The following is a 230,686-nucleotide window of genomic DNA, read 5'->3' as shown; positions in this document are numbered from 1 at the left end:
ACTAAAACAAAATCAACATGAAAAAGCTAAAAAGAAGCTCACTAAAAACCATTTTGGGAGGAAAAATTGACTGTCGATGTAACATATTTACTTACCCTGATGGCTCCACCAGCGGAACTTGCGCAACGGAACGTTGTTCACAAATCAACATTAATTGCGGACAGCTTGAATGTCGTCCAGGCCTTATTGATTAACCCATAAAATCATCGTATGAAAAAGTTAAAAAGAAATGATTTAAAGAAAATCAGTGGTAGCGGAACGGCGATCATTACAGAATGCGACATTGATATGAACTGCCCAACCGGACTCTGCTGTTCGAACTGGAATATCTGCAGGGATCCCAAAAAATATCCTTGTATCTAATCACACAGGCCGGAGATTTTTTCTCCGGTTTTTTTTTGCTTTTAACATCAATTATTATTTTTCACAAAATTTAAAAGACATAGTCTATCAATTTGATATATTAATAGAATGATTAAAATATTTCAATAAAATAAATAATTTAACGAATAATTTAAACTTCAATAAAATATCATATTATCAACAAATAACGTTAAATCATTAAATAATAATCAATCAATACATATTTTTCATACATTTGTGACACATTCAAACCACAAACCATTTATATTATGAAAAAAGCAGTACTAGGAGTATTGATTACTCTTTTTGTGTCGTGTAACAACGAATCAGAAAATCTCGCTTCCGAAAACAAGACTCCGGATCAGCCTTCCATGGCAGATAAATCAGCAGCCATCTGCGGCTCGGATTTGGTGAGACAAAAATTTCTTTCAGAGAATCCTGAGGCCGCACAGCGTATGCTTCAGATCGAAAACAACACCGCAGATTATATTGAGCAAAAGAAAATGGGCAAAGTGCTTCCGGACGGCAGCGTAGAAATCCCGGTTATCTTCAATGTTCTGTACACCAACTCAACGAATAATGTATCTGACGCGAGAATCAACTCACAGATCGATGTCCTGAACAAGGCTTTCGCTTCCACTCACGCCAATGTTTCCAATATCCCTGCTGCATTCCAGCCTGTGAATGCCGGAGACACGAAGATCAAATTCAGACTGGTTCAGATCAACAGAAAATCTACAACCACCTCCAACTGGGCTCCTAATGATAATATGAAAAAAACTTCAACAGGAGGAATCAACGCTACAGACCCTACCAAATATCTGAATATCTGGGTAGTAAACTATATGCCATACCAAACCGGATATGTACTTGGATATGCGACTTTCCCTGAATCTGCAGGTCTTTGGAATGACGGTGTAGTCATGATGGACGAATATGTAGGTGAAGGCGGACCGGTAGCCACTCACAATAAAGGAAGAGTTACGGTACACGAAGTAGGCCATTACCTGAACCTAAGACACATCTGGGGTGATGCTAATTGCGGAAATGACTTCGTAGATGACACTCCACAACAGATCACCAACCACAGAGGCGTTCCTTCTTATCCTAAAATGGAAACATGCGGCGGTGTATCCCGTTCTACCATGTTCATGAATTATATGGATTATTCTGATGAAACTACCCTGTTCATGTTTACAAAAAAACAAAACGACAGAATGCAGGCTTCCATTTCTGCTAACGGTCCAAGAGCCGGATTGAGATTATTATAGAGACAATCATCATAACAAACATAAGGTCCTCAAATTATTTGGGGACTTTATTGTTTTATAGTCTAATTTGCAATCCGTAAAATCACGGAAAATTAAGGGGAAAAAACACATACTACTTAACATAAAAAATTACGAAATTTGCACTACTAACTAACATTCTTTTATAAAACTAACGTTATGAAAACAAAACCTACTTTAGAGGACGGAACCCTTGAAGCCGTTTCTGGGACAAACACCATTGCCTCGGAGCTTGTTCAGAAGTTGATTTCCAACTACAGAGACAATCAGATGCAGGCTGTAAATAAAGAATTGGGAATTACCGACTCCCACTCCATATGGTTTGACCTTCCTAAATTGAAAAAATTCATTGCGTGCATAGAAAGTGAAGCTGCAAAAGCAAACCCTGAAGTTTCCGAAGCAGATCTGGGCATCAGATTCTATTATGCAGCCTATCCAAAAGCAGAAGACTGGGCCATTATGGAAAGTCATCCGGTAGAAAGGGAGTATGCAGAAAGACACACCTTGGTGATGATTCCCACTTTAAAGAAAGCTGATGAAACAGGTGAAATGCTTAACTATGATTTCTGTCCTTCAGCTGAAGGTTCTACGTTGGCTATGGCCGCAAAAAAAGGTCCGGGAGGATCAGATGGGGATACACTTGCAGAAAATCACGGAACATTATCTCCGCCACACGATACAAAAGTTGAACAGTTTCCTAATTAATAATATATTTTTCATCCGATAAGACACATGACTGATTTTCAGAAGATACTTCAGGAATCCCTAATATGGATAGAAGGACTTGCTGCCCTAATATCCATTATTTACTATAACCGTGGTAATACGGACAGATATTGGAAGTATTTCTCTTTTTATCTTATTCTTATGTTTTTGTGTGAAGTCATAGGAAAATGGGGACATCATCTGATAGAATATGATAAGCCCAAGTTTTTCAATTATTTTGTCATTCCTGTTGAATTCCTTTTCTTTTATTGGCTATATGCCGCAAAATCATTGGAAAGGCCTAAACTCTTCTATACACTATCAGGACTGTATTTATTGTCATTTTTACCCAGTGAAATATTCTTTACCACAAAAAAGATTATTTTCTCTTTCAACTATACATTTGGATGTCTTATACTGATGGTACTTGTGATTATGGAATACTACAGGCAGATTAATTCCACTGAAATTTTAAACTTCAGTAAGAACAAAATGTTTTATATCAATTTAGGGGTAACTCTATTTTATATCGGAACACTGCCTTTCTGGACATTTTTCAGTCTTCTTGCCAAGTATAAAGAACTCTGGGACATGTATTTTAATTATTTTCTGGTATCCGGAATTATAATGTATCTTTTATTCTCAATTTCATTCATATGGGGAAAACGGAGCTCATAATAACCATCATTCTATTCAACATCTTCTTTGTGCTTTTTGTAGCTGCCGTTATGGTATACATCAGAAAGTACAAGCAGAGGAAGAGAGAATATATGAATGAAATTGAGGTGAAAAATGAAATTCACAAACGAGAACTTTTGGCTACTCAGCTGGAAATCCAGCAGGCAACGATGCAGCAAATAGGACGGGAACTCCATGATAATATAGGGCAGAAACTGACACTGGTAAGCCTTTATACCCAGCAGCTCCTTTACGAAAACCGGGTTCCTGAGGTCAGTGAGAGAATCGATCAGGTTTCCCAAATCATCAACCAATCTCTGCAGGATTTGAGAAGCCTTTCAAAAACACTGACAGATGACAACATCAATCAAAAGGAAATTGTAACTTTAATCCAGGAAGAGGTAGACAACACCAATACTTTTAAAAGATGCCATGTTACTTTTGAACATAATTTCAAGCAGCTTGACCTCGGATTTGTTCACAAAAATGTATTGCTTAGAATCACTCAGGAATTTATCCAGAACAGCATCAAGCATGCACAATGCAAAAATATTTTCATCAATCTGAACACTTCTGACGACATTCTCTGGGAGCTCAACCTTAGAGATGACGGTACCGGATTCGACAGCACGAAGATAAAATCCAATGGTATCGGCCTGACCAATATGAAAAACAGAGCAGCCATCATAGGTGCAGATTTCAGCTTTGAAAGCCGGGAAAATGCCGGAACTATCCTCAATATTATCTTAAAAAAACAACCATGAAAAAAACAATAGTAATCGTTGATGATCATATCCTTATTGCCAAAGCATTAGAAGGAATTATTGGAAATTTCAGTGATTTCGAGGTCATCTATGTATGTGAAAACGGTAAAGATCTGATTGAAAAATTTGAAAATAACGGTAAAATTCCGGACATCATCCTGCTGGATATCAGCATGCCGATCATGGATGGTTTTGAAACCGCTGCATGGCTTACGAAGAATCATCCGGACATCAAAGTAATGGCGCTGAGTATGCAGGGCGATGACAACAGTGTGATTAAGATGATCAAAAACGGTGCAAAAGGATACCTGCTGAAAAACACCCATCCCAAAGATCTTGAAACGGCATTGACAAAATTGAATTCAGACGGATTTTTCTATCCTGAATGGGCATCAAAAATCATATTCTCTAATCTGAACAAGGACAAGGAAACAGAAAATGCCATAAAAATATCAGACCGTGAAAGAGAATTCCTGAAATACACCGTAACAGAATTAAGTTACAAGGAAATTGCAGACAGAATGTGCTGCAGCCCGAGAACCGTAGAAAGCTATCGCGACCAGCTTTGCGACAAATTAGATTTGAAAACACGTGTGGGATTAGCGGTATTCGCCATTAAAAATGGTTTTGCAGGTGAATAAAAAGAAATCATGATTAAAAATAGTAGCTCCAAAACTATTGAAGCCACCGGATCCAGTATTATGATAGATTAAACCTGAAAACGCGTCTGGAACCATTTATATCCGACATTAGAAACAATTCTTCCGCTTAATTAAAAGGCAAAAATTACACTTAAAAATATAAATCATTTTGAATATTTTATAGTATTATTTTCAATAAAAATAAATTTAAAGATAAAATAATTAGACACACATTCGTGATATGATTAAAATTCAACTAAATCAACAAAAACATAAATAATATTCAACAACAAGTGGTATTCAATGAAAAATATTTAAATATTTTTCAAATTATCTTGTTTATTAATTTTTTATAATATAAATTTGGAGACCAAACCAATAATAATTTATATATGAAAAAGCTATTATTTGGAGCTCTCATCCTGAGCTTCATGTCAGCCTGTAACAGCGATAATATCTCCAATCAGGAGGAAGCTTCACAGGATGTCTCTACCTCTTCCGGTATGCCTGCATCAAAAAGAGCCTGCCCTTCTGACCTTATCAGAGAAAAAGCCCTTAAAAGCAATCCTGCATTAAGAGCTAAGTTCGAAGCTAACGAATTACAGTCTGAAAACTTTTTAAGAGACCTTTCCATGGGCAAAGTCCTTGCAGATGGTACGGTTGAAATTCCGGTTGTCTTCAATGTAATCTATAATACAGCTGCCCAGAATGTTTCTGATGCAAGAATCGCAGAACAAATCGCAGTACTGAATGCTGATTACGGTGCTACCAATTCTGATATCAATAAAATCCCTGCCGCATTCCAGCCTTCTGCTGCCGGAAACGTAAAAATCAGTTTCAAACTGGTGGCTACCAACCGTAAGCAAAGCACAAAAACAGCGTGGAGATCTGATCTGGAAGAAATGAAAAAAGCAACTACCGGAGGGATCAACGCTACAGACGCAACTAAAAATATGAATATTTGGGTAGTGAATTCTATCCTTGACGAGAACAACCAGCCTGGAACATTAGGATATGCTTACTATCCTGAATCTGCAGGATTATGGTATGACGGTCTTGTAATCGGTTACCAATACATAGGAAAAACAGGTGCTTCTGCTCCATTCAACTTAGGAAGAACCGTTACACACGAAGTGGGTCACTATTTAAACTTACCTCACCTTTGGGGATCATCTGATGCAGGTTGCCAGACAGATTACTCTAACGACACACCAACTTCTCCTGGCCCTAACTATGGAACACCATCATATCCTTTAAACAGAACTTGTGGAGGAGTAAGCCGTTCTCAGATGTTTATGAACTATATGGATTATGTAGATGACAAAGCTATGTTTATGTTCTCTGCCAACCAAAAAACAAGAATGCAGGCTGTAGTGGCTGCAGCTGGCCCAAGAGCTGGATTAAGATAATACACACCAAATTAACTTTTACATAAAAAGAGCCTGAATTTTACATTCAGGCTCTTTGTTTTTATAATGCTCTTGTATTATTATCCGGCGTATAATCCATAAAGATATCTCCGTCTAAAGTCACAGATTTCACTTTCTTTTTAATAGGAACGGTAAGGTCCGTCTGTTTCTGGTTTTTCTCCCAGATTCCCGGTGAGAAGTGAAGTTTTTCCACAGATCCGTCCTCGTAATTAAGCACGGCATCAAAAGGAATGGCGAATCCGCCTACATTATCTACATTTACGGTAAGAAGATCGTTTAGCTGTGAAGCACCGGTTACTTTTAAATCTATATAATTATTGGTATAGAACCAGTTTTGAAAGAACCAGTTCAGATTTTTTCCTGAACCTGTATTCATTGAATTAAAATAATCCCACGGCACAGGATGCTTCCCATTCCAGTTATCCATATAATGAAGAAGCGCTTTCTTGAACAGGTCATCTCCTAAATAATCTTTCAATGCAAGATAAGACAACGATGCTTTTACATAAGAATTGTTTCCATATCCTGCACCACTCACCTGAGTACTCATCGTAATAACCGGCTGATCCTGTTCAGCAGAAGGGTCTTTGATCCACCTTTTAACGCGGAAGTTTTTATAGAATTCTTTTGCAGCAGCTTCCCCGTTTTCATCAATTCCGATCAGGTATTCAAGGGTAGTTGCCCAACCTTCATCCATAAAAGCATAACGGGTTTCATTAATCCCCATATAAAAAGGAAAATACGTGTGTGCAATTTCATGATCAGCGGTAAGTCTTGCATCGCGAAGATCGTCAGGAACGCTTGTATCATTGATCATCATAGGGTATTCCATATCAGCATATCCCTGAATAGCGGTCATCACATTATAAGGATACTCCACGCCCGGCCATTTCTTTGAAAACCAATCCAGATTATAACGCATCCAGTCTACATACTGTTCAAAATCTTTGGCTCCTGTTTTATAGGCTGACTGAACACTTGCTCTTTTCGATTTCAACTGAACACTTGCTCCGTCCCAAACATAATGGTTGCTCAATGCAAAACAGAAATCCGTGATATGATTCGCTTTAAATTTCCAGATATTCCATTTGTTTGGCTTAGTTACTTTTCCGGATCTCATTTCCTGTTCGGAAGCAATTTGAATCACTTTATCGCTTTTAAGAGAAGCTTTGTATCTTTTTAAATATTCAGGCTGCAGTACAGCATCCGGATTCAAAAAATCTCCGGTGGCCCAAACTACAAAATTCTTTGGAGCAGAGATGGTAAAACTATAATCATTAAAGTCGTTATAAAACTCCTGTCTGTCCGAATGCGGAAGCATATCCCAGCCATTGTAATCATCATACACTGAAACCCTCGGGAAAGAATAGGCTACATAAAAAGTTTCAGGGTCTATCTGCCCTTCTCTTCCACTCTGAACAGAAAGCGGATATTCCCATTCTATTTTGATCTCTGTTTTAGATCCGGCTTTAAGGGCTTTATTCAGTTTTACTTTTTCAACCGTTCCCCAATCATCGCTGTTTACAGCATATTTTTCTCCATTTACCATGAAAGATTTGATGTGAAGACCTGAAGACAGGAAATCTTTGGACACCGTCCCTGATCTTGGCGACTGTGGCTTGTGAAGGTTATTTACAAATCTGATGGCCAACTCATGAAGTTCGTCCGGGCTGTTATTCGTATACGTGATGGTTTCTTTTCCTGAAACGGTCTTCGTTCCGGCATCCACTTTTACGTCAACATTATAAATTCCTTTATTCTGCCAATAGTTTTTGCCCGGGGCACCGGAAATATCCCGGGTTCCTTTTTCATAGGCTTTTTTAATATTCCTCGGCATATAAAGCTCCTGCGCACAAACCTGCTGCATCGAAACAGTCACTGCCAGAGCATAAAGAAATCGTTTCATATCTCTAATTTTTAAAAATAAGTATCAAAATTAGCGAAAATGTAACACCGGGCAGTCATTTCTTTTATAATAATGTTTTATAGCTATTAATTTTTTATTTTCTTAAAGACTTCAGATGTGAGACTTCAGATTTCAGACATCGTCATACTCATCACTTGCGTCAACAAAACATTGATTTACAACAACTTGATCTTTATTTAATCTTTCCGGACTGACAGATTTCAAAATTCGAATTTCATAACTCAAAACTCATCATTTATAAATCAAAAAATACTCCCAAACCCTAAAACACTCCGACTCTCCCACCCCGTAACAAGAAAGCCGATCACAATCTATCCTGTTCATCAGTCTTCTTAATCGTTTTAGCATTTTTCACCGCCTGGTTCCCAAAATTGAATTTCAGTGAAAGCGTAAACCCCTGCGTGTCTCCGTAATCCAGAAAGTAATTATCCTGATTGGCATATTTTGTACTGATCTTCTGCCCCATGGTTCTGAAAATATCATTGACGATAAATGAGGCTTCCAGTTTTTTATTAAAGAATTTACGGTTCATCACGAAATAAGCAGACCATGCGCTGGAGATCGTGAAAGTTCCCTGTATTCCAGGTGAGTAGTATTTGTGACCCACCTCCATTTTCCAGTCATTGCTTTTATCCAAAGTAACGGCAGTGGAAACATTCGATACCCAGTTCCATACTTTATTTTTATACAGGAGATCATCCGTTCCTTTGAAATAATTTTCGTTGTGTTCAAGATTTTCAGAAAGGATAAGCGTCCACCAGGGTTTGATCTGGAAACTTTTGTACAGACTTGCTCCAAAAGCCTGTCCTTTTTCAATATTAGTGAAATAGTAAATCAGGCTGTTCGTGCTTGGTTCCTGATACGAAATTTCCATAGACGGATAAATTTCTTTCCGGTAGTACATATCCAGATTCCAGCCTTTCCACGAATACGTAAGATTCAGGTTATGAATGATGGTGGCTTTCAGTTTCGGATCTCCCTGATAATAGGAAAATAAATTATAATATGACTTCGCCGGATTCAGCCATGAATAAGACGGTCTGTTGATTCTTTTTCCATAAGAGAACCCGAACTCATGCTTACTTTCGGTAGTATATTGGGCGTAAAATGTGGGGAAAAGATTCCAGTAATTGTTTTTATTTCGTTCATAAGGTTCGGAAACGACACCTTCCAGATCTGTCATTTCTGCACGGAGCCCTCCTTTAAAATTCCACTTTCCAAGATTATAAGCCAGTGAAGAATAGACGGCGAAATTATGTTCTTTATAATCAAACAGACTGCTTTTCTCCGGGCGCAGTTGCATGATTCCGTTTTCGTTATCTGAAAAATCCAGTCCGCTGGTTGTTTTCACAAAACTATATTTCATTCCGGATTCCACTTCCAACTTTTTATCTTTCCACTGATAATCTGCTTGTGTTGAATACAACTTAACATCAGCTTTATTCCGGGTAAAGAAATTATCATCCCTAGGCGTCTCACCAGCAAAATCAAGATGAGTAAGCACGTTCTGGTATTTATCCACATTGTTTACGGTAAAATAACTGATCCACGAAAGACTGCTTTTTTTGTTCAGTTTACGGTCTATCTGAAAGCTCAGTGAATTATTGATTGTTCTGGACTGATGATCATTAATCGTTGTATAATTAGACTCAGCCATATCCTGATTGTTGTAGATCAGCGTAGGCACTACATAAGTGCCAAAAGATTTCGGGCTGAAGTATCCTGAGTAATTCAGACTCATATTCGTCAGGCTGTCAATTTCATATTCCGCATTGAAGTTGAGGGTATTCTGTGCATTATTTTTATCTTTCCGGTTCATGGTACTCACCCATCTGGTCTGGCTTTCCTGGTAATTGACAAAATCAGTTCCCTCCCGGTAATAGGTTCCAAAACCTCTGTAATAGCTCCCCATTAATGAAAGTTTATCTTTTTTATAATATTGGGAGATTCCTGCCACTCCTTTTGCATATTGGGTCTGAACATATTTTGAGGAAACAATCCCACGGTAGCCTTCAATCTTATTTTTCTTCATGACGATATTCAGCACTGCACTGCCTGAGGCTTCATATTTTGCAGGCGGATTGGTAATCACTTCTACCGATTTGATTTCATCGCCCTGGGTATTTTCAAGAAAATTTTTGAGCTCATCTCCGGTCAGCATAACTTTTTTGTCATTGATGGTCACCAAAATCCCTGTACCTCCTTTGATGGCGATCACATCATTATTGATCGTTACATTGGGTGTTTTCTTTAAGATTTCCCATGCGTTAAGTGAAGAGACATTACTGTTTTCCACATTGAACTCCAAGCGGTCTACTTTTCTGGTGACTACCGGTTTCTGCTTGGTCATTACGACGGCTTCTATTTCCTGGGTTTCTTTGTTAAGGATGATTTTTAAAAATTCATTCTCTTTTTGCAGATCCACTATTTTTTCAAACGGAGCATAATCTGTTTTTTTGACGGCTATTTTTATGGAATCACCCGAGATCCCTCCTACACTGAAATAACCGTTTTGATCAGTTTTCAGTGTTTTGATCAATTCATTTTTTAAATTATAAACGGTGATATCCGCGGAAGATATTTTGCTACTCCCGGTATCCGTCACTGAACCTTTAATAATCTTCGTCTGGGCCGACAGTATTATTGGAAACAGCAGTAAAAGAAAAACTTTATACATAATTGATTCTGAAAAGCATGGATGTGACTCTGCTTTCCGGTTCAAAATTCAGTATTTACATAGAGAATTTCGGTTAATGGAAGGTTAATGATGGGTTAATGCCGGCAAGGGGAAGCCTAAAGTTTTTATCTTTGTTTCAATGATCACCAAAAGCAAAAATCTTATTGCTCTTTTCGCTGCCCTGTTCCTGCTTCTGCTTGGGATACAGGCTTATTTTATGTACAAGACGTATCAGGTAAAGGAACGGGAGATTTACAGAGATGTTCATGCAAGACTTACCAACTATACCGACAGACTGGAAGATCTGGGTGGTATCAAAAACAGAACAGATGATACTATTCAGAAGATCTTAATCCGATATCATGATAAAAAGATCAGTAAAAAAGATTTTCTGGAGTACTTTCAAAAAAACAGAAAGGAAAATGAAAAGCATCTCAGCGACTACGTAGATGCCAGTTTTAAAAAAGAAGGCTATAAAATCGCTACCAAAACAGAATATATTTCCATTATTTATATTCCTGACAGCACGAGCCTGATTGATCAGCCGATTACCCTGTATGAAACCCGAAATAAAGTTTCCAATCCTAAAATTTCCAATACAGGTAAATGGGAAACTACATCAAGATCCACGACTAATGATGACACTCCCGGCAGAAATGACTCTTTTATTCTGAAAAGCAATACCGGTTTCGAGATTTTAAACATCAAAACCATCATATTTAAAGAGCTTGCCCTGCTCACCATATGCTGTGCTGCCATCCTTGCCAGTGTACTCTTACTTTATATTTTCACCGTTAAAAATCTAGCCCGCCAGCAGAAACAGGTAGAAGTTCTCCACACCGTTGTGGATAATATTTCTCATGAATTTAAAACGCCGATCGCTACTTTAAAAATAGCCTCAAAAACTTTAAAAAAAGAATGGAATCCTGAAACACTGCCCCTCATCGACCGGCAGATCAACCGTCTGGAAAATCTGATGATTCAGCTCCACAAAGACGAAACTTCTGAGGAAACCCTTTCCATACAACCGGAAGACTGGAGTTTTTTTGTGCAGGATCTCGCCTTCACTTATCCTGAAATCAATTTTGATTTGTCCAATAAAATAACAGAAGAGCTTCCTTTTGACCAGCATCTTATGGAAACCGTCATCAAAAATCTTTGTGAAAACAGTGTAAAATACGGAGCTTCCGATGTGAAAATCAATATTAATAATTCTCCTCAAACCCTCAAAATAGAGATCAGCGACAATGGCTGCGGCATTGAGAAAAAGGAACTTGCCCACATTTTTGAAAAATTCTACAGAATCCAGGCTAATAATATTCACAACACCAAAGGATTGGGACTGGGGCTTTATTTTGTGAAAAAGATCGTCACGAAATACGGTGGCAGCATAGAAGTTTCCAGCCTTTCTAAAACCGAAACGACCTTTAAAATATCTGTTCCTTATGAAAACTAGGATCCTTTTAGCCGAAGACGACCCGGATTTCGGGATGATCCTGAAACAGTATCTGGAACTGGAGGATTTTGAAGTGACGTGGTTTCAGAATCCGGAAGACGTTGTTAGTCTTTTAAGCACTGATTTCCCTTTTCACATTGGAATTCTGGACATTATGATGCCTTCCATTGATGGTTTTTCTTTAGCTAAAATGATTTTAAAGGAGAAAAATAATTTCCCCCTGCTTTTCCTCACGGCCAAAAATCAGAAAATAGACCGCCTGATGGGCCTGAAGATCGGAGCAGACGATTATATTGCCAAACCCTGCGATCCGGAAGAGCTGGTATTGAGGATTAAAAATATCCTTAAAAGAACCCAGCCAAACACCCCGGCACAGATCAAAATCGGGGATTATTATTTCGACACAGAAAAACTGTTACTTTCCCATCCTGAAGGCAATGTACGCCTTACGATCAGGGAGCGGGAACTTCTTCTATATCTTCTGAAATACAACGGTACCATGATCAAAAGGGATGATATTCTGGATAACCTTTGGGAAACGAACGATTATTTCACAGGAAGAAGCCTTGATGTATTTATCAGCCGTCTGCGAAAATATTTCATGAATGATCCCCAAATAAAAATCCAATCCCTGAGAGGAATTGGATTTGAAGTTGATTTTCCGTTAAATTGATCTGAAATCAAGTCAGGAAGTTTGAAGTTTGAAGCTGGAAGTTATCGAGGTAAGAAGGTAGAATTACGCGCGGCTTTATTTATCTTTATATTTAAAAAATAATATTAACAATATGTCAGTAGAATTAATATCTCAATTTTTAACCAAGTATCATCGAGCTAATTTGGTTTCTTTTAATAATTACATGGAGATGATAAAATCTAAATCACAGTTAACTAAAGAAGAATTGGAAAAACTTATAATTGATTCAAAGTATAGTCTACAAGGTGATTTTAACTCTAATCTTTATAAAATTGCTGAAGAAATAAATTTTGATTTAGATATAGAAATCACGCATCCTTTCATAAAAGATTTGCAAGTTAAGTTAATCGATTTACTAACAATTATGTCTATTCATTCGACAAACAAAGTAATGCTTGAATGGTTTGACAATGAGACAAAGAAATTTATTTATTAGACTTTTCTATTAATTTAGTTAAGGCTTCAATATATTCATTTGATGAAGTATATAAAATTGTAAATATTTGCCTAAACCCTTACATCCTATTACAAGGTTTAACCTTTCAACTATCTTTACGATTCCTTTTAAGAAATCATCTTATTATGAATCTTTAATATTGATAATATATGGGCATTAATAATGCTCCTTAATTAGAGCTTTAATTATTTATTTTTGTTGTTATTTTATTAAGTTATATGATTAATATTTGTATTTTTATCTAAACTAAAATCATAAAACTATGGCAAAGATCAGAGACGCAGGAACAGGTAAGTATGTAACAGAAGAATATGGTAAGAAACATCCTAAAACAACTGTTAAGGAAACTGACAAGTCGGCACCTAAAAAATCTCCACCTAAGACTCCAAAAAAGAAGTAATTTCAATTCTTTTACGTAAACACAACCTATTGGTATTCTATGGAGTCCTAAATATTTACCTGTTGATAAGTTAGTTAAGTTAATTCAATTGGTTTGCTAATACTATAAATGAATCTGTTTCTTTTATAATAAATCCAGCTTGTAAAACTGTAAAACTTTCATCAGCAAATATTCCGTTCATTTCTTCTGTATGCAATTCATCAGGAATAGAATATACATCTTCCCACTCAATGTATGTAGGTGAATATTTTTTTATTATCATAATATAATTTTTAAATATTTTAAAGTATAATTATAAACTCTTTAACTATGGATTTACAAACAATTGCTATGGATTCTTATCAGAGTTCAATGATTATGGCTATTAAGCTAAATGCATTAATAGCCAGTTTGACAGATGAACAAAAAGTTATCTATCAAGATAGCATAAATGAACAAATTGCTGAAATAACAAAAAAATTAGAAAACAAAATGAACACAGAAGAAGTTCTTGAAATATTAAGATCAATGAACAAAATGTGATTTCCCAATTAATGAATTAATAAAAAAGAGAACTCAATCCAAGTTCTCTTTTATTTTTGTTAATTTAGTTTGGTGTATTGTTGGCACACTTGCCATATCTTTTAAGGTAACTGATAAAAATAACTTTCCAATATCAACTTTCCATCCTCCCTCTTCCAAACTTAACCTTATTATCTATTCCTAACGACCTCTGCTAATTAATAGAAAAGCTCTGCCAATACCGGAAAATGATCCGATGGATACAGCAGGTTTTCTCTTCTGTCATTGATATGTCTCTGGGACTTTATTTTAAAACCTTTCACGAAAATATAATCAATTCTGTCTTTTGGAACCTCATTGACATTGAAACCTGTGAACGTTCCTTTGGGTCCGTAAGGTTTAGTCTGTGAATGATAAAAGCTGTCATCCAGATTCTTCGAAAGGATTTTTATAGGCTCGGAATCTTCCGTTAAATTAAAGTCTCCGGTTAAAGTGACCGGAAGATTTTTAGGATTCATCTCTTTAATTTTTTTCAGAATAAGTTCGGAGGATTTCACTCTTGCTACATTTCCGATGTGATCAAAATGAAGATTCATGGCCAGGAATTCTTTTTTTGATCTTTTATCTTTAAAGACGGCATAGGTACAGATTCTGTTAAGCGCAGCATCCCATCCTCTGGAAGGCGTTTCCGGTGTTTCCGAAAGCCAGAATGTTCCGGATTTTAAGACCTGGAGTCTGTTCGTATCATAAAAAATAGCTGAAAATTCTCCTTTTTCTTTTCCGTCATCTCTTCCTACACCTACATATTCGTAATTCTTAAGGCTTGCTTTTATATCTTTCATCTGTTCGGGAAGTGCTTCCTGAACACCGAAATAATCGGGATGATAATAATTTAATAAATCCACAGCATCCTGTTTTCTTTCTGTCCAGGCATTTTCCTTATCTGAAGTCACCTGCAGCCTGATATTGAAACTCATCACTTTAAGATCCTGCGAAAATCCCAATGCAAAAAACAGCAGGGATAAGATTGAAAATCTGAAATTCATAGTCCTATTTTTAAATTACAATAACAAAAATAGAACATCTTTCTGAGAGTTGATGGAGGTTTGTGTTAATTTTTGGGAAGTGATGAATGATGAGTTACAGGTTATAAATGATGAGTTTTGACTTTTGTGATAGAGGACACTGAGTTGGGGAATTTCACATTTCACTTGCGCAGCAAAATTGACCATTCACGTCTATTCCTCTTCATTACTCATAAAAAAACCTGAACTTCAAATGAAGTTCAGGCCTCTCAATAGGAATAAGCTATGTTTTTAGTCTTTCGTAAATTTATATTCTCTTCCGCCCTGCTTAAAGGCAACGTCTTTTTTATCTTTACTGAAAACAAGTGTTATTTCACCTTCTTCAAAAGTAAACTGATTATTTCCTGCATAATCAATTGGAAATTCCTGCTGGTCACCAATTTTAGTATAAATCTGTCCATTTTTATCTGACAAAACCAACTTAACCGATGTTCCTTTCATAGAATAAGTTCCTGTAAAATCTTTTGCATTGATCTTTTCAACAGGTTTTGCCTGTGCTGAAGTCCATACGTTGTTTTTTGCATTCACATCAGGAATCATAGAATCCGGATCCAGCATCACCTCATCAATTTCTTTAGTTGAGTTTACTTTAAGCAACCATTCCGTGTTACGTTTCCAAACCTCAACCGGAATTTTCATGATCTGTTTGGTCCCGTCTTTGAATTTCACCTGAACCGTCGTTGGCATCGGCAGCTGGCCAAGGTTTTCAACAATGATCTGGGCTCCGTTCTTAAAGTCGCCATTCACATATTTCACGTCTTTTACAGACTGATCGATTTTCCATTTATTGATGAACCACCCTCTCCAGAACCAGTTTAGTTCTTCTCCTGAAACATTTTCCATCGTATGGAAGAAATCCCATGGTGTAGGATGTTTGAAAGCCCATCTGTCGATATACGTTTTAAAAGCTTTGTCAAATTTCTCAGGACCTAAAATGGTTTCTCTTAAAATCTGCAGTCCCATTCCCGGCTTGTAGTAAGCCAAAGCTCCAATGCTTCTTTCCTTCATATTATCAGGTCCTACCATGATCGGCTCAAGATTATCTCCCATCATAAAACCTCCGGCTCTCGCAATATTTTTCTTGCTATAGTATTCTCCGTTGTTAAAAGCCTTTGTGGATAACTCGTTGATAAAGGTATTGAAGCCTTCATCCATCCAGGCAAACAGTCTTTCATTCGAACCTACGATCATTGGAAACCAGTTGTGCCCGAACTCATGATCTGTAACTCCCCAAAGATCTTCCCCTGCAGAATCCATATGACAAAATACAATTCCCGGATATTCCATTCCGCCTTCGTTTCCTGCTACATTGGTTGCTGCCGGATAAGTGTATTCGTACCATTTCTGAGAATAATGCTCAATGGCTGCCTTTGTATATTCTGTAGATCTTCCCCACGCTTTTTCGCCTGCACTTTCTGCCGGATAGGCTGATATAGCTACAGATTTTTTACCGCTTGGAAGGTTTATTTTTGCAGCATCCAGAATAAATGCCGGTGATGAAGCCCATGCAAAATCACGGGTCTGATCTATTTTAAATTTCCATGTTTTGGTCCCTGAAGCCTGGTTTTTCCCAATCTCAGATTCCGGCCGGATCATTACTGTTTTATCACTGTTTCTGGCTTGTTCCCAACGGTTATTTTCTTCTTTGCTGTAAACCTCTTTATAGTTTAAAAGCTCGCCGGATGCTACCACATAATGATTGGTAGGCACTGTAATATTCGCAGAAATATGCCCGTATTCCAGATAAAACTCTGATGCTCCAACGTAAGGAAGCGTGTTCCAGCCCATCACATCATCGTATACACACATTCTCGGATACCATTGAGCGATGGTAAATACTTTCCCGTTTTTCGTCTTCTGAACACCCATTCTGTCGGATCCGTATTCAGGAGAAACAAAGGTATACTCGATTTTAATTTTAGCAACACCGCCTTTAGATTTCAGTTCTTTGGGAAGATCAATCTGCATTCTGGTATCCGTAATCGTGTATTTTACGTCTTTCCCATCCAGCTTTACCGATTTAATTTTATAACCGCCTTCCAGTTCTTCGCCGTGAGCTCCGTTTCTGCTTCCTGATGGAGGAACAACTGCATTTCCACGGGAATCTTTTGCAAATAAATTCTGATCAAGCTGCAGCCATAGGAAACCCAGTTGGTCCGGACTGTTGTTGGTATAAGTGATATCAGCCGTTCCGGTGATTTCATTTTTCGCTTCGTTAAGGCTTACATTCAGATCATAATCTGCTGAATTCTGCCAGTACGCATGTCCCGGCTGTCCACTTGCAGAACGGGTTTCTGTACCTGTCTGAGGATAAAAGAAGGGTTTGAATGCCTCTACATAACTGTATTTCGGTGTTTCCTGTGCTAAAGCAGATCCTGAAAAAAGGAATAGGGCCGCTGCTGCCACAAGGCCTGGAAGTTTATAATTCATTGGGTATAATTTATACTGTTCCTATGATAAGTTATAAAAAAACCCGGAATCGTTACAAGTCCGGGCTATTTTTATAAAAATTTTAATGAATTGAAGTTCTAAGTGGGTTTGAGAGTCAGAGTTGTTTGAGTGTTTCGAGAGATGCATATTTGAATCGTGTCTCATGTCTAAAATCTCATATTTACCAAAAAACCATCATTCACTTACGAAGTAAAATTGACGATTAACGTTTCTCTTTAGAGTCTCAATATCTTCCCTCCTCCAGCTTCAGGCTTGCTGCCTTCTTCAACTAAAAATATTTTAATTTGTTTTTTTCGCTTTGATCATTGCTTCCAATGCATCCCACATTTCTTTTGGAATATCTTCAAGCATATTGAATTCTCCAGCTCCCTGAAGCCACTCGCCACCGTCTATAGTTACTACTTCTCCATTCATGTAGGCAGAATAATCTGAAACCAGATAAGCCGCCAGATTCGCAAGCTCCTGATGTTCTCCCACTCTTCTCAAAGGAACTTTTTTTCTCATGTCAAATTTTTCCTGAAGATCTCCCGGAAGCAATCTGTCCCAGGCTCCTTTCGTAGGGAAAGGTCCCGGTGCGATTGCATTGAAACGGATTCCGTATTTGGCCCACTCTACAGCCAAAGATCTGGTCATCGCCAGAACACCAGCTTTAGCACAGGCTGAAGGAACTACATAAGCAGATCCTGTCCACGCATAAGTAGTCACAATATTTAAAACAGTTCCAGGGCTTTTAGAATCGATCCAGTATTTTCCGATGGAAAGAGTACAGTTTTTTGTTCCTTTTAAAACAATATCTAAAATAGAATCAAAAGCCGAATGAGTCAGTCTCTCTGTAGGTGAGATAAAATTTCCGGCTGCATTATTTAACAGAATATCAATTCTTCCGAATTCTTTTAACACAGCTTCCTTCATCGCTTCCACCTCATCCCAGTTTCTCACATCACAGGCAACACACAGAACTTTTCCTCCGGTTTCCTCTTCCAGTTCTTTCGCAGTCCCCTGTAGTTTTTCCAGATTACGGGAAGTGATCACCACTTTGGCTCCCAGTTCCAGAAAATATTTGGTCATTGCTTTTCCCAGGCCGCTTCCGCCTCCTGTTACAATAGCAACTTTATCCTGTAATGCACCTTCGCGCAACATTGGCTGTGTATATAAATTCATATGATCTTATTTTTTCCTAAAAATACTAAATATTGAATTCATGCCCTTTAAAATAATGGGATAAATAATAATGTTATAAATAGTGATTCTCTTTTGCAGAGATAAAAACAATACCAGCGTTATAGAATTTGAGATAAAAAATAATTTCAAGCTGGAAAAAGTGAACAGGTGCAAAGGCTGGAGAAAATAGACTGTCTTTTTTTAAACGCAAAGTTTTACATTAACTACGAATAATATAAGGGTTGCAAAGGTGAATCGATCTCTGATCGATTTGATTAAGCGAATGGTTTATCCGTGTCAAGGTTTAGAACCTTGACACGGATTCCAATGCAATTTCTAAAAATAAAAAACAACCCCGTAACGGATTACAGGGTTGCTGGATTTATTATGACTGTCTGTTATAAAAACTGATTATGCAACTACCACTCCTTTGAATGAAAGAGTTTTAGGTGTTTTGCTTTCGCTTGTAGTCACATTTACTGTTTTCATGAATGAACCAGCCGCTGCTGCGTTGTAGCTAGCTTCTACAAATCCTTTTTTCCCCGGAAGAATAGGCGTTTTAGTGTAGTCTGCAGTTGTACATCCACAAGATGGAGCTACATTTTCAATAACGATTGGTTTTGAAGAGGTATTTGTAAATTCGAATCTGATTGTTTTTGGTTTTCCCTGAGGAATATTTCCTACGTCTATAGATTCTGATTTCCATTTAATGGCATCTGCAACTGTTCTTACGATAGAAACTGTTTCACCAGGAAATACGTTCGCGTAAAACGGAGAGAAAGCAAGTACTGCTAAAAGCGCTGAGATTTGTAATTTTTTCATGAGTATATATTTAATAGTTAATAAAAAATCAAAAGAATCGGTTATTATTTTTTGATATAGCAAATATAGAGCGGATCATTCATACAACTTGTTAATCACTATCAAACATTTGTTAACGAGTTGTTAATGATCAAAGATAAATAGATATTTTTGGATAATATTGCTTCAGGAAATGAAAATCAAAAAACTCAATATTATTATAACGCTGGGATTCATTGCTATTATTGGGATTTTAATAGCACAGCTTCTCTGGACCCGGCAGGCTTATAATCTTGAAGATAAAAAATTCAACCAGAAAGTAAATATTGCCTTAATGGAAGTGGCCGAAAAATTATCCGGTGGAAAAACTTCTTTCACTGAAAATCCGGTACAGATTATTGCCAACGATTATTATGTAGTTAATACAAATAATGAATTTCATCCTGTCGTTCTGGAACACTATCTGAAAACAGAATTCACCCGTTTCCAGGTGAACACAGATTACGTATATGCCTTATATAATTGTCACAGCGATAAAATGGTGTATGGAAAGTATATGTCGAAAAATCAGGAAAGCCCCAGTGATAAGGTGATTAATTTTCCAAAGCATAAAAATCTGATCTATTATTTTTCCATCCGTTTTCCCGATAAAACCACTTATCTTATCAGTTCATTAAGATTTTGGTATGTGCTTACTTTTGCCCTTATTATCATTCTTCTGGTTTATGTCTATTCTATCTACACTATTATTCAGCAAAAAAAATTCTCAGAACTGCAGCGCGACTTCATCAATAATATGACCCACGAGTTTAAAACGCCCCTTTCTTCCATCCTTCTGGCTTCGGAATCGCTCAACAAGCAGAATATTGTACAGGAAAATCCAAAACTACAAACCTACACGTCCATCATTATCAATCAAAGCTACAAGCTTAATAATCATATTGAAAAAATACTGAATATCGCTAAAAACGACACCTCCGGACTGTCATTAAAACCTCAGAAAATCATACTGCTTCCGTTTATTCAGGAAATTGCTGACACCATTCAGCAGAATAATGAAAATATGTCGATCGATATAGACATCGAAAACAGTTTCTCCGTCATGGCAGATGAATTTCACTTTACGAATATCATTTACAACATTTTGGACAATTCCGTAAAGTACTGTGAAAACAATCCTCAGATCGCCATTTCAGCCTATAAAGATCCAAAAGGTTTATATTTAAAGTTTAAAGACAACGGAATGGGAATCCCTGTTAAAAATATTCCTCATATTTTTGACAAATTTTACAGGGTAAATACCAGAAAGAGTGAAGAAGTCAATGGCTTTGGATTGGGATTATTTTATGTAAAAAAAATCGTCCAGCAGCACAACTGGAAAATTTCAGTTGAAAATAATGCTGATAAAGGAATTACCACGACACTCTTTTTCCCGTCTTAAATTTAATCATGGTACGTATGGAGAAATCTAAAATTTTATATGCAGAAGATGACGAAACGATAGCCTTCCTGATTCAGGACAGCCTGGAAAGTTATTATGACATCAACTGTTACCCGGATGGAAAATCTGCACTTGATGCATTCAACAGCCAGAGTTTTGACATCTGTCTGCTGGATATTATGATGCCGGGACTCAACGGATTTGAACTGGCAGAGCACATCCGCAATAAAAATTCAGACATTCCTATTATTTTCATTTCTGCAAAAACTTTAAAAGAAGACAGAATCAAAGGGCTGAAAATCGGGGCCGATGATTATCTGGTAAAACCTTTCAGCATCGAAGAACTGATCCTTAAAATCGAAGTTTTCCTTAAACGCACCAAGAAAACCAATCCATCCCCGGCACAATATAAAGTCGGGAAATATGATTTTGACCCCAAGAATTATACGCTGCGGGATCCTGAAAACAGCATCACGCTTACCCAAAGAGAATCTGAACTGCTTCTATATTTTATCCGCCACAAGAATATTGTTGTCAAAAGACAGGACATTCTGAAAGCGATCTGGGGAGACGATGACTATTTTATGGGACGAAGTCTGGATGTATTTATTTCCCGCCTGCGAAAAGTACTGGCGGATGAGCAGACTATTTTAATTGAAAATCTGCACGGAATAGGCTTTCGTTTTTCTGAAAAAAAATAAATGAGGATTAAAAAGATTGGAAGATGGAAGATGGAGGATGGAAGTTACTATACGGGTAAGTATTTGCCAATTCATTTTAAATCTATTGAAGTAGGTTTAAAAAAATTAATAAAAATACCTTTTATTTCTATCTGTGGACTTCAATAACTTCCCTCTTCGAGCTTCTGGCTTCCTTACCTGATAATAACAACGGGAATATTTTATCCCAAACTCAGGTTAAAACAGATCCTGGAATTTCTAAATTACAACGATAACACATTATTCTTTGATTTTTAATTAATTTTAAACTTTGAAAATGAATCTTTAATGAAAAATCACGGAACTACTGTTTTTCTATTCCTTTTATTTTTTGGGTTGCATCTTAAAGCCCAAAAATTTGAGAGATTAATACAATACGTCAATCCATTAATCGGGACCGAAAAGATGGGGCACACCTATCCCGGAGCCACCGTTCCTTTCGGAGCTGTACAGCTGAGCCCGGAAACGGACACTATTTCTTATGAACTCAATGGCAAATACAACGGCGAGGTTTATAAATACTGCGCAGGTTACCGCTATGAAGACAAGACCATCGTAGGCTTCAGCTCAACACACTTCAGCGGAACAGGACATTCTGACCTTGGAGACTTCCTGATAATGCCAACTGTTGGTAAACTGCAACTTAATCCGGGAACTGCATCAAATCCTGAAAACGGCTACAGAAGCAGATTTTCCCATGAAAATGAAAAAGCAGAAGCCGGATATTATAAAGTTAAGCTTGATGATCACAATATTCTAGCAGAACTGACGGCTTCCACAAGAACCGGAGTTCACCGTTATACCTTTCCAAAGTCTGATCAGTCCCATATTATTTTAGATCTGACGGCAGGAATTTATAATTACGAAGGTAAAAATGTATGGACCTACGTTCGGGTAGAAAACGACGGAACAGTGACCGGTTATCGCCAGACCAATGGCTGGGCTAGAACCAGAACGGTTTATTTCGCGATGAAATTCTCAAAACCTTTTAAATCTTACGGACAGAAAAATTTTGACGGACCTCAGGTATACAGAGGATTCTGGAGAAAATTTGATCAGAATAAAAACTTTCCCGAGATCGCGGGCAAAAACCTGAAAATGTATTTTGATTTTGATACTCAGGAAAATGAAGCGGTTGAAGTAAAGCTAGCCATTTCTCCGGTAAGCAAGACCAATGCACTGGAAAATCTTGAAAAAGAAACAGGAAGTCTATCTTTTGACCAAATCAAAGCAAAAGCCCAGGAAAACTGGAATAAAGAACTGAATAAAATCGTCATCAAAGGTTCTGAGACTGAAAAGACAAATTTCTATACCGCGATGTATCATACGTTCATCAGCCCTACTACGTATATGGATATCAATGGAGAGTATAAAGGTCTGGATCAGAATATCCACAAAGCGGAAGGTTTTACCAATTATACAACGTTCTCCATCTGGGATACGTACCGGGCCCTTCACCCATTCTTTAATATCATCCAGCCAAAACGAAATAATGATATGGTTAAATCGATGATGGCCCATTATGATCAGTTTTCCATGAAAATGCTTCCGATATGGTCGCATTATGCCAACGACAACTGGTGTATGAGCGGTTATCACAGTGTAAGTGTAGCCGCAGATGCTGTGATCAAAGGAAACTACAACGGTGATCCTAAAGAAGTATTGAAAGCGTGTATCGCAACGGCCAACAAAAGAGATTATGAAGGTATTGGATATTATATCGATATGGGCTATATCCCAGCCGAAAAAAACGGAACTTCTGTTTCCAATACGTTGGAATATGCTTATGACGACTGGGCGATTGCTCAGCTGGCCAAACATTTAGGCGAAACAGAAATCTATAATCAGTTTATCAAACGTTCTGAAAACTGGAAAAATAATTTTGATCCAAAAGCCGGATTTATGCGTCCCAGATTAGCAGACGGAAGTTTCAAAAAAGATTTTGATGTTCTAAGCACCCACGGACAGGGTTTCATCGAAGGAAATTCCTGGAACTACAGCTTTTTTGTCCCTCAAAATCCTGATGGTTTAATGCAGATGATGGGCGGAAAGAAAAAATTCGCTTCAAAACTGGACGAACTTTTCACCATGCATCTTCCCGATGAATTCTTCGCCGATACAGAAGATATTACCCGCGAAGGAATTATCGGTGGCTATGTTCACGGAAACGAACCGGCTCACCATGTTGCTTACTTCTACAACTGGGCAGGACAGCCATGGAAAACCCAGACTCAGATCCGCCGTATTTTAGAAATGCAGTATAAAGCAACACCGGATGGCCTTGGAGGAAATGACGATGCTGGACAAATGAGTGCATGGTATATTTTAAGCTCGCTTGGATTTTATCCGGTAGCTCCGGGTTCTGAAGATTACTCCATTGGAAGTCCGGCCGTGGATCATGCGGTTTTGAATCTTGAAAACGGAAAGACTTTTGAAATTGAAGCCATCAATCAAAGTCCGAAGAATGTATATGTGGAAAAGATTCTTCTGAATGGGAAAGAGATTAAGAATTTTATCCTAAAACATTCCGAGATTACAGCGGGTGGAAAACTTACTTTTTATATGAGTGCAAAGGCGAAGAAATAGTTTTTCTAAACACAAATAATCTACACAAATATCCACAATCATCTGTGTGCATCTGAGAAATCTGTGTTCAAAAAAATACAACTCAAAATTTTCTCAGATAAGGATTCTACTTCGAATCCTGAATTAATAGAAAATAAAAGGGCAAATAGTTTTATTTGCCCTTTTTATTATTTTGATTTTTGTCTTAGCACTAATCTCTTAATTCAAAAAGAAGTCTTTCCCCGAACTTTTCTTCTGCGATATTTCCATTATCATAAACCAAATGTCCATTGACAAAAGTCTGGGTTACTTTAGAATGTAAATTCATTCCTTCCAGAGGGCTCCAACCGCATTTGTACAGAAGATTATCTTTAGCTACCGTCCAGTCCGCATTCACATCCACCAAAACAAGATCTGCCTTGTAGCCTTCTCTTACAAAACCTCTTTTCTCAACCCTGAAAAGAATGGCCGGATTGTGACACATCTTTTCAACGATCTTTTCCAAAGAAATTTTTCCTTGATGATAATTTTCCAGCATCACCAGTAGTGAATGCTGTACCAAAGGAGCACCGGAAGGGCATTTTGTATACACATTCTGTTTTTCTTCAGCAGTGTGTGGCGCATGATCTGTTGCTATGACATCAATCCTGTCATCCAGAAGCGCTTCCCAAAGGGCATCTTTGTCTTTCTGAGTTTTTACAGCAGGATTCCATTTGATCAGAGAACCTTTGGTTTCATAGTCGTCATTCGTAAATGTCAGGTGATGAACACATACTTCAGCGGTAATTTTTTTATCTTTTAATGGAATATCATTTCTGAAAAGTTCCATTTCTTTAGCCGTTGAAAGGTGAAAAACGTGAAGTCTCGCTCCTGTTTTCTCTGCCAGTTCAATTGCTTTTGAAGATGATTTATAGCAAGCTTCTTCGCTTCTTATCAGGTGATGAAATTTCACAGGAATATCCTCTCCATATTCGTCAAGGTATTTTTGTGTATTGGCTCTGATCGTAGCTTCATCTTCACAGTGAACGGCAATCAGCATTTTTGTGCTGCTGAAAATATTCTCCAGCGTTTCCGGATTATCAACCAGCATATTTCCGGTAGAAGAGCCTAAAAATAATTTTATTCCCGGAACATTTCTCGGATTGGTCTTTAAAACTTCTTCAAGATTATCATTGGTTCCGCCCATCATAAAACCATAGTTGGCATATGCTTTCTGAGAACCTATCTCGTATTTATCCGCTAATAATTCCTGAGTAACGGCATTAGGAACCGTATTCGGCTGATCGATGAAACTTGTAATTCCACCTGCGACGGCAGCTCTGGATTCTGTTTCAATATCTCCTTTGTGCGTCAGTCCCGGGTCTCTGAAATGCACCTGATCGTCTATGACACCAGGCAGAAGGTATTTTCCGGAACCGTCAATGATCTGATCTGCCTCTTCTGAAATTGAGGAATCTATTCTGGAGATCAGGTCATTTTCTATTAAGACATCGCCTTCGAAGATCTTACCTTCGTTCACGATCTTTACATTTTTGATTAGGGTCTTCATTTTTACTTTAGAAATTAGATGTTTGATATTAGATATTAGAAGTTAGATGTCAGAAAATTTTTAAGCTAAAAATTATAAGTGCTTGAGAAAACTGCAATCACTAATTTCTAACTTCTAATATCTAACATCTATAAAAAGCAAAATTAAGGTTTATGAATGAATTTCGAGTTCGCTCATTAAAATCAGTTTCTAAATATTTACATTTGCATAAAATTTTCGAGTTTGTATAAGAAGTTATTCGGTCAGACCGCCGTATATGGGCTTAGTTCAGTATTAGTCCGTATTTTCCCGTTCATCATTGCACCTATTGTGACAAAGGCTTTCGGGCCCGCGGCTTCATCGCCCTTTGTAGACTGGTACTCCATCGCAGGAGTAATTACGGTTTTCCTTACCCACGGTATGGAAACCTCTTTTTTCAGGTTTGCACAGGAAGAAAGCATTGATAAGAAAACATTGATTTCAACATGTTCGGTAAGTATTATCAGCATTGCCCTGATCTATCTGGGCTTAGGCTATGTCTTCAGAAACGAACTCGCCATAGCTTTTGAAACTCCGGACCAGGTCAACTATCTTGTCATCTTTTTATTCATCCTTTCTCTGGATGCATTTTCTACCATTCCTTCCGCTATATTAAGGCTGCAGGGGAAAGCTTTCAAATATATGTTTTCCAAGGTGGCTGGATCTGTCGTTTACTTTTTGCTGGTTATATTCTTTATCAGATGGCTTCCAAAACATCCGGAAGGAATTTTCGGTTTAAAATATGATCCTCAGTTGGGGGTTGGTTATGTATTTATCGCCAATTTAGTGCAGAGTATCATCACACTTCTTATCGTAGGAAAGGAATTCTTTAGCTTTAGTCTTTCCAAATTTGATTTTAAATTATGGAAAAGAATCATGAATTATTCGTGGCCGGTAATGATTGCAGGACTGGCAGGAATCGTGAACCAAACCTTGGACAGACAGTTTTTGAAATATCTCCTTCCTCCGGATGAAGCACGCCATCAGATCGGAGTATACGGAGCGGTTTATAAAATCGCGACTTTTATCACGGTTTTCCGACAGGCTTATCAGCTGGGTATAGAACCTTATTTCTTTTCAAGTTTTAAAAATAAAGATTCACATAAAACGTACGCTGTACTGATGGATGTATTTGTCATCTGCAGCTGTATTATTTATATGGGACTGATGGTGAATCTTCAGTGGATCTCAGAAAAATACCTGAGTAACCCGCTCTATTATGAAGGGATTGAAATTATCCCGTTTGTAATGCTGGGCGCGCTGTTCCTGGGAATTTATCTCAATCTTTCCATATGGTATAAATTATCTGATCAAACCAGAGTCGGTTTATATATTTCAGTGATAGGTGCATGTATTACCGTTTTCATTAACTTCTTCTTTATCCCGGAATATGGATACTGGGCAAGTGCCATGGCCGCATTGATCACCTTTATGTCTATGATGGTCATATCATACATCTGGGGACAGAAACAGTACCCGATTCATTACAATACCGGAAAAATTGCACTCTATCTGGTCTTTACCATTACGTGTTCTCTGGTATCCTTCTATTTTTTCAGAACCAATTACTTTGTAGGAAATTTATTTTTGCTTCTTTTCATTGGCCTCGTAGCCTATAAAGAGAAGGGTATCGTATCCAAAATACTAAAAAAGTCTTAGGGTATGGCCTCTAATTTGATACTATTGAGTTCTTTAAAAAAAATTAAACAGCAGTTTGCAAAGATGATAAATATTACGATCAGCAATGATTTAAATTATTACCTTTAGCCGTACCAAAATAAAAACTAACAAATAAAAACATTGTCATATAGTCTATGAAAATAATTGTTCCTATGGCTGGACGCGGTTCCAGATTACGTCCACATACTCTGACCGTTCCTAAACCTCTTATTCCTATTGCAGGAAAACCTATCGTACAGAGACTGGTAGAAGATATTGCTAAAGTAGCAGGTGAAAAAATTGAAGAAGTAGCATTTATCATTGGAGATTTCGGACCGGAGATTGAAAAATCTTTACTTCTGATAGCCGAAAAACTGGGAGCAAAAGGCAGTATCTATTACCAGAACGATCCGCTGGGTACCGCACACGCTATCAAATGTGCTGAAGACTCTATGCAGGGAGATGTGGTGATTGCTTTTGCAGATACGCTTTTCCGTGCAGATTTCCAGCTGGATAAAAATTCGGATGGAGTAATCTGGGTGAAAAGTGTGGAAGATCCGTCTGCTTTCGGAGTGGTAAAATTAGACAACTATGGTTTCATTACAGACTTCGTGGAAAAACCGCAGACCTTTGTATCAGACCTTGCCATCATCGGGATTTATTATTTCAACAGTGCTGAAAAACTGATGAATGAAATCAATTATATTATGGACAATAATATAAAAAATGGTGGCGAATATCAGCTGACAACTGCTCTGGAGAATCTTAGAGCAAAAGGAGCAAAATTCACCTTAGGAAAAGTAAACGACTGGATGGACTGCGGAAACAAAAATGCTACCGTAGAAACCAACAGCAAAATCCTTGCGTACGAAATAGAAGAAATGAATAATTATCCTGCATCAGCAGTTATCGAAAATTCATTGATTATCCAGCCGTGTTTTATTGGTGAAAACGTAAAGATCTCCAATTCAAAGGTAGGTCCCGGCGTTTCATTAGGAAACAATACAATCATCGTGAATTCCAATATTGAAAACTCTCTGATTCAGGAGAACACAAGAATTAATCACGGAAACCTTTCCAACTCCATGATTGGAAATTCTGCACAATACTTTGGAGTGGCCAGAGAAATCTCATTAGGCGACTACTCGGTTTTAGATTTTTTATCTAAATAAGATCAGAAATAATTAATATAAAACAAGATACATCCAGACCACACAACATTTTTTGTGTGGTTTGGCGTTAATATTGCAGCGTTTTTTCTTTAATTGAAAGATAAATACATGAAAAACTGGATCCCGATACTTTTACTATTCCTTACCCTTTCATCCTGTAAAACAAGAAATGCGGCCAAAAACAACGGCAAAGCACAGGATAGCACTGTTGTAGTCACAGATGACAACCGTAATCCTAAAGATGCCAATGAGGCGGTAAGAGATAAGTTTTCATTTTATGAGCACGTGGTGGTTCCTCTGAAATTTGATCAGGTTAAGATCAACAGTAAAGTAAATGTGGAAACCGGAAGTTTTATTCCAACCCTTGACGCAGTGATCTATATTGAAAACGATAAAAAAGTATGGATGAACCTTCAGGCACTATTTTTTAATGTAGCCAAAGGGATCGCCACACCGGAAGGGATTAAAGGCCAGGATAAAACCAGCAAAACCTACATCGATTCTGATTTTGATTATCTGAATAAGCTGCTTAATGTCAATTTCATCGATTACAAATCGCTCGAAAAAATACTGATGGGCAGAACCTTTGTCAAGATCAGCGATTCTCAGTTTACCCTGACCCAAAATGCACAGGGCTTTAAAATGGTTTCCAATGCCAACCAGAAAATAACAACGGATGAGAAAACCAGGGAATATAAAATTGTGCTTAACTATGATACGAATTATGATCTGCTAAGCGTGAATTTAAAGGATGTTTTATCTACAGACGAACTGGAAATCTCTTACAGTAACTGGAATGAATACGATGGAATCCGCCTTCCAAAAAATGTTAAAATAATTATAAAAGGCTCAAAATCTAGTCAGATTTTACTGGAAAACACGAAATTTGACTTTTCGAGGATGGAAACACCTTATTCTGTACCATCCAGTTATAAGAAAATTGAGATTAAATGATTAAAAAATTTAGCTTTTTAATAGGTATTCTACTGTTCGGCCTGCATCAGGGACAGCAGAACAAGGAACAGCTTCAGAAACAGAATGCCGATCTTAAAAAACAAATTGTACAGATAAATACAGATCTGGCTAAAACCAGAACCGAATCTAAACTTTCAGTGGCCTATCTTACCAACGTTAATAAAAAACTGACGTTGAGAGAAAAAGTATATACCAACACTCAGAAAGAAAAAAGATTCATTGAAGACGAGATCTATCTGCGTCAGCTGGAGATTAACCGTCAAAACAAAGAACTGGTTGTTCTGAGAAAGAATTATGCTGACGTTTTAGTCAATGCTTACAAAAACAAAGGGGTACAGAACAAAGTAACCTTTATTCTTTCGTCCAAAAATCTGGGTGAAGCAATAAGAAGGGTTCAATACCTGAAACAGTATGCTGACTATCAGGATAAAAAAGCTGCAGAGATCAGTAACGCAGCCGCTCAAATCAAAAAATCAATCGCACAAAAACAGAGTTCCGCAAGGGAAAAAGATAATCTTCTGGTGAACCAGCAGAAAGATCTGGCTACCATCAATGCTGAAAGAGCACAGAAGGAACAATTGTTGTCTGATTTCAAGAAAAATGAAGCCAAACTTACGGTAGAATTGAAGCAGAAGCAGGTTCAGTCTAAAGCTTTGGAAGGACAGATCAGAGCCATCATCGCAGAAGAAATCAGAATAGCAAAAGCTGAAGAAGAAGCCAGAAGAAAAGCCGAAGCAGAGAAAATCCGTATGGCTAAAATAATTGCGGAAAGAGAAAAAGCGAGAATTGAAGCTGAAGCTAAAGCAAGAGCAGAGGCCTTGGAAAGAGAAAGAAAGCTTGCAGAAATTGAAGCTAAAAAAGCCGCCGATCTTGCTGCAAAAAGAGCTGAAGAGGAGAAAAGACGTAATGAGGAGGCTACAAGAGCTGAAGCCAGTGCAAAAGACGAAGCCAGAAGAGTGGCCGCGAAAAAAGCGTCTGAGGAAGCAAATGCCAGAGCAAAGGAGGCCAGTGATAAACTAGTGGCAGCCAGAGCAGCTGAAGCCGCACTGAACAAGAAAAAAGAAGAAGAGAAAAAAGCAGCTGAAACCAAAGCAATGACCAGCTACGGAGTGACAACCTCTACCGGAAGCAGTTTTGCGGACAGCAGAGGGAAATTAGGATATCCTGCGGACAGAGCCGGACAGGTAACCCACCGATTTGGAAGACAACCGCACCCGGTTTTCAAAAATATTGTTGAAGATAATACAGGAATCAAAATAGCAGTCCCTTCCGGAACGCGGGCAAAATCTGTATATCCGGGAACAGTCTCTTCTGTATTGGCAAACAGTGACGGAACTAAAACCGTTATGGTAAAGCACGGAAATTATTTTACGATTTATTCTAACTTAGGAAACGTAAGTGTCTCCAAAGGACAGCAGGTTTCTTCAGGTACTCCGGTAGGTACCGTTGCTCAGGATTTCGACGGTTCTTATACCCTTGATTTCCAGGTATGGAACGGAAATACACCAGTTGACCCATTAGGTTGGATTTCGTATTAAAAAAAGCTTTAACTTTGTAAAAATCTTAAGAGATGAATACACTTACAATATTAGCCTTATCTTGGCAGCACATCCTTATCGTAGCGATACTTTTGGTATTGCTTTTTGGAGGAAAGAAAATTCCGGAATTAATGAGAGGAGTTGGTTCAGGAATCAAAGAATTTAAAGATGCGGTGAAGGAAGAAGACAAACCGGGTTCTGACAAAACCTCTTCTACCAACAACAATAATAACACTCCCAGCAACTAAAATTCCTCAGAATTAATGAATTTTACCGAGACTGCATGGAAAGTCTTCAATCAATCTATTGAAGACTATCACGTGTCCGATGACGTTAACGCTCTAATTAATAACCCGTTCGAAAAAGATAGTTTGGAACGGATTTTGTATGCAAAGAACTGGATTGATACCGTTCAATGGCATTTAGAAGATATTATTAGAGATGAAAATATTGATCCTGCTGAAGCTCTTCAACTGAAGAGAACGATAGATGCATCTAACCAGAAAAGAACAGATCTGGTAGAATTTATCGACAGCTGGTTCCTTACTAAGTTTGAAAATATAACTCCTAGACCTGATGCAAAAATCAATACTGAAACGCCCGCTTGGGCTGTAGACAGACTATCAATTCTTGCATTAAAGGTTTATCATATGTCGTTAGAGGCCAATAGAGAATCCGCTTCTGAAGAGCACCGTGCAAACTGCCAGGCTAAACTGGATGTACTGCTTACTCAGAAAGAAGACCTATCAACCTCTATAGATCAGTTGCTTACTGATATTGAATCCGGTAATATTAAGATGAAGGTATACAAACAAATGAAAATGTATAACGATGACAGTCTTAATCCGATCCTTTATCAAAAGGGGCAACAGAAATGAGAAAACTGATTTTTTTTGGAGTACTACTAATTATAACTTCCTGCGCAACGGAGAAGCTTAACCTTTCCCCGTTGTCAAATAATTTTTACAGCGAAACTAAAGGTTCTGATTCCGACAGAGGGGCAAAGAAAGGTTTTGATATCAATATCAAAGAAAATGTAAATGCTTCTGAAATTTCAAATCTGATTTCTACTTTTCCAAAGTTTAAGAATAACGGTTTAAATGATGAAGTCACAAGCTTGAAATACAGCCTGCAAAATTATTTATATGCCATAGATGCCAACAACTCGAACGGAAAAAACAGAGCCGTTAAAAGCTTCGAAAAATCATACAAGAAAATTCAAAAACTCAGACAGCAGCTTGATAAAGATGATGATGAAGTTCTCAACAGATATCTGGTACGTCTAAAAACCAATATTTCTGTCATAGAAGATTCTTTAAAAGGAAATTAAAAACGAACCACTATTAATGATTAAAATTCAGGCAGAAGCTAATGTTCCTACAGAACACGGCTCTTTCCGAATGATCGCTTTCTCCGAAAACGAAAACGACTGGATGCCACATATGGCCATCGTTGCAGAAAATACAGATTTTTCAAAACCGGTGAACGTACGTTTCCATTCAGAATGCATTACCGGAGAAGTTTTCCATTCAAAAAAATGTGAATGCGGGCAACAACTGGATGCCGCAATGAAATATACCCATGAGCACGGAGGCATTATTGTTTACCTTCGTCAGGAAGGAAGGAATATCGGGATTATCAATAAGCTGAAAGCTTATTCACTCCAGGAAAAAGGCCTTGATACCGTACAGGCGAACCTTCAGCTGGGACTCCCTGCTGATGACAGAAAATTTGGTGTTGCTATCGATATTCTGAACCTGCTGGATGTAAAAGACATTAATCTTTTAACCAATAATCCGGAAAAGGTAAAATATGTAGTAGACAGCAATATTCATCTCAATTCAAGGATCCCTTTACAGATTCCTGCCAATGAGATGAGCAAAGGCTATCTGCAGACAAAAAAAGATTTCTTCGGTCATTTATTAGATGATAATGACAATTAGATAAAACATAAAAGCTCCAGAAGAAATTCTGGAGCTTTTTATTCTGATTATCCACATCCGATTATAAAGGAGTAGGTAAAAATTTCAGAGACCAGTTTCCCCTAAAATGATACTGTTTCCATGTCCCGGATTTGGTTTTTAAACTTCCGGTGAGAACAAAACCTTTTGGAGAAACAGAAGAATTTATAACACCACTTTCATTGGGCTGAAGGCTTGCGGAATACACTTCCTCCACATTATTATTTACAGTTCTTGTTACCTCCATGCTTCCACTTTTTGAAACATTCAGGATCAAAGTTCCATTCAATTCACCTGAATAGGTTCCCACCCATTTTCCCATATAGGGAGAAACATAGTTTTCATCTGCATTATTATCGTCAGTCTCCCTGCATGAAGTCAACATCAATAAAGGAATAATAAGTAAAAATTTAAAATAACAGTTCTTTATCATAGTTTTATGATTCATAGTTTGATGGTAAAATTAATCTTTTTTATTTCTACGTAAAGAAAGTTGTAAAGAATCAAATAAAAAAAGGCTCACGGATTCCTCCGTTAGCCTTTAGTCATATATATTGCTATATAGTTATAACACAACTAATGTAACAACTATTAATAACTTTTTATTATTGATTAGTATTTATTTTACTTCCATGCCACGCCCCATTCTTTTTAACAATACCATACATAATAACCTTGTAATCCTGTGGCTTTTTTAAAGCATTAGGAGATGTGCTTGGACTAACACTTCCATTAGAGTCTATATTAAAACCTATTTGAAAGCCCCAGTCAAAAGTTTTTTCAACATCATCTGTATTATATTGATTTTCATAATATGTTTTTTGTACTAACATCTTATTTAATTGTACTGCATTATAAGAGTATGTTATATTATTATCAGGTTTAGTTTGGCCTAAAGCTTCAGCAAGTTTTTCAACTTTTTTAACAACATTCTCCCAAAATATTTTATTAAGGTAGTTATATGAAAGTTGTTTATTGCCTGCCTGAAGAGCAGCATAAATTCCTTGATCTACTAATGGATTATTTGACATAAAATTAAATCTGACAACATCTTCAATATAATAATTATCCTTGAATATTTTAGGATATCCAGAAATACTAAAGCCTGAAATTGTTGAAAGTCCTGGATTCAGATAATCCTGCGCCCAGAAAGTATTCGCATCAAAGACATAGCGATTATTATTATTGTATATTGTTGTAGTCCTATTATTTGTTGAAACAACAGGGTCAAAGTAGGAAGCATAATCATAATAAAAGGCAGCTCCAATTACACCTAATCTTATTTCATCTGCTTTCTCTTTTCTCCACAACCCTGTCCACCCTTTATATTGGTGCTTAACTTTAACTCCTAAATTATATACTAAATAATAATCATAATTATAAGCCTTCGTTTTAACTCTTCGTCTATCTTCATATCTGTCTACACACATATCTGAATCTCCGAATAAATCCTGAAGCCATGTAGTATAAGTAGAACAATCTTGAAGACCATTGATAAAGCTATTCATTTGAGCTGTAGGATCTACGGCTGGACCAAATCCTCCAGTATACGTATTTCCTCCTCCGTGTACAGGACCACCTATTACTCCTCCCTCATTACTGGTACCTCCGCCACCTCTAAAACCTCCATCACCTTTATTATTATAGTATTCTATAGAAGGATTACCGGGTATCGAAACTCTTTGACCGGATGGCATACTGTCAACATATGTTTCTCTTATAGAGTTCGGAGTTGGATATAAAAGGTTATTAGAAATGTTTTTTGCTGCCAAATATTGTTCTAATGCAGGATAGTTGTCTGCTTTTACAATAAACAAACCAGCATCTGTATATTTGTAAATATCATCTGCAACCTGTATCTCTGCCTCACTATTCAAAAATGCAGCATAGGCATCATCTCCAACAAGTTCTTCAAGGTCATCAATGTCATCTTCGATTGCTGCTGTACTCATTACCCTGTTTGTTGCACCTTTTGAAGCCATAAACCTTTTATTGGTCTTTAACAGTTCGATTCGCTCCGAAATTTTAGAAGCGATCTTTGCCTCATTCTTCTCCGTAACTACAGGTCTTAAGGAAATTATATCTTTACTGTCAATATAATTGGCAATAGCTTCATCATCTGCATTCTTAACTTTATTGTAAGAATAAGTTAATGATTCTTTGTTCGGGAAATACAATCTCCCATTCTTAACTACGCTTTCTGAAATAACGGTATTCTCTCCTCTATTATTTTCCACCAATTCTTCCGTACAGGAAGTTAATAGCGTCAAAAAACTTAGAAATGTAATTTTCAAAATGTTTCTTTTCTTCATTATTATTTTTTTAACGGTGCAAAAATAATAATTTTATTTCTCTAATAAGTGAACTTAAGTAAACATAATAAAAAAGCTTCAGGATTGCTCCCGAAGCTCTTAATAATTATAAAAAACTGAAAAGATATTTCTTAATTAATTTTTAACTTTAATTTTAGATTCATCAATATTGTAATATTTAATTACGCTATTGTAATCTGAATAATCAATTGCGGATGCGGAAGCATTTTTCCCTGTTGTATTTGCCGGTACAATGATTACTCTAAACTTCTTATTTGTATAATAAACTGAATTTGCACCCGTACTAAGGTCTAACGTTGAATTTACATTCAATCTAACATCATATTTACTAAAATCAAATGAGTAATCAACAGCTGTATTATTATTTGTAAAAAAGGTATACGGAAGAAGTCTCCACACCGGAGAACCATCACTGGTACTGTCTACCTGCAAATATACAAGAACTACATCTGACTGTACCAAAGTAGATTTTAACTGTCCAGTAAATTGATAAAGATTATTATTAGTTCTAGTAAAATTAGGAATTACATCGAACCCTTGTGCTACAGTATCATTATCTACTGTCTGAACAGGAGTATCATCATTATTATCACAACTATAAGCAGTAAAGCCTACAGTAGCGAGAAATAAAAATAAAAGAATTTTTTTCATTTTTAGAAAAGTTTAGTTATTATTTATAAAGCGTATTCAAATCATATACCAAAAATTACAAAAACTTTGTTTTCATCATTTTTTTAATTGTATTTTTGTTCTTATTCAAAAGATCATGAAGAAATTACTATATACTTCCCTCTTTATTTTTTCTTTAATAAGCTTTACAGCCAAAGCTCAATACCAGCCCAAAAACATTTCTAAAGAAGACCTCAAAAAGGCCAATCACTGGGTGGATAAAACCTACAGATCGCTTTCACAGGACGAGAAACTGGGTCAGCTGTTTATTGTAGCACTCTATACCAATAAAGGTGAAGACTATATCAACCAGATCAGAAACATCGTGGTTAATGATAAAATCGGAGGACTGATCTTAATGCAGGATGACGCAGCCAGAGAAATTAATCTGGTAAATGAATTCCAACAAAAATCAAAAGTTCCGATGATGATCGGGATGGATGCAGAATGGGGAATTTTTCAGAGAATTGCTACTGCACACAAATTTCCATGGGCCATGACCCTTGGCGCCATACAGGATAAAAGCCTTATTTATCAGATGTCCGCCAAAATAGCGGAAGACTGCCACCGAATGGGGATCAACTGGGATTTCGCACCAGTAGTGGATGTAAATACCAATCCAAACAACCCTATCATCGGGAACAGAAGTTTCGGTTCAGAAGTGAATAATGTGATCAGTTCAGCTTTATCATATTCCAACGGGCTTCAGGATAATACGATCCTTGCTGCGATCAAACATTTTCCGGGACACGGAGATACGAGTACAGACTCTCACCTTGATTTGCCGGTAGTTTCACATAGCTTAGAAAGATTAAACAGCGTAGAACTGGCTCCTTTTAAAGCTTTGATGGATAAAGGAATCGGAGGTGTGATGGTGGCTCACTTATATGTTCCAAGTCTTGAATCCGGAAAAGGAATTCCTGCTTCGGTTTCTAAAAACATCATTACAGGGGTATTAAAAGATCAGTTAGGATATAAAGGTTTAATTATCACCGATGCCCTAAACATGGGCGCTGTAGCCAATAAATATAAGCCGGGCGAACTGGATGCACTTGCGTTTAAAGCAGGAAATGACATTATGCTTTTCTCACAGGGTGTTTCGGAAGGAAAAAAATTAATTCAGAAAGGAATTGAGAAGGGTGAAATTTCTCAGTCAAGAGTTGAAGAAAGTGTAAAAAAGATTTTACTGACAAAATATTTCCTGGGCCTTACGCAATACACCCCGAAAAATCCTGAAAACATCAATAACGATCTGAATAACGACTCTCACAAAATTTTGGTGCAAAATCTTTATGCCAATGCTTTGACTTTGTTAAAAGATGACCAGAAACTTCTTCCGATCACCGGAAAGCAAACTTATTATGTTCCTTTGGAAGAAGCGCCTTATCAGACTTTCGCGAATCAATTAGGATCTAATGTGATCACTAAAAAAGCCAACGAAATCAATACCATCCCTGCAGGTTCTACCGTAATCGTAGGATTTCACAAGGATAATTCGACAGCATATAAACCTTATAAAATTTCAGCGGAATCGAAGAAAGTTCTTGCTGATCTTACCAAAAATCAGAATGTTATTTTAAATGTATTCGGAAGCGCATACGCTTTAAAAGATATTGATATTTCAAAAGTATCTACCGTCCTTGTCTCTTATGAAAACAATGACGACTCTATGACCGCTGCAGCCGCTGCGCTGAACGGAAAAACAAAAATATGGGGCAAACTGCCCGTACTGGTGAATGACCAGCTGAAAGCAGGATTAGGAATCGAAAAGGCTCCTTCTGCTTCGAATGTGAACACCACAGTTTTTACAACATCAAAACAACAATAATCTAATGAAAATAGGCATACTTTGCTATCCGACCTACGGAGGAAGCGGAATCGTAGCAACAGAACTGGGAATGTCTCTTGCCAACAAAGGCTATGAGGTTCACTTTATAAGTTCTGCGCTCCCTGCGAGACTGGACATTACCAACCCGAACATTTTCTTTCACCGAGTGAATGTACAGACGTATCCGCTATTCCAGTATCAGCCATATGATATTGCGTTAAGTTCTATGATTTACCGTGTCGTAAATCTATATAAACTGGATCTCCTGCACGCTCATTATGCCATTCCATACGCATATGCAGCATTTACGGCTAAACAGATGCTGAAGGAAGATAATAATGACGTTCCATTGGTAACAACACTTCACGGAACAGATATTACCTTGGTTGGACAACATCCAAGCTATAAACATGCTGTAGAATTTTCAATCAACCAGTCAGATGCCATCACGTCGGTTTCTGAAAGTCTGAAAAAAGATACCCTTCAGTTTTTCAATATCAAGAAGCAGATACAGGTGATTACCAATTTTATTGATAATTCTGAATTTGATGACTGTACGGAATGCCAGAGAACACAGTTTGCAAACCCGGATGAGAAAATCCTGATCCACGTTTCAAACCTTCGTCCTGTAAAACGTGTAGAAGAAGTATTGCAGATCTTTAAGAGTGTTGAGAAAAAGGTAAAATCGAAACTGATCATCATCGGTGAAGGACCTGACATGGAAAAAGTAAACCAGTTTCTGGAAGAAAACCCTGAGCTTATATCAAAGATCCGTCTGTTAGGAAAAGTAAATGATTTGTATAAAATCTTACAGCTTTCAGATGTATTTTTACTTCCTTCAGAACAGGAAAGTTTCGGTCTGGCAGCACTTGAGGCGATGGCAGCTTACACTCCGGTGATCAGCTCTAATGCGGGAGGAATTCCTGAAGTAAATATCCAGGGAGAAACAGGATTCTTAGCTGAAATTGGAAATGTAGAAGCGATGAGCAACTATACGATCAAGCTTTTAAGCAATGAAGAACTTTTAACCACGATGAAGCAGAATGCAAAAGACCAGGCTATCAAATTTGATCTGAAAAACATTCTTCCTATCTATGAAGAAATGTACAGAACCACTATAGAAAATTTCAAGAAGGAGCTGACAAAAGCTTAATTCTACCAAACAGATAAAATGTAATCCCTATTCCCGCAGGCCAAATATGGAACTGACAGACAATACGAAAGGATTTGAAGATGAGTTTTCTATCATCCGCCTTGACGGGAATATGGATTATAATCACCAACCGCAACGAACTGCCGTTAACCGGATCTACATTTATCAGGATGGTAAAGGATCTGTAACCATCGACAAAACCTCTCTTCATTTGGAAAAATATCAGGTTCTCCTTATCGCTAAGGGACAGATCTTTTTATTCTCCGAAGATTCTTCACTGGCAGGCTATGAAATTACTTTTACGGATGCATTCTGGGAGAAAGCCCCTGAAAGTGCCAGCAATTGTAAATCCGTCCTGTTCAATCTGAATGCAGACAATCAGGGACTGGCAGCGGAAAAGAATGATCTCGAAGAACTTTTCTGTGTAGCAGTGATGGTGAACAAGGAGTTCCAGACTGAAAATTATATCAATAAGACAGATGCTCTGGCGGCCTATCTCAAGATCATCATGATCAAAACCGCCAATATTAATTTTTCCCTACAGGAACGGTACAACAATTCCGACAGAAAAATCTATACTCATTTTCTGGAACTCGTTTCACAAAATTATCAGAAGACCCGCGAAGTTTCAGCCTACGCAGGATTTCTGAATATAACCCATAAGCAACTTTCCGGTATCTGCCATAAACAGGGTGGAAATTCACCTAAAAAATTGATTGCAGGCGTGATCATCAACGAAGCCAAAAGAATGCTGTATTTCTCTTCATCACCTGTCAAAGAGATTGCTTCCCTCCTTAATTTCTCCTCAACGGAACAGTTCAGCCACTTTTTCAAAAAACAAACTTCTTTTTCACCTCAGACTTATCGGAACTTAGGTCAGTTTTGACATGTGAAGGGAAAAAACTGATATTATCCACGCGCTTTGATTGATTTAATTTTGTAAAAAAAGTTATGACAGCAAAGTTAAAATCAGCCGCAGGCATCATAATCCCCGACAGTACTATTGCAGAACAGGCAAGAGAACTTCTTTTGGAGCACGGCAATGAATTTTTATACAATCACTCGATGAGGGTGTTTCTTTTTTCATCTTTAAATGCCAAACGGAAAGAAATTTCCTATGATTTCGAATTGTTATATGTTTCGTCCCTATTCCATGACCTTGGTTTAACCGCACATTACAGCAGCCCTGATCTCAGATTTGAAGTAGACGGAGCGAATGCAGCCAGAGATTTTCTTAAAGGACACGGACTTCCCGAAAAAAGCCTTCAGCTTGTATGGGATACCATTGCCCTGCATACTACGATAGGAATTGCGGAACATAAAGAAGCGGAAGTTGCCCTGATGTATTCCGGTGTAGGATTGGATGTGATGGGTGAAGGATATGAACATCTGTCAGAAGCAAACCGTGAGGAGATCATCGGATTTTTCCCGAGGACAGATTTTAAGAAAAAGATCATACCAGCATTTTTCTCAGGCTTTGAGCATAAAACCGAAACAACATTCGGAAATATTAAAGCTGATGTATGCACTTTTATGATTCCGAACTTTCAAAGAAAAAATTTCTGTGACTGTATTCTCCATTCACCGTGGTCGGAGTAGATTGGGGTTTGGAGAAGTTATGAGTTATAAGTTATGTGATGTGGTTCCCGGAGTTGGAAAATTTTAAAAATTCACCATTCACTTGCAAAGCAAAATTGACCATTCCCATTTCTAATCTCAGCCTTATATCTGCTACCTAAAATAGTACATTAAATTTAGACACGATACCTTCCGTCACTGTATGGGAGGTATTTTATTTTTTTAGTTAAAACAAGAAGAAAATAGAATGAACAAAACATAAATCTTTGTTTCAAAAACTGGATTTCTATAGATAAAAAATTGTGTAGAACAGAACCGGAAAACTTAATCACAGGGTTAATGAAAGTACTGAATTTCTATTATATTTATCATCACGCCTATGACGGAAAAACTGCTTCAATATCTCTGGAACTATAAGGTTTTCAAAAATTATGACTTCAAGGACATTGAAGAAAATCCCATTGAAATCATCCATTTTGGGAGATGGAATACCGATGCAGGACCGGACTTTCTCAATGCAAAAATTAAAACAAAAGGACTCGTCATTGCCGGACATATAGAACTTCACATCCGTACCTCCGACTGGATTTTCCACAACCATTCCCAGGATCCCAATTACCAGAATATCATTCTTCATGTAGTCTATCAAAATGACACAGAAATTGATGACCTCATCCGGAAAAATGTTCCGACGTTGGAGCTTAAAGATCATATCGACTCAAATATGCTGTGGAAATATGAAAAATTGATCAACGGAACCCAATTCATTCCTTGTGAAAATATTTTTGAGCCTAATAAAATCCCCATTCATTTTCACGAAGCTAATGTTCTTAAAAAATTAGATGAAAAGTCTCAGGAGTTGGAGAAAAGTCTGGACCAGTACAAAAATAATTTTGAAGCCGTCCTTTTTCACAGCCTCGCCTACTCTTTCGGATTAAAAGTAAATGCCCATATTTTCAGACAGATCGCAGAATCAATAGATTTCAGTGTTATCAATAAGGTCCGGCAGAATGAATTACAGTTGGAAGCTCTTCTGTTCGGTATTTCGGGGTGGCTGGATCATCCGAAGGACGGACAAATGATGATCTGGAAAAGAGAATTTGAATTCATCCGAAAAAAGTTCAGCATTCCTAATCTGACACTTCATCCCAAGTTTTTGAGATTGCGCCCACCCAACTTTCCTACGATCCGCCTTTCCCAATTGGCAGATCTGTATTACAAGCATCAGAATTTATTTTCAAAAATTATTAAGGCGAATCATACGGATCAGCTATATGAAGTCTTTGAACCGGTAAAAGCTTCGGAATATTGGGATTTCCACTTTAACTTTGGAACTATTTCAAAGTTCCAGCCCAAAACGTTAAGTCAGGATTTCATTGAATTAATTATCCTCAATACGGTACTTCCCCTAAAATATACCTATCATAAATATCATCATGAAGAAAATACAGAGGAAATCCTTGATTTGTACAGAAACAGTAGCTCCGAAAAAAATTCTGTAACCGCCGCATGGAAAAAACTTGGATTGAAGATTAATAATGCTTTGGAAAGCCAGAGCCTGATTTATCATTATAACAATTTATGCACAGAAAAAAAATGCCTGAACTGCAGTATAGGGTTTAATCTGTTGAAACAGTCTTTGGACAGCTGATATTTTTCCAATAGACCTCATTACATTGTAGAGCCTGATTTTATATTTAAATCAATAACAGTACTATCTACATAGGATCAGTCTCCGTTCGTCATCACGTTCTTAAACTCCATGGATTTATTCGAATATTTACAGAAAAATAATAGCGGAAAAGGTTTTACTTCTGATCATAAACCTGATCTGTCTTTCGAATTCATTCTTAAAATAAAATCCTATGAAAAACATAAGCGTATTATTTTGTGTTTTACTTACATTTTTTTGTCGTGCACAAGGCTATACACAACAAAAAAATGAAATCCAAAATCTTGTTGAGGAGGTCAGACAACATATCATTAAAAAAGATACCGCAGCTTTTAAGGCTCTATTTACAAAAGACTCCTTTAACTGGACTGCTGTAATCAGAGATAAGACCCAGCAGAAAAGGCTGAAAAATAAAACGTCAAATCCTTCCAATCTATTCACGAAAAATTTTCAGGATTTTCATCTGTTTCTTATGGATAAAGGCAACCAGGATGAATTGTTTAAAAATGTACATATTGAAAACGATGATGTTATCGGTTCAGTTACCTGTGATTATTCTTTCCTTTTGGATAACAAAGTAACCAATTACGGCAAGGAATTCTGGCAGCTGGCAAAAGTCAATGGACAGTGGAAAATTATCAGTGTGATCTATAGCATAGAGCTTGATTAATCTTTGATAAAAAACAAAGTCGTGATCAAGATCAATTTATTTATCACGAATCGGATAGGTAGAAAAAAATTGCTTAAATTGCGGTATTGGATTTAAACTTTTAAAAGAATCTTCAAATGTTTGATAATATCCGCCACAAAATGGAAAGAGAATGGTTCGGCGTTCTTACGAGAACCGGAGCTAAACTGGGGATCCCTGTATCTAAATTGAGGATCTTTTTTATCTATTCTACTTTTGCCACTGCCGGCTTTTTCTTTCTGATCTATCTGGGACTGGCATTCACGCTTTGGATCAAAGATATTTTTATTACCAGAAGGCCGAGCGTTTTTGATTTATAATTATGGAATTTTTACCGATTACTTCTGCAGAAGACTATAGAGTTCAGGACATCTATACGTCATATTCCAGCACATTCCCCGCAGATGAGCAAAGGGACTGGAACCAATTTACCGCATTATTTTCAAATCCTCATGTGAAGGTAATATCTGTACTTCATGAATCTCAGGCAATAGGTTATCTTATTATCTGGGAACTGAGTTCTTATGTTTTCGTGGAACATTTTGAAGTTTTTGAAGCCTTCAGAAGTCAGAAACTGGGATCACATATTACAGGATACCTGTTTAAAAATTATCCTAGAATTATTCTGGAAATAGAGCCTGATCATTTGGGAGAAGATGCGAAAAGACGCTATTCTTTTTATCAGAAAAACGGATTTACCCTGATCGACGAAATGTATGTACAGCCGAGTTATGGTGAAGGGAAAAAACCGCTGGATCTTTGGCTGCTGGCCAATTATACGCCTGAACATCTGAAAAGTGTTAAAGACGAAATTTATGATGTTGTGTATCATTAAAATATAAAAACCGCCGGAGATGTTCGGCGGTTTGTTTTTTATAGCATCTTGTAAAGTCTTTTTCCTTTTTCTTTAACCACTGATTTCACGGATTTTCACAGATGATTGTGTATATTACTCCGTATAAAATCTTTGATTTTTTTTAAAACTTATGTGAACTTCTTGTGCGCAAAGTATTAAAATTCAGAATAACTTAAGTGTCCAAAAAAAACTTTTGTTCTCTTTTGTGGTTGATATTTTTTCGCAGATGATGATCTTAATTGACCTCGTATTCTAGCTTTATCGTGATATTTGCTTCTTTCTCTTTCGAGGAAGTATTGAATGTTCCGCCGTAGGAATAATCTTCATTAGAATTGGGTTCTGTAATCTGAATCACTCCCATGGTTGCTTTTTTAAGATTTCCCAGACTGCTTCCTGAATTTTCTGCAATTTTCTCTGCTCTTTCTTTAGCATCTTTCGTTGCACTGGCAATCATTTCCTGCTTTACCGTGGCTAATTTGGTGTAAAAATAGGATGGTGAAGATGAAGTGAATTCAATCCCACGGTTGATGATTTCCGTAATATTTCTTGAAAGGTTTTCAATCTTTACCACCTCTTTGCTTTCAATAGAAACTTTTTGAGTAAGGTTGTATCCGGAGAATTCACCCTGTACATAATTTCCATTAGAGTCGTTGTAGCTTCTGAACTGCTTCTGGATATCTACGGAAGAAAATACAATTTCGCCCTGCTTAATTCCTTTTGAAACCAGATAATCATTGATGACCTTTCTGTCTATAGCCAACTCATCATAAGCCGCTTTTAAATCGGAATTATTTTTAGAAAAACTTCCGGACCATGTGATCAGATCGGACGTAAACTGTTTGGTTCCCAATCCGGTTACGGAAATGGTATTTTCAGATTTATTTCTGTTTTTAATAGCATTCCCTAAAAAACCAAGCCCAAGGACAAATCCCAGTGCTCCGACTGCTACCGCAATAATATTTTTATTCATAAAACTTGTGATTTGATTGATTCTGTGTAGCTGTACATCAATTTCTATTCCGCTTTTTAAGAATTCTTTAACATTATTCCTGGTTTTTCCTTTGCTTTAATCTTTCCAGATAAACAGGCATGGTTTCTTCCATTCTCAACAGCGTCCCAGCAAGATTTTTTGCTTTCACATAAGTTCTTACCTGAGGTTTAACCTCAAAGGAATATTGGATAAATTCTGAAATCCGTTCTTCAGGAATTCCTGCCTTGGTAAAATATTCATTATCAACCCGGTTTCTCACCCACATAATATGTTCCTGCAGATCGTCATACCTGTACTGCCGTTTCTGGCGTCTTGCTTTCCCGCTGATCAGATCATAGGTACCCTGCACATCTAAGCTTCCTAAAAGTATCGGAAGAAGAACCTTTTTAACTTCTGCAGGCTTTTCACGCATCTTACCAACAGGTTGTGGCAAACCTACCGCCTGTTGTACAATCTCTCCTTTATCTATTTTTGCGGCCAATCGGGAATCAGTTTCCAGGTCACCGGTTGGTTTTTTGACGATTTTTACTTCTCCGACATCTCTCGGTATCGGAATCATGGTAACCAGCAGTTGAGGATTGTAGCCATTGATAAGAACTCTTGTGGATACTCTGTTGAAATCTGCTTTTACAAATCTAAGCTCGTCATTGGGAGAGGCTTCAATAGAGAACATTCCCATAGCATTGGAAGACGTTTTCTGATCGGTAGACATATTGATCACAATGACTGAGCTTAATTCCGCCCCGTCATCATCTGTGATTCGCCCGCTAACCGTTTGCTGTGCCATGAAACTATTAAACGCGAAAATCAGAAGAAAGAAAGTTATCTTCCATCCGGTAATAGTGGTATTTCTGCATCCAGCATTCATCTTCATGTTTTTAAAACTAAATATTACTCACCTTGCGGGTTTTCCTGTATTCAGCAAATGCTGCTCTTAATTCATATTCCACGACATCTGCTTTAAAGTTTTTTCTGAATTTTTTCGCCATCATTCTTGTATCATTGGCATAAATCAGGAATTCATCGATCTGTTCTTCATCCATTCCATATTTTTTCAGAAACTGTAAATCTATTTCGTTTTTTATTCTTTGGATAAAATCCTGGGTTTCCTTATAATTGGCTTTGGTTATTTTAAGTTCCGTAGCTTTTTTGAACAAACCCACAGCGGCATCCAGAACCCCTAAAATACTTACCTGTCCGGCATTATAATCCGGTTTGAAGGTTTTCGAAATCGCATTATCCGGTACCGCTTCGTTCATCGGACTTTTCATATACTCATCCAATTCTGATCTTAAAGAAACCATTTTTCGTGATTCATTAAGATGCTTGTTATCTCTTTCCAGATTACCGGTAGGTTTATAGACGATCTTCACTTCCGGGATTTCTATTTCTACCCTTTCAAAGCTGATCATTAAAGGAGAACTGAAATCTTCCTTTTTTATTTTTTTATCAATACGGTAATACCCTTCTTTTACAAAACGTACTTCATCATTTTCCGAGGCTTCTACGCTAAATTTCCCAGAAGTATCACTTACAGCACTTTTTTGACTGGTGATATTGATAATTAAAACCGGATTAATATTGGTTTTACTGTTATCTGTTACGACACCGGTCACCTGCTGCTGGGAAAAAAATTCAACAGATACAAAAAGCGGAACTGCGTAAAGACTTTGTTTAATATAAGTTCTCATCTGTGTTTATTTTTGAGTCTGTGGAGCACGGTAGGACGAAATTCTTGTCAGTACAAATCTTTGAAACCTGTACAAATCTGCGTCGCTACAGAACCCATACTTCAGAATACTTTTTCGCTCAAAACCGCCTGCAAGAACGTAACTGATGAAATGTTCAATCTGAGGTTTCTCTATTTTCAGACTGGTAAAATAGTCATCTCCCAGCGCTGAATGCAGGTAGCCCATCAAATCAATATCATCCCATTTGTTCTTTACTTTTCCAATGGAGAAGCCCTGTCCTTTCGGTTGTACAAATTCTCCCGGTCTCGCTGCCAGAATCCTCGGATCCGATTTCTGAGCGATGTATTGATCAATGTCTTTGATGAGTTTTTCTACTTTTTTAGGGCGGTTAAGGTTTTTGGTGTCAATTTTCAGATCGCCTGTGAGTCCCTGCTTAATTTCTACTTCAGGAATTAATATGGTTTCTCTCTTTAAAGTTATATTGATGGGAGCATCTATAATCTCTTTGGAAATTTTTTTGACGATGCGTTCATAACCGGCCTTGATAAACCTGAGTTCATCCCCTGCCCTTCCGGAAACCATGAAATGTCCGTCCCGGTTGGTAACCGTTCTTTCATCCGTTCTGATATTGATGACCGTTACATCCTGAATTTCTGCACTGTCTTCAGAAATCACTTTTCCGAAAATATAATTTTGAGCATTGGTATTAATGAAAAAAAGGGTGGTTAAAAAAAAGAGTAGTTTAAGTTTCACGGACAGTTTTTTATTAAGCAAATCTAAAATTATTTTTAAATTAATTGACAAGTTTAACCACAGTTAACGCGTTTTGGGATTTCTTTTTGATTTTTGTGGTTTAAACTGTTAAATCGAGGATCGGAATTGTTAAAATTTCACTTAAAAATTAGCTAACTTGCAGTCTCAATTCTAAATTCAGCAATGCAAAATTCTTATACAGTGATCAATGCTTCAGCCGGGTCGGGGAAAACATATGCCCTTGTCCAGAGGCTTTTGATGATCTGTCTCCGGTATCCCAATCAACAGCAGTCGATCAGGAATATTCTCGCGCTTACTTTCACCAATAAGGCAGCGAATGAGATGAAGGAGAGAATTCTGTCGTGGCTGGGAAATTTTTCCGCTGACAATTTTGCTGAAAACGAAGATCTGAAAAACATTCAGAAAGCATTTGAAGCTGATGGTTTAAAAATTACCATTGATGAACTTCATAGCCGTTCCAAAAAGCTGCTGGATTACGTTCTTCACAATTATTCAACATTGAATATCGGAACGATTGACCGTTTTAATTCAAGACTGGTAAGAAGTTTCTCCTATGAATTGGGTTTAGCGAAAAATTTTAATCTTGAGATCGATGCAGAACCGTTTCTGATCGAAGCTGTGGATAAAATGCTCGACCAGATTGGTGAGAATGACAATATCTCCAATTCTTTCATGGATTATGTAGATTACAGTCTGGAAAACAATGAAAGGATCAATCTGAATAAGAGCCTTTATGATTCCGCCAAGGAGTTTGTGAAAGATATTCACTATGAACATCTGAAAAGCAACAAAAGCTTTGATGACACGAATTATGAGAATATAAAAAACACACTCAGAAAAGAGATCGTGCAGAATAAGAAGAAGTCTGGAGAGCTTGCCACACAGTCGGTAGAGCTGTTCCGGTCCAGAAATATTGAGATCGAAGATTTCGCTCAGGGCAAAAACGGGATCGGAGGATTTTTTACGAAGGTTCAGGATTTCTATAACCAGAAAAGACCCGGTTTTCCGTTTCCTACCACGCAGGAAGAATCTGTAGTCAACAATTACAGAAAGGGAGCGGCTACGAAATCGAAAAGTAAAGAACCCGAAATACTGGAAATACTTGATCAGCTTCTGGACAACAGGATGCAGCTGATTCTTCTTTATATTGAAACACAAAAGAAAGAAAAGATTTTATCCGCTCTTCTCCCATTGAAAGTGAACAAAGATATTCAGGATGAATTAAAAAAAATTGAGGAAGAGAACGATCTGGTTCTGCTTTCGAAATTTAATATCCTGATCAATGAAAATCTTAAGAACGAGCCATCAGCCTTTATTTATGAAAAGGTAGGTGCGCAGTTTCAGCATTATTTCTTCGATGAATTTCAGGATACTTCGGAATTGCAGTGGCAGAATTTTGTTCCGCTGAGGGACCACAGTGTTTCCTCGGAATACACGTCTTTTACGCTGGTAGGTGATCCCAAACAGAGTATTTACAGATTCCGTGGTGGAGAAAGTAAACTGATGCTGGACATTATCAACAAAAAGGAATTTTCGCCCAAGCAGGCAAGTCTTCTTGTTTTAAAAGATAACTGGCGAAGTGCTAAAAATATTGTACAGTTCAATAATGAGCTGTATAGTTATCATTCGTTAAATCTGGAAGAGGAACACCGTAATATTTTCGGGGAAGATGCTGAGCAGAGTCCAAGATCACAGATTGACGGACGTGTAAAAGTAAGTCTGATTGAAAATCTCACGAATGAGGATTTTTATAATGACACTTCTGAAAAAATGCGGAATGATATTCAGGAAAGTCTGGATAACGGTTTCAAATTTTCAGACATTACGATTTTATGCCGGGGCAATTTTGATATTTTCAGTTATTCTCAGAAACTGGGAAATCTGAAAGTAAAATACCGCGGCGAAGAAACCAATATCAAAACGATTTCGGACAAAGGTCTGACGCTTGAACTTTCCAACACGTTGAAAGCGGTCATTGAATTTCTGCGATGGGAAATCAATCCAAAGAACAAACCCAATCTGATCATGATGATGTATTATCTGAATACATTGGGAAGAATTCATATAGCAGATTTTACGCTGGAAATGAAAGAAGTTCTGGAACTTGAAACGCATGAGGAAATTCTTCAGTTTATCCAGAATACCTATTCATTAAAATTGAAACAGGAAAACTTCCCGAGATTCAACCTGTATAATTTTGTGGAATATTACATCAATGAATTCGCGGTAGAGAATAAGGAGACGGATTTCCTTCTGAATTTTCTGGAAATGCTTTTCAATTTTACACAAAATGCGGGAGCCAGTACGAAAGAATTTCTGAAATATTGGGATGAAGAGGCTTCTGCGTATACGATTCAAGCTTCAGAAAACATTGATGCCGTGCAGATCATGACGATCCACAAATCAAAGGGGCTTGAATTTCCGATTGTATTTATCCCGATGATGAATAAAAACCGGGACAGTGAATTTACCAACTGGTTTGACACCAATAATGATGATGCTCTGAAATCGGTCAACATCAATCAGTTCAATAAAAACCTTGAGGTGTATGATCAGGAAATCGAGGCCTTCAACAAAAAGAATTCCTACAAAAACCTCATCGACAGATTATGTCTTCAGTATGTCGCTACAACACGTCCTGTAGAACAGCTGTTTTTCTATCTTCAGAAAGCGAATAAGACATCCAATAATCTTGAACTGCTGGAATTTTTTAACGGAAAAAATACGGAAGGAGCTGATGAATTTGATCTGTATGAAGTTCGTCCTGAGATGCTGAAAAAGCATTCTAAGGATAAAACATCATTATTTAAAACCAAGGATATTCAAAACCTTAAAAATATTAATGAAAACAGGTCTTCTATAAAAATCGCTACACCATCTAAAAACTATCAGGTACGGAATGAAAAAGTAAGGATCGGGCTTTTCGTGCATGAATTACTGTCTAAAATCAATACAGAGAAAGATACGGCCAAAGTTCTGGAGAGTTATGTACTGGACGGACAGATCACGCGAGAAGAGAAAGATGAAATTCAGGAAACCCTGATTCAGATCATTCAGAAATATGCTGAGTTTTTTGACGAGAAATGGGAAGTGATCAATGAAAAAGATATTATGATTTCGGACAGAGGTCAAAGTCATATTTTCAGACCGGACCGTATTCTAAAAAGCGAGGAAGGCTATATTATTGTCGACTTTAAAACTGGTGAACAGACAGAAAAAAACGAATACCAGATCGAAAGGTATAAAAATATCCTGGAAAGCTTGGGAAGAAAGGTTTTAAAGACCCAGCTTATTTATCTGTAAAATAGGTTTTCCACAAAGTTTTCCACAATCCAGTGTTGATAACTTCAAAATCATCAATCAATACACTGATTAACAAATCAATATATTTACAAAAAAGAAAATAAATTCCTCATAACTGTGGGGAAATCCTGAAAATCATTGTGGATAACTTTGCATTTTATCAACATTGTCAGACTGTACGTAAAACTTGGGGAGCAGCTAATTTTTTTTAATACAAAGAAAATTATAACCTTATTCTATAAAATTAACCACGGATGACACAGATTTTCACAGATGCTTATGTTATCAGAATGCTTGATCAGGATAATATGCGAGAACACACTATTATAAACAGTCTTTTGTGGTTAAAAAACTTTTGAAGATCAAAAAAGGTATGTTTAGATAACGAAACCTTTGATCTACATTATTCTCATCTGATGTTCAGTAAAAACAAAACCGCCCGGCCGTTCTTCGAACGGCCGGGCGGTTTCTATCTTTTCTATTAATTAAGCTGTTGTAGCCGGTACAAAAACTCTTTGAGACAATTCCTGGTCAAAAAGATATAATGCAGATGGATTGTCGCAAACCATCTTGATTTTTGTAACGTACTGTGAAGCACTGGCTTCTTCCTCTACCTGCTCGTTGATGAACCACTGCATGAAAGATGTCGTTGCAAAATCACCTTCGTCATTTGCATTTTTCACGATGTTGAAGATGCTTCTTGTTACTTTTTTCTCGTGCTCCAATGCTTTTTCGAAGATATCCGTTGCATTTTCGAATTCATGAGGAGGTTTTGCAATTTCTCCGATGATGATTTCTCCGCCTACGTCATTTAAAAAGTCAAACATTTTATCTGCGTGCATCAGTTCTTCTTTGCTCTGAACTCTGAAATAATTCGCAATACCATCAAGATCTTTTCCTGAGAACCAGGCAGACATGGAAAGGTAATATTGTGCGGCATATTGTTCGTGAGCTATCTGTTCGTTAATTAACGTTGCAATTTTTTCGCTGATCATAAGTATAAATTTATATTCAAAAATAAGGAATAAAAGCCCGACATCAAAAGTTTTAATGAAATTTAATACAAAAAGGACGGGTATTTCCCCGTCCTTCTCACATTAAAAAATCAAAATTATGAACTCTTATTTAGCTTCCGGAGCTCCAGTGTTCATTGGCTTCTTCATCATTTTTCTATCCTTCATTGCGGTCTTTCTCTGCTCCATTTTAGCTTTTCTGTCAGCCTGCCATTTATCATACTGATCAGGGGTAAGAATCTTCTTCATATCGGCATCCATCTGAGCTCTTTTAGCTTTCATATCTTCCATCTTGGCCTGTCTTACTTCTTTATTCTTGTCAAAGTCGGCTTTCATTTCAGACTTTCTTTTTTCATGAAGGCTTTTTATCTGTGCTACCTGAGAATCGTTCAGATTCAGATCTTTTTTCATCTCATCAAGATGCTTCTGATGCTTCTGCTCCATTTTCTGGTGCATCTCTGCTCTTCTTGCTTCTTTGTCCTGTGGAGTTGTTGTCTGTTGCGCCATGGCAAGACCTCCTATTCCGATAAATGCTATTGCTAAAACTAATTTTTTCATCTTAAAAAATATTTAATTAATTGTTATACATATATTTGATTATTAGTTAAAAGATAAGTTAAACCGAAATATTCATAAAAAATGTTAAATTATAGTATTAAAATAATAAAATTGAAAAATAAAAAAGGACAGATCCTAAAACCTGTCCTTCACACCACTTAAATATAATATATGAAAATTATTTACTGCTTACCAGACTGCCTCTGAAACCACCTCCATTGCTGTTCTGTGATCTTGAAGGCTGACTTTCAGATCTGGAGCTTCCTCCATTTCCTCTGAATCCTCCACTGTTATTTTCTCTTCGCGGAGCACTTTCTCTTTTCACTTCACCGCTCCCTCTGAAGCCTCCATTATTTCCAAATTCTCTTGTTCCGCTATTTTCAGAACTCCCTCTGAAACCACCGTTATTTCTTTCTCTGGTGTTTTCATTACGGAAACCTCCTGAATTTTCAGATCTTCTGTCATTATTTCCAGCCTGATTTCTGAAACCTCCGGTATTACTGCCGTCTCTTACCGGTCCTCTGAATCCGTTATTTGGTCGGTCGCTTGTTCTGATCACATTGAAGGTTGGGTTATCCATTCTTCTGAATCTCGCTCTGTCTACCCTGTATACGTTGATATTTACATTTCTGTATCGTGGCATTACGGAATATCTTGGCGTGTAATACGTTCTTCTGTAATTCTGGAAGTAAACGATCGGGCTTGATCCACGGTAATAATTGTTTTGGAAAACAACAAATACCCTGGGTCCTAAAATTCTTTCCAGTGCGTAGAATCTGTCATAGTACCATCTGTCCGGATTATATCTGTAAAAATTATCCCATGTAGAGAAACTTACATATAAATTATTCAGACTCATGATCTGATCCATCTGCCAGCGGTTCAGCCTGTTTTCTCTAAAAAAGACATTCCAGTTGATATTGGTGATACTGTTTCTGTAATCATTGTAATATCCCTGATAGTAATCGCTTGGGTAATAGTCCTGAGGATAGTTGTAATAATAATCGTCCGGGAAATAATTTCTGTCATCTTCATCGGAATAACCACCGTTCTGGTAATATCCGTCATCTCCCCATCCGTTATTTGGATACTGCTGGGCGGAAGACAAAGCTGCCAGTCCCAAGGCAAATCCCAAAAGTATTTTTTTCATCTCTATAGTCGTTAATTGGTTAGTATATAGCAGAATATCTCTATTCTATCTTTTGGATGTAAATAAAAAAAAGAAGTTAAATCCTAAGATCAAACTTCTTTTAATTTATCATTAACTAATTGATAATCAAATGTTAAATTTATACTCTTCCACTATCTTTTATCCAATAAGCTATTTTTTCATTGAATTCTTTCTTTCCTTTCAGATCCTCAAGGTTCAGATGCATCCTGTATCGCCAGTAATGCGGGAAAACCGCAGGATTATTGATCCTTTCGTTATCCACATTCGGATTGGTAAGTTCCGGATCGGTTGCCAGGAACTCCTGAATCGGGAAAATTGCCAGCATCGCATCATTGTAAAGATGTTGCTTCATTATAATTTCTGCCAGATGAGCATTCATTTCTTCAGGGGCTTTCCCATACTGGATCAGCTGCTGGTTAAAATATTTCTGAGTCAAAGCCGGATCTTCTTTCCACCATTGTCTCAGCGTAGAACTGTCATGGGAAGATGCGGTGACTACATTCATATAATCCGCATTTTTAGGATTGTAGAACGGAATATTATCCGAAGGCATACGCTGAACTTTTAAGGCGATAATCGCCAGCTCGTCCATCGCTATAGGCACGCAGGCCGGAACCATTCCTAAATCTTCACCACAGATTAGCATTTTGGTAGCATTCAGAATCACCGGAAGTTTCTCCATTGCTTTTTCATACCACAAATGATCCTGTCTTCTGAAGAAGTAGTCGTGATACAGATCATAGATTACTCTTTGCTCCCATTCAGGAAGGTATTGATAAGAATCTGTACTGTAAACGTTAAATCTCGGATGATAGACTGTTTCCCCATTCCTCTCTTCAGTCAGGTACAAAACATTGGCACACAGTGAAACCAGTTTTTCTTCAACAGCACCTTTTGGATTCTTTTTGAAAAAATCGGTCAGTTTTCTTTGGGTATCAAATTCTTCTTTAAAAGTATAAGTCCCATCATTATTATTGTTAATAAATTCAAGCGCAGCGTTACTCTCTTCACCGAAATATTTCCACAGAATTTTATCATTGATGAAAGGTTTACAATACCGGTTAAAATCAAACGGAATATGTCTGGCTTTAAATTCATCCACAACAATTGGAACAGCAGGATAAAAATATCCTAAAATCCCCTGTGTGGCAGATATCGGCATTCTCCATATCCTGAAAAACCCTAAAATATGATCGATTCTCATCGCATCGAAATACTGCTCCAATGCTTTGAATCTGTTTTTCCACCATCGGTAGTCGTCTTCCTTCATCGCCTCCCAGTTGTAAGTCGGGAATTCCCAGTTTTGTCCCAGTTCTGTAAACTGATCCGGCGGTGCTCCGGCCTGGAAATCCATTCCGAAAAGTTCAGGCTCTGTCCAGGCTTCCACAGAATGTCTGTAAATACCAATCGGAAGATCACCTTTTAACGAAACCCCTAAACTGTGAGTATAGTCTACTGCATCTTTCAGTTGTAGATGCAACTGGTATTGAACCCACGCATGAAGCATGGAAGCATCATAATCTTTACTTTTTACAGCAAAGAACTGAGAAATTTTACCGGCAATATATTTCTTGTGGGTTTTCCAGTCGTTGAAGTTGGGCGTTTTATATTTATCCCTCAACACGCAAAAAGCAGCATAAGGAACGAGCCAGTGCTCATTGTCTTTTATAAATTTTTTGAAGCCTCTGTCTTTATAAATTTTTTCTTTTTCAGCGTTGAAAACCGCTCTTAAAAATTTCCATTTGCCGGCCATTACTTTTTCATAATCGATCAGATCCAGAGCGTTTAACGTCTCTTTCTCAGACTGGTATTCAGAAACTAATTCTTCCGGTAAAGGAAAATCAAGGTTTTCCAGTGAAATATATTGTGGGTGCAACGCATAAACAGAAACTGCCGCGTAAGGGTAAGAATCCGTCCAGGAATAATTGGCCGTGGTATCGTTAATCGGAAGGATCTGAATAATTCCTAGATTGGTCTCACTCGTCCAGTCGGCAAGATTTTTAAGATCTGAAAATTCTCCAACTCCGAAACCGTTCTCACTTCTCAAAGAAAAGACAGGAACCGCTACTCCGGCATCATGATACATCTGATAGGACCTGAATTTAAAATAATGATTGGAAACAATCTGCAGAACATCCGGAAGCAGATTAGCAAGGGTGAATCTGTTTTCCCCGGTCTCCACATCAATTACTCTACCTTCTTTTGTATCGTAAAGGCAATATTTAAACTGAATAAATTCGTTCTCAGGAATTTCAACAGAAGCTTCCCAAATCCCAAAATCGGTCTGCGAAAGATGGATTACTTTTTCGTAATTCCAGTTTCCTAAAGAAGCCGTACTTCCGAACAGTGCAATCTTCCAGTCCGGGTTATAAACAGGGGCTTCTATTCTGAATAAATGGGTGTGCTTTTTTAAAACCGTCGCTTTTTCAGGCACAAACTGATTGAGCTTATTATAAAGAATTTTATTGTTTAAATAGTTTTCAGGGAAATTTTTATTACTCCATTCATCGAAAATAATAAACTCCTTGTAGTTATGGGGGAAATTAAGATGATGCAGAACAAATTCTTCTCTCAGAACATTTCCTTTTTCGTCTGAAACCTGATATTTATAGGACACTGATTTTGAGAAATAATCTACCTCACATTTCCAAATGCCGTTTTCTGCATAAAATAAGGTATGAGTCTGGACTGCAGCGCCTTTGTCATCTACAATCAACAGCTGCAGATTCTGCCCGGCCTTTGCATTATATCCTACATTAAAGTATAACTTCATCTATATTTTTTTATAAAAATACATTTTAATATCGAAAAATAAAACTTATTGAAGATCAAATAATCATTAAAAAAACCTTTCCAAAATAAGTTGAAAAGGTTTTAAATTTTAATAGAGTTTAATGAAATCTCTGTCTTTATTATTCCGTTACCAGAATTTTTTTGTTTAATAAAGCTTTACCGGATTCATCTGTAATATTCACGATATAGGCTCCATTGACAAGACTTTTCAAATAAACCTGCTGATTGAGCGAACCGTCTTTTATAGACAGCTTCTGTTTCATCACATTTTTCCCGGAAATATCGAAAACATTCAGGAGAATATTTCCTTTTATCTTTTGATCATTGACGTTGATGTTAATGAAATGTTCATCCACTTTCGTCGGATAGATATCGATATTCGCCAATGTATTAACTGCCGTTGCTCTGTCATTAGCAAAATATTTACTCGCCAGATCATAAATATGCGGTTTTTCTCCACCAGGAAGTACTTTCGCCTGAAGAGTAGTTAAGTCTACTTCATACAGACTATCTCCTTTAGCACTCGCAATAACTACTTTTCCACTGGCATTAACTGCAGATCCGTTGACTGAATAATTTTCCGGAAGACCGGAGATTTTACCCACAAATTTTGCTTTCAGTTCTTTGGCTACCACTTTAAAGACATTTCCGGAAGCCGAGAAGACATAGAAATTATTTTCAGCATCTGCAATCATATCGCCACCAAAGCCTGTTTCAATAGCCGTGAATGAATTCTTACCATTGGAAGCATCATCCTTAATAATCCCAAGATCATTAACGGTGTACTGGCTGCCTTTCCTACTGATCTGCAAAAGCTGAGATCCTGCATTGTTCAGGGCATAAATATTTCCGTCATATCCTGCGGTCATTCTTGTGATATGGGAATTGATATCACACGATGTAACTTTGGTCACCGTATTTTCAACCAGTGTAATTTCCTTTGTCTTCGCATTCAAAATATAGATATTGGACGAAAACATCGGCATATACACCAGGTTATTGTTCATCGGGTCATAAGCCAGAGCCGCCATGGTAGTCGCCTGTGAATGGTTGTAGGAATTCTTGTCTTCCGACACGTTACCTTTTCTTTCCTGAGAAAATACTTTTGCAACAGCATCTACAGAAAACAGTTTATCTCCGGAATTACCATTAGTGGCATCCATCACACGGAAATCACTGAAAACAATGCTGGAGGTATCTTTTCCGGCAATCGCGAAAAAATCCTGCTGTGCCTGGGCGTTGGCACCTAACACAAGCAGGAAAAGAGGGAATAAATGTTTTTTCATACAATGTAGAATTTAGATTCGTAATGATTTTAGTATGACTAAGTTACATAAATTACCAATGGTATCATAAAAAAATAGCAGTATTTACAATCATTTAATCTAAACATTGATATTATGATAATCTATTTTTTCTAGAAACATAAATAACACGATTTTATTCATTAAACTTCAATTTAAACACAAATAGCACAAATGTGTTCACAAATATCACTAATTAAAGACTGTAACATTCGTGTTATTCGTGAAAAAGGATTAGTGGAATTTGTGTTTTTTTTTAAACGCAAAGGTTTATTATAAAACTGCGTTTATTTAAAGGAGCAAAGATTGTCTGCTCCGCCGACGTGAGGAAGGTCTTCGGATTAAATCTGCAAGATCCTTTACATCTGCGAGAGATAATAAAAAGTAAGAAATTACTGAAGTATAAGCATAAAAAAACTCCCGCAGATCACACAGATTACAACAGATTTTTATGATATGATCTGTAGAATCTACACGAGCTTCGGGAGCTGTACTATTTATTTTTGCGGTTAATTCAGAACGTAAGTGGTTCCGTCTCTCCCATCTTTTAATTCAATACCTTCAGCAAGCAGTTTGTCTCTGATCTGGTCTGAAAGGTCGAAGTTTTTTGATTTTCTGGCTTGATTTCTCAGTTCAATTAAAACCTTTAAGGTCTGATCAAGCTTCTCGTTATTATTTTCTTCCACATTCTGAAGTCCCAACACATCGAATACAAAAGCATTCAGCGTTATTTTTAAATCTTCAAGATCTTCAGAAGAAATTGTTTCTTTCTCATCATTTAAAGCAAAAATATATTTTACTGCTTCAAATAAATGAGCGATCAGAATCGGAGAATTGAAATCATCATTTAAGGCATCATACGCTTTGGTTTTCCACTCTTTAAGATCAAAACCAGACTCCTTTTCGTCATTAGGAGTGATTGAGTTTAATACTTTAATGGCTTCCATTAATCTGATAAAACCTTTTTCGCTCGCAATCATCGCATCATTCGAAATATCCAGCACACTTCTGTAGTGTGCCTGCAGGAAGCAGAAACGTACGATGGTAGGATGGAAAGGCTTTTCAAAGAAGTCGTTTTCGCCCGTTACCAACTGCATCGGAAGGATATAATTTCCTGTAGATTTACTCATACGCTGGGAATTCATCGTCAGCATATTGGCATGCATCCAGTAATTCACCGGAGCGGTATCATTGCAGGCTTTCCCCTGTGCGATTTCACATTCGTGGTGTGGGAATTTCAGATCCATTCCGCCGCCGTGGATGTCAAATTTTTCACCCAGATATTTTGTGCTCATGGCAGTACATTCAAGGTGCCATCCCGGAAAACCTTCGCCCCAAGGGGAATTCCATCTCATAATGTGAGCAGGAGATGCTTTTTTCCATAGGGCAAAATCCTGTGGGTTTTTCTTTTCACCCTGTCCGTCAAGATCACGGGTGTTGGCAAAAAGTTCTTCGATGTTACGTTTTGAAAGTTCACCGTAGTTTAAACCTCTGTTATTGTATTCCAAAACATCGAAATAGACAGAACCGTTGCTTTCATAGGCAAAACCTCTTTCGATAAGCTTCTGTGTAAGCTCGATCTGTTCTACGATATGACCTGTCGCGGTAGGTTCGATATTCGGAGGAAGCAGGTTGAACATTTCTAAAACTTTATGAAAATCCACGGTATATTTCTGTACGATTTCCATTGGTTCCAGCTTTTCCAGACGGGTCTGTTTCACGAATCTGTCGTTTTCAACATTTCCATCGTCTGTAAGGTGACCTGCATCGGTGATATTTCTTACATATCTTACTTTATACCCTAAATGGATCAGAGTACGGTAGATAAAATCAAAGGAAAGGAAGGTTCTTACATTCCCCAAATGCACATTGCTGTACACGGTAGGTCCGCAGACATACATTCCTACGTTTCCTTCTAAAATGGGTTTGAATATTTCTTTTTCTCCGGTAAGAGAGTTATATAATTTTAATTGCATTTTTTTAAGTTAAAAGATTCAATGATTAAAGGATTTAAAAATTAGTTAAAATAATTCTATCCACAACAAATAATTGTTGTGAGAAAAATTTTATTTGAAACTTTTTTAAATATGACCATTATTAAATTGCTTTTAAGTGATACTGAAGATGATCTATATAATCCTGGATAATATACTCCAGTGTGAAGGTCTGAGGAACTGTTTTTGTAGTATCACAGGTTCTCTGCAAAGCTTCATCCGGGATATTTTCTACGGTATGCACAATTTGAAAATTCAATGACTTCCAAAGACCAATGATCTCTGAAACCGGAATATTCTGATAATTCTGTGCTTTTACCCAAAAATCCTGATCATATACAATATTATCATTTTCCTTATACTGGGTGACTACAAATCGCCTGATATTACTGAATGCACTATCACAAAGATGGCCTAAAATTTCTTTTTTCGACCATTTTTCAGGCGAAATTTTATAATTCCAATCTTCCTCAGAAATGGTTTCAAACCTCTGAAGTTCGGCATCAACAATATTTTTAAGGATCTGATAGTTCATCTGTTTACTAATAATCTAATTTAGCATGACTTCCCACATAATGCAGGAATTCCTGTCTGGTGATAGGATTGGTTCTGAAAATACCGCTTAATTCTGCCGTGATGGTAGAACTTGCTGTATCTTTTATTCCTCTGCAGTTCACACATAAATGTTTTGCATCAATGATACAGGCTACATCTTTGGTACCTAATGCTTCTTTCAAAGCATCTACAATCTGCATCGTCAGTCTTTCCTGAACCTGCGGTCTTTTTGCATAATAATCCACAATTCTGTTGATCTTGGAAAGGCCAATCACTTCACCGTTTGAAATATAGGCTACGTGGGCTCTTCCGATGATCGGCAGAAAGTGGTGTTCACAGAAAGAATACACGGTAATATCCTTTTCCACCAGCATCTGGCGGTATTTATATTTATTGGAAAATGTGGAAATTCCCGGTTTGTTTTCGGGAAGAAGACCTCCAAAAATTTCATTCACATACATTTTGGCAACACGCTTCGGAGAATCCTTCAAAGAATCATCCGTCATATCCATCCCCAGTGTTTCCATAATTTCACCGAAAAGTTCGGTAATTTTTTCTATTTTTTCCTGTGGCGATTTATCAAATGCATCTTTCCTAATAGGCGTATGTTCTTTTCCAGTGAAAATATCATCGTCGTTATCGGTAAAATCAACCATTTTTATTTAATTTGCAACAAAAATACGGATAAAATCTGTTCATCGATTTCAATTTGAACGAAAAACATTGTCCATTCTCAACTTAGCCTATGATTATTGTCGAAGAAGTACAGAACGAAAAACAGAAAAAGGACTTTTTAGAATTCCCCGCCCAACTTTACCGGCACGACAAACACTATATAAGACCCCGAAATCAGGACATCGAAGAGATTTTTGATCCTGAAAAAAATAAATCTTTCGAAGAAGGAGAATGTGCCCGCTTTTTATTTAAGAACAAACAGGATAAAGTAGTGGGAAAAGTGGCCGTTTTCATCTCAGCCCCTTACGAACAGAAACAGCCTACAGGAGGCATCGGGTTTTTCGACTGTATTCATGATCAGAAAACCGCTGATTTCATTTTCGATCACTGCAAAATGTGGCTTCAGGAAAGAGGTATGGAAGCCATGGATGGGCCCATCAATTTTGGAGAAAGGGATAAATTCTGGGGACTTTTAACGGAAGGTTTTGATGAGCCGCTCTTCGGAATGAATTATAATTTCCCTTATTACAAAGATCTGTTTGAAAATTATGGCTTCAGAATGTATTTCGAGCAGCTGTGTTTTTCAAGACCCATTTTCGCAGAAGTTTCAAGGATTTTCACACTCATGCATACCAAGCACAGCAGAAATCCTGCGATCTCAGCAAGACCGATGAAGAAAAATGATCTGCCAAAATTCGCAAAAGATTTTACGGAAATTTATAATCAGGCATGGGCCTGTCATGGAGAGGGTAAACAGCTGGAGGAAGCAAAAGTTCTAAAAATGTTTAACACCATGAAACCTATCATTAATGAACATATTTCGTGGTTCGTTTACGAAAATGAAAAACCTATTGCGATGTGGATGAATCTTCCGGATGTAAACCAGTGGTTCAAATATCTGAACGGCCGATTCGGGATTGTGGAAAAACTCAAGTTTTTGTGGATAAAACAATTCACGAAGAATGAAAAGATGGTCGGTCTGGTTTTCGGCGTTATTCCGGAATGGCAGAAGAAAGGAATTGATGGGTATATGATCTGGGAAGGAACGCAGCACCTGAGAAAACATACGGATTTCAAGACGACGGAACTTCAGTGGATCGGAGATTTTAATCCTAAAATGATAAAAATTGCAGAAAGTCTCGATACGACGGTTACCAGAAAACTGGCTACATACCGGTATCTATTTGACCGCAATAAAGAATTTGAAAGACATCCTATCCTTTAAATAAAAAACCCTGCCATTTTATGGCAGGGCTCCTTTCATTAGATACTCTATTAGAATAGCTCTCCGGCTACTTTTTTAATATTATCACTTTTCCCCATGGAGTAAAAGTGCAGCACAGGAACTCCGAAATCCAAAAGTTCTCTGCATTGGTTAATGGCCCATTCCACACCGATCTGTTTGACAGCCTCGTTGTTTTTGGCCTTTTCCACTTCATTGATCAGCTCTTCAGGAAGATCAATTTTGAATATCTGTGGAAGGATTTTTAAATGCTTTTTGGTTGCAATGGGTTTGATACCCGGGATAATAGGCACTGTAATTCCCATTTCTCTTGCCTTTGTCACAAATTCAATAAACCGTTTATTATCAAAAAACATTTGGGTGACGATATAATCTGCTCCGGCATCTACTTTTTGTTTCAGCCATTTCAGATCATAATTCATGGAAGGTGCTTCCATATGTTTTTCAGGATATCCGGCCACTCCAACACAGAATTTGTTCAGCTCGTCACAGGCTTCCTCATCATTATGGAGATACTTTCCTCTTCCTAAATCATTAATCTGATGAACGAGATCCATGGCACTGGGGTGACCTCCCGGTGTAGGCTCGAAGTATTGATGTCCTTTCATCGCATCGCCTCTCAAAGCCATTATATTTTCTATTCCCAGATACATACAGTCTACCAAAAGATATTCTGTCTCTTCTTTCGTGAAACCACCGCAAAGAAGATGGGGAACAGTGTCTACATTATATTTATGCTGGATCGCGGCACAAATCCCTAAGGTTCCGGGACGCATTCTGGTGATACGGCGCTCCATCAACCCGTTCCCTTTATCAAGATAAATATATTCTTCTCTGGAAGTGGTTACATCAATAAAAGGCGGCTTAAACTCCATAAGCGGATCTATATTGGTATACAGATCTTCAATCCCGATTCCCTTCTGGGGTGGAACTACCTCTAAGGAGAATAAGGTCTTCCCATTGGCGTTTTTAATGTGTTCAGTGATCTTCATTTTATAGTTTAGTTATTTTTTCTTTTGTTGATGGCTAGTAGGTTGGTGACTCACAATTATTAACTTTTTAAGCTAAATTTGGAGATAACCATCTTCTTGCTTCATCAATGGAGCAACCTCTCCTTTTTGCATAATCCTTAAGCTGATCTTCTGTAATTTTTCCGAGACCGAAATATTTTGCGTGCGGGCTCCCGAAATAATATCCGGAAACTGCTGCCGTCGGGAACATGGCTAAGCTTTCTGTCAGGAATACACCTGTATTTTCTTCTACTTTTAAAAGATCCCAGATGGTTTTCTTTTCCAAATGGTCAGGACATGCAGGATATCCCGGTGCAGGACGGACTCCTTTATATTTTTCGGCGATAAGGTCTTCGTTGCTTAGGCTTTCCTGATTGGCATAACCCCAATACTCCGTTCTTACTTTCTTGTGTAAAAATTCAGCGTAGGCTTCTGCGAATCTATCGGCAAGGGCTTTTACCATGATGGCATTGTAATCATCGTTGGCTTTTTCATATTCATCCGAAAGTTCATCTGTTCCAAATCCGGTACAGACACAAAAAGCCCCAACATAATCAGTTTTCCCTGAACTCTGAGGTGCTATAAAATCACTTAACGCTAAATATTCTTTTCCTTTTGATCTCTGAGCCTGTTGTCTTAAAGTCAGGAATCTGGCCTGCTCTTCGTTATTTTCGTCAAAAATCAGGATATCATCCGTTTCATTTGAATTCGCTTTGAAAATTCCGAAGATAGCTTTTGCCTTCAATAATTTCTCATCAAGAATTCTGTTTAAAATAACCTGAGCATCCTTAAACAATTCTTTAGCCTGAACACCTACCACCTCATCTTCCAGGATATTCGGGTATTTCCCATGCAGATCCCAGCTCCTGAAGAACGGAGACCAGTCGATAAACGGAAGCAATTCTCTCAAATCCTGATCTTCCAGTACGGTTACACCTAAATGATTCGGCGTAAAGATCTCTTCATTTTCCCAATCAATGGTAAAGTGACTTTCTCTTGCTTCGTGAATGGTAACATAGTCTTTATCAACTTGTCTGTTTAAAAATTTTTCTCTGAAATCAGAATAATCACTTTTTAAATCATCCACATATTCTTTATTCCTGTCACCTAAGAGCGAGCTCACTACATTCACAGCTCTCGACGCATCATTAACGTGAACGACTGCGTTTTTATATTTTAAATCAATTTTCACGGCGGTATGTGCTTTTGAAGTCGTTGCACCACCGATGAGTAATGGAAAATTGAGGTTTTGTCTTTCTAATTCAGAGGCTATATATACCATTTCATCTAAGCTTGGGGTAATCAATCCACTTAAACCAATGACATCAACCTTATGTTCTATGGCAGCCTGAATGATTTTTTCAGCCGGGACCATCACTCCAAGATCAACTATTTCATAATTATTACAGCCCAAAACAACGCTGACGATATTTTTTCCGATATCGTGAACATCCCCTTTTACCGTCGCCATCAGAATTTTTCCGTTGGCTGGTCTTGCACCGTCTTTTTCAGCTTCAATATAAGGTTGCAGATATGCAACGGCTTTCTTCATTACCCTCGCAGATTTTACCACCTGAGGAAGGAACATTTTTCCGCTCCCGAAAAGATCTCCGACAACGCCCATTCCCGTCATCAGGTTAATTTCAATAACATGAAGCGGTCTTGCTGCCTGTTGTCTGGCTTCCTCAACATCTTCTTCAATAAAACGGTCGATACCTTTAACCAAGGCATGGGTAATTCTCTCCTGCAAAGGTCTTGTTCGCCATTCTAAATCTTCAACGATTTCTTTCTTGACAGATTTATGTTTTTCGGAATAATCCAACAGTCTTTCTGTAGCGTCTTCTCTCTTATCAAGGATTACATCTTCTACAAGACCTAAAAGTTCTTTATTGATTTCGTCATAGACCTCCAGCATGGAAGGATTCACGATCCCGATATTCATCCCAGCTTGGATGGCGTGGTAAAGAAATACCGAGTGCATCGCTTCTCTCACCGTATCATTTCCACGGAACGAGAAGGAAACATTGCTTACTCCACCACTCACAGAAGCATAAGGAAGATTTTGTCTCACCCATCTTGTAGCTTCAATAAAATCAATGGCATTTCTTCTGTGCTCATCCATTCCCGTTGCTACAGGGAAAATATTTAAGTCGAAAATGATATCTTCTGCCGGGAAACCGATTTGATTTACCAAAATATCATACGACCGTTTTGAAATCTCAAGTCTGCGATCATAATTGTCTGCCTGACCTGTTTCGTCAAATGCCATTACGATAACCGCAGCACCATATCTTTTGACCGCTTTGGCCTGTTTGATGAATTCTTCTTCACCTCCTTTTAAGCTGATAGAATTCACCACACATTTCCCCTGTGCTACCTGAAGTCCGGCTTCCAGGATTTCCCATTTGGACGAGTCTATCATCACCGGAATTCTCGCAATATCCGGTTCTGAAGCTATTAAATTCAGGAACTTGATCATCGATGCTTTTCCATCGATCAATCCGTCATCGAAGTTGACATCAAGGATCTGTGCTCCTCCGTCTACCTGATTTCGGGCAATATCAAGTGCTTCAGAGAATTTCTCCTCTTTTATCAGTCTTAAAAACTTTTTGGAACCGGCAACGTTTGTCCTTTCACCAACATTGATGAAATTACTTTCCGGCGTTATGATAAGAGGCTCAAGGCCTGATAATCTTAAATATTTCATTAATTTTTTATTCTGCTAAATTATAATAGGTACTGTCTGTATTCTGTCTCAGCAGATCTATAGCTCTGCTTCAAGTTGTAAACAGCGGAAACTTTTTATAAGCCAGCTTCTATTTCTTGTTTTAATTAAAAACGGCCTGATTATACAAACTCTTTCGTCTTTCTTGGTGGATATTGTGCCACCAGGTCTGAAATTGCTTTGATATGATCCGGCGTTGTACCACAGCATCCTCCGATAATATTGATCAATCCTTTCTCTACATATTCTTTGATCTGTCCCGCCATATCTTCCGGTGTTTCGTCATACTTCCCGAAAGCATTCGGAAGACCAGCATTCGGATAAGCGGAAACATAAAATTCTGAGTTATGAGCCAGAGTTTCCAGATAAGGAGTAAGCTGATCCGCCCCTAAAGCACAGTTAAATCCTACGCTTAACAGGTTCAGGTGTGAAACAGAGATCAGAAAAGCTTCTGCAGTCTGTCCGCTCAACGTTCTTCCCGAAGCATCGGTAATGGTTCCTGAAACCATGATCGGGATTTTTATATTTCTTTCATCCTGAAGTTCATCAATAGCAAACAAAGCTGCTTTTGCATTCAGGGTATCGAAAATGGTTTCGACCAAAAGGATATCTGAACCACCATCCAGTAAAGCTTCACACTGCTGTTTGTAAGCCACTCTCAATTCTTCAAAAGTGATTGCTCTGTATCCCGGATCATTAACGTCCGGACTTAAGCTTGCGGTTCTGTTGGTCGGTCCGATGGAGCCTGCCACAAATCTTGGTTTATCCGGATTTTGAGCCGTAAATTCGTCACATACTTTTCTGGCAATTTTTGCAGACTCATAGTTCAGTTCGTATACCAGTTCTTCCATGTGATAATCTGCCATCGCAATGGTGGTTCCCGAAAATGTATTGGTTTCGAGAATGTCTGCACCTGCTTCCAGATATTTTCTGTGAACTTCCTCAATCGCCTGAGGCTGTGTCAGGGAAAGAAGGTCATTATTTCCTTTTACCGGATGTTCCCAGTCTTTGAAACGTTCTCCGCGGTAGTCTTCTTCCTCGAATTTGTAGCGCTGAAGCATGGTTCCCATTGCGCCATCGAGAATTAAAATTCTCTCGGATATTGCTTTATATAATTGTTCTGAATTTTTCATATGTTTTGCTATGATAAATAAATAGGACGATGTCCTATCCTTTGTTAAATCGTCCCGTTGGGACTCGTTGATTTATTTCAAACAAATAATCTGAACTCTATTGAATTAATCTAAAGCCTGTTTCAGATCTGCAATGATGTCATCTATATATTCCAGACCTACGGAACAACGGACAAGACCAGCTGTAATACCTACTTCATTTCTTTCATCTTCACTCAGTTTTGAATGGGTTGTGGATGCAGGATGTGTCACGATGGTTCTTGTATCCCCCAAATTGGCAGAAAGAGAACACATCTTTATTTTATCAAGGAAGTTTCTTCCGCCTTCAATTCCTCCTTTAATTTCAAAGGCTACGATGTTTCCCCCCAGCTTCATCTGCTTTTTCGCTACTTCATAACTCGGATGGGATTTTAAGAACGGATATTTTACCAACTCTACATTCGGGTGGCTTTCTAAAAATTCAGCAACCTTCAATGCATTCTCACAATGTTTTTCTACACGGATAGACAATGTTTCCAGGCTCTTTGATAAAACCCATGCATTGAAAGGTGACATCGCAGGTCCCGTATTTCTTGCAAAAAGATAAATCTCTCTGATCAGGTCCTCTTTTCCTACGGCTACACCGCCCAATACTCTACCCTGTCCGTCAATCAGTTTCGTTGCAGAGTGTACAACAACATCTGCACCATATTTTATCGGCTGTTGCAGATAAGGTGTTGCAAAACAGTTATCTACAATAAAAATAAGGTTATGTTTTTTCGCGATCTTTCCGAAAAACTCAAGATCCAGAATTTCAATAGCCGGATTGGTAGGGGTTTCAAGGTATAAGATCTTGGTATTCTGTTTAATATATTGTTCCACATTCTCCGCATCTTCAGCTTTGAAATAGGTTGTTTCGATATTCCATTTCGGGAAATACTTTGTAAATAAAGTATGGGTAGAACCAAAAACCGACTGACAGCTTACAATATGATCGCCCGCATCCAATAAAGTGGCAAACGTAGAATAAATAGCCGCCATTCCTGTTGCAAATGCATATCCTGCTTCTGCACCTTCCATTTTTACAATCTTATCTGTGAATTCTGTCACATTCGGATTTGAAAAACGACTGTACAGGTTTTTAGATTTTTCTTCGGCAAAACTTGCTCTCATATCTTCCGCATCCTGAAAAATAAAGCTGGATGTAAGATATAATGGCGTAGAATGTTCGTCAAACTGCGTTCTTTCAGTCTGGGTTCTTATTGCGGAGGTTTCAAAATTTTCCATATAGTTTAATTTTAATAATATAACAATGTGTTTTGTTTGGTAATCGACCAATGGGGAGTCATTGTTATGTTATCTAAAAAATAATAATTACTTTTTTTTGATGTTTGTTTGATAGTTTGATAGAATTTCATTCTATCCTATGTTAAATCGTCCCGTTGGGACTCAGAATTAGTTATCAGTAAATACATTGTACATTTTACTTTGTACATGATACAATTTATTTAGTTTCACTTACTCTTAAGATATCACCGAAAACGCCTCTTGCTGTTACCTGAGCTCCAGCACCAGCTCCCATGATAACGATTGGGTTTTCACCGTAGCTTTCTGTGTAGATTTCAAAGATAGAATCTGAACCTTTCAACTGCCCTAAAGCAGAACTTCCCGGTACAGAAACCAGTTTCACATCAAGCTGACCTTTGTCCTTCTGAAGATCTCCGTGAAGATCTCCTACATAACGAAGTACGTGGCCAGGCTCCTGCCCTTCTTTGATTTTCTTATATTCTTCATCCAGCTCATCCAGTCTTGAGATAAATTCATTTTTATCTACTGCCAAAAGGTCTTCAGGAATTAAATTCTGAATATTGATATCCTGAAACTCATTGATCAGGTCCAATTCTCTGGCGAGGATCAGTAGTTTTCTTGCTACGTCGTTTCCAGAAAGGTCTTCACGTGGATCCGGTTCTGTATATCCTTTTTCCATTGCTTCCCCGATGATGGTTGAAAACTTGTTGTCTCTTACCGAGAAATTATTGAAGATATAGCTCAATGATCCAGAAAACACTCCTTTAATTCTGGTAATATTTTCTCCCGAAAGGTGTAATAATTTGATGGTGTCAATTAACGGAAGTCCCGCTCCTACATTGGTTTCGTACAGATAACGTCTGTTGTTTTTACTCAACGTATATCTTAGTTTACGGTATTCTTCTATCGGAAGTGTGTTGAAAATCTTATTAGAAGAAACAAGGTCAAAACCATTTTCAGCTAAAGCATGATAGTTTTTTACAAAATCCTTGCTCGCTGTGTTGTCTACTACGATAAGGTTTTCCAACTGATTTTCTTTTGAGAAGTTGATCAACTCTTCAACGTTTGAAGGGTGTTCTGCCGTTAAAATCTCATTATTCCAATCTGCATTAAAGCCTTTTTTATTGAAAGCAATTTTTCTTGAATTGGCTACTGCCACTACTTTCAGGTCTATCTTTTTTCGTCTTTTAATCTCTTCTGAAGACTGTAGAACCTGTTCTATTAAAGTCTTTCCTACATTTCCATGACCAATGATCGCCAGATGAACAGTTTTCGGTTTTTTGAAAATTTCGGATTCGATGACATTCTTTGTCTTCTCATCTTGGGAAGAGGTTACAACAATATTCACTCTGTTTTCTCCTGCAACCTGGTTTAATAAAAGTGGAAAAACGTTATTTCTTGCCAGTTCCGTTAAAACTTTATTGAAATCTTCCGCTACAAATCCAAGGACGGAAACATTATTGATGCTATAGATCTGTGATACTTTTCCTGATTTTCTTTCTGCTTCAAATTCATCGATCAGACAGGCAACTGCTTTTTCCGCGTCGGCTTCATTGACCAGAATAGAAAGCCCATTTTCAATAGCCTGCTGGGAGATCACTCCCACACTGATTCTCGCTAAAGTAAGCGCTTTAAAAATTCTTCCGTCGATTCCTATTTCTCCCAGGAAATCTTCTCCTTCAAACTTGATGATCGATCTGTTTTTTAAAAACTTTATTTCGTTCGCATTTTTCATCTGTTCTATACTTTTTGTTTGTTATTATCAGATGGAGTTTCGCTTTCGCTCCCTTTCATTCTGAAAATATTGTTGATGATATTATTTAATTGTTCGTATTCCATTAAGAAGGCATCATGCCCGTGAATTGACTGTATTTCATGATAGAAAACCTCTTTGTTTTTCTCTTTCAGCTGTTCAAAGCACATTCGTATTTCTGAAGCAGGGAAAAATAAATCTGTATCTACAGCGATCAGGTGCATTCGTGCGCTGATCTTTTCGAGCTGGTTTTCATAGGTATTGATATTCATGAGGAGATGATTCATCAGCTTGTAAGATTTTAAACTAAATCTATCGTTTAATGAATTTCCGTGATAAACAAGCCAGTCTTCTGACTCTAACCGTTTGTTTTCCTGATGATATCTGTTTTGAAATCTGTCGTTTAGGGACTGTGGAGTTCTGTAACACAACATAGCGTGTATTCTTGCTTTCTGCAGAGGCTCATCATTTCCGTTTAACAGAAATTTCTGAACGAGACACTGTGCATGAAGCCAGTCGTGGGTTCTGAAGTCGCAGGCAATCGGGATAAAAATCTCTGCAAGCTGTGGCTTTTTGGCTAGCATTTCCCAGGCGATTCCTCCTCCTAGAGAGCCTCCAATAATGGCATATAAATTTTTGATATGTAAAGCTTCAAGACCTTTCAGAAATATTTCAGCAATATCTGAAGGGGTGAAGTCTTCGTAGTCGTCAATTAAAAAATGATCAAATCCGTTTCCGGGAATATTGAAACAGAGAACTGTGTATTTATTCGTATCGATTACCTGATTTTCACCAATCAGTTGTTTCCACCATCCATTTTCTCCGGAAACATTTGAATTTCCGGTTAAGGCATGATTGATCAATATAATGGGTGCTGTAAACAGGTCTTTCCCGAAGATCTGATAAGTCAACGGGATATGGTATTCCTTTTGGGAATAAGTCTGATACGAAAGATTTATATAGTTTAGTTCTGTTTTCAATTCTATTATTATTTTAATACAATTGAAAATGCCACAGGAAATGGCTGAAAAGAACTTCAGTAAGTTATCTGTCCAAAATAAATTGGTAGAACGTAGCACCTTCTCTGCTTGCACAAAGGGTTGCTAAGGTTTCATAGGGTCTAATCCCTCAACCTTTCTTGATAACATTTTCAATATTTGAATGAACGCTCTGCAAAGATATGTCTTTTCTTTTAAATTAAAAAAGAAAAAATATTTAATATTTAAAAAGCCTCTAATCATAAGTGTTTCAAGGCTATGTTAAGAATTCTTCAGATGAAAGGAATTGGAATTATTTTTCAAAAAAACTAACTTCGTATTGAAAAAATGATGAAATATGACTGTTGAGAAAGAAAGACTACAAGATACCAAATGGAAAAACTGGGGGCCATACGTCAGTAACCGACAGTGGGGAAACGTCCGTGAAGACTACAGCCCAAACGGAAATGCCTGGCACTACGCGAATCACAATAATGCCGAAAGCTACGCTTACCGATGGGGAGAAGAAGGTATCGCAGGGATCTCTGATGTGAAGCAGATCTTCTGTTTTGCTTTTTCATTCTGGAACAAGAAAGATAAAATAGTAAAAGAACGTTTCTTTGGACTGAGCAATCCTCAGGGAAATCACGGGGAAGACATCAAAGAAATCTTTTATTACCTCGATAATACACCTACTCACAGCTATATGAAAATGGTGTATAAATATCCTATCAATGCATTTCCATACGATGATCTCGTTGCTGAAAACGGAAGACGAAGCAAAAAGGAACCTGAGTATGAAATTTTTGATACGGGAATTTTTAACAACGATGAATATTTTGATATTTTCATTGAATACTGTAAAGCCGATCACAACGACATCCTGGCCAGAGTAACGGTTCATAACAGAAGCCAGCAGGATGCTCCGATAGTGGTAGCTCCGACGGCCTGGTTCAGAAACAACTGGAAATGGGGTTATAATACCTATAAAGCACAGTTGAATGCTTCTTACGACGGATGTATCGACATCAATCATGACAGTATTTCGATTAAAAAACTTTACTCAAGAAACCTGGCTGCGAAAAGTGTTTTCTGCGAAAATGAAACGAATGCACCTAAATTATATGGTGCGCCTTATTCCGGAAATACTTATTTTAAAGATGGGATCAATGATCATATCATCTACGGAAGCAATACGGTAAATCCTGAGAAAAGAGGAACTAAGGCTTCTTTTATCATTGATGAGCTCATCGGGGCGGGACAGTCAAAGACTTTTGATTTCAGATTATGTCCGGATGAGGTGGATGAACCTTTTGGAAAATTTGACGAAATCTTCGCAACAAGAGCTGCTGAAACCAATGAGTTTTATGAAGAAATTCAGAGTGAAACCACGAATGAAGATGAAAGAAATGTACAGCGGCAGGCTTTTGCAGGACTTCTCTGGAATAAGCAGTTCTATCATTATAACGTCGGAAAATGGCTGAAAGGCGACCCTAATCATCAGGCTCCAAGAAATTTCAATGACTATGTAAGAAACACGGAATGGAACCACCTTCACAATAAGGACATTATCTCTATGCCCGATAAATGGGAATATCCATGGTATGCAACCTGGGATCTGGCATTTCACTGTGTTCCTTTCTCCATTATCGATGGTGAATTTGCCAAGGGACAGCTTCTTCTGCTTACGAAAGAATGGTATATGCATCCGAACGGTCAGTTACCAGCCTATGAATGGAATTTAAGCGATGTGAATCCACCCGTACATGCATGGTCCTGCTTCAGGGTTTTTAAAATTGATGAAAAGCAGAACGGTAAGCCTGACCTTTTATTTCTCGAGAAAGTTTTTCAGAAACTTCTCCTGAATTTCACATGGTGGGTGAACAGAAAAGATAAAAGCGGTAACAATATTTTTGGCGGTGGTTTCCTTGGACTGGATAATATCGGGGCTTTTGACCGGAATATGGAACTGAAAGACGGACAGCATCTGGAACAGGCAGACGGAACCAGCTGGATGGCCATGTATGCGCTTAATATGATGCGAATCGCAATGGAGCTCGCGCAGTATTATCAGGTTTACGAGGATATGGCAATCAAGTTTTTTGAGCATTATCTCTATATCGCTGAGGCTATGGAGAATCTTGGAGAAGGCAAAGAAGGTCTATGGAATGAGGAAGACGGCTTTTTCTATGATGTACTGCAGCTTGGAAACGGAGAAAGTGTTTCTTTAAAGCTAAGAAGTATTGTCGGTCTGATTCCGATGTTTGCCGTGGAAATTGTAGATCATAAATTACTGGATAAAATGCCCAATTTCAAAGCCAGAATGGAATGGGTATTAAAAAATAAACCGGAGCTTACAAAGTTAGTTTCCCACTGGGATGAGGAAGGACAAGGCAGAAAACATCTGATGAGTATTCTTCGTAAGAACAGACTGACAAAGGTTTTGAGACGAATGCTTGATGAGAATGAATTCCTGAGTTCTTACGGAATCCGTGCGATGTCAAAAGTCTATGAGGAAAATCCGTTTGTATTTTCAGTTCACGGTACGGAAAATGTGGTTTACTATACGCCTGCCGAGAGTGACAGCCGTATGTTCGGAGGAAACAGTAACTGGCGCGGCCCGATCTGGTTTCCTATTAACTTCCTGATTGTGGAAAGTTTACAGCGTTTCCATTTCTATTATGGCAACAGTTTGAAAGTAGAATTCCCAACAGGGAGCGGTGAGAAGAAGAATCTGGATGAAGTGGCTCAGAATATCAGCCGCAGACTCTGCTCGTTGTTTTTAAAGGATGAAGACGGACAAAGACCTTTTAACGGAGGAAATGCCAAATTTAACTATGATGAACATTTCAGGGATTACATCACTTTCTTTGAATATTTCCATGGAGACAACGGCCGCGGCGTAGGGGCTTCCCATCAGACAGGATGGACGGCAACGGTAGCAAAGCTTATGAAACCAAGATTAACAGTATAAAAGCAGCGGCCGGCCCGAATGGGCCGGCCGCTTATAATCAATTAAAAAAATATTTAAACTTTTTCTCCGTTCACAAGAACTTCATACCCGATTTCTACATTCGGCTCTAAAGTTTTTGATACAGAACAGTATTTCTCAAAAGATAACTGAGCGGCTTTTGATGCTTTTTTAGGATCTATATTTCCTTCCAGAAGAAATCTCACCTTAATAGATTTAAAAGGTTTTGCATCTTCTACCTGAACTCTTTCGCCTTCTACTTCTGCCTGGAAACCTGTGATTTCCTGACGCTGTTTTTTCAGGATAGCGACTACATCTATTCCGCTGCATCCGGCAACAGCCATCAATACACTTTCCATTGGAGAAACGCCTTTAGCTCCGGGCTGTGAGGTATTGTCCAAAAGAATTGAATTCCCCTGGGAATTGGTACACTCAAATAAAAAATCGTCGTTAATTCTGTTTAGTGTTATTTTCATTTTCGAATTTTGTTGTAAACTTCTTCGGCTCTGTGAGCAGAACCGGAGTGATTAGATTTATGATGAATGCAAAATTATAAAATTCCCCGCGCTTTTATCTCAAGATATTTATTGATAACGTCGATATTTAAATTTTCAGGAAGCGTATACACGGTGTAAATCCCATACTTCCTGAGTTCCTGAATGATCAGTTTCTTTTCAAATTCAAATTTTTCTGCAACGATTTCATCGTAAATCTCCTGCATATTTTCAGGATTTTTCTGAATAAGGGTCTGCAGTTCTGAATTTTTGAAGAATATCACCACCAAAAGATGGTTTTTGGCTATTCCGCGGAGGTATTTTAACTGACGGTTTAATCCATCAAGCGTTTCAAAATTAGTAAACAACAGCACAAGACTTCGCTGGTTCAAAGAGTATTTCACATCCTGATAAAGGCGGTTGAAATCACTTTCAAAAAAGTCTGTTTTAATATTATACAAAGCTTCCGAAATCTTTCTCAGTTGGCCGGATTTATTTTCTGCAGCAACTTTATTCTCTGTCTTTTTAGAGAAGGTCATCATTCCGGCACGGTCGCCTTTTTTAAGGATAATATGAGACAGAGCCATGGCAGCATTGATTGAATAATCCAGCAGACTTAATCCGTTGAAAGGCATCTTCATGGTCCTTCCTTTATCGATCAGAATAAAAATCCGCTGTGATCTTTCATCCTGAAACTGATTAACCATTAATCGGTTGGTCTTGGATGTAGCTTTCCAGTTGATGGTTCTGATATCATCCCCGGGAACATATTCTTTGATCTGCTCAAATTCCATGGTATGCCCCAGTTTTCTGATCTTTTTGATTCCGCCGAGCATAAATTCACTCTGCAACGCCATCAGTTCATATTTTCTGAGGTGTACAAAAGACGGATAGGCAGGCAGCATTGCATCTTTCTGGAAATTAAATCTTTTTGAAACGAATCCCAATGGCGAAGAAACATATACATTCAGGTTTCCGAAACTGTACTCTCCTCTCTCCTTGGGCTCCAGGCTGTACTGGAAATAGGTATTTCTACCAGGTTCTATATTTTTTTTAATTAAAAAATCTCTTTTCTGAAACTGAAACGGAATCTCATCAATGATTTTTGTACTGATCTTAAAACTGTAATTATTTTTAATATCAATCTTTACAAAATTCTCATCCCCGTTCGACAGTTTTTCCGGAAGTATCCTCTGGGCAAGCACTCCCTTTTTCTGATTAAACAATAAAAGATAGTCTACCATTGCCGCCAGAAAACAAATCAGCAGAACAATGTGAGCCGCCCACATCAGAACCGGAAAGAAAAAAGCAAGGACATACAGTACCCCCACTCCGATGAGCGAAAAGAAAAATCGTGTATTGATGTATAGGTTCTTCATTTTTTTTAAGGGATTAGGGGATAGGATTTAGGGACTAGGATTCAACTGTGATAAATAATTACCTGCTAGACCTAATCCCTAAATCCTAATCCCTACGCTCTATCTCGGAATCTCTATTCCCTCTAAGATCTGACGTATAATTTCATCTACCGTTAAGCCTTCCATTTCGCGTTCTGGAGAAACAATGACTCTGTGTCTTAATACTGCGTAGCTTGCTTCTTTGATGTCTTCAGGGGTAACAAAATCTCTTCCTCTCATGGCTGCAAAGGCTTTTGAAGCCGTAAGCAATGCCAGAGAAGCTCTTGGAGAAGCCCCGAGATACAGGAACTGGTTTTCTCTTGTATTGACGATGATTTTCGCAATATATTCCATCAGCTGAGCCTCTACAATAATCTCTTTTACCAGATTCTGATAGCTTTTTAACTGCTCGGCCGTAATGACACGGTTCACTCCCTCTGTCTTATCTTCTTTTCTACTCTCGTGTTGATTTCTGATGATCGCGATCTCCTCTTCCAGATTTGGATATCCTACATTGATTTTAAACAGGAAACGGTCCAGCTGTGCTTCAGGAAGCCTGTAGGTTCCTTCATGCTCTATCGGGTTTTGCGTTGCTACTACCAGGAATGGTTCGTCCATGATGTAACGGATTCCATCCATTGTGATCTGTCTTTCTTCCATGACTTCAAACAGGGCTGCCTGGGTTTTCGCCGGGGATCTGTTGATCTCATCAATTAATATAAAACTGGAAAAGATCGGCCCTTTTTTAAATTCAAATTCAGAGTTTTTTACACTGAAGACTGAAGTTCCCAAAATATCGGAAGGCATAAGATCCGGCGTAAACTGGATTCTGCTGAAGCCTACATCTATTGTTTTGGCGAGAAGCTTTGCCGTAATAGTCTTTGCCACTCCCGGAACTCCTTCAATCAGGACGTGACCGTTCGATAAAAGTGCCGCAATAAGATGCTCGATCATGCTTTCCTGACCGACAATTACTTTAGCTATTTCAGTTTTTACTCTGTCTAAGCTGGCACGAAGCTCGATCATATCAATTCTCGACTGAAACTGATCTTCCTGTTTATTTAGATTGATAGAACTTTGCTTTTCTATGTTTTGATTTTCAAGGTTGTCCATAATTTTCTATTTGTGGTTTTTAGTCTATGGGGCTAATCTATCTGGTTTAATCTATCGGACTTTATATAATCCACTACGTATACACGATCATATATCCGGCTCATATCTCGGGCTATATATCCGGTCATATATCGGACTTCATATATCGGACTTCATCCGATCTTTTGTTAAATCGTCCCGTTGGGACTCTTACTTACTTTATAATGTACCAATGTATCAGTTTAGCAGTTTACCAATATTCATTGTTACATTGTTACATTGTTACATTGTTACATTGTTACATTGTTACATTGTTACATTAATACCTTATCTCAAAATCTCATCAAGAAGCCTATTCATTCTGGTGAGATCTTCTTTCATTACGTTGGCATAAGGATCCTGACCTTTTTTTATCAGGACTATGGCTTCATGGATCATTTCCATTGTTTTTCCGGTTTTCAGGTGAAGTTTTTTGGCAAATTCTTCGTCCAGATTTTGGGTATCAATCAGGAAATCCATTCTTACTTTATTCAGGAAATATTGGCCTTTTTTAGCCATCATATCATGAAAATCTCCTTCCTGAAGATAAAGATTTCCAATACTTTTGACAAATTCAAGGGAAGTATTTTTCAGCGGCTCTACAACAGGCACGATCCGCTGTTTTCTTTTAGCATTAAAGAAAATGAACAGGACAAGTCCGCCCAAAAGTACCCACCACGCATACTTCAATGCCGGATTGGAAAGCACAAACCTCATAAAGAAGCGTGAAACTTTGGTGTCATTTTCAACAAACCAGATGGTTTCCCTATCCTGAAGATACGAAAAAACATCCTGTGCATATTTTATACTGCCCGGTTTCAGCAGATAATAATTGGTAAGGAAAAGCGGTTCACTGTGAACATAGATTGTTCCTTTTCCAAAACTGACTTTAATAAAATTAGCCTGATCCGAATTATCTTTTTCTACCGTTTTTCCCAGTACTTCCACTTTAGGTTTGATATACGAAAATCCTCTGCCTGACGGAAATTTATCCAGTTTAATAAAATCATTCTGGTATTCTTTATCCGTAAGTTTCAGTACATTTTCTTCTGCAAAAGAAATATCTGCGCTATAATAGCCAATGGTGTCTGAAATATTTTTTGGAACACGACTCACCAGGATCATTGCATCTGAACCGCCTGATACCTGATCCAGAATTTTTTTCCAGGACTGCTTATCCAGTTCCTTTTCAATAACCACGATATTGTGTGCTCCCTTTTTATTTCTGCTGTAATAGTCGTAAGGTGCCTCTTCTATTTTTCTCAGGTTATTTTTAAAAAGATCTTTGGCTTCATTATTAAAAACAAACAGTCCGAAAGGAGATTTCTCTTCAATATTGAAATTCTTACGCCAGCTTATTCTTTCTTTTTTATTGACTTCAAACAACGCCAGAATAACCATCACAACGATGAATATCACAGCATATATTTTGAAGGTTTTTTTCATGATTAATTTTTTAATTAAGGCTTAAATGACTGATACTGGTTTTTAAATTTCGTATAGTTCTCTTCATCAATACTGAATTCTCCGTACCAGACATAATCAAAAATATAAGACAGACCTGAAAATTCACTTTTCAGATTTCCGTCTTTTAGTTCGGCAACATAGTCTTTATTGGTCTTTTCAGGATTCCAATTGATTTGTTTTTTGTCACTCAGTTTTTTAAGGATAAACAGGAACTGGTAACGGACTGCAGAACGGTAATCTCCTTCCCGTTCAAATTTGGCTATACTTTCCGGGAAATTGATTTCATGGATGTTCTCATGAAGCTCTTCCGCATTGATGTCTATTTTCTTATTTTTCTTTCCGAAGAACAGATTTCCATCTTTTCCAAGAAGAAATTTAATGATAAAATAAAGAAGGAATCCGACCAGAATAATGGCAAACAAACGGATTAAAATGGTGGTAATTTGTGCAGAATTATTGAAAACAGTCTCACCAAACATGCTTTGCAAAATTCTGTCAATCCTGCGCATTAGTTTTTGGAAGAATGACTCTTTCGGTTTCGATACCGAATAATCAAATTCGTTTCCTTTATATCTGGACTGGATATTTTCCTTAAACTTTTTCGGGTGAAGTGTATTTTCTGAAACAGGCTTGAGGATCAGTACAGAATCTGCACGGAGCATATTCCTGTAATGTCCCGTTCCTAGAGAATCTACGATATAATCTTCCACCGTTTCACCTCCATCGTCATCCTGTGCAGAAACAGGACAAATGGAGAAAAAGATCAGCAGAAAAAGTAAGAATTTATTCATTAATACCGATAGTTTCTATTTCTTCAAGTTCAATTTTCGTGTGCAGGTCTGTTCTGCTGTCATAATACATCAACCCCGCATTGATAAACATCAGATTGTAAAGTATGAATGTTGCCAAAATAGAAATTCCATAAAATAAAAAGAATAAAATCCCCATTGCTCCCGTAAAAGGATTCTCTTCAAAATTCCCGTCCGGAGCAGAGGTAAGAATGGATCCGTACATAAATATCATCGGAACAAATGTAAATACGGACGTTATCATGTACATAATGATGAACATGATGATGGATGCTCCCCAATATTTCCAGTACGGAGATTTTTCATTTCCATTCGGATAGGAAAACTGAGATCTTATGGAATAACTTAAGCTTTCAAAAAAGCCCCGTTTTGTATTAAAATAATCGTACATCAAAAATGCAGAAACATTGAATGCCGTAGGATATACAAGCAATATCAGGAAAAAACCAATAACGATCAGCAGCAGCAAATAGGAAAATCCAAGGACAATTATTGTCACCGGAAGCACGACCAACAGCATTCCCAGACACATTTTAAAGATCCTTCCTGCATTGGTTTTGAAATCGCTCAGTATTTCATCTGTTTTTACTTTCTGAGCGCCTTCAGCGATCCTTTTCATATAAAAAACAGGATACAGATAATTGACAATTCCCAGAAGAACAAAAAGTACAAAAACCAATATTCCGACTATCGTAAGCATTCCCGCATTATCTGAAAAGTATTTTTCAAAATAATAACTTTCACCGTTGAGATTTCCACCAACCAATTGTCCGATGATCTCTCTGAACCCAAAAATCACTACAGCGATTGTCAGGATTAACAGCAGCCCGTTGATCAGAATATAATTTTTAAAATAATTTTTTCCGTATAATTTGAAAAAATTAAAGCTGTCACTGATGAAAGCTCCAAATTCTCTTTTTTTATAAAACTGCATCATTGGTGTGGGTATTAATTCTTTTATAAACCACCGAAGGATAAACGAAATAGTAAAATCCTATAATGGCCAGTGATGTGATTATTAATGCTAAATTGACAACCAGCGGCATTTTTAAAGCATGTCTTGTGACATATCCTTCAATAATTCCGGCACAGATCGTAAACGGAATCGTACTCAGGAAAATTTTAAACGAATCCTTAAAACCGGTTTTAAAGGAGTTAAATCTTGAAAAAGTTCTCGGAAACAGGATACTTGCTCCTAAAATCAATCCGCACATCGCTTCTACCACCATTGCAAATATTTCAAAAACACCATGAAGCCAAATTCCTCTTGCACTGTCTTTCAACGCACCATAGTCGTAGAAAAAATACTGAAATGAACCGAGCATAACGCTGTTCGAAAGTAGAGCATACAAAGTTCCTACACCTCCGGTAACTCCGTAAATGTACAGTCTCGCACCCACTCTGATGTTATTGAAAATGATTCCAATGGTACTTCCCCATGTGGAACCGCTCTGGTAAACGCCTACAGCATTTCCTTTTTTAATATTTTCTATGGTTTCGTTGACATATTCTTCACCAAGAATAATATTGGCAAAATCTTTATCATACGCACCGGAAAGCACGCCTATTGCTGTAAAAAGAATGAAAAACAGAAAAGCATACAAAAGGTATCTCCTATACTGGTACACCAACAGGGGAACTTCTGTTTTGAAGAAATACATCAGCCTGTTCTCCTCTACTCTTTTGGTCTTGTAAATCTTCTGGAACATCTGCGAAGACAAATGATTCAGATAAACCGTAGTGTTGCTTTTAGGATAGTAGGACTGTGCAAATGAAAGATCATTGATCAGGTTGATATACAGTGAAGACAGGTCATCAGGATTTTTTTTTACTTTCCCTTGAATAACCTGTTCAATTCCCAACCATTTTTCTTTATTTTGTTTAATGAAATAAACTTCTCTCATAATTGTAAGGCTAAAATAATAAAAATTATGTCTCAAATTGCGATAAATACCTCACAAAATGTAAATATTAACTTTAATATTGCAAGTGTCGGAGAAAGAATGCTTGCCTTTATTATCGATTTCCTGATCAAGGTGGCCTATGTCATTATTGTACTCTACCTTTTCTTCAACATTTTTGATCTTGGGTATTTATTGGATGGGCTGGATCAGTGGTCTATCATGGCGGTTTATATTGTCCTCACTTTTCCGGTTTACATTTATCCTGTAGTTCTGGAAAGCCTTATGGAAGGACAGACTCCCGGAAAAAGACTGATGAAGATCCGGGTGGTAAAAATTGACGGTTACCAAGCCAGTTTCGGTGACTATCTGATCCGGTGGATGTTCCGCCTGATCGATACAACAGCCGCAGGTGTTGTAGGCTTAATCTCGATGATTGCTTCTAAAAATAATCAACGTTTGGGCGATATTGCTTCCGGTACCGCTGTGATTTCTTTAAAAAACAACATCAATATTTCCCACACCATTCTGGAAAACATTAACGAAGATTATATTCCATCATTCCCTCAAGTCATCGCGTTAAGTGATAATGATATGAGGATTATTAAAGATAATTACACCAAAGCTCTGAAAATAGATGACCGCCAGATCATCAGTAAACTTTCAGATAAGATCAAAAGTATTTTAAAACTGGAAATTGATCCTAAGATGACGGAAAGACAGTTTATTAATGTGGTGATCAAGGATTATAACTACTATACGGGGAAGGAGAACTGATGAGAATGTCAATGGTCAATTTCGCTGCGCGAGTGAATGGTCAATTTTTGCTGTGCAAGTGAATGGTCGATCATCAATTGATTACATTACAAAAAAAATTTACACTGTTTAAATCAAGTTAAAAAATTGACTGCGAAGCAAATTCACTATTCACTATTGACGGATAATGATGGTTGTCAATGGTCAATTTCGCTGCGCAAGTGAATGGTCAATAATCAATTAATAATGGAAAAAAAAGAATAGTCCTCCTATTTAATCAAATCAAAAAAATTGACTGCGAAGCAAAATTCACAATTCACAATTGACTTTTCCCTATTACTCATCACCTATTAATCATTACCCGTAATCCCTGTCGGTGCAATTTTTGTATCTTTCAATACCAAAGCTTAGCATTATGAAATTTGAGAACAATAAATCAGGAAACGGTGGCGTACTTACGCTGAACAACGAAACCAAAGAAGTAGGAAGACTGACGTATACTATTTTTCCTGAAGACAGTAAATTTATTATTTCATTCGTACTCGTACACCCTGAATTCGAAGGGCGCGGACTGGGAAAATATCTGGTTGAGGAAGCCATAAAATTTGCAAGAGAAAACAACTGGAAAGTTTACCCGCATTGTTCTTATGCACGGGCCGTAATGACGAGAATGAGTGATGTGGACGATATTTTTCTAAAGAGCTAAAACATCTTTCACCAGAATCTCCTCAATATCATCCGGATAATCTACTTTTAAGTGATGATCTGAAGCTACCCATTCCATAATTTCCTGAAGTTTTAATACTTTGGAATTTGGAATTCCCATCAGATCCAGAGCACAGGCGTTGCATTCCTGCTCATACTGATTATGAATCGGGATTACAAAGAGTTTTTTATCCATGAAAAGAGCTTCTGCGGGCGTTTCAAAACCGGCATTACACAGAATTCCGTCACAGCTTTCAAAATATTTCAGATACTGCATCTCATCGATAGGGAAAACTTCTACGTTTTTCACTTTCACCTGTACTTTGCTGTGTTTTGAAAATACTTTCCACTGTACAGGAATCTGTTTCAGAACCCTGATGATATTTTCGTCTGCAAAACTCGGAAGATAAACGAGATAATAGCCTTTTTTATCAGGATTTAGATTTCTGATTTTATGTCTGATGACTGGTTTTTTGATCTGCGGATGGTAATTTTCAAAGTGGAAACCTATTTTTCTTTCACTCGGGACGTAGTACTTCAGGATAAGTTCACCAAGAAAATCTTTATGTTTCGGCTTTGGTGTTTCAGCAAAACTCATGGAAGCCTGATGGCTCAATTCGATCATCGGAAGCTTTTTTAATTTCCCGGCCCAACCAGTGAGAGGTTCATAATCATTAATGATCAGATCATACTGTGAAAGTTCCAGTTCCCTGATTGTTTTTGCCGCTTCAAGAAATTTATTCTCGGTAAACGTTTTGCGATAGGATAAACCGCCTGTTTTGTTGTAAAGAAGAGAAATACCCCGATATTGATAATTAAGATCAAAATCAGCCTTTAATTGTGACTGGTGACCACTGATTAACGTATCAACCGAAGCATATTTTTTGAGAAGAGGAATAATTTCCTGTGCCCGTGCCACATGGCCGTTCCCTGTCCCTTGAAATGCATACAAAACCTTCATTTACGAAAAATTAGTTACTATTTTCAGAAGTTCAGAACTGTCCATGTCCTGGATCTCTTCTGCTTCGTCGTCTTTAAGTGAATCTTTGTGGTCGTCATAATAGAAGATTTTCCATTCTTTATCATGGTATTCAAGAGCGGAAAGGTTTTCTATCCAGTCTCCGGAATTCAGATAGGTGCATGATCCTTTTTTATTAACAACTTCGCGGATCTGAGGCTGATGAATGTGTCCGCAGATCACATAATCGTAGTGGTTGTCGATGGCCAGTTCGGAAGCAGTGAGTTCAAAATCTCCGATATACTTCACCGCCTTCTTTACATTGTTTTTGATCTTTTTGGAAAACGAATATTTTTCTCTGCCCATTTTCTCCAGAAACCAATTGACAACATTATTGATGACAATCAGGAGATCATAGCCTTTTCCCCCTAATTTTGCTATCCATTTAGAATGTTGGACAGATGCATCGAAAACATCGCCGTGAAATATCCAGGTTTTCTTCTGATCAATATCCAGACAGATCTTATTGCAGACTTTCAGTTTGCCCAGTTCGAAATCCGTAAACTTCCGGAACATTTCATCATGGTTGCCCGTAATGTAGTAGACCTGTGTATTTTTATTGGTAGCAAATGAAAGGATCTTTTTGATCACCTTCAAATGAGGTTTAGGGAAGTAAGACTTTTTAAACTGCCAGATATCGATAATATCACCATTCAAAACTAATGTTTTTGGCTGGATAGAATTGAGATACCGTAACAGCTCTTTAGCCTTACATCCATAAGTTCCCAAATGAACATCCGATATGACAACTAACTCAACGTTTCTTTTCATAGTTTTATACAAAGAAACTAATTGAAAGTTAACTGTATATGAATGCTATATTATTTTTTACAGCGAGTTCATCAACTCTTCTGTGATTTCCATATTGTGATATACGTTCTGCACATCATCATCGTCTTCAAAACGCTCAAGCATTTTCATATTCGCTTTGAACTGTTCTGCATTCACTTCTTTGATATTGTTTGGAATTCTCTGAAGTTCTGCACTTTTTGCTTCAATTTTCAACTCATCCAATTTATGAGACAGTGAACCGAAGTCTTCGAAAGCAGTCGTAATCATTACTTCCTCTTCATCTTTTTCCACATCTTCTGCGCCTCCGTCTATCATTTCCATTTCGAAGTCATCCCAATCCATTTTGATCTGAGATAAATCAAGAGTAAAAATACCTTTTCTGTCGAAGATAAAGGCAAGTTCTCCATTTTTACCCAGGTTACCATCGAATTTATTGAAGATCGCTCTTACGTTGGCTACGGTTCTTGTTGGATTATTGGTTGTACATTCCACAAAGAATGCTACTCCACCCTGTCCGTATCCTTCGTAGGTAATCTCTTCATAGTTTTCAGCATCAGCACCACCTGCTTTTTTGATGGCTCTTTCTACGTTGTCTTTAGGCATATTGGCACCCTTAGCATTCTGGATACATCTTCTTAAAGCCGGATTGGCTTCAGGATCTGTTCCTCCGGCTTTTACAGCCAGTGCAATGTCTTTACCGATCTTAGAGAAAGTTTTGGCCATTTTATCCCATCTGGCCATCTTAGAAGCTTTTCTATATTCAAATGCTCTTCCCATTTTAATTTTTAAATTTTCAACAAAATTAAATAAAAGTCAACAAAAAAAAAATACCCCCAAAAAATTGGAGGTATTTATTATTTAGAAAAATTAATTATTTTTTCTTTTTAGCTGGAGCTTTTTTCTTAGCTGGAGCTTTCTTAGCTTTTTTCACTACAGTTTTCTTCTCTACAACGTCTAGATCAGATTTCTGAAGTGCATCCCAAGCAGCACCGTTTACAGCCTCAACTACAACTTTTCTGTCAACCATTCTGTCTGCGTCAGAAGCTTTTTCAGAAATAGTAGCGTCTCTTTCACCAACTCCTACAGATTTCAACTGGTTTGCGCTAACACCTCTAGCTTCTAGAGCACCAACTACTGAAGCAGCTCTTTGTCTAGAAAGTTTCAAGTTATAGTTATCAGCACCTTTCTTATCTGTGTGACCAGTTACTAAGAATGTACCGTCAGAAGATTGCTTAATAATCTTAGCAGCTTCATCTAACTTAGTGCTAGATTCTGGTCTGATTGTAGCTTTGTTGAAATCGAATAAGATACCTTTAAGAGCACCTGTAGCTTCAACTCCGATTACTTCTTTTGGTTTAGGACATCCGTTGTATTCTGGAAGACCTGGAACAGTAGGACAAGCGTCATCTTTATCTAAGATTCCGTCACCGTCTGTATCTGGCCAAGGACAACCGTTGTTTTCTGCAGGACCTGCAACTGTAGGACAAGCATCATCTTTGTCGATAACACCATCACCATCTGTATCTGGCCAAGGACAACCGTTGTTTTCAACTGGACCAGCTACTTCTGGACATTGATCGTCTTTATCTGGAACTCCGTCACCGTCAGTATCAGGACATCCCTGGAATTCTGGTAGACCTGGAGTATCTGGACAAAGATCATCTTTATCTAGGATACCATCCTTATCTCTATCTCTGTTACCGAATCTGAATAAGATCGATGCAGAAGCTTGCCAGAAGTTAGCAACTGTAGATTTATCACCTGGAGTTGACACGTAGTCACCCTGTACACCAAGACCGAAGTTCTTAGTTACCCAGAAGTTAACACCAGCACCTGTAGAAACTGTAAAGTGGTTAGCTTTACCCATTTCGTTACCACCGTCTCCGTTAGGAACAGATTCACCTTTGTAATCGTTTCTTGGGAAAGAAAGTGCAGTATAGTCATGTCTCAGGTAGTTAGCACCAACTCTTAAATATGGATCGAACCAAGATTCTTCATTCCATAAAAGACCAGCTGCTTTAGCCTGGAAACCAAGACCTGTCATAAGGAAAAATTCTTTCCCCATGTTGAATCTCTTGTTATCTACATTACCTACTGAAGTCTGCCAGTCGATAACTAAACCTTTACCGATGTTTCTAGCAACTGTTAATTTAGATAATGGAGGTGTAATAGAGAAGTTGTTCACATTGAACATCGTCTTCGTTAAATTATTAGCAGAGAACGTGTTACTGAATCCTGTCTGTGCTGCCTTGTGATTTTCCGCATGAGCACCAACCCCGATCAACCACGGATTGTTGGTAGTCTGCGCGAAGACAGTAGAGGCTACAGTAAGCGCCAATGCTGAAATTCCTAATTTTAGATTTTTCATAGAATTAAATGATTAAATAATTGATAATGCAAAATAAATATAATTTTTCTTTATAAACAAAGTTTTTTGAATGATTTTTAACTTTTCTTTAATATTCTATCTAGGTTACGTTTATTTTCTCTATCTTTTATCGCTTCCCTTTTATCAAAGAGTTTTTTCCCTCTGGCAAGCGAAATCAAGACTTTTGCTTTCCCCTTATCCGTGATATATAACTTAAGAGGTATAACTGTGTTCCCTGCATCCTTTAACTTCTTTTCAAGTTTCTGCAATTCTTTTTTGTGCAACAGCAATTTCCGTTCCCTTTTTGTTTTGTGATTGTAAAAAGTTCCCAATTTATACTCATCAATCATCATATTAATAATGTATAACTCCCCATCAATAAACTGACAGAAGGATTCTGTAATAGATGCCTTGGATGAACGTAAAGATTTTATTTCCGTACCCGTCAAAACCATCCCAGCTTCATATTCTTCAAGGATTTCATACTCAAAACGGGCTCTTCTGTTTAATATACTGACTGTTTTTTCGATCTTCATTTTAAAAAATTCGTGTAATTATATTGGACTGGGCTGCCCAATCCATCATTAAGATGTCTTCCGGGGCTCTTTCTAACTTTTATTTCATTAATGAAATATAGAAAAAATACCCCACATTTAAAAACTTGACTATTACATTATTACGAAATACCCAAATTCTTTTCGTAATTTTGCGCCAAATTTACAAAACTATATGTTAACAGTATCTAACTTATCTTTACAATTCGGGAAAAGAGTTCTTTTTGACGAGGTAAATATTATGTTTACCAAAGGAAACTGCTACGGGATTATCGGAGCAAACGGTGCGGGGAAATCTACATTCCTTAAAATATTAACAGGAAAGCAGGATCCAACTACAGGGCATGTATCTTTGGAACCAGGAAAAAGAATGTCAGTTTTGGAGCAGGATCACTTTGCTTATGATCAATTTACTGTTCTTGAGGCTGTTTTAAGAGGTAATAAAAAATTATACGAAATAAAAGAAGAGATGGATTCTTTATATGCTAAAGAAGACTTCTCTGATGAAGACGGAATCAAAGCTGGTGAGCTGGGTGTAATCTATGATGAAATGGGCGGATGGACTGCAGAATCTGATGCACAGACTATGCTTTCAAACGTTGGGGTAAAAGATGGCATGCACTGGCAGATGATGAGCGAGCTTGAAAATCAGGACAAAGTAAAAGTCCTTTTGGCTCAGGCACTTTTCGGAAACCCGGATGTACTGATTCTGGATGAACCTACGAATGACCTTGATATTGAAACTATTGCCTGGTTAGAAAATTTCCTTGCAGATTATGAAAATACAGTGATCGTAGTTTCTCACGACCGTCACTTCCTGGATACCGTTTGTACGCACATCGGAGATTTAGATTATGCGAAACTGAACCTTTATACAGGTAACTATACTTTCTGGTATCAGGCTTCTCAGCTTGCAACAAGACAAAGAGCTCAGGCTAATAAAAAAGCAGAGGAAAAGAAGAAAGAACTTCAGGACTTCATCGCGAGATTCAGCTCGAACGTTGCAAAAGCTAAGCAGGCTACAGCCAGAAAGAAAATGATCGATAAATTAAACATCGATGATATTAAGCCATCTTCAAGAAGATACCCTGCCATCATTTTCGAAATGGAAAGAGAGGCCGGAGATCAGATCCTGGATGTAAAAGGTCTTGAAAAAACTAAAGATGGAGAATTATTATTCTCAAACATCGACCTAAACCTTAAAAAAGGAGATAAAGTTGCTGTTCTTTCTAAAAGTTCTTTAGCTATCACAGAATTTTTCGAAATTCTTGCCGGAAATGTTCAGGCAGATCAGGGAACTGTGGCTTGGGGAGTTACGACCAACCAATCTCACATGCCATTGGATAACACAAAATTCTTCCAGGAAGATATCAGCCTGGTAGATTGGTTGAGACAATTCACTAAAAACGACGAAGAGCGTCACGAGGAATTCGTAAGAGGATTCTTAGGAAGAATGCTTTTCTCAGGTGATGAAGCTCTAAAATCCTGTACAGTACTTTCAGGAGGTGAAAAAATGAGATGTATGTTCAGCAGAATGATGCTTCAGAAAGCAAACATCCTTTTATTAGATGAGCCTACTAACCACTTGGACCTTGAAAGTATCACAACGTTAAACAACTCATTGTCTAACTTCAAAGGAAACCTTCTGTTATCATCTCATGACCACGAAATGCTTCAGACTGTCTGTAACAGAATCATCGAATTGACTCCTACAGGAATCATCGACAGAGAAATGACCTACGATGAATACCTTGCTGACAAAAAAGTAAAAGAAATCAGAGAAAAAATGTATTCTTAATTTTTTAAGATCACATTACTTTAAATAAAAAAAATTCCTCAAAGACAACTTTGAGGAATTTTTATTTTATCTATAAATTTAATTATTTCGTAAGCTTCGTTTTAGGAAGGGCTACCGTTCCCGGGTCTTTCCATAAGCCGTCTTTTTCTGCTCTCTTCTTAATAGCCTGAGCTCTTTTTTCGCTATCAGGGTGAGAGTTGAACATTTTTTGAAAACCGGTTTGAGTACTTCCTTCAGAAAGCAAAGCCAGTTTCTTGAATGCCGAATACGCTCCTACTACATTATAGCTGTTCGTTTTCATAAAGTCATAAGAATATGTATCTGCCTCAGATTCCTGTTTTTTGCTGTGAGAAGCATCCAAAAATTCGTTGGCCATTTTTCCTACCTGACTTTCGTTGAGTGCCGCTACCGTTCCGGAAGCTGATGATGCCGCATCCAATGCCGCTGCCTTTAAATAAGCAGATTTAATAGCATCTTTAGTATCCTGATTCTTCACGTGCCCGATTTCATGCCCGATAACTGCTAAAAGCTCTTCATCCGTCATGATATCCATTAAAGAAGAAAACACACGTACACTTCCGTCTGCACAGGCAAAAGCGTTGATATCCTTTACTTTATACACTTTATAGTTCAGGGCAAGTCCGTCCTGAGATTTGTGCTTTCCGAAAAGTTTGTTCAGTCTTACCGTATAAGGATCTTTCGGACCTGCAACCTCGTTGTTTTTGTCCATCCAATCCACAGATTCCTTAGACAGTTTCACCGCGTCTTCATTGGTAAACGTAAGGGCTTTTGCTCCTTTCGAAACAATACCTGCCGCTTTTCCAAGATTGATTTTCTGTGCTGATACAGCATTCATTGCCCCTAAGAATAAAAGGCAGAGAGTCATTTTTTTCATAATCATTTTTAATTTGGACCGCGAAGATAGATAATTTTTTTTAACATTCAGTAAGTCAAGTTCATCCTTAATCATTTCAAAATGCTGTTTTTTTTCCTTATTTTTGTGAAATGAGTCAGAAATGGATTTACAAGCCGGAACCCGATGAGGAAGTTGTGGACAGATTAAGTTCGTCACTTGGTTTTGGTACTTTTGAATCTAAACTCCTCGTTTTAAGGGGAATTGACAATTATCAAAAGGCCAGAGAATTCTTCAAACCCAACCTTACCGATATACACAGTCCGTTCTTAATGGCAGATATGCAAAAAGCTGTAGAGCGCATTGCAACAGCCATTGAAAACGGAGAAAAAATACTTGTTTACGGAGATTACGATGTAGACGGAACTACCGCTGTTGCCGTCATGTACCTTTACCTCAGCAAAATTGTTGAGAAAAAATACTTAGATTATTACATCCCGGACAGGAATTCCGAAGGATACGGAATCTCTACCGAAGGTATTGATTTTGCCAAAGAAAACGGCTTTTCGCTGATCATTGCTTTAGACTGCGGTATCAAAGCTATCGACATGATCAACTATGCCAAAGAAAAAGACATTGATTTTATCATCTGCGACCATCACCTTCCGGGTGACGAGATCCCTGATGCTGCGGCTGTTCTGGATCCGAAAAGAAATGACTGCAGATATCCTTTTAAAGAACTTTCAGGATGTGGTGTCGGCTTTAAGCTGTGCCAGGGACTGAATACCATTTATAAAATTCCGGAGGCTGAATTGTTTGAGCTTACCGACCTTCTGGCTATTTCCATCGCTGCGGATATTGTTTCCATGACCGGCGAAAACAGGGTGCTTGCGAAAATGGGACTTAAAGTTCTCAGAAAAACAAGAAATCTTGGATTAAGATTATTAATTCCGGAAGATAAACTGTCGCACTTCGAAATCTCAAATATTGTTTTTGAAATTGCTCCGAAGATCAATGCAGCAGGAAGAATCTCCCACGGAAAAGCAGCTGTGGAACTTATGGTTTCCGACAACCTGAAACACGCAAATCAGATTGTGGGCGACATTATGAATCTGAATGACGAGAGACGTGAGCTCGATATGAATTCCACGCTTTCGGCATTGAACCAGATCATTGAATCCCAGCAGCAGAGCAAACATTCCACGATCGTTTACCATCCGGACTGGAACAAAGGCGTGATTGGTATCGTCGCCTCTAGGCTTATCGAAACTTATTATAAACCGACTTTGGTATTCACAGACGGAAACAACGGAGAAATGGTGGCCTCGGCAAGATCTGTTTCTGATTTTGACGTTCATGAAGCGCTTGATATGTGTTCTGAGTATTTCCTGAAATTCGGTGGACATCATGCTGCTGCAGGACTTTCCATGGAAAAGGATAAGTTTGAAGCTTTCAAGATCAAATTTGAACAAATTGTTTCGGAAAAAATCCAGGAACATCAGCAGGAACCTTCCGTTACCATTGATTCTGAAATCAAAGTGGATGAGATCAACCGTGAGTTTATCAATTTCCACAGAAAACTGGCCCCTTTCGGCCCTCACAATATGAAACCTATCCTTACGCTCACCGACCAGAAACTTTCCGGTTATGTGAAAACAATGGGGAAAGACAACAATCACCTGAAGTTTTATATCAAGCAGGAATCCACAGGAAGAAATATAGAATGTGTAGGCTTCAAACTGGGACAGCATGCTGAAGATTTTAAAAACAAAAACTTCGATCTTGCTTTCACCTTAGAGGAAAACCACTGGAAAGGAAATGTAACGCATTATTTGAATATTAAAGATGTAAAGTTTAGGGATTAGGAGTAAGGGATAAGGTAATAGGGATAGCGCTATGGGAAATTTTAAGGAATTATTGGTGTGGCAGAAATCAGTACATCTTGTTACTGAAATTTACTCCTTTACCAAAAGTTTTCCAAAAGAAGAAGTTTATTCTCTTACCAGCCAGATTCGGCGCTCTTCCGTTTCTATTCCCTCGAATATTGCGGAAGGCCATTCAAGAAGATCCACATTAGATTATCTGCAATTTTTAAAGATTGCCCGTGGAAGCTGTGCAGAACTGGAAACCCAACTCATTATTGCAAAAAATTTAAATTATTTAACGCCTGAAGAGTTTGAAAATTTAAGTGGAAAAACATCTGAAATATCAAAAATGCTTAATGCCATTATTACAAAATTACAATCCAACCCTAATTCCTAATCCCCTAAACCTAAGCCCTAACAAATCATGAAAAAAATCGGCTTATTTTTCGGTTCTTTCAATCCGATACACATCGGACATTTAATTCTGGCCAATTACATCCTGGAACATACCGACATGGATGAATTATGGTTTGTAGTAAGCCCGCAAAACCCTTTTAAAGATAAAAAATCACTGCTTAAAGATCATAACCGGCTGGATATGGTGCAGCTCGCAGTAAAAAGCTATCCTAAAATGAGAGCTTCCAACGTAGAGTTTTCACTTCCAAAACCTAGCTATACCATTGATACGCTGACCTATCTTCATGAAAAATATCCTGATCATTCTTTCAGTCTGATCATGGGTGAAGATAATCTGGGCAGCCTTCATAAATGGAAAAATGCTGAACTTCTGATCAAAAACCATCATATCATTGTGTATCCAAGGGTTTTTGAAGGGGAAAAGAAAGATTCGGAATATCTGCAGCATGAGAACATTTCCATGATCAAAGCACCCGTTATAGAACTTTCTGCTACGGAGATCAGAAACATGATCAAAGAAGGGAAAAATGTACGTCCTATGCTTCCACCGGAAGTTTTTGAATATTTGGACGGAAGCAGTTTTTATAAGTAATTTTGTAAGAAAGAAATTAGAAGCTAGAAATTAGAAGTTAGATTCCAATACGGCCTGCTATTTTTCAATTTATATATCAAGACATGGAGTTTATCGAAAATTTTTTCTTAAAATATCCTCAGGATAAAGTGATCAGATGGTTTAGACAAATCTGTCTGGCTGAAGCTGTTTCATGGTTTTTCCTGTTCACCGCAATGATCTGGATACGGGTGGATCCGGAAGGTATTTTCCCAATTGTTTATATCAGTACTATTGGCAGTATTCACGGGTTATTTTTTACATTGTATCTGATCTTTCTCCCTGCGATACGAAAAATATTTACCTGGGATGATGAAGACAGTGTCTTTGCTTTAATTTCAGCATTTTTTCCTTTTGCCACGATTTGGATCGACAAAAAATTAGCCCGCTTCGACAGAGAATAACAACAACATAAAAAAAGGACCGAAATGGTCCTTTTTTATTTAAGTTATGATGAATAAATGATTAAAGATCTCTGAGTACATGCCCGTTGGCTGTGAACGTATGGTTTCCGTTCGTATCTGTATAGGTTCCGTTTACCGTAAAATCAATATACGCTCCTACTGCACCGAAACTAGTCACCTGAACCACTACGTTTCCATTACTAGAGGTGAAATATCCTCCGGAAAACTCAAAAGTATAATCTGTCGTAAAACTTCCCGGAACTCCAAGCATATTATTTTGATTCATAAAGAAAGAATTCCCGGCAGGCGATGTAGAATTAATTCTTAATTGCTTAGCAGGCATATTCGGGCTGGTTGAAGTAAGGCCGGACCATTGAGCGTACATACTTCCCAAAACATATTTCACATTCTGATTGTCGATTTTATAGCTGATAAACTCGTTCACTGAATTACAAACCGAAAGATTGGTAAAATTCATCACCGGTAAATTAGCTGTGAAAGGGATTTCTCCTGAAGTCTGCAGATTGGCATAATCATAAGCTTCCAAAATAAATTGCGGATTCGCCGTACATGAATACACATTGAATGAAAAGCTACCTGTATTGCTCACCGGAACAGATGTGTACTGGAAATAGTTGGTCCCGGCAGCAGGTCTTAACAGCACATAGCCATCCGTAACATCAGTATTGGTACAGGTTTTCAGATTCCCCTGTATGGTGTACTGATTTCCTGTAGAGGTTACTGTAATATCAGGCAGTGTCATGGTAGTTCCCACTGCGACAGGAGCGACATTGGATGTATAAATCACCGTATTACAGACATCATATACTTTAAGAACAAGCGTTTCGTTGGCCGGAATAATTCCTGTAACGGCACCCAGATTATCTGTCATACCATAGGTTTCATAGGCTTGGCTGCTTCTTTTTAAACTCACCTTTATATTCACCATTGGTAAGCCAGCTGGATTTTTCACTGTCACTTTCAGCATGGCCTGCGGAAACTGTGCATCGCAATTCCACCAGGAGAAATGGTTCACCGTTCCTACATAAGTGTTTCCCACCTTTGTTGCAGAACCTTCTTCGTTCCACATTCCTGTATTTTCATCGTATGACCATAGCGGAATTGTATTGGGGGAAGTTGAAGTTTGTGATGCATCAATAGGAACCGTCATTTCAGCGGTATGTCCTGTTGCGATCTGTAATTTTTGTCCTGAGCTTCCCGTAAGCTGAACATGTACCATTCCAAAGGTTTCCATGATTCTCGCACCACCGCCGGAGTTGGTGGCCAGAAGAGAACCTGGCATTAATTCAGTCAGATACTGATTGGATGATGCTAAATTATACAATGCAACATTCACACTTCCGCTGTACGCATTTCCGCTGGCGTCTTTGAAACTTCCATCGAATTTTACTTTTGTTCCGTTAGGTAAAGAAACGGTAGAAGTTGCTCCTGAATTGATACTTGCAGTGGTGGTTGCAGGGATCATCATGATATTCACACGGTTCATTCCACCTGTTGGAACCATTACTCTTGAACCATCTACAAATCCGGATTTTGTTACTTTCACAAGGGCAAAGTTTTCCTTCACATTTGCATTTTTAAACGTAAAAAAACCTTTGAAATTGGTTTGAACCGTGCTCGATCCAATGGTTACCGTGGCTCCGCTTACAGGATTTCCGCCGGTATCAAGTACTATACCCTGAAAATTTCTTTGTACTGTGCTTCCAAAATTAAAATTGGATTCAGGGATTGGGCTGCTGTCATCAATGTCTATATATGTTTCATTTTTACATGAAAATATTAACAATAATAACAACAATAGAGGATAAAATTTTCTCATATGCTATTAATTTTTGGTTTATACTAAATTAATCATAAAATGAATACATCGGTATTTTATTCAATTTTTAAACTCATTTTTCTTACATCTGAATAATTTTCAATCTCTGACATTAAGAATTTTTAGTCAAAAAGACCGAGATAAGTGGTAAAGAAGTGAGACATTGCGGCCTCACTTCCCCATTATTATTTCAGATAGTCCTATTGTGGAATTTTTATGCCTGGTATTACCTGTACAGGTAATTTTGGGCCCAGTTCTTTACAGGCAAATTTGCTTGAATGTTTATAAACAGGTAAACCATTCACCGTAGAGGAAGGTACCGGCTGATTGGCCGTGCTGATTACCGAAATATCTACCGGCATGGTGTAGCATCCTGTAAAGCCGTTCTGCACAAAGTTTTCATACGCAATATTTCCTCCGGCGGACACTATTTTCAATTTTGCATTGACTACCGTTCCTGCCATTTTAAATCTGACTTGTCCTGTGAGAACTTCTTTATGAGGATTTCCCGGCGCAACAATAAATTTGGTGCAGCAAACAGGCGTTGCCGTAACGGTACCAGAGGATGAAGACTGAGGACCTTCTACAATAACTGTAAAACAGCCTATTGAACAGGTAGTACCCGAAGATGGACATTTTACATTAATACAAATCGTGTTTGTTCCTACGTTCAGACTTGAAAAAGGTATTAATCTTGCGGAAGGATTCTGCCCATTGGTATGGTTAAATGGATTTCCGCCTGAACTTACCGTACTCGGACTTCCATTGGTGAAAATCGTGATGATGGAAGCCCAAATTCCTGTATTCAATGAATTGTAAGGATGCGGTGATGCTTCAACTCTTAAGAATTTTGAAGAATTTGCCGGGTTATACGGAATCGTCAAAGTCCCACCGGGATTTATTGAGGGACCGCTGACATTAGGAAACTGCACAGAAGCCGTGGGTGAGCTTAAACAAACACAATTACTTGATTTTGACTGAAGTTCATCCGTTATCTCTGAACTTTTTGGGTTATTGTAATCCTTTTTCGAAAAGATACTGAAGATTATTCCTGCATTCAAGCCTAAAACATTGAGCCTGTTTTTTGTTTCCAGTGTTTCATATCTGCCTGCCATTATCTGATCAATACTGTAAAAGCCTTCACTGTTCGGGGCTCCGTTAGGTTTGAAAATGGTTGTCGTATTTTTTACATTCGGGCCTGCCAGATAACTTCCTTCTACAAAAAATCCTATTCTTCCCGGAAAATAAGACAGCCTCAGTTTAGGGATGACGCCCAGACCATCTGTTTTGGAAATTATTCTTTTTGATGTTTCAAAACTTCGGACCTGCCCATTGACACTCGAAGTCTGAATAGCCGTAAACAAACTTTCCTTTGAACTGATATAGGCGGCATTCACAATAGGTGATATTGTAAATTTGTTGAAGGAAAAATTAGACTGAAGCCCTAGTTCTCCTATGAAACCATTCTGCCGGCTTCCATTTCCTATTTCCGTTTTAAATGAAGGTGGCGAAGACTGTCCGGCAATATTGTAAAAAGGTCCTTCAGGTTTGTATTCTTTTTTCATTCCGAAAAATCCGGCCCCTCCGTTCAGCCCCAGTGAGGTATAATTTGTTTCCGAACCGTTCAATGTAAAAACAGGAACGTACAGATTAATATTTCCATTAAATCCGTTTCCAACATGGCTCTCCTGCCCATAAGTATTTCCGGGAAACAATCCACCTCCACCTACAGAAACCAGAAGATTTCCTCCCGGATTTTTCCCACCTTTCACAATAACCCCTTTGATGGGTTGTCCCGGTCTTTCTTCCTGCGCACCAGCCGTCACAAAAAGTAAGACCCATAATAAGACCGCAGCCTTTCTCATAAAAGTAAATTTGCATTTCATAATATTTTGTTTTTAGAATTGTTTCTCAAAATTCATTTAAAACAAAACATAAAAAAATCCCTAATTATAGGGACGTTCCAAAAGCTGAAAACAAAATTTTTCAGCGTTTTTACTCCTTTATATTTTTAAAATACCATGAGACCGCTTCCCCCAAAGAAGATACATGAAGTTTGTTATAAATATGCTTGATGTGGGTATTTACTGTAGAATAGCCTATTTCCAGTTTGTCGGCAATCATCTTGTAGCTAAGCCCATCTGACAACAGTTTTAGAACTTCCTGTTCTTTTTGTGTCAAAAGTTTCTGCTGTGCCGTAGGCTGAAAATATTCCAGGACGCGTTTCGCAATAGCCGGATTCATAAAAGCTCCGCCTTCGTAGATTTCTTCAATAGCCTGAAGAATTCTCCTCGGGTTATCACTTTTTAAAATATAACCGCTGGCCCCGCTGGAAATAGAACGGAACACCTTTTCACTGTCGTCAAAAGCAGTCTGAACCAGAACATTGATATGGGGAAATCTGGATTTAATAATTTTGAGACCTGTTATTCCGTCCACCACCGGCATATTGATATCCATTAAAACGATATCCGGCTGATACTTCTCCATTTCTTCTTCCACATGTTCACAGTTGAGCGCATCCCCGATATATTTCATATTCTCTGAAAGCTCGATAAGGCTTCTCATGCTGTGCAGGCGTTCCTGGCTATCGTCGTAGGCAAATATTTTAATCATGGTGTGGTACTGCTAGATTGAGTCAAAGTTAAATTCTTACTGAGCTGTCATCAATCCCTAAATCTAGGGATAAGGATTTTGATACGGGTCCCGTTTTGTGATTCCAGTTCAAAAACGCCGTTCATTTCCAGGGTTCTTTTTTTCATATTTCCAATACCGTTTCCTTTTATTTCCGAGAGATCAAATCCAATTCCCTGATCTTTTATCTGGAGAATATGGTGGCTCTCATTCTTTTTAAGATCAATAGAAACCTGATTAGATTTACTGTATTTTACGACATTGTTCAATGCTTCTTTGGCGATGAGAATGATATTTTTCTTAATGCTGAAATCTACAATTTCATTATCAATACTTTCGTCAATATTTATTTTATAGTCAATATCCGTATTGCCCAGAATTTCGCTGGCTATATTCCTGATCCTGGTGGAAAGCGTCATCAGAGAATCATTGTTGGGTTTAAGGCTCCAAACGATATCACTCATGTTTTCGGAAAGTTTCCGGGACTGATCTTCTATATTCCTGAGAACTTTTTGGGCATCCTGTATTTTTTGTTTATCAATGAGTTCTCCGGCCACCATGGAATTGATCTGCAGGCTGCTTAATGTGGAACCAATATCATCATGCAGATCGGCAGTGATTTTATTTCTTTGGGATTCAAGCGCCATTTTTTCTTTAAATTCATTTTTCTGCTTGATAAATTCCCATCGGCTTACCAGCAAAATAAGTGCTCCGGAAAATAAACTTCCAAGAATTATCCAAAATAAAAATGTCTGATAAAAAACCTTGTCAATACTAATCTTTATTAGCTTTTGAGATAAAACTTTCCCCGTAAATTTATCTGTAATCCCGAATTCTATTTCATAAATCCCAGGGGCTAAACTATTCAGATTAAGTGGTGCTTTTCTGGACATTTTTTTCCAAACCTGATCAATATTTCTTATCCGGTACATCATACTTCTTTGCGAACCATGTTCCAAATCTTTGATCAGTGCCCTTATGGAAATATTGTTTTCATCATATTTGAGATTGAGTTCCTTCAAAAAATTAATTCCTTTCGGGCTTACATAACGTCTGTTATTGATCAGCACCTCATCAATATAAATTTCGGGCCGGTAAAAAGAACTGAGTTTTAAAGGCGGTTTAAAATAATTAAATCCTTTCACCCCTCCGAAATACAGAACCCCATCTGACGTTTTGAGAAAACCTCTGTTATTGAAATCCCAGTATTGGATTCCATCTTCTTTATCATAATTAGAGATAATGTGTGTCCGGGTATCAATGCTTGAAAGCCCTCTCTGATGGCTGCACCAGAGCTTTCCGAAATCATCCAGCAGAATTCCATAGATGTAGGTTCCGGCAAGACCGTTATTGCTGTCAAATACTTTTACTTTCCTGAAATCTTTATCCAAAAGATAGACTCCCTGATTGGTTCCTACCCAATACTGACTGTTTTTCACATCCTCCTGAATATAAAAACTCTGAACTTTCGGAAGAATTCTCCCAATGACTTTATAGCTATTTTTATCTTCCCTTTTCACCAACGTCATATCCCCGTTCAGATAGCTTATCGCCATTCTTTTATCGCTTAGAATATTGATGTAAAAAGGATTCTGATCCGGAATACTTTTTATTTTTTCAAACTTTCCGGTGAATGTATTTAAAAGATATAAACCTGTAGAAAAAGAAAATACAGACGGTGAATCTTTAAAATTAACCATATGCTGATGCTTGCCCATCTCCCCGTTATCAAAGGTATAGCTGGTTTGGGGGTTTAAATTTTCATCAAAAACAATAATCTTATATTGATGATCACTGGTACTATTCTCAAACATCCATATTTCCCGGGTATATGGATTGCTGTAGCTTCTCCCTCTGGAGTTCGTGTAATAACTGCTTCTGTCCGGTACAAATTTTTTAACAGAAAATTTTTCAGGGTCAAAAACAGCAGATGAATTAATTAAAATGCGATGATCCGGAAGCTCCGTAAAATCTGAAACTCCACGTTGTCTGAAAGACATCATCAAAGGATCTGTAGCATCAGTCGTATTTTTGAGCATGGCTCCCCGAAAGTCTATGATAATTTCCCCTTGCCCGTCATCACAGAACCAGAGCCTTCCAATCTGATCGAACCGGAAATTAAAAGCCCGTTCAAAACCGCCATGGAAAGGACTTCCGTTTTTAAGCTCTTTATCGAAAATAAAAAGAGTTCTATTGCTCATCAGGACAACTTTGTCTTGATGAGCTGCAATCCCTCCGATTCTCTTCAAAGATTTCTGACGCTGATTCAACGTCTGATAATGATCTTTAAGAACAAATAATCCATGGTCTGCAGTTCCGAGATAAAGCGCATCATCTTTTTCATCATATGCGGCAGATTGCAGAATCGCAGCAGAATCTGTCTTAAATTGACGTAAGGGGAAATTTATTTTTTTGGAATCCAGGCCATAGGTTACCACCTCTTTGGTTCCTATGAAGCATATATTCCGATGCTTATCCAAAAAAGGCATTCTGAAGTAAAATACATTTCCATCGTTATAATAAATGTGAACAGACTTTAAGGGTTCAATAGGAATCTGGGCTTCCAGGGTAATCTTTTGGGTTGTAACATCAAAACTTGCCAACTGATAAGCTTCATTAAACAGCCAGATTCTACCGTCTGCAAAACCAATGGGAATAGCTGTTTTATTTTTGGAAAACTTTTTATAAATATCTACTAAGATAAACTCGTCCAACTGATAATTATAAATATATAAACCTCTTGTACTGCCTATGTACAAATGCTTCCCATCCTCTGCAAAACCGTATCCCTGCTGTAATGCGGGGCAATTTTTAAAAAAATATTTGAGATTGTAAACTTTTACCGAAGATCCGTCATAGCGGTTGAGGGCATCATTGCACGTCAGCCATACAAAACCCTTACGGTCTTCAAACCAGAAATAATTGGAGCCCTGCGAGAGTCCGTCGTCCTGTGTAATTTTGGTCACAGAATAATTACCCATGTTTTGTGCACCCCATTTTGCCGAGCAAAATAATGCAATGACAGCACATAGTTTTAATAGGAATTTCATGATTTGTAGTTTAAATAAAGTTAGTCTTTTTTTAATAATTTAAGGAAATTCTTCTTTGAATGTAACATTTAACTTTCCTCAATTGTCTAATTATGTAGAAAGTCAAAAGAAGTTGAATTTTTAATTTAAAATTTTATACACTGATAATCAATTGGTTAAATTTATTTTAAAAACATTTTAAGTACTTTGTATTGCATGATACTGTTTTTATTATATATCTTTGTAATGTTAAATAATCATCCATACAAGCTATTAAACAACTAAAACAATATAATTATGAAAACTCAGATTCTAATTGCCGCCTTATTTTTCAGCGGACTCGCAGCTGCCCAACAAGCAAAAGACACTCTGAAAGTAAAAAATATTGAAACTGTCAATATCAAGAAACAGGTTTTCAAAAAACAAAGTGACCGTTTCATTTATGATGTAGCTTCTTCCCCGATTGCAAAGGGAACGAATACATTCAACCTCTTGAAGCAAACTCCGATGATTTCCAGCATCGACGGAAAATCTCTGAAGATCATGGGAAAATCTGACGTAGTAATCTATATCAACAATAAAAAATCCAATATGGATGCTGAAGCATTAATCGAAATGCTGAAAGGAACTCCATCTGAAGATATCCAGAAAATTGAGGTGATCACAACCCCGGGAAGTGAATTCCAGGTAGAATCCAATGAAGGGGTCATCAATATTGTGATGAAAAAGAAGAAAAATGACGGCTACAACGGAACTCTGAAAATGAATAATGAGCAGGCTTACTATAACAATCCTTCTGCCGGAGCTTCATTCAATTTCAGAAAAAACAAATGGTCTGTAAATTCAAACTTCAATACAGGAAGCTGGACCGACAGAGAAAGATATACTTTATCCAACGGAGATTCCACTTTCAGAAATGAGTCTTCAGGATTCAATTCTGATCCTAATAAAAATGTGGGCGGAAGCGTAAATATTGATTATGAGTTAAATAAAAATCACAGTTTAGGATTTACCTACAACATGCGATATAATAAAAGCTTTAACTCTATTCTTGATATAACAAACTGGGAAAACGGAGCGCTTATCAACAGAACTGTAAACAATGAAAACGCGCAGACAAGAAATCACTCTTTTAATTTAAATTACGAAATAAAAACAGATTCTATCGGAAGCAAACTTACTTCTAACGTTTCTTATTTATGGTTTAACAGGGATAAAATGAGTACCAACGAAAGTTTTCCTTTAAATACTGATCCGGACAATAAATACAGCGCATTACAACAGTCGGTTCCCCAGATCATTAATAACTACGCCGCGAATATCGACTATCTGAAAAAAACGGCTAAAGGAAGCACCTGGTTGATGGGAGTAAGCTACAACCACACGAATACGGATAATGATACGAAACAGGACAAGATCATTAACAATGCGATCATCAATGACGCCAATCAGACCAATCACTTCATTTATAAAGAAAGAATTCTGGGTGCCTATATTACGTATGAAAGAAAACTAAGCGATAAATTCTCAGGAAAAATAGGAAGCCGTTATGAGATCACAAGAAGCAGCGGTGAAATTCTTGGAAAGACAAGTTTTGACAGAAATTACAATAATCTGCTGCCTTATCTTAACTTAAACTACGCCATCAGTTCTGATCATAATCTTACGTACAGTTTCTCCAGCAGAATCAGAAGACCAAGGTTTTGGGAACTGAATCCTTCAAGAACTTATTTCACGCCTAATAATTATACACAGAACAATCCATTCGTACTGGCTTCTAAGTTTTACAACCAGGAAATCAGTTATATGTACAAAAATGCATTTTTCGCCAACGTAAGTTTCAATTATGTAAAAGACGCATCGAACCAAATACCGCTTCAGGGAAGTGTAACAGGACCGGAAAATGATGAAAACGGAAATCCGGTAATGGTCACCAAGAAGTTTTTAAGATATATCCGAACCAACTATGGCGACAACAAACAGTTTGGACTGACCTTAGGGATGAACAAATCATGGTTCAAAGAAATCTGGACAACCAATTATTCTGTGAATTTAGGATACAATATTTATAAAGGGTCAGTAATGGCAGATCCAACCTCAGTACCTGTTGAAGGTCAGACAGAAGTTGTAGAACCTTACGTAATCAATTTCAAAAACTTCAATGTTTCAGGGAATATCAACAACAACATCCGTCTTTCTTCTAATAAAGACTGGTTCCTGGGAGTGAATTACTATTACGGCAGTAAAGTGAAAATTGAAAGCGGAACATTGGGTGTAAGACAGAGCTTTGATGTCAGCTTAAAGAAAATCATGGGCAACTGGACATTTGTTGCGGAAGTGTATGATCTCTTTAACCAGAATTACAACAGCATTCAGGGGGTACAGCCTAACGGAAGTTACAATAACGTTGTCAACTTCGAGTATTCAAGACTTCTGAACATCGGTGTAACCTACAATTTCGGAAATCAGAAACTGAAAAAAGCGAGAGAAATAAAATCTGCCAACGACGCTATAAAATCAAGGACTTAAGTCTACCACAAAAAATAAAAACAACCACAAACCACACCCGTTCCACAACGGCACTTAAATAAGATAATCATGAAAAAGATCATTATACTGGCAGCAGCTATCTCAGGAAGCGTAGTTTTTGCACAGGAAAAGAAATCCGATACGGTAAAAGCAAAAGCTATAGAAGGAATCACATTGACGAAGCAGGTTTTTAAAAAACAAAGTGACCGTTTTGTTTATGATGTTGCCGCTTCACCGGTGGCCAAAGGAAATACCACCTTTGACCTGTTGAAGCAGACTCCCCTACTTTCTTCAACAGATGATAAAACACTGAAGATTGCAGGAAAAAATAACGCTCTGATCTACATCAACGGAAGAAAAACCAATATGGATGCAGAATCTCTGGTACAGCTCCTGAAAAGCACACCGGCGGAAAACATTCAGAAAATTGAAGTGATTACCGTTCCGGGCAGTGAATATCAGGTAGAATCTTCGGATGGGATCATCAATATCGTGATGAAGAAAAAACTGAGCGACGGTCTGAACGGAAACATGAGGATGAGTAATATGCAGAATAAATTCAATGGTTCCAGCGCTTCACTTTCTCTGAACTACAGAAAGGATAAACTGGGAATCAGCGGAAATATTTTTACGGGAGAAAATATTCAGGCTCAATCGTATGTTTTAAAAAACGGAACTAAATTAATCTCCAATGAATCCGTTGGTGACATCAATGATCCGAATAAAAATCTTGGAGGATATTTAAACTTCGATTATCAGTTAACGGATAAGAGTAATTTAGCGCTTACCTGGAACTCATGGTATAATAAAAGTAATGATTCAACGGTAGATCTATTGAATACATTAAGTAACTATAATGCTGACGGAACTTTTAAATCAAGTGAACAAAATAAGTCTCAAAATAGAGAAAATGCCCACTATTACAACAATTCCCTGAATTTAAACTATGAATTAAAAACAGACTCTCTGGGAAGTAAATTGAATGTGAATGCAGCTTACCTGAACTACAGAAGATTTCAGTTTTCTGATAACAGGACTTTAGTTCCTTTAATTCCGGGGACTTCCAGTGATTTTTCATTATTACGTCAAAAAATTACGCAGGATATTCCGCAGGTCATCAATAACTTTTCAGGGACGGTAGATTATATTCAGAAATTTAAAAATGATTTCACGGCTTCTCTGGGCGGGAACTTTAATAAAACGAAAACAGATAATGACACTAAAAATTACAGTTATTTCTACAATGGAAACGGAGATCTTATCGATACTAAACGCGATTTCAATCACTTTATCTATGATGAAAGTATTTACGGGGTGTATTTAACCCTTGAGAAAAAGTTTTCCGATAAATTTTCAGGAAAAGTAGGCGCAAGATATGAAATCACGAAGAGTTTAGGAACTTCTGACAATCCTCAGAATACGGAAGCTCCTTACCAGGAAATAGAAAGAAATTACAATAATTTCCTGCCTTATTTGAGTTTCAATTATACCATTAACGATAAGAATAATATTTCATATGCATTTTCAAGCAGAATGCGCAGACCGAGCTTCTGGGAATTAAATCCGGTAAAGAACATTCTTACTCAAGATAATTATACTCAGAACAACCCATTTGTAAAGTCATCTTCTACCTATAATCAGGAGTTAACGTATATGTTTAAAAGCTCATACTTCCTGATCTTGAACCACTCTTATTTCAAGGATATCATCACTCAGGTTCCTTTACAAAGAGAGATTGTAAGAGATGATGTGAAATACAGACAATTGGCTTATATCAGAACCAACTTCGGTGACAAGCAGGAAATGTCTGCCATGATCGGAATGCAGAAAACGTTTTTCAAGCAGTATCTGACAACGAACTTTAATATCGGTGTCCAGCATAATATCAATAACGGAACATTGAATACGGATCCAACGACAGGACAAGTTTTTGACACCTACATCAATAAAACCAAATCTACGAGTATGGTGATTCAATCGAACAACACCATCCGTCTGGATAAGAAGAAAACCTGGTTTCTGGGAGTTAACTATTTCTATGTAGACAAACAGCAGATCGAACTGGGAATGTTGAAAAACCTGATGAGTTTAGATCTGAGTATCAAGAAAAACTGGAACGACTGGACGTTTTCACTTAACGTAACAGACGTTTTGAGAACCAATGTTGTGGAAATTGAAGATTATCAGTCATCAGGGAACTACAATTATGTGAAAAACGATCAGTTCAGACGTGGAATGACGTTCAGTATTGTGTACAACTTCGGAAATCAGAAAGTGAAAAAAGTAAGAGACATCGAAGGGGCATCAGATGCCATTAAGAGCAGAACAAGATAAGAGACTATCTTTCTTCATATTAACTATTTTTGTGGTAACCCGCCGGTATTTCCGGCGGGTTTTTATTGATGATTCATCTAATTGATCTGAATTAGGTTTAAGAACGTTTTATTTTAATGATGTTGAGAAAGTTTAAAACTACTTGGATCTGAGTAGTTCTGTTAACCATCAACCCTGTCAAGGTTCAGAACCTTGACAGGGTTAAATGAGTACTCTTTGTTCTAATCTCGCACTCAGATTAATTATATTATTAAAATTTATAAGCAATGCTTCCCAGAACCTGTGTAGGGTTTTGTGGTGTTAATCTAACAGACCAGGTTTTTTCATTCGTTAAATTATTCACTTTAATGCCTGCTCTGAAGTTTTTGTGATCATAAAATAAGGTAGCATCCAAAGTAGTGTATGCAGGAATAATCACCTTTGCCGTCGTCGTATTGGTCTGGAAAGAATGATTTCCTTTATTTCCTCCGAAACCAATTCCCAAACCTTTCAGCTGTCCGCCTGTCATCTGATAACTCATCCAAAGATTATATAAATTGGAAGGTCCTGAAAGTGCAGGACGCAAACCGTCTATCTTTGCATCAGCTTTCGTCATTTTGCTGTCGTTGTACGCATATCCTGCGATGATATTCAACCCTTTTACAGGATTGGCCGTGAATTCCACTTCGAAACCCTTACTTCTCTGACCTCCGTCCTGAATAGAAAACAAAGGATTCACAGGATCCTGACGCACCATATTCTTAACATCAATATCATAATAACTGATAGTTCCTACCAATCTGTGCCCGAACAAATCTCCTTTCACTCCAAATTCCTTCTGATTGGCCTGTTCAGGTTTAAACGTATTCCCGGAGATATCAGATCCGCCTTTGTTCGTAAATCCGTTCATATAATTTCCGAAAACCGATACTTTATCCTTCACCACTTCATACACCAATCCGAATTTGGGAGAAAAATTCGTCTGCCAATAATCTCCGGTCGTGATATTCTGTGCAATATTCGTCACACCCATATTCTGATAACGGTCTGCTCTTAAACTTACCATCGCCAGAAAACGCTCTGTAATATTGAAAACATCTGAAACATAAACGGCATAGCTGTTATCTCCGTTCTTTTCAATTCTCGGAGTTCCTGATGCAGCAAGGTTATTGATGGCGTCCTGATTAACAGCATAAGGCGCGGTTCCCGTAAAATCGAAAGGAGCCCCGTTCACCGTTACTCTGTCAAAACTGTTGGCATTGTTGTAATAGTCCAAACCAACGATCATTCTGTTTCGGTGTCCTAAAATCTGGAAATCCCCGATAAAGTTCTGCTGGATATTGGTAGCGATAAAATTGGTATTTCCTTTCATCACCTGCAATCTTGCCATGGTATCTGAAGTTCCATTAATAGCGGTAATATAGCCATCGATGGTAGATTTTGCACGAGATACAAGCGTCTGTGAAGTCCAGCTGTCAGAGATTTTATAATTCATCTGGGCAAAAATGTTCATCATTTCTGTTTCATAAGGAATGCCATTGCTTCCGAAGAGTCTGTTGTATGGGAAGCCCATATCTGCGATGGACTGTACTTTATTACTTCCAAGGAAAGGATTGAATCTTACGACAGATGTCGCTTTTTCATGACCGTATTCAATATCGAATAAAAGAGAAAGTCTGTCATTGATCTGATAGGAAATAGAGGGAGCAATAGAAACTGCATTACTGAAACCCAGATCCTGGAAACTCTTTTGAAAAGTAGCCGCTCCATTTAATCTGAAAAGAACTGTTTTATCCTTATTCACGGCTGTGTTTACGTCTGCCGTAAATCTGTTATAATTCCAGCTTCCGGCTGTGAATGATACTTCCCCTCCAAAACCGTTGAATGGTTTCTTCGTCACCCTATTAAACAAACCTCCGTATGTAGAAAGATTAGAACCGAATAATGTGGCAGAAGGTCCTTTAATAGCCTCAATTTTTTCAAGATTGGCAGGATCAATGGTTGTATACGCAAATCCTGAAATCCCGTTTCTCACCATAGGCTCTGTAGTAAATCCGCGGGAAAGAAACGTCACACGTCCCTGATTGGCCAGCATTGGAATACCTGCCCCAGGAATATTTTTAGAGATACTTCCCAGATTCACTGCAATCTGTTCCTGGATCAGTTCTTTAGGAACGCTGATGTAAACCTGCGGCGTTTCCATATTTTTTAATGGAAGCTTCGATACATACGGGCTTTCCTTTTTAGAAAACTTGTTGGTTACGGTAGACAGGGTAATTTCCTGTATGGCAGAAATATTTTCTTTTTCCAGCTGATAATTGACCACAGCAGGTTCATTCTGTATCACCTTCACTTCAATGGTTTTTTCTGCTGAACCGATCACCTGGATTTTAATATGATAATCACCGTCGGTAAGATGTTCAAAGCTGAATTTCCCGTCCTGATCGGTAAGTGTGTGCCTGTTGATTTCCACGAGTTCCACCGTTGCTTCACGGAGTACTTCCCCGTTGTGCTGTTTCAGAATCCCGGATATATTCCCCGAGTTCTGAGCAAGGGCCCATCCTAAGCCTCCGAAAAGGAAGACTGCAGTAGCTATACATTTCATTCAGTAAATTTTTTCAGATGCAAATCTATAGTTTTATTTATACTAAGTAAAAATAATAATTCCCTTTATTGATTAAAATCATATGAAACAGAAATTAAGATAACTCTAAAATTTCTATTTTTATTACTGAAATACTATTCAAATATAACTCACACACTGTATGAAAATTATCGTTTATATTTCTTATCTTAAATTCATAAAAGTCTAATCCATAACCTTTATTACATAGATGAAAAATTATATGATCCATATGGTGAAACGTCTGGCCATTGTGCTTCTTATTTTCAGCTGTAAAGAAAAAACAGTGAAGTTGGGAAAAGACATCAGTTTCCAGAAAGAAGAAAACGTTCATTACGGAAATGATTCCGAACAGATTTTGGACTTTTATCTACCTCATCAGGAATCTTCAAAAAAGAAAGATGTTTTTATGATCATTCATGGCGGAGGCTGGCGTGGTGGAGATAAATCACAACTGACTTTCTTTACGCTGTCGATGATGAAAAAATTTCCGGACTATATTTTCGTTAATCTCAATTACAGACTGGCCACCGCGACCAGTTCCGGGATTCCCAACCAAACGGATGATATTGAAAATGCAATCCAATATGTCGAGGGAAAACTGAAGTATCATCCTAAGTTCATACTTCTTGGAAACAGTGCCGGTGCTCATTTATCAATGTTGTATGCTTACCATTTTGATGCTAAAAAAAGAGTAAAAGCTGTGGTGAATATTGTGGGACCTTCCGATCTGTCAGATCCCGGTTTTGAAAAATATACAGATTATTCATTCGTTAAAAATTATCTGGTGAATCCTAAAGCAGTCGTTTCCGGAATGTCTCCAACATCCTTTGCGAGCCCGATCAGCTGGGTGAATTCTGCTTCTGCTCCTACGCTCTCCTATTATGGAAACACAGATCAGATTATTCCTTTATCTCAAAAAAGAAGACTGGATTCTGTTTTTACCGAAAATAAAGTACAGCATGAAAGTTATGAATTTAATGGTGGGCATCTGGATTGGGATAAAGCACCTAATGATCGGTTTTTGATTGATAGAATTGCTGCTTTTCTTAAACAGTCCGGCACGCTATAAAAACTCCCGCCGTTATGAATTATATTTCTATATTTACAGACTTTTTTTAACCATTATAATTGTTTGAAAGGTGTAATGATTAAACAAAATATTGAAATTTCCATATTGGTTTATACTAAAAACATGAAGCACTCATTTTTAACTCAGGGGATATTTTACATTCTCTTTTTTTGTTTTTCAACATTAACCGCTCAAAAGTTTACCATCAGTAATAGCACCTCTGAATCTTTAACGGTAAGGAATGGTAAACAGGAAGTGATGATAAAAGATGGGGACAAAAAAGAGTTTTCAAATATAGCAAACAGAATATCAGTTACAGGCTCTCAAAATCTGAACAGATCCATACTTATATTCCTCGAACCAACGGAAAAGCTCATCATCACCCTAAAACAGGGCAATGCCATTTTTTATACCGGAGACCAGCCCGACATCCATGAATATCTTAATGAAAAACTGAACGTTGAAACTTTCGGAAAAATGAGAGACTATCTAAATGCGACTAACAAGAAGAATATCGGAGAATTAAAAAATACTTCAGAAATATTCCTTTCGGATGTTTTAAAAAAAGTAAAATTGTCTTCTGTGCTTGTTTCTCCTGAGGATAAGAGTTCCACCAAAAAATTAAAAAATCATATAAAATACAATTGGCTTTATACCGTACTTACCTCCATGAATTCCCAGAAGGATAGAGCATTTACCCAGCAAGGCCTAAGCTATTACTATAAAAAATATATAGAATCTGATATTGCACAGTACAGCTGCAATAGTGTTTACCAGTATAATGTCATCGAAATATTAGCGAAAAATAAAGAGTTGCTACAAGTCGAGTTTCCAAACTATCCAATTGTTGAGCATACCGATTCTGATAATATCAATCAATATCTTCCAAAAAGCTGTCAAAGATTTTATTTTCAAAAAAAATACGATTATCTCGAGCATATCAATGATCCCGGTCAAGACTATTATAAAACGGTTTTAACTGAAAAATTCAATGAACAATAAAATAAACGGCTATCTACTTAACTGATCTAAAAACTATAGATGCTATTTTAATTTTCCATAAAAAATGCCCTTAAAACATATTACTTTTTAAGGGCATTCTATTAAGTTTGTGAAGTATAATATATTACTTAAAATTTGAGATATTAATTATTGAAAAATCCTGATGGAAAAGTTTTGGCTAAAGCCTTTATCAATGCGTATATCTTGTAAGCGGGCTGAAGCCCGCTGCTATTGAATAAAGAGGAAGCCATCCAGAAATCATTGTCAATGTATCAATATCCTAAACCTTATCAAAAGAAAAAAAAATTAATTCTAATCTTTATTTTTTCAGTTTTAGCGTTTGAGTTTCTTTTCCAAATCTAGTGTATTCTTTATTCTTTATTCTTTGCTCCTATTCCGATTTCGCAACCTCCGTTCTCTCTGAAACTCCATTCGCGTTGAAAGCTTCGATCTGGAAATAGTAAGAATCCGCTCTGTCGGCTCCGGTGAAGAAATATTCGTTCTTTCCGTATACCATGATGCTTCCGTATAATTTATCCGGAGATTTCCCCCAATAGATTACATATCCGTCTGCATCCTGGTTCTGCTGCCACTTCATCCAGATGCTTCTTCTTTCACCGAATTTTTTAGGTTCTGATCTTAAAGGAACAAATCCTTCCACTTTCTTTGGTTTTTCTCCTGCTCCTTTTCCAAATACCCTGAAACCGCTTAATGCAAATTTTCCGGTAGGCATTTTCAGGTTTTCCATTTTCAGGAATCTGGCCTGTGCCGGTTTTTCCAGTTCTATATAATCGTGGGGAACATCTTTGGTATTTTTGCTTTTATCAACAATCACATTCCATTTTTTACCGTCATTCGATCCGTAGATTTTGTACTGATGCATTTTACCCAGGGTTTTACCCATAAATTCAGCATCCTGATCGGCATAATTGATCTGAATGGCATTGATGGTGGAAACTTCTCCCAGGTCTGTTTGAAACCATTCTCCAGAATTTCCTGTTTTTGCACTCCAATAGGTTTTAATATCTTCATCTACCGCCAGGTTCGGCTGATAACCACCTAACGTAGAGGAAACCTGAACCGGTTTATTGTAATTTAAGAGCATCCATCCTGCAAAAAGTCCTTTTGAGAAATCTTTTCCCTGGGCAAACTGAGGAAGAAAGGTTGGATAATCTCCATAAGCGGTATTGGTGTACATTACATCATCCTTATCAAATCCGGCAGGCCAGATTCCCAGTCTTCTTTCAAAATTATTTTTAGTGGAAATAAAAATCGTTGAGATATGCCACCAGTTTTTGTAGTTATCCTCGAAAGTAGCTCCATGTCCCGCTCCTCTCGCAAAACCACCGGGTTTGTAGGAAAAAGGATTGTGCTGCTGGTATTCGAAACCTTCCAGTGGATTTTTACTGACGTAAACCCCATCAGAATACCCACTGAATTCAGTAGCCGGAGCACCGTACTGCATATAATATTTTCCGTTATGCTTTGTCATCCAGGCTCCTTCCACAAAGGGCTGAAGGAAAACATTATCATTATATTCCCCGAATCTTTCCCAACCGTGATCTTCCGGCTTCAGCCTGATAATGGGTTTTGTAAAACCTTCGGACTGCAGGGTTTTCACTTTCACTTCAGTTCCCAGTAACGGCCATTCGTTGCTGGATCCCCAATACAGGTATAATTTATTTTTATCTTCATCATAATGGAAAGCCGGATCCCATGCGCCTACTTTTAAAGTATCGACAGCAATTTTCCAGTCGTCTTTGGTAGGATTGGTACTTTTCCAGATCGGAAAGTCCTGCTCCCACGTAGATCCATATACATAGAGTGTATCTTTCATCGCCCAGACTGCCGGAGCGTTCAGATCATGGATGTATTTATTGTCTCTGAGAAACTTTCTTTTGACAAATTTCCAGTCCAGCATATCATCGCTGTACCAGTATCCTTCCTGATTGGTGGAGAACAGGAATAATTTATTTTTAAAATTAACGATCACAGGATCGGCTGTCGCACGGTGTTTCCCCTGTTTTGAAAAAACTTCGAAAGGTGTATAGCCATAATCGATGTTAATCGGGTTACAGAAAGTTTTCTGCTGGGCGCCCACAAACATCCCGAACAGAACAGCGAATGCTAAAAAATACTGCTGCATCTTCATAATTTTTGCTTAATGAACAAATTTAGGCAACTTTTTTGTCTTTTGTCTCAATTTGAATAAATGAAACGAGTCAAAAAAATTCCGGCCCTGAGACAGGGCCGGAAATATATTTTAATAGAATTTTGTTCAACTATTTTTTCGGAAGAAAAACCTCAGCAAGCATACATCTAGCGCTTCCTCCACCATTCACTTCAATCGTATTCAGATCTGAGTAAATGATCTCACAGTATTTTTCAATAGCGGCTACCTGCTCAGAGGTCAAAGACTGATAGGCAGTCTGGCTCATCACCAGAAATTTCTGTCCGTCTTTATTCTGAACCTGAAGCATATTTCCCGCAAATTGCTGCATTTGCTCTTCTGAAATTTCAATGATTTCTTTTCCTGAATTTTTGATGGTTTCAATCACCTTTTCTCTTTCCAGTTCATCATCGATACAGTCTAAACAGATCACGACAAATTGGTCTGCCACACACATCATAACATTGGTGTGATAAATAGGAAGTCTTTCCGTTCCTACAGTCTGATAAGAATGAAAAACAATCGGTGTAAATCCGTATTTCTCACAGAATTCTCTGAATAATTTTTCATCAAGTCTTAAAGAAACGGAACCGTAAGCAATTTTTTTGTCATGGTCGAAGATCATACTTCCAGTTCCTTCGAGGAAATGCCCCTGAGTTTCCGGGAAAGACCAGTCATCAACTTCTGTCAGTTCAAATCCCTGACTTTTTATCGTTTCAAGAATATCTTCTCTTCTTTCCACTCTTCTGTTGGACGCGAACATCGGATATAGAACGACTTTTCCGTCTTTATGGAAACTTACCCAGTTATTCGGGAAAATAGAATCCGGTGTGTGAGGATCTAATGTATCTTTTATAGTGATCACATTCACTCCTTTGCTTCTCAGCTTTCCAACAAAAGTGTTAAATTCCTCCAAAGCCTTAGACTGAATATCAGAACCTTTCTGTTCTACCTGAAAATAGTTGTTTTCCGCTGTTTCAGCGTTGTAACCGAATGCAATCGGCTCTATCATTAATACTGTATCTGTTGTTTGCATTATTTTAGATTTAAAAATTAAAAGATTGAAAGATTAAAAGATTTGGCAATTACCGAATCAGCAAATCATCTAATTTTCACATCAATCTACTCTCTCACCAACGGCATTGTAGAGCAACGTAAAAGGCCTCCCATTTTAGAGATTTCTCTGTAAGGAATTTCTTCCACGGTCATGCCCCATTCGTTTCTCAGGTGATTGTTCATTCTGGTGAATGTTTTATCTGACACCACAACGTCAGGAGAAATGGAGAAAATATTCGGGAACATTTCAAACATTTCCTCGTCATTGAGATGGAAACAGTTTTCTTCCCCGAAAATATCAATGATCAGGCGATAATCACTTTCATCTACAAATCCGTTTTTATAAATAAGACATTTATCTTTTCCTACCGGATTGAAGGTACAGTCCAGGTGCAGAATTCCTTCGAACGGAATTTTATCATTTTTCTTTAATTCAAGATCGATGATTCTTTTCTTCGGAAAATATTCTTTTAAAATTTCAATAGCGTATTCGTTGGTTCTCGCTGTTTTATAATTTCTGTAATCTTCGCTGAAACATGTTCCTATAAAAAGGAAATCATCCCATACAATAACGTCTCCTCCTTCGATGTGTGCCGTTTCCGGAAGATTGATAATCTTTCTCCAGGCTACTTTTTCAAACACTTTTTTGTAGGCCTCCTGCTCGTCAGCCCTGTCTGCAATCACGTTTGAGATGATCATTTTATCGTCAATCACGAAAGCTACATCTCTTGAAAAAACCTGGTTGTAATCTTTGATAATGCTCGGGCGAAGAACCTCCACATCATATTTTTTTAGTATTGCTTCGAAAGCATTCATTTCATTGATGATATCCTCCTCTTTCGGATACATATTGTGTTCGATAGAGTAATATGACTTCGCGTCATAGCTCTCTTCTAATGTGGGAACACCTCCCATTGAATTAGGCTGACCTAGAACAACTGATTTCAGTCTGCCCGTTTCGTTTTTAATGTTTAGTCTCATAAAGATTTATGCAATACTACAAATATAGGTAAAGGTCTGTATCTGGAAAACTTTTGAATTGCTTTATCCTTATAATTTTATCCAATATTCCGGTTACTCTAAGGAAGGTTTTATTTACAGTTATTTTATCCGCATAATACAAGAAATACAGAAAATACCACCATACGATACTCACATATAATTTTAGTGTACGCGCTTACCGCTCAAGTGTACGCACTTACTTAATATAACTGGTTTTACTTTCCTGCTGCAGCTACATTAGCAGTATTAATTTTAAATCTTATTATTATGAAGAAAAATCTTACCTTTTTATTAACTGTTTTATTGACAGTGGTATCTGTAACCGGTTTATTTGCACAGAATTCGTTTAGTGTTAAATATGTTGGAGAAGCGGGTCGCATTAACCCTACACCTGTATCTATAAAAGTGGAAGCAGATTATGACCGTCATAAACACATTATTTCTCCTCCTAACAGTTCTACCCAAACAACTCCTGTTCTTGAAAGCAAGCATATTGCCAACGGGGGAACAGTTGCTTACCTTTCTGCTCCGGCTCCAAGTCCGAATACTGGGCAAACCTTTGAATTGTTTCATTTAAAGGTGGTGTGGAATGCTACAGGTGGACTTCCTCTTGCATTTGGGTGTACCTTTAATAATGCACAGATATTGGCTGCCAATAGTGGAGCTGAAATAGAGAGAATGGTGTCGGGTACCAAGGTACGTCTAAAGGCGATCTATTCAGGTACACATGTTCTCTATCAAATTACTCTCAAACCACTTTAAGCGAGCCGATCAGTATTCAGCACAAAATAATAAACTCTGTTTTTGCAAGCAGAGTTTGTTTTTTTTATGATTCCCACTAAAAAATCATACTGCCAATTCATCTACAACCGACTATTTTTCATCTACATAAGAAGCAAAAAAATATAAATACAATAAAATAAATTCCTATCTTAGTGATATAATTTCAATGGAATTATCATTTTAAAACTTTAATTATTAACACCAAAAAATCAAAATCATGAACAAGAAAAATCCGGTGCTGAAAAACGCACAAAAATTAGGAAGAGAGCAACAGAAATCCGTTATGGGAGGAGCTATTCCACCAGGAAACAGAAGATGTTGCGAGTGGGATGATGTTACAGGAAAATGCTATATCTGGACTTGTGACAGATGTATGTGTCCATAAAATGAATAAAAGCCTGCCTGATCAAACAAGCAGGCTTTCTTTTTTTACCTGGCCCTGTTTTCTTCTTCTGTTTTCTGGATTTCTTTAGTCTGATACTTAGAACTTCCAAAACTGTAGCCCACAGAAAGAATCAAACGGCTGCTATCCCACCAATGCGTAAAACGGTTATCCATAATCTGTTTATGCCTGAATTCCAGTCGCTGATCGTAAGAATCAAAAATATTGTTGTAGCTGATTTTTGTATTCAGGGTATTATTAAACCATGATTTCTGCAAGGATAGATCCACCGTATATCTTGGCTTTATGATGTAGAGACTGTTTCCGGTTTTGGATTCATAATTGGCAAAGAGATTAACTGTATATCCTTTCGGCAAAGAAAAAACCTGATTAACGCGAAGTTCATAATTATATACTTTTAAGGCAAATACCTCATCGAGATACGGCCTGAATTCATCATTATAATATCCGGCGATCTGGCTGGTGATATTCCACCATTTCGTCAGTTTTACGGGAAAACTGGTTTCTATTGAGGCAAACTTCCGATACGGAAGATTCGTTCCCAGATATTCCAAAACATTAGTTTTCGGGTTGTACAGCGGATAACGGGTCATCACATCTTTCTCTTTTCCTGCAGTAAAACTGGTCACCCAATTCTTATAACGGTATGTAAGTTTGATCTGGCTGGTGAAAGAAGGCTGCAGATAAGGATTCCCGATCCAATAATTCAGCGGACTGAAATAAACCCGGAACGGATTCAACTGTGAAAACACAGGCCTTGTCATTTTTCTGCTGTAGGATAAAGACAATTCATTAGATTTATTGAATGCATAAGACGTACTGAAAGACGGCAGCCATTCCAGATAATTTCTTGACACAATGGAATCTCTGGTTACAGCATCTGAAGTACTTTGTGTATTCTCAAACCGCAGCCCTGCATTCACCTGAAGCTTTCCGAATTTCTGTCTGTAAGATACATAACCGGCCCAAATTTTCTCTTTATATGAAAACATATTGCTACGTTCCGGATCAAAGACAAAACGGTTGTTGACAGACAGCGTATCATATCGGATATTGTTATCTGTATCTGAACGGCTGTATTTCATTCCCGCTTCAAGATCTGCATTACCTATCTTTTGAGAAGCATCAATCTGCACGGTCTGAATGTCAATCTTATTCAGCAAATCAGATTTCCAGTAAGATAAAAGTTGAGCGGTAGGCTGATCTCTATTAATAAAATCATCATTCTGCTTATTTGTAACGGAAAGATAATTTCCTAAAAAGTTCAGCTTAAAACCTTTGTTCTGAAATGTATAATCAGCGGTGATCCCATAATTTTCCTGAGAATACTCCGTCGGGTTTTCACTTTGGGTATTAAAGATCAACTGTGATTCATCCCTGTTAGTCGTATAAAGCGATCCTAAACGGAACCGGTCACTTTGTCTGAAATTTCCTCTTAAGCTGATACCCAGCCTGTTTTTATCATTCATCCTGAAATCTGCTCCGGTCTGAATACCATACACGGTTCCCTCATCTTCCTGATACGTATTGGTTCTCATGACATTGGTATTGGCAAGTTTCTGTAGTGCATTATAACGATAGGTGGAAATCCCATTATTGTAGGTGGCTTGCAGACTGTATGCTGTTTTTTCTGTATTGTAGGAAAGATTTAAAGCGTTTTCCCTGTAGCTGAACTTATTTGCATAAGTATTTCCATTGTAATTTCCTTTCCAGCCGAGATTTCCATTTTTTTTCAGTCTAATATCGATAATGCCTTTGAATTCCGCGTCATATTTTGAAGAGGGATTGGCGTTCACTTCTAGAGACTCTACCATTTCCGGTGGCAATGAACGAAGATAGGATTGTAATTCCTGACTGCTCATCGCTACGGGTTTTCCATCAATAAATATCGCAGGTGCAATTCTTCCCCCAATAAAAATGCCCCCTTCCTGATCTATGGAAACGCCGGGAGTTTTTCTTAAAACCTCAAGAAGATTAGCCGATGTTTTAAAGTCTTTATTTCCGGAAACGCTCATCACGATATTTCCATCACTGAGCTTGATATTTCTGGCTACTGAACGGATCACCACTTCAGAAATATTTCCAACTGCCGGTTTCAATTCAATCAAAGAAAAATCTCCGGTCTTATCCAATTCTTTGTTTTCGTACCCGTCTTTTTGAATGACAATATAAGAGTTATCTGCTCTGTTGTTCAACTGAAAAACGCCTAAGGAATCTGTGAGAACTTTTTGAATGATGCGCCGGTCTGATTTGTTAAACTGAGAAACTTCAGCCTGAAAAACCGATGCTTTTGTCTCTGAATCCAAAACTTTTCCTTTAATTGTTTCCTGACCTTTTCCAAAACAGAAAATAAATAAGAGCGGCAGGAAAAGCCATAATCTGATTTTCATAAATTCTAAATTTTATGAAACCAAAAGTAGCGGGATGAAGGAAAAATAAGGTTTTGAAGTTTAAATTCCGCAGTACGAAATTATAATTCTGAACTCTGTAACCTGGCCTCAGAAGGGATTTGAGACTGTTTGTACAGAAGAGGTGTTGTATTTTTGATTTTTTTGAATGTGGAAAAGAAGGTAGACTTGGAATTAAACCCAACCTCATAACCAATCTCTTCGATCTTCAGGAAAGAACCGTTTTCTATTTTTTCGCAAGCTTCGCTGATCCTGTATTCATTAATGTATGTAGAGAAACTTTTACCGAGATTATCATTCAGCAGTTGGGAAAGCTGATGGGCAGACATATTCATTTTGGCAGCCAGATCACTTAATTTCAGATTTGGATTTTTGTACAATTCTTCGGAATTCATCAGTCGTTCAAGTTTTGAAACAAAGCTGTCCACCAGTTCTTCTGAAATCTTTTTATTGGTATATTTTGGAGCTTCCTTTACAGACTCCTGATCACTCTTTTTACTGAATATAATTAAAAAATTAGCATACAGCACAAATGAGAAAACAAGACTGCCTCCTGCGCAGTAAATCTGAACCCATCCCGTAGAAATTAATTGATAAGCCAGAAAAATAATCACATTGCTGATCATCACGGGAAGGAGAAACTTATTGGAATTTTGAATCGTCCGTTTTGAAAAAATATAATACTGGTACACCGATAACAGTACAAATACTGACCAAACCGTATAAATAAAGGTTCCGAAATATCTGTCCCAGGTCACCGGAAAGAATAAATATACCAATCCAACGGCTCCAAGGATCAACGTCAGAATACCGAAAGAAGTTCTGCACTGTTTTAAATCAAATTCTTCCCGTAAAAATGATGATCTGACATAATAATATAAAGCCGGGCCCGTAAAAAACAATGCTGACATTCCAAGATGTGGAATAATTCTCGGCAAATCCGGATAAAAGTACATCCCAACTGAAATACCTACTCTGGTACTTAAAGTCAGTAAAATTAAGCCTAAGAAGAAATCCGGAAGGTATTTGATCTTTTTGACAAACAGAAGATAGATCCCGAGCAGCAACCCATTAAAGGCTCCTACCGCACTGAAGAAAAATAACATCTGCTGTCCGAAAGTCATTGTATTTGTTTTTTATTTTGATGTAAAGATGGTCATTTCAATAGGAACGGACTTTAGTCCGTTTAATTAATAAACATCATTCATCCTGCTTTAGCCGAAACCTATTGACGGTTATCAACTTATGGGAGTAAATTTAATAAAATTATTGTGTCCGAATTCATTTAATCTGATAAAAGATTCCCCTTTAAATTTTTGTACTTTAGACTATTCTTAAATCAATGAAAAAGTCTGATCAATCCCTTTACAATATCTGCATAGCTTCAATAAAACGGAAAAAAATGAAACTTAACGATTTCAGGTGGACACAGTTTTATGATTCAGATTCCAATCCTAAATTATTATTTCAAAACTTCCCAATTGATTTTGCGGAAGAAGAGCTGATTATTTGCTCAGTTATTATTGATTCCGACAATTACAGTATTTTAACAACAAGAAAACTAATCACCAACAATAAGGGGAATATAGAATCTGGAAGTTTGATCAATGCTAAAAACAAATGGTATGGAGAATTTAAAAGCAAAACGGATCTGTATACCATAGGGGAAGTTGAGTTATCTACTGGTAAAAGATTATTCTATTTTGTAGAAACTGGCAAAGCTTCAATGATTATGATTTATGGGGTAAGAACTTTAGTATTTATCAGTCAGGAAATTTAATTTCAAAACAACAATGTAAAATAAAAAAATCCCAAAGCAAGCTTTGGGATTTTATTTATGATAAAAACAGTGATTATCTGTTTGTAATATCGATGTAATCTCTTTTTTGAGCACCTTGGTAAACCTGTCTTGGTCTTCCGATAGGGTCTCCTTTGATTCTCATTTCTTTCCACTGAGAAATCCATCCCGGAAGTCTTCCCAATGCAAACATTACCGTGAACATTTCTGTAGGGATTCCTAACGCTCTGTAGATGATACCTGAATAGAAATCTACGTTTGGATATAGTTTTCTTTCTACGAAGTACTCGTCTTCAAGAGCTACTCTTTCTAACTGCATAGCAATATCAAGAGCTTTATCCTGGATTCCTAATGCACTAAGGATATCGTCAGCCGCTTTTTTAATGATTTTCGCTCTTGGGTCAAAGTTTTTGTATACTCTGTGTCCGAAGCCCATTAGACGGAAGCTGTCATTTTTATCTTTAGCTTTTGCTACCCATTTGTTAACGTCTCCACCATCTTTTTCGATCAATTCAAGCATTTCAATTACAGCCTGGTTAGCGCCTCCGTGAAGAGGACCCCAAAGTGCAGAAACACCCGCAGAAATAGAAGCGAAAAGACCTGTGTGAGCAGAACCTACCATTCTTACTGTAGAAGTAGAACAGTTTTGCTCGTGGTCAGCGTGAAGGATTAATAATTTATCAAGAGCATCAACAATTACCGGGTTTACTTCGAATTCTTCGTTTGGTAATCTGAAAGCCATTTTGTAGAAGTTTTCTACGTAGTTCAGGCTGTTGTCTCCGTGGTTAAGAGAAAGACCCTGAGTTTTTCTGTACGTCCATGCGCAAAGGTGAGAGAACTTAGCAATCATCAATTCTGCAGCGTGGTCCATTTCTTCTTTAGAGTTTACGTTAACGGCTTTAGGATTGAAAGCGGTCAAAGCGGAAGTTAAAGAAGATAAAACTCCCATTGGGTGAGCAGAACGAGGGAAAGCATCGATGATTTTTTTCATCTCCTCTGCTATAAAGTTATATTTTTTAATGTTGTTGTTGAAAGTCCCGAACTGGTCCTGAGTAGGTAATTCACCATGTAATAAAAGATACATTACTTCTGTGAAGTTAGATTTCTCAGCAATCTGCTCGATTGGATAACCTCTGTAGAATAATTCTCCTTTATCTCCGTCTAAGTAAGTGATGTCGCTAAGAGTAGCTCCAGTGTTCTTGTACCCTAAATCCAGAGTGATTAAACCTGTCTGGTCTCTTAATTTTGAAATATCAATTCCTCTGTCTCCGATAGTACTATCCACGATTGGATATTCATATGAATTACCGTCGTAATTCAATATTACTTTGTTGTCTGACATTTATTTATTTTTTTTCTAAATATACTACTTATTACAAAATACGGCAAACAAAAATTATCGCTTGCCGTCATTTATAAATTCAATTATCTTTTAATTTTGAATGCATCTAAACCAGGGAAATAAGCTGTATCGCCCAATGCTTCTTCAATTCTCAACAGCTGGTTGTACTTCGCCATTCTGTCTGATCTTGAAGCAGATCCTGTTTTGATCTGTCCGCAATTCATAGCCACTGCAAGGTCAGCAATTGTAGCGTCTTCAGTTTCTCCTGATCTGTGAGACATTACTGAAGTGAACTTGTTGTTCTGAGCCATTTGTACAGCATCCATTGTTTCAGTAAGAGAACCAATTTGGTTTACTTTTACAAGGATAGAGTTAGCGATACCTTCTTTTACTCCTCTTGACAGTCTTTCTACATTGGTTACGAATAAATCGTCCCCTACAAGCTGTACTCTGTCACCAATTTTATCGGTAAGCATTTTCCAACCTTCCCAGTCGTTTTCCTGCATACCGTCTTCGATAGAGATGATTGGGTATTTAGCGGCTAATTCAGCAAGGTAAGACACTTGCTCGCTGCTTGAGAACTGAGCGGCATCCGGAGTCTGGAATTTTCTGTAATCGTAGATTCCGTCTTTATAGAATTCTGAAGCTGCACAGTCCAGTGCCAGCATGATATCGTCACCAGGCTTATAACCTGCTTTTTCGATCGCCTGAAGCAATGTATCCAAAGCATCTTCAGTTCCTTTGAATGTAGGGGCAAAACCTCCTTCGTCCCCTACTGCTGTAGAAAGACCTCTTGAATGAAGAATAGATTTCAGGTTGTGGAAAATTTCAGTTCCTTTTCTCAATGAATCAGAGAAAGATTCTGCTTTTACCGGCATGATCATGAATTCCTGGAATGCGATAGGCGCATCAGAGTGAGATCCACCGTTAATTACATTCATCATAGGAACAGGAAGGGTGTTGGCATTAACACCTCCTACATATTTGTATAAAGGAATTCTTAGCTCAGCAGCAGCAGCTTTTGCTACAGCCAGAGAAACTCCTAAAATTGCATTAGCACCCAGATTTCCTTTGTTGGCAGTTCCGTCAAGATCAATCATGATCTGGTCGATAAAGTTCTGCTCAAAAACCGGTTGTCCAATTAAGTTTTCTGCAATAATTTCTTTTACATTTTCAACAGCTTTCAGGACGCCTTTACCCATATAATCTGAACCGCCGTCACGTAATTCCACTGCTTCATGTTCACCTGTAGATGCTCCTGAAGGTACTGCAGCGCGTCCCATGGCTCCGCTTTCCGTAAATACATCTACTTCAATGGTAGGATTACCTCTGGAATCCAAAATTTGTCTCGCTTCTATGAAAGAAATTGCACTCATATTGTTTAGTTTTAAACCATCGGCACATGCTTCAGGCTGTTTTATTAATAATTATACTTGATCACAAATTTAATGAAAAAACTAACCTGATGAAAAAAACAGGGCTTTAATATTTGGTAATAAATCATAAATTCTCCAAACTTTTTTACGATTTGGAGAATCTAGAAATATAATTAATTACGGCTTTATCTTATAATTTAAATTTACCTAATCCTACCAATAAATTCAATGCAACGATGAGATTTCCCTTTTTCTCATATTCACCCTCAAAATTTCGTCCAAACGAAAAGGTAAGCCTTTGGTTTTTAGCGACCTCATATTCAAAATTAAGAACGTATTTCCAGGATGATTCAAAATCAGATTTATTTAAAATACTTCTGTAGATACATTCCCCACTCATAAGAAATCTTTCATCAAGCAGTTTGAGTACAAGTCTGGATCCCATATCAAACGTGTGAAGGTTTTCTTTTTTTAATTCGGGATTTGCTAATGGCGTTTCCGGATTGTATAAATATCTTGCCATACAAATCAGGGTGAATTTCTTTTCCGAATTATATCCACCGGTAAGCCAAGCCCCTACCTTACTAATTTGTGTATTATTAAATTTATTGTTTCTAAAATCTAATACGGTTCCCATTGACATATCGAGAAAATAACCGTAGCGTTCTAACTTAATATCCTGAGCTATTTTAGTAATCTCCTGTATTTTCTCCTCTTCTTCTTTGGTATCACGTTCTTTTAAATAAGTCTCTTTTTTAACTCTGATTTCTTCAACCCTTTTCTCTAAATCCTTATATTCCGGGGTATCTCTCTGATTGGCATCTTCCAAAAGCTTTTTTTTCTGCAAAAGAACTCTGTTGATATTGTCTAGCCTTTTCGATTCTTTATTAGTCTCATCTGTACTAATTCTTTGCTCTTCTATGAATTGATGAACTGTATGAATTTTATCCAGTGCATTCATAGTCTCATCATTGAATTTTCCTCTTTTAATGGAAAACTTTATCCCAAAACCCAGCCTTGATTTTTCTTCTATATTCAGTTTTTCATCTTCCGCTATCCCTTTAAAAGCAAGAGAAGTCACAAATGTCTGTTTAAAAGTTGTCAAAAAGTTGGTGTCAGTTCTTACATCCTGGTACTTTCCATTCAGTTTAAATGGAGCCAGATCAATCGCAAATGAGGTTGGCAGACTGGAAAAGTTACTTGTTCCTTCCCTTAAAGAAACCATGATGCTTTTCAGATCCGTAGGTTTTTCAATATCAGAAGTAGCAATATCCAAAAGATTGGCTCCCGGTGATGCTTGTGCTCTTAGTACATCCAAATCAATCCCTTTTTCTTCCTGTCCGGAATAAAAATGAGATAGTAATATGAGTATGAGTACAAAACTCAATTTTAGTGCTTTCATGATGCATTTTAATAAAAGGTTATATGATGTGTATAAAATGAAACTCCTCCTTCATTTTTAACTTCAGAAGTGTGAGTATCATGATAAACAGTTTTCCCTGCTTGTCTGATCTTTACATTCAGAATTGTTTTATTACTCTCTGTACTTATATCCTGTATCATAGATTCTATACTCAGGACATTCCCGATCAGCTCATTACATGTCCCTATTAAAATATTATCTGTGGATACATTAATAGATTTGCTTGGTTGGTTGGTCCTTAACACTTTAAAAGTAGAAGTTCCTAACTGCCCTTCACCCCCAAAATAGATTGAAACTGTAACCGAGGATCCATCATCAGGCAGTCTTAAATTTTTAACAGCAACATATCTGTTGTCATTATCCTGTACAGTCGATAGAGCACTACTTGTCTGTAATTCCATAATTTTAAGATTAAGCAGTTGAGCCTGTGTATTCATTATTTTTGCTAATTGGTCTTTTTTAGTTTTCATGGTCATTAGGTTTTTAGTTTATAGCTCAAAGTTCTGCTAAAGAAAACGTCATGTCAATTACACAAAAGGGTGATTATAACAACAAAAAAGCACCACTTTTCAGTGATGCTGTCTCTATACATATTTTTTCTTTTTACAGTAAAATCCGAAAAAGAACTTCTGTTCCGGAGCCTTCGGATAGAATTTCACATTCGCCGTTTTGCTCCTGCATGCGTCGCTTCATATTCCGGAGGCCGTTTCCTTCGGTTTTTTCATGATGAATTCCGATTCCATTATCAGAGACCTTCATCATGAATTCGTTATCCTTTTGAATAAATGAAAGCTTTAGCTGATTAGACTGGCTGTGTTTGTAAGCATTATTCAGAGATTCTTTTAAGCATAAAAACATATTTCTCCTCAGTTCTGTAGAAATCGGAGTATCTGAAATAATGTCCTCGCTTTCTGACCATAATTTGATCTTTGTTTTTTTTAGAAAGTTATCCGCATATTGAATAGCATAATCTATGAAGCTCCCCACCGTATCATTTCCAGAGTTTAGGCTCCAAAGCATTTCCCTCATGGATAGATTCATTTCTTCGGAGGTTTTCAGAAGTTCGTCCAGGTCATTCTGGAGATCATCATTTTCTGCTTTCTGTTTCAGGAATTCCGCCTGAAGTTTTAACGCTGAAATGCCGGCTCCAAGATCGTCATGCATGTCGTGCGAAATACGTTCACGTTCCTGTTCTATGGATTTTTGTTTTTCGAGTTCTTTTTGGAGGAGCTGGTTTTGGTGTTCAATATTTAATTGTTTTTCTTTCAAATAAAGAATCTGTTTTTTATTATACATTAGTACAACAAAAATTATAAATACTGCAAAAACCAATATCAGGATAAATGCAGTAACATAAATAAATTTTATTTCAAATGGAAGTTCTTTCATTTTTTACACAATAGACCTTTGACAAAAATAAAGTAAGAAATAACAGTAATAATTTGGAACGTTATTTTTAGCATATAAGAAAATTCTATATCTGTTTTAACAAAAATGTACATGGGAAACATTCTAAAAATATAAAAAACGGCCCAAAGCAATAATGAACTACTAAACCAAAAAAAACTAAGATGCAAAATATTATCTTCTCTATTTTTATTTGATATTTTCATATAGAACCAGAATAAAGAAATGAAAATTAAGAATATGGAATAAAGAAATCCAGTAATAATAGAATAGTTTTTAGTAGAAATCATGATAAAAAAAGATCCTGCCAAACAGCTCGTGACAGTAATCAATTTAATGGTTTTACTATGATCCGTTTCCCTGAAATAAAGATATCCAAAATAACAAATACAAAATATGTCTAAATAATTATAAATCCGTGAAGTAATAAAATCTACTTTCAAAGTTACGAGCAACTCAACAAGAATCGTAATTCCAAAATATAGCCAAAAAAATTGTTTCCAGAGATTTCTAAAACCAATGGAAACAATAAAACATAGTATTATAATTACATAATATAAATAATCTAAGAAGTTCATTTAGCAATTTGAATCATCCGGAGGAGGGCAAAGGCCATTTCTGTCAAATATTACAGCTTCTCTTAAATCATTAAAATCACTAGTTTCATCACCAAAGCTTATCATATAAGTATATCTATACTTATAACTTTCTTTCGATGGATTATTTGTATCATTATCCATACAGATAGCAGGGAATAAAATCATCGCCTCATAATTTTTATCTTTTAGATATTCAAAAACATTTCTAGTAATTTCAAACTTTCTAGTATTTTTCAGCTTATCTTTTCTTCTATTATGTAAGTACTCATCTAAACTTGCTCCTAAACCTGGTGATGCAGCGAAGTTATTTATCCAGTTAGAGTCAATTTTCGTTAGTTCAGGGACATCATTAATTTGATAGTATTCATCTTTAACTTTAATACATAGTATAATTTCCGACCTTGTTTGTGCTAAATAAACACTTATTTTGTCATTGTTATTCTCAAACAGTTTTTCAGCAATATTCAAAAAAATACGGGATGTTTTTTCATAACTATCTGGAAATTCTTCTTTAAATTCTCCCATAAATTCCTTTGGTAAAGGAGAATTTTCGGGAAAAGGTTCTGACACTTTTGGATATTTGAAATCAACCATATCATAAAATTGAAAATTTCTGATATTTTTAGTGTTATTATAAAGACCTTGATATTGGTCATAACGTCTTACATTCACTTCCTCTTTAGCTTGAAAAGTCTTACAAAGCTCGATAATAACTTTTAGTTGCTCTAAATCAAGTTTTTCATTTTCGTACTCACTCTGGATTAATTCCAAAATCAAATTTAATTTTTCTGGATTCTTCATAATGTCTAGTTTTTAAAATTGTTAAATTTATTTATCGCCTCTACCTTATTACTGACATGCAGTTTTCGGTAGATGTTTCCTACGTGTTTTTTGACGGTGTCGATGCTGATGAACTTCTGGTCGGCAATTTCCTTATACAAAAGGCCTTTTGAAAGAAGTTCAAGAATTTCTTTTTCGCGTTCGGTGAGATCATCAAAATCTTTGGTTTCGGGAAGCTTTTTTTCGAAGTGGCTCAAAACTTTTCGGGCAATAGACAGGCTCATTGGCGCGCCACCATTGTAGACATCGCGGATAGAGGACAGGATTTTATCCATACTTTCTCCTTTAATAAGGTAGCCCATAGCACCAGCTTTTAAAGAATTGAAGATCTTTTCATCATCTTCGAAACTGGTACACATAATGAACTGTGTTTCCGGCATTTTTTTCCTTAGTTTCTCGATGATTTCAATTCCCAGCATATCCTGCAGCTGAATATCCATCATCACCACATCCGGAGAAATATCGGGGAGATTTTTCAGGGCGTCATTCCCGTCGAAGAACTGGGCGGCCACCTTCATGTCATCCTGGTAATTGATGACTTTCTTCAACGCATTGTTGTAGTTCTTTTCGTCTTCTACTATGGCGATGGAAATCCTCATTGTTTTTTTGTTTAAGACAAATTTCGTAAGAAAACAAGGCGGAATCAATTACACTTTTGTGTAATTTTGAGACTTGAGTTCAGGGTTATTGGTTTGTTTTTTGTTTCTACTAAATTTACTTAAATTTCTGTTACGATAGAAAAACAATTCATTACCCATACATTAAAAAATAAATATCATGAGAAAAAGTCTTTTAATAGCTGGTTCAGCTGTAGCATTATTATTAACCAGCTGTAAAAAAAATGAAAGCGGAAACAAGAACGTGATCAAGATGGACAGTTCTACAACTGTGGTCACGGATAACAATGGAAAAATAGATTCTGTAACTGAAAGTTCTTCCACCATTGAAGTGAATGGCCAGAAAACTGAAAAAACAGATTTCGTGTACAAAGCCACAGACGGAACATTGGTAAAAGTAGTGTTCAAAAATGATCCAAAAGAAAATACAGTTGCGATTACCAGTAACAAAAAAACATTTACTCTTCCTAAAACTGAAACCAAGAATGGGGAAACCATCTATACGAAAGATGATATGACCGCAAGGGTTAAAGGCGACAGTTTGCACCTTGAGCAAGGGAATAATGTGATTGAACTGAAGAGAACGAAGATTTAATCCTTTTTTGGGATACCAGGTTTTATGATCAGGGTACCACAATAAAAAAGCCATCCGGAATCCGGATGGCTTTTCATTTATATCTGAATGAAATATTATTCTTCAGTTTTCTCTTCTGTAGAGTCTGTTGCTTCAGCCTTAGGCTCTTCAACTTTTTCTTCTACTTTAGGAGCATCAGCAACTACAGCTTCTTTTTTAGCTGTTGTAGCTCTTCTACTTCTTCTTGTAGTCTTTTTCTCTTCAGCATTAGGATTGTAAAGTTCGTTGAAATCAACTAGCTCGATAAGAGCCATGTCAGCAGCATCACCTTGTCTGAATCCAGTCTTGATGATTCTTGTATATCCACCGTTTCTTTCTGCGATTTTAGGAGCTACTGATCTGAAAAGTTCAGTAACTGCTTCTTTACTTTGAAGATATGAAAAAACAATTCTTCTATTGTGTGTAGTATCTTCTTTTGCCTTTGTTAATAGAGGTTCAACATATACTCTTAAAGCTTTAGCTTTAGCTACAGTAGTGTTGATTCTTTTATGCTCAATTAGAGAACAAGCCATATTAGAAAGTAAAGCACTTCTATGAGAAGCTGTTCTTCCTAAGTGATTGAATTTTTTACCGTGTCTCATTATTAATTATTTATCAGCGTCTAACTTATATTTTGCAACGTCGAAACCGAAGTTAAGACCTTTTGAATGCACTAATTCTTCTAGTTCTGTCAAAGATTTTTTACCAAAATTTCTGAATTTCATCAAATCAGACTTACTGTAAGAAACTAGCTCTCCAAGAGTTTCTACTTCAGCTGCTTTCAGACAGTTAAGGGCTCTTACAGAAAGATCCATATCTGCTAATTTAGACTTAAGTAATTGTCTTGTGTGAAGTGTTTCTTCATCATATTGGATAGATGCTTTTACAGCTTCTGTTTCAAGTGTGATTCTCTCATCAGAGAACAACATGAAGTGATAAATTAATATCTTAGAAGCTTCTGTCAAAGCATTTTGAGGACTGATGGAACCATCAGTTTCTATATCTAATACAAGTTTTTCGTAGTCTGTTTTTTGCTCTACACGATAATTTTCAATGCTGTATTGTACTTTCTTAATTGGCGTGAAAATAGAGTCAATAGCAATAGTTCCTACAGGAGCATTGTTTGACTTATTTTGTTCTGAAGGAACATACCCTCTACCTTTTTCAATATTGAAAGTGATTTCGAAAGTTACATCACTGTTTAGGTTGCAGATCAAAAGATCCGGGTTCAGCACCTCAAATCCGTTGATAGACTTACCTAAATCACCAGCAGTAATAACCGTCTGACCTGATACTTTAGCAATTACCTGCTCGTTGGCCTGGCCTTCTGCTGAAGCTTTTAATCTTACCTGCTTAAGGTTAAGAATAATTTCGGTAACATCTTCGATTACTCCTGGAATAGTTGAAAATTCGTGCTCTACACCTTCTATTTTGATAGATGAAATAGCATATCCTTCCAGAGAAGAAAGCAACACTCTTCTCAAAGCATTACCGATTGTAAGCCCGAAACCTGGTTCTAATGGTCTGAATTCGAATTGACCTTTAAATTCATCAGAGTTAAGTAAAATTACTTTATCGGGTTTTATGAATTGTAAAATTGCCATATTATTGGGTTGAGCAAAAATTTGATTAAAAAATTATTTAGAGTAAAGTTCGACGATAAGCTGTTCCTTGATGTCCTCCGGAATTTGGATTCTTTCAGGAGCAGAAACGAAAGTACCTTCTTTCTTATCATCGTTGAATTGTAACCACTCATAATTAGCTTTAGAAGCTAATGAATCAGTAACAACCTCAAGAGATTTAGATTTCTCTCTTACAGCGATCACATCACCTGCTTTTACTAAATAAGAAGGAATGTTAAGGATCTCACCATTCACAGTAATGTGTCTGTGAGAAGTTAACTGTCTAGCAGCAGATCTTGTTTTAGCAAAACCTAATCTGAATACTACGTTATCCAATCTTGATTCACAAAGCTGTAATAGAACTTCACCTGTTACACCTTTACTTCTGTGTGCTTTTTCAAATAAGTTAGCAAACTGCTTTTCTAAAATACCGTAAGTATATTTAGCTTTTTGCTTTTCAGCTAGCTGAACTGCATATTCTGATTTCTTAGCACCTCTTCTTTTGTTAGGACCATGTTGTCCTGGCGGTTGGTTTTTTCTTCTTTCGAAGTTTTTGTCATCTCCGTAGATTGCAGCACCAAACTTTCTAGCAATCTTAGTTTTAGGTCCAATATATCTTGCCATAATGGGTAAATTCTAAAAATTAAACTCTTCTTCTTTTAGGTGGTCTACATCCATTGTGCGGCATAGGAGTCACATCAATGATTTCGCTAACTTCAATACCTGAATTGTGGATCGTTCTGATCGCAGATTCTCTACCTGCACCAGGACCTTTCACATACACCTTTACTCTTCTTAATCCAGCTTCGTGAGCAACATTAGAGCAATTTTCAGCTGCCATTTGAGCAGCAAATGGAGTATTCTTTTTAGAACCTCTGAAACCCATTTTACCGGCAGACGCCCAAGAGATAACTTCTCCGCTTTTATTTGTTAAAGAAATGATGATGTTATTGAAAGAAGCCTGAATATGCGCTTCTCCAATAGCTTCAACTTTTACTTTTCTTTTTTTAACTACTTTAGTTTGTTTTGCCATAATTCCTAACGATTATTTACTTGCTTTTTTCTTGTTAGCAACTGTTTTTCTCTTTCCTTTACGGGTTCTAGAGTTGTTTTTCGTTCTCTGGCCTCTTAAAGGTAGTCCTAGTCTGTGACGTATTCCTCGTTGGCATCCTATGTCCATCAATCTCTTGATGTTCAATTGCACTTCAGATCTTAATTCTCCTTCTACTTTTACGTTTTCTAAGATATAAGTTCTGATTGCAGCCAATTCATCGTCATTCCATTCGTTGACTTTCTTGTCTTCGCTGATACCGGCAGCCTTAAGGATTTCAGAAGAAGTACTTCTTCCAACTCCGTAGATGTAAGTTAAACCGATAACACCTCTTTTGTTTTTTGGTAAATCAATACCTGCAATTCTCGCCATAATTTAATGTTAGCCTTGTCTTTGTTTAAATTTTGGGTTCTTCTTGTTGATTACGAATAGTACACCTTTTCTGCGTACAATCTTGCAATCAGCGCTTCTTTTTTTAATTGATGCTCTAACTTTCATTTTGATAGTATTTATTTTTCAACAAGAGCCAAATGGAACATACATTCCATTTGGCAGCTGTTTTTAATATCTAAATGTGATCCTCCCTTTAGATAAATCGTAGGGAGACATTTCTAGTTTTACCTTGTCTCCAGGTAAAAGTTTAATATAATGCATTCTCATTTTACCGGAAATATGAGCGATAAGTATATGCCCATTCTCCAGCTCTACACGGAACTGGGCGTTCGAAAGTGCTTCCGTGATAACGCCGTCTTGTTCAATATGTTTTTGTTTTGCCATAAATTAATATCCAGTCGTTCTTGACAATTTAGACTGCATTAAGCCATCATAATGATGGTTCAGCAGATATGTATTAATCTGTTGAACGGTATCTAAAATAACTCCAACCATAATCAATAGTGATGTTCCCCCGAAAAATAGGGCGAACGCATCTGTCTGAACAAAGCTTCCATGCACTATTGCTGGAAGGACTGCAAAGATAGACAAAAATATTGCACCTGGCAAGGTAATTTTTGATAAAATATCATCTAAATAGTCAGCTGTCTCTTTACCGGGTCTTACTTTCGGTACTAAACCTCCATTTCTCTTCAAATCATCAGCCATTTGGTTCACCGGAATTGTAATTGCAGTATAGAAAAATGAGAATATAATAATTAATAGCGCGAACAATACGTTGTACTGCCAGCTAAAAACATTCTTGAAACCTGCAAGAAAAGTATTGGACTCATCGAATTTCGTCAATAATCCTGGTACGAACATCAATGCCTGAGCAAAGATAATCGGCATTACACCAGCAGCATTCACTTTCAATGGGATCCACTGTCTTGCTCCCTGCATAAGATTTCTGTTTACACCTCCTCTTGCTTGAGCTCTGCTTACATACTGAATTGGAATTTTCCTAACAGCGACAGATAATACCACTGCTAAAAGAACTACCAGCATCCAGAATATTACTTCAATAAGGATCATAATAGATCCCATTCCTCCTTTTCCGTTCTGCACGGCCATTTCCTGAACGAATGCTTCAGGTAATCTTGAAAGGATTCCCACCATAATAAGGATGGAAATACCGTTTCCGATACCTTTGTCGGTGATTTTCTCACCTAACCACATTGCGAATACTGAACCAGCAACCAAGATAACAATACTTGGTAACCAGAACATGATAGAATTTGGCTCTACATAGTATGCAGAAGAGAACTGAGCATATGGTAAGAATAATTGAGTAATAGAAGTTAAATAAGAAGGAGCCTGTACAAGACAAACACCAATCGTTAACCATCTAGTAATTTGATTCAATGTATTTCTACCTGACTCTCCATCCTTCTGAAGTTTCTGAAGATAAGGAATAGCCATTCCCATCAACTGAACAATAATAGAAGCAGAAATATAAGGCATGATTCCCAACGCCATTACGGAAGCGTGGCTGAAAGCTCCCCCCGTAAACGACGAAAGCAAGCCAAGGAGACCTGCTCCTTGCTTGTTACCGCCTTGATTTTTATAATGCTCTAAGAGATCTCCCACCTCTGCAAGGTTAATTGCAGGAAGTGAGATATAAGATGCGAATCTATACACAAGGATAATACCTAACGTAAAGAGAATTTTATCTCTTAATTCCTTTAGGCTCCAAATATTCTTAAGGGTTTGTATAAATTCTTTCATTAGTAAGTATTATAAGGTAATTGCTTTTCCACCTGCTTTAGCAATAAGCTCTTCAGCAGATTTAGTGAACTTGTCAGCAGAGATTGAAACCGCAGATTTCAATTCTCCTCTACCCATAATTTTCACTAATTCGTTTTTAGAAACGATCCCGTTCTCTACTAAAACTTCTTTCGTGATCTCTCCAGTGATGGATTTGTTCTCGATTAAAGTTTGAATAGTGTCTAGGTTTACTCCTCTAAACTCTTTTCTGTTTACGTTTTTGAATCCGAATTTAGGTAATCTCCTTTGTAAAGGCATCTGTCCACCTTCGAAACCGATTTTCTGAGAATAACCAGCTCTAGCTTTCTGACCTTTATGTCCTTTCGTAGCAGTACCTCCTTTTCCTGTACCCTGCCCTCTACCAATTCTTTTAGAGTTGTGAGTAGCACCTGCAGCAGGTCTTATGTTGTTTAAATTCATTTTAATTTTTGTTTTAAAATTATTTTTGAACTTCAAGTAAATGACTAACTGCAGCTATCATTCCTAAAATAGAAGGCGTAGCTTCGTGTTCTACAACTTGGTGAAGTTTCTTAAATCCTAATGCTTCAAGCGTTCTCTTTTGGGTTTTTGTTCTTCCAATAGCGCTTCTTACTTGCTTTACTTTGATTGTTGCCATTGTTCTAATATTAACCGTTAAACACTTTACTTAGAGAAACTCCTCTCATTCTAGCGATCTCTTCAGGTCTTCTGATATCTAATAACGCCTTGAAAGTAGCTTTCACTACGTTGTGAGGGTTAGAAGATCCTTTAGATTTTGAAAGGATATCGTGAATACCAGCAGACTCAAGTACCGCTCTTACCGCACCACCGGCGATAAGTCCTGTACCGTGAGAAGCAGGTCTTAAGAAGATATCTGCACCTCCATATCTAGCAGTAGTCTGGTGAGGAATAGTGTGGTTCATTACAGGAACTTTCACTAGGTTTTTCTTAGCATCTTCAACAGCTTTAGCAATTGCAGAAGCTACTTCTTTAGATTTTCCAAGACCGTGACCGATTACTCCGTCTTCGTTCCCTACTACAACAATAGCAGAAAATCCGAAAGCTCTACCTCCTTTGGTTACTTTTGTTACTCTGTTAACAGCTACGAGACGATCTTTTAATTCTAATCCTCCCGGTTTTACTCTTTCTATATTATCTAGTCCTAACATATTTCCGAAATTTTTATGATTAGAATTTAAGTCCTCCTTCTCTCGCTCCATCAGCAAGAGCTTTCACTCTTCCATGGTAAACGAAACCGTTTCTGTCAAATACAATACTTTCAATTCCTGCAGCGATAGCTTTAGCAGCGATAGCTTTACCAACAGCAGCAGAAACTTCAGTCTTAGTACCGTTAGCATCTACACCCTTCTCTCTAGAAGAAGCGGAAGCTAATGTTGTACCATTTTTATCATCGATTAACTGAGCGTAAATTTCCTTATTACTTTTATATACAGATAATCTTGGCAATTCAGAAGATCCAGAGATTTTTCCTCTTACTCTTCTTTTGATTCTTATTCTTTTTTCTAATTTACTTAATGCCATAATACTTATAATTTATTAAGCAGATTTACCAGCTTTACGTCTAACAATTTCTCCAAGGAATCTTACACCTTTTCCTTTGTAAGGTTCAGGTTTTCTGAAAGAACGAATCTTTGCAGCTACCATTCCTAGAAGTTGGTTGTCATGAGACGCTAAAGTAATAATTGGGTTTTTACCTTTTTCAGTCAATGTATCTACTTTTACTTCGTTTGGAAGTTCTAATACGATACCGTGAGAGAATCCTAAAGCTAACTCAAGTTTTTGACCTGTGTGTGAAGCTCTGTATCCTACTCCTACTAGTTCTAGTTTCTTTTCGAAACCTTTTTCAACACCAACAATCATGTTGGCGATCAACGCTCTGTATAAACCGTGAAGCGCTTTGTGTTGCTTAGAATCAGATGGTCTGTTTACATTAAGCTCGCCATCTTTTTGTTCTAAAGTAATTCCTGCTGTAAGCTCCTGAGAAAGTTCTCCTTTAGGACCTTTTACTGTTACAACACTGTTATTTTCAGTGACAGTAATTCCAGCTGGAATTGTTATAATTGCTTTACCAATTCTTGACATTTTCCTCTGATTAAAAATTAATAAACATAGCAGATTACTTCACCGCCTACTTTTTCTTCTCTAGCCTTCTTGTCAGTCATTACTCCTTTAGAAGTAGAGATAACAGCTATTCCCAAACCGTTCAGTACTCTTGGAAGTTCTGTAGAACCTTTGTACTGTCTTAAACCTGGTCTAGAAGCTCTCTGGATAGATTTAATAGCCGGCTTGTTAGTTTGCTTGTCATACTTTAAAGCGATTTTGATCGTACCTTGAACAGCGCTTTCTTCAAACTTAAAGTTTAAGATATAACCCTGATCAAATAAGATCTTAGTAATCTCCTTTTTGATTTTCGATGCAGGAATTTCCACCACTTTGTGGCCTGCGCTTTGTGCGTTCCTTACTCTTGTTAGGAAATCTGAAATTGGATCTGTTACCATTTTTCTATTTTAAATTATTGGTTAAAGACAATCAGTATTGAAGGGACTTGAAGATTAAAATATCAGACTTCAGAAAAACTTGGGTCTGATATTTTTATTCTTTAGTATCCAGACAACTTAATTGTCCCGATTAATTAGTAATTATTACCAACTAGCTTTTTTCACTCCCGGGATAAGACCGTTGTTGGCCATTTCACGGAACGTTACTCTAGAAAGACCGAAAGTTCTCATGTACCCTCTTGGTCTACCTGTTAGTTTACATCTGTTGTGTAATCTTACAGGAGAAGCATTTTTAGGTAATTTCTGAAGACCTTCATAGTCACCAGCTTCTTTTAAAGCTTTTCTTTTGTCAGCGTATTTAGCAACTAGTGCTTCTCTTTTGCGCTCACGCGCTTTCATTGATTCTTTAGCCATTTCTTAGTTCTTTTTAAATGGTAAACCGAAGTGAGTTAATAATGCTTTCGCTTCTTTATCTGTTTTCGCACTTGTTACGAAAGTGATGTCCATCCCTTGGATTTTTTTCACTTTGTCAATTACGATCTCAGGAAAGATAATCTGCTCAGTAATACCTAAGTTGTAGTTACCTCTACCATCGAACCCGTCTGCTTTGATACCAGAGAAATCTCTGATACGTGGTAAAGCAGAAGCAGTAAGTCTGTCTAAGAATTCATACATTTTATGAGCTCTCAATGTTACTTTAGCACCTACAGGCATACCTTTTCTCAATTTGAAAGCCGCTTCGTCTTTCTTAGAGATAGTACCAACTGCTTTCTGGCCAGTAATCATTGTTAATTCTTCTACAGCGTAATCAATGATTTTTTTGTCTGCAGTGGCATCACCTAATCCTTGAGATAGGATGATTTTTTCCAATTTAGGTACCTGCATTACAGATTTGTACCCAAATTCTTCCATCATTGCAGGAACAATTTTCTCTCTGTATATATTTTTGGGTCTTGCTATAAATTCCATGTGTTAATTCAAATTATAAAGTTTCACCCGTTTTTTTATCGATTCTCACTTTCTTATCTCCGTCGATTTTATAACCAACTCTTACCGCTTTTCCGTCTTTACCAACTAGAGCGATGTTTGAGATATGAATAGAAGCTTCTTTTTCAGTGATTCCACCTTGAGGGTTAGAAGCTGAAGGCTTAACGTGTTTCTTAACGATGTTAAGACCTGCAACGATAACTCTAGGATCTTTTCCTTCTTTTTTGATCACTTCAATAACTTCACCTGTCTTACCTTTGATATCTTTCTTACCAGTAGTAATGATGACGTTATCTCCTCTTTTTATTTTTAACTTTGACATTTTCTTTTAAAAATTTTAAAAATTAAAGTACTTCAGGAGCTAATGAAATGATTTTCATATATTCTTTGTCTCTCAACTCACGAGCAACTGGTCCGAAAACACGCGTTCCTCTCATTTCTCCCGCTGCGTTTAGTAATACACAAGCATTGTCTTCGAATTTGATGTATGAACCATCTTTTCTTCTAACTGCTTTTTTAGTTCTTACGACTACAGCTTTAGATACCTGACCTTTTTTAGCATTTCCTGATGGCGTAGAATCCTTGATAGTAACAACGATTTTATCACCAACTGAAGCATATCTTCTTCTGGTTCCTCCCAGAACTCTGATAACTAGTACTTCTTTTGCACCTGTGTTATCAGCAACTTTTAATCTTGATTCTGTTTGTAACATTATTACTTAGCTTTTTCAATGATTCTTACTAATCTCCATCTCTTGCTCTTGCTCAAAGGTCTAGTTTCTTGGATAAGAACTGTATCACCTTCTGTGCATTCGTTGTTCTCGTCATGTGCAGTATATTTTTTCGTTTTCAAAACGAATTTACCGTACATCGGGTGTTTCACTCTAGTAGTCTCACTTACAACAATGGTCTTTTCCATTTTATTGCTGGAAACTATTCCGATTCTTTCTTTTCTTAAGTTTCTTTCCATAATGTATGAAAATCTTATTGTTGTTTAGTGGTTAACTCAGTGTTTAGTCTAGCGATCGATCTTCTCAAATCTCTGATTTGAATCGGGTTTTCAATTGGACTGATCTTGTGAGCCAATTTCAGTTTTGAATATTGAGTTTTCAATTCAGCAAGTTTTGCTTGAATATCACCCGCGCTTAAATTTTTAATATCAGCTTGTTTCATTGTATCAAAGATTATAGAGGTTTAACAAAATCGTTAGCAACTACGAATTTAGTAATTACCGGTAATTTCTGTGCAGCAAGTCTTAAAGCTTCCTTAGCGATGTCGTAAGATACTCCTCCGATCTCGAACATGATTTTACCTGGTTTTACTACAGCTACCCAATATTCCACAGCACCTTTACCTTTACCCATCCTTACTTCGGCTGGTTTCTTAGTAATAGGCTTATCCGGGAAGATTTTGATCCATAGCTGACCCTCTCTCTTCATATATCTAGTCGCAGCGATACGAGCAGCTTCGATTTGTCTTGCAGTGATCCAAGCACCTTCTATAGCTTTGATTCCAAATGTTCCGTAAGCCAGTTGATTACCTCTTTGAGCAATCCCCTTCATCTTCATCTTGTGAACTCTACGGAATTTGGTTCTTTTTGGTTGTAACATAATTTCTAAATTTTAGATTTTAGATTTTAGATTTTAGATTTTTTATATTTTAAAAAAGTAACGGTAATTTAAAATTCAAAATTTCTAACCTAAAATTTTTAATTATTATTGTTATTATTGTTATTATTCTTTCTAGGTCTTCTGTTATCTCGGTCTCCACCTCTGTTTCCGCCTCCTGAAGGACCTCCTTTCTTCTGTTGTCCCACTAGTGGAGAAAGGTCTCTTTTACCGTAAACCTCTCCTTTCATGATCCAAACTTTCACTCCTAGTCTACCGTAAGTAGTGTGAGCTTCAGCCCAGTGATAATCGATATCAGCTCTGAAAGTAGACAAAGGAATTCTTCCGTCTTTGAAAGATTCGCTTCTTGCCATTTCAGCACCGTTCAATCTACCAGAGATTTGAACTTTGATACCTTCAGCACCCATTCTCATTGTACTTGCCATCGCCATTTTAACAGCTCTTCTGTAAGAAATTCTGTTTTCAATCTGCTTAGAGATGCTGTCTGCTACTAGTACTGCGTCAAGTTCAGGTCTTTTGATTTCGAAAATGTTGATTTGAATATCCTTACCTGTAAGTTTCTTCAATTCTTCTTTCAATTTATCAACTTCCTGACCTCCTTTACCGATGATAAGTCCCGGTCTAGCAGTAGTAATAGTTACTGTAACTAATTTTAAAGTTCTTTCAATATAAATTTTTGAAATACCACCTTTAGATAATCTAGCTTCAAGGTATCTTCTGATTTTGTAGTCTTCAGCGATTCTGTCTCCATAATCTTTACCACCAAACCAGTTTGAATCCCATCCTCTGATGATACCTAATCTGTTACCAATTGGATTTGTCTTCTGTCCCATACCTTGATTAATTTTCTTTATTACCTAAGATTAATGTAATGTGGTTTGATCTTTTTCTGATTCTATACCCTCTACCTTGTGGAGCTGGTCTTAGTCTCTTCAATTGTCTTGCACTGTCTACAAAAATTTCTTTAACGATAAGATTAGCTTCTTCGATATCAGCACCTTCGTTTTTAGCTTGCCAGTTGGCCATTGCTGAAAGTAAGACTTTTTCTAATTTATTAGAAGCGTCTTTCTTTGAATATTTTAGGATGTATAAAGCTTTGTCTACTTCTACGCCTCTGATGATATCAGCTACTAATCTCATCTTTCTTGGAGAAGAAGGGCAATCGTTATGTAATGCTTTTACTACATCTTGATTTGTTAACTTACGTGCTAATGCACTTTCTCTTTTTCTTGATCCCATGATTATCTACTTCCTTTGTTTTTATTACCACCATGACCTCTGAAAGATCTTGTTGGAGAAAATTCGCCTAACTTGTGACCAACCATGTTTTCTGTAACATAAACAGGGATAAAAGATTTCCCGTTGTGTACAGCAATAGTTTGTCCTACGAAGTCTGGAGAGATCATAGACGCTCTAGACCAAGTTTTGATAACTGTCTTCTTACCAGACTCTATGTTTGTCTGAACCTTCTTATCTAAAGTATGATGAATGAATGGTCCTTTTTTAAGTGATCTTGCCATAATTATTTACGTTTAGATATGATATGACGGTTAGACGCTTTGTTTTTCTTTCTGGTTTTGTAACCTTTAGCAGGCATACCATTTCTAGATCTTGGGTGACCTCCTGAAGAACGACCTTCACCACCTCCCATTGGGTGATCTACAGGGTTCATTACAACTGGTCTAGTTCTAGGTCTTCTACCTAACCATCTGCTTCTACCAGCCTTACCTGAAACAGTTAACTGATGATCAGAGTTAGAAACAGATCCAATCATTGCATAACACTCAGTAAGAATCATTCTTGATTCTCCTGAAGGCAATTTGATGATTGCATATTTTCCATCTCTTGAAGTTAATTGAGCTGAAGAACCAGCACTTCTTGCTAAAATAGCACCTTGTCCAGGCTTCATTTCAACACAAGAAATAACAGTACCCAATGGAATGTTTTTCAATTTCATTGCGTTACCGATATTCGGTTCTACGCTTTCTCCTGAAACTACCTTCTGATCTACTTTGATACCGTTTGGAGCGATGATATATCTCTTCTCTCCGTCTGCGTACTCTAATAAAGCGATAAATGCAGTTCTGTTTGGATCATATTCTACAGTTTTTACCGTTGCTTCAACATCATGCTTGTTTCTTTTGAAGTCGATAATTCTGTATTTCTTTTTGTGTCCACCTCCGGTGTAACGCATGGTCATTTTACCAGTTTGGTTACGTCCACCTGACTTACTAATACCAACTGTTAGAGATTTCTCTGGTTTGTTGGTAGTAATTTCCTCAAAATTGTTAACAATTCTGAATCTCTGTCCTGGGGTGATAGGTTTTAATTTTCTAACAGACATTACTATTATTTATAATTAATAATTAATTTACAGCAAAAATATCGATAACCTCACCTTCAACAAGCTTGATTACCGCCTTTTTCAATTTGTTTGTCTTTCCTACTTGAAGACCTTTTTTAGTGTATTTCGAAGAAACCTTCGGAGCATAAATCATTGTATTAACGTCTGCTACTTTTACACCGTAAGCTGCTTCAACAGCTTTTTTAATCTGGATCTTATTAGCCTTAGGATCTACTAAGAAAGAATAAGAACCTCTTAAATCTGTAAGGTAATTAGCCTTTTCTGAGATAACTGGTTTAATAATAAGTGACATGATTTATTTCTTTAAATTTTCCTGGAATTTTTCAACTGCACCTTCTAAGAATACGATCTCACCTGCATTCATTAAGTCATATGAACTAATTTCGTTGAAGTTCATTACTTTAGTTTTAGGTAAGTTTCTTGAAGATAAATATACATTCTTGTTAGCTTCAGGAAGAACGAATAGAGATTTCTTATCGTTTAATGCCAATGCATTTAAGATAGAGATGAAATCTTTAGTTTTAGGAGCGCTTAAGCTCATATCTTCCATTACTCTGATGCTGTTGTCTCTCATTTTCTGAGATAAAACAGATTTTTTAGCTAATCTCTTAAGAGCTTTGTTCAATTTGAATCTGTAGTCTCTTGGTTTTGGTCCGAATACTCTACCTCCACCTCTGAAAGTTGGAGATTTGATATCACCATATCTAGCAGAACCAGATCCTTTTTGCTTCTTAAGTTTCTTAGTAGAAGCAGTAATTTCGCTTCTTTCCTTTGATTTATGAGTCCCTTGTCTCTGTGCTGCAAGGTACTGTTTAACTTCTAAGTAAACCGCGTGCTGATTTGGCTCAATTCCGAATACTGATTCGTCTAGAGTTACTTTTCTTCCGGTCTCTTTTCCTGATGTATTTAATACTACTAGTTCCATTTTCTGATAATTACATAAGAATTTTTAGCTCCCGGAACAGCACCTTTTACTACTAAAAGATTTTGTTCTTGATCCACTTTTAATACTTGAAGGTTTTGAACAGTTACCTGCTTACCTCCCATTCTACCCGCCATTCTCATTCCTTTGAATACTCTTGAAGGATCCGATCCAGCACCGATAGAACCTGGAGCTCTAAGTCTGTTGTGCTGACCATGAGTAGCTTGCATTACACCTCCAAAGCCATGTCTTTTAACAACACCTTGGAAACCTTTACCTTTTGAAGTTCCTGTTACGTCAACGAATTCACCTTCAGCGAATAAGTTCACTTTTACTTCTTCTCCTACTTTTACTTCGTCTACGAATTCTCTGTAGAATTCTACCAACTTAGCTTTTGGAGCAGAACCAGCCTTTTTGAAATGGCCAGCTAACGCTTTACCTACGTTCTTTTCACTCTTGTCATCGAAACCTAACTGAACTGACTTGTAGCCGTCCTTTTCTATGGTTCTGACCTGTAAAACCGAGCATGGACCCGCCTGAATAACTGTACAAGGAATGTTTTTTCCTTCTTCGTTAAACAAAGACGTCATACCGATTTTTTTACCAATAATACCTGACATTGTTTATGTTATAATAAAATTTATCTTTCTATTTCTACATTTTTAGGAAGTCTGAAGTAATTTCTACTTTTGATATAGGCATACTACGCCCCTAAAATGGAGTGTGCAAATTTATGAATATTTTTATAACTGACAAATATTTTGAGTAAAATATTTTGATTTTTAATCAATTAGATCATTTTGAAAAAATCCGGACGAAATTTTCAGAGAAATTATTTTGTTCTTAAAAAAGAAATGATGAAGGAATTTATTTTACAATTACCGAAACCCCTATTTCTTCCAGACCAGCTTTATCCTCATCACAAATACCATCATCCGTGATCAGATAATCTATTTTATCCAGAGGAGCGATCTTCCCGAAACCTTTCTTATTCAGTTTCGAAGAGTCACCAAGAATAACCACTTTTTCGGAACATTCTATCATAAGCTGATTCAGATGGGCTTCTGCTGCATTAGAAGTACTGATCCCGAATTCCATATCAATACCATCTACCCCAAGAAAGAGTTTATTACAGGAAAATTGTCTGAGAATGGTTTCTGAAATAGATCCTACTATAGAAGTAGAACTCTTTCTCACTTCCCCACCTAATTGTATGATATTAATATTAGGATTATTGCAAAGCTCCAGTGCAACCCTTAAAGAAGAAGTAAGAACCGTAAGCGGACCGAAATTCACCAGCATCCTCGCCAGATAGTGCATCGTAGTTCCCGAAGCCAGAATAATACAGTCATTCTCCTGGATAAGCTGCAAAGCTGCTTTCGCGATGTTCTGTTTCGCTTCTACATTGATGTTTTCTTTTTCATCTACATTCCTTTCATATGCATAGCGCACATGCTTACTCGCCCCTCCATGGTTTCGAAAAAGCAATCCCAGACTTTCGAGATAATTCAGATCCTTTCGAACCGTAACCGACGAAACATTCAGCTTCTCACATAAATCCTGTACCAGAACATGCCCTTTTTCATTCAGTTCCTTTAATATATCATCGTGCCTTGGTATTAACTTTTCCATTCTGATTCTTTCATCAAAAATACCATTTTTTTCCGAGACCGATAAAATTTCATTTATTTTCTTTTTAGTTTCGTTTTTAATTTATACATTTGAAAACGAAACATAAACGAAACATTTATGAAACGAAACGAAGAACTTAGTAAACTGACCAGTGTGCAGGAATGGGACTTTATTGTCATCGGAGGTGGAGCCAGTGGTCTGGGCTCAGCACTGGATGCAGCCAGCAGAGGATTTAAAACCCTGCTCCTCGAGTCCCACGATTTTGCAAAAGCAACATCCAGCCGAAGCACCAAACTGGTACACGGCGGTGTAAGATATCTTGCCCAGGGAGATGTAGGACTTGTAAAAGAAGCCCTGAAAGAAAGAGGACTGCTTGCCCAAAATGCAGCACATGTAGTCAAAAACCAGTCATTTATTATTCCCAACTACACCTGGTGGGGAGGTATCTACTATAAGATAGGATTGTCTCTTTATGATTTCCTTGCAGGAAAACTCAGTCTTGGAAAAACAAAATACATCAGCAAAGCCAAAACCATTGAAAAACTACCCACAATTGAACAGCACAACCTCGCCAGCGGTGTAGTGTATCAGGACGGACAGTTTGACGATGCGAGATTAGCGATCAACCTTTCCCAGACTCTTATAGAAAAAGGAGGAAGCGCGGTGAACTATATGAAAGTAACCGGCCTTCTGAAAAATGATTCCGGAAAGATAAACGGCGTAAAAGCGGAAGACCAGTTTTCCAACCAGCAGTATGAGCTCCGTGCGAAAGCTGTGATCAATGCAACAGGGGTATTCACGAATGACATTCTGAATATGAATAATCCTAAGCACGGTAAATTTGTCGTTCCAAGCCAGGGTATCCACTTGGTATTAGACAAATCTTTCCTTAAAAGTGATGATGCCATCATGATTCCTAAAACATCAGACGGCCGAGTGCTGTTCGTTGTCCCTTGGCACGACAGAGCATTGGTAGGAACTACAGATACCCTTCTGGAAAGTCCAAGCTTTGAACCGCATGCTTTGGAATCTGAAATTAATTTCGTTCTCACGACAGCCAGACAATATTTAGCCAAGAAACCGACGAGAGAAGACGTAAAATCTATGTTCGCCGGATTGAGACCGCTTGCCGCACCAAAAGAAGGAGGTAAAAACACAAAAGAGGTTTCCCGAAGCCACAAAGTCATTACTTCAGATACAGGATTGGTTTCCATCATCGGCGGAAAATGGACCACGTACCGTAAAATGGCACAGGACACTGTAGATAAAGCGGTAGAAATTCTTCATTTAAACGGAGGACCTTCTCAAACAGAAAACATGTCTATTCACGGGAATATAAAAGCAGAACTTGTAGACCGTACCAGTCATCTATATGTATACGGATCCGATATTCCAGCTATCAAAGCGTTACAGAGCAGCGATCCTCAGTATTCCAAAAAAATACATCCGGATCATGCTTTCACTATAGCAGAAGCCGTTTGGGCCATACGACATGAAATGGCAGAAACCATAGAAGACATTCTCGCCAGAAGAGTCAGACTCTTATTTTTAGATGCAAGAGCCGCCATCGATAGTGCCCACACGATTGCACAGCTTATTGCCAAAGAAAAAGACTATTCTCAGGAATGGGCAAATGATCAGGAAAAAGAATTTATTGAATTAGCACAAGGATATTTATTAACGCCTTACTCTCCCAAAACTATTACTCATAACTAAAGATTTGCAGTATGAAGGAAAAACTGATTCTCGCTCTGGACCAGGGGACAACATCCTCCAGAGCCATTTTATTCAACCACAGCGGAGCTATAGAATACATCTCCCAGAAAAATTTTGAACAGATCTTCCCTACTCCGGGATGGGTAGAGCATGATCCCAACGAAATCTGGTCTTCCCAGATATCCGTTGCCGCAGAGATTATCGCCAAAGCAGGCATCTCCGGACTGGAAGTAGCCGCCATTGGAATCACCAATCAGCGTGAAACAACCATTGTCTGGGATAAAGAAACCGGCGAACCTATTTACAACGCAATTGTCTGGCAGGACAGAAGAACCTCCAAATATTGCGATGAATTAAAAGAACAGGGACACGCCGAAACCATCAAAGAAAAAACCGGACTTGTTCTGGATGCTTATTTTTCTGCAACCAAACTTAAATGGATTCTGGATAACGTAGAAGGCGCAAGAGAAAAAGCGGCAGAAGGGAAATTATGTTTCGGAACCGTTGACACTTGGCTGGTATGGAAACTTACCCGCGGGAAAATGTTCATCACCGATGTTTCCAATGCGAGCAGAACGATGCTTCTGAACATTCATACTTTAGAATGGGATCAGGAACTGTTGGATTTATTCGACATTCCAAGATCTGTTCTTCCTGAAGTAAAACAGAGCAGTGAAATTTACGGCGAAACCGCAACCACTCTATTCTCCACAAAAATTCCGATTGCAGGAATTGCAGGAGACCAACAGGCTGCTTTATTCGGACAGATGTGCATCACTCCGGGAATGGTAAAAAACACCTACGGAACAGGATGTTTCCTTTTAATGAATACAGGAAAAGAAGCGGTTTCTTCTAAAAACAACCTGTTGACAACTGTAGCATGGAAAATTAACGGAGAAGTAAATTACGCACTTGAAGGAAGTGTATTCGTAGGCGGAGCAGCCATACAGTGGCTGAGAGACGGGCTAAAATTAATCCGTACCTCTGAAGAAGTGAATGATCTGGCAGCAAGCGTTGAAGATAACGGAGGCGTTTACTTTGTCCCTGCACTTACAGGATTGGGTGCACCATACTGGGACCAATATGCCAGAGGAACGATTGTAGGAGTAACACGAGGAACCACCAACGGTCACATCGCAAGAGCGACTTTGGAAGGAATTGCATTCCAGGTGTATGATATTGTAAAATCTATGGAAGCGGATTCCGGAAGACCAAGTCTTGAACTTAGAGTAGATGGCGGTGCTTCTGCAAGTGACCTTCTGATGCAGATCCAGTCTGATCTTTTCGGGTTCAAAATCACAAGACCGAAAACCCTTGAAACAACAGCCCTAGGGGCAGCGTATCTTGCAGGCCTGGCGGTAGGATACTGGAAAGACATCAACGAGATTCAATCCCAATGGATTGTGGACGAAGATTTCCATCCGAAAGTGGACAAGGAAAAAGCAGATAATATGATTCATTTCTGGAACAAAGCTGTGAAGCGTTCTCAAAGCTGGATCGAAGATTAAATCCTAAACTTAAAAAAACTACTCATGAACCCATTTACCGCAGAACTCATAGGCACCATGCTTATGATATTATTAGGCAACGGCGTTGTAGCGAATGTTGTCTTAAAAGATACCAAAGGAAATAATTCAGGATGGATCGTCATTACAACGGCATGGGCACTGGCCGTTTTTGTGGGGGTTACCGTAGCAGGACCGGTAAGTGGTGCTCACCTGAATCCGGCTGTATCTATCGGATTGGCTGTCGCAGGAAAATTCTCATGGGATCTGGTTCCCACGTATATTGCTGCGCAGATTCTCGGTGCAATGCTTGGCGCTTTCCTTGTATGGCTTTTTAATAAAGACCATTTCGCTATTACCGAAGACGGAGGAGCTAAGCTGGCCTGTTTCAGTACAGGTCCCGCGATCAGAAATACGTTCTCCAATCTCATCAGTGAGATCATCGGCACGTTTGTCCTGGTATTCGTCATCTTTCATTTTTCGGATCCCAGCATTGCTCTGAATGCAGATCCAACCGCTAAAGTAGGACTTGGCTCTGTGGGAGCACTTCCTGTTACCTTACTGGTTTGGGCTATCGGTTTATCTTTAGGTGGAACCACCGGTTATGCCATTAATCCCGCCAGAGATTTAGGTCCCAGAATCATGCACGCCATACTTCCCGTAAAAGGCAGCAGTGACTGGGGATATGCCTGGATTCCTGTTGCAGGCCCTATTCTGGGCTGTATTATCGCAGCAGTTCTATATGGAATCTTAAAATAAATACATCCATGAAAGTTTTAAAAATAGCATGCCTGATTATTTTGGGCACAGGAAAACTATGGTCTCAGGAGAACACTGAACCTAAGGAAAGCAACAGGCTCGATTTCACGGCGAATATTCAGAATAACCACTTATGGAGAGGTCTGATCATTACAGATAAACCTGTGGTCATGGGAAATCTGTCGTATGCCTTCGATGCGGAAAAGAAATGGAAAGCAGGAATCTGGGGTGCCTCCTCCCTGACGGACGACAAAGACGGAACACATTATAAGGAGATCAATTACTACGTCCAGTATTCAGACGGAAGGCTTTATATCGGGCTTTGGGATCTTTTTAATTCCAGAAACATCAATACGGCGGTTGCTTCAGAAGACATATTCCATTATTCACGGACAAGAACGGCTCATATCATTGATCTTAGAACCAATTATACATTCGGACCTTCATTTCCACTGAATATTGAAGCTGACATTATGCTTTACGGAGGAGCCAATGCAGGAGAAGTGGTTTTAGAATCTGACGGAAGCTATAAAAAGAATAAGTATTCAACTTACGTTCAGGCAAGCTATCCCGTTATTGCAGGGCAGAAAGTCAATCTGGATGCTTTCATCGGTGCAGGATTCGCCCTGAACGACAGGAATTTCCTCTATGGAAACGGCAAAAACAGTTTTGACATCGTTAACGTTGGGGTAAAAGCCAGCAAGACCGTCAAAATCACGGAACACTACAGTCTGCCGGTCGCCATGATGGCCATGTGGAACCCTTCGAATAAATACGCAAGAATTCAGCTGGCAGCCACAGTTTTCTAATCTGAATTTTAAATTAATTTATACTAAGACCACTCCAATTCGGGGTGGTTTTCAACTTTTATACTGATTTAAAAAATTCAACCACAAAAGTCACAAAAGCTTTTCGTCCATTTTAGCACGTAAGAAGTTTTTTTATAATTCGAATGTTTTAAGGCGCAATGATTTTATCTTCGATAAAATTGAATACCGCTGTCATTGCAAGAAGTACAGCAACGAAGTCAGCTCATCACCAACCTTGCTGAAAATCTTTGATTTTCTTGCGCCGTAAAACATATTTAAATAAGACCTTGCGCCATTGCGTTAATCCAATGTCGCCAACATTCTTTATACAAAAAATCTTTGATTTTCATAAAACTTAAGTATACAATTTATGTAACTTTAAAATAACTAAAGTGTTTAAAAGCTTTTGCGACTTTTGTGGTTAAAAAAAAACGCTACAATAACCTCCAACAGCCAATCACCGGGTTTTTACGGTTTCATTTTTGCTTAAATATTTTTACTTTTGAAAAAAAATATATGAAAAAGATTTTCAGCTTAGTGATCTTATGCATCAGCATTTTATCTTTTGCCCAGACAAAAGCACCATTTGTCGGTCACAGAAGTTTTAACATCATTGAAGGATTCAGTGGATCGGGAACACCGTCCTATTATCTGGATGTGAAGAAAAACGGCGATGTCTATTTCGGATTTGTTCAGGTGAATCAGGCCGATGGAACCGAAACTACCGAAGAAATGAATGCCGGAAAATACAACCCAAAAGTCATGAAAGTGGTTTTTAAAAAGTATGGAGAAAACTTCTATGTGAAATTTGACAAAGACAATATCTACCTTACCGATAAAGAAGGAAACATCCAGAAATCAGAAGACTGCTGCTCTTCCATGGAAAGTGCTTCCAACGACATCTGTACCTGCGAAAGCAAACTGTACAAGAAATGAAAGCATTAAAATTCCTGTTGATCCTTCTTCTCGCTGTTTCATGCGGCGGGAAGAAGAATCATCCTTATACTTTTTATTACTGGAAAACTCAGCTTAAGCTGGATGAGGAAGAGAAAAGAGCATTGGACAAGGCTTCGGTTCCTTATGTGTACACTAGATTTTTCGATATAGATAAAATCGGCGGACAGTTTCAGCCGGTTGCTGTAATTACGAAAGACAAAAGTTTCCAGACGGATAAACAGATTGTTCCCACTGTATTTATTACCAATCAGTCGATGTACCGTATCTCTGCGGAAGAGGTTAGGTTTCTGGCCAAAAACATCAACGATCTGGTTCAGAAGAAATCCAAAGAATATGGTTTAAAGATCAATAATGAAATTCAGATTGACTGCGATTGGACGGCCGGAACCAGAAATGATTATTTTAAATTCCTGAAAGAACTGAAAAAGGTTTCCGGAAAGGAGATCACCTGTACTTTACGCCTTCATCAGGTTAAAGATAAAAACCAGACCGGAGTTCCGCCTGTAGAAAAAGTCTACCTCATGTGCTACTCTACTTCCTCACCATTGGAAAATTCCAACAAGAATTCTATTCTGGATGTGACGATTTTAAAAAGCTACCTTTCCAAACTGGAAGATTATCCTGTAAAGAAAATAGAAGTCGCACTGCCGATCTACTCCTGGGGAATTGTTACCAATCATCTTGAAAAGCATAAATTAATCAATGCCTTGTCCAAAAAAGATCTTGAAAACCCAGGATTCAAAAAGATATCCGATCATGAGGTTGAAATTATGAAAGACGGTTTCTATTTCGGAAGTTTTCTGAGCAAAGGCTTCAGGATAAAGGTGGAGGAAATCTCTGATGAACAGCTGGAAGACGTCACCCGTTTTCTGGAGAAAAAAATAACTGATTTTAATGTAATTTATTATCAATTAGATAGTAAATTTGTAAGTAACCGGGATTTTTAAAATTTTATCTCCCGCAGATCGAGCACTTTAAGCAGTTTTTAAATACTGCTGATCACATTTAATTATAAAAATAAAAACACCCTCAACTATATGAAAAAGTATATTCTTTCACTGGCGGTTCTGTCGCTGTTTTATACTAAATCTGACGCCTGCGCGTGGTCAGACCCCGATTATGAATACTTCAACCTGTTTACCCAAAGCATCATCAAGGATAAGTCTTACCTTCCTTTCCTGCTTACCTATTCCAACAGGTTCTACGGTGATTATAAGAACATGACGATTCCTGACGACAATATTGAGACTTGGAAGAAATTCTTCAACAACCAGCTCAACTATGCGGAAACAGAGAATCTGGTGTACAAAATAAGCATGGCAGATTTGAATGCTTTGAAAAACGGAACACCGAGTAACCCTCTTTTGCAGAAACTGGGAACAGGATTCTACCAAAAGTACAAGGAAGGCATCGATTATTTAATTGAAGCGAAATATCTGGAGCCTTACATGAGCATCAATTATGTGGAAAGCCCGGATGCTTTTTACAACAATGGTCCTTCAAAAAACCTCAATGCCACTTCGGTTGATTATGCAAAAACAGTCAATGCACTGACTTCTCTATACAATGCCACAAGAAATCCGGAAATCAAGCAGCGTTACGGATATCAGCTGGTGCGTTTCAATCATTATACGAGAAATTATGATGCCGCACTGGAAGCTTTCAAAACGTATATTGAACCAATCAAGCAGAAAGGTGCCGTGTATTTCATGGCGCTTGATCAGCTTGCCGGTGCTCAGAGAGGAAAGGAAATGAACAGTGATGCAAACTGGAATTTCTTTCAGGTTTTTATGAACAGTAAAGACCGTAAGGAATCTGCTTTCGTTTCCATGAAACTTTCGGATACGGCTTCTTTCAGTAATATCATGAAAAGAGCGGGTACCAGCGATGAAAAAAACATGGCTTACTTCCTGTTGGGCTACGAAGGTTTCACAGATCCTATTCCCATCATGGAAAAGATGTACGACATCAATCCGGATTCTGAGATTCTGAAAGTAATGGCCGTAAGAAGCATCAATGAATTGGAAAGAAGTTATCTGCCGATCTACTACTATAATTCCGATGCTTCAGACAATGTGTATATGCAGAGAGGCAATGCGGATGATCATAGTAAAGCTTCAACCGATACAAAATCTGAACCGGCAGCTGCAGAGGTAAAAAAAGAAGAGAAGCTTTCGTTCTGGCAGAAGATTGTAAGGTTTTTCAAAAATCTTTTCGGAGGTTCAAAATCTGACAGTGCGGATGGTGGCAAAAATGATAAGAGTGATGATGAGCTATTGAACAACCCGGACAGAATTCCGTTCTACACCAAATCCGGTTACGGGTACGATGAAAAAACGAAAGACTATCTGGACAACCTGGAGAAATTCACGGAGAAAACGAAGAAGGTCTCTAAGGATGAATACTGGCAGATCGCCGATGCTTATCTTAAGTTTTTGAAAAAAGACTATAAAGCAAGTTCCGAAATTCTGGAAGATATCAAAACAACCAACCCGGAATATCTGGAAGAAATAAAAAGAATGAAAGTTCTGAATGATATCGTTTCTCATCCCAGAGTTGATGCTGAATTCGAAGATCATCTGATGAAAGACTACGCCGATTATTTCGTAAAAAAAGAAGTGAAGAAAGATACGGCAGCCGTTGCAGATTATGACTATTACGGTGAAACTCCTTCTACAGCAGACTTCCTTAAAGATGTTCTTGCCAACCGTTACTTCTTACAGGGTGAAGATGGAAAATCGTTCTTAATGAACAATAAACTTTCTGATCTTCAGTACAACCCGAATTCAAGCTTGGTGAAAAGCGTTGAAGACTTTTATAAGAAACCGAATAAGACCCAGTTTGAACAGCAGATTATCGCCAAAAACATGGACAACGTCGGAAATATTGATGCGTTCTTCAGCATGATCTACGGAGACAGAGCCATGAAGCAGGCCGATTTTGAAAAGGCCAAATCATATTATGAGAAAGCTCAGGGCTTTGCAGGAATTCCAAGAATGAATTATGACTGGACCGATAAAGGTGAAAAGATCACTGCGAAACAATATGCAGCCGGTGAATACAACGGATTCAGAGATATTTCGAATCTGGTCTTCGGACACAATGTATGGGAAAGTTTCGGAAGTGCAGAAACCGAAAGTATGGAAGCTGAAGATTATACTGCGTTCCCTTTCATTAAAAACAGCATGAATAAACTGGAACTGGCAGATGCATTGATCCAGCTTAAAAAGATCAGCGCCGGAACGGATGAAAAGGCAGCTACAGCCAGCCAGCTTATCGGAAACTTAATGTACAATACTTCAAGCTTAGGCTATTACCGTCAACTGTTCGTGATGGACATTGACAACAGCAATGGTGGAAAATATGACTTCTGGAACACGGACAGAAAGAATCCTTACAGGTATTATTATAAGAATTTCCTTTATACTACTTATATCGAACCGGATAACTTCGACCTGGCGATTAATTATTATCAAAAGACTCTGAAACTGTCCAAAGACAAGGAACAGAGAGCAAGAGTTCTCTTCCAGATGGCCAGTGCAGAGCAAGGAAAGTATTATCAGTATGAAGCGAAAAATGTAAAGACTATTGACTATTCAGATCCTAAATATTCTGAAAAGGAACAGGCTCATCAGACTGAACTGGACAATATCAGAAATGAGAAATACAGAACGTATTTTGCCCAGCTGAAATCCCAGTATGCGGATACGGAAACATTGAAAGGACTGTCAGGAAGCTGCAGTTATTTCGGGTATTTCCTGAGAAAATAATTTTCAACACTTATTAATCTGAGTTTGGGATAAGAAAATTAAGATTTAGGTATCGAAAGTTATGGGATACGAGTTTGAGCGAATGATGATTTTTAACGCAAAGTTTCATCTTGCTAACGTTTAGTTTTTGAGGAAGGCAAAGACTGTGACTGCGTCACTGAAGAAGCGATCGGTATAAAACATCTGCTTAATCGAATCAATGAAATTGATTCCCCCTTTGCTTCCCTTTATAAATAGGATAATCAATTTCTTTGCGTCAAAAAAAACTTATCTGTTCTCCAAGTTTTGAAATTGATCCAGTATATGAATCTAAGGGTCGTTTCCTGCTTGAACTACGAAATAAGAGATACTAAGATTGATACTTTAAACATCTTGAAATCATTATAAAAAAGGGATCATTACGATCCCTTTTTTTGTTCCTGTTTCTGCAACCATTCTTCGTGTTTTCTTTTAAAAACATCGTGTTTATAATTCTGATTTCTTTTAGCAGCATCAATAGAATGAGAGGTATGAATATCATTATCTTCTTCTGCAAAATCTGCCAATTTTTCGTAATAGCAGTGAAGCTGATCCAGTTCTTTTTCGGTCAGGTCTTCTATATCAACAATTCTGTTGCTTGCTTTTTCATTGGCAGCGAGAAGTTCGTTCAGTTTGATCTGTATCGCTTTGGAGTCTTTGTTCTGTGCTTTCTGAATTAAAAAAACCATCAGAAAAGTAATAATCGTAGTTCCTGTATTGATCACGAGCTGCCACGTTTCGGAATAGTGAAAAACAGGTCCTGAAAACGCCCAAGCCACAACGATAGCTGTTGCACCGAGAAATGCGTAAGAACTGCCCGTAAATTTGGTTACCCAGTCTGAAAATTTTTCAAAAATACTTTTATCTTTATTAGCCATATTATTAGTTTTAATCAATTCTTAACTATCAAAAACTCCGCCGAAGTGGCAGAGTTTTGAGGTTCGTTTACAGGTAATTATGATTAATATTTCATAGCCTTATTAAGTTCAATTGGATTATTGGTTTTCCTCAACATTTCCTGAACTTTTTTATTGAGCTCGTTGAATTGTTCTTTGCTTGTAATCTTAGTTCCCATTACATTCATTTCTCCCTTCATATTATCCTTATATTCATTTCGCATATCCTGCAACGGATCATCATAGAATTCCTGCTTTTTTCTGATTCTTATCTTCTCTGATATTTCCAATGGTTTTGTTCCGTAAAATGTTTCAAGAAAACCAACCGTATTGTACGTTTCTTTTAAATTGCTGTTTTTAACCAGTGTAAAAATATAATTTGACTTCGAATCTTCCAGCTGAAAAATCAAGCCCGGAAGTCCTCGGAATTTATATGGACCTTCTGAAATATTTACTTCTTTATTGAACCATGCCGTCCAGATTCTGCCTCCGAAATTCGTAGTCGCTTTTTGCAATGTATATTCACCGAATGTCTTCGTTTCTTTGGTTAAATTCCAGCTTATCTTATCTTCAGATGGAAAGGAAAACATATCGTGCCCTATGAGCTCATAATTTTGATTCTTAAAGGAGTTTCTGTCTCTTTTTACTGATGGAAACCAGCCTCCGTAATGATGTGCATAATTTCCATTTACTTTATTAATAGAGTCTGCCTTAAGATAATCGTACTCATAGAACTTTACATCTTTTGGATTGATGTCTAATGCGAAGTTGATTTTTTCATGTCCTTCTTTTGCACTGTCCATCTTAAATTGCATTTCATAAATAAATCTTTGAGTCTGCGCAATGACACACACATTGATAAACAACATTATTAACAGGATTCTTTTCATAGTGTTTTTTTTATTTCAAATATACAATTAAATTAGAACCTTGCAATACCTAATAATGTTAATTTTAAAATTCTCAAAATAAGTACAAAAAATCCCTCTTTTCTTTGAAAAGGGATTGTATAATAATGATCATTAAATAATTTAAAACAGAAATATTTTATCCCCAGCTCAGCTAAAATTTTACTTTGATTTTGATGAACTTCCAGCTCCCGTCTTTCCACCTCCCTTCTTAAACCTGTGCCACCAGATCAGGAATCCGGTCACGGGCAAAGAGCATCCAATCATTGAAACGATGAAATAGAGAATGATACTTGGCAGTCCCATGATTTCTCCTGTGTGGAGCGGTTTGGCTAAAGCAGTAAATTGTTTATTCAATGGTTTATCTGAAAATAATTCTTTGGTTTTAAAGACTCCGGTTTTATCAAAAGTGATTTCATCCGGAAACATCATACCCAGAAAATTTTGGGTATTGGTCTTGATGACAACGTATCGTGGATTTTCTTTGTTGGGAAGTTCAATGCTGGTCACCGCTGTATAGGGAAGCTGCTTGTTGGATAGCTCAAGGATCTTGTCTATAGATGCTGAAGCTGTATTTTTAAGGTTCTTCTTTTCGTCCTGTTTCTCCAGCATATCTTTAAGAAGACCTCCGAAAGGATCATCACCGCTTTTCTCTTCAGCAATACGATCAATTGAGGAGCCGCCTAAGCTTACGATAAGACCGTTTTTCACCCAAGGATACGTGACATATAATCCTGTAACAGCAATGAAGAAAAGCATGAAAAAGGTATAAAAGCCCAATGTATTATGCAGGTCGTAATTCACACGCTGGAACTTTGCTTTGAATTTTACGGAGAGTCCCTGCTTCAGGAACTTCAGTTTTTTGGGCAGCCATAAAATCAATCCGGAAATTAACAACAGACAAAATATCAGAACAGATGCACCAACAATCTGCCGTCCGGCATTTCCCATCATCAGGTTTCTGTGAATATCGAGAACAACTTCAAAAAAGCGATTGGCTCCTGTATCAGCCTGTCCCAAAATCTGACCCGTATATTGATTGTAGTACGAACTTTTATCCAGCTGGTTTTCGCGGTAAGAAACGACATAGCTTCTGTTTTTACCGTCCGGAATGAGAAGCCCGGTAAGCTCTTTTCCGGTTTTCAGCAATCCGATCTGTATCTGATCCGGCGTATGGGAAACCTGCGAACCTGCAGTAATATAAACCAGGTCTTTATTGTAAAGGTCTATGATCTGATTTTTGAAGGCGTACAAACTTCCGGTAAGACACATCACAAACACAACAAGACTCGACAGAAGCCCCAGCCAAAGGTGAATGATCCACATCAGGTATTTGATGAGGGATTCATTTTTTCTTCTTTTTCGGTAAAGGCTTTTAAATAATGATTTCATTGAGTTTGGTGTACGGGTTTCGGGTTTGAGGGTTTGAGAGTCAAGGGAGAGTTTGGTTGCTAGTTGTTAGTTGCTGGTTGCTGGTTGTATGGTTTGCAAAATTGATTATAAAAAAATCTCATGTCTGAAATCTGAAATCTAGCATCTTGGTTCTTGGCTCTTGAATCTCCAATCAATTATTCACCATTCACTTGCGAAGCAAAATTCACTATTCCCCTTTCAGTTTCCAATGACATTCCCTTTAACAGCAAAAACATTAAGACAGGAGTACTGCCTTAATGTTTTCTAATTAAAATTTGATATGAATGTTTCTTAGTTTAGAAGGAAGCTTAATTATTTTCTTCCCTTGAACTTAATATCTTTTACGATTTCTTCGAATTTCGTATAGTGTTCCGGGGTAAGAGCGGACTTGATGGCTGCTTTTCTCTGGGCATCAAATTTCTCCCAGTATTCTTTAGCAAGATCATTATTTCCGTGGTAGACATCGTGCGCATCGTTAAATGCTTTTTCAAATGCATCGTTGGCTGCATTCACTACTTTGAATTCATCTTCTGAAAGCTGACCTTCCGTTTTGATTCTTTCAAGAAGTGCATTGTCATATCTAGGTCTTTTTCTCGAATTTTCATCTACGAATTTGTTGAACTTTTCCATCTGGGTAGCATCAAGTACTTTTGTCATTTCAACAGACTGCTGTGCTCTCAGTTCTTCGTTTTTGATTCCCAATGCTACGCGGTCCATATTTCCTCCCTGTGCTTTTGCAGCCTGAAAATTCTGTTCCTGAAGGTCCTGGTATTTCTTAGTAATTTCGTCAAAGCTTTTCACCTGATCCGGAGTAAGCTGTACTTCAGTTTTGAACTGATTATAGTCAATTCCTTTCTTTTTGTCTCCTGAACATGCAACAGATACTGCAGCCAGAGCAAAGGCTAAGAATAATGTTTTTACGCTTTTCATAATGAATAATTTTGCTGATTAGAATTTATAGTTTACCTGTACGGCAAAGTTTCTCGGTTGAATCTGATCGATATAGCCTCCTCTGAAGTAAGAACTGTAGCCTACAGAATCAAAGATGTTATTCATAAACACTCTTAATCCCATACCGTTTTTAAGCGTATATCCTACCTGAGCATCTACGGTAGTATATTCCGGCATATCAAAAGGTTTTTTACCTGCCTCTACGCTATTGAGGTGACCGGCAGTAAATGTTTTCTGAGTCCATTCATCAACTGGTCTTTTTCCTACATAATAGATTCCGGCTCCTACATCAAGACCTGTTAAGGCACCTGTAATAAATTTGTAATTCAACCATCCGTTGGCGGTATGCTTAGGAGCATTCATTGGAGCAGAACCGTTGATATAAGCAGGACTGTCCTGATATTGAGCATCCAGATACGCCCATCCGGACATGATCTGAAGGTTAGGCAGAATTCTTCCGATAAGCTCTACTTCCATCCCTTTTCTTTTCAGATTACCGGCAAGTCCGTAAAGAATATTATTCTGATTATCTTTTATAGGCTGATAGTTTTTATCCAGAATCTGGAATGAAAGGTTATCCGTATTAATATCAAATAATGTAACATTGAATCTTAAACGTTCATTAAACCAGTCAGATTTAATACCGGCTTCCCATTGCTTTGTATGTGATGCTCCTACCAATCCACCTGCCTGAAGAGTATTATTGGAGGCTCTTAAAGAGGTAGTCGTAGTATATGAACCAAAAACATTGATATTCTGGATTGGTGAAACAATTAATCCAAAAGATGGGTTCCAAGTATCCACAGTTGCATTAGCAGATCCGTTCAGCCTGCTGTATCTTAATCCCAAATGGGCTTTCACATATTTCCCTATTGACATTACATCCTGTGCCATAGCACCAATGCTTGGAGTCAGGATAGGATTCGATCTTCCCAGGTTTTTATAAATAACATTAGTAGGAATTTGGTTGGGTATTGTTCCATTGACAACATCAAAAATATCCAGAGGATTGGCACCATATGTTACACCTCCTATTTTGGTTGGACGTGCAGTAATTAAATTTTCAGGAGCAATGGAATTTTTATAGGCTTCATAAGTTACAGTAGAGGTTTCTGTTTCTCTCCAGTCAAATCCAACCTGGAAAGTATGATTAATGAAACCTGTTTTGATCTGCTCACCAATAAAGTCTACCTGCAAAACTTTATTAATATCTTCCCCCTGAGATTTTCCAATAGTATGTTGTCTTATATTATAATTAGTCTCCCCGGTTGGTAATGATATTGATGATGCTTCGCTGTCTGAATTGCTATTAGAATTGATAAAAGCAGCTCTTACCTTTAATTTATCATTAAGCTTACGCACTACTGTGGTGGCAAAGTTAAAGGTCTCTGTTTTTGAATAATCCGATGCATATCCTAAAAACTTACCTTTTGGCATATGGTACAATGCTTCCACATCACCAGTCGCTGTATTAATGGTTCCTCTGTCGGGAGTACGGTTATCATGAAGATAATCCATCTCTACATTGATTTCAGTTTTATCATCCGGACGATAAGTTACAGATGGATTTATATAAATTCTCTCGCCTTCTACATGGCTCCTGAATGAATTATTTTTCTGATAGGCACCGTTGAATCTTACCGCTACTTTACCCTGAGAATCCAAAACTCTCTGAAAATCCACTGTTGGTCTGTAAAAGTCCCAGCTTCCATAACGGAATCCTACATTGGTCAGATTAATAAACTGAGGTCTTTTCGTCACCACATTAATAACTCCTCCTGCAGAACCCAAACCGTTTCCGATTCCCTGGCTTACAGCGGCAGATCCTTTAATCACCTGAATACTCTCAACTCCCTGCATATCTGTTATCATTCCTGCGGTACGGAAATCCGAATCCATCTGAACCCCGTTTTTCAGTACAGGTACTCCACGATACCCTCTGATAGACATACTTTCGCTTCCCCCGCCATAGCTGGAAAACAAAGTCACGCCCGGTACATTTTTGGCAACATCAGTTACGGTAAGACCTCCCAGCTCTTCAATAGCTTTGTGAGAGATCACGGAAATACTCTGGATCTGGTCTCTGGTTTTCAAAGGAAGTCTGGTAATGGCTTCAAGCCCTACCGGCTGTTTCTTTTTTTCACCAAATAATTCTACTTCATCAATCTCTTTTGATTTTTTAATAGAATCATTCACTTGCTGTGCGTTTACAAAAACCCCACCTAATACAAGCAGAGAAAAGGATACTACTTTATTCATCTGATAATTTTTTGCAAAATTATTATTTTTAATGATTCTAAATAAATAAACACAGGTGACATATCTCACGTCGATATGACTAATCATTATCAGATTATAAATGAGTCTGTAGATGTGGTAGAGATCCTTTAACGATACCAGAGCATCATTAAAGGTACCGGGCAAAAGTGGACTTATGGGTACAAAGGTTGAAATGGTAAGAAATGGGAATGGTGAATTTTGCTTCGCAAGTGAGTGGTGAATTTCTTAATAAGAGCTAATTGTTTAAACAAAAAAAAATCCGTCCCTAAAAAGGAACGGATTCTTTTATATTGCAAAGTATGCAGTTATCACACTTTAATTTCAACGTCTACACCGCTTGGTAACTCTAACTTCATTAGAGCATCAACAGTTTTAGAAGAAGAAGAGTAGATATCCATCAATCTCTTGTGAGCTGATAATTGAAACTGCTCTCTAGCTTTCTTGTTTACGTGTGGAGATCTCAACACAGTGAAGATTCTCTTATTGGTAGGTAATGGAATTGGTCCGTTTACAACAGCACCAGTAGCCTTTACCGTTTTTACGATTTTCTCAGCAGACTTGTCTACCAAGTTGTAATCGTAAGATTTTAGTTTTATTCTGATTCTTTGTGACATTTCTTTAATTTAAAAAATTAACCTTTTGCTTTAGCAATGATATCTTCAGCAACGTTTTGAGGAGTTGCTTGGTACTTCTCTAATTCCATAGAAGAAGTAGCTCTTCCTGATGAAAGTGTTCTTAGAGTAGTTACATATCCAAACATTTCAGAAAGTGGAACAGAACCTTTGATTACAACAGCTCCGTTTTTCTCTTCCTGACCACTGATCGTACCTCTTCTCTTGTTAAGGTCACCAATGATGTTACCCATGTATTCTTCCGGAGTTACAACTTCCAGTTTCATAATAGGCTCCATAATTACTGGCTTAGCAGCACGTCCCGCTTCTTTAAATCCTAATTTAGCTGCCATTTCGAAAGAAAGTGCATCAGAATCCACTGCGTGGAAAGATCCGTCTTTAAGAATAACTTTAATACCTTCAACTTCGAAACCAGCCAAAGGACCGTTTTTCATTGCAGCTTTAAAGCCTTTTTCAATAGCAGGAACAAATTCTCTAGGAACGTTACCACCTTTGATCTCATTAATAAATTCAAGACCTATTTTACCTTCGTCAGCTGGTCCTAGTTCAAATACAATATCAGCAAATTTACCTTTACCCCCAGATTGTTTTTTGTAAACTTCTCTGTGCTGAGCAACTCTTGTAAGATTTTCTTTGTATTCTACCTGAGGTTGACCTTGGTTAACTTCTACTTTGAATTCTCTTCTCATACGGTCTACAAGAATGTCAAGGTGAAGTTCACCCATTCCTGAGATAATCGTTTGACCAGAAGCTTCGTCAGTTTTAACCTGGAAAGTAGGATCTTCTTCAGCTAGTTTAGCTAGAGCGTTACCCATTTTATCCTGGTCTGCCTTAGTTTTAGGCTCAACAGCGATACCAATTACCGGATCAGGGAAAACCATCGATTCAAGAACGATTGGGTTTTTCTCGTCACACATTGTATCACCAGTTTTGATAGATTTAAAACCTACAGCTGCACCAATATCTCCTGCTTCAATATATTCTACAGGATTTTGCTTGTTAGCGTGCATCTGATAGATTCTAGAGATTCTTTCTTTATCTCCTGAACGGGTGTTCAAGATATAAGAACCTGCATCAAGTCTTCCAGAGTATGCTCTGAAGAATGCTAATCTTCCCACGAACGGGTCAGTAGCAATCTTAAATGCTAAAGCTGCGAAAGGCTCGTCTACAGATGGTTTTCTTGTAATATCAAGATCTGTTCTTGGGTCAGTACCTTTGATATCATCTTTATCCAATGGAGAAGGAAGGTATTTACATACCGCATCCAACATAAACTGTACTCCTTTATTCTTGAATGAAGAACCACAAGTCATTGGGATAATAGATAAATCGATAGTAGCTTTTCTAAGAGCTTCGTTGATTTCGTCTTCTGAAATTGAATCCGGATCTTCGAAGAATTTCTCCATCAAAGTATCATCATAATCAGCAACAGCCTCAACTAATTTCTCTCTGTATTCCAGAACTTCAGCCTTCATGTCTTCAGGAATTGGCACTACTTCGAAAGTAGCTCCTTGTCCTGCTTCGTCCCAAACGATAGCTCTGTTTTTAATTAAGTCTACTACACCTTTGAAATCTTCTTCAGCACCGATTGGTAAAACGATTGGAACTGCGTTTGATCCTAACATAGTCTTAACCTGGTTTACCACGTTAAGGAAGTCAGCACCTTGTCTGTCCATTTTGTTTACGAATCCCATTCTCGCCACTTTGTAGTTGTCAGCAAGTCTCCAGTTTGTTTCAGACTGAGGCTCTACTCCATCTACTGCAGAGAATAAGAATACCAATCCATCTAATACTCTCAAAGATCTGTTTACTTCTACTGTGAAGTCAACGTGTCCCGGTGTATCGATGATGTTGAAGTGGTAAGACTTACTTTCAGGTAACATTTTACCTTGGTCAGTCGGGAAGTTCCAGTTACAAGTAGTCGCTGCAGAAGTAATGGTAATACCTCTTTCAGCTTCTTGCTCCATCCAGTCCATTGTAGAAGCACCATCGTGTACTTCACCAATTTTGTGGTTTACTCCCGTATAGAATAAGATTCTTTCCGTAGTAGTAGTTTTACCAGCATCAATGTGCGCAGCAATACCAATATTTCTTGTAAATTTAAGATCTCTACTCATTTCTAATTAGAATTTAAAGTGTGAGAAAGCTTTGTTAGCTTCCGCCATTTTGTGAGTATCAGATTTTTTCTTGTAAGCAGCACCTTCTTCTCTTGAAGCGGCAACTACTTCATTAGCTAATTTCAAAGCCATAGACTTATCATTTCTTTTCTTAGAATAGCTAATTAACCATTTCATTGCCATAGAAATTTTTCTATCAGCTCTGATTGGCATAGGAATCTGGAAGTTAGCTCCACCTACTCTTCTAGAACGTACTTCTACGTGAGGCATAACGTTAGTTAATGCATCTTTCCAGATTTCAAGGGCTGTCTTTTCAGTTTCTCCTTTTTTAGTTTCTACGATTTCTAAAGCATCATAGAAAATTTTGAATGCGATTGACTTTTTACCGTCAAGCATTAGGTTGTTTACAAATCTAGTTACCAATTGATCATTAAACTTCGGATCTGGTAACAACGGTCTTTTTTTCGCTTTTGTCTTTCTCATTGCTTCTGTACCTTATTTAATGATTATTTTTTCTTTCCTTTTGCTGGTGCAGCAGCTGCCTGACCTGGTTTAGGTCTCTTAGCTCCATACTTCGATCTTCTCTGTGTTCTTCCATTTACACCTGCAGTGTCTAAAGCACCTCTTACGATGTGGTAACGTACTCCCGGTAGGTCTTTCACCCTTCCGCCTCTCACCAATACTATCGAGTGCTCTTGAAGATTATGTCCTTCGCCCGGGATGTAGGCGTTGACTTCCTTCCCGTTAGAAAGTCTTACCCTTGCAACTTTTCTAAGTGCAGAGTTAGGTTTCTTAGGAGTGGTAGTATATACTCTCGTACATACACCTCGTCTTTGTGGACAAGAATCAAGGGCAGCCGATTTGCTCTTCTTGGCAAGCGTGGCTCTTCCTTTTCTTACTAATTGTTGAATAGTAGGCATTTAATTGCTTTTTATTTTAGGGTGCAAAAATAGGAATATTTTTCCAATCTACAAAAACTTATAGAAAAATTAAAATCAAACACTTACATCAAAAAGACATTGACCCTGAACGACCAAATAACAGACCACCGATATACATTGAGAAAATGTGAAATTGGAAGGTGGTATTTATGTTATCAACTCTATATTAAATAATTGTAAAACTTATTCAATTATTTTCACATCTACATTTTTATTCCAGTCAAAGTTTTTTACATTCTGCATCAAAGCATTATGAATCTCAGGATTGATAGAATAAATGGTCACTTTGGTATCTCCCAGCACGGCATTGATATCCTTAATTTCAAGTACTGCAGCCTTTTTCCAGTTTTTGGGAACGCGTCCATCCAGCCAGCCTTCATATATAATAGCCAACTGATAATGATTCTGTGTAGAGTATTGCGTTAAAAATTTCTCAAACTTAGCATCAGTCCCATTTTTTTTAAGTTTAAAAGGAACCATCTCCGCCGAGCCTAATCCTGCGGTATCCAGCAAATGAATATCTGTAAAGTAACAGATAGCACCAATATCGTTCGCCACCACTTTGGAACTGTTGTAATATTTTTTCAAAAATCCTGCAGACTGAATCTGCTGTTCATAGATATTCCGGCTTCCAGTTAAAATCAGCGTATTGACGAGACTCATTTTGAGAACCAGCACCATACCTGTTAGCACTACAAGAAGTACAGCACTTCTGTTTTCTTTTAATAAATAAGCTCTATTGACAAAAAGATTCTTCAATCTAGGGATAATAGCCATAGCAAAAGCTGCGAGCAAATAGGCTTCGTAACGGTAAAAATTGGTAAACTGTCCAAAAGCTCCCTGAACAAATAAATTAATGACCAATACAATCAGTAAAAAGTTATGAATAACGATTTCCCTGAAGCTTAATTTATTTTTATAATCTTTAAAAATCAAAAGAACAGTCATACAAATCGGAAACAGTCCCGCAATATAAAAGTAAGGCTTCAGTATGATCTTATTTAACATGATATTCTTCATCTGCAAAAGAAGATCTCCTGAAAAATCGAACTTCGTGCCTTTCACAATCACAGAATTTGGAAAATAATATCCTGTTTTCTGATAAGTAAAATAGGCAAATATGAGAAGGGGTATAAAACCGGACAATAGTACTAAGCCACTCTGCTTCCCTTTTCTCAGCAAAAGAAAGACAAACGCAAGGGCGAGGAAATAGAACATACTTTCAAACCTGATCAGCCCCAACACCGCAATGGTAGCATAAAACCAAACTGAATATGGAGACTTATCAAACTCAACAGCCCTCCATTTTTCAAAACAATATATATTAATGACTACTACCAGTACCTGAAACACGTGCTCCATTCCCGAAAAAATAAGCAAATGAATAGAAGCAAAAAGAAGCGTAAAAAGACCGGCAAAAACAACAGACCTGGTTTCTTTAAAAATCCCCGAATAGTATTTGTTGAGAAAATAAATGAGCAGAAAAGCACATCCCAGATTAAAGATCAGAGGAATCAGCTGATAATTTCCAAAACAATAGATCAGTCCTGCTAAAACAAAAGTAAAAACCGGGGATGAAGAAGAAGAGGAAAAAGAATGTTCCGTTACTCCCCACACGCCATGAAGTGCAAAATTCTTGGCCATTGCCAGATGAATGTAGGCATCATCTAATATATAGGTGAAATTATTCTCCGTTTTAGAAAGCATGAGCAGGATGTATACCAAACACATCCCGAAAAACACCGCTGCCGTTGTCAGTAAACTTTTCATTTCACTGCAATATTAATACTTCCAAACTATTTTAAAAAATTTTCTTATAGTTATCTTCTATTGACATTGAAGGCTTTTCGGCACAATATTTTCTAAATTTGTTAGTATAAAAAATAAACGTATGAAAAATGCAAGCATTATCGGCTTAAAAGAGGCCGACTGTAAAAACATTTCAGAAAAATTAAATACCCTTTTAGCCAATTATTCTATATTCTACCAGAACACAAGAGGTTCACACTGGAACATCAAAGGAGATCAGTTCTTTACGCTTCACCCGAAGTTTGAAGAATTGTACAACAGCCTTGTATTAAAGATCGATGAGATCGCAGAAAGAATCCTGACATTAGGCGCAACTCCTGCCCACAACTATTCAGATTACCTAAAAGTATCTACCATTAAAGAAAGTAAGGAAGTAAGCGACGGTACAAAGAGTGTAGAGAACATTTTAAGTTCATTTAAAGTCGTTCTGGATTTACAGAGAGAGCTTCTTGATATTACAGATGCAGCGGGAGATGAGGGAACCAATTCGCAGATGAGCGACTACATCACAGAACAGGAAAAAGAAGTATGGATGTACAATTCTTATTTAGGGAAGTAACAGACAGAATTCCACTGATAAATAAAAAAATCGCCTTACATTTAGGCGGTTTTTATTTTAAATGACTATATTTGCGTTAAAATTACACATATTATGTACGACGTTCGATTAAACTCTATCCTGGATAACGATTTCTATAAAATAACCATGCAGAATGCGGTGGTAAAATTATTCCCAAGCTCCATTGTAAAATACGAATTCATCAACAGAGGGAAGCATCAGTTTCCGGAAGGATTTGCAGCAGCTTTGAAAGAAGCAGTGAATAAAATGGCAGAACTGAAGCTGACCAAGGATGAAAAAAAATTCATGGCAAGAACCTGTCCTTATATAGACCTGCCCTACCTGGATTTTCTGGAAGGCTATCACTACGATCCGTCTGAGGTGAAAATTCATCAGGAAGGAAGTGAACTTTCCGTAACGGTGGAAGGACTTTGGTACAGAACAATCCTTTGGGAAGTTCCTTTACTTGCTTTGATCAGTGAACTGCACTACGAAATGAATCACATGGAAAGAGATTCCAATGAGATTGTGATGAACAGAACTTTGGAAAAGGCAGATTCACTGGCAAGACTTGGAGTCAATTTCGCAGAATTCGGGACCAGAAGAAGACATTCCTATAAAGTACAGAATCTGGTGATGGAAGCTTTAACGCAAAATAAAGAATCCACATTTATCGGAAGTTCCAATGTACATTTCGCTATGAAATTTGGAGTAAAACCAATCGGTACACACGCTCACGAATGGTTTATGTTCCACGCGGCAGAATACGGATTCAAAATGGCCAATGAAATGGCTCTTGAACACTGGGTAGATGTTTACAGAGGTGATCTTGGGGTTGCTCTTTCAGATACGTATACCACAGATGTTTTCTTCCAGCAGTTTGACAAGAAGTTCGCCAAACTGTTTGACGGCGTTCGTCATGACAGCGGTGATCCTTTGGAATTTGCAGATAAAACAATCGCACATTATAAAAATAACGGGATCAATCCTTTATTTAAATACATCATCTTCTCTGATGCTCTGAATCTTGAAAAAGTAGAAGAAATTACCAATTATTGCAGAGGAAAGATCGGCGTTTCTTTTGGAATCGGGACCAATCTGACCAACGATGTAGGTTTGAAACCTATGAATATCGTCATGAAACTTATTGGCGTACAGGCTCCAAACAAAGAATGGATTCCAACCGTAAAACTTTCTGACGAACACGGAAAATACACAGGAGATCCAAAAATGATTGAACTGGCTAAGGAATTTTTGAGAATAAAAGATTAGATTCTAGATTTCAGACGTCAGATTTCAGATAACAGACTTACAATAAAACCATTGCTATGAAATTAAAAATTTATGTATCTCTAAGTCTTTTAATGGCCATTTTATCATTTGCTCAGGAAAAGAAAGCAGAAAAAGCAAAATTCAATCAGGAACTGGCGACCTCGCTTGGTGCAGATCAGTATGGAATGAAAGCCTATACCATTGTAATGCTTACCACAGGCAGTACAAAAATTGAAGACAAAGCCAAAATGAGCGAAGTGATGAAAGGTCATATGACCAATATCGGAAAGCTGGCTGATGAAGGGAAAATAGTGGTGGCCGGTCCGTTTTTAGAGAAGAACAAAGAAAACTACCGCGGTATGTTTATCTTCAATACAAAATCTAAAGAAGAAGCGGAGCAATGGGTAAAAACAGATCCCGCTGTACAGGCTGGCGTTTTCAGTTATGAAATTTTCCCGTGGTACGGATCTGCTGCGTTGCCTTTGTATCTGAAGCATCATGAGGAAATATCTAAGGTGAATCCGTAAAAACGAAAACAAATGGGCCTACTATCCAACATTCTATGGGCTTTTCAAAAGAAAGGCTATAGCAGCATTGAAGATTTCAATAAAGAAATCACAGACTACCAGACCCGTATTTTAAAAGAAAAAGCATCCTGGGAACCTCATAAGGTGGTAATAGATGCACCCGAAATCAACGTTTGCTATGAAGCATGGATTAAAGGAAAAGAAGATATTGCAGTTAATGAAACCATAATCGGTGATGAAAATGAGGTGTTCAGTGAAGACAACAGTGACTACGATATGTTTCAGGTGGAGTTTTGTGCAAAACTGAAAGCAGACAACGGAGCCAACTTTACAGCTCTTGACCTGATGTATCAGCTACACAACCAGGTCAGCCATAAAGAACTTGGTGACCATATATTTTTTGAAGGACTTACGGCAAACGATACGGAAGAGCAAGACAATGATCTGCCACTCTACTTTATGTATTTAGGAAGCTAGTTTAATTTCTTTACATTGCCTTCTTATAGGATTAATTAAAATCAACACTTATGAAACTTCGGGATAAAAAACCAGCTCTACTTTTAATTGATATTCAGAAAGGATTTCTTGATGAACAGTATTGGGGAGGAAACAGAAATAACAAATCAGCGGAAGAAATCAGTGGAAAATTATTAGAAAAATGGAGAGAATTAAACCTTCCCATATTCCACATCAGACACAGCTCATTAAATCCTGATTCAAAACTGCATGAAACTCATCCCGGATTTGAATTCAATGATTATGTACGTCCAAAAAACGATGAACCTGTCATTACCAAAAATGTTAATAGTGCTTTCATAGGAACCAATTTAACAGAACAACTTTACCAACAGCATATCAATTCTTTGGTTATTATTGGAATAACGACCAATCACTGTGTTTCTACCACCACAAGAATGGCCGGAAACTACGGATATGAAACCTATGTCATTTCAGATGCCACTGCAACTTTTGACAGAACAGGAATCCATGGAGAAAAGTATGATTCAGAATTAATACATCTGACCAGTCTTGCCAATTTAAATGATGAATTTGCCACGGTGTGGAGTTCAGAAAAATTATTAAACGAATTATAGAAAACTCAGGGGCCACTTAAAAAAATTCGATAAAAATTAATTAAATCATTATGTAACATCATAGTGATTTATTTTTTTAGTACCTTAGTCGTTCACTTTCAGAAATATACAAATTAAAACCATCAAAAAAATTAATTCCATGAAAAAAACGAACCTATCCAAACTATCGAGAACGGAACTGAAAGAAGTATTCGGAGGAACACTGTATCCGGCACCATGTCCGGGAGGATGCCCTGGGGAAGCCATGATCAGATGTCCTGACGGCTCTACCACGATGACTAATTTTATATGCATGGGGAACAGATGCGAACCGGCCGCAATGTGCAAACCATTGGTCCTTGAGCCTTTTCCAGATCCGATTTTTGTCACTCCATAATCTGACCAACAAAAATAAAGTGAGCTTTCCAGCTCACTTTTTTATTTGCAAAAAGATCAGCCTACTCATTTTCAAAGCAATACACCAATGATCACAGGTTTTTTTTATTACCTTTAAATAAACAAAAAACCGCCATGAAAACTATTGAAGAAGTTCTTCAAAAACTGGATACTATCATTAATTGGTGCAAAGAAAACCAAAGTCCTGCCGGATATTTTGCCTGTACTTACCGAATTATGACCGCCCAGGTATTAAGAGGAATTCAACAGAAGAAATTTGAAGACAATCCAAGAATGATCTCCTTAGATATTGCTTTTGCCCAAAGATATCTGGAAGCATGGGACAATTACAGCAAAGGAAAAAAATGTACCCAATCCTGGTACACAGCTTTTGAAGCCACGAAAAATAAAAACCTTTTGATTTTACAGCATATTTTTCTTGGAATGAATGCCCATATTAATCTGGATCTCGGTATTTCTGCAGCAACGGTGATGCCCTACCGGAAAATAAATCCGCTTAAAAAAGATTTTGAAAATATCAATACGGTTATCGCCTCAATCAATCAGCAGGTTCAGGACTCACTGAATACAATATGTTATCCCGTCAATCTCATTGACAAAATTTCCAATGGAAAAGATAATGCCGTTCTGGATTTTGCCATTTCCAAAGCAAGAGAAACTTCCTGGGCTACAGCAGTTATTGCATCCAACACCCCCAACTTCCTCAGAGAATCGGTGATCCATATTGTAGATTATGCCGCCGCAAAAGTGGCAGCTCAGATTTTAAACCCTAAAATACTGACTCCAGCTTTGACGAAAGAACTGAAAAAGTGTGAGAGCAATGATGTGGTGAAGAATATTGAAATATTATCCGGGACGAAAGTAGTTTAGAGAAAAGAAAATGTAAAACGAACGAGAAAAGTACAACTACAATGTACAGTAGCTCCCCGCTTCCCTCCTCCATATTCCAATCTCTCATTTAAAGTATAAATTAATTTTTCTTTTTGTAATTTTGAGACATGGAGATGACCTATTTAATTATTGGATGTATTGCCGGCGGAGTTCTGGGAGCTGTTATTTTGTATTTTGCCTTAAAATCGTCTACGGTTTCAAGAAGTTCTTATGATGAACTGAATAATCTGCATATCAAAAAACATTCAGATCTGGAAAATCTTCAGCTGAAAGTTCAGGAACTGACCCAAAATATTGACAGAGAAAAGGAACAGAACCAATTACAAACTGATCTACTGAATGATCTGAAAAATGAATACGCAAAAATTTCAGCAGAACATTCTTCTCTAAATTCTCAATTTTTAGAACAAAAGCAGCTCAATTCAAAACAGACTTCTCAAATAGAAACGCTGATCACTGAAAAGCAGCATATCTATGCTAAAAATTCTGAACTTTCTGCTAAAAACGACAGCATGCAGCATTCTCTTGATACCCAAAAGGAAGAAATTACCAAAATTCAGGATGAATCAAAGCTGCAGTTTGAAAATCTGGCCAACAAAATCTTAGAAGAAAAAACAGAGAAATTCACCACTTTAAACCAAAATAATTTAAAAAATATTCTGGAGCCTTTTCAGGAAAAAATCGCTGATCTCAAAAACAGGGTGAACGAAGCCTATGAAAAGGAAAATAAGGAACGTTTCTCTCTTGCAGAAAAAGTAAAAGAACTGGCAGAACTGAACCAACAGATTTCTGAAGATGCGAAAAAACTGACAAGAGCCCTGAAAGGAGAAAGCAAAACCCAGGGAAACTGGGGTGAAATGATCCTTGAAAGTATTCTTGAAAAATCAGGACTGGTAAAAGGAAGGGAATATTTCCTTGAACATGAACTTCGTGATGAAGACAATAAAGCCCTATTCTCTGAATTTTCAGGAAAGAAAATGCGTCCGGATGCCGTTGTAAAATATCCGGATGAACGAAATGTAATCATCGATTCTAAAGTTTCTCTTACAGCTTTCACTGAGCTGGTGGATGAAACCGATCAGGATGTGTATGCCATCAAACTCAGCCAGCATTTAGGTTCGATCAAAAATCACATCCTGCAACTGAGCCAGAAGGCGTATGACGACTATGGAAAATCTCTGGACTTCGTGATGATGTTTATTCCGAGTGAACCGGCTTATATTGCAGCGATGCAGGCAGACCAGAATCTGTGGAACTTTGCCTACGACAGAAGGATTCTTCTGCTCAACCCAAGCAATCTGATCACTTCCTTGAAGCTTATCGCAGATCTTTGGAAGCGCGAATATCAGAACAGAAACTCTATGGAGATTGCTGAACGTGGCGCAAAACTGTACGATAAGTTCGTCGGTTTTGTGGAAAATCTTGAGAAAGTAGGAAAAAACCTTGATCAGGCTAAAAATGTTTACAATGACGCTTACAAACAGCTTTCCAGTGGGAATGACAATCTTGTGATCCAGACTCAGAAACTGAAATCTCTGGGAATTAAGAACAAAAAAGACCTGCCGCAAAGTCTGATCGACAATGGTAATTTTTTAGAAACCGAAAACTAATCTTATGAAAAAAAGTCATATCATTTTAATCATCAGTGTGGCTGTTTTTGTAATTTCTCTGGCATTACCTGCGGTTTTTACACAAAAAGGCAGCGAGATGTATGGCCTGGCTCTTTTTCTATTGGGATGGGCTGATGTTTCCGGAGACGGAACTTCATGGCTGGCCAATCCTATTCTTCTTTTCTCCTGGATTTTCCTTTTGGTCAAACAACCGAAAATTGCCGCTTTTTTAGGCTTACTTTCTGTAGGTGTGGCGCTTTATTACTTTAGTGAAACTGAGATAACCGTTAATGAAGCAGGACACAAATCCTCTATTACTTCTTATGGTCCCGGCTATTATCTTTGGCTATTGAGCTGTATCACCATGTTTGTTGGCAGTTTGTTGCTCTTACGTTCCAAACCGGATCCTCAGGCCGGCTTGAAAAATTAACCCTTAAAGGTTCACGATATGTTTTCCTTTGCAGCCTATTCATTTCCCAAATCTGATTCTTACAAAGAGATTCTGGTTTCGTCAATGGTTGCAGGCCTTTCATTCTATATATTCCTTATTGTTTTTCAGCCTTTCGGAACAGAAAACTTCCATCATCAATATAAATATCTGTTGCTTTTCCCCTATTCCCTCATCTTTGGAATCGCTTTCTTTATTGGAGATCTCTGCATCATCCGTTTTAAAGACTGGAACATCGGCCTCGAATTATTGAAACTGATCGGAATTATTTTTTTAGCCTCCATTCTGTCATATTTTTATAATAGCCTGTTCATCAGCCATGTCAAACTGAGCTTCATCAACTATCTTTATATGTTTGTGTACTGCCTGGCATTGGGAATTCCTATTTCCACTATTTATATATTGTCAAGGTATATTTATTTAAAAAACATTCACGAAAAAACAGCAGATCAGGTCTCAAAAAAACTGGCTGAGCATCACCAACCTACAGATCATAAACTCAATAAAACCCTGAATATCTCTGCTAATAATATCAATCTGCAGATCTCTGAAAACCATTTTCTATGTGCACTTTCTATGGAAAATTACTGTTCGGTGTATTTTATAGAAAATGATCAGGTGAAAAAGGTGTTAATAAGAATCGGTCTTTCCCATCTTCTGAATCAGGTCCAGACGGATTGTATAAAAAGATGTCATCGTTCATACATTGTCAATTTGAATCAGGTCAAAAACATTAAGGGAAACGCACAGGGTTACCGGCTTTTTCTTTCTGAAATTGATTTTGAAATTCCTGTTTCCAGAAGCTTTATTTCATTGATTATTCCCAAATTGAAAGATTTAAAGGTTTAACATTTGTGATCCGTCACTTTTTCTTTGTCATTGATCACTTTGATTTGGACAAGCCTATCACAAGGTGCAATTTTGTTCAAAATTTAAAACAATGAACAAGCTTATCTCCTTTTTTTTCTTTTTTATTCTCGGATTTTCCGTTTATTATTTCCTTGATCTCAACTATTTTAAGACCATTCAAACCTTTGTTAAAGAAATATCGGGAAGCAAGGCCGTTGCGCATGTCGCAGCCTATTCTGTAACCCTTATTCCTTTAATCATTACTTTAAAAATTCTATTTCCCAAAAAGAATATTACAGATCTTTTCTCAATGAATAAGTCTGTCCCAAAAGGCTTTTATCTGGCTTTTATAGGTACACTTCCTATGCTCTTAGGCTATTTCATCAATTTTAATCTGACAGACAGAATAGATATGCAATCCCTGTTTATCAATACCATTTCATCTGCATTTTTTGAAGAAATTATTTTCAGAGCATTTCTTATCGGAATCCTGTACAGATTTACCGGGCTGGGATTCATCACATCCGCTTTATTCGGATCATTACTGTTTGCACAGGTCCATTTATACCAGGGAAGCACGGGAAAGGAACTTATTGAAATATTTCTCATCACATTTTTCGGCTCGGTTTTTTTCTCATGGGTTTATTTTGAGTTGGATTTTAATCTCTGGGCAGCTATATTTCTTCACATTTTTATGAATCTGTATTGGGAAATTTTTAATGTTTCGGAAAATGTTTCTGGAAATCTGTTTGGAAATTCATTTAAGATTTTATCCATTCTGCTGGTTATAGCCATGATTATCTATAAAAAATATGAAGGTAAAATACCTTTTCAGATCACCGGAAAATTCCTTTTCCTGAAAACTAAACCGGCCTAATCACAAATTTTGCATAATTTTGCAGCATGTTGATAGAAAGTTTTCAAAACGATAAAATAAAAAATGTCACCAAACTTCTGGCTGACAACAGGTTTCGTAAAAAATCAAAGGTTTTTGTTGTAGAAGGACAGCAGGAAAATGAAAGGGCATTACAGTATGATTTTGAGCCTGTAGAGTTTTTTATCTGTGAAAACATCTTTAAAGGAAAGCTTCCTGAAGGCAGAATTCATCAGGTAAGTGAAAAAGTATACGAAAAAATCGCGTACAGAGGAAGCTCGGAAGGGATCATCGGGATTTATAAAACCAAAGATAATCTGCTTTCTGCGTTTGTTCCTAAAGAAAACTCGACGGTCATTATTGTAGAAGGCGTTGAAAAACCAGGCAATTTAGGCGCAATCCTTAGAAGTTGTGAAGCTTTTGGAATAGATGCACTAATCGTTGCAGATGGAAAAGCAGACTTTTATAATCCAAATGTGATACGCTCAAGTGTAGGATGCCTTTTTGGAATGGAAGTTTATGATGCGGAAAATGAAGAAACCCTTGAATTTTTACAGAAAAACAACTTCAACATCTACACGACTCTTATGGATGAGACTGCGGAAGATCTGTATAAAAGAGATTTTAAACAGCGTTCTGCGGTATTATTCGGAACCGAACATTCCGGTTTAAGTGATTTCTGGGTTGGAAAAGGAAAAAACACGTTGATACCGATGGCAGGAAGTATAGATTCACTAAACTTAAGTAATGCTGTTGCTATTACCTGTTATGAATCATTGAAGCAAAAGAAAGGATAGTTGTAGGAGAAAGGAAGATGGAAGATCTGAAAGTCATTTATCTTTTGAATCTTCTTCATGATAAAGCATAAAAAAACCGTCTCACCAGGTGAAACGGTTCTTTTATTGTTAAGCTTAAGCTAGAATTATTTCTTAGCAGCGTCTTTAACTTCTTTAGCAGCATCTTTAGCAGCTCCTTTAGCAGCATCAGCAGCACCTTTAGCAGCGTCAGCAGCAGCTTCAGTTGTAGCTTTAGCAGCATCAGCACCAGCAGCAGTAGTTGCAGCAGCAGCGTCTTTAGTTGCGTTAACAGCAGTAGTAGCAGCAGAATCGATTACTTTAGCAGCAGAATCAGAAACTACAGCAGCAGAATCAGCTACGTTAGCAGCAGCAGAATCAGTTGCTCCTTCAGTAGAAGTAGCTTCAGTTTTTTTACAAGCAACTAGAGAGATTGCAGCGATAGCAGCTACGAATAATGACTTTTTCATAATAAATTAAATTTAATTTTGTTAATATTGTTTTTATAAATTTTCTTCTGTTCTGTTATTTGAACAAGACAAAGGTAGATCAGATAAGAAAGTTGTTTATGAAAAATAATTGTAATACATTTGTAAAATAGTTTTACAAATAAATAAAACTGATAATCAACAATTTAATTATTTTATAAAAATTGACAGATTTAGATCTATTGCATTTTGAACAGCTCAAAAAAGACGTTCAGACCGAATATTTAAAAAGATCCACCCCTTCCCATGATGATATTTCAAAATGGAAGGGGATAGATATTATATATTTCCAGGAAGACCTTCGCAAAAAAGCCAAAGGCAACATCAGTGAAAAGTCATTTTACACCTATTTCAAAACTTCACCGGTTACCAAATTACCAAGAATTGATATGCTCAATTTATTGAGTATATATGCTGGATACGAGTCATGGTACGACTTTAAAAAGCAACATCTTTTTGCAGGAGAATTGCTCTTGGAAAATGAAGATCTTGAAGAAGAAGAAATCGCCGAATTGGAAAAAACAGTTTCCGAGGCACCGGAAATTCCAAAAACTGAAATTTCAGCCAAAAAAATAGAATTTCGGCCACAACAAAACACCGATTTACAAAAATCAAATACTGACAATCAACCAAATACACAAAATACAACTAATATACCTCAGGTAGAAATACAACCCGTTGCAGCGAGAAAAAATTTCTTTAAAAAGAACGCCTGGGCTATTGTTACTTCTATTTTAGTTACCATTACCGGAATTCTTGGTTTCAAAGACACTTTATTTTCAAAAACTTATAAATATTGTTTTACGGACAAAGACCGTGGGGTTTCCGTGATCAATACCCTAGAAATAAGAGTGATTAAAGAAAACGAATCTCCACTTTTCTATAAAATCAAACCCGGAGAATGTTTTTATTACTCTACTAAGGATAAAAATATCAAAATGCAGATCAGCGCTCCGTTCTACGAGTATCTGGAAGTCAATCGAAACCTTGAAAACGCTCCAGAAGAGGAAATGATCGAGCTGAAACCTGATGATTATAAGATGGCGGCCTATTATTTCTCCATTAAGGATGTAAAAGGTGGAAACCCGGAAGAACAGGTGGCATTGATCAAACAGAAAAGAAACCAACTGGAAAACCTGATCAGCAACAGCGCTGTTATTTATCAGGTGTACGACAACAAAACCTACGGTATAGAACGACTTGATAAACAGAGATACATCACATTGGTGACAACCCCTACTACATCTCTGAAAAACCTTAATGTCATAGAGATGAAGAAAGACAGTAAAGGAAAAATAGTATCTATTAAATTTAAAATTGCATCCACAGATGAAGAGAATAAATAAGTTTTTAATTTTCGCAGTACTTTTTTTAGCATTTGTTTCCTGCAATAATAAAAAGACAGAAGTAAGCGATCTGGATAAACTGAGAAACAGCACCAATGTAAAAAGCTATCCGGCGGTACAAATGGACAGCATGCAGGCCATCAATTCCATTACGAAGCAGAAAGTACAGGAACTTCTTGACCTTTCTACTTTATATTTGTCCGGCAACAGAAATACAGAAATAGATACCGTGATTTTTTCGCAGATGGAAAGCTATTTTCACAAACCAGATTCTCTGACGTTTAAAAAACTTTTAAAAGAACTGGACAGCCTGAAGGTAAAATCTGTAAAGGTAAACAGCCTGAATGTCTACAAAGAATTCTATAAAAAGGACACACTGGATTATGCTAAATTCAATCTGGAATACTTTGATGCAAAAAATAAATCTCTGGGAACTTTTGAAAAGAACGCCCAATATATTTTGCTTTCAACCCCGATGATTAAAAAGGAATTTAAATTTTATTTTCTGGATTTCTATTCTACTCCGTTGAAAAAGGACAGCACTTCGGTAGGCGTTACCAAATAGTCTAAAGGAATATCATTTTCCCAGACATCGTCAATAGATTCGTTCGGGCCAAAATAATTAGCCCCAATTTTTTCGGATGCGGCAGAAATACTTTGGAAAAATCCGTCGTAAAAGCCCTTTCCGTAGCCTACTCTATTTCCTTTATGATCACAATAGAGTAAAGGCGTGATCACAAAATCAAAATGAAGTTCTCCGGAATCTTCATTGGAAACAGGCTCGGAAATTCCCCAGTTGCTGGTTTCAAATACCGTGTCTGCAGTAATCTCCACAGAGATCAGATCATCTGCAACCACTTTAGGAACGAAAACCCGGACACCCTTCTCTAAAAAAGCATCAATAAAGATTCGAGTATCGAGTTCATTGAACTTTTTGATTGGTATGAATACATGCACCTTCTGCCCTTTTTCAGGCTTGAAATAATCAAGAAAATTACCCAATATTTTCTGAGATAACAGGAAAGCCTCATCAATTGACAAGGCTCTTCTTTTCTGCATATATCTTTTTCTAAGTTCAGCTTTTAGCATGACTCAATTATTTTTACTGAAATTAATTAGTACAGGCTTTCTTCTCTATTATGCGTTTTCAGCAGGCTGTATAATTTTGTATAATTTATCAGATAAACGAACTCTGAACGGAATTTCAAAAGTGATCTGATCTCCTTTTTTCGCCGTCTCACAAGGACCTCCATCCACATAAATTTCGGTAATGGTAAATTCCTCCTCACCGGTTGTAGGTCCTGAAATCAATACTTTATCCCCAATTGAAAGCTCTTTGTTTTCAATTAAAAACTGTCCGATTTTCGATTTTGTATAATAATGTTCTGCCTTTCCAACCAATACTTTCTTGATGGCTATTTTCTGGCGGATATTTTTTGTTTCTACTTTTGCTAAAGGTTTATCAGGTAAATCTCCTGAATTTTTAAATTTCAAAGCATCAGATTTTCCTTTTCTGAAAACTTTATTTCCGACCTTTAACCCTTTTCTTAATTCTAACTGTTCAGCCAAAGGTAAATGGATGATGTCCTGGCATTCTGTAGAACAACAGTTTTCCATCACTTCTTTACAATCATCACACTGAATAAACAATAAATGACAGGCATCATTGGAACAGTTGGTATGGTTGTCACAAGGTTTTCCACATTGGTGACACTGTGCAATAATATCTTCTGTGATTCGCTCTCCTAAACGATGATCAAACACAAAGTTCTTTCCTATAAATTTACTTTCTATCCCTTCTTCTTTGATCTGTCGGGTATATTCAATAATTCCGCCTTCCAGTTGGTAAACGTTTTTGAAGCCCTGATGTTTGAAATAAGCACTGGCTTTCTCACAACGAATTCCACCTGTACAGTACATCAATAGATTTTTATCTTCTTTAAAATCCTGCAACTGATCGTTGATAATCGGTAAACTCTCTCTGAAATTTTCCACGTCAGGCGTGATAGCTCCTTCGAAATGCCCTACTTCACTTTCGTAGTGATTTCTGAAATCAACCACAATCGTATTGGGATCTTCAAGCAAATTATTAAATTCCTGTGCCTTTAAGTGAATTCCTTTATTGGTTACATCGAAAGAATCGTCATTCAAACCATCGGCAACGATTTTATGTCTGACTTTGATGGTCAGCTTTAAAAAAGAATAATCATCCTGATCCACCGCTACATTTAAACGGATGCCTTTCATAAAGTCGTAAACCTCCAGTGTATCGCGAAAAGCCTCAAACTGATCCGCAGGAACACTCATCTGAGCATTAATTCCTTCATGGGCCACGTAAATACGGCCAAGGGCATCAAGGGCGTTCCAGGCTATAAATAATTCGTCGCGAAATTTTTTGGGATCTTCAATTTTGGCATACGCATAGAAAGACAATGTAAGACGTTCCTTACCAGCTTCATCAATAAGTTGAGCTCTTTCTTCTGCGCTTAAGGTGTTATACAGTTGCATGCTATAAACGTTTTAAGTGAGAAAAATATTTTTGCAAATATAATGATTTTTCAATTGAATCATCCCGCTATGACATCAGTCATAGATAATAGGTACAAAGCAATGAGTCGCCAGATCATGATGAATGAAGGACTTTCAGATAAATTATCGTATCTTAATCATGACATTTTTACTGTTCTGAAGTTTACAAAATGTCACATTTTTCCTTTAATATTTTTTTAAGTTTTGTTAATACACGGGATCAAATTATGACATAATGCATAAAATGATATAATAGCCGTTAAATTTTAGTTAAAATTGAAACATAGCATGCTAATTGCTTACTTATTTAACATTAAATTTGTTTACGATAAAACAAAAAATCAATAAATAAAAAAGAAAGATATACAATGAAGAGTACTTTAAAAAAACTATTACCATTTGCAGTAGTGGGCGTTGTCTCAGGAGCTACTACCGTTGGGACATTACAATATTTCGGTAAGCATAACAATAATGCTGACCAGTCTTACTTCACCGCTGCGGCCCCTAACGCATCATTCGTAGGGATGAATACAGCAACTGTGGGTGACGATTTTGTAAAAGCATCAAAAACGACCGTTCCGGCCGTGGTTACTATTAAAAATTACCAAAGCAGATCTACGAGCAGGGCTTCAGAACAAGATTTGTTTGATTTCTTCTTCGGAGATCCTTTCGGAGGAAGAGGACAGCAGAGACAGAAGCAGCAGGCACCTGACAATATGCCATCAGGAATGGGATCCGGGGTGATCATTTCACCAGACGGATATATCATTTCGAACAACCACGTGGTGGCAGGAGCGAATAAACTGGAAGTTGTTTTGAGCAACAAAAAGTCTTATATCGCAACGCTTGTTGGCACTGACCCGAATACAGATATTTCTTTACTTAAGATCGAAGAAAAAGGACTTCCTTATTTAAATTTTGCCAATTCAGACAATATTGAAGTGGGACAATGGGTGCTTGCCGTAGGAAATCCACTGGGATTGAACTCTACAGTAACAGCAGGTATTGTTTCTGCTAAAGGAAGAGGAATCGGGATCTTAGGAGGTCAGGGAAAGGCTACAAACCCAATTGAAAGCTTTATCCAGACCGATGCCGCGATTAACCCGGGTAACTCAGGAGGAGCGCTGGTAAACGTTAATGGTGACCTTATCGGGATCAACTCTGCGATTCAGTCTACTACAGGTTACTATCAGGGATACGGATTTGCAGTTCCGGCTAACTTAGCAAGAAAAATTGTTGAGGATATTAAGAAATTCGGAATTGTACAGAGAGGATTCTTAGGCGTTTCATCGTTAGACCTTTCCAGTGACCAGCAAGTAACGGCTTACAACAAGCAGTTTAAAACTACTCTTAAAGTAGGTTCAGGAGTTTATGTGACAGGATTTGGAGATAACAGTGGTGCTGAAGATGCAGGATTGAAAAAAGGAGATATCATCACTAAAATTGATACGTATGATATTACAGATTTCGCGGATCTTTCCATGTCTATCGGAAGCAAACGTCCGGGAGATAAAGTTCAGGTAACTTACTCAAGAAACGGTAAAGAAAGTACAACTACGGTAACGCTTAAAGACCAGAAAGGAGGAACTACGACCAGAACAAAAGCTGATCTGAGTGTCACTGAAAAAATAGGTGCAGACTTCGATCCGCTTACTGAAAAATTCAAAACAGAATACGGACTGAACAGCGGTGTAGTTGCTAAAAACGTAAGCGAAGGAAGCGAAATGGCTAAGATCGGAATTGTAGATAACTATATCATCATCGAGATCAATGGCAAGCCGGTAAATTCACAGAAAGATGTAGAAAAGGTACTGGATAAATACCAGGGGAATGTACAGGTGAAGTTTGTAGATGACTACGGAAGAATCTATACCAAAGGGTTCAAAATGCCTTAATACATAAAGACAACGGTCTTTTCACATCAACAAAAAACGCTGCAGATTTTGCAGCGTTTTTTTTATTTGGTTTTGTTCATTTTCTCAGCAATCCTTTTCTTTTTGTTCCGCTCATAAATGACTTCTACAATCTTTCCTCCTATCCACGAGAACGGGAAAAACGTGAGGAAAATAGAAATCTTATAAAACGTAGGATGGTATGGAAATATAATAACATCCAGCATGGCAATGAAAAGCATAATGAAACCGATAAGAATCGCATAAGCTACCTTAGCATATTTCACAATAAGAGCAGTAGCCACTCCTCCAATCGTAGATCCCAGGCCGGAAATAAACAGCAGGAATCCGAAAAATGCATTATCGTTTTTCATGCTGAAAAGAAATCTCTGCCAGTGCTCAAAAGGGGCAAAAGCTTCGAAAGTGATCCATTGCGGAAAAACCCTTATACCAAGAGTGATAATAAGCCCCGCTATACCAAGGCCTACCAGAACCGCAACTGTATTTCTAATAAAATTCATTAATCCTGATGTGCAATCATAGAAATTTCAATATCCACATTCTTAGGCAGACAAGAAACCTGTACTGTTTCACGCGCCGGGTAGCTGTCTGCATCAAGATATGAAGCATAAATATCATTCATTACAGCAAAATCATCCATGCTCTTAAGGAAGATGGTGGCTTTTACTACGTTTTTAAAGGTCATTCCTGCTTCAGTAAGGATCGCCTCAAGGTTTTTCATTACCTGATGTGTTTCCTTCTCAATTCCCTCTACCAATTTACCAGTTGCAGGATCTACAGGAATCTGTCCGGAAATATATAAAATTCCGTTGGCCATATTAGCTTGTGAATAAGGCCCGATTGCTGCAGGTGCATTAACTGTGTTGATTATTTGTTTCATATATGGGTATTTATTTTTTCAAAAGTCATATGCCATCACTATTTACGGTATTCGTTTGTTAACAGATTCCGTTAACTGTGATTTCATTGAATTTATTTTGGTTGCAAATATAAAATTTATATTTACAATAGTCAATCTGATATTAGAAAGGTGCGTTAGGCTGTGTAAAACTTCTGTCTTTGTACTTCAGTGCATCACTTAAGATATTGGCTTTGATACCGATAAAGAAGTCATATACTTTATACTGTCCGAAAGGCACCCAGTTAAAGTTGATCGTAAAACTTCGCTGGTCTCTTGAGAATCCTATTCTGGTATACGCCAGATCTTTCGTCACCAAGTCAAAATGCGTACTTCCGTTGATATTCCAGTAAGGCGTAAGCTTAATACTACCATCCAGACCTACAGAAGCAATTTTGGTTCCAAGTAAGGAAGTTCCCTTTGAATAGGCATAGTTTGCATTGATATTCAAAGTCCAGGCCTGATCGAAATGGGCATAATTATCATCATCAAAATAATAATTTTCATTCCTCACTTCCCCTTTTGCAGGATACTTTTTAGCATAATCTGTTTTCTCCCCGAAAATCTCGCTGCTCAAAGGATAAGAAAGCTGTACGTTGAATCCCTGTACACTGAAGTGACCGAACTCTTCCGTTCTTATTCCCTGGGTAGCACCCGGAGCAAAATCAATTCTATAAGGATCCAGTGAAAGACTGGTGTTTACGTTTAACTTATTATTAAAGAAAGAAGACTGTCCGTTAATACTGAATACAGACCACGGGTGATCTTTTGCGGCAAAGTTATAATTCCCTGATAAGCTAAGAGATTCGAAGATCTTAATTTTCTTCACTCCTGTAGAATCACTCTTAGATTTCACCTTCATTTCAATATTGTTCCCGATATTGAAACCTAAAGCTCCCACTACTCCACTTGACGGGCTTCCTACAATTCCTTTATCAAAAATAGAATAAGGGGTCAAAGCACCTTCCGCATTATAATAGCTTTTATAATATCCGAAACCGGGGCTTGAGAAGTCCGGTGAATAAGTAAAGCTAAGACTCGGTGTCATCATGTGTCTTACCGCTTCTATGGCAGCTCCTTTTTTGAATTTCAGCATTCCATAAAGAGTCGTCTGAAGACTGGCAGAAGTAGAGAAGGTAGAATATCCTGAAATATTTTTCTGAACTTCGTCTACATCAACTGTTTTTATAGGATCGTAGTATCTTTTAAGGGTTTTGGTCGTTAACGCGTTGTCTATATTAGCACTTAAACTGAATGTGAAATATTTCGCTACCGTTGTATTGGTTCCTAAGGCAATATTATTTTTAAGTCCTGTCTGCATTTTATCCCACATCGCCTTTGTAAAAAGTTCGTTTTCCTGGGTGCTTGCAAAGTTGGTCAGGTTGAAACCTGTATTCACGGTAATGTTCTCAAGAAGTCCCTGTCTTACCCCTGTTTTAGATTTAAACAGATAAAACTGATTGATCGCTACGTTCATCTGAGGAAGACGAAGATCTGCCAGTCCGGTGGCAAAGTTTTGAGCGTATGATGCAGATCCTGTAATCGTAATCGGCAGTTTCAAAAACCTTTTAGTTATCGTTACCGCTGAATTCTGCTGGGTGTTCAGGACATTCTGGTTGAAAATATAATTATTGTTCAGGTTATTATTGTAAAACTTCGTACTTACGATATCTACTGAAGCACTGAAAGTCAGGAAAGGATTGGATTTTGAATCCTGAGTATGCGTCCAAGCAATTCTGTACGTACTGTTTTTGGTATAATCATCAAGTCCTTTGATTCCACGTACCATGGTTCCTACGTCTGCTGTAAATGTCCCTGAATACCTGTATTTTTTCAGATAATTCATCTGCGGCCGTATATTCCAGCTTCCTTTGGTATAAATATCGGCTAGTACCTTAAGGTCAAAATGTTCTCCTATCGGCTGATAATACCCCAGCCCGTTGAGGAAAAACCCGACATCCTCCCTTTCCCCGAAACTCGGGATCAGGATACCAGCAGCCCTCTTGTCTGAAAACGGAAGGATCGCAAACGGCAAAATCAAAGGAGTCGGAACCTTTTCGATATACATCTGGATAGGTCCGGTGACGATCTGTGATTTATTTTTAGTCTTGATCAGCTTGATATTGGAGGCACGCATGAAATAATCCGATGCCGTATCTTTTTTCTTGATATAATACTCATCGGTCGTATAATCTGCGTTCCTCATCGCGAAGACAGAATCGTTATACTTTTTGGTTTTCTGTGCGGTGATGACCCCTTCGTTTTCTTCGGTTCTCGCATTAAATGCAATAGCCTGCTTCGTTTTGGTATTGTAGCTGAATTCGTTGGTTTCGTATTTTTTCCCTGCCTGAGTGGTAATTACGGGTTCAATAATCTTCCCCAGAGAATCCTGTTTTCCACGGGCATAGATGAGACTTTTATTGTCGTCGATAGAAATATAATCCGCATCAATCTGCATATCCTGGTATTTTACCTGGGCATTTTTGTTGAGGAATGTCATTTTCTTAGGGACATCTCTTCGCTGATCATCCGCTTTTGTGCGGAGAATATCATCTAAAGATTCCTTTTTTACAACAATGGTATCCTTTTTGGAAATAGTATCATTAACCACATTTTTAGGCAATTTTTCAGGTGTTTTCTGTGCTAAAAAATTGTTAAAAATTAGGATAATTAAAATTTGTAATATATTTTTGAGGACGGTTTTGGCCAATTTTGTTCTATATAATTAAGGCTCAAAATTAATATAATTTTTAAAACTGTAAGATGCACAACCAAAATTTTAAAATAATTTTATCATTTCTCCTTATTTTTTCGAGCACTTTAATATTTTCGCAAAAGAAGTTTACGATCGTTTTAGATGCTGGTCATGGGGGAAGTGACCATGGAGCGAACCGATCTTATGCAGACATTGGAAGGGTTGCAGAAAAAGACGTTACGCTAGCCGTTACTCTAAAAGTAGGGGCAATGTTGGAGAAAAACAGAGATTTCAAAGTAATATACACCCGTAAATTTGACGAATATCCTTCTCTTTCGGACAGAACCAACCTGGCGAACAGAAGTAAGGCCGATCTTTTTGTGTCCATTCACTGTAACTCTTCGCAGAGACCTACCGCATACGGAACTGAAACCTATGTACAGGGACCGAATCAAAACGACGAAAACCTGGAAGTAGCCAAAAGAGAGAATGACGTGATCTTTCTGGATGAAAAAGACAGACAGACCTTCGGTTCTTATAACCCAAGCTCTCCGGAGTCTCTTATCGCTCTGAAACTGCAGCAGAATAAATATCTGGAGTCCAGTTTACTGCTTGGCGGATTGGTGGAAGATAATTTCGTGAACAAGGATAAAAGATTTTCAAGAGGTGTTTTCCAGAAAAACCTTCACGTTCTCCGTATGAATGCCATGCCTTCTGTACTGATAGAGACCGGATTCATCAACCATCCTGAAGAAAGTCATTATTTGGCCTCCGAAAAGGGTCAGAACGAAATCTCAGAAAGTATCTACAACGCCATCATCGATTATAAGAAAGCGATTGACCGAAAAACAGGAGGATCATCCATGGCTGTAAAAAAACCTGAGCCTGAGAAGCCTGCAGAGTCTCCTCTTAAAAATGATTTCAGAATTTTACTGCTGAGTTCACCTGTAAAATACAATGATGGAGATCCTGCCTTAAAAGGTCTGAATTACATTCTCCCTCTCAAAGATAATGGCCAGTACAAATATTATTATGGGGTTACGAACATGGCTTCCGTAAAAGACATCAATTTAAAAACAGCAAAAGATGCAGGGTTTAGAAATGCGTATGCAGTAGGATTTATGCCTAATCAAAAACTGCTTTCCGGCTACTATACCATTGAGGTTTATACGGGCGAAAAGCTAAACGGAAACTCATTTATCTTACAGACACTGAAGGATGTAGAACGTAATAAAGAGAACGGCGTTTTCTATTATACGTATGGAAAAGTATTCACTTTGGAGGATGCTGTAAAGCTCCAAAAAGACCTTGAAACCAAGGGAATCAAGAATACGATTATTCAAAAAGTTTTTAAATAATTTGAAAAATAATTTTGAAGTTAAAAAGTTAATCATTACTTTTGCAACCTCAAAATTTGGCCTATTCGTCTAGTGGTTAGGACTCAAGGTTTTCATCCTTGCAACAGGAGTTCGATTCTCCTATAGGCTACCAAATTTGATATCATGCCGGATTTAAAAATACAAGAAGCTAAACTTCTTTTTAAGAAAATCCACTCTAACCCAAAAAGTTACGATTTACAAATCAATGAAGACGGGATTACAGGCAGGGATGATAAAATAAGTTTCAGACTTTACCGGACTGGAGAAAGGGTCGCCTTTGAAGTAACAATTGATGGACTTACCTTCACCAACACGACTGGAGAATGGAACAACGCAATGATTATGTTAAGTAGCACAATCAAGAAAATAGAACGAGAACAAGAGAATTTAAAAATAGAACAAGCAATAGATAAACTCAGAAAATACCTGTCAGAAGAAAATTGAAAAATTTTAAAAATAAATTTGGCAGATTAAAAAAAAGTTTATAGTTTTGCACTCACATTTGAACGATATGGCAAATCATAAATCAGCACTAAAGAGAATTAGACAAAACGAAGTTAGAAAAGTTCGTAACAGATACTACCACAAAACTGCTAGAACAGCAATCAAAGTTTTGAGAAATGAGGAAGATAAAGCTTCAGCTACTGAGCAACTTCCAAAAGTTATCGCTTTATTGGATAGATTAGCTAAGAAAAATATCATCCACAAGAACAAAGCTGCTAACTTGAAGAGCAAATTGACAAAGCACGTTAATAAATTAGCGTAATAGTATAGTTGGCCCGTTCGTCTATCGGTTAGGACCTCAGATTTTCATTCTGGTAAGAGGGGTTCGATTCCCCTACGGGCTACAAAACTTAATCACTACTAACCGGGTGGTTAAACTAAGAGTTGAAACTTATAAAAACAAAAAACTAACCCTGTAGGTATTTTATTTACAGTTTGGTAGATGGCCCGTTCGTCTATCGGTTAGGACCTCAGATTTTCATTCTGGTAAGAGGGGTTCGACTCCCCTACGGGCTACTTAACAACAAAAAACTCTGGTATTTTTATCAGAGTTTTTTTGTGGTTTAATGTTAATGAGTCACTTGGATAAGCTTTTCAGGTAATATCGGATCAATTTCAAAACCTGGGGAGCAAGCTTTTTAACATTAAGACATTAAGATCTTAAAAGATAGCGTGCTTAAAGAACTTAAAAAAAAATCAATTTATTGATTTCTTCATTCATAACAATAAGCATACTGCTTAAATCCTTAATGTTTAAATTAAGAAACAAACTAAAGTTTATTGAGGTTAAGAAAATTAAGGTCAATTTTAAAAAGACTATTATAAGTTTGATTGTATTTATTTTACTCCAAAAGTTTTGTAATTGCCTGCTTCATCTCCATATTAATTCCCAGAAGAGAAACTATAATTTGTAGTTTTGTAATATTCAAAATAAAAACATGGCATTCATTAACGATTTAGGTAAGATTATTGTTTTTCTGTTTTTACTGTTAAGTGTTTTTCTGATGACTGCAAAATCTGAAAGAAAATTGCCTGATTATTTATTTGCTGTTTTTCTCCTGGTATCTGTGATCGATTTTTCCGGTCTGTTCCTATCACCACCCGACTCTAAAGTAATCAAAGGAGGAAAATTGGCCAGCGTTCTTCTGCAGATGCCTTTGTATTATTTATATGTCAATTCCGCCTGTTATTATAATTTCAAACTTCAGAAAAAGCATCTTTTGCACGGACTGCCATTTTTATTCGTTTTTTGCTTCTTCAGCGTTACAGGAATTTCCGAACAGGGTTACAAAGTATTTGATGTGATCTCTATCATTCAGTATTACTTTTACATCATTGCTGTATTTGTCTTGTTGAAAAACTTCAGAAAATTATATCTGGAAAATTATTCCAGCAATCATCATCTTACCTATAAATGGCTGATGCAAACCACTGTCCTTTTTCTGATAGGAAATATCTTTGTTCTTATCCGGGGTTTTGTTGAGAAAGATAGTCCTATCTATAATTACTTATTCACCTTTACCTCTGTGTTTGTCTTATCTGTGATCACCTGGTTTGTGCTGAATGCTTTATACCGGCCTAATCTGTTTGCGGGAATCAATAAAGATCTGATTCCTGTACAATCAGACCATGAAATAAAAGAACAACCGGAGCAATTGAAAAGTCTTCTCCAATTCATGGAAATTGAAAAGCCCTATTTGGATGATAAACTGACCTTGCAGAAACTGGCTGAACTGATTAGCTTACCCGAAAAGCAATTATCCCTGCTGATCAATCAGCATACCGGAAAACATTTCTTCGACTTTATCAATGAGTTCAGAATTAACGATGCCAAAACTCTTCTCAAGGAACAATCGCAGTTAACCGTACTGGAAGTATTGTACGAAGTGGGTTTCAACTCAAAATCTTCATTTTATACGGCGTTTAAAAAGGAAACCAACTTAACCCCTACAGACTACAGAAAATCAATCATTTAATAGTGTCCGATTTTAAGTCGGACTATTTTTATGTTTTAAAATCAGTCCGGTTTCCGATAGTCGGATGTTTTTCTTACTGTAAATTTTCAGATTTGCTTCATCATTTAAAAATTAAATCAAATGAAGCTATCAATCCAATGGGCATTGTTCTTTTTTACTTTATTGAGTTCCGGACCATGCTCCGCCCAATCCAGACCAACTGATCCGATCAGAAGAACAGACTCTCTGCTGAATATCTATCAACAGGAAAATGAGCCGGGAATGGCCATTGCCATCATAAAAGATGGAAAAGCAATCTATAAGAAAACCTACGGACTGGCTAATCTGGAAAATAAAACTCCGGTCACAGATTCCACGGCGTTTAATATAGCCTCCGTTTCCAAACAGTTTACCGCATTTATTGCCCTTTTAGCTGAAAAGGAAGGAAAGCTATCCTTAGATGATGATATCAGAATCTACTTGCCGGAACTGAAGCATCTGCCCTTTAAAATTACGATCCGTCAGTTAGCCAACCATACCCACGGATTACCCAATTTTTCTGAAATAAAAAAACTACAGGGTTTTGGCGATGAATTTAAAGTAACCAATGAGGAAGGAGTACAAACTCTTCTGGGCATTAAAAGCATCAACTTCACTCCCGGAGAAAAATATCAATATAACAATACCGGTTTCACGCTCCTCGCTGAAATTCTTCACAGAATTTATCAAAAGGATTTTAACGAAATCGCAAAGGAATATATTTTTAATCCTTTGCACATGAAAAACACCATCGCATTAGATGATCCCGATAAAATCATTCCTAATGCAGCAGAATCCTATCGGCCAAAGGGTAAAACTTTTTTAAAGTTTCCTATCGCACAAATGGTGGATGGCTCATCCAATATCTATACAACACTGAATGATCTGTGTCAATGGGCCATCAATTTTCAAAATCCGGTGCAGGGAAGCCGCCAGCTCTATCATACTATGCAAAAGAGTACCGTGCTCAGTACGGGCAAAACCATAGAATATGGGTTGGGTCTGCAAACGGAAAAGTATAAAGGTTTAGACATTGTATTTCACGGTGGCGGTACAGTCGGCTATCGTGCCTATATCCTACATGTTCCTTCACAACAGTTTTCTATTGTTATGTTAGGCAACAAGCAGGGATTTGAAGGTTTGCAGATTGTTTATCAGTTGGTGGATTTCTTTCTCAAAGATCAAGAGACAATTTCTCCGTTACCGCAAAAAACAACTTATACTCCAGCTGAGCTTAAAAAATTTGAAGGCGTGTATGAATTTAGTCCGGGAAATTTTCTTGAAATATCAACGGAAGGGAAAGATCTTTCTGTGGGAACCTATAATCAAAAAGGTAAGGAACCGCTTCAGATCATTGGGGACAATAAATTTAAGATTACATCTATTCCTACAGCAAGTTTAACGTTTCATAGTGGATCCGTTACCCTTAGAATTGCCGACTTTACCTATACTGCAGAAAAGATAACGTTGAATCCTCCTAAAGTTGATAAATTGGTTTTAAACAAATTAATTGGTTTTTACAGAAATGAAGAATTTAATACAACCTATCAACTAGTCGTTGAAAATAATAAGTTAATAGCCAAACATCCTTTGAATGGTGATATCGAACTCCATCCATTAACTCCTATCAGCTTCTACTCTACAACGGATTATTTCGGGCAAATTGATTTTAATTATAATCAAAATAATGAAGCCACCCAATTTATGTTGTCGGGATCTAATCTTTCTAATATTGAATTTAAAAAAATAAAATAGTTTTATCATCCTTATTTACTGAGGTTATTTCCAGTGTTTAACCATGTCAAGGTTTAAAACCTTGACATGGTTTGCTGAACTACTCATCCATCTTATCCTTTTTTCAAGATCAATACATCCTTTTAAAATTTATAGTCAAATATTCTAAAAAAGTCATACCTTTGTATTCGTCAGATGATAAGATGTATATGCAAATTCAAAGAAAATCATTAGCTCAGGAAGTCGCAGAAAGATTAATTCAGGGGATTACCAATGAAGAATATGCTGTTGGTGATAAACTTCCGATTGAACCGGAACTGATGAAAATATATGGTGTCGGCCGGTCCAGCATTCGTGAGGCTATAAAAATTTTATCGATAAAAGGAGTTCTGAGTGTACAGCAAGGTGTGGGTACCTTTGTGACTTCTAAGAATATCCAGGAATCACTGGAAGACCAGATCAACAATGCGGAATTCAACGAAGTATATGAAGTTCGTGCTCTTTTAGATTCAAAGATTGCGGCGAAAGCAGCGGTTAACCGAAGTGAAAAGGAGCTGGAGGCGATTAAAATGCACCTGGACCTCAGAGATCGGTTTGCAAAAGACAACCAGGCACTGGAGTGTTACCAGGCAGACATTAATTTTCACATATCTATTGCCGAAGCCTGTGGCAATACTCTTTTGAAAGAAATCTACCGAATTGCCAGTAAGCATATTCTCAGAACTTTTGAAGCCAGTCACAATAACAATACAGACTCTTTCAAACTTTCTCAAAAAATACATACTGATCTTTATAATGCTATTGAAAATAAGGATTCCGACACGGCTGCCCGTATTGCTCAGCTTATTGTCGAAAAAGTATACTAATTATTAAAATTATAATCAAATTCATCAGATGACCTGATGAATAAAAGACTACATTATGGAAAAGGTACAGACACAAACCATTGATACCACTAAAATTGTTTATCCTATTTTATTTATGATCAGTTTTTCACATTTACTGAATGATCTGATCCAATCTACGATTCCTTCATTATATCCTATTCTGAAAGGTGAATTCAGTTTATCCTTTGCACAGATCGGGATCATTACCCTTGTGTTTCAGCTTACGGCATCTATTTTACAGCCGTTTGTCGGAATTTATACCGATAAAAAACCGAACCCTAGATCTCTGGCCATAGGAATGGGCCTGTCAATGGCAGGTTTATTACTTCTGGCAGCCGCTCATCAATATTATGTGATTCTGATTGCCGTTGGACTGATTGGGATGGGATCTTCTATTTTCCATCCTGAAGCTTCGAGGGTTGCTCAACTCGCATCCGGCGGTCAAAAAGGATTGGCTCAATCGATTTTTCAGGTGGGTGGAAATTCGGGAAGTGCAATCGGGCCTTTACTGGTTGCATTAATTATACTTCCTTTAGGACAGGGTTATGTTGCACTGTTTGCGATTGCTGCTTTTATAGGAATTATTGTCTTATGGAGAATCGGAAACTGGTATGCAGAAAGACTTTCGCTTAAGAAATCAGCGAAACATCCGGATAACATTATTGACTTACATCTTTCCCGCAAAAAGGTAATTTTTTCTATTACCATTCTATTGGCTTTGGTATTTTCCAAATACATCTATCTGGCATCCATGACCAATTATTTTACATTCTTTCTGATTGATAAGTTTCATATTTCGGTGCAGGATTCCCAGTTGTATTTATTCATGTTTCTTGCCGCAGTAGCAATAGGAACTATTCTGGGAGGAAAACTAGGAGATAAATATGGAAGAAAAAAAATTATTTGGGCTTCTATCTTAGGAGCGGCCCCTTTCACACTTTGTCTTCCCTATCTACCTTTGGGATGGACCATTGTATTTGCAGTTTTAATAGGATTAATTATCGCATCCGCATTCTCTGCGATATTGGTTTACGCTACCGATCTTATGCCTAATAAAATCGGATTGGTGGCCGGATTATTTTTTGGGTTTATGTTTGGGATGGGAGGAATTGGTTCTGCTGTCTTAGGAGCTGTAGCTGATGATACGGGAATCGAATATGTATTCAGAATCTGTGCATTTTTACCTCTGATCGGGATTATCACCGCTTTCCTTCCTAATATTAAAGGACGAAAAAAATAGGCTGGAAATGAAGATGTAAAAACATATGTACAGATTTCAGATCAAATTATTTTCTGATAATCAACATCTTCAACATTAAGGAATTATTATATATTTCACATTTTATAGAGATAATATTGTATACATATACTTTTATGCTTAAATTTGGTTAAAACATTAACCTTAAATCTCTATAGTATGAAATCTATTCTACTTTCCAAGAGCCGCCTTTTCCAGGCCGCATTGTTTTTAGCATTTTTATTCCAATCGAGCAATACACAGGCACAAAGCAGGATCTACGCCAATGACCAGTACTCCAATGTATACGGAGTATGTCTGGGATGTGCCGTACAGAACCCTCTGAATGCCGTGGGTGACAATGAAGACAACTATTCTACCATGGTAATGGGTACCGTTCTATTGGGAGGCGTTGAACAAACCCTGAGATTCCCTGACGTGAGAATCAACACTAAACTGGTAATCGGTATCGGAACCAATAACATTCCTCTGACCGTTCAGCTGTTAAGCGGTGTGTATATAGAAACGATCAGCGGAACGACGTCTAATAATGACAGTCAAATGATCACCGCAAGTTTACTGAAACTAGCAGACACTCCTAACAGAGCAACGATTGAACTTACTCCTGCCAGCTCATACAACGCCGTTAAAATAAGACTGAGTGGTGGTGTGTTAAGTCTGGGTGGTGGATTCAGAGTGTATTACGCTTACCAGGATCCACTTGCTACGATCATGGCTTACAGCAAAGCCGGACAGATTACTTTGGGTGGTACCGTTCCGTTAGAAGGGGCTGAAGTTTCTCTAAGAAATACTTCAGGAAAAGAAGTACACCGTTCTACCCTGAAATCAAATACTTTCGAACTGTCTACTCCACAGCCTGAAGGTATTTATATCCTGACCGTGGAAGCAAAAGATAAAAAGACTTACACGCGTAAGATCAGAATTACGAACTAAGTAAAAGGACATATTAAAACTCCGGCAGGCTTTCAGCCTGCCGGAGTTTTTTTGCCATTTAAGAGGCAAAAAAATCGGCGGCCCCGCGGGCCGCCGATTCATTGAAATAAAATAGACTGTGAAAACTATTTTTTGATTAATTTCTGTTGGTAAACTGCTTTATCAGTTACAACCTTCAGAATATATACTCCGTTCGGAAGCATGCTTACATTGATCTGGCCATTGTTAAACTGCGTATTCACCACTTTTCCGGAAGCATCATAAACGGAAACGTTTAGGATTTTCTCTTGAGTTTTAATGGTAAGAATATCGGTCACCGGATTTGGATAGATACTGAATTCAATTTTCTTCACTTCAGCTGTTGCTAAAACAGAAGCTGTACTGTTTACGGTAAGGGTTTTCTCCACCACTTTTCCGTTTGAGTTAAACGTAATTTTAATATCAGCAGTTCCTGAAGCAATTGGCGTAAGAACAAGTTCGTCATTTCCGTTGATCACGGCAGAAACAGCTGCCGGATTTGAATTGGATTTAATTGATTTTACAATAGCTGATGAAAGGTTATCCTCATCGGAAACAATTGTTTTCAGATCAATCACAGAGGCGCTGTTTACACTAACCTGTGAAGGGAACGTATTGCTTACTGTAGGAAGTGTATTATCCGGGAATACGGTTACAGCAGGGAACCAATAATAATCGTTAAGCGTTTTTGTATTGGTAAGGGTTCCGGTTGCATCATAAGTATGGATCCAGTTTTTCTGGTAGTGGGCACCGTAACCGCTTTCTGTTGTATTTAAGATTAATTCATCCGTTATAGGATTCACGCGAAGTGCCGCACCGTAAGGAATCTGCTTGTAAGTACCTGTCTGACCTGGAATGGTAGCAAAGCTTTCGTTAAATGCTTTTGTCGTTACGTCAAATTTTACAATTTGTGCTCCTGATACAAAACTGTTGACTGAGTTATTCCAGTATAAAACATTCTGCTTGCTGCTCGCTGTAAAGCTTCCTGCATTCCATGCTCCCCATGATCCTAAATATTTAGTCGTAGGGATATTATATGGAGTCGTTGCAAAAGTCGTTGTATTAATGTTCACCACTTTCTGATCCTGAATGGCCCAGATGCTTCCGTCTTTGGCCTGAACAATTGAATGGAAAGCTCCAGGAATTGTACTCACCAGGGTATCAGTTGCAGGATCAATCACTAAAATTCCAGCAGATTGTTTTACTGCAAATACATATTTAGAAGAACGGACCATATTTCCGATCTGGCCGGCATACTGACCGCCACCGCCTGTTCCGGTGATCAGGCTTCCAACCTGCATATTCGCGATATCGAAAACAAAAATACCGTTCGAAGCTCCGATGTATCCTTTATTTTCATTCACCCCAACGAATGACCTTCCGTCACCACCACCGATGTTGTTAAATCCTGCAATTTTCTGCATTGTCTGCGCGTTGGCTACCACAAGTCTTCCTCCTGGAGTATACTGAGTATCGCCTCCGTCTGCAGCCTGCTTTGAAATAAAATAGAATTTATCTCCGTAGATCGTTCCAAACTGAGTGGTAGCACCAAAAGCCTGGTTGTTATTGGCATTACTGTAAACACGGTAATTGATCTGTCCGTTATTATCTATGAAGTTAACAGAACCGTTGGTGTGTCCGAACCATTCTTCGTTCACCATGAAATAACCATTCGTAAAATTGGTTGCTGTAACGTAAGCAGAAACCGGCGTTAATGTCGAAGAAATAGGGAAACTCTCCATTCCTGCATTAAAATTCCATACATCATAGGAACCATTCTGAAGCACACGGGATGTAGCACCTACTCCTGAATATCCGAAATCAGGATCTGTAGGATCTTTTACCCAATAGGACCAGTAGCTGTTGTACCATCCTGATCCCCAATGATCCGAAGCATCTGCTGCGGTATAATCATCAAAATCATAAGCCGCCGTATTGACAATCCCGTTGACAGGATAATAAGGATAGGTTACATTTCCGTTTTTGTAAAGCGCATTGCTGTTCTGTCCGTTCAGGTCAAAGCCCATTCCTCCGATTGCTGTTCCAAACTGTGTTCCCGGATAAAGCAAGGTGAAAAACCTGTGATCTGCCTTTGCAATTGCCTTCAGCATATCTTCTCCGGTCGCAGTTCCGTTCCATCTGAAACCCCATACCAAAGCATCAGGATTTTTGCTGTCATTCCACTGTACCACGAAAGCCGCTTCGTTGGTACCGCTTCCCACCCAATACTGGATATCAGAAAAATTGATGGTGGTCGTTACTGTTGTATTCAGCTGATTGCTGCCGGTGCCCTGAATATCATTTCTGGGTACGCCCTGTACTTTGATCTGTGCATTCGCAAAGAACGCAAACAGAAACAGTACGATAAAAAGGTAAAACTTTTTCATTTTTCGAATTATATGTATTAAATTTTGTTGTCTGTCGTATTAATTGAGATGTAAATCATAAGCTCCTGCCACTTCTGTAGAAACTTCTCCAAGCCAGCCGGCTTCCTGATTGATTCCCGTATACACCTTAATAAAATCGATGCCCGGAAGTTTTACATACTTTCCGTTCTTATCTACGGCCCATGAAATATCTATATTGGACGCTTCATCATTGTTCGGGGCATTGTCTGCATAACCGTAATCATACGATGTTCCCACCCAATAAGTCCCCGTTCCGCTCTGGTCATGAAAATTATCCTTAAGTCTGGTTCCCGTCAGGCTATAAGAAGCGCTGGAGAGCCATAAAGGATAATAGCTTTGTGCATGGAAGGCATTTTTAGTTTTAAATCCAGAATTCCCAATATTGTCCTGCCACTTGATGTACTCCACATCAGCTTGCCAAAACTCACTTCCGGGAACGGGGGGCTTACTTTCGTTGGGTTTGAAGTAGGTTATGCTGTAATTTTTTGTTGTTGAATTTTTAAAATATTCACTGCCGGCAATCTCGTACCATTCGTCCTCGTCCGGTTTACCGTTTTTATTTTTATCGTAGCCAACCATGATGATACCAGGTTCGCAGGATCCTGATCTGGTGGCATTGGCATCATTTCCCCAGAATGCATTTCCTAGAATTTTGAAATCTCTTCCGTCAAGATTGGGAATCGTATGATCGAAACCGAAAGCAACATAACCACCGAAGCCTCCAAGCGTGATCATCGTAGAATTGCCACCTACCAATGATTCTTTTGCTTTTCTAATCATATCGGTCTCCGTATACCCGTTGGCGTATTCCGGAATTTCATTCGTAAACTGGCCTACAGCCGGACGAAATTCAAAGACATCCAAAATATATTTGCTGTAAGGTGTAAGTTCTTTATTCACAATGATCGTTGACTTATAAATCTTCACCGCTCCTTTTATTTCGACTTTTAATGTCAAAGGATAGTTTTGCACGGTTGGACTTACAAAATCCAGCTGTAGCTGATCAGAAATCACAGCATCATTAATGCTCCATGTCAGTTTACCCTCAATTTTAGGATCAATATTCAAAAGCTTAAGCCTGTCAATCGTATAGGATTCCTTAAGTACTTCCGCAGGAAAAGTCACTTCCTCTACCACTTCTTCGCTGTCACTTTTACAGGCAACAGTTCCCAACAGAACCAAAGAGAGCAATATCGTTTTTAAAATATGTTTCGTTTTTCTTTCCATTTTTTCTGATCTGATTATTTATATAAAAAAGCAAAGTGAGCTGGGATATTCCCGCCTTCAGTTTTCCACTTGAATTTCCCTGTCTTGTCGAAACAGTACACATATCCTGTGGTCACATAGTTTTTCGCATCCGTTAGATAGATGTCTTCTGTATAAGGATTGACAGCAATTCCGTAAGGTGCTTTGATCTCATCCACATATTGCTGGTCGATAATTTTGTTGGAAATAACCTGTTCTGTCTTTACATCAATGATTCCAAAGGTCTTGACGTAAGCATGGGTATTGTAATTAAATTCATTACCATAATAGTACAGCTTGTCATTCACGATCGTCATTCCGCTTACGGCAACATGAAAGTCTTTTTTCACGGTTCCTGTAGCAGCATCCACAAGGAAAAGACTGGATGGAATATTGTAATAATCTCCTCTTGAACTCACATACAGATCTCCATAGTTGTCCTTTTTAATACGGTGAAGATTAATGGCGACATCAATTTTCTTGGTTTGCGTAAAGCTGTTCAGATCAATAACGGAAACGGTTTTATCATAATTCGGGAACATATATCCCCCGGAATTGGCCACAAAAAGCTGATCTCCCATCACTTCTATTTCTTCCGGCTGATACCCGACTACGACCTGTCTTTCGATGTTCAGGGATGTTGTATCAATTTCCACTACTTTTCCCGGCGGAGAGTTCGGATTCAGTTCAACCGGACCGGCATAGCTGCTGGCATAGACTTTATTTCCTTTAAAAGCCAGATAACGGCAGTTCTGCAGCTGTATGGTTTTGATTCGTTTAGCAGTTTTCGCTTCCAGTACTTCAATTTTATTGGAAACATTCACTACCACATACATTTTGCTTCCGTAGATCATGATATGATTTCCCACATCACCCAGCTCTTTTACTACAGAAGGGTTGATCTCTCCATAAATATTCTTACGGTAGGTTCCTGTTGCATAATCGAAATAATCGAGCGTACATTTGTTGCTGCCCATATTTCCTTCGTTCAGAAGATAAAAACCTTTAATAGGCAGATCTTGTCCGGTACTGACCTCTTTTGTTTCCGAAGGAACTATATTGTCATCTGTTCTACATGAGAACAGGAAGAAAAGAGTAAAAGCCAGCAGGCAAAAGTTTAGTTTTTTCATAATGTAAAGCTTACAATAAGTTTAAAATTTCTTCCGGGCATCGGATAATTCCTGACCACGTCATAGTATTGATTAAGGACGTTATTGACCTCAAAACCGGCTTTAATCTGATGAGAATGCCAGTTGAATTTTTTCTGAACGGATAAATCATGCGTGTACCACGGCTGAAGATAATTGGCTTTGATATTATTCAGCTGGGCATCATAACGCTCTCCGGTGTACATAAAACTGTAATTGAAACTCCAGTCTTTATAATCTGCCATCATGGTAAAGGTCAAGGCATGCCAAGGCACATAGGAAATCTGGTCGCCGTAATAGTCGTCAGTTTTATCGGTATAATCTCCGGCACGCTGATAGGTATAGCTTACCAAAGGTTTCAGTTTCACTTTATTGATTTCAAATTCCGCCTGAACATTCACGTCTGCCCCGATGATTTTCACTTCACCCAGATTCACCATCATCCATCTGAAAAGATTGGTAGTAGGCACAGCAATAATTTTGTTCTCTACTTCATTATAATAGCCATCCACTTTTATGTAGATGCCTTTAAAAAATTGATGGTCATAGAGCTTTTGGTAAGTAAAACCTGCATCATACTGATTGGTGTATTCAGGTTTCAGCATCACGTTTCCGATCATGGTGTAATACAGATCATTGAAAGTAGGCATCCTGAAGACTCTTTTGTAGAAAGCCCTTACGGTAAGCTCTTTGGATGCAAAAGGCTGATAACTAAGGAAAGCAGAAGGGGTCCATTCGGTTTTATCAGGAGACTTTGCATTCATTTTCACCTCTTCATGGACAAAAGTTCCGAGGAGGCTTCCCAAAAATTTAAAACGTTTCCACTGATAAGTCGTAGCAAAAGCAACGAGGGAAGTATATCGTGTAGGATATGAAAAATCCCTTAAACTGGCATCGAGATTATTATACTGAAAGTCAAAACTCGCACTTACATCCCAGTTTTGATTAATAGAATAGATATTGGAATTGGAAAAATAGAGTTCTCTCTGAACATATGAATTATCTATCGGCAGAACAGTTGTTGCCACATTCACCGTATCTAAAAACCGCGTGTAGTCATAGGCAAATTTAGCTTTAAGCTGCGTTTCGAACTTTGGAAATAATTTTTTACGGAAACTGGCCTGAACAAAATAGTTCTCATCCAGCATCTGCTGACCTTTAGGCGTGAAATTATTATTAACAATGGCTGTGGGAACTCCACGATCGGAAATATAGCCGAATCCGCGTACACTCCAGCTTCCATCGTTAATAGTACCGTTTAAAGCGCCTTCAAAACGCTTTGCACGGATATAGGAATCATATCTTCTCGCAATGGTATCATTGGCAACGGATCCGTCAGAGTTTTTCTTTTCATATTTAAATTTATACAATCCCTTACTCTGTACAAATTCCGAACTGAAACTTGCCGAAATTCTGTCTGAAAGCTTCTGTTCCACACGGAAGGAAGGATTAAATAAACTGATGGAGCCTAATTTCAGTTTCACCGTTAAGTTGGTCTTCTGATCTCCTTTAAAAACAGGTATTTTAGGCTGAAGATAAATAGATCCTGAAGATCCGAAGTCCTTTGCAGGCTGAAAAATTTCACTTTTCTGGCCGTTGTATAAAGAAATAGCTTCAAGATCATCCAGGGAAAACTTTCCAAGATCCACGATTCCGTTCTGAATATTTCCCAGCTGGATACCATCATAGAAAACACCCACATGCTGGCTTCCCATACTCCGGATATTCACCGTTTTCAGGCCTCCCATCCCGCCATAATCTTTGATCTGAACTCCTGAAAAATACCGTAGGGCATCAGCCACCGACTGACTGTTCAGCCTTTCAAGCTGTTCCCCGGAAAGGATCTGTGCAGGAAGAATTTCTTTAAAATCTTTTTTGTAAATCTGAACAGGAAGAATGGTTTTCACCCTGACGGTGTCTACCGATTGTGAGAATAGAAGTTGAGATGCTGCCACAAATAATGTGATAACGCCTTTTTTAAACTGTGAAGCAGTATATTTTCTGACCATTAGCTCATTGAGAATAATATTGACGCTAATGGATATAAGGTAGCAAAGATAAAGCGCAGCTGTTACTGCACAGAATCGTTGTTGTCCTAAGCTTTATTCCACGAAAGCATCAAACGTTTATCTTCTGGCAGGTCTTCTGACTTACTCCGTTTTTGAAATCCTTCCCATTAAAAAACAGTGGATATACTCTTCAAAAACTTTGATGTGGAGCTTACAGCAGCGGGTCTGTCCCGGATTTTCACCGGATTCCCTTTTAAGTGCTTGTTACAGCGCACCAGATTTCGGCAAAGATAGAAAATAATTAACAGATGCAATACATCACATAATAAATTAGCTATCAGCACTATAAAAACGCTCTACATCGTATTTCTTTCACGGTTAATCATCGCAAAAAATAAATATGTTCAGGAGTATGTATTAAACCCCGGTGGCTTCGAGATCCTCATCCACCGGGGTTTTAGAATTATAATACATGCAATAACATGGCGGCTTCAAGGTTCTTAGCCACCAAGATTCCGATTATCATAAGATTAAATTCCAAAATTGATAAAAACACTGAACCTTGATTTTGCTTCAATGTCACCGCTTGCCAGATTGGAATAAGCTGGCAGCATAACTTCCCCACCCAGACTGAACTTTTTATAGGAAGCCTCAAAACCGAGTTTTCCATATAAAGCGCTTCCGGCTGTTTTGGGCAATACTTCATCAAACTGTTTGTTTTTATCATAGACTTCGCCCTGAAGTCCGGCTTTGGCAGAGAAAATAGTTTTTTCATTTCCTGCAAGTTGATAAAAACCTGTTGCGGCGTAATTCCACTGGTTTCCGAAACGGTAATTCTTTTTGTTTTCAGTTTTTACCGTATAATCTGTATTGACCAGCACAGCCAGTTTATTCTTTTGAAACTTATAGTTCAAAGCGGCCTGATAATCCCAGCTTCCGGTTCCCAATTGAAAACTTGGGTTGACGCCGGAAGCACCTTTTTCATCAAATTTTCCCAAAGGAATTTTCACTCCCAGACCACCGTTGAGCTGATGGAAGTTATCCTTAGAACTGATGATCCGGTAGATTCCCATCAGGTTCAGATCTCCGATACCATTAATCTTGATATCGCCCTGCATTGTTCTCTTCTCATGAAAATGGAAGGGCAGGCTGGCGTATACACTCAACTTTTGTGTCAATGGAATTTTCCCCCAAACCTGCAGGGTATTGAAATACTGGTCCTGTGTAAGATCTTTTACAAAAAGGTTTTCTTTAGCTTTATAATGCTGGGCAAAATATTTGATCCCGATAAACTGAGGATTCAGTAAAGACTCAAAACCGGAAGATCCGTTTCCTGCCGCACAACCGCACGCATCACAGTCATCAAATACAATTTTATCCATATGATCTGCGATATACAGACTGTCGTTGACTGTTTTAGCCTGACAGACTAATGATAATGTCAGGCTCAGTATAAAAATTATTTTTTTCATGTTCATGATGCTCATTCTGCAAATTTTGGATTAGAAATAAAGTTTTTGTCGGATAAGGTTTTCAAAAAGGCGATGACAAACTGCTTTTCCTGAGTATTCATCGCAATTCCGACATGCCCGTTCTGTTTCAGCTGCGGATCCAGATTGGGATTATCCTCCACACTATCTGAATAGAAATTAAGAACTGCGCTCAGCGTGTAAAATCTTCCGTCATGCATATAAGGTGCGGTATATTCTACATTTCTGAGACTCGGTACACGGAATTTCATCCAGTCATTCTGATCAAGGGTCACGCGGTGACGGCCCGCATCTTTGAACTGATTATTGTAATACATTCCCGTATTCCTGAAACTCTCATCGGTAAATAATTCTCCGCTGTGGCAGGAAGCACATTTTTGGCTAAAAAGAGCCAATCCCTGAGATTCCTCAGAAGTGAAATTTTCTTTTCCCTGTTTAACCCTGTCATATTTCGAATCTGCGGAAATCATGCTGACCATAAACTGCGACAGCGCTTTTAAGACTCTTTCACCGGTTATACTTTCGTCACCATAAGCTGCCATGAAGAGTTTTTTATACATCGGATCAGCTTTTAATTTAGAAAGCACTTCCGGCATTGAACTGTCCATTTCATTGGCATCTGTGATTGGAATGATGGGTTGTTCGTTCAGATTATGGATCACGCCGTCCCACATATATCTTTTCAGAAATGCCATGTTTTGAATGGGTGGTGCATTACGGATTCCAATCCTGTCATCTACACCATGACTTACATTATGACCATGGTGCGTAAAAGCATTTTCCTGAATGTGACAAAAGCCGCACGATATGGTATTGTTTCTGGAAAGCCTGCCTTCGTAAAATAATTTTCTACCCAGTTCTACTCCATTTTTCGTCACCGGATTCCCGGATGCATCGAAAGTCATTTTCGGAAAGTACGATGGAAACTGTAATGAGTAGGCTTCATCTTTTTCCAGCGGCTGCATCACCTCATCTGAACAGGATAAACAACTTAGAAATGTAATGACTATCAGTATCGTCTTCAGTAAAACCCTAATCATTATGAACATGATCTACTTTAAACATTGCTGTAAGGTTATTCGTCACATCCAAAAGATGCGGACCGGAACCCATCATCATGTTATTTCCTGTCGTTAAAGAAAGTGTTTTGCTGCCGCTCAGAAACTGATTCAGATCTGCAAGAATGTGGATGGAAGGTCTTACCTGGGTTGTTACTCTGGCTGTAGTCGGAAGATTCAACGTAATTTCCCGGTAAAGATCAGGCATATCATTGGCTGTTATGTTTCCCATATTTCCGGTATGGTTCATGAATTCTGTATCTGCAGAGGATATTCCGTATTTCCCTTCCAGTTTTACAAAAATATAGCCGCCTGCCCATGACCAGGACATCCCTTTCTGTTTAGCTTTATTCCAGAATTCTGCCTGACCGTTCTGTCCCAGCAGGTAAGCCTTCTGGCTGATCCCCAGTCCGAATTTTACTTTCTTGTAATTGTTTTTCGGAATTCCATTCAGGTCAATATAGACCACTCCTGCAACGGCATCTGCCTGGTCTATGATAAAAGCTCCTTTATCCGGATTATTTTCATTGTATTTGAATTCGTTTCCACCTTCATCAATCAATGTGATATTGCTGACCACGTATTTTAGAGCTGAGAAATTATGTTTTTGTCCGGCAGCAGAAGTCTGAACAGTTTGGTTTAATACAATATCGCCAAGATTATTGAATCCGTTTTCAAATTTGATCTGAAGGTTTCCTGTAGAAGTATCCTGCGGATCATCGTCATCGCTGTTTCGGCATGATGATAGAGTGAATAAATTAAAGGCAATAAAGAGTAATGATAAAAATTTATAAATTTTCATTTTGATTTTTTAAGTTGAATTTTTAAAATAGAAATGCTTTTGAATGGGTGAGCATTCATTTTTTAACCACAAAAGGCGCAAAAGTTTTTTGACACATTAATTATTTAAAGTGTATTGAAAAACTGTATAGACAGCAGTCTTGATGTTTTTTTGTGGTCGCTAAAAATTAAAATTGAACTTAAAAAACCGGTGGTTTGAAAATGTGTTTGAGAAACAGAAAAGAATAGGCTGCTTCGTAGAGAAAATTGGAGTGTACAGAAAGAAAACTTTCCGCTTTATTGATTCCTGTAATTTCAGGAAGGGTACAGATATCAAGAACTTTTTGTCCTGAATTTTTGGTTTTGTTTAAAGGCGAAGAATCGGAATCATTTGTTTTTGCGAGTTCTTTGCTCAGGTAGCATTTACCATTACAGTGAAGTTCCGGTTTGCTTTTATTGATACAGAGAACGGTGGAGATATAATCATAATTTACAGCATACTCCATCAGTGGGATCAGAGGCCTGAACACCATATAAAGAGTAAGGAATATGCTGCAAATTAAATTCATCTGTTATTTCTTGCTTACGGCTTCTTCATATCTTCTGCTTACCTCTTTCCAGTTCAGCACATTCCAGATGGCAGTAAGATAATCTGCTCTCTTGTTCTGATATTTCAGATAATAAGCGTGTTCCCAAACATCAATCCCTAAGATCGGTGTTCCTTTTTCTTCTACAACATCCATCAAAGGATTATCCTGATTTCCTGTAGAAGACACAAATAATTTTCCGCTCTTATCCACAGAAAGCCATGCCCATCCTGAACCAAAACGGTCTGCACCTGCTTTGCTGATCTTTTCTTTAAAAGCGTTCATACTTCCGAAAGTTTCCGTAATCGCTTTAGCCAGTTTCTCAGAAGGCTGCGTATTTTTTACGGGTGTAAGAACGGTCCAGAAAAGCTCGTGATTGTAATGTCCGCCTGCATTATTTCTTACCGCCGGAGTAAGCTTAGAAACTCCTGAAAGAATCTGGAAAAGCGTTTGTTTTTCCTGTGGTGTTCCGGCAATCGCTTTATTCAAATTAGCAACATAGGCTGCAGCATGCTTTGAATAGTGAATTTCCATCGTCTGTGCATCTACTGAACCTTCCAGTGCATTGTATGCGTACGGAAGCGGTGTCTGCTTAAACTGTGCAAAAGCAAACTGTGCGGCAAATACGGCACTTAAAGCTGCTATTTTCAAAATCTTCATAACGTTTTGTTTTTATGGTTTAACAATATTTTTATACTTATAGAAGGGAAGCAGGACGATGGAAGCGCGAAGACATTTCTGTTTGAAGATGACTCTCCTTCATTGATATTTCTTCATCTCATCTTTTTAATCCTCTGCATTCATGATTTCCAGCCATCATTATCCCTGTCATTATCTTCTGCATTAAGACTCCTCTACTCTACGACCTCAACTTCATTGGCCTTTCAATCATTACATTAATGACCATCATTATCATTATCATTATCATTATCCTCATCATTAACTTCCAGCTTCATTCTTCCATCTCCCTTTCCCTACTCTATTTCAATAATTTCTTAATATCCTCGATCAATATTTCCCGGTCTGGATGATACTTGCCATTAAGTTTAGCAGTTTTTCCTTCCGGATCTTCATAATTCAATCCAGAGTAATAAAGGATAGGCATTTTATCTTTATTGTATCTGCAACGGATATTTCCTTCTTTATCCACCAAAGCGATCATTCCGCTGTGGTTAAGACTTTCGCTGTCATCTTCCTTATCCCCTACATAGATATTGAACTGGTCTGCCAGTTTTCCGATATAATCTCTGTTTCCCGTAAGAAAATGCCAGTCCGGAGATTTTGCTCCGACACTTTTAGCATGTTCTTTTAAGGCAGCGGGTGTATCATTTTCCGGGTCTATGCTTATTGAAATAATCCCGAATTCAGGACTGTTTACCTCATCTTCAATAAATCTCATATTCCGGTTCATCACAGGACAAATCGTAGGACATCTGCTAAAGAAAAACTCTACCAGATATACTTTTCCCAGCATATCTTTATTGGTTATTTTTTTGTTATTCTGGTCGGTGAGTTCAAAATCGGGAACCTTCATTACGGTGTACAGATTCTTCTTGAAATATCCCATTCCAACCCCTATTCCCAGAAACAGCAGAGCGAAAATCGCAATCGGAATGATCACCTTTTTCTTTGCTCCGTTTTTGGCCTTATTATTTTTGGACATATTTCTCAGGATTTTTTTTGAACTCGTCCTTACATAGGCTACTGCAAAAACCGTACGTTTTATTTTTATAGACTGCCGTATCTTTCATATCATCTTCTGTTTTCATGTGACAGATAGGATCTTCCGCATTGGCGAATTTTACTTTTTTAACCGTTGATTTTGAAGAGGCAGTGCTCTTTTTATGCTTTACTTTAGGGGTTTCCTGCGCACAGGCGAATAATGAAACTGACAATAGTGCAGTCAAAATAATTTTTGATTTCATTGTAATGGTCAATTGAAATTGATAGTATTATGAATGTGTAAATTAATTTTTAACACAAAGATCAGCATCGCTTTTACAACATCAGTCCGTAAAAAACGAAGACACTTTGAGAAAAAAAACTAAAAGAATAGTTGAAAATTTAAGCTAAAGGAGGATGGAATATTCTGGAAAAATATTCTGAATGAAGATCAATACTATAATCAGAATGTATAGCCTCATCTTCAGGCTCAGATTCTTTCTGCCCTAAAAATGAAAGGGTATCGTGGGACACAAAAACATCCAGAACGGATATTTTGATGACCTGGGAATTGTTGGACTGTTTTTCAGTTTTCGCCAATTCTTTGCTGACATAGCATTTCCCTTTACACGTTGACTGAGGAACATTTCTGTTCTCACATAGATTTTTTACAATATAATCATAGTTCACGGCATAGTTCACCAATGGCAAAACGGGACGTAGTGCAATGGTAAAAATGATGAATATGGATATAAAAAGTCTCAATGATCAGTTCTGTTGTACAAATATACTACTCAAATTGGGTTTATGGATTATTTATGATGAATGTCATTGATTATTTTTCGGTGAGCGGATACGGGTTTCGGGATCCGAGGTTTTGAGTTATGGAATAAAACGTTTAATGTAATTATTCTTTTTCGCGCAGATAGTGGTGATTTTGCAGATTCTTTTTTGTGTATGAAAAAACCTTATAGATTTTGGAAATCTATAAGGTTTGGGTGTTTTTATTTTTAAATAGATGATGTTGTGTTTCTTAATCGCAAAGACGCGAAGAATATGACAAACGGATGCTTTAAGGCGCTAGGATTTTATCTCCGATAAAATTGTATAATCCTAATAATGGATCGCTTATTCTAGAAGCTATTGCTTGACGGCTGCTACCTGCAACCTACCATCTGCAACCTAACCAAACTTCATCCTCTGAATCCTCACCGCATTTAAAATCGCCAGCATCGCTACTCCTACATCAGCGAATACGGCTTCCCACATCGTTGCCAGACCTCCGGCTCCGAGCACTAAGACCACTGCTTTTACCGCAAAGGCAAGAATAATATTCTGCCAAACGATCTTTTTGGTTTGTTTACCGATATTGATCGCCATTGGTATTTTGCTTGGTTTATCGTCCTGGATAACGACATCTGCCGTTTCAATCGTGGCATCGCTTCCGAGGCCGCCCATGGCAATTCCTACATCGCTGAGTGCCACTACAGGAGCATCATTCACCCCATCGCCGACAAAAGCTACGGTTTGATTTTTTGCTTTGATTTCTTTTACTTTATTTACTTTATCTTCCGGTAAGAGATCTCCAAAAGCATTGTCGATGCCCAGTTGGTCTGCTACATATTTAACAACGGTACTTTTATCACCGCTCAGCATGGTGGCTTTTACGCCCATTCTGTGCAGGTTGTCAACGGTTTCTTTGGCATCACTTTTTATACTGTCTGCAATGGTGATGTACCCTGCAAACTTTTTATCATAAGCTATGGCAATAAGTGTGTACACAATATTGGCGTGGTTGGTATCGTAGCTGATATTGAATTTATCCATCAGCTTAAAATTACCAACCAGTAATTCTTTTCCATTGACTGAAGCTTTTAGACCATGTCCTGCAATCTCTTCCACATTTTCCAGAGGAATAGAATGATCGATCTCACCTGCATAGTTATGGATTGCGGTGGCTACCGGGTGTGTACTTTTGCTTTCCAGCACATTGACCAGTTTCAGGATTTCGTCTTTATTGAATTCAGACTGAATGTTTACTTCCTGTACTTTGAATACGCCTTCCGTCATGGTTCCGGTTTTATCCATCACCACATTCTGAATTTCTGCAATGCTATCTAAGAAATTACTTCCTTTAAACAGAATTCCGTTTCTGCTCGCGGCTCCAATTCCCCCGAAATATCCTAAAGGAATGGAGATCACCAATGCACAAGGACATGAGATCACCAGGAAGATCAATGCTCTGTATAACCAGTCTCTAAACTGATAATCATCAACAAAGAAATACGGCAGAAGACAGATTCCTATGGCCAGAAATACAACAATCGGTGTGTATACTTTTGCAAATTTTCTGATAAACAATTCGGTTGGGGCCTTCTGCGCGGTAGCGTTTTGAACCAGTTCCAGAATTTTACTCAGCTTGCTGTCTTCATAAGCGGTATTTACTTTTACGAGAGCAATGCTGTTCATATTGATCATCCCTGCCAATACGGCTTCCCCTTTTGTTTTAGTGTCCGGTTTACTTTCACCGGTGAGCGCTGCGGTATTGAATGAAGCTGATTCAGTCATCAGCTCACCGTCAAGGGCCAGTTTTTCTCCGGGTTTCAATTGGATGATATCTCCTATTTTGGTTTCTTTGGCTTTAATGGTCTTTGGCTGACTGGCTTCAATGATCGTCACCTCATCAGGTCTCTGATCCAATAAGGCTTTGATATTCCCTTTGGCTCTTGAAACCGCCATTCCCTGAAATACTTCTCCTACGGAATAGAAAAGCATTACGGCAACACCTTCGGGATATTCCCCTATTACAAATGCACCTACTGTAGCGATTCCCATCAGGAAAAATTCGGAGAATACATCTCCTTTGATAATGCTTTCATACGCTTCCTTTAAAACCGGAAGACCTACGGGAGCATAAGCGGCCAGATACCAGACTAAACGTACCCAACCTGTGAACCATTCTGTTTTTATATAATTGTCTAATGCTATTCCAATCAGCAACAGCACGAAAGAGATGATGGCAGGAAGAAACATCTGGAAAGGTGTTTTGTCTCCTGTATCGTGAGAGTGGTCATGCCCGTCTCCTTCTGAATGATCATGCGTATGCTGTTCTTTCTTTTTTGGTTTTGTACTGCAACATTCTTCCATAAATACTATTTTGATGTAAAATTAGGGTTATACACGATGCAATACTATTGCAAACTTTCAAGACAGTTTTCGCAGATTCCTTTGGCAAAAAGTCTTATTTCATCGATTCTGAAATGGGTCTGAACATTTTGAGGAAAGGAAATATCTTCTCTGCAGGTGGTCTGTTTGCATATTTTGCAGTAAAAATGCAGATGCCAGTCTTTGTGGGTTTTCTCGTCGCAGCCGTCATCACATAATTTATATTTTGTGGTGGTATTTTCCTGTATGCTGTGGACAATTCCTTTTTCTTCAAACGTTTTCAGTGTCCGGTAGATGGTGGTCCTGTCTGCATTATCAAAATGATTTTCCACTTCCGAAAGGGACAGTGCAGCTTCCTGGGTACTCAAAAAATCATACACCAGAATCCGCATGCTGGTAGGCTTGGTATTTTTATCGATGAGTTTGGTTTCTATATCTTTTTTCATTTCTACAATTAATTTTTAAAGATGCATTTCCTGTTCTTCATAACCTTCCTCTTCAATCTGAAAGGTCGTATGACTGATTTTAAAATTCGCTGTAGTAACTTCCGTCAAAGTTTTCAGCAATGGATTCTGAGCTGTTCCGGTATCTCTGACAATATGTGCGCTCATCGCATTGACGCTTGATGTCAATGACCATACGTGAAGATCATGAACATCCTTCACTCCCGGAACTTCTTCCAGTGATTGACGCAGCTTGTGAATATCCACATCTTTCGGAGTTCCTTCCAATAATACATTGACTGCTTCTTTCAGCAAACGCCACGTTCTGGGGAAAATCAAAAGACCAATCAATGCTGAAATAATTGGATCTGCATAATACCAACCCGTTGTCAGCATAATAACTCCGGCGATCATAACTCCGATGGAAGTAAGCATATCCGAAAGCACTTCAAAATAAGCACCTTTCATATTCAGGCTTCCTTCTGAATCTTTTCTAAGGATCATCATTCCGATGATGTTGACGACAAGTCCTATTCCGGCTACAATCAACATTGTTTTACTCTGGACTGCAGGAGGATTCTGAAATCTTTGGTACGCTTCGTACAATACATACAGCGAAATAGCCAGTAATATGACAGCATTGATTACGGCTGCCAATATCTCTGTCCGGTAATACCCGAATGTTTTAGAAGCATCTGCCTTCCGCTCTCCTATTTTGATGGCAATAAATGCCAAAAACAAGCCCACCACATCGGTCAGCATATGTGCGGCATCCGCCATTAGCGCAAGACTTTGGGTAACGAGGCCGCCGATTACCTCAGCGATCATATAGGTTCCGCTCAGCAACAGGACAAAAAGCAGATTCTTTTTATGTCTGCTGGCCGGTGAACCTATTTGTGTTTTTATTTCTTCCATGTTTTTCTGAAATTTTAGTGGATCACATTTCGTAATACAAAGAATTATCTTTTTTGACAGGAACATTCTGATCTCCTATCATCTGTTTAATATTAATTTCGATGGTCTGTGCCAATGAAGTCACTGGAGTATCTACAGGTCCGTTTTCAAAAGGATCCTGCATGATAATGGAGGTCTTTTCTATCGCAAGAAACATCACCGGAATCAGGAACGTAATGATAATCTCAACAGCCAACTGTGCATCATCCAGTCCAAAAGGAAGTATGGCTGCAAAAACATAGATTAAAGTATGCAGCAAAATACTGTACGACCTTGGAAAAACCGTATTCTTCAGTCTTTCACATTTTCCCATGCTGTCGCAGAGTCTGGTGATGATGTCATTCAGCTGCATCTGTTGGAAATCCGTTAAGCCTTTTGAAGAAGCTGTCTCTCTGAGCTGTTGGGAATGGGCATCCAGAAGTGCATTCGGAACGTTGGCCGCTATGATTTGATGTTCATTCAGATAGTTTTGAACCCGGTCTGAAAAAGGCTGTCTTCTCAGAGATTCACCAAGTGTGTAGGTCCAGATAATCTGTCTTTCCGCAAATTCCTTGATGACCTTATCTTCTCCTGCGGGGAAAAACTGGATGACCAACCTCATCAGCGTTCTTGAATCATTTACTATCGCACCCCAGACGGTTCTGGCTTCCCACCATCTTTCGTAGGATTGGGAAGTACGGAACGCCAGCAGCAATGATACGGCCGTTCCCAAAAGAGCAGGAATATTAAGGGGAAGTGAGATTTTCCGGAACCATGGGAGAAGGTCTAATAATCCTATGGACACAGCAAATATTCCCATATACAGGATCTGGGGTTTTATTTCACGGATGAAATACCAGATGGATATTTTCTTGTTTAACAGCATAACTGAATGATGTATTAGAATGTTTCTTATATTCTGACTCTGAAAATGTACCGTAAACACCTCTAATTTAGGCATAAAAATCGGTAGTTCTTCCGGCCTGTTTCTATAAATCGATTATCATTTCCTTATTTTAATGCTCATGGCCGCCTGAATTAGAGAGCTTGGCATTAACGAAAAAGGCTCCTTTCACCACAATTCTGGCATCAGCAGGAATTCCTTTTACAGCTGTAATAGCTGTATAGCCCATATCTGATGTACCTTTTATCACTTCTACTTTTTCAAAATTCAAAGTCTTCTTATGTTCGGCAGCATCTCCTTTTTCATTTTTGTGATCGTCTCCACCTTCTTCCTCTTCATGTTCCTCCGGTTTTTTATCGGTACGGATGAAGACGTAGTATTTTCCGTCTGCTTCTACAATGGCCTCATTAGGAACCGCAGGCGTTGTATTTTTATCCAGGCTGACAATCCCTGTAATATTCATTCCATCGATCAGACCTGCTTTATTTCCTGTCACTGTGCCGTGTACCGAAACGGTTTTGCTTTCGTTTTCAAAGGAAGATCCTACACTGTACACCATAGCATCATATTCAATTTCAGGATTATTGGTCAGCTTGAAATGGACGATCTGCCCTACTCTCATTTTGGGAAGGTCTTTTTCAAAAACCTGCAGGTCAAGATGGATAGAATTATTGTCGATAACCTCCGCCACAGGCGACGAAACATCTACATAACTTCCGATCTGTGCTGAAATACTGCTTACAGTTCCGCTGATCGGGGCGGTAATCACCAATCCTGATCTCATATTGCCATTATTTACTTTCCCCGGACTGATTCCCATCATCTGAAGCTGTCTCAGAAGGGAAGCTTTTTTCGTTCTCAAGGTCTTAAGCTCGGCATCTGAACTCTGCAGATTTTTCTTGGCGCCTGCATCATTGTCAAAAAGCTCACGCTGTCTTCTGTATTCCTGCTCTGCATAGGTAATCCGGCTGTTTGTCGTCAGATATTCTTCCTGCAACTGGATAAATTCAGGATTCGCGATGGTGGCAATGACCTGTCCTTTTTTTACAATGCTTCCTACCTGTACGTTCAGGGTTTTGATTACTCCTCCATACAGAGAGGTGATGGTGGCTTTATTATTATTAGGAACCCTCAGAAGACCGTTGGCTTTTACGGTGGAAGTAAGTTCCTTCATTTCGATGGGACCTAAAGATATCCCGACCGATTTGATCTGATCTTCCGTTAATGAGGCGATAGTCTGTGGTGCTTCTTCATGACCGGCTTCAGCTTTTTCAGTTTTCACTTCGGGTTTTTCAACAGGCGTTTCTTTTTTCCCGCAGCTTAAAAGTAAAAGTGCCGTGACGGTCAGAGATATGATATTGTGCTTTATTTTCATGTTATTTATTGATGATTGAATTAATGGTAACTACAGATTGGTTGACCTGCTGAATAGATTCTAAATATTTCAACTGAATATTGGTAGCGGTCTGCAGGGCAAAAAGATATTCTACATAAGAGATTTCTCCCGTTTTGTAGCCTAACTGAGCTGCTTTAACAATTTTTTCCGCATTCGGAATGGCCTGACTTACATAATATTCATACTGCTGTGTATCCTGCTGATATTGCCCGAAAGCATTTTCAAGCTGCGTCGAAAGTTGTTTCTGCTGCATCTTCGCATTGGTTTCAGCGGCATATTTTTCATATTCCAGAGACTGCATTCTCGCTTTTGTCGCTCCAAACGTCAACGGAATGGCAACGCCTACAGAAAACGAATTGAAACGGTCTCCGGCATTATAGAATTTCTCCTGTCCGTTTTTGGTATGCAAACCTATCAGTGACTGGCTCGTCAGACCAAGGCTGAATTCAGGAAGTCCCTGTGATTTTTCCACATTTTTGTTCTTTTCGGCAATTTCCATTTCATGATAAAAAGCTTTGACCGTAGGATTGTTGGCGACTGATGAACTGTCCAGAATATTTTCGGTCTTCAAAGGTTCATAATCGCTTTTAAACGGAACTTCGAAATTCTCGGAAGTATTCAGCAATGTCTTTAAATTTTTATATGCATTGTTTAAATACACTTCATTCTGTTTCAACAGCAGATTGATTTCTCCTTTTTGGGTTTCTGCTGTATTAATTTCAATCTTCTTGATATCTCCCGCTTTAAATCTTACGGTTGCAATCCTGATAAAATCCTGATAAAGACTGTCGAGATCTTTCAGTTTAAATTTATTGTACTGAAGATATTCGATCTGATAATAATAGGTTCTTACCTGTTTTGTAAGTTCATTCGCCGAAACTTCTTTATCGATCTGTCTGGTTTTTATATTTTCAGTGATCAATTCTCTCCTTGCTTTGAACAGCGTAGGAAAGGGAATGCTCTGCGAAATGGCAAATGACTGGTCGAATTTCGGACTGTTGTATTGTCCAAGCTGTGCTTCAAAATTTAATTTGGGAAGTTCTTTTGCCGTTCCTTTCAAAGCTTCTGCTGATTTTATATTCAGATCTTTTGATTTTAAAACCAAATTGTTTTCGGCGGCCATTTCTACTGCCTGATCTACGGAAATCTGTCTGGTCTGCGCTTTGAACGTCTGTCCGAACATCAGAAATCCAAGAACAATAACTGTTGTGATGGGTTTAATTCTATTCATCTTTCGTGGAATCTTTGAATTAAAAATAATATAGAGCATTGGCAGAACAAATAAAGTAAGGAATGTAGCGGTCACCAATCCTCCGATGACTACAGTTGCCAATGGTTTCTGTACCTCTGCTCCTGCTCCAGTCGAAATCGCCATCGGTAAGAATCCTAATGAAGCTACTGTTGCGGTCATGAGAACGGGTCTTAATCTGGTTTTCGTTCCTTCATATACCCTCTTCAATACATCTGTCTCGCCGTCTTTTTCGAGTTGATTAAAGGTTCCGATCAAAACAATTCCGTTAAGAACTGCAACACCAAAAAGAGCGATAAACCCGATTCCTGCACTGATACTGAACGGCATATCTCTTAAAAGAAGGGCAAAAACCCCTCCGATGGCACTCATCGGAATGGCTGTAAAGATCAATGCAGCCTGTTTAAAAGAGTGGAAGGTGAAATAGAGCAGCATAAAAATCAGAAACAGGGAAACCGGAACCGCGATCATCAGACGCTTGCTGGCTTCCTGCAGATTTTCAAACTGGCCACCATAGGTAAAATAGTATCCTGAAGGTAACTTGATTTGTTTATCCAGTTTAGCCTGAATATCCTTTACCACACTTTGTACATCACGACCTTTTACATTAAATCCGATCACAATTCTTCTTTTTCCTTCTTCACGGCTGATCTGTGCAGGCCCCAGTTTATAGCTGACATTGGCTACCTGAGAAAGCGGAATCTGAGCTCCTGTCCCGGTCGAGATCATTAAATTATTCACATCATCAATATTCGTCCTGTGAAGGCTGTCGAGACGGACGACAAGATCAAAACGTCTTTCGTTTTCAAAAACCTGCCCGGCTGCTTTTCCGGCAAACGCTGTACTTACGGCATTGTTTACGTCTTCTATATTTAAACCATAATTGGCCATTCTCGTTCTGTCGTATTCTACATTGATCTGAGGAAGTCCGCTTATCCTTTCGATCTGAGGAGGTGTCGCACCATCAACGGTCTGGATGATCTTTCCTACTTTATCTGCATAAATAGACAGTGAATCCAGATTCTCACCGAAAATTTTAACGGCAACATCCTGTCTGATCCCCGTCATCAGCTCATTAAAACGCATCTGAATCGGCTGGTTCTTTTCAAAAAACACCCCGGGAATGGTTTCTAATTTCTCACTGATTTCATCGGCGAGTTCTGTATAAGATTTTTTTGATTTCCATTCGCTTTGTGGTTTTAAAACGACAATCAGGTCGGTGGCTTCAGGAGGCATCGGATCGGTAGGAACCTCAGCGGAACCGGTTTTTCCTACGACCATTTTCACCTCATCAAACTGTTTGATAATTCTTGAAGCCTGCATGGAGGTTTCGATACTCTGACTGAGTGAACTTCCCTGCGGCAGAATACAGTGGAATGCATAATCTCCTTCCTGTAACTGCGGAATAAATTCACCACCCATATTTTTGAAAATAAAGGCACTGATGACGAAAATAAAAATCGTAGCCGAAACAATGATGTATTTTACTTTAACAGCTTTATGCAGCATCGGCTGATAGATTTTCTGCAGGAAGTTCATCATCTTATCTGAAAAAGTTTCTTTATGCGAAATCTTTTTGGACAGGAATAAGGCGCTCATCATTGGAATATAGGTCAGAGAAAGGATTAATGCTCCTAAAATGGCAAATCCTACTGTCTTAGCCATTGGCGTAAACATTTTCCCTTCTACTCCGGCCAGTGTAAGGATCGGGATGTAAACGATAAGGATAATGATTTCTCCAAAAGCCGCACTGCTTCTGATTTTTGAGGCAGAAAGGAAAACTTCCTCGTCCATTTCGCTTTGGGTAAGATTCCGTACCGATTTCCTTACGCCTAAATGATGCAAGGTGGCTTCCACAATAATCACGGCGCCATCCACAATCAATCCGAAATCTATGGCTCCAAGGCTCATTAAATTGGCACTGACTCCGAAAACATTCATCATTCCCAAAGCAAAAAGAAGGGATAATGGAATGGCTGAAGCTACGATAAGTCCTGCTCTAAGGTTTCCAAGGAAAACCACCAATACGAAAATAACGATCAGGGCACCTTCTATCAGGTTTTTTTCTACGGTATTGATAGCTCTTCCGACAAGATCTGTTCTGTCTAAAAAGGGTTCTATCACCACATCATCAGGAAGGGATTTCTGAATGGTTGGGATTTTAGCTTTAATCAGGCTGACCACATCGTTACTGTTGGCTCCTTTCAGCATCATGACGACACCGCCTACGGCATCTACTTTTCCGTTGTAGGTCAGTGCTCCGTAACGCACAGCACTTCCGAAACGCACATCTGCAACGTCTTTTATAAAAATGGGAACGCTTCCTGTTTCGTTTTTAACGGAAATATTTTTAATATCTTCCAATGAGGTCACAAAGCCAATTCCACGAATAAAATAGGCATTCGGTTTTTTGTCTATATAAGCTCCACCGGTGTTCTGGTTGTTTTTTTCTAAGGCTGTAAAGATGTCGGAAATGCTTACGCCCATTGCTTTAAGGCGGTCTGGATTTACTCCTACTTCATACTGTTTCAATTCTCCTCCGAAGCTGTTGATTTCTGCAACGCCCGGCGTTCCATTCAGCTGCCTGCGGACAATCCAGTCCTGCATGGTCCGGAGTTCTTTAGCGGAATATTTCTTTTCGCTGCCTTTTTTCGGGTGGAGAATATACTGGTACACTTCCCCAAGACCTGTACTTACAGGGGCAAGTTCGGGAGTTCCCACTCCTTTGGGGATTTCTTCAACGGCCAGTTTCAACTGTTCATTGATCAGCTGTCTGGCGAAATAAACATCTACATTTTCTTTGAATACCACAGTGATCACAGAAAGTCCGAATCTTGAAATACTTCGGGTTTCCTGGATATCCGGAACATTGGCAATACTCTGCTCTATGGGAAAGGTAACAAGCTGCTCTACTTCCTGCCCTGCGAGTGTAGGACAAGCGGTGATAATCTGCACCTGATTGTTGGTAATATCAGGAACAGCATCTATGGGAAGTTTTGTAGCACTCCATACGCCCCAGATAATGAGAAGCAGGGTCATGATACCAACGACCACCTTGTTTTTTATACTGAATTTTATGATTTTATCTAACACGATCTGTATTTAATTTTTTATTGGTAATAACTGCATACGGCGATAATGCCGTTGCAAAAATATCACGAAGACCTCTGCAATGGTATTGCAAAGTTCAATAGATAGAAAGCCTAACTTTCCAATAATCAATAAAAATTAAATCTTAGGAGGTTGCCAGATATGGTCGTACATCTGGTAAGCGAAATTGTTTTTCTGGAAAAGAATTTTCTTTGAAAAGTAAGCCTGAACATGGCTCGGAATTTCAAACAAAGGATCCATTTTGAAAGAAGACACCGTCATCTGGCAGCAGCTGCACGTACACAGTGGTGAGCAGATATCTCCTTTGTCCTTTGAATGGGATTCCTGAATATTGAATGACAGTTTAATTTCTGAAGGCCCTGCAGGACGGTGCACATCTTCGCAAGGCATCAGTGACAATGCCATGAAATAGAATGCAAGTATCCATCTTAACAGGTTCATATGGACAAAGGTAGAGTTTTTTTCTAAAACGGGAGATTTATAGAGTCTATTTAATATATTCTTGACATTGCAGTGTTTTTTGAAAGGAAGGTATATTTTCTTTATTTTTGGAGTAGGATCTGCCTGATACAGCTTATGAAAAAACTTTTTTTAATTTCTTTATTTTTAACTCTGTTCGCCTGTGTAGGCTCTGATACAGAATTTCTGCCCCAAACTATTTTAGAATCGAAGAGTAGAAAACTTTTAATCAAAGAATACAGTCCTACGGAAAATAAGGTGGTGATCAATCAGGGAGAATATGAGATTGTGGAAGCATTTACCACTTTTAAATTCAATTCAAAAAATGATCAGACGATCAATAAAAGTTTTTTTGCCTTCAGTGTAAGGATCAAAAATCTTAAAACAGGTGAGATAGGTCTTTCTCCTGAAGACAGCGATCATAGCCAGTTTCTTGATTTTCACTGTGATTTCTGCGGAGGCATTAACAACGACAATCTTGTGCTCTATTATGATGACATCAGTAAAAGAGAAAGTCTGGACAGCATAAAGATTGGTTTTAAAGACCGAAATAAAAATGAGAAGGTTGTTTATTTTGTTCAGAAGAAATAAGAATGGAAAATATTGAGCCTTTATTTAAGATATCTAAAATAAAAAAATCAGTAGTCTGCCTTTCCCTTGTAATGCTCTCTTCCTGTACAGAAAAGGAACGGCTGGAGGGCAGAGATATTTCTCTTTCAAAGGAGAATACTTTTGTTTCTACAGCTAAAGGAATTGTGGTGTATGAGAGCAACAGTTTTACAGAAGAATCCAAGTCTGATACTTTTAAAATTCGATTTTCCACCCATGATTGGGATATTCTGACAAAAAGCTTTGATAAAAATCAGATTTATACATTAAATGATGATTCTGAAATAGGTGAAAGCACAAATTCTATGTCTTTTCCCAAGACCATCAGCATTAAAACCAACAAAAGAAATCTATCTATTAATTATCATTATTTTATAAATGAAAAAGACAAAATAGACCAGGATAAAAGTGAAAAACTAAAAAGGTTTATGAGAACTTTTGATTCGTTGATTTATTATAGAATTGAAAAGCATTAAGCATTTTAGGAAACAATTAAAATCATTCCTCAAAACAAAAGATAATTTAAATTATGGATGAAAAGATTTTACAACTTTCAATAGCATTATTTTTATGTGGACTATTTTGCATTTTTATCAACTATTTTACAAATATTGGTAACAATAAGACACCTACAGATAAATATTCAAAATTTTTCAATGATTTAGTTAAAACAAAATCTCAAAATTTTAAAATTTTAAGTTACTTTTTACTTTTATTCAGCCTTATTCTTTTAATCATTTATATCGTTAAAAATATTTATCATAAAGTATGCTAAGATTTCTTTTTAAAAATAAACTCTCGGTTTTTGGTTCTGTTTTAGTTGTAGGTTCTGTTATCGTTCTGCTATATAATTATTATAAACTTCAGCATTTGATCTCATCAATTCAAACTGTAGAAAAAGTTTATATCGAAAAAGAAAAGACAGAAAGTGAGTTCAAGTATGGAAAAACAAACCTGAATATCAATTATTTATATATTGAAAGTGAGTCTACTGATCATAGATTCTATAGCTATGAAAACACTGGAAAAGATCTAAGCAGTCAAGATCTTGAAAAAGCAGCATCTGAAATTCCGGCAGGCAGCAAAATTTCGATCTGGGTTGATGAGGAAGAAAACAAAGATTATAAAGATGTTGAAATACAGAAATTGAAAATAGATGGCAACACTGTCATCAATAATCCCGCAAATTATTTGTATTTGGTATTAAGTATGATTATTGGCTTACTGTTTTTATTAATAAGCAGAAAGTATGCATAAGAATGGTTACTTATTTAAATATTAAAAAAAGACTATGATCGTAAAAATAATTATGCAAATGTTTTTTTGCGTGCTGTTAATGGGTTGCAATAATTCTACAAAAGAAAATGAAATTAAAGTCACCATCAAGGTCGTTGATTCCTATACTCAGAAGCCAAGAGTAAATGACAGACTTACACTAAGACAGGCAAAATGGGGAATTCCAAGAAGATATGTTAAAATTGGAGAATACATTACGAATTCTGCAGGAGTTGTTACCCTTAAAATAAGTAAGAAAAATAGATACAGTTTTGAAACTGATGGTCTCAACCATGCTTTTGGATCGGATGAATATGGAGAAGGGGAGTTAAAAAACAATCAACAGATTGTCATAAAAGTAGTTCCGCCAGAGAAGAAGCAGTTTAAAATTGAGGAGTAAATACACTTATGGAGAAAACTAGTTTAAAACAAATGTTGACCGAATTAATTAAATTTTGGGGAAAACAAGGTATTCTGACCTCCTCAAACTCAAAACAAGATATTGATGAATTTCAGAAAAGTAATAATATCCATTTACCACAAGACTTTGTAGACTTTTATTCAGAACTGAATGGTATGGAAATTTTTTATCCTAATGAATCTGATGAGGAAGGTTTTTTGTTTTATCCATTAGAAGCACTTATTCCATTAAGTACTGAATTTCAAAACTCTAAGCTAAAAAATAAAGAACGCTTTTTTTTGTTTGCAGAATATATGCATAAAAGTTGGTGGTATGGTTTTGAGATGATCAATCACGAAGACTATGTCATTGGAATTGTCGCTGATAAGGATTCGTTTCAACCCATTACTCATTCACTGGCAGATTTTATAAAATTATATATAGATGACACTCCAAAACTTTATGATTATTCATCATCGGAAAAAAATCCAGAAGTTTTGGATTCATTGATTAATATTCATGAGACAAAAGAAAATAACACTTTATAATAGTTCAATTCAAGGATAAGCCTCATCAATGGTTTAACGATAAGGTGAAAAAAACATATTATGGCTGAATTCAAAACGGAAGTCCAAGAACTTCTTCCTTACGATAGAAAACAATATTTGTCATTAAAAAAATGGTATGGAGTTTCGTTTCAATTACCAGGTGTCTTTGAAGGAAAAGATATTGGTTTAGACCTGTATCTTAATGCCTATGAAGACTGGTTTAAAAACATTATCAACCAACCAGACAACAAACATCAATGGATTGTCAATCATGACTATACAGATGTGATTTGGTTTCCAAATGATGACAAAACTTTAGTCTCATTAAGAGACTTATTCAAAAATAATAATATCCCTAATACGTTTATAGGCGCTTTAATTTTTTCAAAAGATGATCTGTTGAAATTTACCAGAGATTTAATTTCGTACCCTCATGCTGTATTTAATCAAAAGGAGATTTTATATAATGATATAGCTATTTCAAATCATAAAATTCCGTTTGTTATAAAAATATCAGGGCATTTGAATATAGATTTATTAAGCACAGATAAGGAATTATTAAAAAAGATTGTAAATTCTAATTCTTCAAGTTATTTTAATATAAAAGAATATAAAGGAACTCAACTTTGAAGCATTATTTCTGCTTCAAAAAGTTAATGGTAAAACAATCAATCATCCTATAATTTCTAGATATCTTTATCATGGGGACTAAAATTAAATAATAAATGAAAAATTATAAATTATTTACATGCATTATTTTCCTATTAATACTTCATTCTTGTGCAACGAAGATGAACTATTTTGAGGTTATTAATGGAAATAAAAACAATACTAATTTAAGCGTAATTTCTTCTTTGAAGTATAAGGAATTTATATTAGACGGACTTGAAAATAATAAAAAAGAAGAAACTTATATAACTCTAAAAAAAGAAGAGTCCCATCAAATGATATATGACGAAAATAGAAAGTCTTTTATCTTTGGCTTAGAAATAAGTGATTACAATTTCTATAAAAAAATAGTACGTGATACCATATTTATTAAGCAAGGAGATAAGACCATAAAATTCAAATTCGTAAAATAGAGAAATAGACTGACTGCCCAAACAGCAGTCTGTTTTATATTACTTTATACAGATTTAAGCCTGCTTCTAACGAAGCAGGCTTTTTCCTTATAACAAACCTAATCAAGAACAAAAAAAGCCACCGCATTACACGATGGCTAAAAAAAATCAAATCTAAATAAAATTACAGGTTTGGATTATTATCCAGTTCTTTCTGAGGAATACTGAATAACAAATACTTGTTATTGGGTGCAAAAGGCATCTGTTCCGGGAATGAGAAAACTGTATGTCCTCTTCCATTTACTGTTTTTACGGTTCCGTCAGGAGTGGTTACCTGAACTTTTATCGGTTGTCCGCTGGTATCTACGAATGGTTTTCTTACCACTGTTCCCTGCGTTCTGATAATATCTGAAAGGGAGAATCCTTCCCCGAAAAGTTCTTTTCTTCTTTCAAGCAGAATTTCTGTGATGACATCAGTCTGAGCAAGAGATCCTGTGTAAGGATTGGCATTTCTGGCCGCTTTCAATTGGTTTAATGCTGTAACCGCATTGGCAACATTTCCGTTTCTGGCTTCAGCTTCAGCTTCGATCAGGTACATTTCTGCCGCTCTCATGAATACAATATCTGCGATAAGTCCGGTTTTAAATTTAAACTTGGAATACCTTAGCAGACCTTCTCTACCCGGCAGACCATCCCACTGAAACAGCTGAGACCGGATGTCATTGGTATCAAACAGGTTTTTGAAAAATGGGTCTGCCATAAAGCTATAGTAATAACTCCCCGAAGAAGATACATCCAGAAAATGGAAAGCATAGCTCGCTCCCGACTGTTCCTGAGTTTGTCCGTGTCCCCAGATCCATTCACCGTTATTGATGTCATTGAAACCTTCTTTGTATTTTTCAGCGATCATTAAAGGATATCCAGCTCTGGCTATTTTGGCTGCAGCGGCAGCTTTAGTCCATTCACCGGTATTCAGGTAGGTTCTCGCTAAAAGTCCGTTGACAACAGCTTTGTTGATCTTGTCTTTATTATTTCTCGTATAATTGGTCAAAAGGTTATCTGCTTCCGTAAGATCGCTTTTGATCAGTGTATAAATTTCTTCAAGACTTGCTTTTTTCTTCGGTACAGAACTGATTGTCGAAGGTTCTGTGTAAATTGGTGCCGTAAGTGCTGTTTTGTCTTTCAGATAACTGAACTGGTAAAAACTCGCCAGGTTCAGATAACCGAAAGCACGCAATGCTTTAGCCTGACCTTTGACCTGATCTTTTTTCGCCTGGCTTCCTTCTGTCTGGTCAATACGGGCAATCACATTATTCATATTATTGATCGTGGAATAAAGCGTAGTCCATATAAACTGCGGTCGCGAGAGTGTATTATTGATCATCTCGGTAAAGGCATAGGCAGACGGAAAACCATACTTATTCGTAAGAACCGCCACATCACTTCCCATTGCATCACTAGTTCTCAAAACGGTTGAATATCCGCTATTCGCATAGTTCGGGCCGTCATCATTAAGTTTAGCCCATGCACCATTAATTACTGTTTCTGCACTTTCCGCTGTTTTAAAAACCTCTGCACCATTGGCCTGATCGGTAGGAGCCGTTTCCAGCTCGCTTTCACAGCTTGTCAGTGACCATAAAGCAATCAGGGCAAAAGATATATATTTTAATTTTTTCATTGTTTCGATTTTAAAAGTTTAAAGAGTCGCCTGAAGACCGAAAGTAATCGTTCTCATTGCAGGGTATCTGTAATACGTAGTTCCATCCAAAGCCTGCTCCGGATCCATTCCTTTATGTTTGTAGAAGGTCAGAAGGTTCTCAGCCTGAATATAAATTCTGAATTTCTTCAGTCCTAATTTTTCGAAATAATCCGAAGGAAGTGTGTACCCCAGACTCACATTTTTAAGCCTTGCATACGTTCCTGAATATAAAAATCTTGAAGAAGAAGCGTTCCAGTTATTCGTTGTGGTATTCAATGCAGGAACGTCAGTGTTAGGGTTGTCCGGAGTCCATCTGTTCAGCATTTCTGCACTCCATGCGCGTCCTGCAGAACTTCCGCTGGACATTAATGAAGTATAATCCGTATCCAGAATTTTTCCTCCGATACTGAAGGTCAGCAATCCTGAAAAGTCGAAATTTTTATAAGCCACACTTGTGCTGATCCCACCGGTTACTTTAGGTAATGCAGATCCCTGAAGGGTTCTTGTCGCTTTCGAATATTCGGAAGTGGTTCCGTCTACCGTATTTCCGTTGGCATCCTGATAGATATACCTCCACAAAGGTTTTCCGTTCGTAGGATCTACACCTTTCCATTCCTGAAGATAAAAATCATAAACAGAACCTCCTACTTCCATACGTTTTGTAGAAGTTACCACTGCTCCTTTCGGCAGCTTTGTAATTTTGTTCTGTAAAGTACTCAGGTTCACATCCACATTCCACTGGAAATTATCATTCTTGATGGGCGTTGTGAATAAGGAGAATTCGAAACCGGTATTCTGTAATGTTCCGACATTAAAAGGAAAATCACTGATTCCAAGGGATGGCGCAACGGGCATATTAAACAGAAGATCCTGGCTTTTACGTTTAAAATATTCTACGTTACCTTTAACCCTGTTATTAAGAATAGCGAATTCTAAACCTACATTTAAATTAAGATTGGTTTCCCATTTCACGTCATTGGTCTGCACTTTCTCAAGAACAGTTCCCGGCTCGCCAAGGTTATTATAAAATTTGTATAATTCCTGATAAGCGTAATACAGTGAAGATCCATTAGGCCTCCTTAGTTTATCATTTCCTTGTCCACCGTAACTTGCACGAAGCGTCAGCTGGTTGAAGAAGTTCAGATCTTTAATAAAGTTTTCATTTGAAACTTTCCATGAACCTCCAACGGACCAGAATTTACCCCATCTGTTATCGGCAAAGAATCTTGAAGAACCGTCTGCTCTTCCTGAAACGGATAGAAAATACGTATTGTTAAAATCATACTCCGCTCTTCCCAGGAAACTCAACAGAGAGAATTTATCACTGTTTCCGCTGAAACTTCCCAACAAAGCGGCTGCATCCGGCTCATAATAATAAGGAAGTGAAAACTGGCTTCTGGAACCTGAAATCGTCTGGTAATCGTATTTATAAAATTCCTGACCTCCCAAAACATTGATGTGATGTTTCCCGAATTTTTTATCATACGTCAGAATATTACTGGTCGTATAAGAAAGTGTTCTGCTGTTTGATCTCGTTACAGAACCACCAATTTCGCTTCCTTCCCCGATAAGCGGATTCGAATAATAATGTCCGTTGTAATTCACTAAATCAACAGAAAAACTGCTCTTAAACTTCAATTCAGGAAGGAAAGTAAATTCTAAAAATCCTTTTCCGGAGAAGTTATCTTCTTTATTTTCATTTTTATCTAAAGGTAGCGTTGCAGCAGCATTTTGATTCTGCAATGCATTCGTTGGTCTGTATTTACCAAAATCATAGATTCTGTTTCCATCCGCATCAAGCCTGTAACTTCCATCAGCATTTCTTTCGTAATAAGGATAGAAAGACGGAACTGCTCTCGCTGCCTGGATGATATTGTCCTGTCTTGAATCTGAAGATGGCGGCGCATTCTGTATACTGTTGGTGTAGCTTAAATTCACCCCTGCATTCAGCCATTTCTTCACTTCAGTATTCACCTTCAGTCTGGTGGCAAATTTTTGAAAACCTGATTCGATGGCAATTCCTTTATCATCCAGATATCCTAATGAAAAGAAATAATTGCTTTTCTCACTGCCTCCGCTGATATCAAAATCCACCTGACTTCTGGAAGCCGTTCTTTGAAGAATATCTCTCCAGTCGTCATTCCATAAAGGTTTTGCTCCCGGAAGAAGTTTTCCGTCCGGTCCTACAGGCTGTGGATATCCGGCTCCGTAAGGATTGATTCCAAGGGCAGTCACAAGGTTGTCACTGGCCATCTGACCTGCCTGTTGCGAAGAAATCTGACCGGACTTGTATCCGTTTCTCAATGCTTCCCAATACAGCTGAAAATACTGATCCGTACTTACCTGCTTATAATCTTTTACCGCTCTGCCGGAAAATCCCTGGCTGATATTAAAATTCACCCTTGACTCTCCTTTTTTCCCGGATTTTGTGGTAATGATGATGATTCCATTAGCACCTCTTGATCCGTATAATGAACTTGCCGTAGCATCTTTTAAAACACTGATGGATTCAATGTCATTGGGGCTGATGGAATTGATATTTCCGTCAAAAGGAATTCCGTCTACCACATACAGAGGATCGCTGGAAGCACTGATAGAGCCAACTCCTCTTATCCTTACAGAAGCGGTAGCGCCCGGCTGCCCTGATGCACTTACTGCCTGAACTCCCGGCACCTGCCCTTCCAGAGCTTTTGTAATATTGGTAACCGCTCTGTTATTGATTTTATCGCTGGAGATGGTAGCTACTGAACCGGTATAGCTTGTTCTTTTAGCCTTACCGTAAGCAATCACTACTACTTCATCGATTTCCTTTTCCTTGATCGTATCTTTTTTAGGCTTGGCTTCCTGAGCCTGCACACTCATAATTCCAAGGAAAAATACAGCAACAGATGGAATCCAAACTTTAGAATTAATTAAACTTTTACTAATCATAACCAATTTTATTTGTCATATATTAAAATTTAGCCCTTTGCAGAAAAGTCAGCAAAGGGCATCGATACATACGATTAACCAAATGCTTATTTTTCCTTTATAGGCTGAATGTAACACCTTGCACATGGGCAGGTTGTCAAGATTTCACTGGGTCAGTTCCCTCCATCTTTCTTTATAAGCCGATCGAAATATGTCTGCAAATCTAAAAACAATTAGTCTACAAAACAAGTAGACTTTAAAATTTATTATGAAATATTTTCAAAAATTAACTTAATTATTAATCAAACAACGCTACAGTAAAGAGTTACAGGATTACGAAATAACCAAACATGATAAATATCATTACACATAATGTAATTAACCAAAACTGTAAAAAAAAGCGCGAAAATAGAACGAAACTATTTAAATTTATAGAATGAAAGTTTTAATTGTAAACGGACCCAATCTGAATCTTTTGGGCACAAGAGAACCTGAGATCTACGGCAGTACTTCTATGGAATCATGCATGGAAACACTGAGATCTGAATTTTCATCTGATGAACTGGACTATTACCAATCCAATATTGAAGGGGAAATTATAAACAGGCTTCAGGAGGATAATTTTGATGCGCTGGTGATTAATCCCGGAGCGTATACGCACTATTCGTATGCTATTGCAGACTGTTTAAAGAATATCAGGAAACCTAAAATCGAGGTTCACATCAGTAATATTTACAAAAGGGAAGAATTCCGTCAGAAATCTGTAACAGCCGCGAATACCGATGCGGTATTATCCGGTTTTGGGATGGACGGATACAGATTGGCTTTATTGAGCTTAAGATAAAAGTTTATTAACCACTGATTACACAGATTTACACGGATGATTGCGTTTTATTTGAAAGAGAAATCAGTTTAATGAAATAAATACTATAGAATTCTAACTGTTTTTTTTAACATTAAGAAATTAAGATCTTAAGAGATTACGTGCTTAAAGAACTTAAAAAATCAATTTATTGATTTCTTCATTCATAACGATAAGTGCATTGCTTAAATCCTTAATGTTTAAATAAGAAATAAACTAAAGTTTATTCAGATTAAGGAAATTAAAACCAATTTTAAACAGACACAGAAAAAGATCATAAAAAAAAGCCTCATCGATGATGAGGCTTTTGTTGTATTAAGTAGTCTGCTGTTGAAGCTGAGGTCCGGAAGCGATTAACTTTCTTCCTTCTTCAGTATCGCAGTACTGTTCAAAGTTTTTGATATATCTTGCCGCAAGATCTTTTGCTTTTTCTTCCCATTCTGCAGCATTGCTGTACGTTTCTCTAGGATCAAGGATACCTTCAGAAACATTTGGAAGCTGAGTTGGAATTTCAAGATTCATGATCGGAACCTGAGTTTTAGGAGCATTTTCGATAGAACCGTCAATGATGGCATCGATAATAGCTCTTGTATCTTTCAGAGAAATTCTCTTTCCTGTTCCGTTCCATCCTGTGTTGACAAGATAAGCTTTAGCTCCGTGCTCCTTCATTTTCCCGATCAGTGTTTTAGAATACATAGTTGGGTGAAGGGTAAGGAAAGCTTCTCCGAATGCAGGAGAGAAAGATGGTTCCGGTTCTGTAATTCCTCTTTCGGTACCTGCCAGTTTGGAAGTATATCCGCAAAGGAAGTGGTACTGAGCCTGGTTTTCATCCAAGATAGAAACCGGAGGCAATACTCCGAATGCATCAGCAGAAAGATAAACGATCTTCTTAGCATGTCCAGCCTTAGATGGAAGAACAATCTTGTTGATATGATAAATTGGGTAAGATACTCTTGTATTTTCAGTGATAGATCCGTCTGTATAGTCAGCAACTCCGTTGTTTACGACTACATTTTCAAGAAGTGCATCTCTTTTGATCGCTCTGAAAATATCCGGTTCTTTCTCTTCAGAAAGGTCAATCACTTTAGCGTAACATCCACCTTCGTAGTTGAATACACCATTGTTGTCCCAACCGTGCTCGTCGTCACCGATCAGGAATCTTTTAGGATCTGCAGATAAAGTTGTTTTTCCAGTTCCGGAAAGACCGAAGAAAAGAGCAACATCTCCTTCTTCACCTACGTTGGCAGAACAGTGCATAGAAGCCATTCCCTTCAATGGAAGGTAATAGTTCATCATGGCAAACATTCCCTTTTTCATTTCACCTCCGTACCAGGTACCTCCGATGATTTGTAGTTTTTCTGTAAGATTGAACATGATGAAGTTTTCAGAGTTTAATCCCTGAGCTTCCCAGTTCGGGTTCGTAGTTTTAGAACCGTTGATCACTGTGAAATCCGGCTCCCCGAAGTTTTCAAGCTCGTAGTGAGACGGACGGATAAACATATTAGTAACGAAATGCGCCTGCCACGCTACCTCAACGATGAACCTTACTTTTAGCCTGGTATCTGTATTGGTGCCACAAAAAGCATCCACTACATAAATTTTCTTAGCCTCAGAAAGCTGGTTCAGCACTAATCCTTTACAAGAATCAAAATTTTCCGCTGTAGTAGGAAGGTTTACTTTCCCATCCCAGAAAATTGTATCTCTTGTAACATCATCCTGAACTATGTATCTGTCTTTAGGTGAACGACCTGTGAAAATTCCAGTTTTTACTGATACAGCACCGGATTCCGTAAGTTCAGCTTGCTCAAAGCCTTGATTATCAGGAGCCACTTCAGCCTGATATAACTCTTCGTAAGACGGGTTATAGACTACTTCATAATTTCCTTTAATCCCTAATTTTTCTAAATCCTGGATGATTTTAGCGTGTTTCATTTTACTTATATTTTCTATTTCTTTATTGGGTTCAACAAAATTAATATTAATTATTTGTTAAAGGTGGTTTAAATATAATGATATAAGTCAGAATGACAAATAAAAAAAAAGGATTGTAATTTATTGATTATAAATTAATTATATCAGACCATTGAAAAACGGTATTAAAACCTTTTCCCCAAAAATAGTCCTCATAGCCGTCAAATTTAGCACTCATCACAAAATCTCCGCCCCAGGCCCCCAAACTTTTAACAAAAACCGGACAGTCTGCGAAAAATTTCTCTTTAACTGTGGGAATTTCAAGGAATTTCGATATTTTTTGTTCATGAATCATCATCAGTTCGGAAAATTTTTCCAATTCACTGCATAACAAAACTTTTTCTGTGATATCCGAAAATTCATCAACGAGTATTTGAGACTTCGGTTTTGACTTGTAAAAGTTAATTCCTTCCCTGCTGTCCTGTTTCTGATTTAAGTGAATAAAGATCAGTTCATTTTTGAACGGAGGACTAAAATCTGTCTTTTCATAAAAGATCTCAGGTTTACTTCTGAACAGGATGGCTGATTTCTCTTTGGCAACGGCAATATCGTACCCGCTTCCGCCTAGACTGATGCTGTTTAAATAAAAAGGATCAATAGCTGCCCATTCCGCAAGGTTGTTCATTAGCGTTGAACTGCTTCCGAGTCCATAATCTGCAGGAAACTGAAGATTGGTCTTCAGATGGTAAGTATAATTATTTTTGAATTGAGTTTTAGAAAGCCGCTGAACGTTTTGTAAGGTTTTAAGAATAAATTCAGCGCTTGAAGGAATATTGGTCTCGAGGATCTGCCAGATTTTGTAGTCTATGACAGCCTTAAACCATAATTTGTTTTGATGATAGGCTTCCCAAAAGATCAGGGATTTTTCATCTTCTTTTTCTTCAAAAAAAAACTCTTGTCCAAGCTTGGTAGGTACCGCCAGGACAAGAGCTCCGTCTATGGCGAAATATTCAGAAGTAAGCATAAGCTTGCCCGGTGAAAATATCCCGCTCATAATTTTTTATTAGATGGCTGAAGCAACTTCTACAGACGGATCAATTTTCTTGATCAATCCCTGAAGTGTTTTTCCAGGACCTACTTCTACGAAATTAAACGCTCCGTCTTTGATCATATTCTGAACAGACTGCGTCCATTTTACAGGACCTGTAAGCTGAGCGATCAGGTTTTGTTTGATCTCCTCAGGATTAGTCACTGCTGTAGTGGTGATATTCTGGTATACCGGAATCGTTGCTTTTCTGAATTTTGTATTTTCAATCGCAGCCGCCAGTCTTACCTGTGCAGGCTCCATTAAAGGCGAGTGGAACGCTCCGTTTACCGGAAGTAACAACGCTCTTTTTGCTCCTGCTTCTTTAAGCTTTACACAAGCCTCTTCTACTGCAGCTGTTTCTCCTGAAATAACCAATTGGCCAGGACAGTTGTAGTTTGCCGGCACTACAATACCGCTGATCTGTGCACAGATTTCTTCAACTTTTGCGTCTTCAAGACCTAAAATTGCAGCCATAGAGCTTGGATTGGCATCACAGGCTTCCTGCATTGCTTTTGCTCTTTCGGATACTAATTTCAGACCGTCGTCAAAGGATAAAACTCCGTTGGCAACCAAAGCTGAAAACTCTCCTAAAGAATGTCCTGCAACCATTTCTGCTCCAAGACCGTTCACTGCTTTTAAGGCAGCTACCGAGTGTATAAATATAGAAGGCTGGGTAACCTCTGTTTTCTTAAGATCTCCATCCGTCCCGTTGAACATCAACGAAAGGATATCGAAACCTAAAATTTCATTGGCAGATTCCATTAAGTCCTTAATGTCTTTTCTAGAATCGTACAATTCTTTTCCCATTCCTACGAACTGAGAACCCTGCCCAGGAAATACAAGTGCTTTCATGTAATGAATTAAATATTATGCAAATATAAAGATAATGTTAAAAATATTCCTTTAAAAAGGCATAAATCGGTTAAGGAACTAATCTAATCACGCGGTATCCGGTGTTTACGTAAGCTCCGTTTGCTTTTGATTTTACAAACTCAAACTTGGTGGCAAGCTGGGTCTGTACTTTATTCATCTGCTTAAAGATCTCCCCTTTTCTGTTTTCTCTCGTCAGCATGTCATTGACAACATCAAAACCAACGATTGCATATTTAGGAGGCGTTTTGCAGTATTTGCTTTTATAAGCTGCTAAGATTTCTTTTTCAAAATTACCGTCTGCATTGATCTTTCTGTCCATCAGATATACAAGGCTTGCCTGGCTCAGTTCATCCACTTTCTTCTCGAAAGTTGGAGAATAGTACATACTGAAGGCTTTCACACCCTGCACTTCTTTGGAAAGCGCTATCATTTTATTGGTGAAAGCTTCACCGGCATTATCATTGTCACTGGCAAGAATAGCGATAACAGGAGCAGACTGTCCAGTCATCATATTTTGGTCCAGCTGAATTTCAGCAGGAGAGTTTACAATAATAATGTTTGGATTTTTAACTGCTTTCTCCAGACCGCCCTTGATGTAGCCTGCAATTTCTTTTTTGCTGTCTGCTACCACATAGATTTTCTGATCTGAATATACTCCTTTTACTTCTTCAACAATTTTATCTGCATAAGTCTGGTCATTGGTTTCCACAATGATCAGGTTGCTGTAGTTGTATAGTTCCGGAGAGTTAGCGAAAGGTGCCACCACCGGGATTTTCTGATTTTTAGTAAAATCAAGAACATCAATGACGTTTGATTTGAAGAATGGGCCAATGATCAGATCCGTGTTTTCAGGATTGATCTGTGCCATTGAGTTTTTAAATGAAGCTTCGTTTCCTGAATCTACAATTTTGATATCCAGTTTCTGCCCGCCTCTTGCGTTTCTTTCGATGGCTAATTTAGCTCCGGTAAGGAAGTCCAGTGCCATTCCTCTATACTGAGTTTCGTTGGTACTGTATCCGAAAGGAAGCATTAAGACAACGCTCAATGCATCACCGCTTTTCTTTACATAAGCCGGATCCTGTTTTTTGATCTTCAGGACCATTCCTGATTTCAGACCTTTTGAAAGATCCGGATTC

The 230,686-nt window shown here is 37.7% G+C and carries 216 protein-coding genes, 3 tRNA genes and 3 riboswitches (1 of these 222 cut by a window edge); of the genes, 90 read left to right on the top strand and 129 right to left on the bottom strand.

The annotated features are described in order from the left end of the window. The first annotated feature begins 210 nt into the window (after window positions 1–210). The 7 genes from BUA72_RS24540 (at window position 211) to BUA72_RS20965 (ending at window position 5,849) form a co-directional block, all read left to right on the top strand. Window positions 211–363, top strand: coding sequence for a hypothetical protein (locus tag BUA72_RS24540; protein ID WP_165571873.1), 153 nt, complete (start codon window positions 211–213; stop codon window positions 361–363). A 269-nt stretch (window positions 364–632) separates the two neighbouring features. Beyond that, window positions 633–1,634: a zinc metalloprotease gene (locus BUA72_RS20990; RefSeq protein ID WP_072924958.1), complete on the top strand. Its 1,002-nt coding sequence runs from the start codon at window positions 633–635 to the stop codon at window positions 1,632–1,634. 177 nt (window positions 1,635–1,811) lie between these two features. Then, window positions 1,812–2,357 (top strand): hypothetical protein, encoded by a 546-nt coding sequence (locus BUA72_RS20985; protein WP_072924956.1) that lies wholly within the window; start codon window positions 1,812–1,814, stop codon window positions 2,355–2,357. A 27-nt stretch (window positions 2,358–2,384) separates the two neighbouring features. Beyond that, window positions 2,385–3,035, top strand: a complete 651-nt coding sequence (locus BUA72_RS20980) for a hypothetical protein (RefSeq protein ID WP_047454446.1) — start codon at window positions 2,385–2,387, stop codon at window positions 3,033–3,035. Beyond that, the gene (locus BUA72_RS20975; protein WP_047454444.1) at window positions 3,014–3,799 is read left to right on the top strand and encodes a sensor histidine kinase; all 786 of its coding nucleotides are present in this window, start codon (window positions 3,014–3,016) and stop codon (window positions 3,797–3,799) included. The genes BUA72_RS20980 and BUA72_RS20975 overlap by 22 nt, the downstream gene beginning before the upstream one ends. Further along, window positions 3,796–4,440: a response regulator transcription factor gene (locus tag BUA72_RS20970; protein WP_047454441.1), complete on the top strand. Its 645-nt coding sequence runs from the start codon at window positions 3,796–3,798 to the stop codon at window positions 4,438–4,440. The genes BUA72_RS20975 and BUA72_RS20970 overlap by 4 nt, the downstream gene beginning before the upstream one ends. Window positions 4,441–4,832: 392 nt before the next feature. Next, window positions 4,833–5,849: a zinc metalloprotease gene (locus BUA72_RS20965; RefSeq protein ID WP_072924955.1), complete on the top strand. Its 1,017-nt coding sequence runs from the start codon at window positions 4,833–4,835 to the stop codon at window positions 5,847–5,849. 61 nt (window positions 5,850–5,910) lie between these two features. Here the strand turns inward: BUA72_RS20965 and BUA72_RS20960 are convergent, their stop codons facing one another. Next, window positions 5,911–7,776 (bottom strand): M1 family metallopeptidase, encoded by a 1,866-nt coding sequence (locus BUA72_RS20960; protein ID WP_072924953.1) that lies wholly within the window; start codon window positions 7,774–7,776, stop codon window positions 5,911–5,913. 325 nt (window positions 7,777–8,101) lie between these two features. Continuing rightward, complete coding sequence (locus tag BUA72_RS20955) at window positions 8,102–10,474, bottom strand: outer membrane beta-barrel protein (RefSeq protein WP_072924952.1); 2,373 nt, start codon at window positions 10,472–10,474, stop codon at window positions 8,102–8,104. A gap of 139 nt (window positions 10,475–10,613) precedes the next feature. Here BUA72_RS20955 and BUA72_RS20950 point away from each other — a divergent pair, with 139 nt between their 5' ends. The 4 genes from BUA72_RS20950 (at window position 10,614) to BUA72_RS20935 (ending at window position 13,481) form a co-directional block, all read left to right on the top strand. Beyond that, window positions 10,614–11,930 carry a sensor histidine kinase gene (locus tag BUA72_RS20950; protein WP_047454436.1) on the top strand — a complete coding sequence of 439 codons (1,317 nt, stop codon included), beginning with the start codon at window positions 10,614–10,616 and terminating at the stop codon, window positions 11,928–11,930. Then, window positions 11,920–12,603, top strand: a complete 684-nt coding sequence (locus tag BUA72_RS20945; RefSeq protein WP_072924950.1) for a response regulator transcription factor — start codon at window positions 11,920–11,922, stop codon at window positions 12,601–12,603. The genes BUA72_RS20950 and BUA72_RS20945 overlap by 11 nt, the downstream gene beginning before the upstream one ends. 112 nt (window positions 12,604–12,715) lie before the next feature. Next, window positions 12,716–13,060, top strand: coding sequence for a hypothetical protein (locus tag BUA72_RS20940; RefSeq protein WP_072924949.1), 345 nt, complete (start codon window positions 12,716–12,718; stop codon window positions 13,058–13,060). Between the two features lie 283 nt (window positions 13,061–13,343). Beyond that, window positions 13,344–13,481, top strand: coding sequence for a multidrug transporter (locus tag BUA72_RS20935; RefSeq protein ID WP_072924947.1), 138 nt, complete (start codon window positions 13,344–13,346; stop codon window positions 13,479–13,481). Window positions 13,482–13,560: 79 nt separating this feature from the next. On the opposite strand, the gene BUA72_RS20930 is transcribed toward BUA72_RS20935, so the two are convergent. Beyond that, the gene (locus tag BUA72_RS20930; protein ID WP_072924946.1) at window positions 13,561–13,743 is read right to left on the bottom strand and encodes a hypothetical protein; all 183 of its coding nucleotides are present in this window, start codon (window positions 13,741–13,743) and stop codon (window positions 13,561–13,563) included. 47 nt (window positions 13,744–13,790) lie between these two features. On the opposite strand from BUA72_RS20930, the gene BUA72_RS20925 reads away from it, so the two are divergent. Then, window positions 13,791–14,003 carry a hypothetical protein gene (locus tag BUA72_RS20925; RefSeq protein ID WP_072924944.1) on the top strand — a complete coding sequence of 71 codons (213 nt, stop codon included), beginning with the start codon at window positions 13,791–13,793 and terminating at the stop codon, window positions 14,001–14,003. Window positions 14,004–14,200: 197 nt separating this feature from the next. On the opposite strand, the gene BUA72_RS20920 is transcribed toward BUA72_RS20925, so the two are convergent. The 4 genes from BUA72_RS20920 to BUA72_RS20905 all read right to left on the bottom strand — a co-directional run bounded on the left by BUA72_RS20920 (window position 14,201) and on the right by BUA72_RS20905 (window position 19,501). Continuing rightward, window positions 14,201–15,028, bottom strand: coding sequence for an endonuclease/exonuclease/phosphatase family protein (locus BUA72_RS20920; protein ID WP_072924943.1), 828 nt, complete (start codon window positions 15,026–15,028; stop codon window positions 14,201–14,203). Window positions 15,029–15,298: 270 nt separating this feature from the next. Beyond that, on the bottom strand, window positions 15,299–17,497 hold the full coding sequence (locus BUA72_RS20915) for a M1 family metallopeptidase (RefSeq protein ID WP_072924941.1): 2,199 nt from the start codon (window positions 17,495–17,497) through the stop codon (window positions 15,299–15,301). Window positions 17,498–17,797: 300 nt separating this feature from the next. Continuing rightward, complete coding sequence (locus BUA72_RS20910; RefSeq protein ID WP_072924939.1) at window positions 17,798–18,679, bottom strand: SDR family oxidoreductase; 882 nt, start codon at window positions 18,677–18,679, stop codon at window positions 17,798–17,800. A 411-nt stretch (window positions 18,680–19,090) separates the two neighbouring features. Beyond that, complete coding sequence (locus BUA72_RS20905; RefSeq protein WP_072924938.1) at window positions 19,091–19,501, bottom strand: DUF1573 domain-containing protein; 411 nt, start codon at window positions 19,499–19,501, stop codon at window positions 19,091–19,093. A gap of 172 nt (window positions 19,502–19,673) precedes the next feature. Between BUA72_RS20905 and BUA72_RS20900 the strand changes: the two genes are divergently transcribed. The 3 genes from BUA72_RS20900 to BUA72_RS20890 all read left to right on the top strand — a co-directional run bounded on the left by BUA72_RS20900 (window position 19,674) and on the right by BUA72_RS20890 (window position 24,226). Then, window positions 19,674–20,921 carry a sensor histidine kinase gene (locus tag BUA72_RS20900; RefSeq protein ID WP_072924936.1) on the top strand — a complete coding sequence of 416 codons (1,248 nt, stop codon included), beginning with the start codon at window positions 19,674–19,676 and terminating at the stop codon, window positions 20,919–20,921. A 17-nt stretch (window positions 20,922–20,938) separates the two neighbouring features. Next, window positions 20,939–21,622 carry a response regulator transcription factor gene (locus BUA72_RS20895; protein WP_072924935.1) on the top strand — a complete coding sequence of 228 codons (684 nt, stop codon included), beginning with the start codon at window positions 20,939–20,941 and terminating at the stop codon, window positions 21,620–21,622. A 306-nt stretch (window positions 21,623–21,928) separates the two neighbouring features. Continuing rightward, window positions 21,929–24,226: a GH92 family glycosyl hydrolase gene (locus BUA72_RS20890; RefSeq protein WP_072924933.1), complete on the top strand. Its 2,298-nt coding sequence runs from the start codon at window positions 21,929–21,931 to the stop codon at window positions 24,224–24,226. Window positions 24,227–24,416: 190 nt separating this feature from the next. On the opposite strand, the gene BUA72_RS20885 is transcribed toward BUA72_RS20890, so the two are convergent. After that, the gene (locus tag BUA72_RS20885) at window positions 24,417–25,754 is read right to left on the bottom strand and encodes a dihydroorotase (protein ID WP_072924932.1); all 1,338 of its coding nucleotides are present in this window, start codon (window positions 25,752–25,754) and stop codon (window positions 24,417–24,419) included. Between the two features lie 222 nt (window positions 25,755–25,976). Here BUA72_RS20885 and BUA72_RS20880 point away from each other — a divergent pair, with 222 nt between their 5' ends. From BUA72_RS20880 to ribA, 8 genes are all read left to right on the top strand, one after another. Next, window positions 25,977–27,431, top strand: coding sequence for a lipopolysaccharide biosynthesis protein (locus tag BUA72_RS20880; protein WP_072924930.1), 1,455 nt, complete (start codon window positions 25,977–25,979; stop codon window positions 27,429–27,431). A gap of 155 nt (window positions 27,432–27,586) precedes the next feature. After that, the gene (locus tag BUA72_RS20875) at window positions 27,587–28,603 is read left to right on the top strand and encodes a sugar phosphate nucleotidyltransferase (protein WP_034725838.1); all 1,017 of its coding nucleotides are present in this window, start codon (window positions 27,587–27,589) and stop codon (window positions 28,601–28,603) included. Between the two features lie 108 nt (window positions 28,604–28,711). Next, a complete protein-coding gene (locus tag BUA72_RS20870) occupies window positions 28,712–29,557 on the top strand; it encodes a lipoprotein insertase outer membrane protein LolB1 (protein ID WP_034725840.1) in 846 nt (281 codons plus the stop codon). Beyond that, the gene (locus BUA72_RS20865) at window positions 29,554–31,116 is read left to right on the top strand and encodes a murein hydrolase activator EnvC family protein (RefSeq protein WP_072924929.1); all 1,563 of its coding nucleotides are present in this window, start codon (window positions 29,554–29,556) and stop codon (window positions 31,114–31,116) included. Before BUA72_RS20870 ends, BUA72_RS20865 begins: the two co-directional genes overlap by 4 nt. Before the next feature lie 32 nt (window positions 31,117–31,148). Then, window positions 31,149–31,364 carry a twin-arginine translocase TatA/TatE family subunit gene (locus BUA72_RS20860; protein WP_034725845.1) on the top strand — a complete coding sequence of 72 codons (216 nt, stop codon included), beginning with the start codon at window positions 31,149–31,151 and terminating at the stop codon, window positions 31,362–31,364. A 15-nt stretch (window positions 31,365–31,379) separates the two neighbouring features. Next, entirely contained in the window at window positions 31,380–31,994 is a 615-nt protein-coding gene (locus BUA72_RS20855; RefSeq protein ID WP_047454412.1) for a DUF4254 domain-containing protein, read from the top strand. Further along, window positions 31,991–32,446 (top strand): hypothetical protein, encoded by a 456-nt coding sequence (locus BUA72_RS20850; protein WP_034725847.1) that lies wholly within the window; start codon window positions 31,991–31,993, stop codon window positions 32,444–32,446. The genes BUA72_RS20855 and BUA72_RS20850 overlap by 4 nt, the downstream gene beginning before the upstream one ends. A gap of 16 nt (window positions 32,447–32,462) precedes the next feature. Continuing rightward, complete coding sequence (gene ribA, locus BUA72_RS20845) at window positions 32,463–33,059, top strand: GTP cyclohydrolase II (RefSeq protein ID WP_034725848.1); 597 nt, start codon at window positions 32,463–32,465, stop codon at window positions 33,057–33,059. Window positions 33,060–33,120: 61 nt separating this feature from the next. Here ribA and BUA72_RS20840 read toward each other — a convergent pair whose 3' ends face one another. The 3 genes from BUA72_RS20840 to BUA72_RS20830 form a co-directional block, all read right to left on the bottom strand. Continuing rightward, window positions 33,121–33,510: a hypothetical protein gene (locus BUA72_RS20840; RefSeq protein WP_139259657.1), complete on the bottom strand. Its 390-nt coding sequence runs from the start codon at window positions 33,508–33,510 to the stop codon at window positions 33,121–33,123. Window positions 33,511–33,682: 172 nt separating this feature from the next. Beyond that, window positions 33,683–35,389 (bottom strand): hypothetical protein, encoded by a 1,707-nt coding sequence (locus tag BUA72_RS20835; protein ID WP_072924925.1) that lies wholly within the window; start codon window positions 35,387–35,389, stop codon window positions 33,683–33,685. 135 nt (window positions 35,390–35,524) lie between these two features. After that, window positions 35,525–36,061: a hypothetical protein gene (locus tag BUA72_RS20830; protein ID WP_047454409.1), complete on the bottom strand. Its 537-nt coding sequence runs from the start codon at window positions 36,059–36,061 to the stop codon at window positions 35,525–35,527. A 115-nt stretch (window positions 36,062–36,176) separates the two neighbouring features. On the opposite strand from BUA72_RS20830, the gene BUA72_RS20825 reads away from it, so the two are divergent. The 8 genes from BUA72_RS20825 (at window position 36,177) to BUA72_RS20790 (ending at window position 43,833) form a co-directional block, all read left to right on the top strand. Continuing rightward, window positions 36,177–37,907: a glycoside hydrolase family 3 protein gene (locus tag BUA72_RS20825; protein ID WP_072924923.1), complete on the top strand. Its 1,731-nt coding sequence runs from the start codon at window positions 36,177–36,179 to the stop codon at window positions 37,905–37,907. 4 nt (window positions 37,908–37,911) lie between these two features. Further along, on the top strand, window positions 37,912–39,060 hold the full coding sequence (gene bshA, locus BUA72_RS20820; RefSeq protein WP_047454407.1) for an N-acetyl-alpha-D-glucosaminyl L-malate synthase BshA: 1,149 nt from the start codon (window positions 37,912–37,914) through the stop codon (window positions 39,058–39,060). Window positions 39,061–39,106: 46 nt separating this feature from the next. Then, window positions 39,107–39,946, top strand: coding sequence for a helix-turn-helix domain-containing protein (locus BUA72_RS20815; RefSeq protein WP_072924921.1), 840 nt, complete (start codon window positions 39,107–39,109; stop codon window positions 39,944–39,946). Between the two features lie 65 nt (window positions 39,947–40,011). Beyond that, window positions 40,012–40,659 (top strand): HD domain-containing protein, encoded by a 648-nt coding sequence (locus BUA72_RS20810; protein WP_072924920.1) that lies wholly within the window; start codon window positions 40,012–40,014, stop codon window positions 40,657–40,659. A 358-nt stretch (window positions 40,660–41,017) separates the two neighbouring features. Beyond that, window positions 41,018–42,289, top strand: a complete 1,272-nt coding sequence (locus tag BUA72_RS20805) for a DUF2851 family protein (RefSeq protein ID WP_072924918.1) — start codon at window positions 41,018–41,020, stop codon at window positions 42,287–42,289. A gap of 214 nt (window positions 42,290–42,503) precedes the next feature. After that, the gene (locus BUA72_RS20800) at window positions 42,504–42,980 is read left to right on the top strand and encodes a hypothetical protein (protein ID WP_072924917.1); all 477 of its coding nucleotides are present in this window, start codon (window positions 42,504–42,506) and stop codon (window positions 42,978–42,980) included. A gap of 116 nt (window positions 42,981–43,096) precedes the next feature. Next, complete coding sequence (locus tag BUA72_RS20795) at window positions 43,097–43,318, top strand: PspC family transcriptional regulator (protein WP_034725857.1); 222 nt, start codon at window positions 43,097–43,099, stop codon at window positions 43,316–43,318. 2 nt (window positions 43,319–43,320) lie between these two features. Then, entirely contained in the window at window positions 43,321–43,833 is a 513-nt protein-coding gene (locus BUA72_RS20790) for a GNAT family N-acetyltransferase (RefSeq protein WP_072924915.1), read from the top strand. 256 nt (window positions 43,834–44,089) lie between these two features. Here BUA72_RS20790 and BUA72_RS20785 read toward each other — a convergent pair whose 3' ends face one another. The 4 genes from BUA72_RS20785 to BUA72_RS20770 form a co-directional block, all read right to left on the bottom strand. Beyond that, window positions 44,090–44,824 (bottom strand): SIMPL domain-containing protein, encoded by a 735-nt coding sequence (locus BUA72_RS20785; RefSeq protein WP_034725860.1) that lies wholly within the window; start codon window positions 44,822–44,824, stop codon window positions 44,090–44,092. Between the two features lie 73 nt (window positions 44,825–44,897). Then, window positions 44,898–45,719, bottom strand: a complete 822-nt coding sequence (locus BUA72_RS20780; RefSeq protein WP_228407930.1) for a carboxypeptidase regulatory-like domain-containing protein — start codon at window positions 45,717–45,719, stop codon at window positions 44,898–44,900. A gap of 10 nt (window positions 45,720–45,729) precedes the next feature. Continuing rightward, entirely contained in the window at window positions 45,730–46,536 is an 807-nt protein-coding gene (locus BUA72_RS20775; RefSeq protein ID WP_072924913.1) for a hypothetical protein, read from the bottom strand. A 6-nt stretch (window positions 46,537–46,542) separates the two neighbouring features. Beyond that, the gene (locus tag BUA72_RS20770) at window positions 46,543–47,289 is read right to left on the bottom strand and encodes a carboxypeptidase-like regulatory domain-containing protein (RefSeq protein WP_072924911.1); all 747 of its coding nucleotides are present in this window, start codon (window positions 47,287–47,289) and stop codon (window positions 46,543–46,545) included. A gap of 168 nt (window positions 47,290–47,457) precedes the next feature. On the opposite strand from BUA72_RS20770, the gene BUA72_RS20765 reads away from it, so the two are divergent. After that, window positions 47,458–50,613 (top strand): UvrD-helicase domain-containing protein, encoded by a 3,156-nt coding sequence (locus BUA72_RS20765; protein WP_410493335.1) that lies wholly within the window; start codon window positions 47,458–47,460, stop codon window positions 50,611–50,613. A 485-nt stretch (window positions 50,614–51,098) separates the two neighbouring features. On the opposite strand, the gene BUA72_RS20760 is transcribed toward BUA72_RS20765, so the two are convergent. The 8 genes from BUA72_RS20760 to folE form a co-directional block, all read right to left on the bottom strand. Then, a complete protein-coding gene (locus BUA72_RS20760) occupies window positions 51,099–51,608 on the bottom strand; it encodes a ferritin (protein WP_034725863.1) in 510 nt (169 codons plus the stop codon). 126 nt (window positions 51,609–51,734) lie between these two features. Beyond that, on the bottom strand, window positions 51,735–52,184 hold the full coding sequence (locus tag BUA72_RS20755; RefSeq protein ID WP_072924905.1) for a hypothetical protein: 450 nt from the start codon (window positions 52,182–52,184) through the stop codon (window positions 51,735–51,737). Window positions 52,185–52,362: 178 nt separating this feature from the next. Further along, window positions 52,363–53,334 carry a hypothetical protein gene (locus BUA72_RS20750; RefSeq protein ID WP_072924904.1) on the bottom strand — a complete coding sequence of 324 codons (972 nt, stop codon included), beginning with the start codon at window positions 53,332–53,334 and terminating at the stop codon, window positions 52,363–52,365. Between the two features lie 139 nt (window positions 53,335–53,473). Next, the gene (locus tag BUA72_RS20745; RefSeq protein ID WP_072924902.1) at window positions 53,474–56,128 is read right to left on the bottom strand and encodes a 4-alpha-glucanotransferase; all 2,655 of its coding nucleotides are present in this window, start codon (window positions 56,126–56,128) and stop codon (window positions 53,474–53,476) included. A gap of 139 nt (window positions 56,129–56,267) precedes the next feature. Further along, window positions 56,268–57,434: a T9SS type A sorting domain-containing protein gene (locus tag BUA72_RS20740; RefSeq protein WP_072924901.1), complete on the bottom strand. Its 1,167-nt coding sequence runs from the start codon at window positions 57,432–57,434 to the stop codon at window positions 56,268–56,270. Between the two features lie 527 nt (window positions 57,435–57,961). Next, window positions 57,962–59,428: a cysteine--tRNA ligase gene (gene cysS, locus BUA72_RS20735; RefSeq protein ID WP_072924899.1), complete on the bottom strand. Its 1,467-nt coding sequence runs from the start codon at window positions 59,426–59,428 to the stop codon at window positions 57,962–57,964. A gap of 121 nt (window positions 59,429–59,549) precedes the next feature. Then, window positions 59,550–59,981: a DinB family protein gene (locus tag BUA72_RS20730; RefSeq protein ID WP_047454379.1), complete on the bottom strand. Its 432-nt coding sequence runs from the start codon at window positions 59,979–59,981 to the stop codon at window positions 59,550–59,552. Window positions 59,982–59,988: 7 nt separating this feature from the next. Then, entirely contained in the window at window positions 59,989–60,657 is a 669-nt protein-coding gene (folE, locus tag BUA72_RS20725; RefSeq protein WP_034725871.1) for a GTP cyclohydrolase I FolE, read from the bottom strand. Between the two features lie 89 nt (window positions 60,658–60,746). Here folE and BUA72_RS20720 point away from each other — a divergent pair, with 89 nt between their 5' ends. Continuing rightward, on the top strand, window positions 60,747–61,901 hold the full coding sequence (locus BUA72_RS20720) for a hypothetical protein (protein WP_072924897.1): 1,155 nt from the start codon (window positions 60,747–60,749) through the stop codon (window positions 61,899–61,901). Window positions 61,902–61,951: 50 nt separating this feature from the next. On the opposite strand, the gene metF is transcribed toward BUA72_RS20720, so the two are convergent. The 6 genes from metF to BUA72_RS20690 form a co-directional block, all read right to left on the bottom strand. Continuing rightward, a complete protein-coding gene (gene metF / locus BUA72_RS20715; RefSeq protein ID WP_047454375.1) occupies window positions 61,952–62,911 on the bottom strand; it encodes a methylenetetrahydrofolate reductase [NAD(P)H] in 960 nt (319 codons plus the stop codon). 67 nt (window positions 62,912–62,978) lie between these two features. After that, window positions 62,979–65,636 carry a methionine synthase gene (gene metH, locus BUA72_RS20710; protein ID WP_072924896.1) on the bottom strand — a complete coding sequence of 886 codons (2,658 nt, stop codon included), beginning with the start codon at window positions 65,634–65,636 and terminating at the stop codon, window positions 62,979–62,981. A 140-nt stretch (window positions 65,637–65,776) separates the two neighbouring features. After that, window positions 65,777–66,787, bottom strand: a complete 1,011-nt coding sequence (locus BUA72_RS20705; RefSeq protein ID WP_072924894.1) for a homocysteine S-methyltransferase family protein — start codon at window positions 66,785–66,787, stop codon at window positions 65,777–65,779. A gap of 105 nt (window positions 66,788–66,892) precedes the next feature. Beyond that, on the bottom strand, window positions 66,893–68,053 hold the full coding sequence (locus tag BUA72_RS20700) for an O-succinylhomoserine sulfhydrylase (RefSeq protein WP_072924893.1): 1,161 nt from the start codon (window positions 68,051–68,053) through the stop codon (window positions 66,893–66,895). 217 nt (window positions 68,054–68,270) lie between these two features. Next, the gene (locus BUA72_RS20695; RefSeq protein WP_072924891.1) at window positions 68,271–69,809 is read right to left on the bottom strand and encodes an ACT domain-containing protein; all 1,539 of its coding nucleotides are present in this window, start codon (window positions 69,807–69,809) and stop codon (window positions 68,271–68,273) included. Between the two features lie 5 nt (window positions 69,810–69,814). Beyond that, entirely contained in the window at window positions 69,815–70,807 is a 993-nt protein-coding gene (locus BUA72_RS20690) for an alpha/beta fold hydrolase (protein ID WP_072924889.1), read from the bottom strand. A 61-nt stretch (window positions 70,808–70,868) separates the two neighbouring features. Beyond that, window positions 70,869–70,975, bottom strand: a riboswitch (SAM riboswitch). A 187-nt stretch (window positions 70,976–71,162) separates the two neighbouring features. On the opposite strand from BUA72_RS20690, the gene BUA72_RS20685 reads away from it, so the two are divergent. Then, entirely contained in the window at window positions 71,163–73,778 is a 2,616-nt protein-coding gene (locus tag BUA72_RS20685) for an MGH1-like glycoside hydrolase domain-containing protein (protein ID WP_072924888.1), read from the top strand. Window positions 73,779–73,831: 53 nt separating this feature from the next. Here BUA72_RS20685 and BUA72_RS20680 read toward each other — a convergent pair whose 3' ends face one another. From BUA72_RS20680 to BUA72_RS20650, 7 genes are all read right to left on the bottom strand, one after another. Next, window positions 73,832–74,251 (bottom strand): OsmC family protein, encoded by a 420-nt coding sequence (locus BUA72_RS20680; protein ID WP_072924886.1) that lies wholly within the window; start codon window positions 74,249–74,251, stop codon window positions 73,832–73,834. A gap of 74 nt (window positions 74,252–74,325) precedes the next feature. Continuing rightward, window positions 74,326–75,648 (bottom strand): DUF58 domain-containing protein, encoded by a 1,323-nt coding sequence (locus BUA72_RS20675; protein ID WP_072924885.1) that lies wholly within the window; start codon window positions 75,646–75,648, stop codon window positions 74,326–74,328. A 99-nt stretch (window positions 75,649–75,747) separates the two neighbouring features. Continuing rightward, window positions 75,748–76,779 carry an AAA family ATPase gene (locus BUA72_RS20670; RefSeq protein WP_072924883.1) on the bottom strand — a complete coding sequence of 344 codons (1,032 nt, stop codon included), beginning with the start codon at window positions 76,777–76,779 and terminating at the stop codon, window positions 75,748–75,750. Between the two features lie 306 nt (window positions 76,780–77,085). Beyond that, window positions 77,086–78,243, bottom strand: a complete 1,158-nt coding sequence (locus BUA72_RS20665; protein WP_072924882.1) for a hypothetical protein — start codon at window positions 78,241–78,243, stop codon at window positions 77,086–77,088. A gap of 14 nt (window positions 78,244–78,257) precedes the next feature. Next, the gene (locus tag BUA72_RS20660; RefSeq protein WP_072924880.1) at window positions 78,258–79,055 is read right to left on the bottom strand and encodes a DUF4129 domain-containing protein; all 798 of its coding nucleotides are present in this window, start codon (window positions 79,053–79,055) and stop codon (window positions 78,258–78,260) included. Beyond that, complete coding sequence (locus BUA72_RS20655) at window positions 79,048–80,010, bottom strand: DUF4013 domain-containing protein (protein ID WP_072924879.1); 963 nt, start codon at window positions 80,008–80,010, stop codon at window positions 79,048–79,050. Before BUA72_RS20655 ends, BUA72_RS20660 begins: the two co-directional genes overlap by 8 nt. Next, window positions 79,994–80,977 carry a stage II sporulation protein M gene (locus BUA72_RS20650; protein WP_072924877.1) on the bottom strand — a complete coding sequence of 328 codons (984 nt, stop codon included), beginning with the start codon at window positions 80,975–80,977 and terminating at the stop codon, window positions 79,994–79,996. Before BUA72_RS20650 ends, BUA72_RS20655 begins: the two co-directional genes overlap by 17 nt. Window positions 80,978–81,004: 27 nt before the next feature. On the opposite strand from BUA72_RS20650, the gene BUA72_RS20645 reads away from it, so the two are divergent. Together BUA72_RS20645 and BUA72_RS20640 are read left to right on the top strand one after the other, a co-directional pair. After that, window positions 81,005–81,751, top strand: coding sequence for an RDD family protein (locus tag BUA72_RS20645; RefSeq protein WP_072924876.1), 747 nt, complete (start codon window positions 81,005–81,007; stop codon window positions 81,749–81,751). 394 nt (window positions 81,752–82,145) lie between these two features. Beyond that, window positions 82,146–82,436: a GNAT family N-acetyltransferase gene (locus tag BUA72_RS20640; protein WP_034725901.1), complete on the top strand. Its 291-nt coding sequence runs from the start codon at window positions 82,146–82,148 to the stop codon at window positions 82,434–82,436. Here the strand turns inward: BUA72_RS20640 and BUA72_RS20635 are convergent. From BUA72_RS20635 to smpB, 5 genes are all read right to left on the bottom strand, one after another. Then, window positions 82,425–83,396, bottom strand: a complete 972-nt coding sequence (locus BUA72_RS20635; RefSeq protein WP_072924874.1) for a glycosyltransferase family protein — start codon at window positions 83,394–83,396, stop codon at window positions 82,425–82,427. The two genes, BUA72_RS20640 and BUA72_RS20635, sit on opposite strands and share 12 nt — an antisense overlap. Next, window positions 83,397–84,224: a UDP-2,3-diacylglucosamine diphosphatase gene (locus tag BUA72_RS20630; protein WP_047454355.1), complete on the bottom strand. Its 828-nt coding sequence runs from the start codon at window positions 84,222–84,224 to the stop codon at window positions 83,397–83,399. Between the two features lie 57 nt (window positions 84,225–84,281). Further along, window positions 84,282–85,022, bottom strand: coding sequence for a YebC/PmpR family DNA-binding transcriptional regulator (locus tag BUA72_RS20625; RefSeq protein WP_034725909.1), 741 nt, complete (start codon window positions 85,020–85,022; stop codon window positions 84,282–84,284). A 94-nt stretch (window positions 85,023–85,116) separates the two neighbouring features. Beyond that, window positions 85,117–86,613 (bottom strand): OmpA family protein, encoded by a 1,497-nt coding sequence (locus tag BUA72_RS20620; RefSeq protein WP_072924873.1) that lies wholly within the window; start codon window positions 86,611–86,613, stop codon window positions 85,117–85,119. A gap of 77 nt (window positions 86,614–86,690) precedes the next feature. Continuing rightward, window positions 86,691–87,149, bottom strand: a complete 459-nt coding sequence (smpB, locus tag BUA72_RS20615) for an SsrA-binding protein SmpB (protein WP_034725913.1) — start codon at window positions 87,147–87,149, stop codon at window positions 86,691–86,693. A 193-nt stretch (window positions 87,150–87,342) separates the two neighbouring features. Here smpB and BUA72_RS20610 point away from each other — a divergent pair, with 193 nt between their 5' ends. Further along, window positions 87,343–88,965, top strand: a complete 1,623-nt coding sequence (locus BUA72_RS20610; protein ID WP_047454349.1) for an ABC-F family ATP-binding cassette domain-containing protein — start codon at window positions 87,343–87,345, stop codon at window positions 88,963–88,965. Between the two features lie 82 nt (window positions 88,966–89,047). On the opposite strand, the gene BUA72_RS20605 is transcribed toward BUA72_RS20610, so the two are convergent. Then, complete coding sequence (locus BUA72_RS20605; protein WP_072925083.1) at window positions 89,048–89,860, bottom strand: M48 family metallopeptidase; 813 nt, start codon at window positions 89,858–89,860, stop codon at window positions 89,048–89,050. Between the two features lie 110 nt (window positions 89,861–89,970). Here BUA72_RS20605 and recJ point away from each other — a divergent pair, with 110 nt between their 5' ends. From recJ to BUA72_RS20585, 4 genes are all read left to right on the top strand, one after another. Next, the gene (gene recJ, locus BUA72_RS20600; protein ID WP_072924872.1) at window positions 89,971–91,683 is read left to right on the top strand and encodes a single-stranded-DNA-specific exonuclease RecJ; all 1,713 of its coding nucleotides are present in this window, start codon (window positions 89,971–89,973) and stop codon (window positions 91,681–91,683) included. 31 nt (window positions 91,684–91,714) lie between these two features. Continuing rightward, complete coding sequence (locus BUA72_RS20595; protein ID WP_072924870.1) at window positions 91,715–92,080, top strand: four helix bundle protein; 366 nt, start codon at window positions 91,715–91,717, stop codon at window positions 92,078–92,080. Window positions 92,081–92,107: 27 nt separating this feature from the next. Then, the gene (nadD, locus tag BUA72_RS20590; RefSeq protein ID WP_072924869.1) at window positions 92,108–92,692 is read left to right on the top strand and encodes a nicotinate (nicotinamide) nucleotide adenylyltransferase; all 585 of its coding nucleotides are present in this window, start codon (window positions 92,108–92,110) and stop codon (window positions 92,690–92,692) included. An 83-nt stretch (window positions 92,693–92,775) separates the two neighbouring features. Continuing rightward, on the top strand, window positions 92,776–93,114 hold the full coding sequence (locus BUA72_RS20585; protein WP_072924867.1) for a DUF3817 domain-containing protein: 339 nt from the start codon (window positions 92,776–92,778) through the stop codon (window positions 93,112–93,114). Window positions 93,115–93,175: 61 nt separating this feature from the next. On the opposite strand, the gene BUA72_RS20580 is transcribed toward BUA72_RS20585, so the two are convergent. The 4 genes from BUA72_RS20580 to BUA72_RS20565 form a co-directional block, all read right to left on the bottom strand. Then, window positions 93,176–94,954 carry a carboxypeptidase-like regulatory domain-containing protein gene (locus BUA72_RS20580; RefSeq protein WP_139259656.1) on the bottom strand — a complete coding sequence of 593 codons (1,779 nt, stop codon included), beginning with the start codon at window positions 94,952–94,954 and terminating at the stop codon, window positions 93,176–93,178. Window positions 94,955–95,154: 200 nt separating this feature from the next. Next, complete coding sequence (locus BUA72_RS20575) at window positions 95,155–96,840, bottom strand: hypothetical protein (protein ID WP_072924864.1); 1,686 nt, start codon at window positions 96,838–96,840, stop codon at window positions 95,155–95,157. Window positions 96,841–96,949: 109 nt separating this feature from the next. Further along, the gene (locus BUA72_RS20570) at window positions 96,950–97,570 is read right to left on the bottom strand and encodes a response regulator (RefSeq protein WP_047454337.1); all 621 of its coding nucleotides are present in this window, start codon (window positions 97,568–97,570) and stop codon (window positions 96,950–96,952) included. A 50-nt stretch (window positions 97,571–97,620) separates the two neighbouring features. Continuing rightward, complete coding sequence (locus tag BUA72_RS20565; protein ID WP_083544262.1) at window positions 97,621–100,638, bottom strand: sensor histidine kinase; 3,018 nt, start codon at window positions 100,636–100,638, stop codon at window positions 97,621–97,623. A gap of 276 nt (window positions 100,639–100,914) precedes the next feature. Here BUA72_RS20565 and BUA72_RS20560 point away from each other — a divergent pair, with 276 nt between their 5' ends. Further along, complete coding sequence (locus BUA72_RS20560; protein ID WP_072924861.1) at window positions 100,915–103,146, top strand: outer membrane beta-barrel family protein; 2,232 nt, start codon at window positions 100,915–100,917, stop codon at window positions 103,144–103,146. Between the two features lie 69 nt (window positions 103,147–103,215). Further along, the gene (locus tag BUA72_RS20555; RefSeq protein ID WP_072924860.1) at window positions 103,216–105,480 is read left to right on the top strand and encodes an outer membrane beta-barrel family protein; all 2,265 of its coding nucleotides are present in this window, start codon (window positions 103,216–103,218) and stop codon (window positions 105,478–105,480) included. A 250-nt stretch (window positions 105,481–105,730) separates the two neighbouring features. Here BUA72_RS20555 and BUA72_RS20550 read toward each other — a convergent pair whose 3' ends face one another. Then, on the bottom strand, window positions 105,731–108,064 hold the full coding sequence (locus BUA72_RS20550; protein WP_072924858.1) for a TonB-dependent receptor: 2,334 nt from the start codon (window positions 108,062–108,064) through the stop codon (window positions 105,731–105,733). Window positions 108,065–108,293: 229 nt separating this feature from the next. On the opposite strand from BUA72_RS20550, the gene BUA72_RS20545 reads away from it, so the two are divergent. Together BUA72_RS20545 and BUA72_RS20540 are read left to right on the top strand one after the other, a co-directional pair. Beyond that, window positions 108,294–109,154 (top strand): alpha/beta hydrolase, encoded by an 861-nt coding sequence (locus tag BUA72_RS20545; protein ID WP_072924857.1) that lies wholly within the window; start codon window positions 108,294–108,296, stop codon window positions 109,152–109,154. Between the two features lie 123 nt (window positions 109,155–109,277). Then, window positions 109,278–110,156, top strand: a complete 879-nt coding sequence (locus BUA72_RS20540) for a hypothetical protein (RefSeq protein WP_139259655.1) — start codon at window positions 109,278–109,280, stop codon at window positions 110,154–110,156. Window positions 110,157–110,547: 391 nt separating this feature from the next. Here BUA72_RS20540 and BUA72_RS20535 read toward each other — a convergent pair whose 3' ends face one another. The 3 genes from BUA72_RS20535 to BUA72_RS20525 form a co-directional block, all read right to left on the bottom strand. Continuing rightward, window positions 110,548–112,302, bottom strand: a complete 1,755-nt coding sequence (locus tag BUA72_RS20535) for a discoidin domain-containing protein (protein ID WP_072925082.1) — start codon at window positions 112,300–112,302, stop codon at window positions 110,548–110,550. 136 nt (window positions 112,303–112,438) lie between these two features. Beyond that, on the bottom strand, window positions 112,439–113,362 hold the full coding sequence (ctlX, locus tag BUA72_RS20530) for a citrulline utilization hydrolase CtlX (RefSeq protein ID WP_072924854.1): 924 nt from the start codon (window positions 113,360–113,362) through the stop codon (window positions 112,439–112,441). An 86-nt stretch (window positions 113,363–113,448) separates the two neighbouring features. Then, window positions 113,449–114,363 (bottom strand): dimethylarginine dimethylaminohydrolase family protein, encoded by a 915-nt coding sequence (locus BUA72_RS20525; RefSeq protein WP_047454323.1) that lies wholly within the window; start codon window positions 114,361–114,363, stop codon window positions 113,449–113,451. Between the two features lie 288 nt (window positions 114,364–114,651). Here BUA72_RS20525 and BUA72_RS20520 point away from each other — a divergent pair, with 288 nt between their 5' ends. After that, window positions 114,652–115,146, top strand: coding sequence for a hypothetical protein (locus BUA72_RS20520; protein ID WP_072924852.1), 495 nt, complete (start codon window positions 114,652–114,654; stop codon window positions 115,144–115,146). A 238-nt stretch (window positions 115,147–115,384) separates the two neighbouring features. Beyond that, on the top strand, window positions 115,385–115,552 hold the full coding sequence (locus BUA72_RS24535) for a hypothetical protein (protein WP_153397679.1): 168 nt from the start codon (window positions 115,385–115,387) through the stop codon (window positions 115,550–115,552). 44 nt (window positions 115,553–115,596) lie between these two features. Here BUA72_RS24535 and BUA72_RS20515 read toward each other — a convergent pair whose 3' ends face one another. Both BUA72_RS20515 and BUA72_RS20510 read right to left on the bottom strand, forming a co-directional pair. Further along, complete coding sequence (locus tag BUA72_RS20515; protein WP_083544261.1) at window positions 115,597–117,960, bottom strand: TonB-dependent receptor; 2,364 nt, start codon at window positions 117,958–117,960, stop codon at window positions 115,597–115,599. An 80-nt stretch (window positions 117,961–118,040) separates the two neighbouring features. Continuing rightward, window positions 118,041–119,102, bottom strand: coding sequence for a helix-turn-helix domain-containing protein (locus tag BUA72_RS20510; RefSeq protein WP_072924851.1), 1,062 nt, complete (start codon window positions 119,100–119,102; stop codon window positions 118,041–118,043). A 278-nt stretch (window positions 119,103–119,380) separates the two neighbouring features. Between BUA72_RS20510 and BUA72_RS20505 the strand changes: the two genes are divergently transcribed. After that, the gene (locus BUA72_RS20505; RefSeq protein ID WP_139259654.1) at window positions 119,381–119,758 is read left to right on the top strand and encodes a hypothetical protein; all 378 of its coding nucleotides are present in this window, start codon (window positions 119,381–119,383) and stop codon (window positions 119,756–119,758) included. Window positions 119,759–119,831: 73 nt separating this feature from the next. On the opposite strand, the gene BUA72_RS20500 is transcribed toward BUA72_RS20505, so the two are convergent. The 7 genes from BUA72_RS20500 to BUA72_RS20465 all read right to left on the bottom strand — a co-directional run bounded on the left by BUA72_RS20500 (window position 119,832) and on the right by BUA72_RS20465 (window position 127,362). Beyond that, on the bottom strand, window positions 119,832–121,118 hold the full coding sequence (locus BUA72_RS20500) for a citrate synthase (RefSeq protein WP_034725958.1): 1,287 nt from the start codon (window positions 121,116–121,118) through the stop codon (window positions 119,832–119,834). A gap of 83 nt (window positions 121,119–121,201) precedes the next feature. Next, window positions 121,202–122,494 (bottom strand): phosphopyruvate hydratase, encoded by a 1,293-nt coding sequence (eno, locus tag BUA72_RS20495; protein WP_034725959.1) that lies wholly within the window; start codon window positions 122,492–122,494, stop codon window positions 121,202–121,204. Between the two features lie 190 nt (window positions 122,495–122,684). After that, on the bottom strand, window positions 122,685–123,896 hold the full coding sequence (locus tag BUA72_RS20490) for a hypothetical protein (RefSeq protein ID WP_072924848.1): 1,212 nt from the start codon (window positions 123,894–123,896) through the stop codon (window positions 122,685–122,687). An 8-nt stretch (window positions 123,897–123,904) separates the two neighbouring features. Further along, on the bottom strand, window positions 123,905–124,387 hold the full coding sequence (locus BUA72_RS20485) for a hypothetical protein (protein ID WP_072924846.1): 483 nt from the start codon (window positions 124,385–124,387) through the stop codon (window positions 123,905–123,907). Between the two features lie 133 nt (window positions 124,388–124,520). Further along, a complete protein-coding gene (locus BUA72_RS20480) occupies window positions 124,521–125,186 on the bottom strand; it encodes a sensor histidine kinase (RefSeq protein ID WP_228407929.1) in 666 nt (221 codons plus the stop codon). A gap of 716 nt (window positions 125,187–125,902) precedes the next feature. Then, window positions 125,903–126,724, bottom strand: coding sequence for a hypothetical protein (locus BUA72_RS20470; RefSeq protein ID WP_072924841.1), 822 nt, complete (start codon window positions 126,722–126,724; stop codon window positions 125,903–125,905). 5 nt (window positions 126,725–126,729) lie between these two features. Continuing rightward, window positions 126,730–127,362: a response regulator gene (locus BUA72_RS20465; protein WP_047454307.1), complete on the bottom strand. Its 633-nt coding sequence runs from the start codon at window positions 127,360–127,362 to the stop codon at window positions 126,730–126,732. A 178-nt stretch (window positions 127,363–127,540) separates the two neighbouring features. On the opposite strand from BUA72_RS20465, the gene BUA72_RS20460 reads away from it, so the two are divergent. Beyond that, the gene (locus BUA72_RS20460; RefSeq protein WP_047454306.1) at window positions 127,541–127,975 is read left to right on the top strand and encodes a hypothetical protein; all 435 of its coding nucleotides are present in this window, start codon (window positions 127,541–127,543) and stop codon (window positions 127,973–127,975) included. A 95-nt stretch (window positions 127,976–128,070) separates the two neighbouring features. On the opposite strand, the gene rplQ is transcribed toward BUA72_RS20460, so the two are convergent. From rplQ to BUA72_RS20315, 29 genes are all read right to left on the bottom strand, one after another. Then, the gene (gene rplQ, locus BUA72_RS20455; protein WP_034725967.1) at window positions 128,071–128,595 is read right to left on the bottom strand and encodes a 50S ribosomal protein L17; all 525 of its coding nucleotides are present in this window, start codon (window positions 128,593–128,595) and stop codon (window positions 128,071–128,073) included. Between the two features lie 6 nt (window positions 128,596–128,601). Beyond that, window positions 128,602–129,597 (bottom strand): DNA-directed RNA polymerase subunit alpha, encoded by a 996-nt coding sequence (locus BUA72_RS20450; protein ID WP_034725969.1) that lies wholly within the window; start codon window positions 129,595–129,597, stop codon window positions 128,602–128,604. 33 nt (window positions 129,598–129,630) lie between these two features. Further along, window positions 129,631–130,239, bottom strand: coding sequence for a 30S ribosomal protein S4 (gene rpsD / locus BUA72_RS20445; protein ID WP_072924840.1), 609 nt, complete (start codon window positions 130,237–130,239; stop codon window positions 129,631–129,633). A 19-nt stretch (window positions 130,240–130,258) separates the two neighbouring features. Next, entirely contained in the window at window positions 130,259–130,648 is a 390-nt protein-coding gene (gene rpsK / locus BUA72_RS20440) for a 30S ribosomal protein S11 (protein ID WP_027387198.1), read from the bottom strand. A 12-nt stretch (window positions 130,649–130,660) separates the two neighbouring features. After that, on the bottom strand, window positions 130,661–131,038 hold the full coding sequence (gene rpsM / locus BUA72_RS20435; protein WP_034694696.1) for a 30S ribosomal protein S13: 378 nt from the start codon (window positions 131,036–131,038) through the stop codon (window positions 130,661–130,663). A gap of 9 nt (window positions 131,039–131,047) precedes the next feature. Next, window positions 131,048–131,164 carry a 50S ribosomal protein L36 gene (rpmJ, locus tag BUA72_RS20430; protein ID WP_007839480.1) on the bottom strand — a complete coding sequence of 39 codons (117 nt, stop codon included), beginning with the start codon at window positions 131,162–131,164 and terminating at the stop codon, window positions 131,048–131,050. A 63-nt stretch (window positions 131,165–131,227) separates the two neighbouring features. After that, window positions 131,228–131,443: a translation initiation factor IF-1 gene (gene infA, locus BUA72_RS20425; protein ID WP_027381317.1), complete on the bottom strand. Its 216-nt coding sequence runs from the start codon at window positions 131,441–131,443 to the stop codon at window positions 131,228–131,230. 3 nt (window positions 131,444–131,446) lie between these two features. Next, window positions 131,447–132,826: a preprotein translocase subunit SecY gene (gene secY, locus BUA72_RS20420; protein WP_034725974.1), complete on the bottom strand. Its 1,380-nt coding sequence runs from the start codon at window positions 132,824–132,826 to the stop codon at window positions 131,447–131,449. Between the two features lie 9 nt (window positions 132,827–132,835). Beyond that, window positions 132,836–133,285 carry a 50S ribosomal protein L15 gene (gene rplO / locus BUA72_RS20415; RefSeq protein ID WP_034726154.1) on the bottom strand — a complete coding sequence of 150 codons (450 nt, stop codon included), beginning with the start codon at window positions 133,283–133,285 and terminating at the stop codon, window positions 132,836–132,838. Window positions 133,286–133,304: 19 nt separating this feature from the next. Further along, entirely contained in the window at window positions 133,305–133,481 is a 177-nt protein-coding gene (gene rpmD, locus BUA72_RS20410) for a 50S ribosomal protein L30 (protein WP_007839493.1), read from the bottom strand. Between the two features lie 10 nt (window positions 133,482–133,491). Then, a complete protein-coding gene (gene rpsE / locus BUA72_RS20405; RefSeq protein ID WP_034703137.1) occupies window positions 133,492–134,013 on the bottom strand; it encodes a 30S ribosomal protein S5 in 522 nt (173 codons plus the stop codon). A gap of 19 nt (window positions 134,014–134,032) precedes the next feature. Beyond that, window positions 134,033–134,386, bottom strand: a complete 354-nt coding sequence (gene rplR, locus BUA72_RS20400) for a 50S ribosomal protein L18 (RefSeq protein ID WP_047454305.1) — start codon at window positions 134,384–134,386, stop codon at window positions 134,033–134,035. 15 nt (window positions 134,387–134,401) lie between these two features. Continuing rightward, on the bottom strand, window positions 134,402–134,947 hold the full coding sequence (rplF, locus tag BUA72_RS20395) for a 50S ribosomal protein L6 (RefSeq protein WP_047454304.1): 546 nt from the start codon (window positions 134,945–134,947) through the stop codon (window positions 134,402–134,404). A gap of 17 nt (window positions 134,948–134,964) precedes the next feature. Beyond that, the gene (rpsH, locus tag BUA72_RS20390; protein ID WP_034725979.1) at window positions 134,965–135,363 is read right to left on the bottom strand and encodes a 30S ribosomal protein S8; all 399 of its coding nucleotides are present in this window, start codon (window positions 135,361–135,363) and stop codon (window positions 134,965–134,967) included. A 144-nt stretch (window positions 135,364–135,507) separates the two neighbouring features. Further along, complete coding sequence (gene rpsN, locus BUA72_RS20385; RefSeq protein ID WP_034702868.1) at window positions 135,508–135,777, bottom strand: 30S ribosomal protein S14; 270 nt, start codon at window positions 135,775–135,777, stop codon at window positions 135,508–135,510. 3 nt (window positions 135,778–135,780) lie between these two features. Then, window positions 135,781–136,332 (bottom strand): 50S ribosomal protein L5, encoded by a 552-nt coding sequence (gene rplE, locus BUA72_RS20380; protein ID WP_047454303.1) that lies wholly within the window; start codon window positions 136,330–136,332, stop codon window positions 135,781–135,783. Between the two features lie 13 nt (window positions 136,333–136,345). Further along, window positions 136,346–136,672 carry a 50S ribosomal protein L24 gene (rplX, locus tag BUA72_RS20375; protein ID WP_047454302.1) on the bottom strand — a complete coding sequence of 109 codons (327 nt, stop codon included), beginning with the start codon at window positions 136,670–136,672 and terminating at the stop codon, window positions 136,346–136,348. Between the two features lie 22 nt (window positions 136,673–136,694). Next, on the bottom strand, window positions 136,695–137,063 hold the full coding sequence (rplN, locus tag BUA72_RS20370; RefSeq protein ID WP_007839504.1) for a 50S ribosomal protein L14: 369 nt from the start codon (window positions 137,061–137,063) through the stop codon (window positions 136,695–136,697). A 2-nt stretch (window positions 137,064–137,065) separates the two neighbouring features. Further along, a complete protein-coding gene (gene rpsQ, locus BUA72_RS20365; protein ID WP_053073319.1) occupies window positions 137,066–137,323 on the bottom strand; it encodes a 30S ribosomal protein S17 in 258 nt (85 codons plus the stop codon). Between the two features lie 11 nt (window positions 137,324–137,334). Continuing rightward, window positions 137,335–137,523: a 50S ribosomal protein L29 gene (gene rpmC / locus BUA72_RS20360; protein ID WP_034725985.1), complete on the bottom strand. Its 189-nt coding sequence runs from the start codon at window positions 137,521–137,523 to the stop codon at window positions 137,335–137,337. A gap of 11 nt (window positions 137,524–137,534) precedes the next feature. Next, window positions 137,535–137,960 (bottom strand): 50S ribosomal protein L16, encoded by a 426-nt coding sequence (gene rplP, locus BUA72_RS20355; protein WP_034725986.1) that lies wholly within the window; start codon window positions 137,958–137,960, stop codon window positions 137,535–137,537. A gap of 98 nt (window positions 137,961–138,058) precedes the next feature. Beyond that, window positions 138,059–138,811: a 30S ribosomal protein S3 gene (gene rpsC, locus BUA72_RS20350; protein ID WP_034702856.1), complete on the bottom strand. Its 753-nt coding sequence runs from the start codon at window positions 138,809–138,811 to the stop codon at window positions 138,059–138,061. A 7-nt stretch (window positions 138,812–138,818) separates the two neighbouring features. After that, window positions 138,819–139,217 carry a 50S ribosomal protein L22 gene (gene rplV, locus BUA72_RS20345; RefSeq protein WP_034702853.1) on the bottom strand — a complete coding sequence of 133 codons (399 nt, stop codon included), beginning with the start codon at window positions 139,215–139,217 and terminating at the stop codon, window positions 138,819–138,821. A gap of 2 nt (window positions 139,218–139,219) precedes the next feature. Continuing rightward, window positions 139,220–139,498 (bottom strand): 30S ribosomal protein S19, encoded by a 279-nt coding sequence (gene rpsS, locus BUA72_RS20340; protein ID WP_034702850.1) that lies wholly within the window; start codon window positions 139,496–139,498, stop codon window positions 139,220–139,222. Window positions 139,499–139,500: 2 nt separating this feature from the next. Beyond that, complete coding sequence (gene rplB / locus BUA72_RS20335) at window positions 139,501–140,322, bottom strand: 50S ribosomal protein L2 (RefSeq protein WP_034702846.1); 822 nt, start codon at window positions 140,320–140,322, stop codon at window positions 139,501–139,503. A gap of 22 nt (window positions 140,323–140,344) precedes the next feature. Beyond that, entirely contained in the window at window positions 140,345–140,635 is a 291-nt protein-coding gene (gene rplW, locus BUA72_RS20330) for a 50S ribosomal protein L23 (RefSeq protein WP_034702844.1), read from the bottom strand. 3 nt (window positions 140,636–140,638) lie between these two features. After that, entirely contained in the window at window positions 140,639–141,268 is a 630-nt protein-coding gene (gene rplD / locus BUA72_RS20325; RefSeq protein ID WP_047454297.1) for a 50S ribosomal protein L4, read from the bottom strand. Continuing rightward, window positions 141,259–141,885 (bottom strand): 50S ribosomal protein L3, encoded by a 627-nt coding sequence (gene rplC, locus BUA72_RS20320; RefSeq protein ID WP_034725991.1) that lies wholly within the window; start codon window positions 141,883–141,885, stop codon window positions 141,259–141,261. The genes rplD and rplC overlap by 10 nt, the downstream gene beginning before the upstream one ends. A gap of 247 nt (window positions 141,886–142,132) precedes the next feature. Next, window positions 142,133–142,897, bottom strand: a complete 765-nt coding sequence (locus BUA72_RS20315; RefSeq protein ID WP_072924838.1) for a DeoR/GlpR family DNA-binding transcription regulator — start codon at window positions 142,895–142,897, stop codon at window positions 142,133–142,135. A 117-nt stretch (window positions 142,898–143,014) separates the two neighbouring features. Here BUA72_RS20315 and BUA72_RS20310 point away from each other — a divergent pair, with 117 nt between their 5' ends. From BUA72_RS20310 to BUA72_RS20280, 7 genes are all read left to right on the top strand, one after another. Next, complete coding sequence (locus BUA72_RS20310) at window positions 143,015–144,613, top strand: glycerol-3-phosphate dehydrogenase/oxidase (RefSeq protein ID WP_072924837.1); 1,599 nt, start codon at window positions 143,015–143,017, stop codon at window positions 144,611–144,613. 11 nt (window positions 144,614–144,624) lie between these two features. Continuing rightward, window positions 144,625–146,121 carry a glycerol kinase GlpK gene (gene glpK / locus BUA72_RS20305; RefSeq protein WP_047454291.1) on the top strand — a complete coding sequence of 499 codons (1,497 nt, stop codon included), beginning with the start codon at window positions 144,625–144,627 and terminating at the stop codon, window positions 146,119–146,121. Between the two features lie 24 nt (window positions 146,122–146,145). Beyond that, window positions 146,146–146,877, top strand: coding sequence for an MIP/aquaporin family protein (locus tag BUA72_RS20300; RefSeq protein WP_072924836.1), 732 nt, complete (start codon window positions 146,146–146,148; stop codon window positions 146,875–146,877). An 8-nt stretch (window positions 146,878–146,885) separates the two neighbouring features. Then, window positions 146,886–147,686 carry a hypothetical protein gene (locus BUA72_RS20295; protein ID WP_072924834.1) on the top strand — a complete coding sequence of 267 codons (801 nt, stop codon included), beginning with the start codon at window positions 146,886–146,888 and terminating at the stop codon, window positions 147,684–147,686. A gap of 516 nt (window positions 147,687–148,202) precedes the next feature. Next, complete coding sequence (locus BUA72_RS20290) at window positions 148,203–148,622, top strand: hypothetical protein (RefSeq protein WP_047454286.1); 420 nt, start codon at window positions 148,203–148,205, stop codon at window positions 148,620–148,622. Next, the gene (locus BUA72_RS20285; protein ID WP_072924833.1) at window positions 148,619–149,590 is read left to right on the top strand and encodes a hypothetical protein; all 972 of its coding nucleotides are present in this window, start codon (window positions 148,619–148,621) and stop codon (window positions 149,588–149,590) included. The genes BUA72_RS20290 and BUA72_RS20285 overlap by 4 nt, the downstream gene beginning before the upstream one ends. A gap of 90 nt (window positions 149,591–149,680) precedes the next feature. Next, window positions 149,681–152,413 carry a hypothetical protein gene (locus BUA72_RS20280; RefSeq protein WP_072924831.1) on the top strand — a complete coding sequence of 911 codons (2,733 nt, stop codon included), beginning with the start codon at window positions 149,681–149,683 and terminating at the stop codon, window positions 152,411–152,413. A 398-nt stretch (window positions 152,414–152,811) separates the two neighbouring features. On the opposite strand, the gene BUA72_RS20275 is transcribed toward BUA72_RS20280, so the two are convergent. From BUA72_RS20275 to BUA72_RS20230, 10 genes are all read right to left on the bottom strand, one after another. Next, the gene (locus BUA72_RS20275; RefSeq protein WP_072924830.1) at window positions 152,812–153,309 is read right to left on the bottom strand and encodes a low affinity iron permease family protein; all 498 of its coding nucleotides are present in this window, start codon (window positions 153,307–153,309) and stop codon (window positions 152,812–152,814) included. A gap of 83 nt (window positions 153,310–153,392) precedes the next feature. Then, window positions 153,393–154,217, bottom strand: a complete 825-nt coding sequence (locus tag BUA72_RS20270; RefSeq protein ID WP_047454278.1) for a GLPGLI family protein — start codon at window positions 154,215–154,217, stop codon at window positions 153,393–153,395. Window positions 154,218–154,397: 180 nt separating this feature from the next. After that, window positions 154,398–155,627, bottom strand: a complete 1,230-nt coding sequence (locus BUA72_RS20265; RefSeq protein WP_072924828.1) for a PepSY-associated TM helix domain-containing protein — start codon at window positions 155,625–155,627, stop codon at window positions 154,398–154,400. 333 nt (window positions 155,628–155,960) lie between these two features. Beyond that, complete coding sequence (locus BUA72_RS20260; protein WP_072924827.1) at window positions 155,961–156,578, bottom strand: hypothetical protein; 618 nt, start codon at window positions 156,576–156,578, stop codon at window positions 155,961–155,963. Between the two features lie 18 nt (window positions 156,579–156,596). Next, window positions 156,597–158,858 carry a TonB-dependent siderophore receptor gene (locus BUA72_RS20255; RefSeq protein WP_072925079.1) on the bottom strand — a complete coding sequence of 754 codons (2,262 nt, stop codon included), beginning with the start codon at window positions 158,856–158,858 and terminating at the stop codon, window positions 156,597–156,599. A gap of 329 nt (window positions 158,859–159,187) precedes the next feature. After that, window positions 159,188–159,493 carry a 30S ribosomal protein S10 gene (gene rpsJ, locus BUA72_RS20250; protein WP_002661363.1) on the bottom strand — a complete coding sequence of 102 codons (306 nt, stop codon included), beginning with the start codon at window positions 159,491–159,493 and terminating at the stop codon, window positions 159,188–159,190. 17 nt (window positions 159,494–159,510) lie between these two features. Beyond that, a complete protein-coding gene (fusA, locus tag BUA72_RS20245) occupies window positions 159,511–161,628 on the bottom strand; it encodes an elongation factor G (RefSeq protein ID WP_034726015.1) in 2,118 nt (705 codons plus the stop codon). A gap of 6 nt (window positions 161,629–161,634) precedes the next feature. After that, window positions 161,635–162,111: a 30S ribosomal protein S7 gene (gene rpsG / locus BUA72_RS20240; RefSeq protein ID WP_034726018.1), complete on the bottom strand. Its 477-nt coding sequence runs from the start codon at window positions 162,109–162,111 to the stop codon at window positions 161,635–161,637. A gap of 23 nt (window positions 162,112–162,134) precedes the next feature. Continuing rightward, window positions 162,135–162,548: a 30S ribosomal protein S12 gene (gene rpsL / locus BUA72_RS20235; protein ID WP_002983146.1), complete on the bottom strand. Its 414-nt coding sequence runs from the start codon at window positions 162,546–162,548 to the stop codon at window positions 162,135–162,137. Window positions 162,549–162,752: 204 nt separating this feature from the next. Continuing rightward, window positions 162,753–164,339 (bottom strand): hypothetical protein, encoded by a 1,587-nt coding sequence (locus BUA72_RS20230; RefSeq protein ID WP_072924825.1) that lies wholly within the window; start codon window positions 164,337–164,339, stop codon window positions 162,753–162,755. Between the two features lie 121 nt (window positions 164,340–164,460). On the opposite strand from BUA72_RS20230, the gene BUA72_RS20225 reads away from it, so the two are divergent. The 12 genes from BUA72_RS20225 (at window position 164,461) to BUA72_RS20170 (ending at window position 173,695) form a co-directional block, all read left to right on the top strand. Beyond that, window positions 164,461–164,937 (top strand): Dps family protein, encoded by a 477-nt coding sequence (locus BUA72_RS20225; protein ID WP_034726023.1) that lies wholly within the window; start codon window positions 164,461–164,463, stop codon window positions 164,935–164,937. 93 nt (window positions 164,938–165,030) lie between these two features. Then, window positions 165,031–166,209, top strand: coding sequence for a nicotinate phosphoribosyltransferase (pncB, locus tag BUA72_RS20220; RefSeq protein ID WP_034726026.1), 1,179 nt, complete (start codon window positions 165,031–165,033; stop codon window positions 166,207–166,209). 56 nt (window positions 166,210–166,265) lie between these two features. Then, on the top strand, window positions 166,266–166,736 hold the full coding sequence (locus BUA72_RS20215) for a YciI family protein (protein WP_072924824.1): 471 nt from the start codon (window positions 166,266–166,268) through the stop codon (window positions 166,734–166,736). 12 nt (window positions 166,737–166,748) lie between these two features. Then, the gene (locus BUA72_RS20210; RefSeq protein ID WP_072924822.1) at window positions 166,749–167,213 is read left to right on the top strand and encodes a hypothetical protein; all 465 of its coding nucleotides are present in this window, start codon (window positions 166,749–166,751) and stop codon (window positions 167,211–167,213) included. A 50-nt stretch (window positions 167,214–167,263) separates the two neighbouring features. After that, complete coding sequence (locus tag BUA72_RS20205) at window positions 167,264–167,830, top strand: cysteine hydrolase family protein (protein ID WP_072924821.1); 567 nt, start codon at window positions 167,264–167,266, stop codon at window positions 167,828–167,830. 139 nt (window positions 167,831–167,969) lie between these two features. After that, on the top strand, window positions 167,970–168,206 hold the full coding sequence (locus tag BUA72_RS24265) for a hypothetical protein (protein WP_047454267.1): 237 nt from the start codon (window positions 167,970–167,972) through the stop codon (window positions 168,204–168,206). Window positions 168,207–168,340: 134 nt separating this feature from the next. Further along, on the top strand, window positions 168,341–169,096 hold the full coding sequence (locus BUA72_RS20195; RefSeq protein WP_072924817.1) for a DUF5995 family protein: 756 nt from the start codon (window positions 168,341–168,343) through the stop codon (window positions 169,094–169,096). A 128-nt stretch (window positions 169,097–169,224) separates the two neighbouring features. Continuing rightward, window positions 169,225–170,727: a DNA recombination protein RmuC gene (gene rmuC, locus BUA72_RS20190; RefSeq protein WP_410493333.1), complete on the top strand. Its 1,503-nt coding sequence runs from the start codon at window positions 169,225–169,227 to the stop codon at window positions 170,725–170,727. 4 nt (window positions 170,728–170,731) lie between these two features. Further along, a complete protein-coding gene (locus tag BUA72_RS20185; protein ID WP_072924814.1) occupies window positions 170,732–171,157 on the top strand; it encodes a hypothetical protein in 426 nt (141 codons plus the stop codon). Between the two features lie 18 nt (window positions 171,158–171,175). Next, a complete protein-coding gene (locus BUA72_RS20180; RefSeq protein ID WP_072924813.1) occupies window positions 171,176–172,024 on the top strand; it encodes a LytTR family DNA-binding domain-containing protein in 849 nt (282 codons plus the stop codon). A 91-nt stretch (window positions 172,025–172,115) separates the two neighbouring features. Next, the gene (locus BUA72_RS20175; RefSeq protein ID WP_072924811.1) at window positions 172,116–172,901 is read left to right on the top strand and encodes a CPBP family intramembrane glutamic endopeptidase; all 786 of its coding nucleotides are present in this window, start codon (window positions 172,116–172,118) and stop codon (window positions 172,899–172,901) included. A 26-nt stretch (window positions 172,902–172,927) separates the two neighbouring features. Beyond that, a complete protein-coding gene (locus tag BUA72_RS20170) occupies window positions 172,928–173,695 on the top strand; it encodes a TrmH family RNA methyltransferase (protein WP_072924810.1) in 768 nt (255 codons plus the stop codon). A 125-nt stretch (window positions 173,696–173,820) separates the two neighbouring features. On the opposite strand, the gene BUA72_RS20165 is transcribed toward BUA72_RS20170, so the two are convergent. After that, entirely contained in the window at window positions 173,821–174,162 is a 342-nt protein-coding gene (locus tag BUA72_RS20165; protein WP_034726052.1) for a hypothetical protein, read from the bottom strand. A 182-nt stretch (window positions 174,163–174,344) separates the two neighbouring features. Here BUA72_RS20165 and BUA72_RS20160 point away from each other — a divergent pair, with 182 nt between their 5' ends. Then, window positions 174,345–175,526 (top strand): hypothetical protein, encoded by a 1,182-nt coding sequence (locus BUA72_RS20160; RefSeq protein ID WP_072924808.1) that lies wholly within the window; start codon window positions 174,345–174,347, stop codon window positions 175,524–175,526. Continuing rightward, on the top strand, window positions 175,510–176,091 hold the full coding sequence (locus BUA72_RS20155) for a hypothetical protein (protein WP_072924806.1): 582 nt from the start codon (window positions 175,510–175,512) through the stop codon (window positions 176,089–176,091). The genes BUA72_RS20160 and BUA72_RS20155 overlap by 17 nt, the downstream gene beginning before the upstream one ends. Here BUA72_RS20155 and BUA72_RS20150 read toward each other — a convergent pair. Continuing rightward, window positions 176,040–176,615, bottom strand: coding sequence for a 5-formyltetrahydrofolate cyclo-ligase (locus tag BUA72_RS20150; protein WP_072924805.1), 576 nt, complete (start codon window positions 176,613–176,615; stop codon window positions 176,040–176,042). The two genes, BUA72_RS20155 and BUA72_RS20150, sit on opposite strands and share 52 nt — an antisense overlap. Before the next feature lie 48 nt (window positions 176,616–176,663). Next, complete coding sequence (locus BUA72_RS20145) at window positions 176,664–178,034, bottom strand: oxygen-dependent tRNA uridine(34) hydroxylase TrhO (RefSeq protein ID WP_072924803.1); 1,371 nt, start codon at window positions 178,032–178,034, stop codon at window positions 176,664–176,666. 389 nt (window positions 178,035–178,423) lie between these two features. Here BUA72_RS20145 and BUA72_RS20135 point away from each other — a divergent pair, with 389 nt between their 5' ends. Then, window positions 178,424–179,950 (top strand): trypsin-like peptidase domain-containing protein, encoded by a 1,527-nt coding sequence (locus BUA72_RS20135; RefSeq protein ID WP_072924799.1) that lies wholly within the window; start codon window positions 178,424–178,426, stop codon window positions 179,948–179,950. Window positions 179,951–180,012: 62 nt separating this feature from the next. On the opposite strand, the gene BUA72_RS20130 is transcribed toward BUA72_RS20135, so the two are convergent. The 3 genes from BUA72_RS20130 to BUA72_RS20120 form a co-directional block, all read right to left on the bottom strand. Then, a complete protein-coding gene (locus BUA72_RS20130) occupies window positions 180,013–180,468 on the bottom strand; it encodes a hypothetical protein (RefSeq protein WP_034726085.1) in 456 nt (151 codons plus the stop codon). Further along, on the bottom strand, window positions 180,468–180,848 hold the full coding sequence (locus BUA72_RS20125) for a RidA family protein (RefSeq protein WP_034738882.1): 381 nt from the start codon (window positions 180,846–180,848) through the stop codon (window positions 180,468–180,470). The genes BUA72_RS20130 and BUA72_RS20125 overlap by 1 nt, the downstream gene beginning before the upstream one ends. 142 nt (window positions 180,849–180,990) lie before the next feature. Next, entirely contained in the window at window positions 180,991–183,576 is a 2,586-nt protein-coding gene (locus tag BUA72_RS20120) for a putative LPS assembly protein LptD (RefSeq protein WP_047454247.1), read from the bottom strand. Between the two features lie 53 nt (window positions 183,577–183,629). Here BUA72_RS20120 and BUA72_RS20115 point away from each other — a divergent pair, with 53 nt between their 5' ends. The 11 genes from BUA72_RS20115 to BUA72_RS20065 all read left to right on the top strand — a co-directional run bounded on the left by BUA72_RS20115 (window position 183,630) and on the right by BUA72_RS20065 (window position 192,250). Next, a complete protein-coding gene (locus BUA72_RS20115) occupies window positions 183,630–184,919 on the top strand; it encodes an N-acetylmuramoyl-L-alanine amidase family protein (protein ID WP_034726093.1) in 1,290 nt (429 codons plus the stop codon). Between the two features lie 58 nt (window positions 184,920–184,977). Further along, window positions 184,978–185,052: transfer RNA gene (locus BUA72_RS20110), tRNA-Glu, on the top strand. 11 nt (window positions 185,053–185,063) lie between these two features. Continuing rightward, on the top strand, window positions 185,064–185,384 hold the full coding sequence (locus tag BUA72_RS20105; protein WP_047454243.1) for a hypothetical protein: 321 nt from the start codon (window positions 185,064–185,066) through the stop codon (window positions 185,382–185,384). Between the two features lie 67 nt (window positions 185,385–185,451). After that, window positions 185,452–185,706 (top strand): 30S ribosomal protein S20, encoded by a 255-nt coding sequence (rpsT, locus tag BUA72_RS20100; protein ID WP_034726096.1) that lies wholly within the window; start codon window positions 185,452–185,454, stop codon window positions 185,704–185,706. Window positions 185,707–185,716: 10 nt separating this feature from the next. Then, window positions 185,717–185,788: transfer RNA gene (locus BUA72_RS20095), tRNA-Glu, on the top strand. A gap of 100 nt (window positions 185,789–185,888) precedes the next feature. Continuing rightward, window positions 185,889–185,960 (top strand) — tRNA-Glu (locus tag BUA72_RS20090). Window positions 185,961–186,382: 422 nt separating this feature from the next. Then, the gene (locus BUA72_RS20085) at window positions 186,383–187,420 is read left to right on the top strand and encodes a helix-turn-helix domain-containing protein (protein ID WP_072924798.1); all 1,038 of its coding nucleotides are present in this window, start codon (window positions 186,383–186,385) and stop codon (window positions 187,418–187,420) included. 120 nt (window positions 187,421–187,540) lie between these two features. Beyond that, window positions 187,541–189,193 (top strand): serine hydrolase domain-containing protein, encoded by a 1,653-nt coding sequence (locus BUA72_RS20080; RefSeq protein ID WP_072924796.1) that lies wholly within the window; start codon window positions 187,541–187,543, stop codon window positions 189,191–189,193. Window positions 189,194–189,381: 188 nt separating this feature from the next. Further along, window positions 189,382–190,038, top strand: coding sequence for a FadR/GntR family transcriptional regulator (locus BUA72_RS20075; protein ID WP_072925077.1), 657 nt, complete (start codon window positions 189,382–189,384; stop codon window positions 190,036–190,038). A gap of 55 nt (window positions 190,039–190,093) precedes the next feature. After that, window positions 190,094–191,299 (top strand): MFS transporter, encoded by a 1,206-nt coding sequence (locus BUA72_RS20070; RefSeq protein ID WP_072924795.1) that lies wholly within the window; start codon window positions 190,094–190,096, stop codon window positions 191,297–191,299. A 177-nt stretch (window positions 191,300–191,476) separates the two neighbouring features. After that, window positions 191,477–192,250, top strand: coding sequence for a T9SS type A sorting domain-containing protein (locus BUA72_RS20065; RefSeq protein WP_072924793.1), 774 nt, complete (start codon window positions 191,477–191,479; stop codon window positions 192,248–192,250). Window positions 192,251–192,375: 125 nt separating this feature from the next. On the opposite strand, the gene BUA72_RS20060 is transcribed toward BUA72_RS20065, so the two are convergent. The 19 genes from BUA72_RS20060 to BUA72_RS19970 all read right to left on the bottom strand — a co-directional run bounded on the left by BUA72_RS20060 (window position 192,376) and on the right by BUA72_RS19970 (window position 216,297). After that, window positions 192,376–194,655, bottom strand: coding sequence for a DUF5074 domain-containing protein (locus tag BUA72_RS20060; protein ID WP_072924792.1), 2,280 nt, complete (start codon window positions 194,653–194,655; stop codon window positions 192,376–192,378). Between the two features lie 39 nt (window positions 194,656–194,694). Continuing rightward, window positions 194,695–195,903: a cell surface protein gene (locus BUA72_RS20055; protein ID WP_072924790.1), complete on the bottom strand. Its 1,209-nt coding sequence runs from the start codon at window positions 195,901–195,903 to the stop codon at window positions 194,695–194,697. A 14-nt stretch (window positions 195,904–195,917) separates the two neighbouring features. Continuing rightward, window positions 195,918–197,051: a YncE family protein gene (locus tag BUA72_RS20050; protein WP_047456562.1), complete on the bottom strand. Its 1,134-nt coding sequence runs from the start codon at window positions 197,049–197,051 to the stop codon at window positions 195,918–195,920. Then, on the bottom strand, window positions 197,048–199,078 hold the full coding sequence (locus BUA72_RS20045; protein WP_083544259.1) for a TonB-dependent receptor plug domain-containing protein: 2,031 nt from the start codon (window positions 199,076–199,078) through the stop codon (window positions 197,048–197,050). The genes BUA72_RS20050 and BUA72_RS20045 overlap by 4 nt, the downstream gene beginning before the upstream one ends. Window positions 199,079–199,186: 108 nt before the next feature. Beyond that, window positions 199,187–199,372: riboswitch (cobalamin riboswitch) on the bottom strand. 236 nt (window positions 199,373–199,608) lie between these two features. Further along, window positions 199,609–200,550 carry a transporter gene (locus BUA72_RS20040; protein WP_072925074.1) on the bottom strand — a complete coding sequence of 314 codons (942 nt, stop codon included), beginning with the start codon at window positions 200,548–200,550 and terminating at the stop codon, window positions 199,609–199,611. A gap of 11 nt (window positions 200,551–200,561) precedes the next feature. Beyond that, on the bottom strand, window positions 200,562–201,608 hold the full coding sequence (locus tag BUA72_RS20035; RefSeq protein ID WP_072924789.1) for a cytochrome-c peroxidase: 1,047 nt from the start codon (window positions 201,606–201,608) through the stop codon (window positions 200,562–200,564). Beyond that, window positions 201,601–202,428 (bottom strand): MbnP family protein, encoded by an 828-nt coding sequence (locus BUA72_RS20030; RefSeq protein WP_052202321.1) that lies wholly within the window; start codon window positions 202,426–202,428, stop codon window positions 201,601–201,603. Before BUA72_RS20030 ends, BUA72_RS20035 begins: the two co-directional genes overlap by 8 nt. A gap of 178 nt (window positions 202,429–202,606) precedes the next feature. Continuing rightward, the gene (locus BUA72_RS20025; RefSeq protein WP_072924787.1) at window positions 202,607–202,975 is read right to left on the bottom strand and encodes a hypothetical protein; all 369 of its coding nucleotides are present in this window, start codon (window positions 202,973–202,975) and stop codon (window positions 202,607–202,609) included. Between the two features lie 3 nt (window positions 202,976–202,978). Continuing rightward, entirely contained in the window at window positions 202,979–203,653 is a 675-nt protein-coding gene (locus tag BUA72_RS20020) for a superoxide dismutase (protein ID WP_072924785.1), read from the bottom strand. A 319-nt stretch (window positions 203,654–203,972) separates the two neighbouring features. Next, complete coding sequence (locus BUA72_RS20015) at window positions 203,973–204,656, bottom strand: SCO family protein (RefSeq protein WP_072924784.1); 684 nt, start codon at window positions 204,654–204,656, stop codon at window positions 203,973–203,975. After that, complete coding sequence (locus BUA72_RS20010; protein ID WP_072924782.1) at window positions 204,643–204,918, bottom strand: YHS domain-containing protein; 276 nt, start codon at window positions 204,916–204,918, stop codon at window positions 204,643–204,645. Before BUA72_RS20010 ends, BUA72_RS20015 begins: the two co-directional genes overlap by 14 nt. 139 nt (window positions 204,919–205,057) lie before the next feature. After that, on the bottom strand, window positions 205,058–205,420 hold the full coding sequence (locus tag BUA72_RS20005) for a hypothetical protein (RefSeq protein ID WP_072924780.1): 363 nt from the start codon (window positions 205,418–205,420) through the stop codon (window positions 205,058–205,060). 417 nt (window positions 205,421–205,837) lie between these two features. Beyond that, window positions 205,838–207,802 (bottom strand): heavy metal translocating P-type ATPase, encoded by a 1,965-nt coding sequence (locus BUA72_RS20000; RefSeq protein ID WP_072924779.1) that lies wholly within the window; start codon window positions 207,800–207,802, stop codon window positions 205,838–205,840. Between the two features lie 44 nt (window positions 207,803–207,846). After that, window positions 207,847–208,266, bottom strand: coding sequence for a Fur family transcriptional regulator (locus tag BUA72_RS19995; protein ID WP_072924777.1), 420 nt, complete (start codon window positions 208,264–208,266; stop codon window positions 207,847–207,849). A gap of 15 nt (window positions 208,267–208,281) precedes the next feature. Further along, window positions 208,282–209,178 carry a cation diffusion facilitator family transporter gene (locus tag BUA72_RS19990; protein WP_072925073.1) on the bottom strand — a complete coding sequence of 299 codons (897 nt, stop codon included), beginning with the start codon at window positions 209,176–209,178 and terminating at the stop codon, window positions 208,282–208,284. A 22-nt stretch (window positions 209,179–209,200) separates the two neighbouring features. Next, on the bottom strand, window positions 209,201–210,082 hold the full coding sequence (locus BUA72_RS19985; RefSeq protein WP_072925071.1) for a bestrophin family protein: 882 nt from the start codon (window positions 210,080–210,082) through the stop codon (window positions 209,201–209,203). 130 nt (window positions 210,083–210,212) lie between these two features. Next, window positions 210,213–211,475, bottom strand: a complete 1,263-nt coding sequence (locus BUA72_RS19980) for an efflux RND transporter periplasmic adaptor subunit (RefSeq protein ID WP_072924776.1) — start codon at window positions 211,473–211,475, stop codon at window positions 210,213–210,215. Between the two features lies 1 nt (window position 211,476). Further along, the gene (locus BUA72_RS19975; protein WP_072924774.1) at window positions 211,477–215,838 is read right to left on the bottom strand and encodes a CusA/CzcA family heavy metal efflux RND transporter; all 4,362 of its coding nucleotides are present in this window, start codon (window positions 215,836–215,838) and stop codon (window positions 211,477–211,479) included. Window positions 215,839–215,973: 135 nt separating this feature from the next. After that, complete coding sequence (locus tag BUA72_RS19970; protein ID WP_034723892.1) at window positions 215,974–216,297, bottom strand: DUF6660 family protein; 324 nt, start codon at window positions 216,295–216,297, stop codon at window positions 215,974–215,976. A 135-nt stretch (window positions 216,298–216,432) separates the two neighbouring features. On the opposite strand from BUA72_RS19970, the gene BUA72_RS19965 reads away from it, so the two are divergent. The 7 genes from BUA72_RS19965 (at window position 216,433) to BUA72_RS19930 (ending at window position 220,229) form a co-directional block, all read left to right on the top strand. Next, window positions 216,433–216,906 (top strand): hypothetical protein, encoded by a 474-nt coding sequence (locus tag BUA72_RS19965; protein ID WP_072924773.1) that lies wholly within the window; start codon window positions 216,433–216,435, stop codon window positions 216,904–216,906. 2 nt (window positions 216,907–216,908) lie between these two features. Then, window positions 216,909–217,400 carry a hypothetical protein gene (locus BUA72_RS19960; RefSeq protein ID WP_072924771.1) on the top strand — a complete coding sequence of 164 codons (492 nt, stop codon included), beginning with the start codon at window positions 216,909–216,911 and terminating at the stop codon, window positions 217,398–217,400. Window positions 217,401–217,692: 292 nt separating this feature from the next. After that, on the top strand, window positions 217,693–218,181 hold the full coding sequence (locus BUA72_RS19950; protein ID WP_072924768.1) for a hypothetical protein: 489 nt from the start codon (window positions 217,693–217,695) through the stop codon (window positions 218,179–218,181). 34 nt (window positions 218,182–218,215) lie between these two features. Further along, window positions 218,216–218,599 carry a hypothetical protein gene (locus BUA72_RS19945; RefSeq protein ID WP_072924767.1) on the top strand — a complete coding sequence of 128 codons (384 nt, stop codon included), beginning with the start codon at window positions 218,216–218,218 and terminating at the stop codon, window positions 218,597–218,599. 8 nt (window positions 218,600–218,607) lie between these two features. After that, on the top strand, window positions 218,608–219,147 hold the full coding sequence (locus tag BUA72_RS19940) for an SMI1/KNR4 family protein (RefSeq protein WP_072924765.1): 540 nt from the start codon (window positions 218,608–218,610) through the stop codon (window positions 219,145–219,147). A gap of 60 nt (window positions 219,148–219,207) precedes the next feature. Then, window positions 219,208–219,777, top strand: coding sequence for a hypothetical protein (locus BUA72_RS19935; RefSeq protein WP_072924764.1), 570 nt, complete (start codon window positions 219,208–219,210; stop codon window positions 219,775–219,777). Window positions 219,778–219,872: 95 nt separating this feature from the next. Next, window positions 219,873–220,229, top strand: coding sequence for a hypothetical protein (locus BUA72_RS19930; RefSeq protein WP_139259652.1), 357 nt, complete (start codon window positions 219,873–219,875; stop codon window positions 220,227–220,229). Window positions 220,230–220,392: 163 nt separating this feature from the next. Here BUA72_RS19930 and BUA72_RS19925 read toward each other — a convergent pair whose 3' ends face one another. After that, the gene (locus BUA72_RS19925) at window positions 220,393–221,886 is read right to left on the bottom strand and encodes a RagB/SusD family nutrient uptake outer membrane protein (RefSeq protein ID WP_072924761.1); all 1,494 of its coding nucleotides are present in this window, start codon (window positions 221,884–221,886) and stop codon (window positions 220,393–220,395) included. Window positions 221,887–221,904: 18 nt separating this feature from the next. After that, window positions 221,905–224,838 carry a SusC/RagA family TonB-linked outer membrane protein gene (locus BUA72_RS19920; protein ID WP_072924759.1) on the bottom strand — a complete coding sequence of 978 codons (2,934 nt, stop codon included), beginning with the start codon at window positions 224,836–224,838 and terminating at the stop codon, window positions 221,905–221,907. A gap of 83 nt (window positions 224,839–224,921) precedes the next feature. After that, window positions 224,922–225,019, bottom strand: a riboswitch (SAM riboswitch). A gap of 234 nt (window positions 225,020–225,253) precedes the next feature. Between BUA72_RS19920 and BUA72_RS19915 the strand changes: the two genes are divergently transcribed. Next, window positions 225,254–225,661 carry a type II 3-dehydroquinate dehydratase gene (locus BUA72_RS19915; protein ID WP_072924758.1) on the top strand — a complete coding sequence of 136 codons (408 nt, stop codon included), beginning with the start codon at window positions 225,254–225,256 and terminating at the stop codon, window positions 225,659–225,661. Between the two features lie 333 nt (window positions 225,662–225,994). Here the strand turns inward: BUA72_RS19915 and pckA are convergent, their stop codons facing one another. The 4 genes from pckA to BUA72_RS19895 form a co-directional block, all read right to left on the bottom strand. Further along, the gene (gene pckA / locus BUA72_RS19910; protein WP_034723906.1) at window positions 225,995–227,611 is read right to left on the bottom strand and encodes a phosphoenolpyruvate carboxykinase (ATP); all 1,617 of its coding nucleotides are present in this window, start codon (window positions 227,609–227,611) and stop codon (window positions 225,995–225,997) included. A gap of 127 nt (window positions 227,612–227,738) precedes the next feature. Continuing rightward, window positions 227,739–228,644: a GYDIA family GHMP kinase gene (locus BUA72_RS19905; RefSeq protein ID WP_072924756.1), complete on the bottom strand. Its 906-nt coding sequence runs from the start codon at window positions 228,642–228,644 to the stop codon at window positions 227,739–227,741. A 9-nt stretch (window positions 228,645–228,653) separates the two neighbouring features. After that, entirely contained in the window at window positions 228,654–229,529 is an 876-nt protein-coding gene (fabD, locus tag BUA72_RS19900) for an ACP S-malonyltransferase (protein WP_034723909.1), read from the bottom strand. Window positions 229,530–229,599: 70 nt separating this feature from the next. Beyond that, window positions 229,600–230,686, bottom strand: partial view of a LysM peptidoglycan-binding domain-containing protein gene (locus BUA72_RS19895; RefSeq protein ID WP_072924755.1) — the 3' portion only. The gene runs 863 nt beyond the window's last position; the window shows 1,087 of its 1,950 coding nt (coding positions 864–1,950); the start codon falls outside the window, past its right edge; the stop codon is at window positions 229,600–229,602.

The sequence above is a fragment of the Chryseobacterium sp. OV279 genome (assembly GCF_900128945.1).
Classification (GTDB): domain Bacteria; phylum Bacteroidota; class Bacteroidia; order Flavobacteriales; family Weeksellaceae; genus Chryseobacterium.
This window is presented reverse-complemented; position numbering and strand designations above follow the sequence as displayed.

Bases quoted from the DNA above. Each gene is read 5' to 3' on its own strand.
- rplO (WP_034726154.1), bottom strand. From the start codon at position 133,285: ATGAATTTAAACAACATAAGACCTGCTGCAGGTGCTACTCACAACTCT.
- BUA72_RS20070 (WP_072924795.1), top strand. From the start codon at position 190,094: ATGGAAAAGGTACAGACACAAACCATTGATACCACTAAAATTGTTTAT.
- BUA72_RS20280 (WP_072924831.1), top strand. From the start codon at position 149,681: ATGAAAAAGTATATTCTTTCACTGGCGGTTCTGTCGCTGTTTTATACT.
- BUA72_RS19940 (WP_072924765.1), top strand. From the start codon at position 218,608: ATGGAGAAAACTAGTTTAAAACAAATGTTGACCGAATTAATTAAATTT.
- BUA72_RS20625 (WP_034725909.1), bottom strand. From the start codon at position 85,022: ATGGGAAGAGCATTTGAATATAGAAAAGCTTCTAAGATGGCCAGATGG.
- rpsG (WP_034726018.1), bottom strand. From the start codon at position 162,111: ATGAGAAAGACAAAAGCGAAAAAAAGACCGTTGTTACCAGATCCGAAG.
- rplN (WP_007839504.1), bottom strand. From the start codon at position 137,063: ATGTTACAAACAGAATCAAGATTAAAAGTTGCTGATAACACAGGTGCA.
- BUA72_RS20000 (WP_072924779.1), bottom strand. From the start codon at position 207,802: ATGGAAGAATGTTGCAGTACAAAACCAAAAAAGAAAGAACAGCATACG.
- BUA72_RS20185 (WP_072924814.1), top strand. From the start codon at position 170,732: ATGAAAAAAAGTCATATCATTTTAATCATCAGTGTGGCTGTTTTTGTA.
- BUA72_RS20890 (WP_072924933.1), top strand. From the start codon at position 21,929: ATGAAAAATCACGGAACTACTGTTTTTCTATTCCTTTTATTTTTTGGG.
- BUA72_RS20285 (WP_072924833.1), top strand. From the start codon at position 148,619: ATGAAAGCATTAAAATTCCTGTTGATCCTTCTTCTCGCTGTTTCATGC.
- fabD (WP_034723909.1), bottom strand. From the start codon at position 229,529: ATGAAAGCACTTGTATTTCCTGGGCAGGGTTCTCAGTTCGTAGGAATG.
- BUA72_RS20785 (WP_034725860.1), bottom strand. From the start codon at position 44,824: ATGAATAAAAATATTATTGCGGTAGCAGTCGGAGCACTGGGATTTGTC.
- rpsE (WP_034703137.1), bottom strand. From the start codon at position 134,013: ATGTTAGGACTAGATAATATAGAAAGAGTAAAACCGGGAGGATTAGAA.
- BUA72_RS20085 (WP_072924798.1), top strand. From the start codon at position 186,383: ATGGCATTCATTAACGATTTAGGTAAGATTATTGTTTTTCTGTTTTTA.
- BUA72_RS19960 (WP_072924771.1), top strand. From the start codon at position 216,909: ATGGAAAATATTGAGCCTTTATTTAAGATATCTAAAATAAAAAAATCA.
- BUA72_RS20950 (WP_047454436.1), top strand. From the start codon at position 10,614: ATGATCACCAAAAGCAAAAATCTTATTGCTCTTTTCGCTGCCCTGTTC.
- BUA72_RS20745 (WP_072924902.1), bottom strand. From the start codon at position 56,128: ATGAAGTTATACTTTAATGTAGGATATAATGCAAAGGCCGGGCAGAAT.
- BUA72_RS20195 (WP_072924817.1), top strand. From the start codon at position 168,341: ATGAAAACTATTGAAGAAGTTCTTCAAAAACTGGATACTATCATTAAT.
- BUA72_RS20620 (WP_072924873.1), bottom strand. From the start codon at position 86,613: ATGAAAAATCTAAAATTAGGAATTTCAGCATTGGCGCTTACTGTAGCC.
- BUA72_RS24535 (WP_153397679.1), top strand. From the start codon at position 115,385: ATGAACAAGAAAAATCCGGTGCTGAAAAACGCACAAAAATTAGGAAGA.
- BUA72_RS20935 (WP_072924947.1), top strand. From the start codon at position 13,344: ATGGCAAAGATCAGAGACGCAGGAACAGGTAAGTATGTAACAGAAGAA.
- BUA72_RS20730 (WP_047454379.1), bottom strand. From the start codon at position 59,981: ATGAACTATCAGATCCTTAAAAATATTGTTGATGCCGAACTTCAGAGG.
- BUA72_RS19925 (WP_072924761.1), bottom strand. From the start codon at position 221,886: ATGAAAAAATTAAAATATATATCTTTTGCCCTGATTGCTTTATGGTCA.
- BUA72_RS20230 (WP_072924825.1), bottom strand. From the start codon at position 164,339: ATGAAAAGTTTACTGACAACGGCAGCGGTGTTTTTCGGGATGTGTTTG.
- BUA72_RS20595 (WP_072924870.1), top strand. From the start codon at position 91,715: ATGGGAAATTTTAAGGAATTATTGGTGTGGCAGAAATCAGTACATCTT.
- rpsC (WP_034702856.1), bottom strand. From the start codon at position 138,811: ATGGGACAGAAGACAAATCCAATTGGTAACAGATTAGGTATCATCAGA.
- rplD (WP_047454297.1), bottom strand. From the start codon at position 141,268: ATGGAACTAGTAGTATTAAATACATCAGGAAAAGAGACCGGAAGAAAA.
- BUA72_RS20535 (WP_072925082.1), bottom strand. From the start codon at position 112,302: ATGCAGCAGTATTTTTTAGCATTCGCTGTTCTGTTCGGGATGTTTGTG.
- BUA72_RS19990 (WP_072925073.1), bottom strand. From the start codon at position 209,178: ATGGAAGAAATAAAAACACAAATAGGTTCACCGGCCAGCAGACATAAA.
- BUA72_RS19915 (WP_072924758.1), top strand. From the start codon at position 225,254: ATGAAAGTTTTAATTGTAAACGGACCCAATCTGAATCTTTTGGGCACA.
- BUA72_RS20015 (WP_072924784.1), bottom strand. From the start codon at position 204,656: ATGTCCAAAAATAATAAGGCCAAAAACGGAGCAAAGAAAAAGGTGATC.
- BUA72_RS20700 (WP_072924893.1), bottom strand. From the start codon at position 68,053: ATGGAAAATTTTGAAACCTCCGCAATAAGAACCCAGACTGAAAGAACG.
- BUA72_RS19970 (WP_034723892.1), bottom strand. From the start codon at position 216,297: ATGAACCTGTTAAGATGGATACTTGCATTCTATTTCATGGCATTGTCA.
- BUA72_RS20205 (WP_072924821.1), top strand. From the start codon at position 167,264: ATGAAACTTCGGGATAAAAAACCAGCTCTACTTTTAATTGATATTCAG.
- BUA72_RS20050 (WP_047456562.1), bottom strand. From the start codon at position 197,051: ATGAAAAAACTAAACTTTTGCCTGCTGGCTTTTACTCTTTTCTTCCTG.
- BUA72_RS19920 (WP_072924759.1), bottom strand. From the start codon at position 224,838: ATGATTAGTAAAAGTTTAATTAATTCTAAAGTTTGGATTCCATCTGTT.
- BUA72_RS20830 (WP_047454409.1), bottom strand. From the start codon at position 36,061: ATGAAAAAAATTCTTTTATTTTTATTTCTCGCTACTGTAGGCTTTACT.
- BUA72_RS20485 (WP_072924846.1), bottom strand. From the start codon at position 124,387: ATGAAAACTAAAAAAGACCAATTAGCAAAAATAATGAATACACAGGCT.
- BUA72_RS20450 (WP_034725969.1), bottom strand. From the start codon at position 129,597: ATGGCAATTTTACAATTCATAAAACCCGATAAAGTAATTTTACTTAAC.
- glpK (WP_047454291.1), top strand. From the start codon at position 144,625: ATGAAGGAAAAACTGATTCTCGCTCTGGACCAGGGGACAACATCCTCC.
- folE (WP_034725871.1), bottom strand. From the start codon at position 60,657: ATGGTTGATTTTACCGATAACGACGATGATATTTTCACTGGAAAAGAA.
- BUA72_RS20905 (WP_072924938.1), bottom strand. From the start codon at position 19,501: ATGAAAAAATTACAAATCTCAGCGCTTTTAGCAGTACTTGCTTTCTCT.
- BUA72_RS20835 (WP_072924925.1), bottom strand. From the start codon at position 35,389: ATGAAGAAAAGAAACATTTTGAAAATTACATTTCTAAGTTTTTTGACG.
- BUA72_RS20840 (WP_139259657.1), bottom strand. From the start codon at position 33,510: ATGATAAAGAACTGTTATTTTAAATTTTTACTTATTATTCCTTTATTG.
- BUA72_RS20270 (WP_047454278.1), bottom strand. From the start codon at position 154,217: ATGAAAAGAATCCTGTTAATAATGTTGTTTATCAATGTGTGTGTCATT.
- BUA72_RS20640 (WP_034725901.1), top strand. From the start codon at position 82,146: ATGAAATTTGAGAACAATAAATCAGGAAACGGTGGCGTACTTACGCTG.
- rpmC (WP_034725985.1), bottom strand. From the start codon at position 137,523: ATGAAACAAGCTGATATTAAAAATTTAAGCGCGGGTGATATTCAAGCA.
- BUA72_RS20780 (WP_228407930.1), bottom strand. From the start codon at position 45,719: ATGAAGATGAATGCTGGATGCAGAAATACCACTATTACCGGATGGAAG.
- BUA72_RS20290 (WP_047454286.1), top strand. From the start codon at position 148,203: ATGAAAAAGATTTTCAGCTTAGTGATCTTATGCATCAGCATTTTATCT.
- BUA72_RS20900 (WP_072924936.1), top strand. From the start codon at position 19,674: ATGAAAATCAAAAAACTCAATATTATTATAACGCTGGGATTCATTGCT.
- BUA72_RS20580 (WP_139259656.1), bottom strand. From the start codon at position 94,954: ATGAGAAAATTTTATCCTCTATTGTTGTTATTATTGTTAATATTTTCA.
- BUA72_RS20790 (WP_072924915.1), top strand. From the start codon at position 43,321: ATGGAATTTTTACCGATTACTTCTGCAGAAGACTATAGAGTTCAGGAC.
- BUA72_RS20875 (WP_034725838.1), top strand. From the start codon at position 27,587: ATGAAAATAATTGTTCCTATGGCTGGACGCGGTTCCAGATTACGTCCA.
- BUA72_RS20125 (WP_034738882.1), bottom strand. From the start codon at position 180,848: ATGAAACAAATAATCAACACAGTTAATGCACCTGCAGCAATCGGGCCT.
- BUA72_RS20675 (WP_072924885.1), bottom strand. From the start codon at position 75,648: ATGAAGAACCTATACATCAATACACGATTTTTCTTTTCGCTCATCGGA.
- rpsJ (WP_002661363.1), bottom strand. From the start codon at position 159,493: ATGTCACAAAGAATCAGAATAAAACTAAAATCTTACGATTACAACTTG.
- BUA72_RS20300 (WP_072924836.1), top strand. From the start codon at position 146,146: ATGAACCCATTTACCGCAGAACTCATAGGCACCATGCTTATGATATTA.
- BUA72_RS20555 (WP_072924860.1), top strand. From the start codon at position 103,216: ATGAAAAAGATCATTATACTGGCAGCAGCTATCTCAGGAAGCGTAGTT.
- BUA72_RS19935 (WP_072924764.1), top strand. From the start codon at position 219,208: ATGGCTGAATTCAAAACGGAAGTCCAAGAACTTCTTCCTTACGATAGA.
- BUA72_RS20645 (WP_072924876.1), top strand. From the start codon at position 81,005: ATGTCTCAAATTGCGATAAATACCTCACAAAATGTAAATATTAACTTT.
- rpmJ (WP_007839480.1), bottom strand. From the start codon at position 131,164: ATGAAAGTTAGAGCATCAATTAAAAAAAGAAGCGCTGATTGCAAGATT.
- BUA72_RS20635 (WP_072924874.1), bottom strand. From the start codon at position 83,396: ATGAAGGTTTTGTATGCATTTCAAGGGACAGGGAACGGCCATGTGGCA.
- BUA72_RS20740 (WP_072924901.1), bottom strand. From the start codon at position 57,434: ATGAAAAAACATTTATTCCCTCTTTTCCTGCTTGTGTTAGGTGCCAAC.
- rpsM (WP_034694696.1), bottom strand. From the start codon at position 131,038: ATGGCGAGAATTGCAGGTATTGATTTACCAAAAAACAAAAGAGGTGTT.
- BUA72_RS20165 (WP_034726052.1), bottom strand. From the start codon at position 174,162: ATGAAAAAGTCATTATTCGTAGCTGCTATCGCTGCAATCTCTCTAGTT.
- BUA72_RS19965 (WP_072924773.1), top strand. From the start codon at position 216,433: ATGAAAAAACTTTTTTTAATTTCTTTATTTTTAACTCTGTTCGCCTGT.
- BUA72_RS20750 (WP_072924904.1), bottom strand. From the start codon at position 53,334: ATGAAAAAAATACTTTTGGGATTTGCCTTGGGACTGGCAGCTTTGTCT.
- nadD (WP_072924869.1), top strand. From the start codon at position 92,108: ATGAAAAAAATCGGCTTATTTTTCGGTTCTTTCAATCCGATACACATC.
- rpsK (WP_027387198.1), bottom strand. From the start codon at position 130,648: ATGGCAAAACAAACTAAAGTAGTTAAAAAAAGAAAAGTAAAAGTTGAA.
- BUA72_RS20135 (WP_072924799.1), top strand. From the start codon at position 178,424: ATGAAGAGTACTTTAAAAAAACTATTACCATTTGCAGTAGTGGGCGTT.
- BUA72_RS20225 (WP_034726023.1), top strand. From the start codon at position 164,461: ATGAAAAATGCAAGCATTATCGGCTTAAAAGAGGCCGACTGTAAAAAC.
- BUA72_RS20930 (WP_072924946.1), bottom strand. From the start codon at position 13,743: ATGATAATAAAAAAATATTCACCTACATACATTGAGTGGGAAGATGTA.
- rplP (WP_034725986.1), bottom strand. From the start codon at position 137,960: ATGTTACAACCAAAAAGAACCAAATTCCGTAGAGTTCACAAGATGAAG.
- BUA72_RS20310 (WP_072924837.1), top strand. From the start codon at position 143,015: ATGAAACGAAACGAAGAACTTAGTAAACTGACCAGTGTGCAGGAATGG.
- BUA72_RS20665 (WP_072924882.1), bottom strand. From the start codon at position 78,243: ATGAAAAAAACCTTCAAAATATATGCTGTGATATTCATCGTTGTGATG.
- BUA72_RS20570 (WP_047454337.1), bottom strand. From the start codon at position 97,570: ATGATTAAAATATTTGCCTACGACGATAGCCAGGAACGCCTGCACAGC.
- BUA72_RS20705 (WP_072924894.1), bottom strand. From the start codon at position 66,787: ATGAAAAATTCAGAACAATTATATAAAGCAATATCCGAGAGAATTTTA.
- BUA72_RS20925 (WP_072924944.1), top strand. From the start codon at position 13,791: ATGGATTTACAAACAATTGCTATGGATTCTTATCAGAGTTCAATGATT.
- BUA72_RS20025 (WP_072924787.1), bottom strand. From the start codon at position 202,975: ATGAATTTAATTTGCAGCATATTCCTTACTCTTTATATGGTGTTCAGG.
- BUA72_RS20210 (WP_072924822.1), top strand. From the start codon at position 166,749: ATGGGCCTACTATCCAACATTCTATGGGCTTTTCAAAAGAAAGGCTAT.
- BUA72_RS20155 (WP_072924806.1), top strand. From the start codon at position 175,510: ATGAAGAGAATAAATAAGTTTTTAATTTTCGCAGTACTTTTTTTAGCA.
- cysS (WP_072924899.1), bottom strand. From the start codon at position 59,428: ATGCAATTAAAATTATATAACTCTCTTACCGGAGAAAAAGAAATATTC.
- metH (WP_072924896.1), bottom strand. From the start codon at position 65,636: ATGAAATATTTAAGATTATCAGGCCTTGAGCCTCTTATCATAACGCCG.
- rpsN (WP_034702868.1), bottom strand. From the start codon at position 135,777: ATGGCTAAAGAATCAATGAAAGCGCGTGAGCGCAAAAGAGAAGCACTA.
- BUA72_RS20970 (WP_047454441.1), top strand. From the start codon at position 3,796: ATGAAAAAAACAATAGTAATCGTTGATGATCATATCCTTATTGCCAAA.
- BUA72_RS20170 (WP_072924810.1), top strand. From the start codon at position 172,928: ATGTTGATAGAAAGTTTTCAAAACGATAAAATAAAAAATGTCACCAAA.
- fusA (WP_034726015.1), bottom strand. From the start codon at position 161,628: ATGAGTAGAGATCTTAAATTTACAAGAAATATTGGTATTGCTGCGCAC.
- BUA72_RS20940 (WP_072924949.1), top strand. From the start codon at position 12,716: ATGTCAGTAGAATTAATATCTCAATTTTTAACCAAGTATCATCGAGCT.
- secY (WP_034725974.1), bottom strand. From the start codon at position 132,826: ATGAAAGAATTTATACAAACCCTTAAGAATATTTGGAGCCTAAAGGAA.
- eno (WP_034725959.1), bottom strand. From the start codon at position 122,494: ATGAGTGCAATTTCTTTCATAGAAGCGAGACAAATTTTGGATTCCAGA.
- BUA72_RS24540 (WP_165571873.1), top strand. From the start codon at position 211: ATGAAAAAGTTAAAAAGAAATGATTTAAAGAAAATCAGTGGTAGCGGA.
- BUA72_RS20105 (WP_047454243.1), top strand. From the start codon at position 185,064: ATGCCGGATTTAAAAATACAAGAAGCTAAACTTCTTTTTAAGAAAATC.
- BUA72_RS20540 (WP_139259655.1), top strand. From the start codon at position 109,278: ATGAAGCACTCATTTTTAACTCAGGGGATATTTTACATTCTCTTTTTT.
- BUA72_RS20460 (WP_047454306.1), top strand. From the start codon at position 127,541: ATGAGAAAAAGTCTTTTAATAGCTGGTTCAGCTGTAGCATTATTATTA.
- BUA72_RS20180 (WP_072924813.1), top strand. From the start codon at position 171,176: ATGTTTTCCTTTGCAGCCTATTCATTTCCCAAATCTGATTCTTACAAA.
- rpsS (WP_034702850.1), bottom strand. From the start codon at position 139,498: ATGGCAAGATCACTTAAAAAAGGACCATTCATTCATCATACTTTAGAT.
- BUA72_RS20470 (WP_072924841.1), bottom strand. From the start codon at position 126,724: ATGAAGAATCCAGAAAAATTAAATTTGATTTTGGAATTAATCCAGAGT.
- BUA72_RS20885 (WP_072924932.1), bottom strand. From the start codon at position 25,754: ATGAAGACCCTAATCAAAAATGTAAAGATCGTGAACGAAGGTAAGATC.
- pncB (WP_034726026.1), top strand. From the start codon at position 165,031: ATGTACGACGTTCGATTAAACTCTATCCTGGATAACGATTTCTATAAA.
- rplC (WP_034725991.1), bottom strand. From the start codon at position 141,885: ATGTCAGGTATTATTGGTAAAAAAATCGGTATGACGTCTTTGTTTAAC.
- BUA72_RS20010 (WP_072924782.1), bottom strand. From the start codon at position 204,918: ATGAAATCAAAAATTATTTTGACTGCACTATTGTCAGTTTCATTATTC.
- BUA72_RS20055 (WP_072924790.1), bottom strand. From the start codon at position 195,903: ATGGAAAGAAAAACGAAACATATTTTAAAAACGATATTGCTCTCTTTG.
- BUA72_RS20060 (WP_072924792.1), bottom strand. From the start codon at position 194,655: ATGAAAAAGTTTTACCTTTTTATCGTACTGTTTCTGTTTGCGTTCTTT.
- BUA72_RS20215 (WP_072924824.1), top strand. From the start codon at position 166,266: ATGAAATTAAAAATTTATGTATCTCTAAGTCTTTTAATGGCCATTTTA.
- rplE (WP_047454303.1), bottom strand. From the start codon at position 136,332: ATGGAATTTATAGCAAGACCCAAAAATATATACAGAGAGAAAATTGTT.
- BUA72_RS20685 (WP_072924888.1), top strand. From the start codon at position 71,163: ATGACTGTTGAGAAAGAAAGACTACAAGATACCAAATGGAAAAACTGG.
- BUA72_RS20560 (WP_072924861.1), top strand. From the start codon at position 100,915: ATGAAAACTCAGATTCTAATTGCCGCCTTATTTTTCAGCGGACTCGCA.
- BUA72_RS20805 (WP_072924918.1), top strand. From the start codon at position 41,018: ATGACGGAAAAACTGCTTCAATATCTCTGGAACTATAAGGTTTTCAAA.
- BUA72_RS19950 (WP_072924768.1), top strand. From the start codon at position 217,693: ATGCTAAGATTTCTTTTTAAAAATAAACTCTCGGTTTTTGGTTCTGTT.
- BUA72_RS20760 (WP_034725863.1), bottom strand. From the start codon at position 51,608: ATGATCAGCGAAAAAATTGCAACGTTAATTAACGAACAGATAGCTCAC.
- BUA72_RS20650 (WP_072924877.1), bottom strand. From the start codon at position 80,977: ATGAGAGAAGTTTATTTCATTAAACAAAATAAAGAAAAATGGTTGGGA.
- recJ (WP_072924872.1), top strand. From the start codon at position 89,971: ATGAGTCAGAAATGGATTTACAAGCCGGAACCCGATGAGGAAGTTGTG.
- BUA72_RS20550 (WP_072924858.1), bottom strand. From the start codon at position 108,064: ATGAAATGTATAGCTACTGCAGTCTTCCTTTTCGGAGGCTTAGGATGG.
- smpB (WP_034725913.1), bottom strand. From the start codon at position 87,149: ATGAAGATCGAAAAAACAGTCAGTATATTAAACAGAAGAGCCCGTTTT.
- infA (WP_027381317.1), bottom strand. From the start codon at position 131,443: ATGGCAAAACAAAAACATATTGAACAAGACGGCGTTATCACGGAAGCA.
- BUA72_RS20655 (WP_072924879.1), bottom strand. From the start codon at position 80,010: ATGATGCAGTTTTATAAAAAAAGAGAATTTGGAGCTTTCATCAGTGAC.
- BUA72_RS20910 (WP_072924939.1), bottom strand. From the start codon at position 18,679: ATGAATTTATATACACAGCCAATGTTGCGCGAAGGTGCATTACAGGAT.
- BUA72_RS20985 (WP_072924956.1), top strand. From the start codon at position 1,812: ATGAAAACAAAACCTACTTTAGAGGACGGAACCCTTGAAGCCGTTTCT.
- BUA72_RS20870 (WP_034725840.1), top strand. From the start codon at position 28,712: ATGAAAAACTGGATCCCGATACTTTTACTATTCCTTACCCTTTCATCC.
- bshA (WP_047454407.1), top strand. From the start codon at position 37,912: ATGAAAATAGGCATACTTTGCTATCCGACCTACGGAGGAAGCGGAATC.
- BUA72_RS24265 (WP_047454267.1), top strand. From the start codon at position 167,970: ATGAAAAAAACGAACCTATCCAAACTATCGAGAACGGAACTGAAAGAA.
- BUA72_RS20850 (WP_034725847.1), top strand. From the start codon at position 31,991: ATGAGAAAACTGATTTTTTTTGGAGTACTACTAATTATAACTTCCTGC.
- BUA72_RS20260 (WP_072924827.1), bottom strand. From the start codon at position 156,578: ATGAAAAGCGTAAAAACATTATTCTTAGCCTTTGCTCTGGCTGCAGTA.
- BUA72_RS20035 (WP_072924789.1), bottom strand. From the start codon at position 201,608: ATGATTAGGGTTTTACTGAAGACGATACTGATAGTCATTACATTTCTA.
- BUA72_RS20965 (WP_072924955.1), top strand. From the start codon at position 4,833: ATGAAAAAGCTATTATTTGGAGCTCTCATCCTGAGCTTCATGTCAGCC.
- BUA72_RS19945 (WP_072924767.1), top strand. From the start codon at position 218,216: ATGATCGTAAAAATAATTATGCAAATGTTTTTTTGCGTGCTGTTAATG.
- BUA72_RS20660 (WP_072924880.1), bottom strand. From the start codon at position 79,055: ATGAATAAATTCTTACTTTTTCTGCTGATCTTTTTCTCCATTTGTCCT.
- BUA72_RS20490 (WP_072924848.1), bottom strand. From the start codon at position 123,896: ATGAAAGCACTAAAATTGAGTTTTGTACTCATACTCATATTACTATCT.
- BUA72_RS20990 (WP_072924958.1), top strand. From the start codon at position 633: ATGAAAAAAGCAGTACTAGGAGTATTGATTACTCTTTTTGTGTCGTGT.
- rpsL (WP_002983146.1), bottom strand. From the start codon at position 162,548: ATGCCTACTATTCAACAATTAGTAAGAAAAGGAAGAGCCACGCTTGCC.
- ribA (WP_034725848.1), top strand. From the start codon at position 32,463: ATGATTAAAATTCAGGCAGAAGCTAATGTTCCTACAGAACACGGCTCT.
- BUA72_RS20585 (WP_072924867.1), top strand. From the start codon at position 92,776: ATGGAGTTTATCGAAAATTTTTTCTTAAAATATCCTCAGGATAAAGTG.
- pckA (WP_034723906.1), bottom strand. From the start codon at position 227,611: ATGAAACACGCTAAAATCATCCAGGATTTAGAAAAATTAGGGATTAAA.
- BUA72_RS20565 (WP_083544262.1), bottom strand. From the start codon at position 100,638: ATGAAATTCCTATTAAAACTATGTGCTGTCATTGCATTATTTTGCTCG.
- BUA72_RS19905 (WP_072924756.1), bottom strand. From the start codon at position 228,644: ATGAGCGGGATATTTTCACCGGGCAAGCTTATGCTTACTTCTGAATAT.
- BUA72_RS20505 (WP_139259654.1), top strand. From the start codon at position 119,381: ATGAAACTTAACGATTTCAGGTGGACACAGTTTTATGATTCAGATTCC.
- BUA72_RS20695 (WP_072924891.1), bottom strand. From the start codon at position 69,809: ATGAAAAATGCGAACGAAATAAAGTTTTTAAAAAACAGATCGATCATC.
- BUA72_RS20275 (WP_072924830.1), bottom strand. From the start codon at position 153,309: ATGGCTAATAAAGATAAAAGTATTTTTGAAAAATTTTCAGACTGGGTA.
- metF (WP_047454375.1), bottom strand. From the start codon at position 62,911: ATGAAGATCACTGAACACATTAAAAACGCCAATGGGAAGACCTTATTC.
- BUA72_RS20080 (WP_072924796.1), top strand. From the start codon at position 187,541: ATGAAGCTATCAATCCAATGGGCATTGTTCTTTTTTACTTTATTGAGT.
- rpmD (WP_007839493.1), bottom strand. From the start codon at position 133,481: ATGGCAACAATCAAAGTAAAGCAAGTAAGAAGCGCTATTGGAAGAACA.
- BUA72_RS20510 (WP_072924851.1), bottom strand. From the start codon at position 119,102: ATGACTTTCGGACAGCAGATGTTATTTTTCTTCAGTGCGGTAGGAGCC.
- BUA72_RS20255 (WP_072925079.1), bottom strand. From the start codon at position 158,858: ATGAATAAAGTAGTATCCTTTTCTCTGCTTGTATTAGGTGGGGTTTTT.
- rpsT (WP_034726096.1), top strand. From the start codon at position 185,452: ATGGCAAATCATAAATCAGCACTAAAGAGAATTAGACAAAACGAAGTT.
- BUA72_RS20075 (WP_072925077.1), top strand. From the start codon at position 189,382: ATGCAAATTCAAAGAAAATCATTAGCTCAGGAAGTCGCAGAAAGATTA.
- BUA72_RS19980 (WP_072924776.1), bottom strand. From the start codon at position 211,475: ATGAAAATAAAGCACAATATCATATCTCTGACCGTCACGGCACTTTTA.
- BUA72_RS20575 (WP_072924864.1), bottom strand. From the start codon at position 96,840: ATGAAATGCAAATTTACTTTTATGAGAAAGGCTGCGGTCTTATTATGG.
- BUA72_RS20895 (WP_072924935.1), top strand. From the start codon at position 20,939: ATGGAGAAATCTAAAATTTTATATGCAGAAGATGACGAAACGATAGCC.
- rpsH (WP_034725979.1), bottom strand. From the start codon at position 135,363: ATGGTAACAGATCCAATTTCAGATTTCCTAACAAGAGTAAGGAACGCA.
- BUA72_RS20520 (WP_072924852.1), top strand. From the start codon at position 114,652: ATGAAGAAAAATCTTACCTTTTTATTAACTGTTTTATTGACAGTGGTA.
- BUA72_RS20755 (WP_072924905.1), bottom strand. From the start codon at position 52,184: ATGAAAAAATTAGTTTTAGCAATAGCATTTATCGGAATAGGAGGTCTT.
- BUA72_RS19995 (WP_072924777.1), bottom strand. From the start codon at position 208,266: ATGAAAAAAGATATAGAAACCAAACTCATCGATAAAAATACCAAGCCT.
- BUA72_RS20145 (WP_072924803.1), bottom strand. From the start codon at position 178,034: ATGCAACTGTATAACACCTTAAGCGCAGAAGAAAGAGCTCAACTTATT.
- rplW (WP_034702844.1), bottom strand. From the start codon at position 140,635: ATGTCACTTATTATTAAACCAGTTATCTCAGAAAAGGCTAATTACCTT.
- BUA72_RS20265 (WP_072924828.1), bottom strand. From the start codon at position 155,627: ATGAAATCATTATTTAAAAGCCTTTACCGAAAAAGAAGAAAAAATGAA.
- BUA72_RS20295 (WP_072924834.1), top strand. From the start codon at position 146,886: ATGAAAGTTTTAAAAATAGCATGCCTGATTATTTTGGGCACAGGAAAA.
- BUA72_RS19930 (WP_139259652.1), top strand. From the start codon at position 219,873: ATGAAAAATTATAAATTATTTACATGCATTATTTTCCTATTAATACTT.
- BUA72_RS20980 (WP_047454446.1), top strand. From the start codon at position 2,385: ATGACTGATTTTCAGAAGATACTTCAGGAATCCCTAATATGGATAGAA.
- BUA72_RS20020 (WP_072924785.1), bottom strand. From the start codon at position 203,653: ATGAAGATTTTGAAAATAGCAGCTTTAAGTGCCGTATTTGCCGCACAG.
- BUA72_RS20150 (WP_072924805.1), bottom strand. From the start codon at position 176,615: ATGCTAAAAGCTGAACTTAGAAAAAGATATATGCAGAAAAGAAGAGCC.
- BUA72_RS20545 (WP_072924857.1), top strand. From the start codon at position 108,294: ATGAAAAATTATATGATCCATATGGTGAAACGTCTGGCCATTGTGCTT.
- BUA72_RS19985 (WP_072925071.1), bottom strand. From the start codon at position 210,082: ATGCTGTTAAACAAGAAAATATCCATCTGGTATTTCATCCGTGAAATA.
- BUA72_RS20680 (WP_072924886.1), bottom strand. From the start codon at position 74,251: ATGAAAATAACACTAAACAGAATTAACGACGATTTTTTATTTGAGTGT.
- BUA72_RS20525 (WP_047454323.1), bottom strand. From the start codon at position 114,363: ATGAGACTAAACATTAAAAACGAAACGGGCAGACTGAAATCAGTTGTT.
- BUA72_RS20915 (WP_072924941.1), bottom strand. From the start codon at position 17,497: ATGAATTATAAACTTCCAGGCCTTGTGGCAGCAGCGGCCCTATTCCTT.
- BUA72_RS20960 (WP_072924953.1), bottom strand. From the start codon at position 7,776: ATGAAACGATTTCTTTATGCTCTGGCAGTGACTGTTTCGATGCAGCAG.
- BUA72_RS20040 (WP_072925074.1), bottom strand. From the start codon at position 200,550: ATGAAAAAAATAATTTTTATACTGAGCCTGACATTATCATTAGTCTGT.
- BUA72_RS20810 (WP_072924920.1), top strand. From the start codon at position 40,012: ATGACAGCAAAGTTAAAATCAGCCGCAGGCATCATAATCCCCGACAGT.
- BUA72_RS20815 (WP_072924921.1), top strand. From the start codon at position 39,107: ATGGAACTGACAGACAATACGAAAGGATTTGAAGATGAGTTTTCTATC.
- ctlX (WP_072924854.1), bottom strand. From the start codon at position 113,362: ATGCAAACAACAGATACAGTATTAATGATAGAGCCGATTGCATTCGGT.
- BUA72_RS20130 (WP_034726085.1), bottom strand. From the start codon at position 180,468: ATGAATTTTATTAGAAATACAGTTGCGGTTCTGGTAGGCCTTGGTATA.
- BUA72_RS20860 (WP_034725845.1), top strand. From the start codon at position 31,149: ATGAATACACTTACAATATTAGCCTTATCTTGGCAGCACATCCTTATC.
- rplR (WP_047454305.1), bottom strand. From the start codon at position 134,386: ATGGCATTAAGTAAATTAGAAAAAAGAATAAGAATCAAAAGAAGAGTA.
- BUA72_RS20975 (WP_047454444.1), top strand. From the start codon at position 3,014: ATGGGGAAAACGGAGCTCATAATAACCATCATTCTATTCAACATCTTC.
- rplQ (WP_034725967.1), bottom strand. From the start codon at position 128,595: ATGAGACACGGTAAAAAATTCAATCACTTAGGAAGAACAGCTTCTCAT.
- BUA72_RS20045 (WP_083544259.1), bottom strand. From the start codon at position 199,078: ATGGTCAGAAAATATACTGCTTCACAGTTTAAAAAAGGCGTTATCACA.
- BUA72_RS20500 (WP_034725958.1), bottom strand. From the start codon at position 121,118: ATGTCAGACAACAAAGTAATATTGAATTACGACGGTAATTCATATGAA.
- BUA72_RS20955 (WP_072924952.1), bottom strand. From the start codon at position 10,474: ATGTATAAAGTTTTTCTTTTACTGCTGTTTCCAATAATACTGTCGGCC.
- BUA72_RS20945 (WP_072924950.1), top strand. From the start codon at position 11,920: ATGAAAACTAGGATCCTTTTAGCCGAAGACGACCCGGATTTCGGGATG.
- BUA72_RS20030 (WP_052202321.1), bottom strand. From the start codon at position 202,428: ATGAAAATTTATAAATTTTTATCATTACTCTTTATTGCCTTTAATTTA.
- BUA72_RS20175 (WP_072924811.1), top strand. From the start codon at position 172,116: ATGAACAAGCTTATCTCCTTTTTTTTCTTTTTTATTCTCGGATTTTCC.
- rplX (WP_047454302.1), bottom strand. From the start codon at position 136,672: ATGTCAAAGTTAAAAATAAAAAGAGGAGATAACGTCATCATTACTACT.
- rmuC (WP_410493333.1), top strand. From the start codon at position 169,225: ATGGAGATGACCTATTTAATTATTGGATGTATTGCCGGCGGAGTTCTG.
- rpsD (WP_072924840.1), bottom strand. From the start codon at position 130,239: ATGGCAAGATATATTGGACCTAAAACTAAGATTGCTAGAAAGTTTGGT.
- BUA72_RS20795 (WP_034725857.1), top strand. From the start codon at position 43,097: ATGTTTGATAATATCCGCCACAAAATGGAAAGAGAATGGTTCGGCGTT.
- BUA72_RS20825 (WP_072924923.1), top strand. From the start codon at position 36,177: ATGAAGAAATTACTATATACTTCCCTCTTTATTTTTTCTTTAATAAGC.
- BUA72_RS20515 (WP_083544261.1), bottom strand. From the start codon at position 117,960: ATGAAAATCAGATTATGGCTTTTCCTGCCGCTCTTATTTATTTTCTGT.
- rplB (WP_034702846.1), bottom strand. From the start codon at position 140,322: ATGTCTGTTAGAAAATTAAAACCTATCACCCCAGGACAGAGATTCAGA.
- BUA72_RS20800 (WP_072924917.1), top strand. From the start codon at position 42,504: ATGAAAAACATAAGCGTATTATTTTGTGTTTTACTTACATTTTTTTGT.
- BUA72_RS20775 (WP_072924913.1), bottom strand. From the start codon at position 46,536: ATGAGAACTTATATTAAACAAAGTCTTTACGCAGTTCCGCTTTTTGTA.
- rplV (WP_034702853.1), bottom strand. From the start codon at position 139,217: ATGGGATCAAGAAAAAGAGAAAGTGCATTAGCACGTAAGTTAACAAAT.
- BUA72_RS20720 (WP_072924897.1), top strand. From the start codon at position 60,747: ATGATTATTGTCGAAGAAGTACAGAACGAAAAACAGAAAAAGGACTTT.
- BUA72_RS20115 (WP_034726093.1), top strand. From the start codon at position 183,630: ATGCACAACCAAAATTTTAAAATAATTTTATCATTTCTCCTTATTTTT.
- BUA72_RS20315 (WP_072924838.1), bottom strand. From the start codon at position 142,897: ATGGAAAAGTTAATACCAAGGCACGATGATATATTAAAGGAACTGAAT.
- BUA72_RS20630 (WP_047454355.1), bottom strand. From the start codon at position 84,224: ATGAAAAGAAACGTTGAGTTAGTTGTCATATCGGATGTTCATTTGGGA.
- BUA72_RS20920 (WP_072924943.1), bottom strand. From the start codon at position 15,028: ATGAATTTCAGATTTTCAATCTTATCCCTGCTGTTTTTTGCATTGGGA.
- BUA72_RS20065 (WP_072924793.1), top strand. From the start codon at position 191,477: ATGAAATCTATTCTACTTTCCAAGAGCCGCCTTTTCCAGGCCGCATTG.
- rplF (WP_047454304.1), bottom strand. From the start codon at position 134,947: ATGTCAAGAATTGGTAAAGCAATTATAACAATTCCAGCTGGAATTACT.
- BUA72_RS20855 (WP_047454412.1), top strand. From the start codon at position 31,380: ATGAATTTTACCGAGACTGCATGGAAAGTCTTCAATCAATCTATTGAA.
- BUA72_RS20465 (WP_047454307.1), bottom strand. From the start codon at position 127,362: ATGAGGATTTCCATCGCCATAGTAGAAGACGAAAAGAACTACAACAAT.
- BUA72_RS20605 (WP_072925083.1), bottom strand. From the start codon at position 89,860: ATGAAAAAAATGACTCTCTGCCTTTTATTCTTAGGGGCAATGAATGCT.
- BUA72_RS20865 (WP_072924929.1), top strand. From the start codon at position 29,554: ATGATTAAAAAATTTAGCTTTTTAATAGGTATTCTACTGTTCGGCCTG.
- BUA72_RS20610 (WP_047454349.1), top strand. From the start codon at position 87,343: ATGTTAACAGTATCTAACTTATCTTTACAATTCGGGAAAAGAGTTCTT.
- BUA72_RS20670 (WP_072924883.1), bottom strand. From the start codon at position 76,779: ATGGACAACCTTGAAAATCAAAACATAGAAAAGCAAAGTTCTATCAAT.